Here is a 225,806-nt window from a genome sequence, read left to right on the forward strand (position 1 = left end):
CGCCGCGCGCTGGCCGGCGTCGGCGTGGAAGGGATCGTGGACGGCAAGACCGTGCTGATCAGCGCGCCGGGCAAGCTGGCGCCGGGCCTGCTCGCCGTTCAATGGCAGAGCAAGGTAGACAAGCTGGAAAACGCCGGTAAAACGGCAGTGGTGGTGCTGGAAGACGGCGCCCCCATCGGCTTGCTGGCGCTGCGCGACACGCTGCGCAGCGACGCCAAACAGGCGATAGCCGAACTGAACGCGCTGGGTATTCGCGGCGTGATGCTGACCGGCGACAACCCGCGCGCCGCCGCGGCGATCGCCGGCGAGCTGGGCCTCGACTATCGCGCTAGTCTGTTGCCGGAAGATAAGGTCAACGCGGTCACCGAGCTGAGCGAACTGCGTCCGACGGCGATGATCGGCGACGGCATCAACGACGCCCCGGCGATGAAAGCCTCCAGCATCGGCATCGCCATGGGCAGCGGCACCGACGTGGCATTGGAAACCGCCGACGCCGCCCTGACCCACAACCGGCTGCTGGGCGTCGCGGAGATGATTCGCATCTCGCGCGCCACCCACGCCAATATCCGGCAAAACATCACCATCGCGCTGGGGTTGAAAGGGGTCTTCCTGATCACCAGCCTGCTGGGGCTGACCGGTTTGTGGCTGGCGGTGCTGGCGGACTCCGGCGCCACCGCGCTGGTCACCGCCAACGCGCTGCGGCTGTTGAAAAAGCGCAGCTAAGTTCGGAAACCAATACGGGCGCGGCAGAGCGCGCCCGTTGTCATTTCGGGGAAAGGGACTTTTCCTTCATCAACACCACCGTGTCGCCGTTATACACCTTTACGCAGCAGATAACGGTATGGCGCCTGCTCGGTCTCCTGCGCCACCAGCGTGTGCTCCATAAAGCGGCAGAACCCCGGAATATCGCGGGTGGTGGCCGGATCGTCGGCGATAATCAGCAGCGTTTCGCCGTTGTCCATATGGCGCACGGTTTTGCGCACCATCATCACCGGTTCCGGGCAACGCAGGCCCAGCGCGTCAAGCGTCTGGTCTGCCTGGGCAAATAAGTCAGTCATGCAATTTTTCTCGTTCAAAAACGATCGGCGAACGCTCGCCGCATCTCATTAGCGCCTAGTTTACGCCGGTAGTTTTTCTGCGCAAGATGCGTTAACGTTTGCGTTAAATTTAACCATTGCATTGGTTGCGCAAACGCGTATCATGCCGCCGCGCAGCGTTTTTTGCTGTTTTGACAAGACACACTGGGTTCCCTCACCCCACTGCTAAAAAGGCTACAATATGTATTCGTTTACCGCACAGCAGCGCTTCACGGCGTTGGTCTGGCTTTCGCTGTTTCATATCGCCATCATTACCTCCAGCAACTATCTGGTGCAGCTGCCGATCACCGTTTTCGGCTTCCATACCACCTGGGGCGCCTTTACCTTCCCGTTTATCTTCCTCGCGACCGATCTGACCGTGCGCATCTTCGGCGCGCCGCTGGCGCGGCGGATTATCCTGGCGGTGATGGTGCCGGCGCTGTTCATCTCCTACGTGATCTCCACCGTCACCTATCAGGGAGAATGGCAGGGCTTCGCGGCGCTGGGCAGTTTTAACCTGTTCGTGGCGCGTATCGCCGTCGCCAGCTTTATGGCCTACGTGCTCGGCCAGATCCTCGACGTTCACGTCTTCAATCGCCTGCGCCAACGCAGCGCCTGGTGGGTGGCGCCGGCGGCGGCGATGTTCTTCGGCAATATCAGCGATACGCTGGCGTTCTTCTTCATCGCCTTCTACAAGAGCAGCGATCCCTTCATGGCCAACAACTGGGTGGAGATCGCGCTGGTGGATTACAGCTTCAAGGTGATGATCTGCCTGCTGTTCTTCCTGCCGATGTACGGCGTGTTGCTGAACATGCTGCTCAAACGCATCGCGGCGCGCAGCGGCAGCCTGCAGCCGGGCTGAGCCGTGTTATTCTGGGCGGCCCTATCCTTTGGAGGCCGCCCATGACCCCAATCGTCCGCACCGCCACGCTCGAAGAAATCCACCGCCTTTACCAGCGCATCCCCGAATTCGGCGGCCTGCATAGCCTGGCCGATCTGCAGCGGCGCATCGGCGGTGCCTCCGCCAGCCTGTTGATCGCCGACATCGACGGCCAGCCGGCCGGTTTCAAACTCGGTTATCAACAGCGGGAAACGGTGTTTTACAGCTGGCTGGGCGGCGTGCTGCCGGCATTTCGTCGCCACGGCGTGGCGCAGGCCTTGTTGGCCGAACAGGAGCGCTGGGCGCGGGCGCTGGGCTATCGCCGGCTGACGGTCAAAACCCGTAACCGGTTCCGCGCCATGCTGACGATGCTGCTCGCCCACCACTATCAGATTGTTCAGCTGGAAAAGAAAGGCGAAGTGGCTGATTATCGGCTATTACTGGAGAAAAACTTGTGACAACATCTGCCTTGCATTTCAGCCTGGAATAGGTTGCGATACGACAGTGAATCCCTACCGGAAAGGAAGAAGGAAGCCCGATGCGTAAAGTAGCGAAATTGATGGGTATCAGCCTGCTGGCGCTAGGCCTCGCGGCCTGCGACGGCGACACCAAAGACACCAAGGCAGCGTCTGACGGCGCGGCGGCCAGCGCGCCGGCCGGGCAGCAGGTCAGCCTGCTGGACGGTAAACTGGCGTTCACCCTGCCGGTCGGCATGGCGGATCAGAGCGGCAAGCTGGGCAACCAGGCCAACAACATGCATGTTTACGCAGACAGCACCGGCCAGCGCGCGGTGATCGTGATCCTGGGCGACAAGACCGCCGACAGCCTGGAGACCCTGGCCAAGCGCCTGGAGAATACCCAGCGCGCGCGTGACGCCAACCTGCAGGTGATCACCAACAAGGCGCTCGACGTCAACGGCGTGCCGCTGCGTCAGTTGGACAGCATCATCACCAGCGGCGGCGAAAAAGCCTATTCCTCCGTCCTGATCGGCTCGCTGAACAACAACATGCTGACCATTCAGGTGACGCTGCCGGCGGACAATCAGCAGCAGGCGCAGGCCGAAGCCGAAGGCATCATCTCCACCCTGAAGCTGAAGCAGTAATCCCACAGAGGGCCGGCTTGCCGGCCCTCTCGTTTTTATACCAGCGCCTGCGCCAGCAGGGTGATCGGATGCTCGCAGCGCTTGCTGGTGGACATTTCTATCTGCCATTTGCAGGTCTCGCAGTCGGTCACCACCAGATCCACTCCGCTCTCTTCGATCTGCCGGAACAGCGGCGCGCCGATGCCTTGCGAAGTGGCGTAGTTCTCCGATTTGAACCCGTAGGTGCCGGCGATGCCGCAGCACTGCGAATCCAGCACCACCAGCTCCAGCCCCGGTATCTGCCGCAGCAGCTCCAGGGTGTAGGCGGTCCAGCCCATCTTCTCCATATGGCAAGGCGTGTGATAAGCCACCCGCAGCGGCGTGCGCTTCAGCGGCAGGCTGCGCCCCTGATTGATCAGGCGATAGAGATAGCGCGTCGCCAGCTCCACCCGATCGCGCACCGGAGTGGTGTCCACGTCCAGCAGATGGGGGTATTCGTCGCGCAGGGTGAAGGTGCAGCTCGATGAGGTCGCCACCACCGGGATGCCGCGCTCCAGCACCGCTTCATGCAGCGACTCGGCGTTAACCCTGGCCTGCTTTTTGGCCTGCTCGATAAACCCGTTGGCGATCAGCGGCACGCCGCAGCATTTCTCGCGCTTCAGCAGCTGCACGCCGATATCCAGCGCGTTGAATACCCGGATCAAATCCTTGCCCAGCTGCGGATGGTTATAGTTGACGAAGCAGCCGTGGAAAAACGCCACCTGCTCGGCATAGCGCCGCTGAGCCTGCGCCTGTTGCCGGTACCAGCGGCGGAAAGTGCCGAACGAGTATTTCGGCAGTTCTCGCCGGTGATCGATCTTCAGCGCCTTGTCCAGCAGCTTGCGCACCGGTTTCAGCCCGGTGGCGGCGTTGACGATCGGCGCGAACGGCGTCGACAGCGAGCCCATGATATCGGTGTGGCTGAGGATGGCGTCGCGCAGCGTCGGCTTGCTCTGGGCGAAGTCGGCGCGGGCGCGCTGAATGATATCGCCGATTTTGACGTCGGACGGGCAGGCCACTTCACAACGTTTGCAGTTGGTGCAGTATTTCAGCGCTTCGTCGTACAGCGCCGGATCTTTCAGCCGCAGCCGCTCGCCGTCCGGCCCCGCCTGTTTCGGCCCCGGATAGAGCGGGTTCACTTTGGCGACCGGGCAATAGGTGGTGCAGACGGTGCATTTGATGCAGCTTTCAAAGCTGTGGTCCTGATGCAGGCTCATGCGTTTTCCTCCGCGGCGATCTGCTGCGCGACGTGCAGCGCACCGATCAATGACACGCCGGCACCGCAGCCTTGCTGCAGCGGATCGTAGCCGCCGGCGACCGCGCCGATGGCGTACAGATTGTCGAACGGCATGCCCTGCTTCATCGCCCGCAGCCTGCCGTCGGTGCGCACGCCAAATTGCAGATAAGGCTGCGGCGCGAACAGCTCGCGCCGGCTCCAGTCGGCGCGATCCGCGCGGCTGTGTACGTCCAGCCCGAAGATCGGCTCGCGCACCCCGTCGAAATCCGCCACCAGCCCGTTGCTGAAGAAGCTGCCGCTGGCCAACACCACCTGCTGCGCCCGCAGCGGAATATCACCGTGGTTGCGGGTATACAGGCCCGTGACGCGGCCGGCTTCGCACTCGGCGCGCAGCACGCTGTCGCCGGGCATGAAAACGCCGCCCAGCTGTTGAAAACGCCGCCGCAGCGCCTGATGCAAGCGCATGCCGGGCACCGAAGGCGGCAGCGTCGGCAGCAGCCGGATCGGCTTGCCGACCGCATCCTGCAGCACCGCCAGCGACGCGTCGTCCTCCAATCCCAAACAGGCCGGCAGAAAGAGCGCGTCGGCTGCCCCCGCCAACCGCCGCAGTTCCTCGGCCATCGGCGGCAGACTTTCCATCAAATCCAGCACCCGGGCGATGTTTACCGCGCGGAACTCGCTGGGGTTATTGCGCAATCTGTCCAGCGCCGGCATGTGCAGATAGGCCACCTCCGTCTCTACGCCGAGCTCCCGGCTCAGAGAGTCGGCGGCCATCTGCGGCTGGAAATCGAGGAAGCCTTCGATGCCGATCACCGCAATGCGCCGCCACGGCAGTTGGCCGGTCAGCGGCAGCGTCGGGATCGCCTGCGGGCTGAGCCAGGTGGCGCGACGCGTGCCAAGCGGCGTAATGCGCAGATGGTTGTTGGCGCCCTCGCCCTGCAGGTTCAGCCCGCAGCGCTCCAACAACCGCTGCGCGGCGGCGGACAGCGCCGCCACCCGGCCGGGCCCGATCAGGGCATACGGATGCTGCGGCGCCTGCTGCGCCAGTTGCGGTAGCGCCGCCAGCGGCATTTCGACCGGCGTGCCGTCCGGCAATCTCGCCAGCAGGTCGAGCGAGCCGGAGGAGAAGTAGAGCGCGCTCTGGCCGGAACTGACCACCGCGCAGCGCTTGCCCTGTTCGGCCACGGCAATGGCGCAGCTCAGGCCCGCCAGGCCGCCGCCAATCACCACTACGTCAAATCGCATCATCCGCCTCCTGCTCCTTGTCGGCCTGGGCTTCAAGCCCGCATAGCCCCTGGTAAACCCAGCTGGTAAATTCACTCTCGCGCAGCGCGTCGCCCCAGGCGATCGGCCGTACGCCTTTCCACCGTTCGTTGAGGAACTGCGACAGCTGCGCGATGGACTGCTGCGGCGTGCTGACGTTAAAGCGCGTCAACAGCCCGGCGGCGCGGCAGGCACAGAGTTCGCCCTGGCAGGTGCCCATGCCGACGCGGGTGCGGCGGCGCAGATCCACCAGGTTATTGACGGTCAGCGAGTTGACCGCATAACGCACTTCCCCGGCGGTCACCGCCTCGCATTCGCACACCAGGCTGGTGTCGAGCCGATCGGCCGCCGGCACCTGGCTGGCGCGATCGCCGTGGCGGTAAATTGCCGAGCCGCGAATGCTGGCGGGCAGAGAAACCACGCTGCGCACCGTCTCCTCCGCCGACTGGCGGGAGCCGGGCAACGCATCCTGCGCGGTGGTGCACGGGCGGTTTACGCCAAGCTTTTCGCACACCTTGTCGGTGGCCCACTCCGCCATCAGGCGGTAGGTCATCAGCTTGCCGCCGGTGATGGTGATAAACCCTTCCAGCCCGTCGCGGGCGGCGTGATCGAGCAGCACGATGCCGCGGCTGACGTTGCGCCCGCTGGGGTCGTCGTCGCTGGCCACCAGCGGCCGTACCCCGGCGTAGGCGCGCAGAATGCGGGTCTGCGCCAGGGTGGGCGCCAACAGCGCCCCCTCACGGATCAGAATGTCCACTTCCTGCGGGGTCACCAGCATGTTGTCAATTTGGTCGTAGTCGATATGGGTCGAGGTGGTGCCGATCAGCGAGATGGTGTCGCCCGGCACCAGGATGTCGGCGTCCGCCGGTTTGCGGCAGCGGTTGATCACCATGTTGTTGATGCGGTGGCCGAGGATCAGCAGCGCCCCCTTGGCCGGGAACATGCGGATGCGCAAATCGGCGTATTCGGCGATCTGCTGGCCCCAGATGCCGGCGGCGTTGACCACCACCGGCGCATGCAGCGCATAGCGCCGCTGATTCTGATGGTCGTAAACGCGCACGCCCGTCACCCGATCGCCGCTGCGCAACAATCCCACCACCTGGTGATAGGTCAGGATCTGCGCGCCATGTTCGCGCGCGTCCAACATGTTGGCGGCGGTCAGCCGGAAGGGATCGACGGTGCCGTCCGGCACGCGCACCGCGCCGATCAGCGCCGGGTTAGCCGCCGGCTCCAGCCGCAGCGCCAGCTGCGGGTCGATCGCTTCGGCGCCGATGTCGGCCTGGCGACAGGCGGCGATAAACTGTTGCTGATAGTCCAGCGAGTCCTGCGGCAGGGTGATGAACAGCCCATCGGTGCGCTCGATACAGTGATGAGCGATACGTTTCAGGATGCGGTTTTCTTCGATGCACTCGCGCGCCGACTCGCCGTCGGTCACCGCATAGCGCGCGCCGCTGTGCAGCAAACCGTGGTTGCGGCCGGTGGCGCCGGTGGCGATGTCGTGGCGCTCCAGCAAAATGCAGCGCAAGCCGCGCCGCGCGCAGTCGCGGGCGATGCCTGCGCCGGTGGCGCCGCCGCCGATGATGATCACATCCGTTTCGCCGCCGTCAAAATAGCTGCTCATGTCGCTCCCTCAGGATCGGTAGTTATGAGCCTATTGAGCCACGGTTATAAGGGTATTTGTTTGATAAGGAACAATAACGAACATCAAACGAAATAAAAATGTCCACAAAAAACCATCAATGTGATCATAATCACGATTTTTGGACGTTTTTCTATTTCATAACGTTAACGAATCGCTCAAAATCCGCCGTGGTTTCATAAAAGTGTAACAATTGCGCCATTCGTCACAGCGACACCAGGCGTATTTGACGACAATGGCGCTCGTTATGGAACACAAAAACACCACATTCGATATCCGCTCAATCATCAAATGAACGTAAAAGGTCATATTGATGTGATAACAGATAAAGCCATCGGAGGCGCTCATGTTGAGTATTTTTAAGCCGGCCGCACACATCGCCCGTGTGCCGAGCGATAAGGTAGACCCGCTCTACCGTAAGCTGCGCTGGCAAATTTTCCTGGGGATCTTCTTCGGTTACGCCGCTTACTATCTGGTGCGTAAGAACTTCACCCTGGCCATGCCTTACCTGATCGAACAAGGCTTCAGCCGCGGTGACCTCGGCTTCGCGCTGTCGGGCATTTCCATCGCCTACGGCTTCTCCAAATTCATCATGGGTTCGGTCTCCGACCGTTCCAACCCGCGAGTGTTCCTGCCTGCCGGCCTGATCCTGGCGGCGGCGGTGATGTTGTTCATGGGCTTCGTGCCGTGGGCCACCTCCAGCATCGCCATCATGTTCGTCCTGCTGTTCCTGTGCGGCTGGTTCCAGGGCATGGGTTGGCCGCCGTGCGGCCGCACCATGGTGCACTGGTGGTCGCAGAAAGAACGCGGCGGCATCGTCTCCATCTGGAACTGCGCCCACAACGTGGGTGGCGGCCTGCCGCCGCTGCTGTTCCTGCTGGGTATGGCCTGGTTCAACGACTGGCACGCGGCGCTGTACATGCCGGCCTTCGGCGCCATCCTGGTGGCCCTGATCGCCTTCGGCCTGATGCGCGACACCCCGCAATCCTGCGGCCTGCCGCCGATTGAAGAGTACAAAAACGACTACCCGGACGACTACAGCGAAAAAGACGAAGAAGAGCTGACCGCCAAGCAGATCTTCATGCAGTACATCCTGCCGAACAAGCTGCTGTGGTACATCGCGGTCGCCAACGTGTTCGTCTACCTGCTGCGTTACGGCATTCTGGACTGGTCGCCGACCTACCTGAAAGAAGTGAAGCACTTCGCACTGGACAAGTCTTCCTAGGCTTACTTCCTGTATGAATACGCCGGTATCCCGGGCACCCTGCTGTGCGGCTGGATGTCGGACAAAGTGTTCAAAGGCAACCGCGGCGCCACCGGCGTGTTCTTCATGACGCTGGTGACCATCGCCACCGTGGTGTTCTGGATGAACCCGCCGGGCAACCCGACCGTGGACATGATCTGTATGCTGGTCATCGGCTTCCTGATCTACGGCCCGGTAATGCTGATCGGCCTGCACGCGCTGGAGCTGGCGCCGAAGAAAGCCGCCGGCACCGCCGCAGGCTTCACCGGCCTGTTCGGCTACCTGGGCGGCTCGGTTGCGGCCAGCGCCATCGTCGGCTACACCGTAGACTTCTTCGGTTGGGACGGCGGCTTCATGGTGATGATCGGCGGCGGCGTGCTGGCGGTTATCCTGCTGCTGCTGACCATGCTGAACGAAAAGAAACACCACGCGGAAATCGCTGCCGGCAAGCGCGGCTAACCGTCACACGACTTTTGCATGATTTAAAGGCCGCCCTGCGGCCTTTTTACTACCCTGCCCCCAACAACACGGAGAAAACGGAATGCGGACTCAAGTCAAAGCCCTGCTGACAGGGATCATTCTCGCTACCTCAATGGTCAGCGCCGCGCAGGCGGCGGACAAAGTAGTGATCGCCCACCGCGGTGCCAGCGGCTACCTGCCGGAACACACCCTGCCGGCGAAGGCGATGGCCTACGCGCAGGGCGCCGATTACCTCGAACAAGATCTGGTGATGACCAAAGACAACGAGCTGGTGGTGCTGCACGACCATTACCTCGATCGCGTCACCGACGTCGCCGAACGCTTCCCGGACCGCGCGCGCAAGGACGGCCGTTATTACGCCATCGACTTTACGCTGGCGGAGATCAAATCGCTGAAGTTCACCGAAGGCTTTGAAATCGAAAACGGCAAGAAGGTGCAGGGCTACCCTGGCCGCTTCCCGATGGGCAAATCCGACTTCCGCGTACACACCTTCCAGGAAGAGATCGAGTTCGTGCAGGGTCTGAACCATTCGACCGGCAAGAACATCGGCATCTACCCTGAAATCAAGGCGCCGTGGTTCCACAAACAGGAAGGCAAGGACATCTCCAGCAAAGTGCTGGCGGTGCTCAAGCAATACGGCTACACCGGCAAAAACGACAACGTCTACCTGCAGTGCTTCGACGCCAACGAGCTCAAACGCATCAAGAACGAGCTGGAGCCGAAGCTGGGCATGGATCTGAAGCTGGTGCAGCTGATCGCCTATAACGACTGGCAGGAAACCTACGAGCAGAAAGCCGACGGCAAGTGGGTAGAATACGACTACGACTGGATGTTCAAGCCGGGCGCGATGCAGAAAATCGCTCAGTATGCCGACGGCATCGGGCCGGACTACCACATGCTGGTGGTGGCGGATAAATCCAAGCCGGGCCACATCGTGCTGACCGACATGGTGAAAGAAGCGCACGCCAGCAAGCTGGCGGTACATCCGTTCACCATCCGCGCCGATGCGCTGCCGAAGTACGTGACCGACGTGAACCAGCTGTATGACGTGATTTACAACCAGGCCGGCGTCGACGGCGTGTTCACCGACTTCCCGGACAAGGGCGTGCAGTTCCTGCAGAAGCAGGGCCAGCACAAGTAATGCCAAGGGCGCCGCAAGGCGCCCTTGTTATTTCCGAGAAACGTCCGGGTTATGTCAGAGGAACATCTTGCGCAGGTAGTGCGGCACCGCGTTATCGACGTTGGAGCCGATCACTTCCAGCTCCGGCAACATATCCTTCAAGCGCTGATGCGCGTCGCGCATGATGCAGCCCTTGCCGGCCATCGACAGCATCTCCAGATCGTTCATGCCGTCGCCGAAGGCGATGCACTCTTGCAGCGTATAGCCGATGATCTTGGCCACTTCTTCCAGCGCATGCCCTTTCGACACGCCGCCCGCCATCACTTCCAGGCAGGTCGGGAACGAGAAGCTGACGTTGACCCGATCGCCCCAGCGCGCGTTGATGGCGTCTTCCACCTGCAGCAGCCGCTCGTGATCTTCACAGGTGAAGTAAACCTTGCAGACGCCGTCGGTTTCCAGCAGGCCCGGTTCGAACAGCTGATATTTGAACACCGACTCCTGGAAGAATTCTTCCTGCTCCGGGCTTTCGCGGTTGGTAAACCAATCGTCGTTGCGGTAGACGTTGGTGGTGATCTCCGGATCGTCGTGCAGCATGCCGTACAGATCGCGGGCGATATCCTCGTCCAGGTTGTGGCTGAAAATCAGCTCGCCGGCGGTGTTGTGCACCCGCGCGCCGTTGGAGGTGATCATAAAGGCGCTGATCTCCAGGCTGTCGCGGATCTGCGCCACGTCGATATGGTGGCGGCCGGTGGCGAATACGAAATGCACGCCGCGCTGGGTCAGCAACTTCAGCGTTTCTTTGGCGTACGGCGACAGGGTATGGTCGGGAGACAGCAGCGTGCCATCTAAATCGGAAGCGACGACGTGATACATAGCGTTATGTTCTAACCTCTGATGGAGTTGTCGGCGGCAGCGCGCCGCCTAAGTGTTGAGCAAAGAAGCGCAGGATTGCGTTCAGTGCTTCGGCGCGCATCGCGTCCCGCTCGAACAGGATCTCATGGCGTGCGCCGTTGATAACCCACGGAAGCCCCCCTTCGCAAGGGCGCCCCGCGTCTGACAGAGCCTGACAAAAAGCCTGGTGCGAACGGTTGTCGACGACTCGTTCTTCACCGGCTTGCAAAAGCAACAGCGGCGTTGTGATCGCCCCGGCCCGAGCGATAATCTGCCGGCCGGCGCGGATGCTCTCCCGCACCCAATGGTAGGTCGGCCCGCCCACCTGCAGCTCGGGGTAATCGGCGTAATAGCGCAGGCTGCGCCGGTAGCGTTCGCGGCTGTGGGTCAACACGTTGACCACATACGGCAGCGGCCGCCACTGGCCGGTGCCCACCGCGTAATAGTCGCGGATCGCCGGGCGGCTCTCCGCCCAGTCGAGAATGCGGTCGGCCAGCCAATCCGGCATCGGCAACTGGATGCCGAACATCGGCGCGCAAAACGCCGCCGCGTCGAACGCCTGCGGCCGGCGCTGCAGGAACTGCGCCAGGATCGCGCCGCCCATCGAATGCGCCAGCGCGAAGCGCTGCCGATAACCGCGCGATTCGACCTCGCGCTGCCAAAGCTGCTCGAAATCGTCCACGTAGTCGGCGAAGTTTACCACATGACCGCGGTGCGTATCCGCCAGTAAACGGCCGGAGCGCCCCTGGCCGCGATGATCGACGATCACCACGTCGTAACCGCAGTGGAACAGATCGTAGGCCACCTCGGGGTATTTCACGTAGCTTTCGATGCGGCCGGGGCTGACCACCACCACCCGCTGATGCCGCGCGGAACTGAAACGCACAAAGCGGATCGGCACGCCGTCCACGCCGCTGAACTCGCCCTCTTCCCGCAGCCGCCAGAAGTCCAACAGCGGCCCGGTGGCGAAGGCAGCGAACTGCGTTTCACGCGTTAACCAGTCATCGGAGCTGAGAGTGAACGAGGTCATCGAGAGCGTTTTCCCTGTGGGGCCGGCGGAAAATGTGACCGCTGGCACAAGAAATCATACTAGCGTATTGTGATTCAATTCTTACAAAAAACGGCGCCGCCTCGGCGCATTGTGGCACAAAACGACACTTTCAGGGAGCCGAGAACCATGACCTTGGACTGGTGGTTAACCTATCTGCTGACCACGCTTATCCTCAGCCTGTCCCCCGGCTCAGGCGCCATCAACACCATGAGCACCGGCATCAGCCACGGCTATCGCGGCGCCGCCGCGTCGATCGCCGGGCTGCAGGTCGGGCTGAGCGCGCACATCGTGCTGGTAGGCATCGGCCTCGGTGCGCTGATATCGCAATCGCTGCTGGCGTTCGAGCTGCTGAAATGGCTGGGCGCCGCCTACCTGGTGTGGCTCGGCATCCAGCAATGGCGCGCCGCCGGGGCGCTGGATCTGCATGCGCTGGCGGGCAGCATGCCGCGCCGCCGTCTGTTCCGCCGCGCGGTGCTGGTCAACCTGACCAACCCGAAAAGCATCGTGTTCCTCGCCGCGCTGTTCCCGCAGTTCATTTTGCCCAATCAGCCGCAGGCCGAGCAGTATCTGGTGCTCGGCGTCACCACCGTGGTGGTGGATATTCTGGTGATGATCGGTTACGCCACCCTGGCGACGCGCATCGCCGGCTGGCTGAGAACGCCGCGCCAAATGCAGCTGCTCAACCGGCTGTTCGGCTCGCTGTTCATTCTGGTGGCGGGGCTGCTGGCGACCGCCCGCAAGGCCTGAAAAAAAGGCCGGGCATCGCTGCTCGGCCTTGGGCATGTCACTGCCGATCAGCGGGTAAAGATCAGGTGTAACCCGAAGCCGGTGAACAGCACCCCCGCCACCCCGTCGATCCACTTGGCCAACCGCTGGTAGCCGCGGCGCATCGCCGGCAGCGCGAACACCACCGCCACCAGGCTGAACCAGACGAAGGTCTCGGCGACGATCAGCAGGAACAGTCCCCAGCGTGCCCCGGCGCCGACGCTGTCGCCGACGAACAGCGAGAACACGCTGCCGAAATAGATCACCGCCTTCGGGTTGGACAGATTGGTCAGGAAGCCGCGAATAAAGCTGCGCCCGGCCTTCGGCAACGCTACTTGGGCCTCCGCCGCCGGCTGCGCTTGCTGCGCCCGCGCGGAACGCAGCAATTGCCACCCCATCCAGCACAGGTAAATGCCGCCGCCGACCATGATGATCTGATGCAGCCAGGCCATCTTCTGCAGGATCAGATGCAGCCCCATCAACGCCACGCCGGCCCATACCACGATGCCGAGAGAAATGCCGACCACGCCCATCATCGCCTCGCGGCGCGAGCGGCTGGCAGCGGTTTGCGACACGAAAAAGAAGTCCGGCCCCGGGCTCATCAGCGCAATCAGATGCACCAGCGCCACGGTGAGAAACAGCATCAGCATGATTTATCGCCCTCAGTCTTCATCATTGTCGAGATGGTCGCGGATCATCGCCATAAAGGGCGCGCCGAAACGCTCCAGTTTGCGCTGGCCGACGCCGTTGACGCTCAGCAGATCGCCGGCCTTGATCGGCATCTGCTCGGCCATTTCCAGCAGCGTGGCGTCGTTGAACACCACGTAGGGCGGAATGTTTTCTTCATCGGCGATCGATTTGCGCAGTTTGCGCAGCTTGGCGAACAGCTTGCGATCGTAATTGCCGCCGTAGGATTTTTGGTTGGCGCTGCCGCGCGACTTCAGGCTCTGGATACGCGGCACCGCCAGCTGTAGCGCCACTTCGCCGCGCAACACCGGACGCGCCGCCTCGGTCAATTGCAGCGCCGAGTGCATGGCAATGTTCTGGGTGATAAAGCCCAGGTGGATCAGCTGGCGCAGCACGCTGGTCCAGTGTTCGGTGGTCTGATCGCGGCCGATGCCGTACACCGGCAGTTTATCGTGGCCGTATTCGCGAATGCGCTGGTTGTTGGAGCCGCGCAGCACTTCCACGATGTACCCCAGGCCGAAGCGCTGGCCGACGCGGTACACGCAGGACAGCGCCTTGCGCGCATCCTCCAGCCCGTCATAGCGCTTGGGCGGATCGAGGCAGATATCGCAGTTGCCGCAGTTCTCGTGCTTGCCTTCGCCGAAGTAGTTGAGCAGCACCAGGCGGCGGCAGGTTTGCGCCTCGGCGAACGCGCCCATGGCGTTCAGCTTGTGGCGCTCGATGTCCAACTGCTGCCCGGCGGGTTTTTCCTCCAGACAGCGGCGCAGCCAGGCCATGTCGGCCGGATCGTACAGCAGGATGGCTTCGGCCGGCAGACCGTCGCGCCCGGCGCGGCCGGTCTCCTGATAATAGGATTCGATATTGCGCGGGATGTCGAAATGCACCACGAAGCGCACGTTGGGTTTGTTGATGCCCATGCCGAAGGCGACGGTGGCCACCACCACCTGCAGATCGTCACGCTGGAACGCTTCCTGCACCTGCGCGCGGCGATCGTTGTCCAGCCCGGCGTGGTAGGCGCCGACGCTCAGCCCGCGGCTTTGCAGGCGCGCGGCGGTGTCTTCCACCTTGGCGCGGCTGTTGCAATAGATAATGCCGCTCTTGCCGCGCTGATCCTGCACGAAGCGCCACAGCTGATCGAGCGGCTTGAATTTTTCCACCAGCGTGTAGCGGATGTTCGGCCGGTCGAAGCTGCTGACCTGCACCAGCGGATCCTGCAACGACAGCAGGCGCACGATATCGCCGCGGGTGGACTCGTCGGCGGTGGCGGTCAGCGCGATCACCGGCATCGACGGGAAGCGCTGTTTCAGCTGACCCAGCGCGCGATATTCCGGCCGGAAGTCATGGCCCCACTGCGAAATACAGTGCGCCTCATCCACCGCCAGCATCGCCGGCGGGCAGTGGTCGAGCAGGTTGAGGAAGCTTTCCATCATCAGCCGTTCCGGCGCGATGTACAGCATCTTAATGGTGCCGTTGCGGCAGCCGGCCATGACGTCCAGCTGCTCCTCGCGGGTTTGCGTCGAGTTGTAGCAGGCGGCGGAAACGCCGTAGGCCAACAGTTGGTCGACCTGGTCCTTCATCAGCGAGATCAGCGGGGAAACCACCAGGGTCAGGCCGTCCATCACCAGCGCCGGGATTTGGTAACACAGCGACTTGCCGCCGCCGGTCGGCATCACCACCAGGCAATCCTGCCCGCCGATCGCGGCGTTGATAATCGTTTGTTGGCCCGGACGGAATTGCTGGTAGCCGAAGGTATCGCGCAATACCTGCTCGGCCAGCAACTCTCTGTTAATCACTGCTGCGGTTGACACACACTTCCCCATTTTTTCATCGGTACACACCCACCGGGTATGATTACATAATATCGTTCAGCATGACACCAACGCCCACCCGTGTCTGCCGGAAGTTGTAGTCGATCAGCGATTCGCCGTAGCCGCTGAACACCTGGGTATAGAATCGCACGTTGCGGGTGATCGGGTAGCTCCAGCCCAGTTCCGCGCCGCCGTAGCCGCTGTTCCAGTTGTAGTGGCTGTCGACGCTGAACACGCTGTCGCCCCAGGCGTAACCGACCTTCAGCCGGTAGTATCCCATGTATTTGGTGATGTCCGGGTTGTCGTCGTTGCTCGAGCTCTCCGAGAAACGGAACCAGGGCTTGAGATCCACCTGCCAGTTGCCGTTTTGCGCCATCAGCCGCGCATAGCCGCGATTCCAGCTGCGCGACGTCGGGTCCGAGCGGCCGTTGGATTGATGGTTAACGCCGATTTCAACATCGCGCAGCGTCCAACCGGCAAAGCGGTAATCGGTCGCCCACCCCACGAACAGCTGCGGCTCGTAGTTGGTCTCGCGGAACGGCGAAGACTCGCCGCGGTTGGACAATTGCCACCAGGAGCGCTGAGTATAAGACGCGCCGAGCACCGAGTTGTCGCCGGCAATGCCCCGCCACAGCGGAAACGCCAGGCTAAGCTGGTATTTCACCTCGTCCTTGCGCGCCTTGTCGGCCCAGTTGTATGTCTTGATGGCCTCTTGGTTGATATCGCTGGTGTCGGTATACAGCAGGTAATTGGGATCGTAAGGGTACAGCGTGAACGGATTATCGTGCTCCTGCAGCAGGTTGGCGATAATGCTGCCGCGCACCGCCAGCTTATCGTGAATCTGCTGCTCTTTGGCTTCCGCAGCCAATGCCAGCGCCGGCATCAGCAGCGTGGCGGAAACGATCCCTGACAAAATGCGCATAACCTCTCCTCACTCCAACGAAAAAGGGCAATCCCGGAAAAAATCAGGCCATTTTACACACAAAGGAGGCTTTACCGCAGCGCAGGCCGGTTTTATTGGAATAGTCTGGAAAGCAACAAAGGTTAAGCATAAAATCAACATTCCATTAACCTGGACTGACCAGTTAGCTCCCTTAAAACGCAAAAGAAAAACGGAAACCCGCTATGTCGACCACACCACTGACCCTGGAAGCCGCCCGCCGCAAGATCGGCGAAATCTTTGTCTACCACATGCCGTTCAACCGCGAGCTTGGCCTGGAGCTGCGCCGCTTCGACGATGATTACGTCGAGCTGAGCTTCACCAACCAGCGCAAGCTGGTGGGCAACGCCGCACAGGAAATTCTGCACGGCGGCGTGATCGCCGCGGTGCTCGACGTCGCCGCCGGGCTGGCCTGCGCCGGCGGGGTGCTGACGCGCATGGAGCCGCTGATCGAAGAAGAGATCGCCGCCAAACTGTCGCGCATGGGCACCATCGATCTGCGCGTCGACTACCTGCGCCCCGGCCGCGGCGAACACTTCGTCGCCTCCGCCAGCGTGCTGCGCAGCGGCAATAAGGTCGCCGTCGCGCGCGTAGAACTGCATAACCACGACGGCCTGCATATCGCGACCGCGACCGCCACCTATCTGGTCGGCTGATGATTGTGTGCGGTGGGCGTCTTCAGTACACTCACCGCATCTTACGTTCCCCACCGAGTGACGTCATGGACGCAAAGCAAACGCGTCAGGGCATTTTCTTCGCCCTGGCCGCCTATTTTATGTGGGGCATCGCCCCGGCCTATTTCAAACTGATTCAGCAAGTATCCGCGGACGAGATCCTTACCCACCGGATCATCTGGTCGTTTTTCTTCATGCTGGCGCTGATCACGCTGGGCCGCAACTGGCCGAAAGTGCGCGCCGCCTGCCAAAATCGCAAACGGCTGCTGCTGCTGGCGGTCACCGCGCTGTTGATCGGCGGCAACTGGCTGCTGTTCATCTGGGCAGTGAACAACCACCATATGCTGGAAGCCAGCCTGGGCTACTTCATCAACCCGCTGGTTAACGTGCTGTTGGGGATGCTGTTTCTCGGCGAGCGCTTTCGCCGCATGCAGTGGGTGGCGGTGGCGCTGGCGTTCACCGGGGTGCTGGTGCAGCTCTGGCAGTTCGGTTCGTTGCCGATCATCGGTCTGGGGCTGGCGTTCAGCTTCGCCTTCTACGGCCTGCTGCGCAAGAAAATCGCCATCGACGCCCAGACCGGCATGCTGATCGAAACGCTGTGGCTGCTGCCGGTGGCGGCGGCCTATCTGTTCCTGTTCGCCGACAGCCCCACCAGCCACCTGAGCGCCAACCCGTGGTCGCTGAACCTGCTGCTGGTCGCCGCCGGCATCGTCACCACCGTGCCGCTGCTGTGCTTCACCGCGGCGGCCACCCGGCTTCGCCTGTCGACGCTCGGTTTCTTCCAGTATCTCGGCCCGACGCTGATGTTCCTGCTGGCGATCACCTTCTACGGCGAAACCGTCGGCCAGGACAAACTGGTGACCTTCGGCTTTATCTGGGCGGCGCTGATCCTGTTCACCCTCGACGCGCTCTACACCCAGCGCAAGCTGCGCTGAGCCCGGCGCCGCCGGGTTACAGCCAGTTCTTGCGCTTGAAGTACAGGTAAGGGGCCAGACCGGCCAGGATCATCAAGGTGATGGCGCCCGGGTAGCCGAACGACCATTTCAGCTCCGGCATGAATTCGAAGTTCATGCCGTAGCTGGAGGCCACCAGCGTCGGCGGCAGGAACACCACCGACACCACCGAGAAGATCTTGATGATGCGGTTCTGTTCGATGTTGATGAAGCCCATCGCCGCCTGCATCAGGAAGTTCACCTTCTGGAACAGCGATTCGTTGTGCGGCAGCAGGGATTCGATATCGCGCAGCACTTCACGCGCCTGCTCCAGCTGGCCGGTCGGCAGACGCGCCTTGCGCACCAGGAAGTTGAGCGCGCGCTGGGTATCCATCAGACACAAACGCACCTTCCAGCCGATATCTTCCAGCTCCGCCAGCGTCGACAGCGCGGCGTCGTATTCATCGCCCTGATGCCCTTCCATGATCACCCGGCTGAGCTGTTCCAGATCGCTGTAGATGTTCTCTATCTCGTCCGCCAGCTGTTCAATCTTGGTTTCGAACAGATCCAGCAGCAGTTCGTAGGCGTTGCCTTCGAGCATGGTCTGGTTGCGGGCGCGCATGCGGTACAGGCGAAACGCCGGCAGTTCACGCTCGCGCAGGGTATACAGGCGGCCGTCGCGGATGGTGAACGCCACCGTGGAGTTGCCGGCGTGATCTTCCGCATCTTCAAAGTAGAAGAAGGAGTGGATATGCAGACCGTCTTCATCTTCGAAGAAACGGGCGGAGGCTTCGATGTCGTCCAGTTCGGGACGCGTCGCCAGGCTTTGTCCCAGCTCATTCTGCACGCGCTCACGCTCGCCCTCTTCCGGCTCGACCAGATCAACCCACAGCGATGACGTGAGATCATCCGAGTCGTCCAGCTCCAGACGGGACAAGCGGCGGTTATCTAATTTAAAAGCGCTCAGCATGTGCCAAAACTCCGTGAAGGTAACGGGTGCGGACAACGCGTTGAAGCACAGAAACAGAGGGGATGCGTATCACCGATTTGTTTCAGACCATGAAGAGATCTGACTCATAGCGACGCTTTGCGGGGTCGCCGACAACCACGAAGGCTATCAGCAAAAACGGAGAGCCTTAGAAGTTATACCTGCGGCGCAGGTCAGTGAGCCAGTATCTACTGGGTGTGTCCAAGGCGTCTGTCCTCAATGATAATAGTGCGCGCATGTTACGCCGAGAAGAAAAAGCCTGTCAACACGTTAGGCGGGATAATTGCGCAACAAATCATCACGATGTTCAATGGCAAAAATGGCGCCTAAACCGTACTGAAAAAGTCGCGGCGATCGCTTACCGCCACCAAGAATGTTGCTAAGATGACATCACCCTAATGGTACGACAAGCATGCGGATTTAAACGATGAAACAGATTACCGCCCATGAACTGACCGCGATGAGCGAACAGGCCGCCAGCGTGCCCCGCCTGCGCGCGCACCGCACCTTACACGAAGAGTTGAGCGACCCGGTGCAACGCCTGGCGATCGCCATGGAACCCGGCACCTATATCCGCCCGCACCGTCACCCGCAAACCTGGGAACTGCTGACGCCGCTGCGCGGCCGTTTTGTCGTGCTGCAGTTCAACGATGACGGCGTCGTGACGCAGCGCACCCTGCTCGGCGAAGAAACCAAAGTGCTGGAGATGCCGGCATTTACCTGGCATGCGGTGTTGTCGGTCGATGCCGGCGGCGTGGTGTTCGAAGTAAAGCAGGGCCCGTATCAGGCGTTGACCGAAGAGGACTGCATGCCGTGGGCGCCGCAGGAAGGCGGTGAAGGCACCGAAGCGGTGATGCGCTGGTATGCCACCGCGCAGGTCGGCGATCGCTACCCTCACTGATCCTGAACGATTGCAGGGGCTGCCCCTGCAACGCGCCCCTCTCTTTTATACCGTTTCCAGGCGAGCGTAGGCCGCCACCAGCCACTTGATGCCCTCGCCCGGGAAGGCGATCTGCAGCCGGCTGTGCTCGCCGCTGCCCTCCAGATTGACGATGGTGCCTTCGCCAAACTTGGGATGGCGCACGCGCTGGCCCAGCTTGTAGCCGGTATCGTTCTCGCTGATCGGCGTGCCCATACGGCGGTGATTGACCGGGCGCGATACGCTGGCGCGCAGGCGCACTTCTTCCACGCACTCTTCCGGCAGTTCGCCGATAAAGCGCGACGGCCGGTGGTAAACCTCTTTGCCATACAGACGGCGCGTTTCGGCATAGGTCAGCGTCAGCTTCTGCATGGCGCGCGTTACGCCCACATAGGCCAGGCGGCGCTCCTCCTCCAGACGGCCGCCTTCATCCAGCGACATCTGGCTCGGGAACATGCCCTCTTCCATCCCGACGATAAACACCAGCGGGAACTCCAGCCCCTTGGCCGAGTGCAGGGTCATCAGCTGCACCGCGTCCTGATAGGCGTCGGCCTGGCCTTCGCCCGCTTCCAGCGCCGCATGCGACAGGAACGCCTGCAGCGGCATCAGATCCTGATCTTCGTCCTGATAGCTGAACTGGCGCGTCGCCGTCACCAATTCCTCAAGGTTTTCGATGCGCGCCTGCCCCTTTTCGCCTTTCTCCTGCTCATACATGATGAACAGCCCGGAATCGCGGATCACCCGGTCGGTCTGCACGTGCAGCGGCATGTCGGCGGTTTCGTGCGCCAGCGACTCCACCAGCTCGATAAAGCGCTGCAGCGCCGACGCAGCGCGGCCGGCCAACACCTTGTCCTGCATCAGCTCACGCGTCGCCTGCCACAGCGTCAGCTGGCGATCGCGCGCCGCCTGGCGCACCACGTCGAGGGTGCGATCGCCGATGCCGCGCGTCGGGGTGTTGACCACGCGCTCGAAGGCTGCGTCGTCGTTGCGGTTGGAAATGAGGCGCAGGTAAGCCAGCGCATCCTTGATTTCCTGGCGTTCGAAGAAGCGCTGGCCGCCGTAGATGCGGTACGGCATCGCCGTCTGCAGCAGCGCCTCTTCCAGCACGCGCGACTGGGCGTTGCTGCGGTACAGGATGGCGCAGTCGTTCAGCGCGCCGCCGTTGTCCTGCCAGGTCTTGATGCGATTGACCACGAAGCGCGCTTCGTCGAGTTCGTTGAAGGCGCAGTAGATGGAGATCGGTTCGCCTTCGCCGCCTTCGGTCCACAGGTTTTTGCCCATGCGCCCGTCGTTGTTGGCGATCAGGGTGTTGGCCGCTTTCAGGATGTTGCTGGTGGAACGGTAGTTCTGCTCCAGGCGGATGGTTTCCGCGCCGGGGAAATCTTTCAGGAAGCGCTGGATGTTTTCCACCTGCGCGCCGCGCCAGCCGTAGATCGACTGGTCATCGTCGCCGACGATCATCACGTTGCTGTTGCCGCCCGTCAGCAAACGGATCCACGCGTACTGGATACTGTTGGTATCCTGGAATTCGTCCACCAGCACGTTGGTGAAACGTTCGCGGTAGTGGTTGAGGATATGCGGCTTGTTCAGCCACAGCTCGTGCGCGCGCAGCAGCAGCTCGGCGAAATCCACCAGCCCCGCGCGATCGCAGGCTTCCTGATAGGCCTGGTAGATGCGCAGCCAGGTGGCTTCTACCGGGTTGTTGTAGGTCTCGACGTGCTGCGGGCGCAGGCCCTCGTCTTTCTTGCCGTTGATGTACCACATCGCCTGACGCGGCGGCCACTGCTTCTCGTCGACGTTCAGCGCCTTGATGATGCGCTTGAGCAGCCGCAGCTGGTCGTCGCTGTCGAGGATCTGGAAATCCTGCGGCAGGTTGGCTTCCAGGTGGTGGGCGCGCAACAGACGGTGCGCCAGGCCGTGGAAGGTGCCGATCCACATGCCGCCCTGGCTGGTGCCGATCAGATGTTCGATACGGTGGCGCATTTCCGCCGCCGCCTTGTTGGTGAAGGTCACCGCCATGATCGAATACGGCGAGCAGTTCTCCACCGACAGCAGCCAGGCGATGCGATGCACCAGCACCCGCGTCTTGCCGCTGCCCGCTCCGGCCAGAACCAACAGGTTGCTGCGCGGCGCCGCCACGGCTTCACGTTGTTTTTCATTCAGGCTGTCGAGCAGATCGGAGACGTCCATAGGCACCACTAATGGTTAAGGGAAAACCCGCCGCTGACGGGTTTTTCACTGGAAATTTATACAGAGTTCTGGCAGGGATTATAACAATGCTGTCAGCGATGCCAACTGCGAAATCTCAATATGCGGCAGCAGGCGGCTGTCGGCGGCTTGCATCAGGCAGCGTTGCCGATCGTTGATCCAACAGGCCTGCAGCCCCGCGCGCAACGCGCCGGCGACGTCGGTGGTCAGATCGTCGCCCACGTGCAGGATCTGCTCGGGCGCCACGCCCAGCCGCTCGACGGCCAGGTGATACATGTCCTGATACGGCTTGGCGCGCCCGTCCGGCCCGGAGCGCAACACGAACTGGAAGTAACCGTCCAGGCCGCACTGCGCCGGATCGGCGTTGCCGTTGGTGATCGCCACCAGCGGGTAGCGCGCGGCCAGCGCCTTCAGCGTGGCGTGGGTCGCTTGCGGCACCTCGATGCGGCTGCGCCACAGCGCGAAGTTTTGCATCGCCGCATCGGCCCCGATCGCCGCGTCGGCATCGCGCAGCCCCTGCCGGCTCAGCGCCAGATGAATGGCGCGCCAGCGCCACTGGGTGACGTCGTGGTAAATCTCCGGATCCTGTTCGCGCAGCTCCTGGCGCAGGCGGTGGAAATCCGCCGACTGGAAGCTGTTCAGACCGGGATGGTAGCTCTGCAGGAAGGCCACCGACTGTTGTTCGGTTTGCCGGATCACCGGGCGATTGTCATACAGCGTGTCGTCCAGATCGAAAGTCAGCGCCGCCAGCGGGCGCAGCGGGCGATAAAAATGCATCAAGATTTCCCCCGTTTGGCGCGCGGATGCGCGGCATCGTACACGTTCGCCAGATGTTGAAAGTCGAGGTGGGTATAAATTTGCGTGGTGGTCAGGTTGGCGTGGCCGAGCAGCTCCTGCACCGCGCGCAGATCGCCGCTGGACTCCAGCATGTGAGTGGCGAAGGAATGGCGCAGCTTGTGCGGGTGAATATGGCTGTTGACGCCCTGTTTCACGCCCCATTCGGCGAAGCGCTTTTGCACGTTGCGCGTCGAGATGCGCCGCCCCTGATTGGACAGGAACATCGCATCATCCTCCGGCCCGAACAGATCGCGCATGGCCAACCAGTGTTCCAGCCAGGTGACGGCGGTGCGCCCGATCGGCAATTTGCGCTCTTTGCTGCCTTTCCCCATCACCCACACCTCGCCGGCCGCCATATCGACATGGCGGCAATCCAGCCCCACCAGTTCGGAGAGGCGCAGACCGGCGCCGTACATCACCTCCAGCATGGCGCGATCGCGCACCGCCAGCGGATCGTTGAGATCGATCTCCAGCAGCTGGTTCATTTCATCGACGTCGATGTTTTTCGGCAGATGGCGGCCGCTGCGCGGCGTGCGGATGCCTTTGGCGGGGTTGGCGTGCAATACGCCCTGGCTGACCAGCCAGTCGAGGAAACTGCGCAACGAAGAGAGCCGCAGCGCCAGGCTGGCGGACTGCAGGCCGGCGCGTTTGCTGCGCGCCGCCAGCATGCGCACCCGGGCGGCATCCAGCGCCGTCCAGTCGGTGACGCCGATCTCCTGCGCCAGGCGCATCAGCGCCGCCAGCTGGCGCGAATAGCTAAGCTGCGTCAGCGGGCTGAGTTGCCGTTCTACCTTGAGATAACGCAGAAAAGCGTCCACCGGCTGCTGCAGGCTGGGCGCAATCGGCGTCATGCGCGTTCGACCCAGCGTTCCAGCAGCGCCGGCAGCATGCGCGCCAGTTGATTGAGCATCACCGTGCCCATGCCCTGCTGATAGTGTTGCGTATCGCGGCTGCTGAAGATCACCATGCCCAGTTCGCCATCGTCGCCCAGCATCGACAGCGCCACCGAGCCAATCTGGCCAATCTGTTTGGCCTGCGGCAACAGCAGCAGCAGTTCGGGGCCGTTCAGGCCGCCGAGGTAATGTTGTTCGCTGCCCAGCCGCTGAATGCGAAACGGCTCGAACGCCGAACGCGTCAGCGCCAGATGGGTGAAATCGGAAGGCGCGCCGATCTTCCAGCGCTCGGCGAACAGGCGCACCGTGGCGCCGGCCAAACCAAAACCGCGCGCCCAGCGCTGCAGCCGGTTGAGCATGTCCTGCAGGCTGTCGGCGGTGGCCAGATCGGCCTGCAGGTGCAACAACCGGGCGAACAGCCCTTCGTTGGCGCTGGCCTGCTCCATCAGCAGCGTGATCTCTTCTTCCAGCCGTTCGATGTGATTGCGCTGGCGGGCCAGATGCCATTCCACCAGCGAAACGGTGCCGCGCACCGGGTGAGGCACGCGCATCTGCTCAACCTGGCGCGCGTTGCGAATAAAGAAATCCGGGTTCTGCAGCAGGTACTGCATCACGGTGTCGTCATCCAGCGCCAGGCCGGCGACGCTCTGTTCTTCTACGCTTTTCATAGATGAATAAATCCGTCATAGACATGGGTTGCCGGGCCGGTCATAAACAGCGGGTTGCCCGGCCCTTTCCAGCGAATATGCAGGCTGCCGCCCGGCAGTTCTACATGCACCTCTTCTGACAGCAATTCCTGTTGGATCCCCACCGCCACCGCCGCACAGGCGCCGCTGCCGCAGGCCTGCGTTTCGCCGGCGCCGCGCTCGTAAACACGCAGCTTGATATGATCGCGGCTGACCACCTGCATAAAACCGATGTTGGCTCGTTCCGGGAAGCGCTCATGCCCTTCCAGCACCGGCCCGAGCAGCTCCACCTTGGCGGTTTTTACATCGTCCACCTGCAAAACACAATGCGGGTTGCCCATCGACACCACGCCGCACAGCACGGTGTGTTCCGCCGCGCGCATGATGTAGGTCTTTTCCGCCTTGGCGGCGCGGAACGGCACCGCCTGCGGATCGAAATTAGGCTCGCCCATGTTGACGCACACCAGATCGTCGTCGGTGACGCTGAGCACCATGCGCCCGGTTTGGGTGCTGACGCGGATGTCGCGTTTGTTGGTCAGCCCTTTCAGCCGCACAAAGCGCGCGAAGCAGCGCGCGCCGTTGCCGCACTGCGCCACTTCGCTGCCGTCGGCGTTGAAAATTCGGTAGTGAAAATCCAGCTCGGGATCGTAAGGCGGTTCTACCACCAGCATCTGGTCAAAGCCGACGCCCAGGTGCCGATCGGCCAGCCGGCGGATCAGCTCAGGTGAAAAATAGACATTCTGTGTAACGGCATCGACCACCATAAAGTCGTTGCCCAGACCGTGCATTTTGGAGAACTGCATATCATACTCCGCTATCTGGACGCGCTATCCGTCTTGATTTTACGGCGGCGCTCGCCACCGTAAACAGGGTGTTACTGGTCGACCATCGACGGTTTTTGCTGAGAGCCAGACTGCTCCTGCTGGTTCTTTTGCACCTGATCGCCCGTTTGCACCGGCGGCTTGGCCGGTTTTTGGCTGGCGGGGTCGGCAGGCGGGAAGTAAAGCGGGCCTTTCAGACCACAGCCGGCGAGGCCGGTAACCAGAACTGCCATCAGCGCATAGCGTAGTTGTTTTTTCATTTGCATTAATGCCTGTAATTCATGCGTCCAAGGTCTCTATAATCGCAGGTGGATCATGAAAAGCAATAGGAATTGAATATGAACGACAGCGAGTTTCACCAGTTGGCCGACCAGCTGATGCTGAATATTGAAGAGACACTGGACGATTTTGACGGCGATGCGGACATCGATTACGAAACCAATGGCGGCGTAATGACGCTGAGCTTCGAAAACGGCACCAAAATCGTCATCAACCGCCAAGAGCCGCTGCACCAGGTGTGGCTCGCCACCAAGGCCGGCGGCTACCACTTCAACTACCGCGACGGCGCTTGGCTATGCGATCGCAGCGGGCAGCCGTTTTATCAGCTGCTCAGCGAAGCGGCCAGCGCGCAGGCCGGCGAGGAACTGCGTTTTTCCTGAGGCTAAGCAGGGCTCGGCAACCGAGCCCTTGCGGCGTCAATGTAGCTGGAACTGCTGTTTCAGCGGCTGAGCGGCGCCATCGGCCACCGTCACGCACAGGCTGGACAGCACGTTGCTGCGGAACGGGATCACCTGCGTGCGCCCGTCGAGCTGCACGATCTGATAGAACTGCGGCAGGTTGAAGTTGATGAAGCTGGAGCCGTAGGTGAAGCGATCGTGCGAGGATGAATAGAAGCGGCTGACGTCGCGCACCAGCTCCTCTTTACTGCCCTCGCAGTGGTGATACACCTCCACCCGATTCGACTCGTCCAGAATATAGATGTTGAAGCCCTTGTCGTCTGAGGTGTCTTCGAAGAAGAACTGGATGATCCCCTCGCTGGCGAAGCCGTCCACCACCGGCGGCAAATGCACCTGATCGGTTTCCACCTTGATAGACAGGCCGTGCAGCTTGTTGTTGGAGATGGCGCCGTAAAACTCCACCGCGTTCTCCAGCTTTTGCACCGATACGCTCAGGCGCTCGAAGAACAGCCCCCAGGTCTGCCCGGCGACGCGCACCGCCTTGAAGCGGCCGGGCTCCAGGCGGGTGCTGGACAGGCGCAGCTCGATGCACTCCGACACCAGCTGCTGGATACGGGTGCGGATCAGGCCGCGCAGGTGCTGGCTGTAGCAGAACACTTCCACCGACTCCGGCGGCGCGGCGTCCTGGTGCATTTTGCCGAGAATGGTTTTCAGCGCTTCCAGCACCGACTGCTCGCCGCTGAAATGCAGGGTGCGCACTTCGTTCCAGGAGTTGCGGTACAGCAGATCGATGCTGCCCACCAGGCACTGCTGCTGCTGGCCGAAGCTGAACACGTCCAGCTTGCGGAAATCGAAATGCACCACCTGATTGCGGAAGGCGGCGGTCGGATCGTTTTCCAGATTGACGATGATCGCCAGATGGCGGATCTCGCACGGGCTGTACAGCGCTTTCGGCGTCGGCGCCGGCAGGCGCAGCGGGAAGTGATGAGAAACGTCGGCCACCAGCTCCTGCAGCTTGGCGGTGTCGCACAGGTTGCCGCTCTTGATGTGCAGGCGGGTCTGCGGCGTCAGCAGGCCGTTGAAATAGGCCCAGGCCACCAGCTTGTTCAGGTAGCGGTTATATTCCAGCGGCTGATGGCTGACGATCGAATCCATAGCCGGCGCCTGATTATACAGGTACCAGCCGGTGCGGTTGGCGCGGCCAACCGGCACGTGAATAAAGGTTAAGTCGTTTTCCGACAGGTCCGGCGAAATCTGCGGGTTCACCAGCGTCACCTTGCCGGGCAGCGCTTCGAACGCCGCGTACAGTTTGCGGGTCAGCACGCCGATATCCTGCGGGCTGGCGCTGACGCTGAGGTTGTTGCGGCGGGCGAAACGGATCAGGTTGCGGTAGCTCTGCATCATCGCGTCGAGCAGCTCGTTATGCGCTTCGCGCACCCGTTCGATTTTCCAGTTGGCGCGGTTGTCCAGCATCGCCAGACGCTCTTCGCTCCAGCCCCATTCGCTGACCAGCTGGCTGAGGATCTCGCGCCGCCAGCCGACGCAGGCCTTGGCCAGCGACAGCTTTTCACACACTTTCAGGTAGAAACAGCGGCGGGCCAGATCGAGACGGGTGGTGTCGTTGATGTCGGTCAGGTAGCGGGTGACGCGCTCGAGCATCATGCAGTAGGCGTCGAGCCCGAAGCTGACGATCTCGCCCTGATGCAGGCGATGTTTGATGTCCGTCGCCAGCAGTTGGGTATTGGGATATTCCCAGGAATAGGCTTCCAGCAGCAGGGTCTTCAGCACCGCCTTGTAAGGCGAATCGATGCTCTTGTACAGCTGCCACAGGCTGGCGCCGAAGTACTCTTCCGCCGACAGCGAACTCAGGCCGCCGAGATCCAGCCACTCGTTCGGCGTCAGCGCGCCCTGCGCGTACAGCGACAGCACGTATTCATCGTAGTGCGCTTCTTCTTCGCCCGGCACCATGTTCCACAGGATGCGCTTGCCGGCCAGGCGCACCGCGGTGCGGTAGAATTCGTCGAGCAACAGGATATGCTGCGTCGAGCCACAGTCTTCGCCGCCCAGGCTGCCGCTTTCATTATGGCGGAAGCGGTTTTCGTCGATCAGGAAGAAGCTGACTTCCACCCCCATCGAGGCGGCCCACTTCTCAAGCAGGCTGCATTTTTGCTGCAGGCGGGTGCGTTCTTCGTTGTCCAGCCAGGACTGGTGGCAGACCCAGATGTCAAGATCCGAGCTGCAGCTTTGGCCGATAGACGAGGTGCTGCCCATCGAATAGACGCCGGTGATCGGCAGCTCGCCGCTGGCCGGTTTGTCAAATGGGCTGCCCCATTTGTCTTCTAAATCGTTCAGGTAATCTTGTTGAGTTTCATCAGGCGTGTAGAGGCAAATGCCGTGGGGAACGTTACCGTTCAGGTAACCCGGCATCAGCGGGTGATGGTGGTGCAGTAAGGTGGGCAGCAGACTGTATACCCGTTGAAACGCGGGCTTCATAGCCGCCAGGGCGCGATCGACGCGTAGCTGATTGATCGCATCCAGTCTCTGCTTCAATGTCTCGATGTAGAGGTACAAGACGTCTCGCCTGATTATCCCGGTGTTTAGAAAAAAACCCGTATTCCATAAGCGCCGTTAGTGTAAGAAGAATATTTGGCGACTTATTGCTGGAAACGTGATCAATTTAACACCTTGCTGATTGACCGTAAAGGAGGTAACGCTTCACAATTATTGTAGCGCTTCCCTAAACGATTTACCCGCAGTGTTAACTGCCCCAAAGCACATCACACGTCCCTTTGATTCCGTTGTCCTTTTTCCGCCTCCGGCTTCTTGCACTGACAGTATTGGCTCTCAGTGGTAGGATGGATGGCGAAATATAAAAACGGTAACAAGCATGTTAGACAAAATTATTCGAATTGCCACCCGACAAAGCCCGCTTGCACTCTGGCAAGCACATTATGTGCAGCAACGTCTGATGGCCTGCCATCCCGGCCTGCAGGTCGAGTTGGTGCCGATGGTGACGCGCGGCGACGTTATTCTGGATACGCCGCTGGCGAAAGTCGGCGGTAAGGGCCTGTTTGTTAAAGAACTCGAGCTGGCGCTGCTGGAAGGCCGCGCCGACATCGCCGTGCACTCGATGAAAGACGTGCCGGTCGATTTCCCCGCCGGCCTGGGTTTGACCACCATTTGCGAACGCGAAGATCCGCGCGACGCTTTTGTTTCCAACCGTTTCGCCTCGCTCGATCAACTGCCGCAGGGCAGCGTGGTCGGCACTTCCAGCCTGCGCCGCCAGTGCCAGCTGCGTGAACGCCGCCCGGATCTGATCGTGCGCGACCTGCGCGGCAACGTCGGCACTCGCCTGGCCAAGCTGGACAACGGCGACTACGACGCGATTATTCTGGCGGTGGCCGGCCTGAAACGCCTGGGGCTGGAGCAACGCATCCGCAGCCCGTTGAGCGCTGAAGAGTGCCTGCCGGCGGTCGGTCAGGGTGCGGTCGGCATTGAATGCCGCCTTGACGACAGCGTCACCCGCGCGCTGCTGGCGCCGCTGAACCATGCGGCTACCGAAACCCGCGTGCGTGCCGAACGGGCGATGAACACCCGTCTGGAAGGCGGCTGCCAGGTGCCGATCGGCAGCTATGCCGAACTGGATGGCGACAGCCTGTGGCTGCGTGCCTTGGTCGGCGCGCCGGACGGCAGCCAGATGGTGCGCGGCGAGCGCCGCGGCCCGGCCGCCGAGGCCGAACGGATGGGCGTTGAGCTGGCGGAAGAGCTGCTGGCGCGCGGCGCGCGCGAGATCCTGCGCGAAGTTTATCAGGGAAATCCGCCGGCATGACGATCCTGGTAACCCGCCCATCGCCTTCGGGAGAGCGGTTAGTGAGCCGGCTGCGCGCACTCGGCCGGGTTGCCTATCATGCACCGCTGATCGACTTCGCCCCCGGCGGCGATCTGCCGCAGCTGCCGCAGGCGTTGCAGCAGTTGAACACCGGCGATCTGGTATTCGTGCTGTCGCAGCATTCGGTGAACTATGCCGATTCGGTCATCGGCCGCGCCGGGCTGAGCTGGCCCGCGCACCTGACTTATTACGCCATCGGCCGCACCACCGGGCTGGCGCTGCACCGCATCAGCAGTTTGCCGGTGGAATACCCGCGCGAACGCGAGATCAGCGAAACGCTGCTGCTGCTGCCGGCGCTGCAAAAGCTGGCGGGCAAACGCGCGCTGATTTTGCGCGGCAACGGCGGCCGCGAGTTGCTGGGCACGACGCTGAGCGAGCGCGGCGCCGACGTCAGCTATTATGAATGCTATCAACGCAGCCCGGTGCACTACGACGGCAGCGAGCAGAGCGCCCACTGGCAGCGCGCCGGTGTGGATACGCTGGTGGTGACCAGCGGTGAAATGTTACAACAGCTCTATACTTTAGTTCCTGATTACTATCGTTCTTCATGGCTGCTGCGTTGCCGCCTGGTAGTAGTGAGCGAACGCCTGGCTACCCTCGCCCGGGATTTGGGCTGGCGTACGATTCGGGTAGCTGACAACGCCGATAATGACGCGCTGATCCGCGCGCTACAATAATCTGACTATGGGATGTGCCACTATGACGGAACAAAATACCCCATCCGCCCCGGTTGAAGAGCCAACCACCGCGGTTGAGAGCTCCCAGCAGCCAGCCGCTGCCAGCCGCAAAGGCAAGAACACCGGCCCGGTGCTCGGCGCGATCGCTATCGTGCTGGTCATCGCCCTCGGCGCGGGCGGCTATTACCACACGCACCAGCAGGCGCAACAGCTGATCGCCGCCAATCAGGCGCTGCAGCAGCAGCTTGAAGGCGTGAAGCAGAGCCAGCAGCAGGAAAGAAATGCGCTGGAAGGCCTGTTGCAGCAGCAGGGTAAAACCCTGGACGCCGCCGATCGCGAGCAGGCTAACCTCGCGCGCCAACTGAGCGAGTTGCAGGAAAAAGTGGCGACCATCTCCGGCAGCGACGCCAAAACCTGGCTGCTGGCGCAGGCCGATTTCCTGGTGAAAATGGCCGGCCGCAAGCTGTGGAGCGATCAGGACGTGACCAGCGCCGCCGCGCTGCTGAAAAGCGCCGACGCCAGCCTGGCGGACATGAACGATCCTAGCCTGCTCGACGTGCGCCGCGCCATTACCGAAGACATCGGCACGCTTGCTACGCTGACCCAGGTCGATTACGACGGCATCATCCTCAAGGTCAATCAGCTGTCCAATCAGGTGGATAACCTGCGCTTGGCGGACAACGACACCGACGAAGCGCCGATGGATCAAAACAGCAGCGAGCTCTCCGGTTCGATCGCCGAGTGGCGGCAGAACCTGGCCAAGAGCTGGCGCAATTTCATGGCCGACTTCATTACCATCCGCCGCCGCGACGCCAGCGCCGAACCGCTGCTGGCGCCGAACCAGGACATCTACCTGCGCGAAAACATCCGTTCGCGCCTGCTGGTGGCCGCGCAGGCCATCCCGCGCCACCAGAACGAGACCTACAAGCAATCCCTGGAAACCGTCTCCACCTGGGTGCGCGCCTATTTCGACACCACCGATCCGGCGACCAAGGCCTTCCTGGAAGAGCTGGACAGCCTGAGCCAACAGTCGATCTCGATGGACGTGCCGGATCAGCTGAAAAGCCAGCCGCTGCTGGAAAAAGTGATGCAGACCCGGGTGCGCAACCTGATGACCCAGTCCCCTGCCGCTCACCAGGAGGGTTAAGCCATGTTACGCGTGCTATTTCTGTTCCTGGTGGTGATCGCCAGCGTGGTGCTCGGGCCGATGTTGGCCGGGCATCAGGGCTATGTGCTGATCCAGACCGACAACTACAATATCGAAACCAGCGTCACCGGCCTGGCGATCATGCTGGTACTGCTGTTCGTGGTGCTGCTGGCGATCGAGTGGATCCTGCGCCGTCTCTTCCGCACCGGCGCCCGCACGCGCGGTTGGTTTATCGGCCGCAAGCGCACTCGCGCGCGCCAGCAAACCAAGGCCGCGCTGATCAAGCTGGCGGAAGGCGACTACAAGCAGGTCGAGAAGCTGATGACGCGCAACGCCGATCACGCCGAACAGCCGGTGGTGAACTACCTGCTGGCCGCCGAGGCCGCACAGCAACGCGGCGATGACTTCCGCACCAACCAATATCTGGAGCGCGCTGCCGAAGCGGCCGACACCGATCAGCTGCCGGTGGATATCACCCGGGTTCGCATCCAGCTGGCACAGGGCGAGAACCACGCCGCGCGCCACGGCGTCGATCGCCTGCTGAACCAGGCGCCGCGTCATCCGGAAGTATTGCGCCTGGCGGAACAAGCCTATCTGCGCACCGGCGCCTATGCGTCGCTGCTGGAAGTGCTGCCGTCGATGCGTAAAATCGAACTCCACAGCGAAGAGCAACTGCAGGCATTGCAGCAGCAGGCTTATATCGGGCTGATGAATCAGGCGATGGCGGACGAAGGCAGCGAAGGCCTGAAGCGCTGGTGGAAAGATCAGAGCCGCAAGACGCGTCACGAAGTGCCGCTGCAAATCGCGATGGTGGAACACCTGATCGAATGCAACGACCACGAACTGGCGCAGGAGATCGTGCTCGACAGCTTGAAGCGCCAATACGACGAGCGCCTGGTGCTGCTGCTGCCGCGGCTGAAGTCCGGCAACCCCGAGCAGTTGGAGAAAGCGCTGCGCCAGCAGATGAAGCAGCACGGCGCGACGCCGCTGCTGAACAGCACGCTGGGGCAGCTGCTGATGAAACACGGCGAGTGGCAGCAGGCGGCCGACGTCTTCCGCGAAGCGCTGAAACAGCGCCCGGATGCCTACGACTACGCCTGGTTGGCCGATACGCTGGAAAAACTGCATCGTTCGGATGAAGCGGCGCAGATGCGGCGCGAAGGACTGATGTTGACGCTGAAACAGAACGGCGGCGAATAGCGCCCTGCACGATTGAAGAACAGCGCGGCTCTTGATGCCGCGCTTTTTTTTTGCCAGTTAACATCCTGAGGTGCAAAAAAAAACACTTGCCGTAGGGCAAGTGTATAAAGAAGCAATCAGGTCTAGGACAACAGGGGCGGTGCCTCACTCAACGTTTTGCCCTGAGCGTGATGACGGGTTAGTCATCGTTCTCGTGGGCGATAGGCACCCTAAATCGGCTCTGCGTCATTCCCAGGGTTTATGAGGCCTAAGGCGAACATAAGAGGTGGAATGAGCATCTACGCTATAAATATTGCACTTGGCGTGCCAACTTTAAGGCTGAGGCCATTCCCAATAAAAAACGGGTCTCAATGCATTGAAATATATTAATTTTTAATTTAACCCTGTCTTTCCTGTTATATGCCACTCTCTGGCATTCCATACCAGCAGCCGTAATAAGAATGTCGCCTCAAAACGACGACTTAAGCCAAAGCCCATTTTATCTTTTTAAATCAATTAATTATTTGTCTCAACCTGACGACAGCGCTGGATGGCGCTGTCGCTGAAAACCAACACGCTTGCCGACAGAGACAAAGTGCCCATCCTTAGATACGCAAAAAGCCCGCGCATTGCTGCACGGGCCTACCTTCGTCTCGCTTCGCGAGGTTCGAACCTCCTGCGGAGGTACTCATCCTCATAAACTACAGACGAAAAAAAACCTGCTTTAAAAAGCAGGTTTTTCGAATGTGGTCGGCGAGAGAGGATTACGCGCATCTTTGATGCGCGCCCTGCGGGCCGTTGCTAAAGCAACGTTGTCTCGCTTCGCGAGGCTCGAACCTCCTGCGGAGGTGCTCATCCTCATAAACTGCAGGCGTAAAAAAACCGACTTGCGTCGGTTTTTTTGAAAGTGGTCGGCGAGAGAGGATTCGAACCTCCGACCCACTGGTCCCAAACCAGTTGCGCTACCAAGCTGCGCTACTCGCCGATTTGTATTGCTCATACTACCCGATTTATCAGACCATTGTCCATATAAATCTTATATTTATCAGATATTTTGCGTGGTGCGAAGAGAGGGACTTGAACCCTCACGTCCGTAAGAACACTAACACCTGAAGCTAGCGCGTCTACCAATTCCGCCACCTTCGCACTGTCACAAAATACTGCTAAATCGTCACTTCGTCAGGAAGTGGGGTGGCTAATGGGACTCGAACCCACGACAACTGGAATCACAATCCAGGGCTCTACCAACTGAGCTATAGCCACCATTACTACTTCTTACTCACGCGGTAATATACCACCGCAGCTCCTGCGCACAAACTTAATGGCGCGCCCGACAGGATTCGAACCTGAGACCTCTGCCTCCGGAGGGCAGCGCTCTATCCAGCTGAGCTACGGGCGCGTAGCGCCGTTGCGGGAGGGGATACTACGGATTTACGCCAATCCTGTCTAGTGCTTTTTCGCAGAAATGTTGCGTTTGATTACGCTTTGCTCACTCCCGCGCACAAAAGCGCACTCCGTAGCCCCTTTTCGCCGTTTATTAGCGCGTTTCTACCCGATTTTCAACCGGATGATGTTTCTTGTGCATGCCGAAAGCGAAGTAGCACAGGCTGACGCCGGCTAAGAAAATCGCCCCGACCAGCAGGGAAATGCGCGTGTCCGGGTTGATTCCCATGCCGACCAGCACGCAAACCAGAAAAGCGATGGTCAGATAGTTCACATACGGGAACATGATCGACTTAAAGCTGTGGTTTTTGATCGCTTCCTTATGGGCGCGGCGGAAATAGAGTTGGCTTATCAGCACCACGAACCACGGCACCATGCCCGGCAGCACGCTCGCGCTGTAGACATAAACGAACACCTGCTCCGGATTCGGGATGATGTAGTTCAGCGCGGAGCCCACCAACAGGCAGCCGATGGTGACGGCGATGCAGTTCACCGGCACGCCGCTGGCGGAAAGCTTGGTGAGCGCCGCCGGCAGTTGGCGGTTCTTGGCCAGGGCGTACAGCATGCGGCCGCCGCTATACATGCCGCTGTTGCAACCGGAGAGCGCGGCGGTCAACACCACGAAGTTGATGATGCCGGCGGCGGCAACGATGCCGATCTTGGCGAAGGTCAGCACGAACGGGCTGCCGGTGGTGCCGATGCCGTTCCACGGGAAGATGGTGACAATGACGAAGATCGCACCGACATAGAAGATCAGGATGCGCCACAGGATATTGTTGATCGCGCGTTTCAGCGTCACCTGCGGGTTCTTGGCTTCCCCGGCGGTGATGCCCACCAGTTCAACCCCCTGATAGGACGCCACCACGATGCACAGCGCAAACAGGAAGCCTTTCCAGCCGCCGGCAAAGAAACCGCCGTGCGCCGTCAAATTGGCGAAACCGATAGGTTCACCGCCGTTGCCGAAGCCGAAGAAGATCACCCCCAGCCCCACCAGAATCATCACGATGATGGTGGTGACCTTGATCATGGCGAACCAGAACTCCAGCTCACCGTACAGGCGCACCGCCGCCAGGTTGGCCAACGCGACCATCGCCACGGCGATCAGCGCCGGCACCCACTGCGGTATTTCCGGGAACCAGAACTGCACATACACCCCGATGGCGGTGATTTCAGAAATGCCGACGGCAATCCACATAAACCAGTAGCCCCAGGCGGTCAGGTAACCGAAGTAGGGATTCATGTACTTATGCGCGTAAACGGCAAACGACCCGGCGACCGGCTCGAGGAACAGCATTTCCCCCATCGAACGCATAATGAAGAACACGAACAGCCCGGCGATAATGTAAGCCAGCAGCACCGACGGCCCCGCCCATTTCAGCGTACTGGCCGAGCCCATAAACAGGCCGACACCGATGGTGCCCCCCAGAGCGATAAGCTCGATATGCCGGGCCTCAAGGCCCCGGTGTAGCCCTTGCGGTTTCTCTTTGTGTGCCATAAATCCTCAATAATTTTTCTCGGGTCGTGTTTGCCTGCCGGCCACTGCCGGTCGTTATTGTCATTATTAAAAGAATAAATCATCCCCTGCCGATCGGATTGGCATCAACGGGTTGTCGGAGCGAAGTGACCGTGAGAAGGACATCGTTCAGCGCTGTCGCATCAAGCTTCAGCGGCCAGGGATAATTTCCGGGCGGTATCGTTTCGCATTTCGTCGCTATAAGCAAACCGCAATTTAAAACTTTATGGAATAAATGCGACGACGTTTAGGGCCGAGGGTTATAGATATGCGGGAGAAACGCGCAAAAGCAGATTATTGGTACAGCAGACCGGAGCGGAACAGCACTTTCCGCCCCGGATGAGGGGTTACATCTTGCCGCTGTAGTAGTAGCCGACAAACTTCAACAGCTTCAATTGCCGGCCGATGCGGCTGGGTTGGCTGAGCAGGCGGTAGAGCCATTCCAGACCGAGGTTCTGCCACACCTTGGGCGCACGCTTCACATGGCCGGTAAAGACGTCGTAGGTGCCGCCCACGCCCATATACAGCGCCTGCGGATGCACCTTGCGGCAGTCGCGCATCAGAATCTCCTGCTTCGGCGATCCCATCGCCACCGTCACGATCGCGGCGCCGCTGGCACGAATACGCTCGAACAGCGCCTCGCGCTGATCCGGTTTGAAGTAGCCGTCCTGGCTGCCCACCAGGTTGACATTCCACTGGCTACGCAGCTTTTGCTCGGTTTCCGCCAAAACCTCCGGCTTGCCGCCGACCAGGAAGACCGGCGTGCCTTCACGGCCGGCGCGTTGCATCAAGGCTTCCCACAGATCGGCGCCCGCAACGCGCGAAACGTCCGCCGCCGGGTATTTGCGGCGAATCGAGCGCACCATGCTGATGCCGTCGGCGTACTTGTACTCCGCCTCATCCAGCAACGCATGCAGCGCCTGGTCCTCTTCCGCCTTCAGGATCTTTTCCGCGTTCATGGCCACCAGCGTGCCCTGTTTTACCCGGCCGCCGTCGAACAAAAAGTCCATGCAGTGCGCCATATCGCGAAAGCCCCACAGGCTGAAACCGCGCAGCTCATACTGCGGCACCGAAATCTTTGCTTCCATCGTTCTCATTACCCTTACAAAAGACCGTTGGCCCGAGGCGGCGACGCCAGCGCGCGGGTGCGCGTCACTCTGGCCTTGATCAGCCCGGCGGTATCGAACAGCCAATACAGCAACTTCGCCAGCACCAGACAGGCGCCGAAAATAATGCAGAAGAACACCACGCGCGACACGAATGAATCCACCCCTTCCCGCGCCAACACGATCATGTTGAACACCGCGCCGAAGCAGAACCCCTGCAGAATGGCCGCCTTATAGCGGTTCGGCTCGGTTTTGCCCAGCTCATACAGCCAGTCGAACCACTTGATGATCATGCCCACCAGAATCGCGCCGAGCGGGATAAAAAGCGCGCCGCCCATCACCACCAGCGAACCGATCAGCGTCGGCGAAATCGCCAGCCCGGAGTGGTTGTTCAGCACTTCCCAGGTGAAGTAGTTGGCCGAGTTCAGCACCACGTCCGGCCGGCCGGGCCAGAGCCAGGTAGGGATAAAGACGTAGAAATCACGCAAGATCGGCGCCAGGCCCTGGAAATCGATCTTGTCGTAATTTTGCAACAGCAGCGCCAGGTTTTCCCACGGCGAGAAGGTATCGCGGGTCAGGTAGAGGAAGGTATAAAACGCCTCCGCGCCGCTGACGTCCAGGCTGTAGCGCTTCAACGCCAGCCAGAACATGCCGACCACGCCGAATATGCCCGCCGCCGCCAGCATCCACAGCGTGATCCAGCCGCGTACGATGCCGATAAACAGGAACAGCGCGAAGGCGATGATGATGTTGGCGCGGGTGCCGCCGACGATCACGTAGGTCAGAATGCCGAACGCCACCGTCGCCACCAGGAACAAGAACCAGGCGCGCAGATCCTGCCGCAGGAAATAGACCACCAGCATCGCCGGAATGAAGAAGTAAAAGAACCGCTTGAGCGCCACACCGGACACGTCGCTGGAGAAAATCTGGCTGTAGGAATTGAGCTTGAACAGCAGGAAACCGTTCTGCATGAAGAAGATCCCAACGGTACCGATCGCCACCAGCGCCAGCAGCACCCAGGTCATATGGGTTTCCACCCGGTTCATGGTAAACAGCGCAGCGCGCGGCTGTGTGCGGCGCTTGCGCAGCCGGGTCTTGTAGGTAACGTAATAGATGGCGTAAAACGCCGTCGCCGACAGCAGGGCGTACAGCAGAAACTCCACCGGCACTACCTCGACGTCAAACTGGAACACCAGCAGGCAGGTCAAAGGAAAACCGAAATAAAACGTCAGCAAATACAGCAGCGAGAAGAAGACGTTGAAGTTAAAGCGCACGCGCCGAAACTCCTGATAGGTCAGCGTCAGGATAAACGTCAGGCTGACCAGATAGACGACGAACAGGCCGCCGAATTGCGCCAACGTCATGAGTGCTCTCCCGCCGCCAACGCCAGGGCTTGCTGCCAACCGTCGACATAGTTCGGATTGAAGAAGGCGATCGCCTGTTTATCCATCGCCGCCAGCTGACGCTGCGCTTCACGCACCACCGCCTCGTCCAGCGAATCGCCGTAGAACAGCACCGGCAGATGCTGTTCCGCCAAATCCTGCCAGAACGGGTTTTGCCGACTGAGCACGAAAGGCACGCCGAACTGAATCAGCAGGCACAGGGTGCCAATCCCCTGCTGGCGATTGAAAATGAAATAGCCGAGATCGCAGGCGCGCAGAATATTGAGGTAGTCCTCAAACGCCACCTGCTGCGTGAGCAGCTGCAGGTTTTTCTCGCCGAACAGCGGCAACCCGGCGGCGCGCACCTGCTCGATGTAAGCGTCGTTATTGGCCGGATAGCCCATCGGCAGGATCACGCGCACGTCGGCGCCGAACTGCTGATGAATCGCCTGCAGCGCTTCGATATGCCGATTGCTGCGATCGCCGGAGTTACCAACCAGAATCGTCATCGGCCCGGCCAGGTTTTTCTCGACGTGAACGTCGGTCAGCGCCGGATCCATGCGGGTTGGGAAGTACAGCAGCGAGGCCGGCACCCGCGCATGGCGCTGCTGGTAGTGGATCACGTCGCCGCGGGTAGCAAACACGTTCCCCACCCGCCCCTGCGCAATGCGGCGCAGCAGATAGAACAGCCGGAATTTCCAGCTGGTGGCGTCTTCATACAGATCGGCGCCCCAAATATGCCAACTGACCTGACGCGCCTTGATCTTGCCGCTCAGCAGCGCCAGCCACAGCCCCGGATTGAACTGGCCGTGCAGGAAGAAGCGCGCATCGCGATCGGCCTGAGCGCGCGCGATGACCGCCGCCGCCAGGCTTTTCTTGTCCGCATAGGGCGCAATGTTCAGGGCGGGGAAATCTCCCAGTGCCGCCACATCCTTGGCCGCCACCATAAAATGCCGCGTCTGCTCAGCCGGCAAACGCGGCGCCAGCACGTCGTTGAAGAAGCGCAGCACCGTCTGGTTATGATGCGGGATATCGGATCCCAGAACGTGAATCAGTGTGGTCATACTCGTCTACGATAGATAAGAAATACGCAGCTACAGAGCGCGAAATACACGATGTAGGTTGCCATATAGGCCTGAGCCGCCCCCAGCGCGCCGTGCAGCGGGATCAGCCAGTGCGAGAACAGCGTCAGCAGCAGAAACTGGCTGACTTCCGTCAGGATATAGAAGCGCAGCGACGCTTTGGCGATCACCAGATAGCCGAACACATAAGCCCCGACTTTCAGCACGTCGCCCACCAGCTGCCAGGCAAACAGATCGCGCATGGCGACGAATTTGTCCGAGAACAGCAGCCAGATGGCGAAATCACGCAGCAGCCACACCGTAAAGCTCGCCGCCGCTACCGCCGGCAGCACGAATTTCAACGAGCGCACGATCTCCCGCGAGATGGCGCCCTTGTCCGTCAGCCGCGACAGCGTCGGCAGCAGATAGACGGTAAACGAGGCGGTGATGAACTGCAGATAGGCATCGGAAATGCTGCTGACGCCCTGCCAGATCCCCACTTCATCCCAACCGTAATGCGCGGCCAACAGGTTACGCATCATCACATAGGCCACCGGCAGCGTCACCGAAGTGATCAGCGCCATGACGGTGAACTTGCCGAGGTTGCCGGCCACGAGTTTGTCCCAGCGCGGCGCCAGGTAGCGCAACGGCAGCGTTTTGCGCCGCCACAGCATCAGCCCGGCCGGCAGCACCACCAACGCCGGCACCAGTGCCAACCCCGCCAGCGCGCCTTCATAACCGCCCAGCTTGAAGCACAGGTAATAAGCCACCACGCCGATCAGGCTGCCGCCGATCACCGCCAGCGCATTGCCCATCGCGTCGCGATAGCCTTTCAGCACCGCCATAAACAGGTTGGCGTAGGCGATGCCCATCTGAATGAAAGCGACGGCGCGCACCACATCGACGTAATCGGCATGCCCGAACAGCCCGATGCTAATCGGTTCGGCGGCGAACAGAAACACCAGCGCCAGCAAGGTTGAAAAGCCCAACACGATGCTCGACGCGGTGCCCACCGCCAGACGCAGACGCTGCGGATCCTGGTGGTACTCCGCCACGTATTTGGTGATACCGTTAAAAATGCCCGCGCCGGACAGCACGCCCAGCACGGTAATCAACTGGCGGAAGTTACCCGCCTGCCCCACCCCGCTGGGGCCAAACGCCACCGCCAGCAGTTTCACCACCAACAGCCCCACGCCGATTTTGATCAGCGTGGAGCCGGCGGTCCATATCGATGCTTTTGCCAACGACATATCAGGCAAAGAAACTCAGGATGGTATTGATTACCGTACGCTGATTGACATCAGACATATTGTAGAACAGCGGCAAGCGCACCAGGCGCGCGCTTTCCTGCGTGGTGTAACGATCTTCGCCGGCAAAGCGGCCAAAGCGTTCGCCGGCCGGGCAATCATGCAGCGGGATATAGTGGAACACCGCCATGATTTCGGCTTCCTTCAGGTAGTCGATAAAGGCCGTGCGCTCTTCGATATCGCGCAACTTGATATAGAACATGTGCGCGTTATGCACGCAGTCGGCCGGGATTACCGGCAGTTCGATGCGGCCTGACCGGGCCAACGGCAGGAAACTGTCGTAGTAATTCTGCCACAGAGCCAAACGGCGCTGGTTGATGCGCTCCGCCACTTCCAGCTGGCCCCACAGGTAGGCGGCCTGCAGGTCGGACATCAGATAGCTGGAACCGATGTCGCGCCAGGTATATTTGTCGACCTGGCCACGGAAGAACTGGCTGCGGTTGGTGCCTTTTTCGCGGATGACTTCCGCCCGATCGATCAGGGCCGGATCGTTCACCAGCGTCGCGCCGCCTTCGCCGCCGGCGGTGTAGTTTTTGGTTTCATGGAAGCTGAAGCAGCCGATATGGCCAATGGTGCCCAATGCCTTGCCTTTGTAGGTCGACATCACGCCCTGCGCGGCGTCTTCCACCACGAACAGGTTATATTTCTTCGCCAGCGCCATGATGGTATCCATCTCGCAGGCCACGCCGGCATAGTGCACCGGCACAATCGCGCGGGTTTTATCGGTGATCGCCGCTTCGATTTTGGTTTCGTCGATGTTCATGGTGTCTGGACGCAGGTCGACGAACACCACTTTGGCGCCGCGCAGCACAAAGGCGTTGGCGGTGGAAACGAAGGTAAAGCTTGGCATGATCACTTCGTCACCCGGCTGGATATCCAGCAGAATGGCGGCCATTTCCAACGACGCGGTGCAGGAAGGCGTCAACAACACTTTCGCGCTGCCGAAACGCTGTTCCATCCACTGCTGGCAGCGGCGGGTGAAACCGCCGTCGCCGCACAATTTGCCGCTGCCCATAGCAGCCTGCATATATTCCAGTTCAGTGCCAACAACCGGTGGAGCGTTAAATGGAATCATGTCTACCTCTGTATAACCAATACGCGGTGCTTTCAATCACGGCACCCTGTCGTTGATAGAGTCGTAATGCGGCGATATTGCCCACCTGGGTCGCAACCCGCAGGCGCTGCATCCCCTGCTGCCGACATTCGGCGATCGCCGCCGTCATCAGCCTGGCGCCCACGCCCCGGCCGGATGCGCCGGGGAACGCCGCCAACAGGCCAATGCGCATTTCCTGGCCGCCAATGTCACGCAGGCTGACAAAGCCTTCGGGTTGCCCCTGGCTATCCAGCACCAGCAAGCATTGATGATCAAAGGTGCCCTGCACCGCTTTTTCGATCCAGGCCGCATAGAATCGCCCGCTATCGGCGCGATCGTACCACGGGGCGCGAAATCGGCTGGCAGCGAACACCTCACCGGCGGCAGCGCGCAATGACGGGATGTCCTCGGGAACGGCCTGACGCCCCGCAACCGCCGAAGCGGCATCGGCCGTCGCGCTTTCAGGCGCAACGTTCACCACCAGATCCACTTCCCCTTCGACCAGCCGGAATCCCAGCGTCGACAGCGCGTCGGCCCATCCCAAGCGATAAGCGGGAATTTTGGCCTGCACCAACGCATAGGCATCCAAATCAGCCTCGGCTACGGGTGCCGCCGAGCTATCGAAATGTAATTTGGCGCTCTCTAATTGGAAGAAGTCGCTCTCCCAAACCAGCGGCTCAATACTGGCGTGGACGCGCATGCAGTAAATCCAGTAAATATTTGCCGTAACCGGTTTTGGCCAGCGTCTGAGCCGCGCGTTTTACGCCCTCATCATCCAGCCAGCCATTGCGCCAGGCGATCTCCTCGAGACAGGCGATTTTAAAGCCCTGGCGTTTTTCTACCGTCTGCACGAAGCTGCTGGCTTCCAGCAGACTGTCGTGCGTGCCGGTATCCAACCAGGCGAAACCACGCCCCAACAGCTCGACGTTCAGCTCTCCGCGTTCCAGATACATCTGGTTAATGCTGGTGATTTCCAGCTCGCCGCGCTCCGAAGGCTTCACCTGTTTGGCAAACTCCACCACCTGGCTATCGTAGAAGTACAGGCCGGTCACCGCCCAGTTAGACTTCGGTTTAACCGGTTTTTCTTCGATCGACAGCGCGCGGAAGTGGTCGTCAAACTCCACCACGCCAAAGCGCTCGGGATCCATCACCTGATAGCCAAACACGGTCGCGCCGGTGGAACGAGCCGCAACGCTTTTCAGCTTGGGACTGAACCCCTGCCCAAAGTAAATATTGTCACCCAATACCAGGCAGCTCGGCTCACCGGCCAAAAATTCTTCACCGATCAAAAATGCCTGAGCCAGGCCATCGGGACTTGGCTGTTCGGCATAGCTGAGAGTGATGCCAAACGCTTCTCCGCTGCCTAACAAACGCTTGAATGAAGGCAAATCTTCCGGCGTGGAGATAATCAGAATGTCGTTGATCCCCGCCAGCATCAGCACCGACAAGGGGTAATAGATCATCGGCTTATCGTAAATCGGCAACAGCTGTTTCGATACGCCGCGCGTGATCGGATGCAGACGCGTACCGGAACCGCCGGCCAGAATAATACCTTTCATACTTGCTCCCAAATCCACAGTGCCTGCTAAAGACAGCACTGTGCTACATTCACTCGGACAGCCCCAAACGCTCGCCGGCATAAGAGCCGTCTTGCACCCGGCGCCACCAGGTTTCGTTGTTCAGGTACCAAACCACGGTTTTGCGAAGGCCGCTTTCGAAGGTTTCCTGCGGCCGCCAGCCCAGCTCACGATCGATTTTGCCGGCGTCGATGGCGTAACGCATATCGTGACCCGGGCGATCCTTCACGTAAGTGATCAGATCGCGGTAGTTCGCCACGCCCTGTGGCTTGTTCGGCGCCAGTTCTTCCAGCAGATCGCAAATGGTCTGCACCACTTCGATATTCTTGCGCTCGTTATGGCCGCCGATATTGTAAGTTTCGCCTACCACACCTTCGGTCACGACCTCATAGAGCGCGCGCGCGTGATCTTCGACATACAGCCAGTCACGCACCTGCGCGCCGTTGCCGTATACCGGCAGCGGTTTGCCGGCTACCGCATTCAGGATCACCAGCGGAATCAGCTTCTCCGGGAAGTGATAAGGGCCGTAGTTGTTCGAGCAGTTGGTCACGAGGATCGGCAAACCGTAGGTGCGCAACCAGGCGCGCACCAGATGATCGCTCGACGCCTTGGAGGCGGAATACGGACTGCTCGGCGCATACGGTGTGGTTTCGGTGAACAGATCGTCGGTGCCGTGCAGGTCGCCGTACACTTCATCGGTGGAGATATGATGGAAACGGAAGGCCAGTTTCTTCTCCGCCGCCAGCGGCTGCCAGTAGTGGCGCGCCGCTTCCAGCATAGTGTAAGTGCCCACCACGTTGGTCTCGATAAACGCCGCCGGGCCGTCGATAGAGCGATCGACGTGGCTTTCCGCCGCCAGGTGCATCACTACGTCCGGCTGATAGTGGGCAAATACCCGATCCAGCTCGGCGCGATCGCAGATGTCAACCTGCTCGAAAGCATAGCGCTCGCTCTCGGCCACCACCGCCAGCGACTCGAGGTTACCGGCATAGGTCAGCTTATCCACCACCACCACGCTATCGCCGGTGGCCTCGATGATGTGCCGCACAACCGCGGAGCCAATGAAACCGGCACCACCGGTAACTAAAATACGTTTCAACGCCAGACTCCCTTAGTATCCACCACCCAGCTTTGCTTGATCTCTTCCGGCCGGATAGCCTTGAACTGCTGGTGATCGACCAACATCACGATCACATCGGCCTGCTGCAACGCCTCGGCAATCGTTTTCAACGCCACATGCCCCACCAGACATGCCGGCAGGTGTTCGACGTTAGGTTCCACGACCAGTGTTTCCCCCGAATGCCAATCCGCAATCAAATGGGCAACTTCCACCGCCGGGCTTTCACGCAAATCGTCGATATTCGGTTTAAAGGCCAGGCCGAAGCAGGCAATTCTCAACTCGGACGCGCGCTTGTTAGTCGCGGCCAGACAGTCAGCTACCGCCGTTTTCACGCGGTCGACCACCCACAGCGGTTTGCCGTCGTTCACCAGGCGTGCGGTGTGGATCAGACGCGCCTGCTGCGGATTCTGTGCCACGATAAACCACGGATCGACGGCAATGCAGTGACCGCCGACGCCCGGACCCGGCTGCAGAATATTCACCCGCGGATGACGGTTCGCCAGGCGGATCAGTTCCCAGACGTTGATTCCCTGCTCGGCGCAAATCAGTGACAGTTCATTGGCAAAGGCGATGTTCACGTCGCGGAAGCTGTTTTCCGTCAGCTTGCACATCTCGGCAGTACGCGCATTAGTCAGCACGCATTCGCCCTCGAGGAAAATCTTGTACAGCGCGCTGGCTCGTTCCGAGCACTTCGGCGTCATGCCGCCGATCACGCGGTCATTTTTAATCAGCTCCACCATCACCTGCCCCGGCAGCACGCGCTCCGGACAGTAGGCGATATTCACGTCCGCCGCTTCGCCCGCTTGCTGCGGGAAGCTGAGATCGCTGCGCGTTTCAGCCAACCATTCCGCCATCTGTTCGGTGGCGCCCACCGGCGAGGTGGACTCCAGGATCACCAGATCGCCTTTTTTCAGCACCGGCGCCAGCGATTTCGCCGCCGCTTCGACATAGGCCAGATCCGGCTCGTGATCGCCCTTGAACGGCGTAGGCACCGCGATCAGGAACGCATCGGCCGCCAGCGGTTTGGTCACCGCCCGCAGGAAACCGCCGTCGACGGCGCCCTTGACCACTTTATCCAGATCCGGCTCGACGATGTGGATCGCACCACGGTTAATGGTATCTACCGCATGTTGGTTAACATCAACACCTACAACTTTTTTCTTGCGAGAGGCGAACGCCGCCGCCGTCGGCAAGCCGATATACCCCAGACCAATGACAGAAATAGTGTCAAAGCTCATAGTGTCACCTGATGATTCTTTAAAGCTTCAAGGATACGCTGGCAGGCATGTCCGTCACCATATGGGTTATGCGCCCGACTCATGGTTTGATATTCGCTTTCGTCCATCAACAACTGAGTTACCGCATCAACAATTTTGGCCACATCGGTACCCACCAGGCGCACCGTGCCTGCATCCACCGCCTCCGGACGCTCGGTGGTGTCGCGCATCACCAGCACCGGTTTACCTAACGACGGTGCCTCTTCCTGAATGCCGCCGGAATCGGTCAGGATCAGATGCGCTTGAGTCATGAGATAAATAAACGGCAAATAATCCTGCGGTTCGATCAGCATGATGTTATCGATGCCTTTCAAAATGCGATTCACCGGCTCGCTGACGTTCGGATTGAGATGCACCGGATACACCACCTGTACTTCCGGGTGATTGCGGGCAATCTCCGCCAGCGCGCTGCAAATTCGCTCAAAGCCGCCGCCGAAGCTTTCCCGGCGGTGACCGGTGACCAGGATCAGCTTCTTGTTGGCATCGAGGAACGGATAACGCTGCGCCAGGCCAGCCCGCAGCGCGGCATCGCTCATTACCCGATCGCGCACCCAAAACAGCGCGTCGATTACCGTATTGCCGGTCACGAAAATCTGATTATCCGGCAGTGTTTCTCTCAGCAGGTTTTGACGTGAATTCTCGGTCGGCGCGAAGTGGAATTTCGCCAAATGCCCCGTCAGAGTTCGGTTGGCCTCTTCCGGCCAAGGGGAATACAAATCGCCAGTACGCAATCCGGCCTCAACATGCCCGACGGGGATGCGTTGATAGAATGCAGCCAGACTGGTCGCCAGCGTAGTGGTGGTATCGCCGTGCACCAGCACCACGTCCGGTTTGAAGTCTTCCAGCACTCCTTTCAGCCCTTCCAGGATACGACAGGTGATTTCCGTTAGCCCCTGGCCGGGTTTCATGATGTTCAGGTCGTAATCCGGCGTAATCTCAAACAACCGCAATACCTGATCCAACATCTCACGATGCTGCGCCGTTACACAGACCCTTGCGTCAAAGGCCTCATCCTGAGCCAAAGCATGTACCAGCGGCGCCATTTTAATGGCTTCAGGTCTGGTGCCGAAAACAGTCAACACTTTCACAGAGAATCTCTTTTTGGTCAGTTAAGCGCAGGCGGACCTGCGAACCGAGCGCACTAAGCGCCCATCGGTAAGTTAAATCTAAGGTTAATTCGATGGTCGACGCGCCAAGGCAACGCCCGCGCCAACCAAAGCGCCCATCGCGCCCCACAGAATCAGCCAGAATACCCGGCGCGGGCTGTCGCGTTTTACCGGCTCCTCCGGCGTGCGCAAATAACGATAGGTCTGGAACTTCTCATCCAACGTCGGGCCAACGTTCAGCGTCGCCAGCATCGCGCGGTTCTGATCGTAATCCAGGTCATAGGTCGGGCCGGAGGCCTGCAGACCTTCCAGACGCGCCTGCAGCATTGGCCGGCCCAGCAGGAACAGATCCGAATCCGGCAGTTGCTCGGCCGGGGTGTCGGTCTGCGCGCGGCTGATCCCTTGGCTTTCGGCGATTTTCAGCGCCTGCTGCGTGGTGTTCAGCTCGCGCTTGTAAACCGACTCCGCCACCGCTTCCTGCCGCTTGACCTGCGCCTTCATTGAGGTAGTGCGAGCGGCCCACGCCCCCTGGATCTCTTCGTTCAGGTGCAGGGCAGCGCGGTGGCTGGCGAAGGCCACGTATTGACGCAGCAGGCGGTTGGCGTCCGCGGCAGTTTCCGCCGTCAGCTTCACGCCGTCGTTCGGCACTTTCTTGTCGTCGCGCGGCGTGAACAGGATGTTGTTGATCAGCTCGTCGAGCAGCGCCGCATCCGCGCGGGCATCCCCTTCCTGACGTTGCTTGTAGTAATCGCTCTGCAGCCAGAAATCGCGACGCGTATCGTAAGCCGCCAGCTGCATGATGAACTCATTGTAGGCTTCGTCCGCGATGCTCGGCTGATCGCCGGCCGTCGCCGGCAGCGTGCGCACATCCAGATTGCGCAGGAACTGCTGCTGGGAGTAGTAACCGCCCAGCGCATTCACCGTGGGTTTGTCGGTGATTGCGGTCGCGCTCCATTCTTGCTTAACCAGATAAGAGACGATCAGCGCGACCGCCGCGAACAGCACCGCAATGCCGATAATCCACGGTTTGCCGCGCCACAGGGTGCAGCACAGGCCGCGGATATCGAGTTCGTTATCCACCGCCGGGGTATGCTTGTCAGACGTTGTTTCTGGATTCATCACAGCCAAAAAGCCTCTGGTTAAGATACTTGCTTGTTATCGCTCGAACGCCGCAGGCGACGCTTGATACGCTTAATGTACCGCGCAACCCGCCAGGCGCGCTTGATGCAGTAACCGTACAGGAAGAAAGCAAGCAAGAATAATGCCAACATAACCCACTCTGGGATAAAAGTCAGGCGTTCGCCGATCACGCCAACCGCCGCCAGCAATGCGGCCGCCAGGGTAATCAACACAAAAGCCTGCCGCGGCGTAAAGCCGGCGCGCATGATCAGGTGGTGAATATGTTGACGATCGGGAGAGAAGGGGCTCATCCCCTTGCGTAAACGACGATACATGATTGCTATCATGTCCATCAGCGGAATAGCGATGATCCACAGTGCGGTCACCGGATTAATCGAGTGTGCCTTGCCCTGCGAGCTTTGCAGCAGCAGCCAAATGGCGGTAAAGCCGATCAGGGTACTGCCGGCGTCCCCCATGAACACCTTATAACGGCGGCCGAGAATGCCGAGGTTGAGCAAAATATAGGGAACGATGGTGGCGATCATCGCAAAGCACCAGAACGCCATCTCATGGTGGCCGCTCAGGTACAGCAACAGACCCAGCGCGCCGAAGGAGACGCACGACAGCCCACCCAGCAGGCCATCAATGCCGTCGACCATGTTGAAGGCGTTGATCGCCGCCCATACCGCAAACAGCGTCACCAGATAGCCGAACGGCCCCAGCAACATCTCCCAGTCGCCCAGTACATGGCCGAAGCTGCGCAGATACAGACCGGCGAACACCATCATGGCGATGCCGACCAACGCCTGCACCAGGGCGCGGATTTTAACGCTGATGTCGAAACGATCGTCGAGCGCGCCCACAAACACCAGAATGCCGGCGCAGGTAAGATAAAGCTTGGCGTGCGCGATAGGTTGTTCGGAAATCCAAAACGCGAAGCACAATCCGGCATAAACGGAAATACCGCCGACCAGTGGAATCAGCCCCTGATGGCGTTTGCGATAATTGGGTTTATCTACCAGACCAATACGTTTTGCCGCCTTGCGGGCAACAAAGAGAAAAGCCAAAGAAAACAGGAAAACAAATAGAATTTCAGTACTCATAGTGAGTAAGTTCACAGTTAACAGATCTCTGTAGAAGATAAGGCAGCTTACCACGGGCAATAGCTTGTGCCATCGACCCCCGCCACCTTTCGGTCATTTCCTATGACAACGGTGATTCATGCCTATTTTCTTCGCATCGGCTGACAAAACGACAGCAGCAAAGCCGACCGGCGCAGAGCCGACCGACAAACAAGATGAATTCTCAATAAGTCGAGGAAACAACTTACTTTTCCATTACTGCTACTTATCGTATCCGCCAAAAGCGAAAAACGCCACGACTAGGCGTGGCGTTCAGCGAATTTTTTAACGAATTATGAGCGTTTCATCATATCGAAGAATTCATCGTTGGTTTTAGTCATCGCCAACTTATTAATGAGGAACTCCATCGCATCAATCTCACCCATCGGGTGAATGATTTTGCGCAGGATCCACATTTTTTGCAGCTCTTCGGAAGTGGTGAGCAGCTCTTCTTTACGGGTACCGGAGCGGTTGTAATCGATCGCAGGGAATACGCGCTTCTCGGCGATTTTACGCGCCAGGTGCAATTCCATGTTGCCGGTACCTTTGAATTCTTCGTAGATCACTTCGTCCATCTTCGAACCGGTATCGACCAGCGCGGTCGCGATGATGGTCAGGCTGCCGCCCTCTTCCACGTTACGCGCCGCACCGAAGAAACGCTTCGGACGATGCAGGGCGTTGGCGTCCACACCACCGGTCAGCACCTTGCCGGAAGCCGGTACCACGGTGTTGTAGGCACGCGCCAGACGGGTGATGGAGTCGAGCAGAATGATCACGTCTTTCTTGTGCTCAACCAGGCGCTTGGCCTTCTCGATCACCATTTCGGCCACTTGCACGTGGCGCGAAGCCGGCTCGTCGAAGGTCGATGCGATCACTTCGCCTTTCACCAGACGCTGCATCTCGGTCACTTCTTCCGGACGTTCGTCGATCAGCAGCACCATCAGCACGCAGTCTGGGTGGTTGTAGGCGATGCTCTGCGCAATGTTCTGCAGCAGCATGGTTTTACCGGCTTTCGGCGGCGCCACGATCAGGCCGCGCTGGCCACGGCCAATCGGTGCCGCCAGATCCAGTACGCGCGCCGTCAGGTCTTCGGTCGAGCCGTTGCCGCGCTCCATCCGCAGACGGGAATTGGCGTGCAGCGGCGTCAGGTTCTCGAACAGGATCTTGCTGCGGGCGTTTTCCGGCTTGTCGTAGTTGACTTCGTTGACTTTCAACAGGGCAAAATAGCGCTCGCCTTCTTTTGGCGGGCGAATCTTACCGGAAATGGTGTCACCTGTGCGGAGGTTGAAGCGGCGGATTTGGCTAGGGGATACGTAGATGTCGTCGGGACCGGCGAGGTAGGAACTGTCTCCAGAGCGGAGGAAACCGAATCCATCCTGCAATATCTCGAGCACGCCGTCGCCGAAGATATCTTCTCCGCTTTTCGCATGTTGCTTCAGAATGGAGAAGATAATGTCCTGCTTGCGCATGCGGGCAAGGTTTTCCAGCCCCATATTTTCGCCGAGAGTAATCAGCTCAGAAACCGGCGTATTCTTTAATTCGGTAAGATTCATAGTGGTGGGTTCTTAAACTCGGGGTATGTCTCGAACTTGTATCGTGAATGGTATGGCAGCGAGATGCGTGCCTGTTTACTGGACGTTCGATCACCGGGCGCAGAGCCGTCGCGGTAAGAAATGGCTTACATCGGGCGCACGCATTGACGGTTGAAGATCGAAGGTACCTTAAAAATGATTTTTGCAAAACCGTTTGATTGCCAAAACACGGGCTGAGTTCAGTTTACTTTCAACGCCAGTGATTCGACACAGAGTATAGCTTTAGATTCAAACTCTTTAGATTTAAAACTTCGGGCAAGTTCTATATGCAGTGTGGTTAAACTTAACACGCTTCTTGGCAGGCGTCTAGCGGTGAATTGAACATCACCGCCAGGCGCCTGATACTGGGCTTCCCGCCCGATTACAGATTCGCGTTCAGGAAATCTTTGAGCTGACCTTTGGACAACGCGCCAACCTTGGTCGCGGCCACTTCACCGTTCTTGAACAGCAACAGCGTAGGGATGCCACGGATACCGTACTTGGGCGCGGTAGCCGGGTTCTGATCGATATTCAGCTTGGTGATGGTCAGTTTGCCTTCGAACTCTTCGGCAATCTCATCCAGAATCGGAGCAATCATCTTGCACGGCCCACACCATTCAGCCCAGAAATCGACCAGGATCGGCCCTTCCGCTTTCAGCACGTCAGCGTCGAAGCTGCTGTCAGTCAGGTGAATAATTTTATCGCTCATGTTCTACTCCACAGGATTATGTCTACCTTGTTGGTGTAGCATTAACCAACTCAAGGTGATTTTATTGCACCGCGTTTATTTCAACGGATGTGCTTTCGTAAAGCAATAGTTAGCTGATATTCTACCACACTATGAGCAAAACACACTTGACTGAACAGAAGTTTTCCGACTTCGCCCTGCACCCGTTAGTCCTTGAAGCCCTTGAGAAAAAAGGGTTTCACAATTGCACGCCCATCCAGGCGTTAGCATTGCCGCTCACGCTCTCCGGGCGTGACGTTGCAGGTCAGGCGCAAACCGGTACCGGAAAGACGCTGGCGTTTTTGGCGTCTACTTTTCACTATTTGCTGACTCACCCGGCGAAACAGGATCGCCAGACCAATCAGCCGCGCGCCTTGATCATGGCGCCTACGCGTGAACTGGCGGTGCAAATCCACTCCGACGCAGAAGCGCTCTCCCAGAGCACCGGCCTGAAACTGGGCCTGGCCTACGGCGGCGACGGCTACGACAAACAGCTGAAAGTGCTGGAAAGCGGCGTGGACATTCTGATTGGCACCACCGGCCGTTTAATCGATTACACCAAGCAGAACTATGTCGATCTCGGCGCGATGCAGGTTGTCGTGCTGGATGAAGCCGATCGCATGTACGATCTCGGCTTTATCAAAGACATCCGTTGGCTGTTCCGCCGCATGCCTGCGGCCGATCAACGCCTGAACATGCTGTTCTCCGCCACCCTGTCCTATCGCGTACGCGAGCTGGCCTTCGAGCAGATGAACAACGCCGAATATGTTGAAGTGGAACCGGAACAGAAAACCGGCCACCGCATTAAAGAAGAGCTGTTCTACCCGTCCAACGAAGAAAAAATGCGTCTGCTGCAGACGCTGATCGAAGAAGAGTGGCCGGATCGCGCCATCATCTTCGCCAACACCAAGCACCGCTGCGAAGACATCTGGGGCCATCTGGCCGCCGACGGTCACCGCGTGGGCCTGCTGACCGGTGACGTGGCGCAGAAAAAACGCCTGCGCATTCTTGACGACTTCACTAAAGGCAACCTCGACATCCTGGTCGCCACCGACGTCGCCGCGCGCGGTCTGCACATTCCTGCCGTCACCCACGTCTTCAACTACGATCTGCCTGACGATTGCGAAGACTACGTGCACCGCATCGGCCGTACCGGCCGCGCAGGCGCCAGCGGCCACTCCATCAGCCTGGCGTGTGAAGAGTACGCGCTCAACCTGCCGGCGATCGAGACCTATATCGACCACAGCATTCCGGTAAGTAAGTACAACAGCGATGCGCTGCTGACCGATCTGCCGGCGCCGAAACGCCTGTCGCGCCCGCGCGGCGGCAACGGCCCACGTCGCAACTCCGCGCCACGTCGCGGCGGCGCGCCGCGCAACAACCGTAAACGCTCGAGCTGATCGCCATGCTCAGTTCCAGCACGCTTTATGCTGCCATCGATCTCGGCTCCAACAGCTTCCACATGTTGGTGGTGCGCGAGGTGGCCGGCAGCATTCAGACCCTGGCGCGGATCAAGCGCAAGGTGCGCCTGGCGGCCGGGCTGGATCAGAACAATCACCTGTCGCATGAGGCCATGCAACGCGGCTGGCAGTGCCTGCGGCTGTTCTCCGAACGCCTGCAGGACATTCCGCGCGAGCAGATCCGCGTCGTCGCCACCGCCACGCTGCGCCTGGCGTCCAACGCCGATGAGTTCCTGCAGGCAGCCGAGCAAATCCTCGGCTGCCCGGTACAGGTGATCAGCGGCGAAGAAGAAGCACGGCTGATTTATCATGGCGTCGCGCACACCACCGGCGGGCCGGATCGGCGGCTGGTCGTCGACATCGGCGGCGGCAGCACCGAACTGGTCACCGGCACCGGCGCACAGGCATCGCAGCTGTATAGCCTGTCGATGGGCTGCGTCACCTGGCTGGAGCGCTACTTCAGCGATCGCAACCTCGGGCAAGAAAACTTCGAGCGCGCCGAACAAGCCGCGCGCGAAATGGTGCGGCCGATCGCACCGCAGCTGCGCCAGCAAGGTTGGCAGATCTGCGTCGGCGCTTCCGGCACCGTACAGGCGCTGCAGGAGATCATGGTGGCGCAAGGCATGGATGAGCGCATCACCCTGCCCAAGCTGCGCCAGCTGAAACAGCGCGCCATTCAGTGCGGCAAGCTGGAAGAGCTGGAGATCGAAGGGTTGACGCTGGAGCGCGCGCTGGTGTTCCCGAGCGGCCTGTCCATTCTGTTGGCCATCTTCCAGGAACTGGGCATCGAGAGCATGATGCTTGCCGGCGGGGCGCTGCGTGAAGGCCTGGTTTACGGCATGCTGCATCTGCCGGTGGAGCAGGATATTCGCATCCGCACCATCCGCAACCTGCAGCGCCGCTACCTGATCGACACCGAGCAGGCCGAACGCGTCAGCCAACTCGCCGCCAACTTCTCGCAGCAGGTCGCCAACGAGTGGCAGTTGGATGCGCGATGTCGCGAGCTGTTGCACAGCGCCAGTCTGATCCACGAACTCGGCCTCAGCGTCGATTTCAAGCAGGCGCCGCAACACGCCGCCTACCTGATCCGCCACCTGGACTTACCCGGCTTTACCCCGGCGCAGAAAAAACTGCTGGCCACCCTGCTGCAAAACCAGAGCAACCCCCTCGACCTGTCGCTGTTGAACCAGCAAAACGCCCTGCCGCCGCGCACTGCGCAGCGTCTGTGCCGCATTTTGCGCCTGGCGATCATCTTCGCCAGCCGCCGCCGCGATGACACGCTGCCGGCGGTGCGGTTGCGCGCCAATCAGGACGATGAACTGACGGTGATCTTGCCGCCGGGTTGGCTGGAACAGCATCCGCTGCGCGCCGAGGCGCTGGAGCAGGAAAGCCACTGGCAGAGCTACGTCCACTGGACGCTGCGATTGGAAGAACAGCGTTGAAATGACCAGGGCGCGATTCACGCCTGAGGTTAATGGCAAACCTGATGACATTGCCAGGTTTACAGAAGACAGCATATAAAAAATAAGGAAAATCAATTCATTGATTTTCGGCTGATAATCACAAAGGAGGAAAAACCACGCTTTTTCCTCCTTTGTCAGTCATCTAGCCCTGTCTTTTTAATTCCCGCCTTTGGCCTTGGCCAGCTGGGCGCGGATATTGGCCAGATGGCTCTGCCCTTTCTGCATCCGCTCCTGCGGGCTCACCACTTTGCGCTCGGTTTCCCATGCCAAATCGTCCTGCGGCAGCTCCAGCAGGAAGCGGCTCGGCTCCGGCCGCACCAGCTCGCCGTACTGACGGCGCTCGCGGCACAGGGTGAAAATCAGCTCTTTTTGCGCGCGGGTGATCCCCACATAGGCCAGACGCCGCTCTTCATCGACATTGTCTTCATCGATGCTGCTCTGGTGCGGCAGCAGGCCCTCTTCCATGCCCACCAGGAACACATAAGGGAACTCCAGCCCCTTGGAGGCGTGCAGCGTCATCAGCTGTACCTGATCCAGCTCTTCTTCACTTTCACCGCGTTCCATCATGTCGCGCAGGGTGAAGCGCGTCACCACCTGGGTCAGCGTCATCGGCTCGTCCAGATCGCTGCCTTCCAGCATCTCCGTCATCCAGCCGAACAGCGTATTGACGTTCTTCATTCGCATTTCGGCGGCCTTCGGGCTGGTCGAGGTTTCAAACAGCCAGCTCTCATAATCCACGCCGCGGATCAGATCGCGCACCGCCGCCACCGGCTCACGCTCCGCCTGCTGGGCGATGCCGCCCAGCCAGTGGGTGAAACGCTGCAACGATTCCAGCCCGCGTCCGGTCAAGTGCTGGCTCAGCCCCAGATCGAAACTGGCGTGGAATAAACTCTTGTTGCGCTGGTTGGCCCACTCGCCGAGCTTCTGCAGCGTCGCCGGGCCGATCTCGCGCTTGGGGGTATTGACGATGCGCAGGAAGGCGCTGTCGTCCTCCGGGTTGGTCAGCACGCGCAGGTAGGCCAGCAGATCCTTGATCTCTGGGCGCGAGAAGAATGAGGTGCCGCCGGAAATCTTGTACGGGATGCGGTTCTGCATCAGCATCTTTTCAAACACCCGCGACTGGTGGTTGCCGCGGTACAGGATCGCATAGTCGCCGTAGTTGGTCTTTTTCACGAAGTGGTGGGCGATCAACTCCCCCACCACCCGCTCGGCTTCGTGATCCTCGTTGTTGGCGGTCACCACCTTCAGCTCTTCGCCATACCCCAGCTCGGAAAACAGCCGCTTTTCAAACACGTGCGGGTTATTGGCGATCAGAATGTTAGCCGCCTTCAGAATGCGCTCGCTGGAACGGTAGTTTTGCTCCAGCTTGATCACCTGCAGCGCCGGGAAATCTTCCTTCAGCAGCACCAGGTTCTGCGGCCGCGCGCCGCGCCAGGAGTAGATCGACTGGTCGTCGTCACCCACCACGGTAAAGCGCGCGCGGTTGCCCACCAGCAGCTTAACCAGCTCGTACTGGCTGGTGTTGGTATCCTGATACTCATCCACCAGCAGGTAGCGGATGCGCTGCTGCCAGCGTTCGCGCACCTCTTCGTTGCGTTGCAGCAACAGCGTCGGCAACAGGATCAGGTCGTCGAAGTCCAGCACGTTGCACGCCCGCATATGGGCGTGGTACAGGCCGTAGCAGTGGGCAAACAGCTTGTCGCGCTCCGAGCGCGCCAGCGCCGCCGCCCGCTGGGGATCGATCAGGTCGTTTTTCCAGTTGGAAATGGTCGAAATCAGCTGCGCCACCAGCGTTTTGTCACTTTCCAGCCACTTTTCGGTCAGCTCTTTCAACAGCGCCAGCTGATCCTGATCGTCGAACAGCGAGAAGTTGGACTTCATCCCCAACGCCACGTATTCCCGCTTGATGATCTCCAGCCCCAGGGTATGGAAAGTGGAAATCATCAGCCCGCGCGCTTCTTTGCGCCCCAGGGTTTGCGATACGCGCTCTTTCATCTCGCGCGCGGCCTTGTTGGTAAAGGTCACGGCGGCGATGTGCCGCGCCTGGTAGCCGCAATGGTGGATCAGGTGGGCTATCTTGTTGGTGATAACGCGCGTCTTGCCGGAACCGGCACCGGCCAACACCAGGCAGGGCCCGGTAACGAATTCGACGGCTTGTTGTTGGCTGGGGTTTAATCGCATGGTGCTGGCTTGCTCGGCTGTAAAACGTGGAAGGGAATTGTAGCAGAAAGCGCCGATGAGATTTAGCGGGTATAATCAGCGCAATTTTCGCATCGACAAAGGCAATACCATGGCAAAAACGGCGTGCGCCCTGCACATTCTGGTAGACAATGAAAAGCTGGCCAACGAGCTGCTGGCCAAGCTGAAGCGCGGCGTCAGCTTCGACACGCTGGCGCGCAAATACTCGAGCTGCCCGTCAAAACGCAACGGCGGCTCGCTGGGCGAATTCAACAAGGGCGCGATGGTGCCGGCGTTCGATAAAGCGGTGTTCAGCATTCCGCTGCTCAAACCTTATGGCCCGGTCAAAACCCAGTTCGGTTACCACATCATCAAGGTGCTGTACCGCAACTGAGGGGGCCTGAGCCCCCTGTTGGGCATTACTGCGCGCCGGCGTCCGTCGCCGGTGCAGCCACCGCGGCGTCGGCCGGTTTGGCTTCCTCCGTCACCACTGCCGGCGCAGGCATCATGATGCCGTCATAGGTTTCCTGCAGCTGCTTCATGCTCATTTCCGGCTCGCCCTTCGGCTGCATCAGCACCAGCGTCGCCTCCTGAGAAAGCTGCAGCTTCAGCGCCTGATTCAGCGTCTCCAGCGTCAGGCTGGACAGGAACTCCTGACGCAGCTTCTGATACAGTTCCGGCGCGATATCCACCACCCCGCTCTGTTGCGAACGCAGGCGCTGGCTCATCAGCACATCGGTGTCGGTGCGGGCGTAGGTCGCGAACAGCTTGCTCAGCTGATCGTTTTTCTGCGCCAGCAGCGCATCGAATTCTTCTTTCGACAGGCCGTTGTCACGCACGTTGGCCAGCTCGCGGGCGATAAAGCCCAGGCTGCCGTTAAGATTGTTGTTCGGCGTATCCAGATGGATGGCGCACTGCCCGCGCTGGTACTGCACGCGGCAGTCAAAGCCCAGATGCAGGCTCTTCTGGTCGCTTTTTTCCAGCGTCTGCTGGAGATGCCAGAACAGCGCCTCGCGGGCGAGATCGCCACGCCAGTAACGGAGCAGGCTCTGCGAATCGCGAATCGGATGCCACGGCGAATCCCACATGATCGACAGCGTATCCTGTTTCACCTGCTCGCTGATCAGGCTCACCGGCTGTTGCGGCAGCGGCGTCAGAGTCGGCATCGGGGCCGGGGTTTCACGTTTGCCCTGCAGCGGCGAGAACGCCTTGTTGATCTGCTCGCCCAGGCTGCGGCTGTCGACCTTGCCGACAACGAACAGCGTCATGGCATCCGGGGTATACCACTGTTGATAGAATTTCTTCAGCTGTTCGAGGTTGACCGGCCGTTTCGCCGGCTGCGCCGGATCGTGCGCCAGCAGCGTCGAGCCTTTCAGGCGGTAACGCCACCAGACGTCTTGGGTATTGGGCGGGAAAGTGCCGACCGGATTGATGGTGGAGTTCATCACCGCGTGCACCGTATGCTCGTCGATCGCCAGTTTGCCGGTGGTGTCCGCCAGCCAGGCCAGCGCTTCTTTCAGCAGGTCAGGCCGGTTATTCGGCAGGCTGAGATTATACATGGTGAAATCATACGAGATGATAGCCGGCGGCAGCGGCCGCTCGTTATCCACGCTCTGCTGCCACAGGGCGCGCAGCTGCGGCGCGGTAAAGCTTTCACTGCGCGTCAACGCCAGCCGCGGCAACAGCTGGGCGAAGCCGGTCTGTTGCGAAGACTCCACCAGAGAGCCGGTATTGACGATCAGCCGCAGTTCCACGCGGTCGCTTGGCCGCTGCGGCGTATCGAGAATTTGCCATGAAAACCCGTTGGCCAGCGCCCCCTGCTGCCAGGCAGGATCGGGTTGTAGTGCTTCAGCCTGCACGCTGCTACTGGCTGCAGCCAATAGCAGCCCACCAACTATAAGATGAATTCTGGTGCCCTGCATGTGAACCCCTACTTAATGACTATCCAATTTCTTATGCAAATGCGTGTATTCCATTCAATGGAATCATAAAAATACGCCCTGAGTTTCACAGTGGGGCGGAAAGCAGAAAGTGTACCATCGTGTTAGACCGCGCGCCTTTGCGGATGTCACTCATTAGAGTGAAAAATAATAGATAGCGGGGTTTTTAATGCAAGAAATCGTTACGAGGCAGGGGGAAAACCTCACCGGCCGCGGCTGCGGCCGGTGATTCGCCGTCAATATCAGGCGGAAGGCAGCGTTTTGTCCGCGCCGGCGTTTTTGTTGTTCAGCGTGGCTTTCAGCTGTTTCTCATCCAGTTGGCCGCACCACTTCGCCACGACCACGGTCGCCACCCCGTTGCCCACCAGGTTGGTCAGCGCGCGGGCTTCCGACATGAAGCGGTCGATGCCGAGGATCAGCGCCAGGCCGGCCAACGGCAGGTGGCCGACGGCGGAGATGGTGGCGGCCAACACGATAAAGCCGCTGCCGGTCACGCCCGCCGCCCCTTTGGAGGAGAGCAGCAACACCACCAGCAGGGTAATCTGATGCATGATGTCCATGTGGGTGTTGGTCGCCTGCGCGATAAACACCGCGGCCATGGTCAGGTAAATAGAGGTGCCGTCCAGATTGAAGGAGTACCCGGTCGGGATCACCAGGCCCACCACCGATTTCTTGCAGCCCAGCCTCTCCATTTTATCCAGCATGCGCGGCAGCGCGGACTCGGACGACGAGGTTCCCAGCACGATCAGCAGCTCTTCTTTGATGTAGTTGACGAATTTGAAAATGCTGAAGCCGTTGGCGCGGGCGATGCTGCCCAGCACCACCACCACGAACAGGATACAGGTGATATAGAAGCACACGATCAGCTGGCCGAGTTGCACCAGGGTGCCAACGCCGTATTTACCGATGGTAAACGCCATGGCGCCGAAGGCCCCCAGCGGCGCCAGGCGCATGATCATGTTGATGATGCCGAAAATCACCCGCGAGAAGCTGTCGATCACGTTGAAGATCAGCTGCCCCTTTTCACCCAAGCGATGCAGGGCGAAGCCGAACAGCACCGCGAACAGCAGCACCTGCAGAATGTTGCCGCTGGCGAACGCGCCGATCACGCTGCCGGGGATGATGTCCAGCAGGAACGGAATGATGCCCTGCTGCTGCGCCTGCTCGGCGTAGACTGCCACCGCCTTGGCGTCCAGCGTGCCGGGATCGACGTTCATGCCGGCGCCCGGTTGCACCAGGTTGACGATCACCAGGCCGATAATCAGCGCGATGGTGCTGACGATTTCAAAATACAGCAGCGCGATGGCGCCGGTGCGGCCCACCGCCTTCATGCTTTCCATGCCGGCGATGCCGGTCACCACGGTGCAGAAGATCACCGGGGCGATAATCATCTTGATCAGTTTGACGAAGCCATCGCCCAGAGGTTTCATCTCGGCGCCGAGGTCAGGGTAGAAATGGCCAAGCAGGATACCCAGCGTGATCGCCGTCAGCACCTGAAAATAGAGGCTCTTAAAGATCGTTGTTTTCATATGAACATCCTATGGGGGGAAGACACGCACCAGGCAGCAGTCTAAAAATCCAGCCTGTTCATTGCTTGCGCGGAAAATAACACCCACTTAACAACATGGAAATAATTTGTTGCACCCGCCCCTGGGAGTTGATGTGAATTTAAGAGCTGAAACGCGTCAGTCGGGGTGCAAAGCTGAAAATTGCGTAATGCTTTGTTTGCACTAACGCAAAAGAGGTAGAGGAGAAATAGCGATTTTCGGACGGGGAAAAGTACCGGAAAGGTAACGCGGCGCTTACGGCGCCGCGCGGCAAAACTCGGCTTCGAACGCTGCGCGCGGCAGCGGCCGGGCGAACAGGAATCCTTGCCCGCTGCGAATGCCGTGCTGCAGCAGGCAGTCGCGCTGCTCGGCGTTTTCCACGCCTTCGGCCATCACCGGCAACGCCAGCACTTCGGAGATCGCACTGACGATGCGCACCATCGCATCGTCGGCCGGCAGCCCCTGAATGAAGCTGCGGTCGATTTTGATCAAATCGATCGGCAGGGATTTCAAGCGGTTCAGGTATTCCAGACTGGAGTAGCCCATGCCGAAGTCGTCCAGCGCGATCGACAATCCCAGATCGTGCAGCTCGCGCAGCAGTGCCAGCGCGCGGTCGAGATCGTCGATGCGCACCGTCTCGGTGATCTCCAGCAGCAGCTTGCGCGGGTCGATCCGATACTGCGCCAGCAGGTTTTTCAGATGCGGGACGAACGCCTCATGCTGCATCTGTATACCGGAAACGTTGACCGCCAGCGGCAGCGCAATGCCGCGCTGCTGCCAGTCCGCCAAGATGCGGCAGGACTCTTCCAGCACCCAGTTGCCGAGAGGCACGATCACGCCCAGCTCTTCCGCGAGCGGGATAACGTCGGCCGGCAGGGTATAGCTGCCGTCATACTGCTGCCAACGCAGCAGCGCTTCGGCGCCGATCACCTCGTTGGACTGCATGTCGATCTGCGGCTGCAGGAACAGCGTAAAATGCCGCTGTTCGATGCCGTGCAAAATCTCGCTCTCCTGCGTCAGCCGCTTCTGCGTGCGTTCCGTCAGGCTGGGCTCGAAGAACAGGATCTGATTTTTTCCTTCACGGTGGGCGGACATCATCGCCGAGGTGGCGCTGCGCAGCAGCTGTTCCGCACTTTCCCCCTGATTGAGGTAGTGCGCGATGCCGATGCTGGCGTTGGGCCGCAGCGCCAGACCTTCCAGGGTCAAGGGCGCGTTGATCTCCGCCATGATGCGTCGCGCCAGCTGCATGGCGTGGAACGGCCGCTCGGTCCCCTTGGCCAGGATGGCGAATTCGGTATTGCTCAGCTGCGCCAGCACGCCGTTTTCGTCGATGCAGCCGCGCAGCTTCTTCGCCAGCGCCAACAGCAGCGCTTCACGCATCGCCGGGCTCATCACGCCCGAGGCTTCATGCAGCGTCTCGATGCCGATCACCAGCAGGTTAAAACGCTCGGGGCGCAGGCTGGAGGCGATATGCTGTTCCAGCAACGCGTTCAGCAATGCCGGATTCGGCAGTTCGGTCACCGGATGGCGGGTGCTCAGGCGGCTCATGTCGGCATGCGCCTTGGCCAGCGTCTGTTGATTGCGGTTGTAGTTGCGCACCAGCAGGCCGAGCTCGTCGTCCTGGTGCAGCGTCGGCAGCATCAGCTGGTGGTAGGGCGCTTCGTCCTGCGAGATGTTTTCCAGCTCTTTGGCCATCGCGCGCAGCGGATGCACCATCAACCGGTTCATGCACCAGGTGATGGCCACCGACAGGATCAGCGCCAACAGCAGGTAGGTCGACAGCATGGTCGACAAAATGCTGCGGATAAACTGGTACATGCGGAACGAATCGGCCTGCAGCACCAGATAGGCCAGCGGCTGCTGGTTGGCCGGCACCCGCTCCAGCGAATAGAGCGGCACGGAAATTTGGATCGGCAGCTCAAACAGCCGGGCGATCAGCGTCGGCACCGGCCGCTCCGGCGGGAAATTGGCGTGCAGCGCCTGAAACTCGTTCGGCAAGACGATATCCGCCCGGCTGAGAATGCCGACCGGCAACAGCGTGTTCAGCACCTTTTTGGCTTCCGGCACGTCCATGCGCAGCACCGCTTCCGCCAGCGGCTGGCGCACGGATTGAGCGATATTCTCCAGTTGCTGGGCGTAGTCATCCCTGCGCTGCTGCACAAAGTGGAATAACTGGATCACGATAAAGATGCAGATCGTGACCAGCGCCACGCCGGACACCGTCGCCATCTGCTTAATCGTTAACGAACGCCTGACCCGCAAACCTGCTCTCCGTGAAATCGGGCTGAAACAAAAAAGGGGGCTGACTCTCACCCGCCCCCTCGAACCGGGCTGATTATACTCGATCATCGGCTGTTTTTATCTGGCTATGCCGCAGGCAAAACCAAGAAAATCGCGGGTTTCAGTCTTTTCCTAAAGCGAACAAACGCGACCCGGACACAGGGTAACAAAACTCCCCGGTGTCCGACACTCCGAATCTTTCCCCTCCCGGCTACTTGAAGTCGGCGTAAGGCGTCAGCGGCTGCGGCGGCAAATCGAGATCCCCCTGCCAGCCGGCCAGGGAATAGCGCAGATAAATCAACGCGTGGCTCGGCGTATAGTCCTTCGCCTGTTGAATGTCGATACCGGCGCCGAGCGTCCAGTGCGAACTGAGACGGCGTTCGACGATCGCCCGCAAGGTATAACCGACGCCGCTTGAGGAGCTGCCGTCCTCGACGGCGAACTTATCAGGCAACGAATCCGGGATCAGCCCCTGCAGCGGATAGCGGCGCTGGCTGTCGGTTTTCGAATGGGACAGCGAAACCGAACCGCCCAGCTCCCACGACCAGTTCTCGGTGCGCTGGCGATAGTTGACCGGCAGCGACAGCGACAGATATTGCTGCGGGCTGTAATAGCCGCCCTGCCCCAGCGAATAGCCGCTCAAATCCTTCTGGTAGTGCCACAGCATGGTATTGAGCCCGACGCTCAGGCGGCGATTGTCTTCGTTGATCAGCTTGTAGTAGTAGCCGGCCATCAACCGCTGCCGCTGGTTATCCGCCACGTTCTTGCCGGTAATCTGGTGCGCGCTAAGATCGGCCCACACGCCGTTCGCCTCGCCGCGATCGTAGCTGGCGCTCAGGCTGACGCCGGTAGCGCGCACGCCGCCCCAGGTGATGCCGGTGTTCGGATCCTTGGCGCCGCCGAACGCCAGCAGCGAGCTGGAGATCGGCCGCCGCGAGGCCGCCAGCGTCCAGCCGATGTGGTTCCAGTCGCCGCTGTAGGCCAGGCCGCCGGTCCAGTCGACCACCTCGAAGCCCATCGGCGTCGTACCGATATCGGCGGCCCAACGATCGTTTTTCCAGCCGGCCGCCACGCTGGTGCCGGTGGATTTCTGATGTTCATCGCCGCGGCACCCTTGCGTGTTGCAAGTGCCGAAGGTCTCGTAATAGTGGCCGCTGCCGTCGGTCGAGAAGCGGCCGGCATCCAGCTGCACGGTGTCGGTGCGCAAGAAGGCGCGCCCGTCATACAGCGGCATGTCCACCTGCAGCATGGTGTCGTGCGCATTGAAGTCGGAAATACCGCCGGTGCCGCTCGAGCGCCAGTAATCGTGATCGAGCGTGACGTTCACGTCTTGCTGCCGGTACAGATCCGCGGCCTCGGAACGGATGCCGCGTTTCAACCAGTCGTCGCCCGGGTTATTGCGCGTCAGAGAGGTGTAGGTGTCATTGTCCTGCGGCAGCGTCGGCGTGATGCCGCCGGCCACCATCGCCTGCCGGTAATCCTGCTGCGCCCGCTCCGGCTGCCGCTGCGCCCGTTCCAGACGGGCGGCGTCGCGGTAGATCAGCGCCTTGGTCTGCCCCACGGGCTCCGCGGCCGCCGCCGTTTTCAGCAGGCCGAAGATAGCTTCGGCCTGCTGCGGATCGCCGACCGCGCCCCAGGCGTTAGCGACCCGCCGTTGGCTGTTGAGCGAAGCGTCTTGCGGCTGCGGTCCGGTTTTCAGCCGCTGGCGCGCCGCGTCCAGATCCCCCTGCGCCACATAGGCTTCGATCTCGCCCAGTTGCGCATCCGGGTTGTTCGGTTCGCGCCGTTTCACCCGCTGATAGTCGTCCAGCGCCGCCGCATACTCCCCGCGCGCCAGCGCCCAGTCGGCCAGCAGCAAATCGATGCGGGTGTCCGCCGGCTGCCGGCGCAGATAGGCTTCCGCCGCCGGTTCGTCGCCGGCCGCCCGCAGCCCCTCGGCATGTGCAATCACCGCCTGCATTTTTAGCCGCTGCGCCAGTTCGCGCATGTTGTCGTTCCACTGCGCCGCAGGCAGCGTATTGAGCTGCGCCAGCGCCTGGTCGTCGCGATCGCTGCCGGAAAGGTAGAGCGCATAGGCATAGGCCAACTGCGGATTGGCGCGCTGACGCTGCGCCAGCTGCCGGAATAAGGCGTCCGCCTGTTGCGGCTGCCCGGCCTGACGCAGCGCCTGCGCATAGCGATAGGTCAGCCAAACGTCGTCGGGATCCATCGGCTGGGCGCGGCGATAGATTTCCGCCGCCTGCTGCCACTGCTGCTGCGCCGCCAGCGTCTCCGCCTGTTGCTTCAACATATCGAGCCGCAGCCCGTCGAGGGTGCTGCGCAGCTTGGCCTGTTGGCTGCGCGGCAGGCCGTTGAGGTAGGCCAGCGCTTTTTCCGGCGACTGGCGTTGATAGAGATTCACCAGGCCGCGCAGCGCGCTGCCGTTACCGGGATCGCGCCGCAGCGCCTGCTGATAAAACCCTTCCGCCGCGGCGTCATCCTTGCTCGCCACCGCCACATCGCCCAGGCCGATAAACGCATCGCCGTCGCGGTCGTCGAGCTGGCGCGCCTGCTGGTATTTCTGCCTGGCCAGCGCAAGATTGCCGGCCTTCAGCGCCTTGTCGCCTTCGTCTATCGCCAGCCAGTAACTGGTGCTCTTGATCAGGCTTTGCCACTTGCCGCTGTCGTAGCCGTTCGTGTCGGCGGCCAGCGCCTGGCGGAACAGCTTCAACGCCTGCGGGCGGTTGCCGGCGCGCGAATAGGCCTGGCCGAGCGCGCCCAGCACCTCGGCGTCGTTCGGCGTCGCCGCCAGCGCCTTTTGCAACGCCGGAATGGCCGCCCGGCTGCCGCCTTTATCCACCTGCGCCAGGCCGCGCACCCGCGCCTGATACGCCGGATCGGCCAACAGTTTCTGCTGTCTGCCCAGCTCTTCGCGGGCGCTGGTCGCCTGATCGCCGGTATCGAACACGCCGAGGAAACGGTTGAGCGCCGCCACGCTCTGCGCGCTAACCGGCATCGCTTTGACCTTGTCCAACCACAGATCGGCGGCATCGCCGCGCCCGGCCGGATCGGCGGCGATCTTCTGCAGCAGCTCATAGGCCTGCGCGTCCTGGTTCTGACTGAACAGCATGCGCGCCAGCGACATGCGCAGCGCCACGTTGCCGGAATATTGCTGATCCAGCGCCTGCAGCTGCTTCAACGCTTTCGCCTCCTGCCCCGGCAAACGCGCCACCAGCCGCCAATATTCCACCGCCAGATCGAGCGTCGGCGGCTCGCCGTGGAACAGCGCATCGTACTGCGCCTTGGCCTCCGGCAACCGGCCGGCGGTTGCCATCAGGCGCGCCTGCTGCAGCTTCTGCCGGGTTTCTGGTTGCGTCAGCAGCATGTTCATTTGCGCCTGGCGATAGGCGCTGGACTGCGGCGCGAGGGTTTTCAGCTTGTCCAACTGCTGCTGCGCCAGCGCCATATTGCCCTGCCGCAGCGCCAAACGCATGCGCGCGGCGATCACGTCCGGGTTGTTCGGATCCATCAGCTCTAGCCGGTACAGCGACTGGCGCACCAGGTCGTCCTTGTTGCCGGCCTCGCCAATGCGCACCTGTTCCAGCAGCCACTGCTCCGGGGCCACGGCTTCCGCAGCGCGCGCCTGCGGCAGCATCGCCAGGCTCAGCGGAATCAAATTCAGCCAGTTTATTTTGAAGTTGTGCATTGGCCGTCCCACGAGGGTTGCAATTCACCCTGACGATTAAAGCGATAACGTTGTTGATCCCACCCCTGACCGAACAGCGTCAGCGAGGCGCTGAAATAGGCGTCGTCCCCCGGCGGATGTTCGCTGATGCGTTGCCGCTGTGTCGCCAGCGCCTCAGCCTGCGTCGCCAACATCGGCAGCATTGAGGCGGAAAAGCCGACCGGGCCGCCGCCGGTGGTTTTGCCGCTGGCGGTATCGGTTTTCTCCGGCGGCACGCCCTGTTTGGCGGTGAGCTGCACCATCGGCTGAAAACGTTCGAGCAGCGCCGCCTTGTATTCATCGTCGTCCGCCAGCATGCCGGCCCACAGATAAACCCGAATGGCGTCGTAGCTGCCGACGTTCGGCTTGACGGGATCCGGCTGCCAGCCGGCGCCGACCCGCCACACCACCCAGTCCGGCGAGAAACCGTGCGGCGCGGTGTCCAGCCACAGCCGTTGATTGACCTGGCGCATCGCGCGCCACGGGCCGTTCAGCGCCGCAAAACGCGCCAACAGCTGCGGCGGCAGGTAGCTGGGATTCAGCCGCCAGCGATCGTCCGTCACGAACCCGACTTTGCCCGGCAGCAGCATCAAGCCCAGGCCGGGAATGTCGGCCACCTCCTCGCGGCCGATGCGTTGCAACAGCAGCGTTCCCAGGGTTTGATAGCGCCGGCTTTTCCACAGGCGGCCGGCTTCGAGCAGGTTGTAGGCGATCCACAGATCGGCGTCCGACGCCGAGTTGGCGTCCAGCACCTTCCACTGTTTGTCGTCGCTCTCGCCCCACAGCCAGGCGGGCAAACGGGCGCTGAGATCGCCCGCCGCCAGGTTGTTCTCCGTCCAGGCCAGCAGCAGATCGAAGGTCGGCCGGTCATTGGCCACCAGGGCGAAGAACAGGCCGTAGCTCTGCCCCTCGGAGGTGGTGATTTTGTTCGGGCTGCTCGGATCGATCACCCGCCCCTGCGGGCTGATGTAGAACTGCTTGTACTGTTGCCAGCCCGGCCACTCGCAGGCCGCCGCGGCGCTGAAGGCGCACAGCAGCAGCATGCCGAGCGACAGGCGTTGCAGCATGGCGTTCACCGCCGTCAATCCCGATCTTCAGGCGCCAGACGACGCCGGCTGAAGGCCTTCAGGCCACGCCACAGCATCAGCCCCAGGATCACCACCAGCACCACCGCGATCACCGCCAGCAGCACCGGATGGGTGGAGAGGGCATACCACAGCCGCTCCCACCACGGCAGGTGGCCGACATAGTAAATATCGCCGACGCGCAGGCTGTTGACCCCCGATTCGCGGATCACCGCCACCGAGCCGAATACCGCGGCGCGCTTGCCGCTGTCCAGCAGGGCATTGTTCAGCAGCTCATAGCCGCGCGGGCTGTCCGCCAACAGCGCCACGATGCTGCGCTGGTCGTTGAACGGCGATTGCACGCCAATGATCGCCGACATTGCGCCCTCGGAGCTGACGGCGGTCTTGCTGTCCGGCCGGGTATCCTCCGCCAGCGCTTCCGCGCTGGGCAGCGGCGGCTGCCGCGTCGGCTGTTTCACCCAGCTTTGGGTCGCGTCCACCAGCAGGCTGATTTTCTTGTCGTCGCGCAGCTCCGGCGGAATGGTGCCGACCATCAGGATATCGTCGTCGCGATCCTTGGCCTGCGACCAGTCATCGCTCAGCGTGAAGGCCAGCGCCGGGTAGCCGGTTTGCGCGCCGATCACGCCCAGCGCGTTCAGCAGCGCGCTGACCTGCGCCGGCTGCGGTTTCTGATTCACCAACACCAGCGTTTGCGACAGATCCGCCAGGCGGCTGAACGGGAAGCCGGCGTTGGCGAAGGCGCGCAGATCCGGCATCGCCATAAAGTGGCGGTAGCCGGAGAAATCGATGGTGGACGCGCCGTCGATCACCGCGTGGTTTTGCGTGAAGGAGTAGGTTTCACAGCGCCCTTCCGCGCCGCTGGCCAGCAGCGTGGTGTAATCGAAGTCAAAGCGCAGCTGGTTGGTGGCCCCCAGCCGCAGCGCCGGGATATTGACGTTCTTGTCGGAATCGAGCAGCCCCTGCGTCAACGGCAGGCGCAGCAGCTGCGCGCCCTGCTCGTGCTCCGGCACCAGCGAGTAAGCCTGCACGAACTGGTTGTTCAGGCTGACGCTCAGCCGCGAACCGTCCTGAATGCGCGGCGCGGTGTAACGGTATTTCAGGTGCATGTCGATGCCGGTGCTGCGGATCAGGAACAGGTCCGGCGGCAGGTTCATGGTCAGCGAAATAGGCCCGGGCTCGATGCCGCTGGTTTGCAGCTGCTCGGCGTACTGCTGCAGCTCGGCAAAGGTCATCGGCCGATCGGTGCGCACCCAGTTCGGCGCGTCGTACGGCTGGCGCGGCGCCAGCTGTTCCACCTTGTCCACCGTTACGTTCTGGCCGCGGAACAGGATGTTGCCCTGCGCGATGCCCTTCACCGCGGTGATCAAATCGTTGTCGTCACGCCCCTGAATCAACAGCAGTTTGACGTACGGATTGTCCGGGTGGCTGATCATCTCCACCGTCGGGCCGTTGACCGCCGGATAATCGCGCAGGAAATCCGGGCGCTGCGAGTTGGTGGCGAACACCACCGCGTGCTGCGTCGGCAGCGCGTTGTACAGCGTCGGGAAGGATTGCCCGCGCCACTGCGCCTTGCTGCCGAACCAGGACGCCAGAATGCCCGCCGCACGCTGCTGGGCGAGATCCGGCTGGCCGGCGAACACCATCGGCAGCGTCAGCGGCCGATTATCGCGGCTGTCGAAGAACGGCTCAGGGAAGTGCGACAGCTCGTTTTTCACCGGCAGCGTCTGGAAACGCAGCTTCAGCGCGCTGGACTTGCTGACGTCGAGCCACAGCGAGGTGCTGGCGGGGTTTTCGCAGATATTTTGATAATGGCCGACGAACACCAACCGAACGCGGTTAAAATCGGTGATATAGCGCGGATCGATCGCCATCTGGATGCGATTGGGCTTGCCCAGCTGCTCCTTAGCGATCGTGGTCACGCCCATCAGCTCGTCGTTCAGGTAGACCTTGACGTGCGACTCCACCGGGATCAGCGCCGGCGACGGCGTAAACTCCATATCGAGCATCGCCTGCGAGACCACCTCGTCGCTGCGCACGCCGAATTCGATCTGCCCGTCCGGCCGGGTGCCGCGCAGAACAAAGGTGCCCGGCGGCGGCGCTATCTGCGCAAACGACAGCGACACGTCGCGCACCGGCGCATTCGGATCCTGCGGCGCGGCGGCCGGCGGTGGCGCGATCGCCGTATCGGCCGCCGCGGCGATCGGCGGCTGGGCCGCCACGGTCGGCGCGGTGGCGGTTTCGGCCTGCGACAGGGTGCTGATGCCTAAGGCCAGAGCAGTTAACCAGGTTATTTTTCTCGTCATCGTATCATCATCAATGTTGGAGCCTGTTCACCGGGCGAGTGAGCGGGCGGTTGAACTCGCAGCTAACCCACTGTTTCTTGTTGACCCAAGGTCGGATCCCTGCCGACGCCGCGCGGAATAAACGACACGACCCAGGCGGTCAGCGAGGTGACCCCGACCAGCAGACCGCGCACCAGCGGCGGCGCGTAGTCCGCCATGCGCACATACCCCCGGAAGCCCAGCGCCAGCACGTCGCGCAGGCTTTCGATCGGCCGGTCTTCGGGGAACCCGTCCTGCCACAGCGCCCAGGTATCGGCGCGGGCGAAGGTGCACTGAATGAAATCGATGTGTTCGCGGGTGGAGAGGTCGACCAGGCGCACCCCCACCTTGTTGCCGAAGGCGCGCGTCACCACGCAGGGGAAGCTGTACTCCTGCTGGCCGCGCTTGAGCAGCAGCGAGAGCCTGTCGCCGTCTTTCAACGCGTTTTCCACCCGCATCTCAATGCCCACGCCGCCGTCGGAGTAATCGCGCAGCGTGCAGGGATACAGATGGCCGTCGGCGCGCGCGATCGCCGCCGGCATGGCGATTTCCACGCGGTGCGCCTGACGCACCTGCTTGGCCTCCACCGCCACCGCCACTGCGCCGCCGAGAATCGTCATGTTGTACAGCACCCACACCAGGCTGATGATCACCGTCATCACCTCGTCCGTCGGGCCATAGGCCAACCGCCAGACGCCGAACGCCAGCCCGGCCAGGTTCAGGATCACCAGGAACATGTAAGGCCGGGTGATCACCCAGTCGACGTGCTCCTCCTCCACCAGCCCGCCCTTGGCGGTGACGTTGAATTTGCCCTTGTGCGGATTGAACAGCGCCACCGTCGTCGGCCGCGCGATATACCAGGCCAGCACCGTTTCATAGATTTCGCTCCAGAACGAATGGCGGTATTTCCCCTGGATACGCGAGTTGGTCAGGCTGGCGTGGATCATGTGCGGCAGCACGTAAAGCGCGATCGCCAGCGCCGGCGCGAAGATGATGTAAGCATGCAGCAGCAAAAACGCCAGCGGCGCGGTGAGGAAGATCAGCCGCGGAATGCCCGACAGGAAGTGCAGCATGGCGTTGGCGTAGCACAGGCGCTGCGCCAGTTTCAGCCCCTTGCCCAGCAGCGGGTTGTCCAGCCGGAAGATCTGCACCATGCCGCGCGCCCAGCGAATGCGCTGGCCGATGTGCGCCGACAGGCTCTCGGTCGCCAGCCCGGCGGCCTGCGGAATGCGGATATAGGCCGAGGTGTGCCCGCGCCGGTGCAAGCGCAGCGAGGTGTGGGCGTCTTCGGTGACGGTTTCCACCGCGATGCCGCCGATTTCGTCCAGCGCGCTGCGGCGCAGGATGGCGCAAGAGCCGCAGAAGAAGGTCGCATCCCACATGTCGTTGCCGTCCTGCACCAGCCCGTAGAACAAGGTGCCTTCGTTGGGCGTCTGACGGAAGCGGCCGAGGTTGCGCTCGAACGGATCCGGCGAGAAGAAGTGGTGCGGGGTCTGCAGCATCGCCAGCTTTTTGTCTTTGAAGAACCAGCCCATGGTCAGCTGCAGGAAGGATCGCGTCGGCACGTGGTCGCAGTCGAAAATCGCCACGAACTCGCCGGTGGCCTGCTTCAGCGCGTTGTTGATGTTGCCGGCCTTGGCGTGTTCGTGGGTCGGCCTGGCGATGTATTTCACCCCCACTTCGGCGGCGAACGCCCGGAATTCGGGGCGATTGCCGTCGTCGAGGATATAGATATTCACCTTCTCTTTCGGCCAGTCGATGCCCAGCGCCGCGTAGATGGTGGGCTTCACCACCCCGAGATCTTCGTTGTAAGTCGGCACCATCAGATCGATGGTCGGCCAGCTGGCGCTATCGGCGGGCAGCGGCACCGGCTGGCGGTTAAGCGGCCAGATGGTCTGGAAATAGCCCAGCACCAGCACCACCCAGGCGTAGGTTTCCGCCACCAGCAGCAACAGGCCGCACACCAGGCTTAGCGGGTCGTCCCAGTTCAGCGTGGCGGTATAGCGCCACCACAGGTAGCGACAGGAGACGGTCAGCGACAGCACGATCAGCATCAGCGCGGGCAAACGCCCCGGCACCCGGCGCACCACCATCGCGATCCCCCACAGCAGCAGGACGAACACGAACTGCGCCGGCAGATCGAACGGTTGCGAGATGCACAACATGGCGAGGATCGCCGCCAGCACGCTGACCAGAATAAACAGCGCGCGCCGCATGCCGCGGTTCATGCGGCCGAGGCGCTCCACCGAGCGCTGTTCCACGCCGGCGTTCTTCAGCCGCTGCGGCAGGCCCTGCAGCCAGTCGGCATAGCGCTGCTGCAGGCGGCGCCAACCGGCGAAATAGTCGCGCTGCACCGGCGCGCGGCCGCTGCGAAACAGCAGCAGCCACAGCCCTTGCAGCAGATAACGCAGCGCATCCGCCGGGCGCGGGCGTTCGGCGGACAGATGCGGGAACCAGTAAGCGCGGCCGGTACGCACGCGCTGCCAGGCCGGCGACTCGAAGCGCAGCAGCAGCCAGCCCAACGCCACCAGCAGCGTGGCGAAAAAGGCGGTCAGCGCCGATGCGCCATTGCGGCGATAGCCGCGGTAGCGCGTCTGCACCGCCTGACGCACCGGCGGCACCAGCAGCAGGCTCAGCACCCGGCTCATGGCGCAACGCCCCGTTTGAGATTGATCAGGCACCAGTTGGCCAGCGTCAGCACTTCATCCGCCGCCAGGCTCTCGGGGCGGTACTCGCCCAACGGCTGTTTGACCGCCAGCGCTTCCGCCAACGCTTCGTCGCGGTGGATCACCACCGGCAACAGGCCACTCAGCGTTTGCAGCCACAGCTGATGCAGATCCTGCTGCAGCTGGCTGGCGGAGGAGTAGTGATTGACCAGGAAACGGCAGTCGTTCGGCAACGTCTGTTGATGGAGCCGTACCTGGCAGTTGGCGTCGGGGTTCAACAGCATGAACACGCAGTCGGCAAGCTGCAGCGCCTGCTGCGCCAGCACGCCGTCCCCGACCGGGACATCCAGCAGGATCCAGCGCTGCGGATCGCCGGCGATCAGTTGGCGCAGGTTGTCGCGCCAGCGTTCCGGCTGCTCCCGACACTGACGCTGCACTTCCAGCCGTTCCGCCGCATTCAGGCGGCCAAAGGGCAGAAAGTCGAGGTTTTCACAATAACGCAGCGCGCCTTCCTGCCAGCCGCCGCCATCCCGCTCCGCGCGAGCCCAGCCGCGCGCCAGCTCGAACGGCGTGTTGAAATGCAGGCGCAGCAGATTATCCGGCGTGAAATCGATCGCCAACACCGACTCACCCAGCTGCTGCAACGCCCAGGCGAGCGCCGCCGTGACCGACGTCGTCCCCATTCCACCCCGCAACCCTTGCAGCGCGATCACCGGCATAGATCAATGGCTCCCCGTGGCCTGCGCCAATTCGGCCAACAGTGGCCAGCGCGTCATCATTTGCGTTAGCCGCTCCTGCCGAGAAATATCGACATAGCTTAATTTCGGCAATGAAAAAGCCTGGCTGAGCGCCTGCAGGTCATCCTGGCTCTCACCAGGCGCCGCTGCACGAAAATGGGTGGGTGCGTTATTCATTCTTCCGCCTTGGCGAAAATAGGCTATGTTAATTAACTATAGCAACGATACAAAAAGAGAGAGGCAATAAGATGATTCTCAACAAATATTGTTGCAGAGCGTAGGAGATTTGTTATTGCCAGAGTAAAAATGGCTATCTTTATATATAAACGCCTTTAGTCGGCTTTCAACGAAAGTAGAACACATCCTATGGCGCACTCTTTTTCTCTAGGCATTCGGCAGATTTGGGAAGAGCTGTCGGTGATGCAGGCCCCCGGGCTTTATTGGATCAATATCGACAGGCAAAGCGACGCCGCGCTGCTGTGTCGCCAGGTCATTGCCGCCCAGCCGGCCACCCGCAAAGTCGCCCTGATCTGCAGCGGCGACAAACCCGATCGCCTGTTGGCCGAGCTGGCTTCGCCCGCGTTGCAGAAGCTGCCGCTGTATCAATTACCGGAGAAAAAAGCCGCGCTGACGCAGTTGAGCGACGATCTGATGCGCGCCCTGCGGCCGCAAAATCGCTTACTTATCCTGCTGGCCCACGCCAGCCTGTGGCAAACCTTCACCACCGAAGAGCTGCGCGAGTGGACGCGCGCCCTCGCCGCCTGGCTGCGGCGGCAGGGCTGCACGCTGTTGATTCTCAGCCACGGCGGCGGCATCAATAAGCTCAAAGGGCAGCTCAGCGCGCAGCATCGCATCCTGAACGGCCTGTCCAGCCTGCAATGGCAACAGGACAGCGCGCAATATCTGGTGAACTGGTGGAGCACCGAAAACGGCATCAACGCCAATCAGCTGCTGACGCTGTACGCCGCGGAAGGCGGCTGGCAGGGTGAGGATGAAAACAGCCAACCCTCCCCCACCGCCTTGCGCAGCGATGAAGGCCTGTATCTGGCCGAGCGCAGCATCCTGGAAGGCGCGCCGCCGCTGTCCGCCAACTGGCAGTTGCTGGAGAGCAACGACGAACTGGCGCAGCACGGCATGCTGAGACTCTCGGCGACGTTGATTTTCGCGCTGTACCAAAGCGACCAAATCGATCACCTGGCGCACCAGATCCACACCCTGCGCCGCAGCCGCGGCAACGGCCTGAAAATCGCGGTGCGCGAGATGAGCGCCAGCCTGCGCTACAGCGACGAGCGGCTGCTGCTGGCCTGCGGCGCCAACCTGATCGTGCCGCACGTCGCGCCGCTGTCGCGTTTTCTGACCATGCTCGAGGGCATCCAGGGGCAGCGCTTCTCGCGCCATGTGCCCGCCGACATCGATGCGCTGCTGGCCGGTTTGCGCCCGCTGCAGCTCAAAGGCTATATGCGGCCGGAACCGTTCAGCCAGGCGGTGCTTTCGCTGATGGGCAACACGCTGCTGCCCGAGGACGGCAAAGGCGTGATGGTGGCGCTGCGGCCGGCCACCGGCCTGCGCGCCGAACAGGCGATGACCCTGTGCCACCTGCGGCGCTTCGGCGACGTGATGACCGTGGTGCAGGGGCGGCTGGTGCTGTTTCTCTCCACCTGCCGCATCAACGATTTGGATACCGCGCTGAGGTTCATCTTCCGCCTGCCGGTGGATGAAGCCTTCAGCAACCGGGTGGTGTGGCACCAGGACGTCGATATCATTTCGGAAATCAAACGTATGGCTCAGGGGCGCTGGCAGATTTCGGCCACCGGCACCGCCGGCGCCGCGCCGCGCCCCCGCGAGACGGCGGCCGAGGCGCCCGCAGAACGGCGGCAGCCGGTCGCCTTCACGCTGACGCTTGGCCCGCAGGAGGAACCGCATGCTGAACCTTAACGACATCGTGCAACTGATCCTGCTGTGCGCGCTGATCTTCATCCCGCTGGGCTACGCCTTTCACCGGCGTTTTCCGCATTTGCGTCAATACTGGCAAAACCTGTTGTTATCGCCGCGCTATTTGAAATCCGCCGGTTTGTGGGTGCGCACAGGCTCCTCATCTCAGATTAAACGTAAGAAGCAGCCATGAATCCAAACTCGAAGACGCAATCCGATAACGCTCTATGGCGCTACTGGCGCGGACTGGGCGGCTGGAACCTGTACTTTCTGGCCAAATTCGCCCTGCTGTGGTTCGGCTACCTGAACTTCCACGCGCTGCCGAACCTGGTGTTCATGGCGTTTCTGCTGATGCCGATCCCGTCGCAGCGCCTGCATCGCTGGCGCCATTACCTCGCCATTCCGATCGGCATCGCGTTGTTCTACCACGACACCTGGCTGCCGGGCATCAACAGCATTCTCAGCCAGGGTTCGCAGCTGGCCGGCTTCAGCGCCCAGTATCTGCTGGAGCTGATCGGTCGCTTTATCAACTGGCAAATGATCGGCGCGGCCTTCGTGCTGTTTATCGCCTACCTGTTCGTCGCGCAGTGGGTGCGCGTCACGGTGTTCACCGTGGCGGCGCTGGTGTGGCTCAATATAGTCAACATCGCCGGACCGGCAGTCTCCCTGCTGCCCGCGACCTCCACGGCCGCGGCCGGCAGCGCCAATACGCCGGCCACGTCTGCGCCGGCGGCGGGGGATGCTGCGCCGGCAGACAGCCTGCCGCCGACCAGCGCCAACCTGACGGCCTACCTGAACCAGTTCTACGAGCGAGAAAAAAGCCGCACCACCGCGTTCCCGGCCAGCTTGCCCGCCGATGCCCAGCCGTTCGATCTGCTGGTGATCAACATCTGTTCGCTGGCCTGGGCCGATATGGACGCGGTCAACCTGCAAAATCACCCGCTGTGGTCGAAGATGGACATCATGTTCGACAACTTCAACTCGGCCACCGCCTACAGCGGCCCGGCGGCCATCCGTTTGCTGCGCGCCAGCTGCGGCCAGCTTTCGCATCGCGATCTGTATCAGCCGGTGAACCAGCAGTGTTACCTGTTCGACAACCTGGCGAAGCTCGGCTTCAAGGAACAGCTGATGCTCGATCACTCCGGGGTGTTCGGCAACTTCCTGAAAGAGCTGCGTGAACAGGGCGACATGCAGGCGCCGCTGATGTCGCAGGCCGGCATCGGCAACGAGCTGACGTCGTTCGACGGCGAGCCGATTTATAACGATCTCGAATTGCTGACCCGTTGGCTGGATCAGCAGCAAAAAGGCGGTGACGGCCGCACCGCCACCTTCTTCAACGTCATCCCGCTGCACGACGGCAACCGCTTCGTCGGCTCCAACAAGAGCGCCGACTACCCGCCGCGCGCACAGAAGCTGTTCGATCAGCTGAACACCTTCCTCGATCAGTTGGAGAAATCCGGCCGCAAAGTGGTGGTGGTGATCGTGCCGGAACACGGCGCGGCGTTGGTGGGCGACAAGATGCAGATGTCCGGCCTGCGCGACATTCCCAGCCCGAATATCACCCATACGCCGGTCGGCATCAAACTGGTGGGCATGAAGGCGCCGCATCAGGGCAGCCCGCTGCAGATCAAAACGCCGAGCAGCTATCTGGCGCTGTCTGAACTGGTGTCGCGTCTGGTGGACGGCAAGGTCTTCAGCGAACCCAGCGTCGACTGGCAGGCGCTGACCCAGGGGCTGCCGCAGACCCCGGTCATCTCCGAAAACGACAACGCCATCGTGATGCTGTATCAGGGCAAGCCCTACATTCGCCTGAACGGCGGCGACTGGGTGCCTTATCCGCAATAAGCGCGGCCTCATTCACCCAAAGCACGCCGCCGGCGTGCTTTTTTATTGGGTTTTTATAATAAAAATGGCGAACGCTATCGGCCGAAATAAACTTATTAACAGCAACCCGTTGAATTCTATTATTCGATTATTATTATCTTGCGAAGATTCTTAAAAATATAACGTTTTTCAGAATTACGTTAAGAGCATAATTTAAAAGACGGGTTGTCACGATCGTCTACTGACCAACCCTTTGATTGAATAATAAAAAACGCCGGCGCTGTGCCGGCGTTTGGTTTAGACAGGAAAATCCGGCGCTTCACGCCCCCGGATGTTCGTCCTGATCGACCGCAAAGCAGGCCACCATCTGCTCACCGTACTGTTTGAGCTGCGGCTGCAGCTGAACGCAGGTGCCAAAGGCGCGGCGGCAGCGGGCATTGAACGCACAGCCCGGCGGCGGATTCATCGGGCTGGGCAGCTCGCCGGTCAGCTTGATGCGCTCGCGGCGCATATCCGGATTCAATCGCGGCGTCGCCGACAGCAGCGCCTGAGTGTACGGATGGCGCGGATTGTTGAAGATCGCCTCTTTGCTGCCCTTTTCCACGCAGCGGCCGAGGTACATCACCATCACCTCGTCGGCGATGTGCTCCACCACCGACAGATCGTGCGAGATGAACACATAGGACAGCCCCAGATCCTGCTGCAGATCCATCATCAGGTTCAGCACCTGAGCGCGCACCGACACGTCCAGCGCCGACACCGGCTCATCGGCGATCACCACGTCCGGGTTCAGCATCAGCCCGCGGGCGATGGCGATACGCTGACGCTGGCCGCCGGAAAACATGTGCGGGTAGCGATCGTAATGCTCGGTCTTCAGGCCGACCTTCGCCATCATCTCTAGCGCTTTTTCCCGCCGTTCGGCGGCGCTGAGCGAGGTATTGATCAACAGCGGCTCCTCGAGGATCTGCCCGACCTTCTTGCGCGGGTTGAGCGATCCGTAAGGATTCTGGAACACGATTTGGATCTTCTGGCGCCGCAGCTTCTCGGCAGAGGCGTCCGGCTTCAGCAGATCTTGCCCCTGATAGTACAGCTCGCCGCCGGTCGGCACTTCGATCATCGTCAGCAGGCGGCCGAGCGTCGATTTGCCGCAGCCCGACTCACCGACCACCGCCAGCGTTTTGCCGCGCTCCAGGGTGAAGGAGACGCCGTCCAGCGCCTTGACCAGCCGCTCCGGCGCGAACAGGCCCTTTTTCACCGGGTAATGCTTCTTCAGGTCAATCGCCTGCAGTAAAGGTTGATTCTGGCTCATACGGTCGGCCTCCCCGCATCATCCAGCGGTGTGTGACATTTAACCTGACGGCCGGGAATGCTGCGCAGTTCCGGCTCCTCGTTGCGGCAGCGCTCGTTGGCGTAGGGACAACGCGGGTTGAGCAGGCAGCCGGTCGGGCGATCGTATTTGCCCGGCACCACGCCCGGCAGCGAAGCCAGCCGCGCCTTGTCGGCGGCGAACTCCGGCAGCGCGCGCAGCAGCGCCTGAGTGTACGGGTGGCGCGGGGCGCGGAAAATCTCCGCCGCCTTGCCGGATTCCACCACCTGGCCGGCGTACATCACGATGATGTGGTGCGCGGCTTCCGCCACCAGCGCCAAATCGTGGGTGATCAGCAGCAGCGCCATGTTTTCGCGCTGCTGCAGGTCCAGCAGCAGTTCGATGATCTGCGCCTGGATGGTCACGTCGAGCGCGGTCGTCGGCTCATCGGCGATCAGCAGCTTCGGCCGACAGGCGATGGCCATGGCGATCATCACGCGCTGGCTCATGCCGCCGGAAAGCTGGTGCGGGTATACGTCCAGCCGCGAGGCCGGATCGGGAATGCCCACCTGGGTCAGCAGGTCGATAGCGCGCTGGCGGCGAGTGCGGCGGTTGCCGCCCTGGTGCACCTTCAGCGCCTCCATGATCTGATAACCGACGGTATAACACGGGTTCAGGCTGGTCATCGGATCCTGGAAGATCATCGCCACTTCGGAGCCCACCAGCTGGCGGCGCTCTTTTTCGGAGATCTTGCGCAGATCCTGGCCGTTGAACTCCAGCTTGTCGGCCATCACCTTGCCGGGGAAATCGATCAGGCCCATGATCGCCAGCGAGCTGACGGATTTGCCGGAGCCGGATTCACCGACGATGCCGACCACCTGACCTTGCTCCACGCTGTAACTGATGCGGTCTACCGCGCGGAACGGGGTGCCTTCGTCACCGAAGTGCACCGAAAGCTTGTCTACATTCAATAACGCCATCTCTCTCGTCCTCTGTTACTGCTTGAGTTTGGGGTCGAGAGCGTCACGCAAACCGTCCCCCATCAGGTTGAATGCCAGCACCGTCAGCAGGATCGCCACGCCGGGGAAAGTCACCACCCACCAGGCGCTTTGCGCGAACTGCAGCACGTCGGAGAGCATGGTGCCCCACTCCGGCGTCGGCGGCTGCGCGCCCATGCCCAGAAAGCCGAGAGCGGCCATGTCCAGAATGGCGTTCGAGAAACCGAGAGAAGCCTGCACGATCAAAGGCGCCAGGCAGTTAGGCAGAATATTGACGAACATCTGGCGCAACGCGCCGGCGCCCGCCACCCGCGAAGCGGTGACGTAGTCGCGGTTGACCTCCACCAGCACCGCTGCGCGCGTCAGACGCACATAGTGCGGCAGGGCGACGAAGGTCAGCGCCAGCGAGGCGTTGACGATCGACGGCCCGAATACCGCCACCAGCACCAGCGCCAGCAGCAGGCTCGGCAGGGCCAGCATGATGTCGACGACGCGCATGATAATCGCGTCCACCACGCCGCCGAAGTAACCGGCCAGCAGGCCGAATATCACGCCCATGATCAGCGACAGCACCACCACCAGGCAGCCGACCAGCAGCGACAGGCGCGCACCGTACATCAGGCGCGACAGCACGTCGCGGCCCACGTCGTCGGTGCCGAGGATATATTGCCAGCTGCCGCCCTCTTGCCACACCGGCGGCTTGAGCAGCGCGTCGCGGAACTGGTCCGCCGGCGCATGCGGCGCCAGCACGCCGGCGCCGAGCGCGATCACCAGCATCAGAACGATATACACCAGGCCGACCACGGCCCCTTTATTGCGCTTGAAATAGTGCCAGAACTCCTGAAACGGGGTCATCGGCTTCGGCGCACCTTTAACTGCAGACTCAGTGATTTGAGACATGAGAGCGCCCCTTATTTCTTGTGGCGAATACGCGGGTTGACCACGCCGTAGAGCACGTCTACCAGCAGGTTAACCAGAATGATCATACAGGCGACCAGCAACACCCCGCCCTGCACCACCGGGTAGTCGCGGCGCTGCAGCGCGTCGATCAGCCAGCGGCCCAGCCCCGGCCAGGAGAAGATGGTTTCGGTCAGAATGGCGCCGGCCAGCATGGTGCCGACCTGCAGCCCGATCACCGTCACCACCGGCAGCAGCGCGTTGCGCAGCGCGTGAACAACGATCACCCGCATGCGGCTCACGCCCTTGGCGCGCGCGGTGCGGATGTAGTCTTCGCCCAACACCTCCAGCATCGAGGAACGGGTCATGCGCACGATCACCGCCAGCGGAATGGTGCCCAGCACGATGGCCGGCAGGATCATGTGCATCACCGCGTCGACGAAGTCGCCCGGCTCGCCCCAGATCAGGGTGTCTATCAGCATGAAGCCGGTCAGCGGCTGGCTGTCGTCGAGGAAGACCGTGTCGCTGATGCGCCCCGACACCGGCGTCAGGTTAAGCTGCACCGACACCAGCATGATCAGCATCATGCCCCACCAGAAAATCGGCATCGAATAGCCGGTCAGCGAGATACCCACCGCGGTATGGTCAAAGACCGAGCCGCGTTTGACCGCCGCCAGCACCCCGACCGGGATGCCTACCAGCACCGCGAAGATCATCGCGCAAATGCCCAGTTCCAGCGTGGCCTGAAAGCGCGGAACGAACTCGCTCCAGACGGAGATGCGGCTTTTGAGGGAGGTGCCCAGATCGCCTTGCAGCACGTTGGACACGTAGGAGAAATATTGTTGATAGAGCGGCTTGTCCAGCCCCATTTCCGCCATCAGCTGCGCGTGGCGCTCGGCGGAGATACCGCGTTCCCCGGCCATGATGGTCACCGGGTCGCCGGGGATCATATGGACGAATGCAAAAGTCAGCAATGTAATGCCGATAAACGTTGGGATAACTAACCCCAAACGTCGGAGTATGAACTGCAACATATCCCGAACTCTCTGTATCAATGCCCGGCAGCTCATCGTCCGCCAGGCTTATTAACGCTCACATGCCTTTGAACGATTCGACGGCCATACGCCGGAGACTGGTCAGCAGGGGCGCAAACCTGTTGCGCCCCTGCAAGTCCATTCGTGCGTCTCCGGTAAAGCGGTCGAAATCAGTCTACAGAGACATTCTCGAAGTGATGCTTACCGAGCGGATCCACGACGTAGCCTTTCACTTCCTTACGCACAGGCTCGTACACGGTGGAGTGTGCGACAATCAGCGCCGGAGCCTGATCGTGCATCACCACCTGCGCCTGCTTGTACAGTTCGATGCGCTTGTCGTGGTTGGATTCGGCGCGCGCCGGTTGAATCAGATCTTCAAACGGCTTGTAGCACCAGCGGGAGTAGTTGGAGCCGTCTTTCGCCGCCGCGCAGCTGAACAGCGTGGCGAAGAAGTTGTCCGGATCCCCGTTGTCGCCGGTCCAGCCCATCATCACCGTCTGGTGCTCGCCCGCTTTGGCGCGCTTGAGGTATTCACCCCACTCATAGGTCACGATTTTGGCTTTCACGCCGATCTTGGCCCAGTCGGCCTGGATCATTTCCGCCATGCGGCGCGCGTTCGGGTTGTAAGGACGCTGTACCGGCATCGCCCACAGGTCGATGCTGAAACCGTCGGCCATGCCCGCTTCTTTCAGCAGCTCTTTCGCCTTGGCCGGATCGTAAGCGTAATCCTGCACCGCGTCGTTATAGCCCCACATGGTCGGCGGGATCAGGTTCTTGGCCGCCTGGCCCGCGCCCTGATAAACCGCGTCGATGATCGCCTGCTTGTTGACCGCCATGGTCAACGCCTGACGCACCTTCAGGTTATCCAGCGGTTTTTTCTCGACGTTGAACGACAGGTAGCCCACGTTCAAGCCCGGCTGCTCCATCAGGTTGATGGACTTGTCTTGCTTCATGCGGGCGATATCGGCCGGGTTCGGGTACGGCATCACCTGACATTCGTTTTTCTGCAGTTTGGCGTAGCGCACGGAGGCGTCAGGCGTGATGGAGAACACCAGGCGATCGATCTTCGGCTTGGTGCCCCAGAAACCGTCGAATGCCTTGTACAGGATCTTGGAGTCTTTCTGGTATTGCAGCAGCTGGAACGGGCCGGTGCCGATCGGGTTCAGGTCGACCTTCTCCGGCGTGCCGGCTTTCATCATCACGTCGGCGTATTCGGCGGACAGGATGGACGCGAAGTCCATGCCCAGGTCAGCCAGGAACGGCGCTTCCGGGCGGTTCAGCACGAAGCGCACGGTGTTGTCGTCCACTTTTTCAATCTTGGCGATCAGCTTAGGCATGTCCATGCCTTCAAAGTATTCGTAGCTGCCGCCGGACACTTTGTGATAGGCGTTGTTCGCATCCAACTGGCGTTCAAAGGAGAACACCACGTCGTCGGCGTTGAAATCGCGCGTCGGTTTGAAGTCTTTGCTGCTCTGCCACTTCACGCCTTTGCGCAGGTGGAAGGTGTAGGTTTTGCCGTCTTCGCTGACGTCCCACTTCTCAGCCAGGCCCGGCTGCAGTTCGGTGGTGCCGATTTTGAATTCGACCAGGCGGTTGTAGATCGGTACCGAGCTGGCGTCGTAGGTGGTGCCGGAGGTAAACAGCTGCGGGTTGAACCCTTCCGGGGAACCTTCAGAACAGTAAACCAACGTCTTGGCCTGTACGCTGGCCGCCACGGTCAGCGCGATCAGCCCAATGCCGAATTTCAGAACCCCCGATTTACCCAAGGAACGTGTCATCGTTAGTGCTCCATTGTGTGATGTGATGTGTGTCATTGCCGCCAGACCTGTATTTTTTATTGCGTGGCCTGTGCGATCGGCGCCCGAAGGCAGAAGGTGTACGAGGAGAGAATGCCGGATGGAACGCATCGCGGCGGGGACGTCTGAGCGCGTGGAATTCACTCAAACAACTCTCGCTCTTACCCCTGAGGCTATCAAGTTGCCAACTGTTTGGGGTGTCGTCAATATAACCAGTGGGGATTTACGCAGACTGTGAGAAACAGCAAACAAACATAAAAAAAACCTTTTGTTAACACTTCCAGCATGAAAATTTATGCTAAGCGGACATTTTCAGCGCATTGGTCTGACCCTCACAAACTTACTGGTTTTTAACTCCGTTAAAAAACGCCAAAACTTTGTTGCTGAATGATGAATATCTGAACGGTTATTTTTGTGATCGCCGTTAAAGACAGGAGGAAATGCTGAAGGATTACCCAAAAGGGTGAGTCCGATGAGCGCGTTTTGCGCCGGGCAGGCCCACAATCTGTGCGGCGTAAAAAAACTTTCGGCGGCGAAAAAGCCGGGGGCGAAAGGACATCCCCCGGCAACGCACTGCAACCGATTATTGAACGCCGGCGCTGTTGCCCAGGCTGGCGTTCATGCTGTTGAGAATATCGCCGTTGTCCGCGTCGATCTCCCAGGAGAACAGGCCGCCCAACTGCTTATCCAACACGTACTTGCCCTTGGCCTGCACCGAGCGGGCATCGTCGAAGGTGATCAGATCGCCGGTGGAAGGTTTGAACACGTAAGGCGCTTCCGCCGTGGCGTCGTAGGTGTACTGCCAATCGCCGCTCATGAACTGGCTGGCGATTTGGCGGTAGTCCACGATGCCGTTCTCCCAGGTGCCTTTAACCGGCCCGGTGGCGGTGCCGGTGAACGGAATGTTGTTCTGGTAGCCGTTCACCCCGGTCCAGCCGCGGCCATACATGGCGGTGCCGACCACGATCTTGCCCGGCTTGACGCCCTGCGCCAGCAGCGCATTGACGCCGTTCACCGTGGTGTAGGCGGTGTCCGGTTTCCAGGCCGGCGCATTCAGCGCGGTCTGATGCCCCAGGTTTTTCAGATCGAAGGCGCCGTAGAAGTCGTAGCTCATCAGGAAGATGTGATCCATCGAGTTCTGCGCGACGTTGTAAGCCACCTTGTCGATCTTGTCCTTGCCGGCGCTGATGGCGGAGGTCAGCTCATACTTGCGGCCGGTTTCCGCGGACAGCTGATCCAGCATCGCCCGCAGCTCCTTCATCAACAGCACATAGGTTTCCCCGTCCTGCGGGCTGCCCAGGTTCGGGTTGGCACCGTTGCCGCCCGGGAACTCCCAGTCGATATCCACGCCATCGAAGAACTTCCAGGTCTGCAGGAACTCTTTCACCGAACCGACGAAGCGATCGCGCTTCACCTTGTCGCCCATGAAGAAGAACGGGTCGGACAGCGTCCAGCCGCCGATCGACGGCAGGATTTTCAGGTCAGGATGCGCCTGCTTCAGCGCCATCAGCTGGCCGAAGTTGCCCTTGTAGGGGTCATCCCAGGCGGTCACGCCCTTCTGCGCTTTTTGCAGCGCGGCGAACGGATCGTGAATCGAGACTTTGAAGTCCTCGCGGCCCTGGCAGGAGCGCTGCAACGCCTGGAAGCTGCCTTCGATCTCTTTCAGGCTGTCGTTGATGCCGTTGCCGCCGCAGATCGGGATAAAGCCGTACAGCAGATGGGTCAGGTTCTGCGCCGGGATCTTGTCGACGGTGAAATTGCGCCCGTAAACGCCCCACTCGACGAAATAAGAGCCGACCACTTTGCCGGAATTCTGTTTATAGGGTTTATTCTTTTCCAGCAGCGGCTCTTTCAACGGCGCCAAATGGCTGCCGTCGGTGTCGGCCACCACAATTTCGGTGGCGTCGCTGGCGGTGCAGCCGTCGGCATTGCACAACGCCACCTGCATTTGATAACGGCCGCCTTTATTCACTTTAAAATTCGCCGTACCGGAAGCGCCGGTTGAAGGGCCGCTCCACGCCTCTTTGCCATTTAATAAAATTTTTGCCGTCGTGCCGGTGTCGCCATTCCATAAATTCCAGGAGACCGAAACGTCGGCGGCATTTTTTACCTTCACCAGATTATTATAAGCGGTGGCCGCCTGATCGACTTCGACGATGGCGAACTTGGTGTTGCCCCAGGCGATGGTCGGCTTGCCCGGCGCGGCGGCCTGCGCCGCGGAACACAGCGTGCTGCCGATCACCAGCGCCAACAGCGGTTTATTAAATTTGCGCATAACTGATTCCTTTATTCCGAGAGGATAAACATAAAAGAGTTAATCGTCGCCACGCATTGCCGGAGCGAAATGATTCCGCAATAATCCACGAAGATTAACGTTAATAAATAATCACGGTATTTCCCACGCGGCGGGAATAACATATCCCGCGTTGTCCATTCAGACTATAGGTAAAAAAAGCGTGAAAACAAGAGCGCTATCAACCGGGTTTTATTCGGCAAGCATGAATTTATTTAAATATGGAAATAAGAACCTAAAGGGAATAAGGAGTGTGAATTAATTAAGCGTAAAGAATAAATATATTTCACGAGGACGGCAGATTGAGGCACGCCATAAAGCGAAGCCGGCCATATCGGCGGAGGTACTCATCCTCATAAACGACGGGCGAAAAAAACCTGCTTTAAAAAGCAGGTTTTTCGAATGGTGGTCGGCGAGAGAGGATTCGAACCTCCGACCCACTGGTCCCAAACCAGTTGCGCTACCAAGCTGCGCTACTCGCCGATGCGGGGCGCATCTTACTGCTGGCGGTTATAGGCGTCAATCACTTTTTTGCCCCTGCATTTCAAGTGGTGATAAAAGCGCCATAATGCGCTGCGCCGGGGGCTGCGCAGCGTATTTTGCTCAGGCTTTGGCCGGTTTCAGCGCCGGCGTCTGCGCGCGCAGGAACGGCAGCAGGAACAGCGCCGACAGGCAGGCGGCGATGGAAATCACCACGAAGAAGCCGTTCCACTGCCAGATCTCCATCACCCGCGCAATCGGGTAGCCGGACAGCGCCGCGCCCAGGTAGGCGAACAGGCCGACAAAACCGGTCGCCGCGCCCGCCGCATCCTTGTGCGAGCACTCCGCCGCCGCCATGCCGATCAGCATCTGCGGGCCGAAGATGAAGAAACCGATGGCGAAGAAGCAGCAGGCCTGCAGCAGGTAGGTCACGCCCGGCATCAGCCACAGCGCCGCCACCGACAGGAAGATACCGATGGCGAAGATCAGGTTCATCGGGCCACGGTTGCCGCGGAACAACTTGTCGGAACCCCAACCGGCCACCAGCGAACCGATAAAGCCGCCCACTTCAAACAGCGAAATGGCCGAGTTGGCGGTCATCAGCGAATAGCCCTTTTCCTGCGTCAGGTAGAGGTTGCCCCAGTCGTTGATCGCGGTACGCACGATGTACACCAGCACGTAAGAGACCGCCAGCAGCCAGATGTACTTGTTGGTCAGCACGTAGCGTTTGATGATCTCGCGGTTGCTCAGCCCCTGGCCTTCCGATTCCTGCACCAGCTCCATGGCGTCGTTGCGCCATTTGCCGACGCTCGGCAGCCCCAGGGTGGATGGCTTGTCGCGCAGGCGCCAGCACATCAGCAGGCCAAGCACCACGCCGATGATGCCGGGAATGATCATGCCGTAACGCCAGCTGAAGTGCAGCGAGATAAAGCCCACCAGCAGCGGGATCAGCGCCCCACCGACGTTGTGCGAGGTGTTCCAGATCGCCCACCAGCCACCGCGCTCGGAGCGCGAATACCAGCTGGTGAGGATTTTGGAGCACGGCGGCCAGCCCCAGCCCTGGAAGAAGGCGTTGAGTATCCACAGCGTGCCCAGCATCAGCAGCGACGAACTGAGGCCGAAGAAGATATTCAGCACCCCGGTCATGATCAGGCCCAGCCCCATAAAGTAACGCGGGTTGGAGCGATCGCTGATCATGCCGGAAATGAATTTCGAGCAGCCGTAGGTGATGTAGAACAGCGTGCCGAGGATGCCGACGTCGGACATCGTCAGGCCCAGATCGCTCAGCATCGCCGGCATGATGAAGTTGAAACTTTTGCGCGTGAAGTAAAACGCGGCGTAGCCGATGTACATGGTGCACATCAGCTGGATGCGCCAGTATTTGTAGCTGGCGTCGATCTGCCGTTGATCGGTGACCTGCGGCGCGTCCGGGCGGCTTTTAAGGAAAGACCACATGTGGAACCTCAGAGGATTGAATAAAGTGCCGCTATGATGCTCCTCGCGCGCGCGGGAGGCTTACGCCGGATTCCCGACGCGGTTAGGAGTTTTTCCTAGTTTTGCGTTTGCGCCGGCGAAACTGTGGGCAAGATCACACTCAAACAGGCGCCCCCCTCAGCGGTGAACCGCAGGCTGCCGCCGAGGGCGCTGATGCGCTCCTGCATGCCGCGCAGGCCATAGCCCGGCTGATGGTTTTCCGCATCGAAGCCCACCCCGTTGTCGCGGATGGTCAGGGCGATCTGCGGCGCGGCGCCTTTGCGCGGCTGCAGGCGCGCATCCAGCTCCAGGCGGCTGGCGCCGGCGTGGCGGCACACATTGGTCACCCCTTCCTGGCACACCCGGTACAGCGTGATTTTCAGCGTTTCATCCAGCAGCTCGTCCGGCACCTGCCACTGCAGGCTGCTCACCAGCGACGCGTCCTGCGGCAGCGACTCCCGCAGCATCGCCGCCACCGCCGCCGACAGCGGCAGGTTGTTCAGCGCCGCCGGCCACAGCTGGGTCAGCACATCATGCACCCCGTCGTAGACCCGCAGCGCCAACGCATCGATGGTGTCGGCGCAGCCGACCACCGCCGGCTCCGGCGCCAGGCGTTTGACGATGCTGGCCTGGGTGCGGATCACGGTGATGGTCTGCCCCACTTCATCGTGCAGCTCGCGCGCCACCTCGCGCCGGGTTTGCTCCTCCGCCGTCACCAGCGCCCGCGCCAGCTGGCGGTTCTCCGCCAGCCGCAGCCTCAGCTGCTGATTCAGCTCGCGCTGGCGCTGAATGCCGGCGCCCAGCAGCAGCCCGGTCAGGCTTTGGGCCAGCAGCGACAGCAGCAGATCGCGGTGCGACTCCGGCTGCGGCGGCTCGTTGACCATCAGCGCCACGCCGTTGAGCAGCGTCGCCAACAGCGCGCCCTGCCAGCCGTAGCGGTAAGACATGAACACGATAGGAATGGCCAGGCAGAACGGCGCGAAACGCCGCAGCTCGGCGGCGTTCACCTGCTGCTGCAGCCAGATGCTGAACGCAAACAGCAGCAGGTAGCTGGCCAGATGGCCCAGACGCAGCTCCACCGGCTTGTGGATCAGCCCCGGCTCCAGCGGCACCCAGATTTGGCGCGCCAGATAGTGCCACAACAGCAGGCAGGTCGGTGCGATGGTAAAACCGCCGGTCAGGCCGAGCAGCAGCGCGCGGGCGCCTTCACCGCTCACCAGCTGCCACACCAGCGCCTGCAGCAAGGCGGCGGCGCCCACCACCGCGCCCTGCAACAGTGGCCAGCGCCATTCGCTGTCGCTCTGCTGATGGCGCAACAGCCACGGCGAGGCCAGCAGGCTGAGCAGCACCGTCAACACCAGCACCGCCACCGACGCCCACAGCGCCGGGCCGTAGCCGAACTGATCCGCCAGCAGCGCCATCAGCAGCAGATCGGCCAGCAGGATCCCCGGCCAGAAACGGTATGGGCTCTGCAGCAAAATGCCCATGCGCAGGCCGAACGGGAACAGCAGCAGCGCCTGCCAGGGCGGGTCGATCAGCGCGGTGCCGATGCCCCACAGGCAAAACGCGCTGGCGGCGTAGATGAAAAACAGCGCCAGCTGGGTGATCAGGCGCTGCGTCACAGGTTCAGCATCCGTCTGGCCAGCTCGACGTTGTTGTTGATGCCCAGCTTGGCGAACAAATTGGCGCGATGCACATGCACCGTCTTCGGCGACAGCCCCAAGGCGGCGGCGATCTCGCGCACCTCCCGGCCCTGCGCCAGCAACAGCGCGATCTCGCGCTCGCGGCGGGTCAACGGATCGACCCTCACCCGCGCCAGCTGCTGCGCGATTTCCGGCATCAGGTAAACGCCGCCGCCGGCGACGGTGCGCACCGCGGTGATCAAATCTTCCGGCTTGCAGCGCTTGGAGAGAAAGCCGCCGGCGCCGCGATCCAGCGCCATTTCCACCAGCGCCGGGTTATCGTGCATCGACAGCATCACCACGCGGATGCCGGAGGGAATGTCCGCCAACAGATCCAGCCCGCTGCCGTCCGGCATCGAAATGTCGCAGATGCAAACGTCCACCTCCAGCCCCGGCAGGCCGGCGCGCGCCTGCGCCGCACCGCTGAATTCGCCCACCACCTGAATATCGGCTTCCAGCGACAGCAGCTGCACGAAGCCCGAACGCACAATGTCATGATCGTCGATAAACGCCACGCGCAGGGTCATGGAAATCTCCGGTTAACAGGGGGAAGTGCGCAAGTATACCGTATGCACACACCGGAATAATTGATGAAGAGAATGTATTGGGTGAAATTGCCGGGTGCGCAAGGCAGGCACCCGGCGGGAGGGGTTACTACAGGCTAGCGGGTGCCGTTTTATCCTGCGGCAGATGGCACCAGTTGTTTTTATCCACGATGCCGCCATCGGGAGACGTGTAGCCGAGGCAGCCGAGGATGGTGTCAAACAGCTCGACGTGGCGATGCGTTTTGCCGATGCGCTGCTGCGCCTGCAGCTGCTCAAAGGCGCTGAGGTGCTGCGGGTTCTCAAGGAATTTGTCCGACGCCCATACGATCATCGGCACGCGGAACTGCTCCGGCGGCGCCATCTCGCGCGGCGTACCGTGCAGGTGCGTGTTTTCACCGATCGATTCGCCGTGATCGGCGGCATAGAACACGATGGCCTTCTTGTCGCGCACCTGGTCTATCACATTGGCGATAAAGCTGTCGGTATACAGCACGGTATTGTCGAAGGCGTTGATCAGCTGCGCCTTGGTGCAGGAATCATCCACCCCCATGCACTCCGGCTGATAGCGCGCATAGCTGCGCGGATAACGCTGCGAGTACAGGTAGTGCGAGCCTTTGGTATGCAGGATCACCAGGTGTTTGCCCTTCGGATAGCGCGCCAGCGACTCCTTCATTTCGTCCACCAACAGCATATCGTCGACCGCCTTGCCGTCGTTGCGCTTCTCAGACGCGATCATCTCGCGGAACGAATAGTTGTTCACCTCGGTGTTGTTGTAGAACCACACCTCGCTCTGCATGGCGAACAGCTCGGAAGAGAAGCCCAGATCCTTCAGTACCGCGAACACGTTCTGCTCTTTCAGCGTGCGCTGCGGATTGTCTTCGGTGCCGCCTTCGCGCACGAACATACAGCGCAGCGACAGCTTGGTGGAGGTGTCGCACGACTCGCCGCGAAACGCCACCAGATTCTTCTCTTTAGACAGCCGCGGCGTGGTATCGCGCTCATAGCCCAACATGCCCATGTGGTCCCAGCGCGTGGTCTCGCCGATGATGAACACCACGTAGGTGTCGTCGATATCCGCCGGCGGTACGTAGGTGAAGTGTTTGCCCGGATCGAACATCGTGCTCTGATCCTGGCTTTCGTCATAGCGGGTATAGGCAAACAGCCCCAGCGCCGACAGCCAGTTGGACGGCAGATACGAGTGCGCCACCACGCCGCCGTAGCTCGGCAGATCGACGTTGGAGAGCTTCTCTTGCACGCTCTGCTCGTCGTCCAGCATGCGCAGCGGCAGCCAGACCAGCGCCACCACCGCCAGCAAGACCAGCAGCGGCTTGATGCGATGACCGGGGGTTTTCAGCTGTTCTATCAGGGTGTAACGCAGGCTGTTTTTCCAGATCAGCAGCAGCGGCAAGGCGCTGAGCGCCACCATCCACAGCACGAAGTGCAGGCCGACCACCTCTTTCGACAGATCGATGTCGGTGGTCATCACCGAAACCACGATGCCGTAGCCGATCACCACGTTGAAAAACGTCATGTAGTAGCTGGCGGCAACCGAAATCAACACCAGCAGCGAAGCGACGATGCGATAAAACAGCCGGCCGCCGAGCGATACCAGCCGCATGATGAAGAACGTGAACAGGACGATAGCGATGACTTCCGTCACCGCCGAAATCACCTTAATCCCCTGAATGCCGTGCGCCAGCGAATCAAAACGACGATAAAAAACGGACAGGTTGAGAAATATGCCGATATAGATCGCTAACAATAACGATAAATTCTGCTGTGATAGCGATTTAACTTTGTTCATGTAACGCGGTGGCTCCGGGGACGGTGTAGCGGTTCTGGATCAGTCAGACACTTATTAGGGCTTCTGGTTCAGCCAACCGGCAATAAGCGTTATTTTGCGGGTAATAATCAAGAGAATTCTCACAAAACGGGCAATTTTTACGCTTTTTGCAAACGGCTTTCAAGCGGGGCAGATAAGAAAATGGAGGGTCAAACCCTCCATTTTTTTCGCGATAAGGATAAAAATCTTACTTAACGTTCAGAGTCACATCGATATTTCCGCGGGTGGCGTTGGAGTATGGGCACACCACGTGCGCCTTTTTCACCAAATCTTCCGCCACGCTGCGCTCGATGCCCGGCAGCGAGATATCCAGCTGCACTTCGATGCCGAAACCGTTCGGGATTTCACCGATGCCGACGGTGCCGTCGATCTTCGCTTCGGCCGGGATTTTGACCTTTTCTTTCGCCGCGACAAACTTCAGCGCGCCGAGGAAGCAGGCCGAGTAGCCGGCGGCGAACAGCTGCTCGGGGTTGGTGACTTCGCCGCCGGCGCCGCCCATCTCTTTCGGCACGCCCAGTTTCACGTCCAACACGCCGTCGGAGGAGGTCGCACGGCCGTCGCGGCCGCCGGTTGCGGTGGCGTGAGCGCGGTAAACCACTTTCTCAATAGACATCGTTCATTCCTTCTTGCTGGTTGGCGAGATGACTACGGCTTCCACGAGGTAAAGCCGGTCACATATTTATCTTTTGCGATTAAATCGCGCACTACTTATTTTTGACGCTTATTAACCAGTGTAGACCACCCCTGCCGTTCTTGCGTCCGGCGGCGGCGGGTCAAATCTGATCGATCAGGCTGCCGCGCAGCTTTTCCAGCTGCTGTTTGAGCGAGACGATCTCGTCCAGGCTGCAGTCGGTGGCGCACATCACCGCCTCGGGCACCGATTGCGCCCGCTCGCGCAGCGCGCGGCCGGCTTCGGTGAGTGCAATGATCACCTGCCGCTCGTCGGCGGTGGCGCGATAACGCACCAGCAAACCGGCGGTTTCCAACCGCTTCAGCAGCGGCGTCAGCGTGGCGGAATCGAGGAACAGCCGCTCGCCGATATCCGATACCGTCACCCGATCGCGCTCCCACAGCACCATCATCACCAGGTATTGCGGGTAGGTGAGTTCGAGCTGATTCAACAGCTTGCGGTAGACTTTGTGCAGCGCCAGGTTGGCGGAGTACAGCGCGAAACAGAGCTGCTGATCGAGCTGCAGCAGATTCTTCGCGAGGGGTTGTTCGGTATCGGTGCTTTTCATGTGTCTGAATATAGATAGCGCACGATGTAATCGCAAGCTATTTCTTGTGAGGTATGCTACCTTTTTTTTATGCAGAGGATGCTCGGAGGGAAAGGAAATGACGAACACGCTTGTAGAACGCGCGCGCCGCTACGCCACCAAGGCGCATGCGGCCATTGATCAGCGCCGCAAATACACCGACGATCCGTACATCGTCCACCCACAGGCGGTGATGGAACTGGTGCGCAGCGTGCCGCACACCGAAGAGATGCTGGCGGCCGCCTGGCTGCATGACACGGTGGAAGACACGCCCACCACCCTCGGCGATATCGAAAGCCACTTCGGGCCGAAAGTGGCGGAGCTGGTGCGGATGCTCACCAACGTCAGCCGCGCCGAGGACGGCAACCGCTTCGAGCGCAAAAACCGCGATCGGCGCCACAGCGCCGGCGCATCGCCGCAGGCCAAAACCATCAAGCTGGCGGATCTGATCGACAACACCCGCTCGCTGCTGGACTATGACAGCCACTTCGCTCAGACCTACCTGATCGAGAAACAGCGTCTGCTGGAGGTGCTGACCGAAGGCGACCCGACGCTGTGGCGCCAGGCCAGCCATATCGTTGAGCAAGGGCTGCTCCGCTTGCAGCAGCCGCCGCACAACGTGCCCGCCAGCTGGTTCGAACACGCCCGCCGGCGCTACCGCGAGAGCGACGCGGCCTGATCAGAAGGTCACCACCGTTTTCAACGCCGTCACCCAGGCGTCCTGCGTCTCGCTGACGCCCGCCGGGTGATGCCAGTACTGCAGGCCCGGCTGCAGCTGCAACCACGGCGTGACGTTCACGCGATAATAGAGCTCCGCCGTCACCGAGTGCCCCGGCACCGGCCGGTAGCTCGGATCGTGATAATCGCTGACGCCATTGATTTGGTTGAGATAACGCTGATTATCTTTATAGCGGTCGCTCAGCTTCACCACCGAGACGCCCAGCCCCAGCCAGTCGTCCGGCCGCGCATCGAACAGCCCGCGATAGCGAATGCCGGTCGAGGTAGACCAGTGCAGGTAGTTGCTGCGCTGATCCCCCAGCCCCAGGCTGTAAAACACGCTCAGACCGCGGTTTATATCGTCCGCATGGCGCGTCACCTGCTGGTTAAAACCGGTATACAGGAACCAGGTGCGATCGTGGCTGCGATAGCCCTGCGGATCGCTGGCGCCCGGCCCACCGGACACCCCTTCATAAAGATCGCTCTGGCGCGCGTTGGTGAACAGCACGCCTAGGTTATACACCCCCGGCAGCTGGTTGACGGCGTGGGTTTTCAGCTCCAGCTCCATCGGCAACAGGAAGCCTTTGCTGCCCTTGGTGGACCAGCTCCAGGCGTGGCTGCGGCTGGGGGCGCTCGGGTTCTGCTCCATCACGCCGCCCTTGAGCGTCAGGCCGTCGGTCAGCTTGTATTGCAGCGTGGTGCCCCAGTAATGCACGTTCCAGTTGTACCAGGTCAACGAGTTGGCAGACTTGCCGCCGCACAGCGTCAGCGTCTGAAAATCGCAGGGGATGATCTGATCGAAATCCTGCACCTTGTTCATCATGCCGATGCGCCACTGCAGCCGGCGATCGAGGAAGGACCGGCTGAAGGTCAGCCAGCCCAGGCGGGTAATCGACTGCCCGCCAAAGCTCTCCTGCGACAGATCGGTCAGGCCGACGCGCGGATCCTGCAAGCGATCGCGGGTCAGGTTGTTGTCATGGTTGCGGTTGACGATATTGCCTTCGATCGCCGCGTCCGGAATGCCGGTCAGCGCCTGCAAATCCTGGCTGAAGGTCAGCGAGAATTGGTCGATGTACGACGCCTGTTTATCGTGGTTGTAACCGCCGCCAGCGTTATACGACAGCTGGCTGAGGTAGCCGAGGTTATAGTGGAAACCGTGATCCTCCAGGATCGGCCTGATCCCCAGCATATCCCCCAACAGCCCGGGCTGCGGCGGTTCAAAGCCGAGCGCCACCCCTTCCCACTTGGCGGTGGGGGCTTCGACGTCCTTGCCGGTTTGCAGCGTTTCCGCCTGCGCCTGGCTACAGAGCAGCGCCAGCGCCGCCAGGGTTATGGAACGAGGTAATAAGCTTTTCATCATTATTATATTTCTCCGCATAACGGCTGACTGCGGGCAACAGCATTCCCTGGGAGAGAATTTCCCATCATGAACAGCAGCGAATAACGTTAGGTTAACGCCCGGCGCTTGCCGCCGGGCTTAGAGGTTAGCGTCGGTCTTTCAGGCTGGCGCCGTTGCTGTGGATCACATCGCGATACCAGAAGAAACTCTTCTTGCGGCTGCGCGCGAGGCTGCCGTTGCCGGCATCGTCCCTGTCGACGTGAATGAAGCCGTAGCGCTTCGACATTTCGGCCTTCGAGGCGCTGACCAGATCGATCGGCCCCCAGCTGGTGTAGCCCATCACCTCGACGCCGTCGTCGATCGCTTCCGCCACCTGCACCAGATGGTCATTGAGGTAGTTGATGCGGTAGTCGTCGTGGATGCTGCCATCGGCTTCGACGCGGTCTTTGGCGCCCAGCCCGTTCTCGACGATGAACAGCGGCTTCTGATAGCGGTCGTACAGCACGTTGAGCAGGTAGCGCAGCCCGATCGGGTCGATTTGCCACCCCCACTCCGAGCTGGCCAGATGCGGGTTCGGCACCATATCGAGAATGTTGCCGCGCGCCGTCTCGTACTGCTCCGGATCGGCGGTGACGCAGCCGCTCATGTAGTAGCTGAACGAGATGAAGTCGATAGTTTCGCGCAGCGTTTGCCGATCTTCCTCGGTGATTGCCACCTGAATGCCGTTTTCACGGAAGAAGCGCTGCATATAGGCCGGGTAATAGCCGCGCGCCTGCACGTCGCCGAAGAACAGCCAGTCGCGGTTTTGCCGCTGGGTTTCCAGCAGATCTTCCGGCTTGCAGCTCAGCGGATACAGAATGCCGCCCAGCAGCATGTTGCCGATTTTGCCCTCCGGCACGATCTCGTGGCAGGCTTTCACCGCTTTGGCGCTGGCCACCAGCTGATGATGGATCGCCTGATAGATGGCGCTCTTGTCGCTCTCCTGCGGCAGGCCGACGCCGGTGAAGGGCGCGTGCAGCGACATGTTGATCTCGTTGAAGGTCAGCCAGTGTTTGACCTTGTGCTTGTAGCGTTCGAACACGGTGCGCGCATAGCGTTCGAAGAAATCGATGGTGCGCCGATCGCCCCAGCCGCCGTAGTGCTTCACCAGGCCGTAAGGCATCTCATAGTGCGACAGCGTGATCAGCGGCTGAATGCCGTACTTCGCCATCTCGTCGAACAGCCGATCGTAGAACGCCAGCCCGGCTTCGTTCGGCGTCTCTTCGTCGCCCTGCGGGAAAATACGCGTCCAGGCGATCGAGGTGCGCAGGCACTTGAAGCCCATTTCGGCGAACAGCGCGATATCCTCCGGATAACGATGATAGAAATCGATCGCCACGTCCTTGATGCCGCTGTCGCCCGCCGTGCGCGGCGTGATGGCGCCGAAGATGCCCTGCGGCTGCAGATCGGAGGTCGACAGCCCCTTGCCGTCGGCCTGATACGCGCCTTCTACCTGGTTCGCCGCTACCGCGCCGCCCCACAGAAAATGTTGCGGAAACTTGCCGTTCATCGCTTGCTCCTCAATTAACGTAATAAAGTCAGCAGCGGCGCCTGTTCCTGCACCGGAGACAGGCCGCTGGTCAACACGTCCACGTAGTCATCGCTGTTGGTGATGATGATCGGCGTGGTGGTGTCATAGCCGGCGGCATGGATCGCCGCCTGGTCGAACTCGATCAGCAGATCGCCCGGGGCGACCCGCTCGCCTTCCCGCACGTGGGCGGTGAAATGCGCCCCGTCCAGCTTCACGGTATCAATGCCGACGTGGATGAGAATCTCCGCGCCGTCGTCCGATTCGATGCCGATGGCGTGTTTGGTTTTGAACAGCGACGCCACGCTGCCGCTCACCGGCGCCACCACGCGCCCCTGCTGCGGCGCGATCGCCACCCCTTTCCCCAGCAGGCCGCTGGCGAAGGTCGCGTCGTTCACCTGATCCAGCGGCACGATGTCGCCGGCGATCGGGCTGAGGATGGCCTGTTTGCGGTTAAGCGGCGCGGCGGCTTCAGGCTGCGCCGTCTCTTCCGCCGGCGCGACGCCGAACAGGTAGCTGGCCAGCGCGGCGAACACGAACGACAGCAGTGTGCCGCCGATCGCGCCCCATACCGTGGCGTCGATGCCGCCGCCGGGGATGATCTGCGCGAAGGTGAAGACGCTCACCAGGCCGAACGAGTAGACCGAGGTCTGGAAGTAGCCGATCACCGCACCGCCCAGCGCGCCGCCGATGCAGCCGAAGATGAACGGGCGTTTGTTCGGCAGCGTGACGCCGTACACCGCCGGTTCGGTGATGCCGAAAATCCCGGCGCCGATGGCAGAAGCGGACAGCGCCCGCAGTTTGGCGTCGCGGGTGCGCAGCATCACGCCCAGCGTGGCGCCGACCTGCCCCATCACCGCCGGCAACAGCAGCGGCACCATGGTGTCGCGCCCCAGCACGCTCAGGTTATTGATCATCAACGGCACCAGTCCCCAATGCAGGCCGAAGATCACGCACACCTGCCACATCGCCCCCATAAAGGCGCCGGCAACGATCGGGTTAAAGGCGTAAATGCTCTGATAGCCGTTGGCCAGCAGGTGGCTGAGCCAGGTCGCCGCCGGGCCTATCAGCAGGAAGGTCAACGGCACGGTGATCGCCAGGCACAGCAGCGGCGTGATGAAATTGCGCAGCGCGCTGTGGATCACCCGGTTAAACAGCGGCTCCAGGCGGCAGGATACCCAGGCCGCGAAGATGATCGGGATCACCGACGAGCTGTAGTTGATGAAGGTCAGCGGAATGCCGAAGAAATACTCGCGCACCGCCCCCGGCTGCTGCGCCGCTTCGAACGCCGCCATCATCAGCGGATGCGTCAACGCCCCGCCGATCGCCATGGTGACGAAGGGGTTGCCGCCGAATTTTTTCCCGGCGGTGTAGCCGAGCATGATCGGGAAGAAGTAGAACAGCGAGTCACTGGCGGCGAACAGCATTTTGAAGGTGCCGCCGCTCTCCAGCAGCCAGCCGCAGGCCAGGCTCAGCGCCAGGAAGCCTTTCAGGATCCCCGAAGCGGCCATCACCCCGAGCAGCGGGGTGAAAATGCCGGACACCAGATCGATAAAGCGGCTGAGCAGGTTGTCTTTTTTGCCGCCCGCGTCGTCGCTCGGCGCGCCGTCGGCCAATCCGCCAACCCGGTTGACCGCGTCGAACACCTCCGCCACGTGGTTGCCCACCACCACCTGGAACTGGCCGCCGCTCTCCACCACCATAATGACCCCAGGATTTTTCTTCAGCGCTGCCGCGTTGGCGCGATTGTCATCGCGCAGCTTGAAACGCAGGCGGGTGGCGCAGTGCACCAGGCTTTTCACATTGTCGCGGCCACCGACGCCGGCCAAAATCTCACTGGCTAATGTGTCATATTTCATACGGTTATCCTTAGACTTCGCGTTCTGCCGCTCCCCCCGCACTGGCCTGGCGCTGAGGCGGAATTCGGCGCAAAAAAAAACCTAAACCTCGCGGCCTCTGCCCCATCGGGGAACAGAAACGCGAGGTTTAGGTTTTGCCTGCCGTAGCAGTAACAACCCTAAATCGGTTGAGTTATGACGTTAACACCGCGGATTTTGCCGGCGCAAGGCTTTGCACCGGCAAATTGCCGAACTGTGATCGCGGAGGCAAAACGGCCTCAATGCGCGAAATAATGCATGCCGCCATCTACCGGGATCACCGCGCCGGTGATATATCGCGCGAGCGGGGAGCAAAGAAACGCCGCCAGATACGCCATGTCTTCCGGTTCGCCGAAGTAGCCAATCGGGATATGTTGCGCAATGAACGCCTGGCGCGCTTTATCACAAGCGTATAAGCGCTCGCGGATCTGTTCACTGTTGATACGCCCGGGTTGCAGCGTATTGACGGTAATCCCCTGCGCAGCCACGTCGCCGGCCAATCCTTTGGCCCACAGATGCAATGCGCCCTTGGCGGCGCTGGCGGCGCTCAGGCTGCGCGGCTCCATCGAGCCGCTGATATTGATAATCCGGCCCCAGCCTTGCGCCTGCATGGCCGGCAACAGCGCCTGAGTCAATCTACGGGCCGGCGTGAAGTTCAAAGCAAAGGCTTCATGCCAGCTGCGATCGCTGTCGCTCAACGTCGTGGGGTGAAACGCGCCGACCGCGTTGATCAGAATATCGACTGTCCCCACCTGGCGCAGCGCCTGCGCCGCCAAACGGGCGAGAGCCTCAGGCTCGGTCACATCGGCAACGATCGCCTGCGGACGCGCCGCCCCTTGCCGTTCCACCTCATCCGCCAAGGCCTGCAGCCGGTCACCGCGTCGTGCGGTGGCCACTACCTTGACCCCTTGAGCGGCCAATACCCTGACCATGCCGGCACCGATCCCTTCGCTGGCACCCGTGACCAATGCCGTGCGTTGCTGTAATTGCAGATTCATAAGAAACCTTAATTGAATAACTCAATTTAAGAGGAAACGTTCACACATTGAATCACGCCGTTATTCGTGTGAATATTCCCGAAAACCGCATCATCAATGTGCAGGAATTCACCGATGTTTGACTGGCAGGATTTAAAACACTTCGTGGCGCTGGCGCGCACCGGTTCGTTGTCGGCGGCAGCGCGGGAGCTGGGTTGCGATCACGCCACCGTCGGGCGACGCGTAGCGGCGCTGGAACAGGCGCTCGGCCTGCGTTTGATCGTACGGCTGCCGCGCAGCACGCCGTTGACCCAGGACGGGCAGGCGATTGCCGGGCTGGCGGCGGAGATCGAGGCGCAAAGCCAGGCTATTGCCCGCCATGCGCGCAGCGCCGGCGCAACGCCCCAGGCCGGCGTGCGCATCAGTGCGCCGCCGTCGATCGCCGCGCATATTCTCGCGCCGCGCATTGCCGCATTTAACCAGGCTTTTCCACAGATCGTCGTCACGCTGTCGGGTGAATCGGCGCTCGCCGAGCTGGATCGCGGCGAAGCCGACATCGCCGTGCGCATGGTGCGCCCGCAGCAGCCAGAGCTGCTGACGCAGCGCATCGGCATGATGCGCTACGCGCTGTATGCCGCACCCGAGCACGCCGCACTGCCCGACGCGGCGCGCCGCTTTCTCGCCTATGACCATCACTACCAACAGCAGCCACATCAGCAATGGCTGCAACAGCTGTTGCAGGGGCGTCCGGTGGTCTTTCAGGCCAGCGATCTGTTTTCACTGCAACAAGCGGCGCGTTCAGGGCTGGGTGCCGCCGTTTTGCCGACGTTCGTCGCCGATGGCGATCCGGATCTGGTCCCGTTGCCCACGGCCAATGCCGCGCCAACGCGCGAGCTTTGGCTGGTGACATATCCCGATTTAGCGCGCACCGCTGCCGTGCGCGCGGTGATGAATTTCCTGGTCGAAACGCTCGGCAAAACGTGCCCATTACCGGCATAAAGCATCAGAATGACTAATATAAATACTGGACAAAAGTCACGCGGGGGATTATTACTGGTCAACGCGTAATCGAGAGTAGGGATGGCAGTCATCATGGTGTTGCGTACTGATGTAGGACGGATTCTGATCACCGGCGCCGGCGGCCGGGTAGCCACGGCGTTTCGTCTGGCGATGGGCGATCGCTACCCGCTACGGTTGGCGGAACGAGACATCAGCCTGCTGAGCGATCGGCAGCCGGGCGACGAAGTCATCAGCTTCGACATCGCCGATCTCGATGCCTGCCGCGCGGCCTGCGCCAATATCGACACCGTGTTGCATCTGGCGGCCGATCCCTCCCCCGATGCCGACTTCTGCGGTTCGTTGATGGACAACAACATTCTCGGCACCTTCAATATCTTCCGCGCGGCGAAAGACGCCGGCTGCCGCCGGGTGGTGTTCGCCAGCAGCGCGCAGGCGATGGAAGGCTATCCGCTCGATTACCAAATCCGCCCGGACGACGCGCCGAAGCCGAAGAACCTGTACGGCGCCAGCAAAGCCTTCGGCGAAGGCATCGCCGCCTACTTCGCCCATCAGGAAGGGCTTTCCGCCCTGTCGGTGCGCATCGCCAACTTCACCACCCTCAGCCCGGGCGATCGGCTCAGCGCTCGCGACATGAGCGCGTTCCTCAGCCATCGCGACGCCGCCGATCTGCTGGAGCGCTGCATTCGCGTCGAAGGGGTGCAATATGCGGTGGTGCACGGGGTTTCCAATAACCGCTACACGCGTTTATCGCTGGAAGAGACCCGTCGCCTGCTGGGTTACGCCCCGCAGGACGATGCGTTCAGCCTGCTCGGCTTTGAGTAGGTGCGGCGAGCAGGCCCGCCGCATCTGCGTATTTAGCCGTTGGCGTAAACGACTTTTGCGGCGGTGCGGCTGGTGAACAACACCAGCAGCAGCGCCAATCCGGCGATAATCGCCCCCATCACCGGCACGAAGCTGTAGCCCAAACCGGCGGAGACCACCGCGCCACCGGCGGCGGCGCCCAGCGCGTTGCCCAGGTTGAAAGCGCCGATGTTGACCGAAGACGACAGCCCCGGCGCTTCGCTGGCCACGCGCATCACGCGCATCTGCAGCGGCGGCACCACGGCAAAGGTCGCCGCGCCCCAAATCACCATGCTCACCGCCGCGCCGATGTCACTGCGCGCCAGCAGCGGGATCAGCAGCATGATGGCCACCAACAGCAGCAGGAAGCCCTTCAGCGTCGCGCTCTCGGAACGGTCGGCGAACTTGCCGCCGAGGTAGTTGCCGATGGAGAAACCGACGCCGATCAACACCAGCATCACCGTCACGAACAGCGGCGTCGCCTCGGTGATGTGCTGCAATACCGGCGAGATGTAGGTATAGAGCGTGAACATCGCGCCCGCCCCCAGCACGGTCGTCAGCAGCGCGGTCAGCACCTGCGGGCGCACCAGCACCGACAGCTCGCGCTTGACGTTAGGGCGCGCCCCGGCGCTGCCTTTCGGCAACGAGAACCACAGCCCCAGCATGGCGATCACGCCCAGCCCGGCCGTCGCCAGGAACGACATGCGCCAGCCGATGGTTTCACCCAGCCAGGTTGCGGCAGGCACCCCGCCGATATTGGCGATGGTCAGGCCCATAAACATGGTCGCCACGGCGCTGGCCTGTTTCTCTTTCGGCACCACGCTGGCGGCCACCACCGAACCGAGGCCAAAGAAGGCGCCGTGGTTCAGGCTGGTGATGATGCGCGACAGCATCAGGGTGGTGTAATCCGGCGCGATAGCCGACAGCACGTTGCCCAGGGTAAAGATCGCCATCAGGAAAATCAGCGCGCTTCTGCGCGCCCGGTGCGACAGCAGCAGCGTCATCAGCGGCGCGCCGACCATCACGCCGACGGCGTAGGCGCTGATCAACATGCCGGCCATCGGAATGGAGACGTCCACCCCTTTGGCGATGGTCGGCAGCAAGCCCATGGGAGAGAATTCGGTGGTGCCGATGCCAAACGCCCCTACCGCCAGCGCTAACAAGGGATAATTCACTTTCATGCAACAACTCCGGTTTACCGCTGCCGAAGCGCGGGAACAGTTAAGATGCCGAAAGTATGACATTGATCACAACAAAGATAAGCAGGCGGGAGGCTAAAAGACTTTTGCAAATTTGTTAAAAGTGCGGCGGATATCGGCATCCGCACCCAGTGTGGTCACGCATGATGGCCGGTCTACAGCTGCCCTTCCATCCACGCAAGAAAATCCATCATCCGGTCGGCAAAGGCAGCGTCATTCGCCTCGCCAACCGCATGAGCCAGCAAGAACGCCATGTCAGCCTGCTGTGCCGGATAGCGCGCCAGCAGCTGCTCGGCATAGTCGGTTAGCGTTGTCGGCCAGAATGCGCTGTCCTCGGCGCGCAGCATGTTGGTAGCTCGGATCATTTTTCTGGCCGCTTCGCGCTTTAAGCGCCTCTCATCCGATACCGTCCTTGCCTGCAGCAGCTGCTCCCGATAGCGCACCAACACGGGCCGTAAATCGGCATTGACCGCCAGCGCGATGCGCCGATCGGGCCGAAACAGCGGAAAAGCGGCGGACACGTCTTCGCCCCACAGGCAGCGGCAGTGATGCTTCAGCCAAAATCCCCAGGAATGACAATGCTCCGGCGCCAACGCCTCATCAACGCTGCCGATGTCAAAGTCGACCTTGCTCACGATCCGCTGCTCCAGCTGAAAAGCCTGCCGCCACGCCTCAAGGCGCTGCAACGCCTCGCTATCGGCCGGCTTGATGAGCAACAGCGTGATGTCCAGATCGGACACGCCGGGAATGGCTTCGCCGCGCGCGACGCTGCCGTAGAGGTAAATGCTGTGGATGAGCGTCGGGAATTGGCGCGGTAGCCCTGTCGTCAGCGCCTCCAGCAGCGGGATAAAAGCCTGCTGCAGCGGAAACGCCGTCACCGTAGGAATCAAGCCCACCTCATGCCCTCCCGCTACGCACTTTGCCCGAGCGCATTTCGATGTTCCGCTGCAGTTCACGCAGCCCGCCGGCCAGGAAGCAGGCTTCCGCCAGCACGAACAGCGGGCCGATGATAAGGCCCGTCACGTCGTCCATAAACGCCGGTTTTCGCCCCTCCCAGAAATGCCCGACAAACTGAAACAGCCAGCCGATGACGAAACCGCCGATGCCGATGCTCAGCCACGCCGCCGTCGACAGCGACGCCACCCAGGCGCCGATCCCGAGGCACAGCAGCAGCAACGCCAGCATCATGACGCCAAGGCGCAGGCTCAGCCGCAGGTAATAGAGGGCCGCGACGATAACCACCGCGCAGGCCGGCGAAAACGGCAGCCATCCCGCCCCCCACGCCGGCCGGGAGAGCAGCGCCAGGAGGCTGACAACGATCAGCGGGATGCCGATAAAATGCGTGGCGATATTGCGCGCATCGCGGTGGTAGGCGGCATAAGCGGCAAGTTGATCTTCCAGGCTTCGCATGTTGACCTCCGGTATGTTCGGCCTTCGTCGCCGAACGCGCGCAGCCGCATGCGGCTGCCCTTACCCATAGCTTAGCGCGGGATCACCAATACCGGTTGGCCAATCTCATCCAGCAGGCCGCGCGTGACGGAGGCGTTCAGCCAGCGCCCCAACGAAGACAGGTGGCGGTGCGAGATGATCAGCAAATCGCAGTTGAACAGCGCCATCTGTTCCGGGATCACCTCGATGGGCGCCCCGGCGGCCAGCAGCCCCTGGGCGTTGAAGCCCATCTGTTTCAGCGCCCGCGTCACCTGTCCGACCTGCTTTTCCGCCAGCGCCTCTTCGCGCTGGGCGGCGGGATATTCCTCGCGCTCGTCGCTGTCGAAACGCAGGCCGCTGCGGCTGAGCGTGAAGGCATTGTCTACCACCGTCAGTACGATCACGCCGCCGATGCTGCCTTGCAGACGCGCCATAAAATCCAGGGCATTGCCGCTGTGTTCAAAACAGTCCACCGCCAATAACACTCTCTCAATCATAACAACCCTCATTCGCCCGAGTTAAATCGCACCCTTGAAGTTAGCTTCGCCCTTTTTCCAATAACCCTTGGCAAACAGCGCAGCGCGGGAAATGCCCATTTCGTTGATAAAGCGCGCCTTCAGATAAGCGGCGACCTGGTGTTCGCAGGCCAGCCACACCTGCCCTTCGCCGGGCGGCAGCTCGCAATGGCTGACGGCCTGCACCAGCGGGCTGTTCATCACGCTGTCGAAATGTCGGGTGCGGATTTGCCAGCTGTTCACCTGCAAAAAGGAGTAATCGACGTCCTGAATCTCCTGCGCATCGCCCACTTCGGCGAACCACAGCACCGGCAACGGGGCAGACAGCGAGGCGAGGATGGTGCGCATGGCGGGCAGCGCGGTCTCATCGCCCAGCAACAGCAGCCAGCGGGTTTGCGGCAACAGACGAAAGCCGCCGGAGCAAGGGCCGGCGAACCCCAGCTTGTCGCCCGGCATCGCGTCACGCGCCCAGTTCGACGCCGGGCCTTCGCCGTGCAGCACCATGTCGATATCGAAGGTGCGGGCGAGTTTGTCGATGCCGCTCAGGGTGTAAGCCCGTCCGGCCAGCGTGTCGCGCCACGGGAAGAACACCTTGACCCAGCTGGCCGGCTCCTGCGCGCGCGGATCGGCGATAAACTTATCCACATCGTCGCCGCTCAACGTGATACGGCGGATCCGGGCGGTGACTTGCCGCACGGCGCTCACCCTGGCCTCCCGTTTGCGGCGGGTGTCCCTTTCCAGCATCTCGTCGACAATCTTATTCAGCGTGTTGTGCATCAGCCTTCTCCTGTGGCGCCGCAGACGGATAGGTGTGTTCCCAGCCGCCGCCCAGCGCTCGATAGATATTCACCACGGCGATCGCCGTCTCCTCCTGAGAAACAATTTGCGCGGACTGCAGATCCAGCAGCGCACGCTGCGTGCTCAGAACATGGATAAAATCGCTGGCGCCGTTCAGATAGCTGTCGCGCGCCAGCGCAAACGCGTGCCGGTTGGCGGCCAACGCCTCGGCCAGGTGCGTCTGGCGGCGCTGCTGGGCGCGATAGCCGGAAAGCGCGTCGTCGATCTCGTGCCAGGCACGCAGCACCGTTTGCTGGTAGGCGATGGCCATTTCCTGCTGCCGGTATTCGCTCAGGCGTACCCGCTGGGTGATTTTCCCCCCGTCGAACAGCGGCAGATACAGGGTGGGGCCGATGGCGAAGGTATGCGTGGACCAACTGCCCATATCCGCCAGCGCCAGCGCCTGATAGCCCGCGTTGCCGGTCAGCGTGATGCGCGGATAGTAGTCAGCGGTGGCGACGCCGATCTCGGCGGTCGCCTGATGCAAACGCGCCGCCGCTTCGCGAATATCCGGCCTGCGCAGCGCCAGATCCGACGGCACGCCCATCGGCACCGCGCGCGCCAGCGTCGGCAGCGGCCCCGTCGGCGACAACATCGCTTTCAGCGCGCCCGGCCGCTCGCCCAACAGCAGGCTGATGGCGTTGATCAAGCGTTCCTGCCGATCGACCAGCGTCGGCAGCAGGGCATCCACCTGCGCCAACTGCACCTGCGCCTGATCGATATCCAGTTCGTTGCCCGCGCCGCTTTGATAACGGCTTTGCGTCAGCTGCAGCGTGCGCAGCGCCGTGGCGCGGTTTTCCTGCGCCACCGCCAGCTGCTGCTGCGTGGCGCGCAGGCGCAGATAATCGCTCGCCACCTCCGCCGTCACCGACGTCAGCAGCGCGCGCCGATTCTCCTGCGAAGCGGCGAAGCCGGCGCGCGCGCTTTCCGACGCGCGACGCAGCTTGCCCCACATGTCCAGCTCCCAGCTGGCGCTGAATCCGCCGCGCCAGAGGTTATAATCCGCCTCTCCGCCGTTGCCAGACGGATCCATGCTGCCCACCGAGGTGGCGCGCTGGCGCTGATAAGCGCCGTCCAGGCTCAGATCCGGCATCAGCGCCGCCTCGGTCACGCCCAGCAGGGCGCGGCTTTGCTGCATGCGCGCCGTGGCGAGCTGCAGATCCAGGTTGCCGGCCGCCGCGCGCTGCACCAGTTGCGACAGCGGCGCGTCGTTGAATATCGACCACCAGGCCACCGGCAGCGCCCCGCCGCCGGCCTGCTCGCCCCAGTTATTGGGCAGCGCGTTCTGCGGCCGAGCGTAGTCCGGCCCTACCGCCCGGCAGCCGCTCAGCGCAATCAACAGCAGCGGGATCACGGCTCTGTTCATTGCAGGCCTCCGTCCAGCGTATTGATGCTGACGTCCGCGGACATCCCGACGCGCAGGGCGCTCAGCAAGGCGGCGTGCTCCTTGTTGCTATCAAACACGATCTTCACCGGGATCCGCTGAACGATCTTGGTGAAGTTGCCGGTGGCGTTCTCCGGCGCCACGGCCGCGAAGCTGACGCCGGAAGCCGGCGCAATGCTGTCCACCTGCCCTTTCAGCGTTTGGCCGGGAAAGGTATCGATATGGATGTCCACCGACTGCCCGTGCGCAATGTTTTCCAGCTGGGTTTCCTGGTAGTTGGCGATGATGTACAGCTTGTCCTGCGGCACGATGGCCAGCAGCGCATCGCCCGGTTTGACGAACTCCCCGACCCGCAGGCTTTTCTTGCCGACCACGCCGCCGATCGGCGCGGTGATACGGGTGTAAGACAGGTTCAGCTCGGCCATCGCTTTCTTGGCCTGCGCCAGCGTCAGCTCGGCATCGCTGTCCGCCAGCTTGGCTTGCAGCACCTGCTCCATGTTTCGCGCCGCTTTGAGCGTCGCCTCCGCCTGCGCCACATTGGCGGAAAGCGTGTGCACCCGCGTTGTCGCCTGCTGCGCCGCCTGCTGGGAGCCCGCGCCGCTGCTGGCCATTCTCTGGTAGCGGTTCTGCTCCTGGCGCGCAAACGCCAGCTCCGCCTGCGCCGCCTGCCGCTCCGCCTGCGCGGCGGCGATCAGCGCACTCTGGCGGGTGAGGTTAGCCCTGGCGTCGTCCTGCCGGGCGCGGGCGGATTGCTCCTGCGCCGTCGCCTGCGCCAGCGCGACGTTGAATTCACGCGGGTCGATCACCGCCAGCAATTCCCCCTGTTTGACCCACTGGTTGTCCCTGACCAACACCTGCGCAATTTCACCGGCAATCTGCGGAGAAATACGCGAGATATCGGCGCGAATATAGGCGTCGTTGGTATTCTGCTGTGTCTCTTTAATAAAGAATTTATTGATTAATAACCCCAGCGTAATGACGGTAACCGCCAATACGGCGACGGCGACTTTCTTGTTAGCCATAAAAGTGACTCCACTTAATATTTATTTCTGATGATAAAATGTCAGGCGGCGACCGAACGCGGCGGATAAATACGGGTCGGCATAAATAAAATCAGCGCGGTCAGTAATAACGCCAGGCCGGCAACCAACAGATAAAGATCGGCGCTGGCCAGCACGTGGCCCTGCCGGGCGGCAAGCTGCGCCAACTGCTCCGCCGACCCCGATGCGCGGCTGTAGGCCGAGCCAAAACCGTCGGCGATCGTGCCGGCGTGATAGTCCCCGCGCTGCCGACTGAGCAGCGCGATGGCGCCGCCGGCCGCGGTGGCGGCGAAACCCTTCACCGCGTTGAACCAGGCCGCCGCAAACGGCCCGTCGGTCGGCAACAGCCCGCCGGTCGCCTGCATCAGCAGGGGGATGATCGCCATCGGTTGAGCGACCGCCTGCAACAGCGCGATAACGCGAAACGTGTCGCCGTTCCATTCCGGCGTCAGCTGGGCGGCCAGCACGCAGGCGGTGGCCATCAACAGCAGGCTGATCGCCAGCACCCAGCGGCAATCCACCCGCGGCGTATTGCAAATAATGGCGACAATCGGCAGCGTAATTAATTGCGGCAACGCCACCCACAGCATTAAGTCGGAGGTTTGTTCCTGCCGATAGCCCTGAATCGCGGCTAAATATCCCGACGTAATATTGACCAGCGACACCATAATTAACAGCACGCCACCCAGCGTAATTAAGGAGAAAGACAAATTCCTTTTGCTTAATAGCTGCAAATTGAAAAAGGGCAGCGGGTGATACCATTCGTTAATCAGAAATAATGCCAATAGCCCGATGCCGCCCAACAATAAAACGTAGATCAGCGGCGAGTTCAGCCAGTCGAGGCGCTCCCCCTGTGAGATGCCCATCGTCAGCATGCCGAGTGCCATGCCGCCGAGCAGCAGGCCGCGCCAGTTGAACTGCCGCAGGCGCTCCAGCCGCAACGGATCCTGCGGCAGACCGTAGCCGATACACACGGCGGCGATCGCCATCAGCGGCAGGTTCCAATAGAAGTACCCGCTCCAGCCCCAGTGAAAGGCAAAGGCGGCGGCAGTGGCGCCCAGCGTGGCGCTCCAGGCGGAGACCCAGCCATAGGCGCCCAGCCCCAGCACCTTGATCAGCGGCGGCATAAAACGCAGCACCACCGTCATCAGCATCGGTGGCAACGCGCCGCCGGCGAAGCCCTGCAGGCTGCGCACCGCCAGCAGCGCGCCATACTGTTCTCCCAACCAGGGCGTCAGCAGTCCACCGGCCAGGTAAATGCCGCACATCGTCAACGCCACCCGGCGCAGCGAAAAGGTCGGCCAAAAACAGGGCGTGAACCCGGAACCGATCACAAAGCCGGTGACATAACAGGTGGTCAGCCAGCTGCCGGCATCGAAGCTCAGCAGCATGCCGCCCTGTATATCCGCCAGCGCGAACTTGCTGGCGTTTTCCCCCACGCCGCTGGCCATCACCGCCAAAAACACGCCGAACAACCCCAGCCAGGTTCGGCCGTTGATTTCGCCGGCGCTGGCGAGCCATCGATTTTTGTGGTGCGGCGTAACAGACACCTCAACCATTCCCCACTCCTGCTGTTTCAGCCTCAATCTTTGTTGTCGTGGGCAGTATCCGGGCTTACTTCGATTGTTTAAAATGAAATGATGTAATTAACTAGTTGCACAAAACGCAATCCATAGAGCGCACCATTACCGGAGAGGCCATGCCGCAAAAAATTGATTTCAACCTGATCTATGCGCTGAATCTGCTGCTGGAAGAAGGGAGCGTGAGCGGCGCCGCCGAAAAGATGAATCTGAGCGCGCCGGCGATGAGTCGCATTCTGGGGCGCATCCGCCGGCAGTTCGACGACCCGATCATGGTCAGAGCCGGTAAGCATCTGGTGCCGACGCCGCGTGCGCTGGAGTTGAAACGCCAGCTCGGCGAGATCATCGAGCAGGCCGCCGCGCTGATCGCGCCGAATGAATCCTTCGAGCCCGGCAAGCTGACCAGAACCTTCACCATTCGCGCCAACGACATTTTTATCGGCGCGCTGGCAGGCGGCTTGCTGGAGACGCTGCGGGACATGGCGCCGCTGAGCGGCCTGAAGTTTATCGCCGAAAGCGACGGCGAGGATGACGCGCTGCGCAGCGGCAAGGTGGATCTGGTGATCGGTTCCTCACGCGACTGGCACCCGGAAATCAAGACGCAGAGCCTGTTCACCAGCACCTTTCAGGCGTTGGTGCGGCCGGGGCACCCGATCATTGGCCGGGTAACGCCCGAAACCCTGACCCATTACCCGCATATCAGCGTCTCCCGCCGCGGGCGCACCCAGGGGCCGATCGACGACGCGCTGCGCGATCTTGGCCTGCAGCGCAACGTCGCCCTGACCCTGCCGGGCTTCCATTCAGCAATGATGCTGACCATGAAATCGGACTTTATCCTGCCGCTGCCGCGCCACGTGCTGCAGGGGGTGAGCAACATCCACCTGCCGTTGGCGGAGATCGAGCTGCCGCTCGAGCTGGAATCAGTATTTATCGTGCAGGCCTGGCACCCTCGCCTCGATCGCGATCCGGCGCACCGCTGGCTGCGGCAGACCATCAAGCAGTTCTTTTTGCAAAGGGAGTGAAGGGGTTAGGTGTTGGGGAGAGGGACGATCGCGGCAGAACCCAAATACGTCTGCCAGATAAGCCGGTAACATGGCATTTTGCCGAAGCCCTGCGCATACTCAGACGTCTTGGGTAAACCGCGCGACGCGGGCAATGGCATCGGTATTCCATTTCGCCAAGCACGAAACAGAAAGGAACTCATGCCCAGGGAGGCACAAATGACCAAAGCGTATTATTGGAAAAGTCAGGTGTGGGGAGCGGCCTATTTTTTTACCGCGCTTTATTACATCTATTCTTTCCAGGACATGGTGAATATCGCACTTTCGTTGATCCTCTCCATCCTGAGCTTTTTACTGTATCCCTGTGCTAAAAAAGGCATTGAAACGGCCGCCCTGCGGTTCACGAGTGAAGAATTTTGGCACCGCGGACTGTTCGCCGATACCATAGGCAAAAATGGCGTGCTGATCCTGTATTATGCATTCTGTTATGTCATGGCCGTGCCGCTGGGCGCCCTGTATCTGCTTGCCCTGTTCCTCAGAAATAAAAAGGCCGCGTAAGCGGTTTTTACGTCAAGGCTTACCGCCTCGTAGTCCTTCTTCATGAACGTTTCTTCTACCCACGCAAGCCGCACTATCACAAAATGAGAGGAGTAAATTACCCCTACCGGAGCCGACAATCACAGGGGAGATTGGGAGATATTGATTGGCGGAAGATCACAGGAGTCGAACCTGCCCAGGACCGCTGGCGGCCCCAACCGGATTTGAAGTCCGGCCGCCCCACCGGGGACGAGGATCTTCCTTGGAGAAGAGAAGAAGCAAGGCGCTGATTATAGCGCAGTTTGTTCGCTGCGCTAAGCGGGAAATGGCGGCCGCCGGCGATTCGGCGGCCGGGGAGCGCTACTTCAGGAAATCCTTCACGTCCAGCAGGATGAACTCGTTGTCATCCGCCATATTGGGCTGGCGGCTGGAGGAGAACGGGAAGTTGTTGTCGTTGCCGACGATGATGTGGTTGGCGTCCACCACGTCCACGTTCTCGATGGTGAAGAACGGGAAGGTCAGCACGCCGTCGTTCAGCGGCTTGCGCGCCAGCTTGTTAGGATCCTGAATGTTCATCAGGTCGATATAGCCCAGTTTTTCGACCGGTTTGCCGACGTTGGCGTCCGAGAAGGCGATTTTATACACTCGCTTGAACTTGGCCACCTGGCTGAAGCAGTTGTCGGTCGGCGCGCCTGCGGCGCAGGCTTTATCCGGCGTGCCTTCGCCGTTGTCGCGCTCGATCACCAGCCCGTGGGTGGCGTCGATCATGTTGAAGTCGCCGATGGCGTTCTGGTTGTCTTCCAGCACGTACTGCCAGCTGCGGCCGGTCCAGGCCTGCTGTTTCACGTCGAACTCCAGCACCCGCAGGTAGCGTTTGCCGCCGACGTTCTCGAACTGCTCGCCGTCCCACAGCGCCCCTTCCAGCAGCGGGTACAGCTTGCTGCCGTCCGGCGAGGCGGCCATGCCTTCAAAGCCTTTGGAGCGCGCCACTTGGAAGTTCTGCTTGCCGTCCGGCGCGCCCGGCAGGGTCAGCGTCGGGTTGTCCGGCGATTTCACCACCTTGCCGTCCACCTGGGTGTCGAACACCGCCAGCACTTTGCCGTTCAGGTCGGCCTTGATCAGGTAAGGCCCGAATTCTTCGCCGATCCACAAGGCATCGTCGGCAAACTGGAAGCTTTCCGGATCGAAATCGCTGCCGGTCAGATAACGCTGCTCTGTGCTCTCGTTGATGATGTGGAACGGCACCTTTTTATCCGGATCGTGCAGGAAAACCGTCTTCAGCGGTGCTACCGTACCGTCTTTGAAATCGATCTTGTAGTGGTTGAGATACAGCATGGCGTCCGGCGAGTTGGCCTTGCTGCCAAAGCCGTTGTCGGTCAGCACCCAGTAGGTGCCGTCGGGCATGTGTTTGATGCCGGAGTGGCCCTGCAGCGGTTGGCCTTCGATCGGCAGGCCGAGGCCGGTCAGGCGATCGGCGGATTTGCCCGCCACGCTGCCCAGCTCGGTGACGCGTTTGCCGCTGGTGTACTTACCGCTCAGCTGCAGATCGCTCGGCGCGTCCTTCGGCGTGGAAACGGTGGATTTCACCGGCAGCAGCGCATGCCCGGCCAGCGTCGCTTGCACCGGCTGCGCCTCGGCCCACAGGTTGGCGCTCAGCGCCATGCAGCCGACCAGCAGCGCCAGCCGGGTTTTGGTGTTGTGCATGTCATTGTCCCTTTTCGTTGTTATCGCCCAGAAGTAAAAGCAACGTCACTATAGGGAGCGGCAATGACAGAAATATTATTCGGCGAACGCCCGCCGGTAGCTGTGCGGGTGGAAGCGCCAGGTGATGGCGATCAGCACCACGACCAGCAGCGCGTGGATCTGCCAGTCCAGCACGAAGCCACCGCTGTAGTCGCGCAGCAGGCCGGAGAGGTAGGGTGTCACGCCCGCCAGCAGGAAGCCGACGCCCTGCATAAAGGCCACCAGCCGCCCGGCCGCCGCCGGCTGGTGCAGGTGATCGAGCGCCAGCACCAGGCACAGCGGGAACGCGCCGCCCAACCCCAGCCCAGAAACCAACACCCACAGCCACGGCAGCGTCTGCGGCAGGTAAATCAGGCCGATAAAGCCGATCAGTTGCATCATCAGCGCCAGCAGCAGCAGCGGCCGCCGGTCATGATTGCGCGCCAGCGCCGGCAACAGCAGCGCGCCCACCACCTGGCCGAAGGTCATCAGCGCCAGCAGCGAACCGCTGGCCTGCGGCTGCCAACCGAGCTGCATGTAATACGGTGGCAGCCAGGCGATCAGGCTGGTATAGCCGCCGTTGATCAGGCCGAAATAGGCGCCGAGCAGCCAGGCGCGCCGGTTGCGCAGCAGGCTTGGCCCACGGTTTTCTCCCGCCGCGCCCAGGCGCGACAGCCCGCGACTGACCGGCCACCAGGCCAGCAGCGCCACCAGCGCCGGTAACGCCCACCAGGCCAGCGCGCTGTGCCAGTCGTGCCCTATGCTCATCAGCCACGGAGTGATCGCCGCGCCCAGTCCGCCGCCGCCCATCAGCGCCGCCGACCACAGCCCGGCCACCAGCGCCATGCTGTTGAGGAAATGATGCTTGATGATACCGGGCATCACCGCCTGGATTACCCCGATGCCGAGCCCGCCCAGCACCGCGCTCATCAGCAGCTGCACGCTGCCGGGGGCCAGCTCGCGCCAAAGTGCGCCCAACCCAATCGCCAACAGGCTCAACGCCACGGCGCTACGTTCGCTGAACAGCCGGTTGATGGCGCCACCCGCCAACGCCATCAGGCCCATCATCAGCACCGGCAGCGTGGTCAGCAGCGCCGCGCCGCCAAAGCTCAGCCCGGTAGCCTGGCGCAGCGTCGGCAGCAACGGGCCGATCGAGGTCAACAGCGGCCGCATGTTCAGGCCGATCAACACCAGCGCCAGCAGCAGAGGGTTGAACCAGCGGCGCGAAGAAGGTGAATTAACAGAATGATTTAACACGGTATATTCCTGGTACTGCAAAATGAAGAGTGCGGCGTCACAGCGCGATCGCCGCAGCGTTGCGTTACTGTAGGCAACGCCGCTAGTATTGGGAAATTAAATAATAAAATAGCCAACAGTGGGAAAATGAATCGCTACCCGATGTTCAATCCGCAGCTGCTGCTCAGCTTCGTCGCCGTATGCGACAGCAACAGCTTCACCCGCGCCGCAGAGCGGGTGTTTTTGTCGCAGTCCACCGTCAGCCAGCAGGTGCGCCGGCTGGAAGAGATGCTGGGCAAACCGCTGTTTGAGCGCTCATCGCATCAGGTGCTGCTGACCGAAGAAGGCGTGAAGCTGTTGAGCTACGCGCGCCGCATCATCGCGCTGAATGAAGAAGCCCACGACGCGCTGACCGGCATCTGGCGCGACGGCGTGCTGCGGATCGGCATGCCGGAAGATTTCGCCGTGCCCACCACCGAGCTGCTGGCCGACTTCAGCCGCGAGCACCCGCACCTGCGGCTGGACGTCGCCAGCGGCCTGAGCGCCGATCTGCACAGCGCCTACGCGCGTGAAGAGCTGGATCTGATCCTGGTGAAGCAGCGCCGCCGGCAACCGCCGCGCGCCGCGCGGCCGGAACCGCTGCTGTGGTTGGACAGCCTGGCCTTCCCGGCCATCGAGCAATCGCCGGTGCCGCTGGCGGTATTTCCGCTCAGCGGCCTGTACCGCGACGAGCTGTGCCAGGCGCTGGACAACCTCGGCAAACGCTGGCGCATCGGCTACAGCAGCGCCAGCCTGGCGGCGCTGACCGCCGCTTCCGCCGCCGGGCTGGGCGTCACCCTGTTGCCGGCCGGCTGCCGTCTGCCCACGCATCGGGTGCTGGGCGAAGCCGAAGGATTGCCGCCGATAGACAGCTTCGAACTGGCGCTCTACTACCGCGACGGCGCCCCCGCCGCCACGCTGTCGCTGGCCCAGCGGCTGGCGGTGTTTTGCGGGTTGATATAAACGCCGGCACACGCCGATCATTACCAAATCGAATAGTCACCAGTGGCAAATGTCGCTGCCAACCGGCCGGTTCCTCTCCTAAATTGGGGGATGTTTTCACCCCTCACCTCTGGATTAAGGAACCGAACGTGGAAAACCCTCAACAACCGGGCCGCAGAGCCTTCCTCAGCCAAACCGGCAAACTTACCACCGCCTGCGCGGTGATCGGCCTGACGGGTGGCATGGTGCAGGCCGCGTCACCGGGCGACGGGCAGTGCGCACCGGCATCGATGACCCTGACCGATCGCCACTACTGCCTGAGCGAGGTGCGGCTGGAAGATGGCTTTGAATACGACGGCGACACGGTGATCGGCACCCGCACCGCGCTGTACACGCTGGAGATCAAAGACGGCAAGATCGCCGCCATTCACGCCGCCAACGCCGCGTTGCCCGCCGGCGTGCCCCGCTATAAGGCGCAGGGCCAGCTGCTGCTGCCGGCGTTTCGCGACATGCACATCCACCTGGACAAAACCTTCTACAGCGGCCCGTGGCAGGCGCCGCGCCCGCGCCAGGGCAAGACCATCATGGACATGATCGCACTGGAGCAGACGCTGATCCCGAAACTGCTGCCCACCTCGCAGCAGCGGGCGGAAAACCTGATCGCCCTGCTGCAGTCCAAGGGCAGCATCGTGGCGCGCAGCCACTGCAATATCGATCCGGTCAGCGGCCTGAAAAGCCTGGAACACCTGCAGCGCGCGCTGGAAAACCACCGGGCGGACTTCAGCTGTGAAATCGTCGCCTTCCCGCAGCACGGGCTGTTGCACTCCAAAGTCGATGCGCTGATGCGCGAAGCTATGCAGATGGGCGTGCAGTACGTCGGCGGGCTGGATCCGACCAACGTCGACGGCGCGATGGAGCAATCGCTGGACGCCATGTTCCAGATCGCCCTCGATACCGGCAAAGGCGTGGATATCCACCTGCATGAGACCAGCCCGGCCGGGGTCGCCGCCATCAACTACATGATCGCCACCGTGGAGCAAAACCCGGCACTGCGCGGCAAGGTCACCATCAGCCACGCTTTCGCCCTGACCACGCTGACGCCGGGCGAACTGGCGGAAACCGCCACCCGGCTGGCGGCGCAGCAGATCACCATCGCCTCTACGGTGCCGATCGGCGGCCTGATGATGCCGCTGCCGCAGCTCAGCGAGAAAGGGGTGTTCGTGATGACCGGCACCGACAGCGTGATCGACCACTGGTCGCCGTTCGGCACCGGCGACATCCTGGAGAAGGCCAACCTGTACGCCCAGCTGTACCGTGGCTCCGACGAGTATCACCTGTCGCGCGCCATGACCATCTCCACCGGCGGCGTGTTGCCGCTGGACGATAAGGGCCAGCGCGCCTGGCCAAAAGCCGGCGACGCCGCCGAGTTCGTGCTGGTCAACGCCAGCTGTTCCGCCGAGGCGGTCGCCCGCCTGCCGGCGCGCAGCGCCACCTTCCATCAGGGGCGTCTGGTGGCCGGCCAGGTGAGCAAAGCCTAAGGTCGGTCCGCTGTTGTCATCATGATGGCCGTTTTTGGCCTTCTGCCAGAGTAAGGCGCGGCGCAAGATGGTCGCTACACATACTGGCGGAGGGCCGAAAATGTCACAGAGCGCGTTATTGATCATCGATGTCCAGCAATCATTCCAGCACCGTCCATTCTGGCAGGAGGACGATCTGCCGGCGTTTCAGCAGGCGCTGACGCGCCTGATCGTGGGCTGCCAACAACGCGGCGCAGCGCTGGTCGATGTGCTGCACGTTTCGCCGCAGGGGCCGTTCTCGCTGGCTTCGGGCCATGTGCAGCGCCTGCCGTTCCTCACCCACCAGGCGGATATCACCGTGCATAAGCACGTACACAATGCGCTGACCGAATCCGGCCTCGACGCCTGGTTGCGCGAGCGGGATATCAACCACCTGATCGTCTCCGGCATCCGTACCGAGCAGTGCTGCGAAACCACCACCCGGGTAGCGTCCGATCTCGGTTATCGGGTGACCTTCGTCACCGAGGCGACGCTGACTTTCCCGATGCGTCATCCCGACGGTGAAACCTTTACCCCCGCGCAGCTGAAGCGGCATACTGAAACCGTACTGGTCGATCGTTTCGCCCGCATCGCCAGCGTGGATGAGGCGCTGGCGCAACTCGCACAGGAGTAACCATGTCGCAGGCCGTCTATTTTCTGCTGTTGCCCAACGTGCTGTCGCTGGACGTCAGCGGCCCGGCGGAAACCCTGCGCCTCGCCGGGCAGTTCAGCCTGCGTTATCTCAGCCCGGCGCCGCAGATCGTCTGCTCCATCGGCATGACGCTGAGCGGCCTGCAGCCGTTGCCCGAACGCCTGGAAGACGGCGCCATTCTGGTGCTGCCGGGCGTCGGCGATTCGCAGCGCTATTTCGCCGGGGAAGAGGCCGAGCAGGCGCGACGCTGGCTGGCGACGCTGCGGCCCGATCTGCAGCGGCAGCGCATCACCCTTGTGTGCATCTGTTCCGGCGCGCTGCTGGCGGCGCAGGCCGGGCTGCTCGACGGCTATCAGTGCACCACCCACCACGACGTCATCGAGCGTATCCGCCGGCAGGCGCCGGCGGCGCAGGTGAAAGAGAACCGTATCTTCGTCGAAGATCGCGGCATCTACACCAGCGCGGGCATCACCACCGGCATCGATTTGGCGCTGCACCTGGTCCACCGCCACTGCGGCTCCGGCCGGGCGCGCGACGTCGCACGCGACATGGTGGTCTATTTCCGCCGCGCCGGGGACGATCCGCAGCTGTCGCCCTGGCTGCGCTATCGCAACCACCTGCACCCGGCGGTACACCGCGCGCAGGACGTGATGGCCGCCGAGCCGGAGGCCGACTGGTCAGTGCCGCAGGTGGCGGAAAAAGCGCACGTCAGCAGCCGCCACCTGGCGCGGCTGTTTCGCAACCACGTCGGCATCAGCGTGCGGGAGTATCATGAGCAGCTGCGGTTGGCGGTGGCGCAACAGCGCCTGCAGCAAGGGTATGGGTTGGAGAAGGCCGCGCTGGCGGCCGGCTTTTCTTCCGGGCGGCAGCTGCGCCGCGCCCAGCAGCGCCAGCGCTCGCCGCTATGACACCAGCCGGCGGGTATCCAGCCGCTGCAGGCCGACAGACAGCAGCAGGCTGAGCCCCAGCGCCACGCCGAACACCCAGAAGATATCCAGCAGCGGGTGGCCGGTGAAATCCAGGTGCCGGCTGCGCATCACGTTGACGATAAGGGCGTGAAAACCGTAGATCGCCAGCGAATGGCGGGAGAACGCGCTCAGCCAGCCGATCGGCTGCGGCAGACAGTGTTTCACCCACACCAGCAGCGCCACCGCCGCCATAAACACCAGAGGGCCGCTGTAGATGTAGTAGGTATCGGCGAAGTTGCCGTTGATGAACAGCTGGTGTTTGGTGCCGCGCGCGATCAGCGCCACGCACAGCGCAAATCCCAGCGCCGCCAACCAGCCCACGGCGCGCCCGCGCGCCTCCATCATGCCAATCGCCCGCCCGGCCAACGCATACAGCAGGTAGTAGAAGGTATCGCCGTAGATATACAGGTTAACCGGCAGCAGGTGCGCATTGCCGAAGGTCAGCTTGTCGGTATTCGGGTTGGCGATCGCCGCCAACACCACCAGCGCAGCGGCCAGGTAACGGCGCGACACCGGCTTGACGCTGATCAGCGGCGACAGCAGGTAAATCACCGTAATGGCGTAGAAAAACCACAGATGGTAGAACACCGGCTTTTGCAAAATGCCGCGCAGCGACGGCCAGAAACCGATCTTGGTAAAGGCCGCGATATAGATCAGCGCGATGGCGCTGTAGAACAGAATGCAGCAGGCGATACGGGTGAAATGCCGCCGGCCGGTGCTCTTTTCACCGAAGAACAGGTAGCCGGAAATCATGAAGAACAGCGGCACCGACACGCGCGACAGCGAGTTCAGTGCGTTGGCGATATCCCAGTTGTGCAGCCCTATCGCCGCGCCGTTGGTGACGTAATAGGTGGTGGCGTGGATCATCACCACCATCATGCACGCTATCGCCCGCAGGTTGTCTATCCAGCCGATTTTCTCGCTCAAACGCTCGCCCGATCTTGTGTCATATTGATATGTTAAGAAGAGGTTATCGGGCACGGCGTTCGGCGACAACCCAAAAGCGAAATATCAGAATGCACTTAAACAACACCTTATGATTGCGAAGGTGAACAATTGGCGGCAAAATAGCCGCCACAACTCGCTCAGTTTGCGCTTCCCGCCCTGGCAGTTCCTTTTTCTCTTTTACTATCAGTACAATAATATGAAAACGACATTACCACCTGCGGCACGTTTGGGCCGACAGGCGCTTTTATTCCCTCTTTGTCTGGTGCTGTTCGAGTTCGCCACTTATATCGGCAACGATATGATTCAGCCGGGCATGCTGGCCGTCGTGGCGGATTTCAACGCCGGCGAAGAGTGGGTGCCCACCTCGATGACCGCCTATCTGGCCGGCGGCATCTTCCTGCAGTGGCTGCTCGGGCCGCTGTCGGATCGCCGCGGCCGCCGCCCGGTGATGCTGGCCGGAGTGGCGTTCTTTATCGTCTCCTGCCTGGCGATCCTGTTGGTCACCACCATCGAGCAGTTCATCGCCATGCGTTTCCTGCAGGGCATCGGCCTGTGCTTTATCGGCGCGGTCGGCTACGCCACCATCCAGGAGTCGTTTGAAGAATCGGTGTGCATCAAGATCACCGCGCTGATGGCCAACGTGGCGCTGATCGCCCCGCTGCTCGGGCCGCTGGCCGGCGCGGCGCTGATCCACGTCGCGCCGTGGCAGAGCATGTTCGTGCTGTTCGCCGCGCTGGCGGCCATCGCCTTCTACGGCCTGTGGAAAGCGATGCCGGAAACCGCCACGCTGCAGGGCGAGGCGTTTTCCGCCGCCAACCTGTGGCGCGACTACCGTCAGGTGCTGGGCAACCGCCGCTTCCTGTGCGGCGCTTTGGCGATCGGTTTCGCCAGCCTGCCGCTGCTGGCCTGGATCGCCCAGTCACCGGTGATCCTGATCAGCGGTGAGTCGCTGTCGACGCTGGATTACGGCCTGCTGCAAATCCCGGTGTTCGGCGCGCTGATCCTCGGCAACCTGACGCTGGCACGCCTGACCGGCAAAAACAGCGTGGAGCGCCTGATCAAGCTGGGCGCGGGCCCGATGCTGCTGGGGCTGCTGATCGCCGCGCTGGCGACCCAGTTCTCCAGCCATGCCTACCTGTGGATGACCGCCGGCCTGAGCCTGTACGCCTTCGGCATTGGCCTGGCCAACGCCGGCCTGTACCGCCTGACGCTGTTCTCCAGCACTGTCAGCAAAGGCACCGTGTCGGCCACCATGGGCATGCTAAGCATGATGGTGTTCACCGTCGGCATCGAGCTGGCCAAGGTCGCCTACGTCTGGGGCGGCAGCGGGCTGTTCAACCTGTTCAACCTCATCAGCGGCCTGTGCTGGCTGACGCTGGTGGCGCTGTTTATCGGCAAACGCCGCAACGGCGACCCCACGCCGCAGCCGACCGGCGCGGCTTAAACGCCACGATAAACGCCGGTCCGGTTTCCCGACCGGCGTTTTTTTATGCGGCTTCAGCCGAGCAGACCCCACAGCGCATACCCCGCCCCCATCACCGCCACCCCCAACAGCAGCAACGCCGACAGGACAGAGATCGCCCGCCGCGCGCGCTGCAGCGCCGTTCCCGACAGCAGGGTGATATAGGCCAGCAAGATGGCGAAGTCCGCCAGCACCCACAGTGCAGTCAACAGCGTCAGGCTGGCGCCGATCGAGGGGGTGACGGCGATAAACTGCGGGAAAAAAGCGACGAAGAAGATAATGTCTTTGGGGTTGGCGATGCCCACCAGAAAACCGGTCAGGATCGCCGAGCGTTTTTGCGGCGGCGCAACGGGCTGCGCATCCGGGGTTCGCGCGGATAAATCCTCATACAGCGAGACGATCGCCATACGGCCGATAAACAGGCAACCCAGCAGGCCTATCCACTGCAGCAAGCGCATATCCACCGCGAACAGCCCGGTGATAATCAGCGCGGCGATGCCGATCAGCAACAAGGAGGCCCCGTTGCTGCCCAGCGCAGTCAACAGCGCGCGCCGGGCACCAAAGCGCGCCGCGGTGTTGGCCACCATCGCCACCACCGGCCCCGGCGTGGCGATCAGCAAGAAAATGGCGGCGAAATACGCCGCCAGCAACGACAGGTTCATCTTTATTTCACTCACATTCAGTCAGTTGGCGTCGCGCCATTATCCTGCCGCCGCCCCCGCCTTGAAAAAGGAGTAATCCTGTCGTTTACTGTGAATCAGACTCATTATTAGAGACGCCGCGATGGCCAGTTCCCTTCCGCCGCTTTACGCCCTGCGCGCCTTCGAAAGCGCCGCCCGCACCGGCTCGTTCACGCTGGCCGCCGAGGAGCTGCATCTCACCCCGAGCGCCGTCAGCAAGCACATCAAAACGCTGGAGCAGCACTTCGGCTGTCGACTGTTCCAGCGCAACGGCCCGCGCATCGAGGTCACGCCGCAGGGGAAAATCTTCGCCGCCGAGCTGCAGCAAGGGTTTGGCCGCATCGAGCAAGCGTGCGAGCTGTTCAGAAGCCACCGCGATCTGCTGCGGCTGAAGGCGCCCTCCACGCTGACCCTGCGCTGGCTGCTGGACTGCCTGAGCCGGTTCCGGCAAACGGCGCAGGCGTTCGAGGTGCAGGCAGCCAGCGTCTGGATGGACATCGACAGCGTGGATTTTTTCAGCGAACCCTACGACTGCGCCATCCTGCTCGGCAACGGCCACTTCGGCGCCAACACCGCCGCCGCCAAGCTGTTCGACGAATGGCTGATCCCGATTTGCGCCCCTGCACTGCTCGCCGACGGGCAGCGCGATCTCGCCGCCTGTCCGCTGATCCACCCTTCGCCCGATCGGCGCGACTGGCGGCGCTGGCTGCAAAAAAGCGGCATCGCGGCCCCGATCGATCTCACGCGCGGCCAGGTATTTGATTCGCTGGAACAGGGCAACACGGCGGCCATCGCCGGGCACGGCGTCTCGATCGGCGATCTGGCGCTGAGCCTGCGGACGATTGAGGAGGGGTTATTGGCGCTGCCCTGTGACGCCGCCGTGCATACCGGCGACGGTTACTATCTGGTTTGGCCGGAAGAATCGGCGAAGCGGCCGCTGATCGAACGCTTACAGGCGTTTCTGACCGCCCAGACGCCCGACGTCAGCCGGGCCGCCGTCAGATTTATCGGGTAGGGGAATTCGGCCTATCGCTCTTCGCGGGTATGCCAAATACGCAGAACATAAATCGTTGCCGGCTGCACCTGGTAACGTATCTCATAACGGCCGACCAGAATACGCCTCACTTCCTGCGGTAAAAACTCGTCCAGTCTTTCACCCAGGCGAGGATTATCAAGCAACGCTTTAGGCGCGGCGACCAAGGCCTTCACCGAATTCGCTGCCGCAGTACGGTTAGCCAAGGCAAGAAACTCAAACAAACGCGCCAAATCCGATAGCGCCTTACTCGTCCATTTTAACTCCATCAGCGCGGTACCGGCAGCGGATCGTCACTGTCCAGGCTGGCAGCCCAGGCTTCTACCGATTCATGATCGATAACGTTTTGCTGTTCGACATCGGCCAGCGCCGCCAGCGTTAACCGACGGCGCTCTTCCTCTTGCTCGAGCCAGGCGGTGAGGGCTTGCTTCACTATCCATCCCCGTGAGCGTTCAAGTTTGGCGGCCATTTCATCCACCTTTTCAGCCAAAGGCAGCGGGACATGAGCGGTGATGACTTTCGTATTCATCGTCTTGCTCCTCAGTACAATCAATATCAATCAAAGTGATTAAAGCTGATTATACCGCCATCAGAGAACAAAAAACACGCAATCAGTTGCCAAACAACCCGCCGTCGCGCAGCAGATGCTCGTTACCCTTGCGGCGGGTAAAGCCGCTGCGATCGAAGAACTCCAGCACCTGGATCGCCAGCTTGCGCCCGACGCCGAGCCGATCGCGGAAGTCGGCGGCGTTGGCGCCGCCCCGCTCCGCATCCAGCTCGCGGATCAGCGCCGCGAACTGCTCGATGCGTCGGCTGAGGTAATAGCGATCCACCACCACCGCCGTCACATGGCCCAGCTGGGCCGCCTTGCGCAGCAGCGCCCGTACCCGGCTCTCTTCCTCACCCAACTCGCTCGCCAGATCGCGCACCCACCACGGCTCGTCGCCGAACAGCGGTTCGATGCGCGCCCACAGCGGCGCCTCTTCGGCGCTGAACGCCAGACCGTGTTCCGGCAGGTGCAGCCAGCCGCGCGTATTGCGCAGCGCGCCGGCCTTCAGCAGCCGATCGATCATCATAAACACCAGCGTTTCCGGCTGCTGGGGCAGGGCCATGCGCCGCAGACGGGCGCGCCCTAACCCCAACTGATCGGCGTGCTGTTGGTGGTACTCCGCCAGCACCTGCAGCAGCCGACTTTCCGCCTGTTGCACCTGCTCCTGCGCCAGCGCCCGGTCACCGACGATCAGCAGATCGCGGTTCGCCAGCAGTGCCGCCAGGCCGTCGTCGGTCAACTGACGCGCCCAGGCGAACGCCGTCAGAGACAGCGCGCCGTGCGGCAGCTCAAGCGTCAGCGCCTGCGCATCGTCCTGCGCGTTCGCCAGGGCCTGCAGCCATACCAGGTAGTCCGGCTGGCGCTTGCCGCGCTTGGGCGCGCTCAGCCTGAGCACCCGGGCCGCGCCCAGCGTTTGCCGTGCGCCGATATCGCGCAGCACCAGCCGATCGTTCTCCGCCAGCCACAGCGGGCGATCGAGGATCAGTTCCGCCAGCCCGTCGTTCAGCAGCGAAATGCGCCCGGTGATGTGGCTGGCGGCATGGTGCAGGTGCAGCGGCTGCCAATGGCGGATCGGCCGATCCGCTTCCAGCGCCACCAGAATGCGTTCCGCCGCCTCCGGCGGACGCTGCGCCAGCAGCCAGTCGCCGCGCGCGACACGGTCTTTATCGACATCGCCGCTGATGTTCAACGCGATGCGTTGCCCGGCCTGGGCCTGTTCCACGGCCTGATTTTGGGCGTGCAGGCCGCGCACCCGCACCGGCGCGTCGGCGCCGGTCAGCCACAGCGTATCTCCCACCTGCACCCGGCCGCCGAGCGCGGTGCCGGTCACCACCAGCCCCGCCCCTTTGACGCTGAACGCACGGTCTACCGCCAGGCGAAAACGGCGCGTCAGCGCGTGCTCGCCGGAGGGCAGCGCCAGCAAATGCGCGCGCAGCGCCTCGATACCCTCTCCCGCCGCCGCCGCAGTAACAAACAGCGGTGCATCGGGCCAGCCCTGGCGCGCCAGTTCGTCGCGCACCTGGCGGCGTACCTCGCCGACACGCGCCGCGTCCACCCGGTCGGCCTTGGTCAGCGCCACCGTCAGCGCCGGGCGCCCGCTCAGGCGCAGGATCGCCAGATGCTCGCGGGTTTGCGCCATCACGCCGTCGTCGCAGGCCACCACCAGCAACGCATGGTCGATGCCGCCGACGCCCGCCAGCATGTTGGCGAGGAATTTCTCGTGGCCGGGCACGTCGATAAAGCCCAGCACCCGGCCGTCCGGCTGCGGCCAGTAGGCGTAACCCAGATCGATGGTCATGCCGCGGCGCTTCTCTTCCGGCAGGCGATCCGCGTTGATCCCGGAGATCGCCTGCAGCAGGGTGGTTTTGCCATGATCGACATGGCCGGCGGTGGCGATGATCATGAGGCGCTCAGCGCATCGATCAGCGCCCCTTCCTGTTCCAGACAGCGCAGATCCAGCCACAGCCGGCCGTCACCGAGGCGGCCAATCACCGGCTGCGGCAGGCGGCGCCAGCGTTCGGCCAACGCTTCCAGCGTGGCGCCGCGGCCGTCGCGCGGCGTGAAGGTCAGCGCATAGCTGGGCAGGCGATCCACCGGCAGCGAACCGCTGCCAATTTGCGACCAGCACGGTTCGGCGCGCAGCTCGAAATCGGCGGTGAACCGCGGTGCCAGCGCCGCCAGCAGCCGTTCGGCCGCCTGTTGCATCTCCTGCTGCGGGCGGGTCAGCAGCCGCAGCGTCGGCAGCTGCTCAGCCAGTTTTTCCGGCTGCAGATAGAGCCGCAGCGTGGCCTCCAGGGCCGCCAGCGTCAGCTTGCCGACGCGCAGCGCGCGCTTGAGCGGGTGCTGCTGCAGGCGGGCGATCAGCGCCTTTTTGCCGACGATGATCCCGGCCTGCGGGCCGCCCAGCAGCTTATCGCCGGAGAACGTCACCAAGTCGACGCCGGCGGCCAGCAGCCGCTGCGGCATCGGTTCGGCGGGCAGGCCGTACTGCGCCATGTCGATCAACGAGCCGCTGCCCAGATCGGTGGCGGTCGGCACGCCCTGTTCGGCTCCGAGCTGCGCCAGTTCGGCCTCGTCGACCGCCGCGGTAAAGCCCTGAATGCTGTAGTTGCTGGTGTGCACTTTCATCAACAGGCCGGTCTGCTCGTTGATGGCCTGGCGGTAATCTTTCAGATGGGTGCGGTTGGTGGTGCCGACCTCCACCAGTTGGCAGCCGGCCTGGCGCATCACGTCGGGTATGCGGAATGCGCCGCCGATCTCCACCAGCTCGCCGCGCGACACCACCACCTCTTTGCCGGGGGCGATCGCCGCCAGCATCAGCAGCACCGCCGCCGCGTTGTTATTGACGATGCAGGCGTCCTCCGCGCCGGTCAGCCGGCACAGCAGATCCGCCACCGCCCGATCGCGATGGCCGCGCCCGGCGCCGTCGAGATCGTACTCCAGCGTCACCGCCTCCCCCATCACCGCGCTCACCGCCTCCTTCACCGGCTGCGCCAGCAGGGCGCGCCCGAGGTTGGTGTGCAGCACGGTGCCGCTGAGGTTGAACACCGGCAGCAAAGCCGGGCGTTGCTGCCGGGCCAGCTCGGCCCGCAGCGCCTGCGGCCAGTCGCCGCACCAGGCGGGTAAACGTTGCTGTTGCCCGATCGCGTCGCGCGCCTGGGCCTGCAGCCGGCGCAGCAGTTCGCCGATCAGCGTCTGGCCATGCTGCGCCACCAGCGGTTCAATCGCGGGTTCACGCAGCAGGCGGTCGATGGCGGGCAGTTGGCTGTAAAGAAGGTGGGATTCAGTGCTCATGGTCGCTCGGTTTTCAATTTAGACGTATCGGCATAGCAAAACCCCGCCGCGGCGGGGAGAAAAGAACGTTCAGGGCGGCGCGGTGCGGGCGAAGCTTTCACGGGCGAACAGGCGTTCGGCCAGCTTGACCAGCGCCGGGCGCCCGACGCACCAGTTGGGCAGGATGCGGCGGAAATTGAGGTAGCCCAGCGCGCAGCCGGTGGCGATATCCGCCAGCGTCAGCCGCTCGGCATTGAGCCACGTTTTGTCCCGCGCCAGCGCCTCCAGCGCATCCAACCCGTGCGTCAGTTTGTCACGCTGGCGCAGCATCCAGTTTTCGTCCTGTTTTTCCGGCGCGCGCCGGCTTTCGCGAAACAGGGTCGCCGCCGCTTCGGTCACGCCATCCGCCAGCGCCGCCACCTGGCGGACGCGCAGCGCGGCGGCGCGTTCGGCCGGCAAAAACGCCGGCTCCACCGTCAGCAGTTCGAGGTATTCGGCCACCACCGGCGAATCGTAAAACACCTCGCCGTCATCGGCGATCAGCACCGGTACCTTGCCGAGCGGGTTAAGCTCCTTCACCCGGCTGCCGGGCTCATACGGCGGATCGTTGACGAATTCGAACGCGATCCCTTTTTCCAGCAGCATCACGGAAATCTTGCGCACAAAGGGGCTGGTGTAACTGCCGATAAGCTTCATCCGGTCTCCTCCGCTTCGTCCTGGCCGCGGCGCGGCGCCCTTACTTCACCGCCAGGGTATCGATAATCCGCTGCACCAGCGCCTGATGCACTTCCGGCGTTTTGGCCGGCGACAGCATTTGCAGCGTCACCACCCGTTTGTTGAACACCGTCAACACCAGCGTGGAGACCACCTTTTGCCCGTTGACGGTCTGCTCGGTATCCACCCGGCGAAACTTCTGTTTGCCGACGCTGAAGTTCTCTTCTTTGGTGGTCTGGATATTCTGATAGCGCTCGGCCAGCACCGTGATGGCGCTCTGCGCCAGCTCTTTCAGCATTTTGTCGCTGGTGTTGAGCTTCATGCCGTCCGGCGGGATCACTTCGGAAGAGACCGCGCTCTGGCGCGACTTGCCGTCGAGAAAGCGCTGAATGGTGGAGGTGCTGTCGTTGATGATGCCGCTGTTCAGCGTTTGATCGCTAAAGCCCGGCGGCAGCTCGAAGGTGATTTTGCCCTTCTGCAGCGACACGTTCAGCCCCGGCGGCGCGGGCGGGGTTTCTATCGGCGCAGGCGGCGGCGGTGGCGCGGGCTGCGTCACGGTCGGCTTGGTGTCCGGTGGCGGCACCGCCGGTTTGGTGTCGTCTTTGTTGTCGCAGGCCGCCAGTCCGATCGCCAGCACGGCGACCGCGGTCAGTTTTGCCAGGGTGTTTAACATCGTGGTTCCTTTCGCTTGGCGCGTTATGGCCTAAACGTAGCAACTCGTCCGGGCGAATGCCAGAAGCCCGTGCTGAAATTGCTGGTCCGGCCCCGCGCGAACGGGGCCGGGCGGTTACTCCGCCGGGAACAGGAACGGATTGATGCTGCTGCGGCCGAAGCCTTCTTCTTCCATGCGGGCGTCCAGCACCAGCGAAGCCAGATCGTCGGCCACCGCTTCGACCTGCGGGTCTTTTTCCTGATACAGGATCTTCAGGTAAGTGCCGCAGTCGCCGCAGCTTTCCGCCTTCACCGCCGCCTGCTCGCTGTCCAGCGACCAGTAGTTGAGATCGCGGGTCTGCTCGCAGTTGCTGCACTTCACCCGCACCACGTGCCATTCGCTTTCGCACAGGTTGCAGTGCAGGTAGCGCAGGCCGTTGACGGTGCCGATGTGCACCATACTGGAGACCGGGATGCTGCCGCACACCGGGCAGAACTGGCGCTGCTCGCCGTATTCGGCGCGCGCCTTGCCGGGGATCAGGCTGGCCATCTGCGCCCAATAGAGCGACAGCGCGGCCCAGAGGAACGGCGCCTTCTCACTGCCTACCTTGCCGAACTCGCGGTTGAGCAAGGCGTCGGCCATCAGCTCCAGCTCATGCGCCGAGGCTTTCTCCAGGTTGTCCAGCACCGCCAGGATATGCTCCGGCGCCTGCGGGCGCAGCTCGGCGATCAGCGACGCCAGCAGCTTGCGCCAGTGCTCGCTGCGCGGGAACACGCTCAGATCGAGCGGCGGTTTGCCGCTGGCGGCACCCTGCGCCAGCGCTTCGCTCAGATCGAGCTGCAGCGGATTATCGTGCAGCGCATGCTGCTGCGCCTGCGCCAGCTCGGCGGCGAAGTTCAGGTAATCGCCCAGCGGATTGTCGACAGCCAGCTGACGCAGGCGATCGGCGCGGCGGCTGTACAGGCTTTTCAGGTTGGCGAAAAGTAACGGCGGGATGTTCTCCGCCGTTGAGGACTTCTCACGCTGTGCCCCTAACTGCTCTTTAGGAACGATGCGGATACTCATCAGGGTTTATCTTCCTGTCGTTTCTCGCGGACCTCGCGGTACCAGCGCGGATGATGTTTCTTGGCCCAGGCCGCCGGCACCCAGCCTTCCACCATCGCGGTAATGGTGCCTTTTACCCACAATGCGGCGTAAATGTGCACCATAATCACGATAATCAGGCCGACCGCGGCCAGCGAATGCACCAGCAGCGCGATGCGGATCAGCGGGATGGAGAACGACGGCGCAAAATACGGCCGCCAGATCACCACGCCGCTGGCCAGCAGCAGCACCAGGCTGATAATCGCCGCCCAGAACACGCACTTCTGGCCGAAATTATAGCGCCCGGTGTCACCCACTTCCTCGTTCATGGCGATTTTGTGGATGTTCTTGGCCCAGACGATATCTTCCCGGTTGATCAGGTTATGCTTCCAGTAGCGCAGGAACATCAGCAGGAACGCGGCAAACATGATCACCCCGACAAACGGGTGCAGAATGCGCGCCAGCTGCGGCGTCCCGAAGATGTTCATCAGCCAGTTGAAGGAGGGGAAGAAGAACCCCAGCCCGCTGATGGCGGCGAACACAAAGCAGAACGCCACGATCCAGTGGTTGATGCGCTCCGGTGCGCTGTAACGCTGAATGGGCTTTTCCTTTCTCATTTGCGCGTCTCCTCGTCGTGCGACTCGTCGTGCTCGTCCTCATCGTCGACGCGGTTAGGCCCGACGCCGACATAGTGGAACACGCTGGCCGCGAAGGTGGCGGCAAAGCCGATGGCCGCCAGGGGTTTCCACACGCCCTTCCAGAAGGTCACCGCCGGGCTGATGCTCGGGTTGTCCGGCAAACCGTGGTACAGCTGCGGTTTGTCGGCGTGGTGCAGCACGTACATCACGTGCGTGCCGCCCACCCCCGCCGGATCGTACAGACCGGCGTTCTGGTAGCCGCGGGTGTTCAGCTCGCTGACGCGATCCGCCGCCACCTGCTTCATCGCTTCCTTGGTGCCGAAGTGAATGGCGCCGGTCGGGCAGGTTTTCACGCAGGCCGGTTCCTGGCCGACGTCCACGCGGTCGACACACAGGGTGCACTTGTACACCCGGTTGTCGTCCTTGTTCATGCGCGGCACGTCGAACGGGCAGCCGGCGATGCAGTAGCCGCAGCCGATGCAGTGCTCGGACTGGAAGTCGACGATGCCGTTGGCGTACTGAATGATCGCGCCTTCCGACGGGCAGGCCTTCAGGCAGCCCGGATCGGCGCAGTGCATGCAGCCATCCTTGCGGATCAGCCATTCCAGCTTGCCGTTTTCCTCCACCTCGGAGAAGCGCATCACCGTCCACGACTTGGCGGTCAGATCGGCGGGGTTATCGTACACCCCGACGTTGTGCCCCACTTCGTCGCGGATGTCGTTCCATTCGGAACAGGCCACCTGACAGGCCTTGCAGCCGATACAGGTGGTGACATCGATCAGTTTGGCCACTTCTTCCTGGTGGTCACGGGCGCGCGGCGCCGGCGTGAAACCATTGGTGGCGGATTTACGAATGATGTCTTGAGATTGCATGGCCATAATTCGTCTCCGTTACACCTTTTCCACGTTGACCAGGAACGCCTTGAACTCTGGCGTTTGCGTATTGGCGTCGCCGACGAACGGCGTCAGCGTGTTGGCGATAAAGCCTTTCTTCGCCACCCCTTCGTAACCCCAGTGGATCGGGATGCCGATGGTGTCGACTTCCTGGCCGTGCACCTGCAGCGTGCGAATACGCTTGGTCACCACCGCCTTGGCCTTGATGTAGCCGCGGTTGGAGCTGACCTTCACGGTATCGCCGTGCTTGATGCCTTTTTTCTCCGCCAGCTTCTCGCCGATCTCCACAAACTGCTCAGGCTGCGCGATGGCGTTCAGCAACGCGTGCTTGGTCCAGTAGTGGAAGTGCTCGGTCAGACGATAGGTGGTACCGACGTACGGGAACTTGTCGGATTTGCCCATCGCCGCCAGATCGTCCTTGAACACGCGCGCCGCCGGGTTGGACACCACGTTCGGGTGCAGCGGGTTGGTGCCGAGCGGCGTTTCGAACGGCTCGTAGTGTTCAGGGAACGGCCCTTCCGCCATCTTGTCGGTGGCGAACAGGCGGCCCATGCCTTCCGGCTGCATGATGAACGGCCCGACGTCGCTGCCCGGCGCGGCGGTGCTGTAGTCCGGGATATCGGCCCCGACCCACTTGGCGCCGTCCCACTCCAGCAGCTGGCGTTTCGGATCCCACGGTTTACCCTGCGGATCCGCCGAGGCGCGGTTATACAGGATGCGGCGGTTGAGCGGCCATGCCCAGGCCCAGCCCAGCGTATTGCCGAGGCCGGACGGATCGGCGTTGTCGCGCCGCGCCATCTGGTTGCCGGCCGGCGTCCAGCTGCCGGCGAAGATCCAGCAGCCGCTGGCGGTGGTGCCGTCGTCGCGCAGCTGCGCGAACGAGCTGAGCAGCTCGCCTTTTTTCACCAGCACCTTGCCGTCGGCATCCAGCAGATCCGCCAGCGCCTTGCCGTTGTTTTCCTGCGCCACCTCTTCCGGCGCCGGGTTGTCCGGCGTCAGGTAGTCCCAGGTCATGTTCAGCACCTGTTCCGGCACCGCACCGCCGTCGCGCGCATACATCTCGCGCAGGCGGCTGAAGATGCCCGCCAGGATCTCGCCGTCGTTCAGCGCTTCGCCCGGGGCGTCCGCGCCTTTCCAGTGCCACTGCAGCCAGCGGCCGGAGTTGACGATCGAGCCGTTCTCTTCGGCGAAGCAGGTGGACGGCAGGCGGAACACTTCGGTCTGGATCTGCGCAGGATCCACCTCGTTGAACTCGCCGTGGTTCTGCCAGAAGTTGGAGGTCTCGGTGTTCAACGGATCGATGGTCACCAGGAACTTCAGCTTGGACAGCGAAGCCACCACCTTGTTTTTGTTCGGGAACGACGCCACCGGGTTAAAGCCCTGGCAGAAGTAGCCGTTGACCTTGCCCTGCGCCATCATCTCGAAGTACTGCAGCACGTCGTAGCCTTTGTCCCACTTCGGCAACCAGTCAAAGCCCCAGCTGTTGTCCTTCTGCGCCTTGTCGCCGTAGAAGGTCTTCATCATGCTGACGAAGAATTTCGGGTAGTTGCCCCAGTAGTTAACCTGGCCCGGCAGCAGCGCCTTCGGCGTGTTGGCCTTCAGGTAGGTGTCGAGATCGGTCTGTTTCTCCGACGGCAGCGTCAGGTAGCCCGGCAGGCTCTGCGACAGCAGGCCGAGATCGGTCAGACCCTGAATGTTGGAGTGGCCGCGCAGCGCGTTGACGCCGCCGCCCGCCATGCCCATGTTGCCGAGCAGCAGCTGGATCATCGCCATGGTGCGTATGTTCTGCGCGCCGACCGAGTGCTGAGTCCAGCCCAGGGCGTACAGGAACGAAGCGGTTTTATCCGCGACGCAGGTTTCGGCGATGTATTCGCACACCTTGAGGAAATCATCCTTCGGCGTGCCGCAGATGTTGGTCACCACGTCAGGCGTGTAGCGGCTCACGTGCTGTTTCAGCATGTTCCACACGCAGCGCGGATCCTGCAGCGTGACGTCGCGCTTGGCGAAGCCGTTCTCGTCGAACTGGTAGTTCCAGGTGGTTTTGTCGTACTTGCGGTTTTCCGCGTCGTAGCCGCTGAACAAGCCGTCTTCGAAGGCAAAATCTTCCCGCACCAGCAGGCTGGCGTTGGTGTAGGCCTCGACGTACTCGCGGTTGAACTTGTTGTTGGTCATCAGATACAGCAACACGCCCGACAGGAAAGCGATGTCGGTCCCGGAGCGGATCGGCGTGTAGAAGTCCGCCACCGATGCGGTTCGGGTAAAGCGCGGATCGATCACGATCAGCTTGGCATTGTTGTGTATTTTGGCTTCCATCGCCCAGCGGAACCCCACCGGATGCGCTTCCGCCGCATTACCGCCCATGACGATAATCAAATTCGCGTTCTTGATATCAACCCAGTGGTTGGTCATCGCACCGCGACCAAATGTTGGAGCAAGACTTGCTACCGTTGGTCCGTGTCAGACACGCGCCTGGTTGTCTACGGCAAGCATGCCGAGAGCGCGACTAAATTTTTGCGACAGAAAACCGGTTTCGTTGCTGGCGGCCGAGGCGCACAGCATGCCGGTGGTCAGCCAACGGTTGACGGTAACGCCCTGATCGTTGGTTTTGATGAAGTTGGCGTCGCGGTCTTCTTTCACCAGCTTGGCGATGCGGGTAAAGGCGTCGTCCCAGCTGATGCGTTGCCATTTGTCCGATCCTGGCGCCCGGTATTCCGGGTACTTGAGGCGGCTTTCGCTGTGGATGAAGTCAACCAGGCCGGCGCCTTTCGGGCAAAGCGCGCCGCGGTTTACCGGATGATCCGGATCCCCTTCGATATGGAAAATGCTTTCTTTGGCGTTTTTGGCGCCATCACCAAGGCTGTACATCAACAGCCCACAGCCGACGGAACAATACGTACAGGTATTACGGGTCTCGCGGGCGCGCAGCAGTTTGTACTGCCGGGTTTCCGCCAACGCCACTTCGGGGGCAAAGCCCAGCGCGGCCACCGTCGTTCCTGCCATACCGCCAGCGCAGATCTTAAAGAACTGCCTTCTGCTGACCTGCATGGGGGTCTCCTTTACTCTCGATTGTCACATTGTTCAAAGGCGCCTGCCCGCTAGCGCGGCAAACGCGAATGTCACTGTTGTTATGCTTGCTACGAACGCCGGCCATATTACCACAGCGTGCTTGTGGTTGTTACACACTCGTGCTCATTCAGTGAACGCTTTGGCACATTTCGATACATTTCGGCGTTGGCGCTCCCTACAGTATAGAGAGTAACCCGCGCGCCGGGGCGACGGCTTCACGCAGCCATCCGCCCCTTCTTCTATCAGTAGGTTAGCGCAGCGATTTGATCGTTAACCACACAGTTCACAGGGCATTGATAATCATTTTCAATATCATTTAATTAACTATAATGATCCGACTGCTTACGCGGTGCTCACGCTTTGCGCCGCCCATACACCACTGGAGATGATGATTATGAGTTATTCACTGCCATCCCTGCCGTACGCTTACGACGCACTGGAACCGCATTTCGACAAGCAGACGATGGAAATCCATCACACCAAACACCATCAGACCTACGTCAACAACGCCAACACCGTGCTGGAAGCCTACCCTGAGCTGGCCAAATACAGCGTTGAAGAGCTGATCCAGGATCTGGATAAAGTGCCTGCCGACAAACGCACCTTCATGCGCAACAACGCCGGCGGCCACGCCAACCACAGCTTCTTCTGGAAAAACCTGAAAACCGGCACCACGCTGGGCGGCGATCTGAAAGCGGCCATCGAGCGCGATTTCGGCAGCGTTGAGAAATTCCAGGAAGAGTTCGAGAAAGCCGCTGCCACCCGCTTCGGTTCCGGTTGGGCCTGGCTGGTGCTGAAAGACGGCAAACTGGCCGTGGTGTCTACCGCTAACCAGGACAGCCCGCTGATGGGCGAAGCGGTCGCCGGCGCTTCCGGTTTCCCAATCATCGGCCTGGACGTGTGGGAACACGCTTACTACCTGAAATATCAGAACAAACGTCCTGACTACATCAAGGCGTTCTGGAACGTGGTCAACTGGGATGAAGCCGCCGCACGCTTCGCCGCGAAGAAGTAATTCGCCCCCGTTGATGAAGATGCCCGCCACCGGCGGGTATTTTTTTGCCTGAAATCCGCTAAAGTTTGACCACGTCTTGCCGATGGTTTGTTCAATTGACGTTCGCCCGGAGAAGGAAAAAACGCTATGGCGGCATTGCAAGCATTGGCAGGAAAGTTCACTCATCTCACCGTAGGTAAAAAGCTCGGTCTCGGCTTCGCACTGTTGCTGCTGTTGGCGGTCATCATCGCCGGCACCGGGGCGCAATATCTGCATATCATCGAATCACGCGCCGATCGCATCGACTTCAGCAACCGGCTGAACGAAGAGATCAACCAGGCCAAATACAACCGCGCCATGTACGGCCAGACCTACCGGCCGGAGTATATTCAGAACAACCGCGCCAATATTGAAAACGCCGTCAAACTGATAGACCACGGGCAGGCGCTGGACTGGGACGCCCAAAGCCGCAAGGATCTGCAGCGTCTGGTGACGCTGATCGGGGAATATCAGCAGCAGCAAAAAGAGTTTGAACAGGCGGTCACGGCGAAAGACGCGGTGCGCCAGAGCTGGAACATGTCGGAAGTGCAGGCCAGCCTGAGCCAGGTGGAGCGCCAGCTGACCAACGGCGATCTGCAGTTGGCCTTCATCCAGCTGAACCAGAAGCTGACCCAGGTGCGCTACGGCGCGCGCGGCCTGCTGCTGAGCCTGAACAAGGAAACCGAAGCCCCGCTGATGGCGGCCATCGACGATGCGCGCGACGCGGCCAGTGCCTTGAGCCGCCGGGTCAGCGACGCGCAGCGCCCGCAGCTGCAACCGCTGCTGGCCGCGCTGGACGATTACAAAAACCGCATCGCGGCCTACCTGCCAGCCTATGAGCACGAACAGCAAATCAGCCGGCGGCTCGGCGAACGCGCGCAGGCGATCGGCATGCTGGTGAACGCCTTTATGCAGGACGAGCTGGCGCAGACCCACAATGATATCAATCTGGCGCAGCTGCAAATGGGCATCACCACGCTGATCGCCATCATCGCCGGGGTGCTTATCGCCTGGCGCATCACCCTGCAGATCACCCGTCCGCTGCACAGCACGCTGGCCATGGCGGAACGCATCGCCGGCGGCGACCTGCGCCAGGCGCAGACCAGCACCCGGCGCGACGAGCTGGGGCAGCTGCTGAACGCGGTGGCGGCGATGAGCCAAAACCTGCGCACCATGATTGAGAAGATCCAGATGGGGGTCAGCCAGGTCTCCACCGCCTCGGCGGAAATTGCCGCCGGCAACACCGACCTCTCCTCACGCACCGAACAGCAGGCGGCGGCGGTCGAGGAAACCGCCGCCAGCATGGAACAGCTGACCGCCACGGTGAAACAGAACGCCGACAACGCCCATCACGCCAATCAGCTGGCCACCGACGCCTCGCAGACCGCGCAGCAGGGCGGCAAGCTGGTGGAAAACGTGGTCAGCACCATGCGCGATATTTCCAGCAGTTCGCAGCGCATCGCCGAAATTACCACCCTGATCAACGGTATTGCCTTCCAAACCAATATCCTGGCGCTCAACGCCGCGGTGGAAGCGGCGCGCGCCGGCGAACAGGGCCGCGGCTTCTCGGTGGTCGCCAGCGAAGTGCGCAGCCTGGCGAGCCGCAGCGCCCAGGCGGCCAAGGAGATCGAAGGGCTGATCGCCGAATCGGTCAGCCGGGTGAAAACCGGCACCGAGCTGGTGGAAAGCACCGGCAACACCATGGAACAGATCGTCCGCTCGGTCACCCACGTGCGCGACATCATGGCTGAAATCGCCGCCGCTTCCGATGAGCAGACGCGCGGCATCGCCCAGATTGGCCAGGCGATCGTCGAGATGGACCACACCACCCAGCAAAACGCCGCGCTGGTGGAAGAGTCCGCCGCCGCCGCCGATTCGCTGGAAGAACAGGCCGACATGCTGCTGCAGAGCGTCTCGGTGTTCCGTTTGGCGGAGCAGAACGAACCCGCCGCCGTGAAAGCCGCCGCGCCGAAAGCGCCGGCGGTAAAACCCGCAGCCGCCAACGCCGCAGCGGAAGAGAACTGGACCACCTTCTGACGCCCCGCCGCCCGCCCGAGGATTTTCGGGCGGGTTGTTATGTCCCCCCGGCGCAACTCAGGCTATGCTGAGCCTTCGACGCGAGACACGGAGGCGCACATGCATCACCCAGACGTTTACATCGGCAGCATCCAACCCTATGAAGGCGGGCGCCCCAGCGCCATCGCCAAACGCCAGGTGGATGGCGCCATCCGGCTCACGCCGCTCGGCCTGGAAGGCGACGAGCAGGCGGAAAAAAGCTACCACGGCGGGCCGGACCGCGCGCTGTGCCACTACCCGCGCGAGCATTACGCCCACTGGCGCGCGCAGTTTCCGGCGCAGGCCGAGCAATTTTGCGCCCCGGCCTTCGGCGAGAATATCTCCACCGAAGGGCTGACCGAACACAATGTGTTTATGGGCGACATTTTCCGCTGGGGCGAGGCGCTGATCCAGGTCACCCAGCCGCGCTCGCCGTGCTTCAAGCTCAATTATCACTTCGCCATCGAGGACATTTCGGTGCTGATGCAGCAAAGCGGCCGCTGCGGCTGGCTGTATCGGGTGGTGTCGCCGGGCGCGGTCAGCGGCGATCGTCCGCTGGCGCTGGCGGCGCGCAACAGCGACGTGTCGGTGGCCGAAGCCATCGCCATCGCCTGGCATATGCCGTTCGACGCGGAACAGTATCGCCGCCTGTTGGCGGTCGCCGGCCTCTCCGCCAGCTGGAGCAAGACCATGCTCACGCGGCTTGCCGAAGGGCACCTTGAGGACTTCAACCGCCGCCTGCTCGGCCGTTGAAAGCGCGGGCGGAAAAGATGAAAAACGTGCGCCGAATGCCGCGTTAACCCTGTTCTTCCGCCTATACTGTAGCCGCGTGTTTTTCAGCCAGGAGCCAGGTAATGACCACCCCGACCCATTCGATTCATCACGCCGCCGCCGAGGGCTATCAGGCCAATGCCGATCGCTATGTGAAGGGCCGGCCGGATTATCCGCCGGAAATCGCCGCCTGGCTGCGCGAGACTATCGGCCTGCACGCCGGCATGACGGTCATCGATCTCGGCGCCGGCACCGGCAAGTTCACCCCGCGCCTGCTGGAAACCGGCGCTCAGGCGATCGCCGTCGAACCGGTGCCGCAAATGCTGGAAAAACTGTCGGCGGCGCTGCCGCAGGTGAAAACGCTGGCGGGCACCGCCGAGGCGATCCCGTTGCCGGACGAGTCGGTCGATGCGGTAGTGTGCGCCCAATCCTTCCACTGGTTCGCCACGCCGCAGGCGCTGGCGGAGATCCGGCGCATTCTCAAACCCGGCGGCAAACTCGGTCTGGTGTGGAACATGCGCGATGCGCGCGTCGGCTGGGTGCGTAAACTGAATCAGATCGTCGATCGCCACGAAGGCGATGCGCCGCGTTTCTATACCGGCGAATGGCGCAAGTTCTTCCCGTTCAAAGGCTTTGAACCGCTGCAGGAGCAGGTCTTTATGTTGAGCCACCGCGGCGCGGTGGAGGACGTGATCTACAACCGGGTGCGTTCAACCAGCTTTATCGCCGCGCTGCCGCAGCCGCAACAGGAGCAGGTTATCGATCAATTGCGCCAGCTGGTGGCGGAAGAAGAGGAGCTACGGGGCCAGGACACGGTCACCGTGCCCTATCAGACCAAGGCGTATTTCACCACCAAGGTCTGACGCCCGGGGATTCAGAACGCTTTCTTGGCGTAACCGGTGACCGCTTTCAGGCCCATCTCGCGGCCCAGCGCGGTCATCGGATGCACCACGATCAACCCGCGCGCGCTTTTCTTCAGCGCGCCCATGTCGGCCTGCTCTTTCTTGGTGATTTCGCGGCTGAACGGCAGCTTGCTCAGCTTCTGCGCTTCGGCGCTCAGCTTCTCGCCGCGCACGTTTTTCAGGCGCTCGATCTCCGTCGCCAGCTTCTCTTTCTCTTTGGTGTGCTGCGCAATCAACTCAGGGTTGCCCTGTTGGATCACGGTGGCGTCTTTGTGGTTCAAGGCGTCCAGCAGGTCGCTCAGGCGCTTGATCTCTGCCTTTTCTTTCTCTTTCATGGTCTCTGGCCCGTTGTGCCCAAAATGGCACGCTAATCAATGATACCGGCATTGTAGCAAAAGGCGCGCGCCGTTACCCGTCCTGCGCAATGCCGGGCGGCAGGCCGCTCATCTCGCAGGCTCTGGCGCCGAGCCGGGCCAACGCCTGGGTGTAGCGCGCGTTGAACGGGTAGCAACAGGAGAGCCGCAGCGCGTTGCGGTAGCGCCCGCTGGGGGAATACAGGGTGCCCGGCGTCAAACAGATCTGCTCTTCCAGCAGTTGGTGGAACAGCGCTACGCTGTCCACGTTGGGGGGGAACTCGACCCAAAACACGAAGCCGCCCGCCGGCTGCGTGGCCAGCGTGCCGCGCGGGAAATGCCGGGCGATCAGCGCCCGCGCCTCGTCTACCTGCGCCGCATAGCGCTTGCGCAGGTTGCGCAAATGGTGATCGTAACCGCCGCTCTCCAGGAAGGTCGCCAGCGTTTCCGACAGCAGTTGCGACTCGGACATCGACGACACCGCCTTCAGCTTGCGCAACGCCTCGTGAAAGCGGCCGCCGCAGATCCAGCCGACGCGAAAATCCGGCGCCAGCGTTTTGGTGAAGCTGGAGCAAAACAGCACCCAGCCGTCGCGATCGAACGCCTTCACCGCCGGCGACAGCGCGCCGCCGAACTGGATCTCGGCATACAGCCCGTCTTCAATCAACGGCACCTGATGATCGTTCATCAGCCGCGCCAGCCGCTTTTTCGCCGCCAGCGGCATGGTGCAGCCCAGCGGGTTTTGCACCGTCGGCATGGCGATCACCGCGTTCAGCCGTTTCTCGTTCAATAGCAGCTCCAGCGCGTCCAGCGACAGTCCCAGCTGCGGATCGGTGGGGATTTCCAGCGCTTTCAGCCCCAGGCTGGCCAGCAGCGGCAGCAGGTAGAAGTAGGTCGGTGACTCCAGCCCGACGCAGTCGCCCGGTTTGGTGGTGACGCGCAGCGCCAGCTGCAACGCCTCCATGCAGCCGTGGGTCAGCACCACGTCGCCCGGCTCCAGCAGCATGCCCAGCGTCATCGAACGGCGGGCGATCTGCTGACGCAGCCGCAGGCTGCCGGGCGGCAACGAATACTGTCCGATCAGATCCGGTTGACGGCGCAGCTGAGAGGACAGCATGCGCCCCAGCTTGCCGCCGGGATAAAAATCGCTGGTCTGCGGGCAGGCCAGCGCAATGTTGGTGAAGGCCGGATTCTGCTGGGCGGCGAACACGGTATCGATCAGCGCCAGTACGTCGTCCGCCGGCGGTTCGATGCGGCCGCTGGGCGCCGAGGCCATCTTCAGCGCCGGCAGCGTGCTGCGGACATAAAACCCCGATTGTGGCCGCGCTTCGATCAGCCCGCGATCCTCCAGCGTGCGGTAAGCCGACACCACGGTATTAATGCTGACGCGATGGGTTTGCGCACAGCGCCGCACCGAAGGCAAGCGGTCGCCGGGCAGCAGCGTGCCGCGGCGAATGGCCTCGGCCAGCGTATCCGCCAGCTGCAGGTAACGGGTATCCGGGGTTTCATCGAGCAGGGTCACAGTTTCTCTCCAGGCAATGGGTACAGTTTACATTTTGCACAACTGTAACCATGACAATATCCAATTTGTGGTTCTGTCACCACCCCATTGCAGCGATTATGCTGATCCTCTCGTTATTACCGTCATTTTCAAGGAACCTGCCATGCTGGACTCCGCCTTTGTCAGCTACGTCACCGTCATGTCGATTACCCCCGGCCCCAACAACCTGCTGCTGGCCTCGTCGGGCGTCAACTTCGGCCTGCGCCGCACCCTGCCGATGCTGTTCGGCATCGGCGCCGGCTGCGCGGTGCAGTTGGCTATCATTATCCCGCTGCTGGCGCTGGCGCTGAGCTGGGCCGGCGTCATCCGCTTCCCGCTGGCGGTGATCGGCTGCGCCTACCTGCTGTGGCTGTCATGGAAACTGTTCAAGGCGGCCTCGCCGGACGCCAAAGAGCAGGTGAGGCCAATGAGTTTCCTCAACGGCGCGCTGTTTCAGGCGGTCAACCCCAAGGCCTGGCTGATGGTGATCAACGTGGCGATCCTGTTCACCCCGCGCGAAGGCGCCACCTTCTTCCATACGCTGAGCGTCATCGCAGGTTTCGTCGTGCTGAATTTACCCTGTGTGCTGCTGTGGGCGGTGCTGGGCGACCGGTTGCGCAACGCGCTCCAGGTCGCCTGGAAGCTGCGCGCGTTTAACGGCGTCATGTCCGGCCTGATGGCCGCCACCGCGCTGTGGTTGCTGTTCGACGAGTGGCGCGCGGCCTTTGCTTAGCCGCGGCCGAGAGGAGAGAGTCGGGAAGGTTGTTTGGCGCCGATGCCGGCGATCAGATCGGTAATGGACAGCACCATGGTAGAGCGCACCATCTGCTGATAGCGCTGACGCTGCATGGCGATCAGCGCTTCATCCGCTTCGCCCGGCTGCAGGAAGGTCGGCGCCGGCGGCAGCGCGGCCACGCAGTGCAGCTCGCCGAACGGCCCGAGGATTTCGTCGTCGACAAAGCGGTATTCCGCACCGTCGTGATTCAGCTCTTCGCGCATCGCCATCAGCAGCTCGGCGTCTTCATATTCGTGGCGGGAGATCACCCCCAGCCCATACATCAGCTTCAGGCGCACCGACAGCTCCCCCAGCGGGCCGCTGCCGGACAATAGCGGTTCGACGGCATATTTCACCGCATAGTCGTCCTTGCGGAATACCTGCACCACCAGCACGTTGAGCGCTTCCGCCAGCAGCTCTACCGCCGCGATCAGGAAACTGCGCACCGTTTTGCCCGCGTTCAGCTTTTCCAGAACCTGATTTTCAAATGCCTGTGCTTCTTCCATCATCGCTTTTCGAAAGGCGTGGGGAGGGCCGTCGATGTCGAACTCGGATTGCAGGAGCGCAGCAAGCTGCGCTCGGGTGTTCATCATCACGATTCTACTTGTGCATGGCGTTATACACAGCAACGGCCTCTTCTACAACCTCGCTTTCCGCCGGCAGGCCGGAAATTTGCGCCAGCGCGGCTTTCGGCCCGAGCGTGTTCAGCAATTCCGCCAACTCCTGCGCCTGCGGATCCTGTTCGCTGCGGTAGCTCATGGCGGCGGCGATGCCCTGGATCAGGTTGGCGTGCGGCAGGCCGTATTCCAGCGTGCCCAGCAGCGGTTTGATCAGGCGATCGCCGGCGCTCAGTTTGCGCAGCGGCTGGCGCCCCACGCGCTCGACGTCGTCGTGCAGATACGGGTTTTCGAAGCGGCCGAGGATTTTGTTGATGTAGGCGGCGTGCTTGTCGGCGTCGAAGCCGTAGCGCTTGATCAGCACCGCACCGCTCTCTTCCATCGCTCCTTTCACCACGCGGCGGATCGCCGGGTCGAGAATGGCGTCGCGAATGGTTTGCAGCCCGGCCCGTTGGCCAAGGTAGGCGGTGATGGCGTGGCCGGTATTGAGGGTGAACAACTTGCGCTCGACGAACGCCATCAGGTTATCGGTCAGCTCCATGCCGGCGATCGCCGGAGGCTGGCCCTTGAACTGGGTCTGATCGACGATCCATTCGCTGAAGGTTTCCACCGTCACTTCCAGCGGATCGCTGCTGTCCGCCGGCGGCACGATGCGGTCGACCGCCGAATCGACGAAGCCAACGTGCTGCTCAACCCATGCCTGCTCGTCCTGCGGCAGCGCGGCGAGCACATGCTGCTTCAGCTGGCTGGTGCCGCGCACCATATTCTCGCAGGCGATGATGTTCAGCGGCTGCTCATTGCCCTGCTGATGACGCAACACCAGCCCTTTGGCGATCGTGCCGGCGATTTTGCCGAGAATTTGCGGGCCAACGGCAGTGGTCACCAGATCCGCCTCGGCGATCAGCGCCACCGCCGCCTCGCTGCCGCTGTTGACGGCGCTGACGTTGTTGACGCTCTCCACGCGTTCTTGCTCGCCCACCACGTGCACCTGATAACTTTTACGGCTGTTCAACAGATCCAGCACCGTTTGATTGACGTCGGCGAAGGTCAGCTCAACCCCGGCGTCCGCCAGCAGCTTGCCGATAAAACCGCGGCCGATGTTCCCTGCGCCAAAATGTAATGCTTTCATAACTCTACCTTCTTAATGTCGAAGGGTGCAGCAAGCTGCACCCTTTAAAATGATTCTGTTATCCGGCTTTTTTGCCGCCGAGCAGGTCCAGCACTTCCTGGACGCTGGTGGTATTCGCCAGCCGCTCGATCACGCTCTCGTCATCCAGCGCGTTGGTCAGGCTGGTGATCACCTGAATATGCTCGTTGTTGCGCGCGGCGATGCCGATCACCAGACGGGCCACTTCATCCTCTTCCTCGCCGAAGCGCACGCCCTGCGGGTACTGGCAGAACACCACGCCGGTGCGCAGCACCCGGTCTTTGGCCTCGATGGTGCCGTGCGGCACGGCGATCGACTCGCCCAGGTAGGTGGAGGTGAGTTTCTCGCGCTCCAGCATCGCCGGCACGTACTCCGCCTCGACGTAGCCGCCTTTCACCAGCTGCTCGCCGGCGAAGCGGATCGCCTGCTCTTTGTCGCTGGCCTGCAGGTTGAGGAACACGTTGCTCTCGCTCAGCTTGAACAGGTTCGATTCACCGGCTTCGAAGCTGTCGTCCAGCGCGCCCAGTACCTTTTGTTGGTTGTCGCTGGTTTTGTTGGCCGCCAGCAAACGGTCGACCAAATCGCTGTACAGCTTGCTGTCGAGGAAGTTGGTCAGCGAGATGTGCTGGGCCTGCGGCGCGTGGCGCATCGCACGCTCGGTCAGATCGCGGTGGGTGATCACCAGATCCACATCGTCCGGCAGGCTGTTGATGGCGCTGTTGGTCACCGAGATGTTCTTCAGCCCGGCGTCGGCCACTTTCTTGCGCAGCACCCCGGCGCCCATGGCGCTGGAACCCATGCCCGCATCGCAGGCGACGATGATTTTGCGCACGGTGCTCAGATCGCCGTCGACCGATGCCGGCGCCGCCGCGCCGCCTTTGGACTGCGATTTCATCTCTTGCATGCGACGGGTCGCGGCTTCCAGATCGTCATCCTCTTTCACCTTGGAGGTTTTCAGCAGGAAAGCGGACACCACGAAGGAGACGGCAAAGGCTGCGCACACCGCCGCAATGTTGGCGAAGTAGGCGCCTTTCGGGGTCATCGCCAGCACTGCCAGGATCGAACCCGGAGAAGCCGGAGAAACCAGGCCGCCGTTCAGCATCGTCAGGGTGAAGACGCCGGTCATGCCCCCCAGGATCACCGCCAGCAGCAGGCGTGGGTTCATCAGCACGTAAGGGAAGTAGATTTCGTGGATGCCACCCAGGAAGTGAATGATTGCCGCACCGCCGGCGGATTGCTTGGCGCTGCCGCGACCGAAGAACATGTAGGCCATCAGTACGCCCATGCCCGGGCCTGGGTTGGCTTCGATCAGGAAGAATACCGACTTGCCGACTTCCGTGGCCTGCTGGATACCCAGCGGCGAGAAGATGCCGTGGTTGATGGCGTTGTTCAGGAACAGGATTTTCGCCGGTTCAACGAAGATGGACGCCAGTGGCAGCAGGTTGTTCTTCACCATCACGTGCACGCCCGCCGCCAGCAGCTTGGAGAGCACCTCCACCAGCGGCCCGATGCCCAGGAAAGCCAGGATCGCCAGCAGCATGCCGATGATGCCGGCGGAGAAGTTGTTCACCAGCATTTCAAAACCGCTTTTGATCTTGCCGTCCACCCAGCGGTCAAAGTGCTTGATAGCCCAGCCGCCCAGCGGACCGGCGATCATCGAGCCGAGGAACATCGGCATGTCGGCGCCGACGATGACGCCCATGGTGGTGATAGCGCCGACCACACCGCCGCGCTCGCCGCCCACCAGCCGCCCGCCGGTATAACCGATCAGCAATGGCAGCAGGTAGGTGATCATCGGGCCGACCAGCTTGGCTAAGGTTTCATTCGGCAGCCAGCCGGTTGGAATGAATAGCGCGGTGATAATCCCCCAGGCGATAAAGGCGCCGATGTTGGGCATCACCATGTTGCTCAGGAAGCGGCCAAAGTTTTGTACTTTAACCTTGATGTCTGGTGAAAACATAAAACACACCCCTATTGTTACGCGCTGACAATAGAGCGCGTGATTATTGTTGTGACGATCCAGCCGTGTTGCCGCTGTATGCGAAACGGACTCTATCACGCTGTTTTTGTCACGCGAACTTCACGGATTTTTTGTGACACAAATCACATACAACACCCCAACAAACCACCATTTCTAGTGATAAAGATCACACTTATGGCGTGTAAAAAAAGCACAGTGAGAAAAAAATCGCCTGAAAACTCATAATAAAGTGATGTTGATCACATTTTTAAATTGATAGTTTGTTTTTAAATTGTGATAAGCATCACAATTTATTTTCAACTGCGGCGCCGATCGCGACGCTCTGTTTGATCATCCCTGTGAGCATTCATCCCGCCGGGAACTAGCGAAGTGATGAATGAAAGAAAACTACATTGCCGAATGAATGGATTAATTGAAGTGTAGTACAGAAGCCTGCGCAATAAACCAGCAAGCTATTGGAAACGCTGAGGGGAAATAAAACGGGCCGGCAATGCCGGCCCGTATGTCGTGAATGCGGCGCGTTATTGCGTCACGCTTTGAACGACTTTCTGCGCATTCAGCAGGTTCTGCTGCTTGGCCACCAGATTCGACATCATGGTGTTGTACTGCGCCACCTGCTGCGCGGTGCGGAACTGCACGCCGTTGTTGTTGAAGCTAACCTGGTTGCCCTGGCTCTGCAGGAAATCGCCAACCTGCACCAGATCCTGCACGAAGCCGGCGGTGGTCGGGATCGCCGGCATCAAGGCATTGGCCGGTGCGGTAACGATCTTGTCATAGGCCTGGTTGTACACCGCCTTCAGATCGTCGGGCTGCTTCAGCGCCGCGCGGGCGGTATCCGCCTGCGATTTAGCGGACTGGATCTGCTGGCCCAGCAGGTTCAACGCGCCGACCGATTGCTGCAGCGCGTCGCGTTTGTTCAGGTAGTCCTGCGCGGTGCGGATCTGGTTAATCTGATCCAGCGCCGGCGTCAGGCTGGCGCCGACCGACTTGGACAGCTGCTGCGAAAAGCCGACCAAAATCGCGTAATCGCCGGCATAGTTGCCGAACTTCTGCTTCTGGTCTTCGCTCAGCGTGGGGATGTTCGCCCCGCTGCGCATCACGGTATTCTGTAAGTAATCGATAAATGCTTTGCGCTGTTCCGGCTCTTTATCGCCGCAGGCGGTCAATTGCATGACCACCAACAATGCCAATACCGGTGCCAACCAACGCGCGAAACCTCTGCTCTGGATCCCTACCGCCATGTGACATAACTCCTGTTATAAACCTGCTTTTTCATTGGACTCCGCCCCTTTTTCCGCACTCCGTGCGCCTATAAGAATAGATCAACTGGCGGCATTCCGATACGCGATTCCACTTGCGATGAGCATTGCCCCGGCCGGATGCGGTTGAAAATCGTGCGCAAAACGCACTGAGGCTCATTGCCGTCGGCGACCGGACGCTTCAATTTCCCCAAGTCGCCCCCCAAGTCGCCCCCCAAGTCGCCCCCCAAGTCGCCCCCCAAGTCGCCCCCCAAGTCGCCAGGCGACCTTGCCTTCGCACCCAGGAAACGGAAATAAAAAAGGCGCCCGCAGGCGCCTTTTCACAGCAGAGAGGCCGCTTACTGCAACACGGAGATATCCGCCACCTGCAGGAACAGTTCGCGCAGCTTGCTCAACAGCGTCAGACGGTTCACGCGCACTTCCGCATCGTCCGCCATGACCATCACGTTGTCGAAGAACGCATCCACCGGCTCGCGCAGCGCAGCCAGCTCCACCAGCGCTTCCTGGTAGTTGCCCGCCGCGAAGTACGGCTGCAGCTTGTCGCGCAGCACCACCAGGTGAGTCGCCAGCTGGATCTCCGCTGCATCCTTCAGCACCGAGGCGCGCACGCTGTCGTTCAGCGTTTCGGTAGACTTGGCCAGAATGTTGGAGACGCGTTTGTTGGCCGCAGCCAGCGCCGCCGCCGCTTCCAGCGTACGGAAGTGGGAGACCGCCTTGACGCGCGCGTCGAAGTCGGCCGGCTTGGTCGGACGGCGCGCCAGCACCGCCTGAATGGTATCGACAGCGTGGCCTTCTTCCTGATACCAGGCGCGGAAGCGGCCCAGCATGAATTCCACCACCTCGTCGACCACCTTGGCGTTGGTCAGCTTGCTGCCGTACAGGCGCACGGCCTCTTCGGTCAGGGTCTGCAGATCCAGCGGCAGGTTTTTCTCGACGATGATGCGCAATACGCCCAGCGCGGCGCGGCGCAGCGCGAACGGGTCTTTATCGCCTTTCGGATGCTGCCCGATGCCGAAGATGCCGGCCAGGGTGTCCATCTTGTCGGCGATCGCCAGGGAACAGGCCACCAGCGACTGCGGCAGCGCATCGCCGGCGTAGCGCGGCTGATACTGCTCGTTCAGCGCAACGGCGACGTCTTCCGCCTCACCGTCGTGGCGCGCGTAGTGCATGCCCATCACGCCCTGGGTGTCGGTGAATTCGAACACCATGTTGGTCATCAGGTCGCACTTCGACAGCAGGCCCGCGCGGGTGGCGTGGTTGACGTCGGCGCCGATCTGGCCGGCAACCCAGCCCGCCAGCGCCTGAATGCGGTCGGTCTTGTCGCGCAGGGTGCCCAGCTGCTGTTGGAACAGCACGGTTTCCAGGCGCGGCAGGTTGTCTTCCAGGCGTTTCTTGCGGTCGGTGTTGAAGAAGAACTCGGCGTCGGCCAGACGCGGACGCACCACTTTCTCGTTACCGGAGATGATCTGCTGCGGGTCTTTCGACTCGATGTTGGCCACGAAGATAAAGTTCGGCAGCAGTTTGCCCGCGGCGTCGTACACCGGGAAATACTTCTGGTCGCCCTTCATGGTGTACACCAGCGCTTCCGCCGGCACCGCCAGGAATTTCTCTTCGAATTTGGCGGTCAGCACCACCGGCCATTCCACCAGCGAGGCCACTTCTTCCAGCAGACTGTCGCTCAGATCGGCCTTGCCGCCAATCTTCTGCGCCGCCAGCTCGGCGTCGCGCTTGATGAGGGCTTTACGCGCTTCATAATCGGCGACCACTTTGCCGCGCTCCAGCAGGATCTGCGGGTATTGGTCGGCGTTGTCGAGGGTGAACTCGGCTTCGCCCATGAAGCGGTGGCCGCGCACGGTGCGCGCAGAGTCGATGCCCAGCACGGTGCCCGGGATCAGATCGGCGCCCAGCAGCATCGTGACGGTGTGCACTGGACGCACGAACTGCACGTCGGAGTCGCCCCAACGCATCAGTTTCGGAATCGGCAGTTTAGCCAGCGCGGTGCTGACCATGCCGGCCAGCAGCGCCTGCGCCGACTGGCCTTTGACGTGGGCGCGGTACATCAACCACTCGCCCTTGTCGGTCACCAGGCGTTCAGCCTGATCGACGGTGATGCCGCAGCCGCGCGCCCAGCCTTCGGCCGCTTTGCTCGGTTTGCCTTCGGCGTCGAACGCCTGGGCGATCGCCGGGCCGCGTTTTTCAATTTCGCGATCGGCCTGCGCCGCGCTCAGGTTGGCCACTTTCAGCGCCAGGCGGCGCGGTGCGGCGAACCAGCTCACGTCACCGTGTTCCAGGCCGGCGTTGTCCAGCTCGGCGGTGAAGTTGGCGGCGAAAGATTCCGCCAGGGAACGAAGAGCCTTCGGCGGCAGCTCTTCCGTGCCGATTTCCACCAGGAAAGTCTGTTGAGTCATGGCTGCCTCTTAGTTCTCGTTCTTCTTGTTGCACATCGGGAAGCCCAGCGCTTCGCGGGAAGCGTAGTAGGCTTCGGCAACGGCTTTGGTCAGCGTGCGGATGCGCAGAATGTAGCGTTGACGCTCGGTCACCGAAATCGCCTTGCGCGCGTCCAGCAGGTTGAAGGTATGGCCCGCCTTCAGGATGCGTTCGTAGGCCGGCAGCGGCAGCGGTTTTTCCAGCGCCAGCAGCGATTGGGCTTCTTTCTCGTACTGCTCGAAGCAGGAGAACAGGAAGTCGACATCGGCGTATTCGAAGTTGTAGGTGGACTGCTCCACTTCGTTCTGGTGGAACACGTCGCCGTAGGTGGTGACGCCCAGCGGGCCGTTGCTCCACACCAGATCATATACGCTGTCCACGCCCTGGATGTACATCGCCAGGCGCTCCAGGCCGTAAGTGATCTCGCCGGTCACCGGCTTGCACTCCAGGCCGCCGACCTGCTGGAAGTAGGTGAACTGCGTCACTTCCATGCCGTTCAGCCACACTTCCCAACCCAGGCCCCAGGCGCCGAGCGTCGGGTTTTCCCAGTTGTCTTCCACGAAGCGAATGTCGTGGATGGTCGGATCCAGACCCAGCTCTTTCAGCGAGCCCAGGTAGAGTTCCTGAATGTTGTCCGGCGATGGCTTAATCACCACCTGGAACTGGTAGTAGTGCTGGAGACGGTTCGGGTTTTCACCGTAGCGGCCGTCGGTCGGGCGGCGGGATGGCTGCACATAGGCGGCGGCCATCGGCTCCGGCCCCAGTGCGCGCAGGCACGTCATCGGGTGTGAGGTTCCCGCGCCGACTTCCATGTCCAATGGTTGAACGATGGTGCAGCCCTGGCGCGCCCAATAATCCTGCAGTGTCAGGATCAGGCCCTGGAAGGTCTTGGTATCAAACTTTTGCATGTTGAATTCGCACGCGATACAAGTGGATTTAGATGGAATGCGCCAGTATACCCTTTGACCGTAAGATATACAGCCAGAATCCGGCAACAAGTGCGAATCGGGACGAGAAGCGCTGGATTTTCCCGCGGCGGGCGCAGCGGGAAGGACAACACGCCGGCCGGTTACCTTGCCGTTCAGAAAGACATACCCGGCACACACATTAGATCCCCTTAACAAAAATATCACTCACCGCCGTTTAAATAGTCAATTGGCTGAACGCTATTTCCCTCTTCATCGACCAAATTTAAGCTGATTTACGTGCGTATATCCTTATATTTCCCACGAGATAAAGTTGCACCAATGTTATTTTTGTTAATTTTATCAACTAAAAAACTCCCTTCATCGAGAGATAATGTGATCAAGTGCCAGATTATTTCTTATGTCGTGAAAAATAAGGCGATATCGCGCGGCGTGCCGACGCGTTGGGTATGGAAGGAATGACCATGGATGAAATACGGCGCTAACGGGCCACAGAAACAAATTGACAGTTAATCTTTGGTTATACAATAATAAATAAAATTTTCCCTGGTGTTGGCCAAGTGGCTACCTGATCCTTTCATAGGATCAGTTTTTTTTTGTATTTCCGCCAACGTCACTGCGGCCCGCATAATTCCCCCCAGGCCGCCTTTCGCATAAATCCCTTATCAGACCTTATGGCTTATCCTGATCCTGCGCCCTTGAACGCGCCGATGGCCAATTCAAAAACGCGCGCTGACGCCGACGTTATACATAAACTGCTCGCCGCTGCTCAGCCCGCCGGTTTGCGAGACGGTGGCGAAGGCCGATACCCTGTCCGTCAACGGCATGTTGGCCCCCAACGTGACATCCACCCAGTTTTTGTCCTGGCCCGCACTGTCGCGGGTGAACGAGGTTTGCGTCGATTTCAGGCCGCCGCCGGCGCGGTAGACGTCGTCGCCGAACTGGTGCTGATAACTCACTTCCGCATAAGGGTTAAACACGCCGAATTGCGTATCCAGCCGCCAGCCCAACGCGCCGATCTGCGAGTGGTAGGTTTGATCGTTGAAGCGCATGGCGGTGCTGTCATCGCCATCTTCGCTGTAGCCGGAAACGCGGCTGTAATCCCAGGCGAACTGCGCCACCGGCCCGGTGGTCAGGTAAGAAGCGATCGGGAAGTCATAGCCGGCGGTCACGCGCGCGCCCCACTGCCTGCCGGTGGTCGAACCGGTTTCGGTGCGCGTCAGCGGCCCCAGCCGCAGGCTGCGGCGGATGTCGTCATAATCCATCGTCGCATAGTGCAAATCGGCGTTGACCCAGCCCTGCTCGAATATCGCCAGTGAACTGAAAGCCGACAGCAGCAGCCCGCGCGCCTTGTAATCAAAGCGGCTGGAAGGATGTTGATCGTCGTTGGAACCGGCGATCAACGCGCCGATCAGCCAGCCGTCGGTCAGCTGATAGTCCACCCCGACGGTCAGGTTGTGGGTGGTGGCGTTGCCGTCCCCCGCCGCCCGGTTATCGGCATAGTCATAGTGCTGGCCGGCGTAACCGCCGAACACGCCCAGCGAACCCTGCGGGTTGTCGCCGTGGCGCAGCTGCTGGAAGCGGCTGTCGAGCGTGGCGCGGCTGTCGCGCGCCATCGCCGCCGTCGCCTGATTCAGCGCCACCACCTGCGCCGGGCCATCCAACACCGCCTGGATATAATCCGCAATCAGCAGGTGCGCCTGCGGGCTCGGGTGGAAATGGTCGGAGAACAGATAGGACTGGCCGGCGTCGAAGCCGGGCATATCGGAGCTGCAGACCGCCGAGGAAACGCCCGGCGGGCAAGCCATGCCGGCGGTGTTGGCGAAGCCGAACTGCGCCGGATTGGCGATCGCTTCGGCGAACAGCTTGTTGACGTCCACCCGCACGATATTGCCGCCGCCCTGCGCCAGCAAACGGTCTTCACTTTGATTATAGAAATCGGTCAGTTGGGCGGCCTGCGCGCTCAGGCTGTCATACGCCGCGATAAGCTGCGTGGCGATCGCCTGCTGCACCTGAGGAATGGCGCTGCCCTGCTTCGCCGCGGCGGCCAACGCCGCGTGGATCGCCTGCGTGCGTGAAGCGTTGTCCGGCGTCGCCACCGAATTAAGCGTGGCATAGGCCGCCTGGATCGCCGCCCCCTGCACCGGCGACAGCGCCTGTTGAATGATCAATTCCATCAGCTGCGGCGTGGAGCCGATGTTCGGCACCGTCGGCACGATCACCGTGCCGGCGCCGGCGTTCAGCAGCGAATGCACCTGCGCGGCTGCCGCGGCGGCGCTGTTATAGGCCACGCCGGGCGCGGTAGCGGCATTTAATGCCGCCGCCGCCAGATCGTTGCCGCCGATCCAATGAACGTACAAACCGTCGCCGTCGGCCTGACCGTTGACCCGGTTCAGATAGCGCTGCACCTGATCCTGGGTGTTGTCGGCCGGGTTCAGGCCCGGCACCGCCACGGCGCCGCCGGCGGCGTAGTTCTCACCGCCGTTGTCCGAAGCCACCAGCGCCGCCCCGATGCGTTGCGCCAACGCTTCGTCGTACAGCAGGTGCTGGTTACCGTCATAGGTGAACCGGCCGTTGTTGCCGGTATCGCTCAGGCTATCGCCAAAGACGTAGAGTTGATCGTACGCCTGAGCCGGAAGGGTCACACTGCAAAGCAACGCCACTGCAAGCGCCGCCGGGCGGGGCATGCACGTTATTTTTAGAGGCATGAATCGACTCCTGAGAGCCTGCAAATGAAGGCAATGTCGTTTTTATCGTTGGCCGGTTTTCCACCGGCCATGTAGTAACTATTGTCGGCTTTTTCGTCACGTCAAGCGGGCTGATGACAAAACAATCAGAGGCTTGCCAAGTTCGGCGCTTCGAGCGATGATTACTGTTCATAAATACAGCATAAGGACAGTCAGGATGGCAGACGAACGTTGCGGTTGGGTGACGGCCGATCCGTTGTATCTCGAGTATCACGACCAGGAATGGGGTGCGCCCACCACCGACGCGCGCGAGCTGTTTGAAATGCTGTGCCTCGAGGGGCAGCAGGCCGGCCTTTCCTGGATCACCGTGCTGAAAAAGCGCGAGAACTACCGCCGCGCTTTCCACGGTTTCGATCCGCAGCGGGTCGCCGCCATGACCGAACAGGACGTGGAAAACCTGCTGCAGGACAGCGGCATCATCCGCCACCGCGGCAAGATAGAAGCCATCATCACCAACGCCAAAGCCTATCTGGCGATGGAGGCGGCCGGCGAGAATTTCGTTACCTTCATTTGGGACTTCGTCGGCGGCCGGCCGCAGCTCAACCGCTGGCAGGCGCTGAACCAGGTGCCGGCCAAAACCGAGCAGTCCGACGCCATGTCCAAGGCGCTGAAAAAACGCGGCTTCAAGTTTATCGGCTCCACCGTTTGTTACGCCTTCATGCAGGCCAGCGGGCTGGTGAACGATCATCTCACGGGATGCATGTGCTACCCAAAGCCACGGTGATCCGCCCCTGTGGCCCGGAGGATATCGACCGGCTGATGGCGCTGTGGCTGCCCAGCACCATCGCCGCTCATCCGTTCGTGGCGGAAAAATACTGGCGTGAGAGCGCCGCGCTGGTGCGTGAAAACTACCTGCCGCGCGCGCAAAGCTGGGCCTGCTGGCATAACGACGAGATCGTCGGCTTTATCAGCGTGCTGGACGAACAGTTCATCGGCGCGCTGTTTGTCGATCGGTCGTTTCACGGCCGCGGCGTCGCCCAGGCGCTGATGACGCACGTGCAGCAGCGCTACCGCCGGCTCAGCCTGGAGGTGTACCAGCAGAACCTGCGCGCCTGCGCGTTCTACCACAGGCACGGTTTTCAGGTGACGCAGCGCCTGTTCAATGATGAAACCCAAGCCTATACGCTGATCATGAACTGGCCGGCAGTCGAAAATTCAACCTGTTATGCTTAAAAAAGGCGCATCCGCACTCCGGATGCGCACAATTAAGAATCCGCTGCATAGCGCCGCCCGGCGTTTTACCGCATAACTCCCCCAGCACTTACCCGCGCTCATCATTTGTCACGTTTTTCTCCGGAACTGCCGGCGAAACCGCGCGTCATAGGTAGCGCGGCGACGCGGGCTCCCTGCGTCACCCACTTTTTTTTGCGTCCCCGCTTTGGGCCGGCGCGTACAGATTCTGATGCCATTAAGGACAAGAACATGAAAAAACGCATTGCAATTATTGCCGGCGCCGTGAGCCTCACGCTCGCGCTGTCGGCCTGTACCACCAACCCTTACACCGGTGAATCCGAAGCCGGTAAATCCGGCATCGGCGCGGGCCTCGGCGCCGCACTGGGCGCCGGTGTCGGCGTGCTGTCCTCTTCCAAGAAAGATCGCGGCAAGGGCGCGCTGATCGGCGCAGCGGCCGGTGCAGCCCTCGGCGGCGGCGCTGGCTATTACATGGACGTGCAGGAAGCCAAACTGCGCGACAAGATGAAAGGCACCGGCGTCAGCGTCACCCGCCAGGGCGACAACATCGTGCTGAACATGCCGAACAACGTGACCTTCGACAGCAGCAGCGCCACGCTGAAACCGGCGGGCGCCAACACCCTGACCGGCGTCGCCATGGTGCTAAAAGAGTATCCGAAAACCGCAGTCAACGTTGTCGGCTACACCGACAGCACCGGCTCCCGCTCGCTCAACATGAACCTGTCGCAGCAGCGCGCCGACGGCGTAGCCAGCGCGCTGATCACCCAGGGCGTGGCGGCGAACCGTATCCGCACCACCGGTGCCGGTCCGGACAACCCGATCGCCTCCAACAGCACCGCGGAAGGCAAGGCGCAAAACCGCCGCGTCGAGATCACCCTCAGCCCGCTGCAGTAATCCCGTGCGGGGCGCCACCGGCGCCCCGCCGCCTCTCTGCGATTTTCGCCTTACCCTTCAACATTCCCGCCCGCACATCGGGTATGGTAGTCTCCTTGGCAATTAACCGCAGGAGGGATCGGCTGTGAGCACAGGCAAGGCAACGCGCGCCTCAGGACGCGCCACCATCAGCGATGTGGCCAGCATCGCCAAAACCGGCAAGACCAGCGTGTCGCGCTATCTGAATGGTGAACAGCACCTGCTTTCTGACGATCTCAAACAGCGCATCGAACAGGCGATCCAGCAGCTCGACTACCGGCCAAGCCAGATGGCGCGCAGCCTGAAGGGCGGCCAGACCCGCCTGATCGGCCTGATCCTCGCCGATATCACCAACCCCTATTCGGTGGACGTGATGCGCGGCATCGAGGCCGCCTGCCGCCAGCACGGCTTTACCCTGCTGGTGTGTAACACCAACAACGAAGTCAATCAGGAACAGCACTACCTGCAGCTGCTCAGCAGTTACCGGGTGGAGGGCATCGTGGTCAACGCGGTCGGCATGCGCGAGGAAGCGTTATCCACGCTGCAGCAGTCGATGCTGCCGATGGTGCTGATCGACCGCAAAATCCCCGATTTCGCCTGCGACGTGGTGGGCCTGAACAACCGCGAAGCCGCCACCGTCGCCACCGAACACCTGCTGCAACAAGGTTTCGAAGCGATTTTATTCCTCAGCGAGCCGCTCGGTACGGTCAATACCCGTCTCGAGCGCCTGCACGCTTTCAGACATACCATGGCGCAGCACCCCACGCTGTCGGCGGAGCAGGCCGAAACGCCGCTCAACGATCGGCAGAAGCTGGAGCAGGTGCTGAGCGATTTCAGCGGCCGCCATCGCGGCATGCGCAAGGCGGTGATCTCCGCCAACGGCGCCCTGACGCTGCAGGTGGCGCGCGCCATGCGCCGGCTCGGCATCCAGTGGGGCAACGACATCGGCCTGCTGGGCTTCGACGAGCTGGAGTGGGCGGAGCTGGCGGGCGTCGGCATCACCACGCTGAAACAGCCCACCTACCAAATGGGGCACGCGGCGCTGGAGCGGCTGGTGCAGCGCATTCAGGGCCTGGCCGCCCCCAGCGGCGAGCAGATGTTCTCCGGCGAGCTGATCGTCCGCGGCTCCACCACCCGCTAACCCGCCTTCTTCGGGGCCGTTGCCCGCCCCGCCCTCATCGGCTGTTTTTTGCTCAGCTTCGTGATTGCGATCATATTTTTACACTCTGTCGCTTTTCGCTGGAACCGGTTCCATTTAACGTACCGGTAACAGCAGCGGCGGCGACAATGCCGCCTCAGGAGTCAAAATGAAAACAGAAATCATCGTGGTCACCGGCGCCTACGGCACCGATACCGTCAAACAATACGGCGGCCAGCGCGCGCTGTTGCCCATCATCGCCGGTGCGGGCGCCGACGGGGTGGAGATCCGCCGCGAACTGTTCGCCGCCGGCGAATTGGACAGCCTGCCGGCCCTGGCGCAAGAGATCGAACGCCAACAGCTGTTCGCCGTCTACTCCGCCCCTGAGGCGCTGTTCACCCCGCAACATACGCTGAACCCCAACCTGGCGGCGCTGCTGGCGGAAGCGCAGGCGCTGAACGCGCGCCGGCTGAAGCTGTCCCTCGGCCATTTCCGCCCCGGTTTTGATTTTACCGAGCTGAAAGTGGCGCTGGAGCAGCACCCGGTCAAACTGGTGGTCGAAAACGATCAGACGCCGGACTGCGGCATTTTGTCGATGCTGAACGCCTTTTTCCACGCCGCGGAAGATAGCCACCTGCCGGTCAGCATGACCTTCGATATGGCCAACTGGCTATGGGTGGGGCAAGACGCTTTCGCCGCCGCCGAACGCCTGGCCCGCCACGTCGGTTACGTGCACGTCAAAGCCGCCACCCAAGGCCCGCGCGGCTGGCGCGCCGTCGCGCTGGACGATACCGACGGCAGCTGGCGCGATCTGCTGGCCCGCCTGCCGCACGATGCGCCGCGCGGCATCGAATTCCCGTTGCAGGGCGATGATCTGGAAGCCGTCACCCGCCATTACGTCAATATTTTGCGTGCGGAGTAACCCCATGATGACAACGTTAACGGCAACGACGGCGCAGCAGGCGCCCCTGGATGTGGTCACGCTGGGCGAAGCCATGGCGATGTTCGTGGCGGCGCAAACCGGCGATTTGGCGGAGGTGGAAACCTTCACCAAACGCATCGCCGGCGCCGAGCTGAACGTGGCGATCGGCCTGGCGCGCCTGGGCATGAATGTCGGTTGGGTCAGCCGCGTCGGCAACGATTCGTTCGGCCGCTTCACCCTGCAGCAGCTGAAAAAAGAAGGCATCAACTACCGGCAGGTGACGGTCGACGGCCACTATCCCACCGGCTTTCAGGTGAAATCCAAAACCGCCGATGGTACCGATCCCAGCGTGGAATACTTCCGCAAAGGCTCGGCGGCCAGCCACCTGTCGGTCGCCGATTTCAACCCTGAGTATTTCGGCTCCGCCCGCCACCTGCACCTGAGCGGCGTGGCGGCGGCGCTGTCCAGCGAATCGCTGGCGCTGTGCCACCATGCGGCGCGCGAGATGCGCGCCATGGGCAAAACCATTTCATTCGATCCCAATCTGCGCCCGGTGCTGTGGCCCAGCCGCGAGGTGATGATCGAGCAGTTGAACCAGCTGGCGTTCGCCGCCGACTGGGTGCTGCCGGGGCTGAAAGAGGGGCAGATCCTCACCGGCCAATCGACGCCGGAAGGCATCGCCGATTTCTATCTGGAGCGCGGCGTGCAGGCGGTGATCATCAAAACCGGCCCGGACGGCGCCTGGTTTAAAACCGCCGCCGGCGACAAGGCGGCGGTGGCCGCGGTCAAGGTCGACAACGTGGTGGATACCGTCGGCGCCGGTGACGGCTTTGCCGTCGGCACCCTCAGCGCCCTGCTGGAAGGCAAAACGCTGATACAGGCGGTGCAGCGCGGCAACAAAATCGGTTCGCTGGCGATCCAGGCCATCGGCGACAGCGAGGGCCTGCCGACCCGCGCGGCGCTGGCCGAATAACAATAAAAAAAACGACTTCTCCGCATGACGTCAACCTCTGGCCCTACAACCGGGACGCGTCGGGAGAGCATCTGCCCCTTCCTCTTGCATGCCCAGCGTGCCGGGCGAAGGGGACGCAACACCACTGAAGGATACTGAACATGAACAAAGCGACTGTCGCGGCCAAACGCTGGTGGTATATCATGCCCATCGTGTTTATCACCTACAGCCTGGCCTATCTCGATCGCGCCAACTTCAGCTTCGCCTCTGCCGCCGGCATCAATGAAGATCTCGGCATCACCAAAGGCATGTCCTCGCTGCTGGGCGCGCTGTTTTTCCTCGGTTATTTCTTCTTCCAAATTCCCGGCGCCATCTACGCCGAACGCCGCAGCGTCAAAAAACTGATCTTCTGGTGCCTGATCCTGTGGGGCGGCTGCGCCTCGCTGACCGGCGTGGTGAGCAATATTCCGATGCTGGCCGCCATCCGCTTTATCCTCGGCGTGGTGGAAGCGGCGGTGATGCCGGCGATGCTGATCTACATCAGCAACTGGTTCACCAAATCGGAGCGGTCACGCGCCAATACCTTCCTGATCCTCGGCAACCCGGTGACGGTGCTGTGGATGTCGGTGGTGTCCGGCTACCTGATCCACGCCTTCGGCTGGCGTGAAATGTTCATCATCGAGGGCATTCCGGCGGTTATCTGGGCGTTCTGCTGGTGGGTGCTGGCGAAAGACAAACCGGCGCAGGCCGGCTGGTTGAGTGCCGATGAGAAACAGGCGCTGCAACAGCAGCTGGACGAAGAGCAGAAAGGCATCAAGGCCGTGCGCAACTACGGCGAAGCCTTCCGTTCGCGCAACGTGATCCTGCTGTGCGTGCAGTACTTCGCCTGGAGCATCGGCGTGTACGGCTTCGTGCTGTGGCTGCCTTCCATCCTGCGCAGCGGCATGCAGATGGGCATGGTGGAAGCCGGCTGGCTGTCGGCGGTGCCTTACCTGGCGGCGACCATCGCCATGATCGTGGTCTCCTGGGCGTCGGACAAAATGCAAAACCGCAAGCTGTTCGTCTGGCCGCTGCTGCTGATCGGCGCGCTGGCGTTCTTCGGCTCTTACGCCGTCGGCGCCAACCACTTCTGGATCTCCTACGGCCTGCTGGTGGTCGCCGGCGCCGCGATGTACGCCCCCTACGGGCCGTTCTTCGCCATCATTCCGGAAATGCTGCCGAAAAACGTCGCCGGGGGCGCCATGGCGCTGATCAACAGCATGGGCGCGCTGGGTTCGTTCTTCGGTTCGTGGTTCGTCGGCTATCTGAATGGCGCCACCGGCAGCCCGGCGGCCTCTTACATGTTTATGGCCATCGCACTGGTGGTGGCGGTGGTGTTGACGCTGATCGTCAAACCCGCCCGCAACGAGATCCAGCCGCAATTGGCTTGATCCGGTTATACTTTTTATCTGTTAACCCAACCGGGGGGCGCCATGCCCCCTTTGGCCCAGCTGGAGTTCGTGATGAAGCCTTCTATCGTATTGTACAAAAGCCTGCCCGCCGATCTGCGTGAACGTCTGGAACAGCACTTCACCGTGCACGCCTTCAACGGCCTGCAGCCGGAGAACCGCGACGAACTGCGCCAGGCGCTGCAGCAGGCCGAAGGGATCATCGGTTCCGGCGGTAAAATTGACGAAGCCTTCCTGAAGCAGGCGCCCAAACTGCGCGCGGCCTCGACCGTTTCCGTCGGCTACGACAACTTCGACGTCGAGGCGCTCAACGCCCATAACGTGCTGCTGATGCACACCCCGACGGTGCTGACCGAAACCGTCGCCGACACCATCATGAGCCTGGTGCTGGCGACCGCGCGCCGGGTGGTGGAAGTGGCGGAGCGGGTGAAGGCCGGCGAATGGCGCGGCAGCATCGGGCCGGACTGGTTCGGCGTCGACGTGCACCATAAAACCATCGGCATCCTCGGCATGGGGCGCATCGGCCTGGCGCTGGCGCAGCGCGCGCACTTCGGCTTCGGCATGCCGGTGCTGTACAATGCCCGCCGCACGCACGAAGAGGCGGAGCAGCGCTTTAACGCACGCCGCTGCGATCTGGATACCCTGCTGGCCGAGTCGGATTTCGTGTGCATCACGCTGCCGCTGACCGAACAAACCTTCCACATGATCGGCCGCGATCAGCTGGCGAAGATGAAGAAAAGCGGCATTCTGATCAACGCCGGCCGCGGGCCGGTGGTGGATGAGCAGGCGCTGATCGAAGCGCTGCAAAACGGCGTGATCCACGCCGCCGGGTTGGACGTGTTCGAGAAAGAGCCGCTGCCGGCCAACTCACCGCTGCTCAGCATGCCGAACGTGGTGGCGTTGCCGCACATCGGCTCCGCCACCCATGAAACGCGCTACGGCATGGCCGCCTGCGCGGTGGATAATTTGATCGCCGCGTTGACCGGCACGGTGAAAGAAAACTGCGTCAACCCGCAGCTGTTGCGGAAATAACTCAGCGCGGCCGGTGGTCTGCGGATAACCGGCCGTGTTGCTCTTCCTGCTGCGGCGCGAACAGCGCCTGCAGCTGATGTTCTTCGGCGAAGTGCTGCAATTCGGCATCCTGAATTGCCTGAACGATCTCTTCTCGCCAGTTTTTGTCCGTCATCGCTAACCTCCTTTGATGTTCATCGTTTAATCTGCCGCAGCGCGCGCGCAAAGCCAAGCCGAATCAATCCGAAAACGCTCCGCCCTTTCTCTCCTCCCCGAAAAACCCTCGCAGGGAGGAGGCTATTTTTCCGCCGTTTGCCACACTGGGCGCTACCCTGCGAGAAAAACGCTTCCTGCCGCGCGTAAGGAGAGCCATGAAACTGTTACCCCTGCCCTTGTTGATGCTGCTGTCGCCTTCGGCGCTGGCCGGCTGGACGCTGCCGGGTTTCCCGGCCTTCGACGAAACTGCCGCCGGGCTGTTTACCAGCCAGGCCGCGCTGCCCAAAGGCCAGCTGCCGCTGCGCCTGTATCAGGATAACCACTGTTGGCAGCCGGCCGAGGCGGTGAGGCTTAACCAGACGCTGTCGCTGCAGCCCTGCGGCGCCCATCCGCCGGCCAGCTGGCGACAGTTCCGCGCCGGCGACTATCAGGTGCGCATCGACACCCGCAGCGGCACGCCGACGCTGCAGCTTAGCCTGCGCAGCGCGCCGGAAAGCGCCGCCGTTGTTGCCCGCAACTGCCCGCGCTGGGACGGCAAGCCGGTCACGGTCGACGTCGCCTCCACCTTCGCCGAAGGCGAAACGCTGCGCGATTTCTATTCCGGCCAAACGGCGCAGGTGAACCAGGGAAAAATCACGCTGCAGCCCGCCGCCGCCAGCGGCGGCCTGTTGCTGCTGGAGTCCGCCGCCACGGCGAAACCGGCGGCGTTCAGCTGGCATAACGCCACGGTCTACTTTGTGCTGACCGATCGCTTTAAGAACGGCAATTCGGCCAACGACCACAGCTACGGGCGCCGCAGCGACGGCCTGCAGGAAATAGGCACCTTTCACGGCGGCGATCTGGCCGGCCTGACGCAAAAACTGGATTATCTGCAGCAGCTCGGCGTCAACGCCTTGTGGATCAGCTCGCCGCTGGAGCAGATCCACGGCTGGGTCGGCGGCGGCACCAAAGGCGATTTCCCGCATTACGCCTATCACGGCTATTACGCGCTCGACTGGACTCGCCTCGACGCCAACATGGGCACCGAACAGGAGCTGCGCACGCTGGTCGAGCAAGCGCATCGGCGCGGCATTCGCATTCTGTTCGACGTGGTGGTGAACCATGTCGGTTACGCCACGCTGGCGGATATGCAGACGTTTCACTTCGGCTCGCTGTATCTGCAAGGCGCGGAGGTGGAGAAAACCCTGGGGAAAAACTGGGGCGACTGGCGCCCCGGGCCAGGGCAAAACTGGCACAGTTTCAACGACTACATCAACTTCAGCGACAAGGCGGGCTGGCGCCAATGGTGGGGGAAAAACTGGATCCGCACCGACATCGGCGACTATGACTCACCGGGCTATGACGATCTGACGATGTCGCTGGCCTTCCTGCCGGACATCAAAACCGAAGCGCCCGGCGCCAGCGGCCTGCCGCTGTTCTATCGCCACAAACCCGACACCGCCGCACGCGACATGCCCGGCGCCGCCACCCGCGATTACCTGACCGTCTGGCTCAGCCAGTGGGTGCGCGATTACGGCATCGACGGTTTCCGCGTCGATACCGCCAAGCACGTGGAAAAACCGACGCTGGCGCTGTTGAAGCAGCACGCCACGGCGGCATTGGCGGCGTGGAAAGCAGAGCATCCGCAGCAGGCGCTGGATGACGCGCCGTTTTGGATGACCGGCGAGGCCTGGGGCCACGGGGTGATGAAAAGCGACTATTACCAAAACGGCTTCGACGCGATGATCAACTTCGATTTCCAGGATCGGGCGTCGCAGGCGCTGGGCTGCTTCGCCGACATCGACGCCACCTACCGGCAGATGGCCGAGCGGCTGCAGGATTTCAACGTGCTGAGCTACCTCTCTTCACACGACACCCGGCTGTTCTTCGCCAGCGACGCCAAAGGCTCGCTGCCGCTGCAACAGCGGGCGGCGAACCTGCTGTTGCTGGCGCCGGGCGCGGTGCAGATTTACTACGGCGATGAAAGCGGCCGCCCGCTCGGCCCCACCGGTTCCGATCCGCTGCAGGGCACCCGCTCCGACATGAACTGGCGTGAGCTGCCGGGGGAAAAAGCCCCGCTGCTGGCCCACTGGCAACGGTTGGGGCAGTTCCGCGCTCGCCATCCGGCGATCGGCGCCGGCGTGCAAACCCCGCAACCGCACGCCGCCTATTATGCCTTCAGCCGCCGGCTCGGCGACGATAAGGTGATGGTGGTGTGGGCCGGCGAACGGTCACAATAATCCAGCGTAATATGCTACCAATCGGCCAATGGGCGAAGTTTGTGCCCATTGGTCGATTTATCGGCCGCGTTGCAGCGGGGTTTGTCTGGCGGTATGGTGGGGGATTACCTGCTAAGAAACAGTACTGCTGCACCTATGACTTTCTCACTTTTCGGCGAAAAATTTACCCGTTATGCGGGCATTACCCGTTTGATGGACGACCTGAACGAAGGCCTGCGCACCCCCGGTGCCATCATGCTCGGCGGCGGCAACCCGGCGCAGATCCCAGAGATGGAAGCCTACTTCAAACAGCTGTGCCAGGAGATGCTCGACCAGGGCAAACTGACCGAAGCGCTGTGCAACTACGACGGCCCGCAAGGCAAGGACGCGCTGCTGAAAGCGCTGGCCAATCTGCTGCGCGACGAGCTCGGCTGGGAGATTTCGCCACAGAATATTGCACTGACGAACGGCAGCCAAAGCGCGTTTTTCTACTTGTTCAACCTGTTCGCCGGCCGCTATGCCGACGGTTCGCGCCGCCGCGTGCTGTTCCCGCTGGCACCGGAATACATCGGCTATGCCGACGCCGGGCTGGACGAAGGGCTGTTCGTCTCCGCCAAACCGAACATCGAGCTGCTGCCGGACGGCCAGTTCAAGTATCACGTTGATTTCGAACACCTCACCATCGGCGACGACATCGGCATGATCTGCGTTTCACGGCCAACCAACCCGACCGGCAACGTGATCACCGACGAAGAGCTGATGAAGCTCGACCTGCTGGCGCAGCAGCGCGACATTCCGTTGGTGATCGACAACGCCTACGGCGTGCCGTTCCCCGGCATCATCTTCAGCGACGCCACGCCGCTGTGGAACCCGAATACCATCCTGTGCATGAGCCTGTCCAAGCTCGGCCTGCCGGGCTCGCGCTGCGGCATCGTGATCGCCGACGAGAAGGTGATCACCGCGCTGACCAACATGAACGGCATCATCAGCCTGTCGCCGGGCAGCATGGGGCCAGCGATGGCGACGGAAATGATCGCGCGCGGCGATCTGCTGCGCCTGTCGAACGAGGTGATTCGCCCGTTCTACAAACAGCGCGTCGAGCACACCATCGAGATTATCCGCCGCTACCTGTCGCCGGAGCGCTGCCTGATCCACAAACCGGAAGGGGCTATCTTCCTCTGGCTGTGGTTCAAGGATCTGCCGATCACCACCGAAGTGCTGTATCAGCGCCTGAAAAAGCGCGGCGTGCTGATGGTGCCGGGCCATTACTTCTTCCCGGGGCTGGAGCACGACTGGCCGCACACCCACCAGTGCATGCGCATGAACTACGTGCCCGACCCGGAGAAAATCGAGCGCGGCGTGGCGATCCTGGCGGAAGAGATCGAACGCGCGCATCAGGAAGGCTAACGCCAGCTGATTGAAAATCGACCGATAAAGATATACGATGCATATATCGTATATCTTTTTTTTGGAGGGCTAGCGATGACTCGCATCGTGATCGATTTACCTGAAGAAGACCTGCGGCAGCTCGACAATCTGAAAAATATCCGCCACGTTCCCCGGGCCGAAATCATCCGTCAGGCCGTCTCCCGTTATCTGACGGAGAACCACGTTGAAGATCCCAGCAATGCTTTCGGGCTCTGGTCCGGGGCGATGGGCGATGGCGTAGACTACGAAAATCGTCAGCGCGAGGAGTGGGAATAATGGTGGCTCAACGGGCGTTATTCGACACCAATATCCTGATCGATTATCTCAACGGCATTCCTCAAGCCAAAGACGTTCTGACCGAATACCACATCAACCCGGCTATTAGCGCCATCACCTGGATGGAAGTGATGGTGGGTGCCAAAAAACAGGGGCCGGCGCTGGAGCTGAAAACGCGCCAGTTTTTAGGGCAATTCCTGCTGCTGCCTATTACCGATGAAGTTGCCGAACGCGCCGTAGAACTGCGCCACTCACAGCATGTGAAGCTGCCGGACGCCATTGTCTGGGCCACCGCGCAGGTGGGGTTCCGGACGCTCATCTCCCGCAACCCCAAAGATTTTGGCACTGACAACGGCGTGTTAATACCTTACCGGCTGTAGTCGGGCAGCGTTACAGCGTCCAGAACAGCACCGCCAGCAGCTGCGGTGATATGATGCGCAGGAACATCGCCAGCGGATACACGGTGGCGTAAGACAGCGCGGCGGCGCCGCTGGTAGGATGCAGACCGTTGGCGAAGGCCAGCGCCGGCGGATCGGTCATCGATCCCGCCAGCATGCCGGACAGCGTCAGGTAGTTCATCTTGCCCACCGTGCGCGCCAGAATACCGACGCTCAGCAGCGGAATGGCGGTGATCAACGCGCCGTACCCGACCCACGTCAGCCCCTCGCCGTGCAGCAAGGTATCGATGAAGTTGCCACCCGACTTCAATCCGACCACCGCCAGAAACAGCACGATACCCAGTTCGCGCAGCGCCAGGTTGGCGCTCGGCGGCATAAACCAGTACAGCTTGCCGATGCTGCCGATGCGCCCCAGGATCAGCGCCGCCACCAGCGGCCCGCCGGCCAGCCCCAGCCGCAATGCCGCCGGGAAGCCGGGCACGAACAGCGGAATGGAGCCGAGCAGCACCCCAAGGCCGATGCCGATAAACACCGGCAGCATCTGCACCTGCTGCAGTTTTTGTTGGGCGTTGCCGACGATTGCCGTCACCGCGTCGATGGCCTCCGGCCGGCCGACCAGGTTCAGAATGTCGCCGAATTGCAGCGTCACGTTGCTGCCGGCCACCAGCTCCACGCCGGCGCGGTTGAGGCGTGAAATTACCACGTCATACTTTTGCTTCAGGTTCAGATCGCGGATTTTCTTGCCCAGCACCTGCTCGTTGGTCACCACCGCCCTCACCACCTGCAGAGCGGTGCCGCGCGTGGACAGCGAGGCGTCCACCTCTTCGCCGATCACCAGCCGGGCGTTCTCCAAATCTTCGCGTTTGCCCACCAGATGCAGGTAGTCGCCCAGCTCCAGCCGCTCGTGCGGCGCCGGCACCATCAGCAGCTCCCCGCGTTTGAGGCGCGAACAGACGATCGCTTCACCGTTGAGCAGCGGCACCTGCTTGATCGCCATGCCCTGCAGATTGGGGTTGCGCACCGCCACGTTGATGGCGTGTAGCAGCTCACGCTGATTGCCCAGGCTGCTTTCAAACGCCTGCGCCTCGCGCTCGATGTTGATGCGGAAAAACAGCCGAATCAACCACATCACCAGCAGGATGCCGCATATGCCGAACGGATAGGCCATGGCGTAACCCATCCCCATGCCGTCCACCAACGCCGGATCGGAACCGAGATCGGTCAGGATTTGCTGACCGGCGCCCAGCGCCGGGGTGTTGGTGACCGCGCCGGAGAACACGCCGAGGATGATCGGCAGCGGCACGTCGAACAGCTTGTGTACCGCCGCCGCCACGACGCCGCCGGTCAGCACCAGCAGCACCGCGAAGGCGTTGAGGCGCAGCCCGGAGACGCGCAGCGAAGAGAAGAAACCGGGGCCGACCTGAATGCCGATGGTGTACACGAACAGGATCAGGCCAAACTCCTGAATAAAGTGCAGCATGTCCCCGTTCAGGTTGATTTGCCCGCTCTGGGCGAAGTGGCCGACCAGGATGCCGCCGAACAGCACGCCGCCGATGCCCAGCCCAACGCCGTACAGCTTCCAGTTCCCCATCCACAGCCCAATGACGGCCGCCAGCGCCAACATGCTGACGGTCAGGGCGATATCGCTCATAGGTCACATCCTTGCCAAAGTTGAAAAGGAATTTGCGGCCAAAGACACACAATTAACAAGGATTATGACATCGGACAAACGGGGGGACTGTGGCATGCGCCACATAACGCAGCGGGGGAGACCCGTCTGGATCTCCCCCGCATGATGATGACCGTTTTTCAGTCGGTTATTTGGCTTCCAGCTCCGGCGCCGCGCCGATGGCGATGCGCTGCGGCTGCAAGGCTTCCGGCACCTGACGCACCAGATCGATGTGCAGCAGGCCGTTTTCAAATTTGGCCTCGGACACCTGCAGATGCTCCGCCAGGGTGAAGGTCAACTGGAACTCTTTGCACACCAGGCCCTGATGCAGGTATTCGACCTGTTTTTCCGGCGGCGTGGGTTTACCGCTGACGGTCAGCCGCGGCCCTTCCACTTCGATATTCAGTTCGCTCTGCCGGAAACCGGCCAGCGCCAGAGAAATGCGGTAGTGATTGTCATCGCTTTTCTCGATGTTATACGGCGGGAACCCCTGGGGTTCCTGGCCGCCCATTGAGCTGGCCAATTTATCAAAACCAATCCACTGACGCAGAAGCGGGGATAAATCGTAATTACGCATAGGAACAACTCCTTTCATTAAGCGAGATGTGTTTATTCAGCCCCCTGACGGCAGGCTAGGTATTATTTGCCGGCAGCGTACCTGCCGGCGAAACGGAAATTTATTTAATTTCGATGCGGCGCGGTTTTAATGTTTCCGGCACGATACGTTGCATGTCGATATACAACAGGCCATTCTCCAGTTTGGCGCCTTTAATTTGAATATGTTCGGCCAGCTGGAATTTACGCTCGAAATTACGCTCGGCGATACCTTGGTATAAATAGGTTTTTTCTGCCGGTTCGTTATTGTGCGCCCCGCGCACGATCAGCAGATTATCTTGCGTGGTGATCTCCAGCTCCTGCTCGGCAAACCCGGCTACCGCGATGGCGATGCGATAATGATTTTCGTCCACCAGCTCGACATTATAAGGCGGATAACCGCCGTTGCCCTGACTCTGGCCGGCTTCCAGCGCGTTGAACAGGCGATCGAAACCAATGGCGGAACGGTATAGCGGGGAAAGATCAAAATTACGCATAAAACAGCCTCCTAAGGCACTTCAGCGAGGTTGAAATAAATACGCCTTCCACTCTGGACAGGCTAATTAAGCCAGAATTCCCTTACGGCGAATTCTCAATTCGGCTCTGATGATAAAATGGGGGTTGATTTCATCAATTCAACAGGCGAGGATCAAAAAAACTTCGTACCGATTAGGCGAAAGTTTTTTTACCACTTACACTAAAGTGAGAGAGCCGCCACAGAGCGGGATTTTGCTTCTTTTAAAGCAGCGACAGGATGTTATAACTCAGCTTAATTTTAGGGGCACAGCAACCCTGCAGGATGGATTAATGACGACGATGAAAGCGATAGCGACGGGCTGCATGTTGTTGGCGACCAGCGGTTGCTCCAGCGTGATGAGCCATACCGGCCCGAATCAGGGTTACTATCCCGGCACCCGCGCCAGCGTGGACATGCTGAAGGACGACAACACCAGCTGGGCGATGATGCCGCTGGTGGCGCTGGATCTGCCGTTCTCTGCGGTGATGGACACCGTACTGCTGCCTTACGACTATCTGCGTTCCGGCAACGACGCCACCGCAGACTCGCCAAAAGCGCGCATCCTGCGCAGCGAGCAGCAGAATCTGGCGGCAACCGGCAATCCCGGCGAAGGCAACGACAGCGCCGCCCCCCACTAATCACACACGCAGCGGGCCATCAGGCCCGCCTTACACCTCAACCACAAAGATCTGGTTGAATCCCGCTATCTCGCGCATAAACGCCACTTTCTTGCCGTCCGGTGAAAACACCACGGCGTCCCCCGACGGCGGCTGCGCGCTGCGCTGCGTCAAACGCTGCAGACGGCCGCCGGCGACCTCGCACAGCATCACGCTGTTGTCACACACCAAGGCAATCGCCCCGCCCTGCGGGTGCCAGCTGAAGGCAGACTGGATATCATGCTCGCTGTGGCTCACCTGGCGCGGCTCCCCGCCGTTCGGCGACACCGTCCACAGCTGCACCACGCCGCCGTCATCCTTCATCAAAAACGCGATCTGGCTGCCGTCCGGCGAGCTGCGCAGCCAATGGCGCGGCGCACCGGCCACGCCCGGAAAACGACGATCGCCGGTAAAGGTCACCCGCCGCTGCCTGACGCCCTGCGGCGGCGCCGGCAACTCACTTTCCGTCCCCTGCAGCGGCAAAGCGCCCGCCCTGGCGTAATCGGCATCGTTCTCCGGCAGATCGACAATAAACACCTCCGGCAGCTTCTCGCCGGCGGCGGACAGCGTATCGCCGATGAACGCCAGCGCCCAGCGCTGCCGGCTGCCATCGGCCTTACGGTAACCCTCGCGGCCGATCCAGCCTTCTTCGTAGGCGCGATTGATCTGATCGCTGCCCGGCTGCGGCTGCGGCACCGTCTCGCTGACCAGCACGCAATAGTGGCTGCCGTCATACTCGCGCGGATGCTGTTTCGGCGGATTGACCCCGTGCAGCGGCACGGCCACCCCGACGTTGCGCAGATCGCGCGCCGGATCGCGTTCGTGCATGACGTGGTCGTTGTAGGTAAAGCTGAGGCGGCTGCCGTCCGGACTGAAAACGTGCACATGGCTGCCGCCGCGCAGCGCGCCGGGCGTATAGGGGGCGGTGATATCCAGCGCGTCGAGGGTGATGGCCAACTCGCGATCCGGTTCGCTGACGATCACCCCGCGGCGGTGGTGAAAATCATACTGCCAGGCGCTGTCCGGGTGCTCCGGGCCGTGGATAAAGGCATAGCGCGCCGGCGCATCGGGGCTGACCGTGACCACGCCGACGTGGGCGCCGTGCTGGGCGCGATAAACCACCTCCACCGCGCCGCTGGCGACGTTGACCCGCTCGATGCTCAGACCGGTGAAAGAGGCGCCGCGCGGGCGCACGTCATAAGCCAGCCATTGGCTGTCCGACGTCCAGACGTTGATATTGGTTAACTGATGCCCGCGAGGGTCGAAAGTCAGCTGTTTTTCCCGATGGCTCATGGCGGTTCTCCTGCGCATGCCGGCACTGAGTCGCCATCTTACCGGATCGGCGGCAGCGTTTCATATGGCGCGCTGCCGCGTGAAGCAAGGTTATTTTTTCAGGGCGTTGAATTCCGTTTTGGCCCTTTGCAACTGCGCGGCGAAGGTGGGCTCCGCGTGCAGTCGGGCGACGATGGCCGAGGCGACCAAGCGCGCGGCGGTCACGTCGCTTTGCCAGTGATAACCGCAAATCACCCGGCTCTGGCCCATCTCATAGCCGCGCTGCAGTATCGTCCCCTGCCTGGGAGGGTTAATCTCCGCCAGCACCAGCGCGGTCGCCCAACCGATGGCGGTGTGCCCGGAAGGATAAGAGCCGTTCGTCGATAGCGTGCTCTCTTCATCCGGTCGGCAAGTGGGCTCATGGTAAAAAGCGAACGGCCGAATGCGCATATAGTGATTTTTGGCGCTGCGGGTAGCCAGATCGCCGGCGTCTTCACGCATTTTCATCACCAGTTTGAACAGCTCCGGCGTATTATCCTGGGTGATTTCCGTACCGAAAGCGCCGGATAATGCGGCGGCGACGCCATCCCCCGTTACGTGTGCGTCGTGATAAGCCTGTTTGCCCCTTTCGGTATTACGCAATAATTTCCCGGCATCATATTGCGCCTTGTCATTCATAAAATCGATGCTGTCAACGGCGGGCGGCGGCGGCAATAACGCCAGGCTGTCTATCGATTGCGACTCTTGCAGAAAATAGACCTCCGGTTGGGTGGTCACATCTTTGGCGGCGAAACCAAACGGTGTCAGCGCGGCGTAGGTTAATGAGGCGAGTAATATTTTTTTCATTGTCGTTCCCTTATTAAAATAATTGAGCGGTTGCGACTTCCTTAACGCAAATAAATAAAAAATCGTGCCGCTAAACTATACGTTAATGATTATTTTTCGCCGCCAGTGCGATCACATTACGCCGTGCCCGCTTTTGCCCGGCGGCCGGGCGACGGGGTTTACAAATAATACAAAAAAGTACAAACTGGATTTTTAAGTCCAAACATTCTGGAGCCGGTATGAACCCCCTCTTCGATGCCATTGTTTCTGCCCATCAACAGCTGCGCCCTCAGGTACGGGTCACGCCATTGGAGCGCAGCGTGCTGCTTTCGCAGCAGCTGGGCTGCGAGCTGTATCTGAAATGCGACCATCTGCAGCACACCGGCTCCTTTAAATTTCGCGGCGCCAGCAACAAGTTGCGGTTGCTGGATAGCGAGCAACGCCGGCGCGGCGTGATCGCCGCCTCAACCGGCAACCACGGCCAGGCGGTCGCTTTGGCGGGGCAGCTGATGGGCGTTGGCGTCACGGTTTATGCGCCGGAGACGGCGGCGAGCATCAAGCTAGACACCATCCGCGCGCTGGGCGGCACCGTGGAACGGGTGACGGGCGATGCGCTGAACGCCGAACTGGCGGGGGAACAGGCCGCACGCGAACAGGGAAAAACCTATATCTCGCCGTATAACGACGAGCAGGTGATCGCCGGCCAGGGCACCTGCGGCATGGAGCTGGTTGAACAGCTCACCGGTCTGGACGCCGTGTTCGTGGCAGTCGGCGGCGGTGGTTATATCGCCGGTATCGGCACCGTTCTGCAGCAATTGTCGCCGAACACGCAGCTTATCGCCTGCTGGCCGGAAAACGCCACCAGCATGTACAGCGCGCTGGAAGCGGGCCATATCTTCCCGGTGGAAGAGCAAGACACCCTGTCCGACGGCACCGCCGGCGGCGTCGAGCCGGGCGCCGTGACCTTCCCGCTGTGCCAACAGCTGATCGACCGCAAAGTGCTGGTCAGCGAGACGGAGATCAAGCACGCGATGCGCCGGATCGCCGCCAGCGATCGGTGGATTATCGAAGGCGCGGCCGGCGTGGCGCTGGCGGCGGCGATCAAGCTGGCGCCGGAATACCAGGGAAAAAAAGTGGCGGTGGTGCTGTGCGGTAAAAACATCGTGCTGGAGAAGTACCTCAAGGCCATCGCCGATGCACATCCTTAATCGGCAGCAAATCCTCGCCGCGTTCGACGCCGAGGCTATAACCCCGCTGTTGAAGCAGGGTTTTATCGCCTATTCGCAGCGGCGGGTGCAACAGCCGCCGCTGCAGCACTTCCTGTTCGAACAGGCCGCCGGCGATTGCTGCATCAAATCCGCCTGGCTGGAAGGCGAAGAGATGTTCGTGGTCAAGGTCTCCGCCGGTTTCTATCGCAACGCCGAACGCGGTTTGGCCAGCAATCAGGGGCTGGTGGTGGCGTTCTCCGCCCAGACCGGCGAACCTCGGGCGCTGCTGCAGGATGAGGGCTGGCTGACCGCGCTGCGCACCGCACTGGCCGGCCGCATCGCCGCCGAACTGTGCGCGCCGCCGCATATTCAGGCGATCGGCATGGTCGGCACCGGCCTGCAGGCCCGGCTGCAGCTGCAATGTCTGAAACCGGTGACCGATTGCCGCGAAGTGTGGGTGTGGGGCCGCAACGATCAGGCGCTGGCGGCGTATCGGCGCGAAGCCGAGGCCGAAGGTTTTCGGGTGCGGGTTACGCAGGATGCGGCGGAACTGGCGGCGCACTGTCAGCTGATCGTCACTACCACGCCCAGCCGCGAACCGATTTTACAGGCGGCGGATATTCGGCCCGGCACGCACATCACCGCCGTGGGTGCCGACGCGCCCGGCAAGCAGGAGCTGGCGACCGATCTGGTGGCTCGCGCGGACGCACTGCTGGTCGATGCGCTGGCGCAGTGCGCTGACTATGGCGAGATCGCGACGGCTTATCGGCAAAATAGGCTGATTTCAACGCCAATCGTCGAAATGGGCGCCGTCTTGGCGCTGGGAGGGCGGTTGCGAAGCGAGCCGCAGCACATCACCATCGCCGATCTTACCGGGCTGGCGATTCAGGATCTGCAGATCGCCAAAGGGGTGTTGGCGACAATATAAAGGGGCGCCGCAGCGCCCCACTTGATCAGGCGTTGAGCACGAACTTCTCGATGGCGCGCGCCACGCCGTCTTCGGTATTGGCGCCGGTGACAAACTGCGCCACCGCTTTCAGCTCGGGAATGGCGTTGCCCATCGCCACGCCGACGCCGGCATACTCGATCATCGCCGTATCGTTGGCCTGATCCCCCAGCGTCATGATGTTTTCCCGCGCCACGCCGAGGTGCTCGGCCAGCATTCTCACCCCGGCGCCCTTATCGACGTTCTTATGCAGGATTTCGAGGTAGTAAGGCGCGCTTTTCAGAATGGTGTAACGCTCGCGCGTTTCCGCCGGGATGCGCGCAATCGCGTTGTCCAGCAGCGCCGGCTCGTCGATCATCATCACTTTCGGGAAACGCATCTGGCGATCCATCTCCTCCACGCTGCGGTATTTCAACGGAATACCGGTCATTTCCGCCTCGTGTATGGTGTATTTGCCGATGTCTTTGTTCGGGGTATACAGGGTGTCGAAGTCAAACGCCTGGTAGTGAACGCCGAGCTCGCGCGCCATCTGCTCGAAGTGCAGATAGTCCTCAAAACCCAGGGTTTCCTGCAGAATACAGGCGCCGTCGGCCGCGCGCAGCACCAGCGCGCCGTTGTAGGTTATGCAAAAATCGCCGGGACCCTGAATGTCTAACTGGCGCAGATAGTCCTGCACGCCGACATAAGGCCGCCCGGTGGCCAGCACCACGTGCACCCCTTTGCGCCGCGCCGCCGCGATAGCCTGCTTTACCGCCGGCGTGATTTGGTGCTGCGGATCCAGCAACGTGCCGTCCATGTCGATCGCAATCAGTTCAATAGCCATTCAACGCTTCTCCCAGTGGTTTTTTCCCATGCTAACGCGTTTCAGCCTTGGCTGTCAGCGCCAAAAAAGGCGCAAAAAAAATCCGCGCGGGTCGCCCGGCGCGGATTTTCACAGCCATTAACGCATCAGATATCGATGTTCGCCGCTTTCAGGGCGTTTTCTTCGATAAAGGCGCGGCGCGGTTCAACCGCATCGCCCATCAGCGTGGTGAACAGCTGATCGGCAGCGATGGCGTCCTTGACGGTCACGCGCAGCATGCGGCGGCTTTCCGGATCCATGGTGGTTTCCCACAGCTGCTCCGGGTTCATCTCGCCCAGGCCTTTATAGCGCTGCACCGACAGGCCGCGGCGCGACTCTTTCACCAGCCACTCCAGCGCCTGCTCGAAGCTGTCTACCGGCTGACGACGTTCGCCGCGTTCGATGAACGCGCCGTCTTCGATCAGCCCGCGCAGCTGTTCTCCCAGCTGGCAGATCTTGCGGTATTCGCCGCCGTGGATGAAGTCGAAGTCCAGCTTATAGTCGGTATCCACGCCGTGGGTGCGGATGCGCAGCGCCGGTTCGAACATCTGGCGTTCGCGGTTCTCGAAGATCACGAAGTCATAGCTGCTGCCGTGCTGCTCTTTGTCGTTCAGCGCCTGCACCAGCGAAGCGATCCAGGTTTTCACCTTGGCCTCATCGCTGAGATCGCCTTCGTTCAGCGTCGGCTGATAGATCAGGTTGTTCAGCAGCGCGCGCGGGTAGCGGCGCTCCATGCGGCCGATCAGCTTCTGCACGGCATAGTGTTCTGCCACCAGTTTTTCCAGCTGCTCGCCGCCCAGCGCCGGTGCGCTGGCATTGGTATGCAGCGTAGCGCCGTCCATCGCGATGGCGATCTGGTACTGATCCATCGCCTCGTCATCTTTGATGTACTGCTCCTGCTTGCCTTTCTTCACCTTGTACAGCGGCGGCTGTGCGATGAACACGTGGCCACGCTCGATGATTTCCGGCATCTGGCGGTAGAAGAAGGTCAACAGCAGCGTACGGATGTGCGAACCGTCGACGTCGGCATCGGTCATGATGATGATGCTGTGGTAACGCAGCTTGTCCGGGCTGTACTCGTCGCGGCCGATGCCACAACCCAGCGCGGTGATCAGCGTCGCGACTTCCTGCGAGGAGAGCATTTTGTCGAAACGCGCTTTCTCGACGTTGAGGATTTTCCCCTTCAGCGGCAAGATAGCCTGGTTCTTGCGGTTGCGCCCCTGCTTGGCAGAGCCGCCCGCGGAGTCGCCTTCCACCAGGTACAGTTCGGACAGCGCCGGATCGCGTTCCTGGCAGTCCGCCAGTTTGCCCGGCAGGCCGGCCAGATCCAGCGCGCCTTTGCGGCGGGTCATCTCACGCGCTTTACGCGCCGCTTCGCGCGCGCGCGCCGCGTCGATGATTTTGCCGACCACGATTTTCGCGTCGCCCGGATTCTCCATCAGGTAATCCACCAGCTTCTCGTTCATCAGCGTTTCAACCGCGGTTTTCACCTCGGAAGAGACCAGCTTGTCCTTGGTCTGAGAAGAGAACTTGGGATCCGGCACCTTCACCGACACCACGGCGATCAGACCTTCACGCGCGTCATCGCCGGTGGCGCTGACCTTGGCCTTCTTGCTGTAGCCTTCCTTCTCCATGTAGCTGTTCAGTGTACGGGTCATCGCGGTACGGAAACCGACCAGGTGCGTGCCGCCGTCGCGCTGCGGAATGTTGTTGGTGAAGCAGTAGATGTTTTCCTGGAAACCGTCGTTCCACTGCAGCGCCACTTCCACGCCGATGTCGTCTTTCATGGTCGAGAAGTAGAACACGTTCGGGTGGATCGGGGTTTTGTTCTTGTTCAGGTACTCGACAAACGCCTTGATGCCGCCTTCGTAATGGAAGTGGTCTTCACGGTCGGTGCGCTTGTCCTTCAGGCGGATAGACACGCCGGAGTTGAGGAAGGACAGCTCGCGCAGACGCTTGGCCAGAATGTCGTACTCGAAATCGGTCACATTGGTGAAGGTCTGGTGGCTCGGCCAGAAGCGCACCATGGTGCCCGTCTGTTCGGTTTCGCCCACCACGGTCAGCGGCGCCTGCGGCTCGCCGTGGCTGTAAGTCTGTTCGTGCACTTTGCCTTCGCGGCGGATCACCAGCTCCAGTTTCTCCGACAGGGCGTTAACCACCGAGACGCCCACGCCGTGCAGGCCGCCGGAAACCTTATAGGAGTTGTCGTCGAATTTACCGCCGGCGTGCAGCACGGTCATGATGACCTCTGCGGCTGAAACCCCTTCTTCAGGGTGAATGCCGGTCGGAATGCCGCGGCCGTCATCCTGTACCGATACCGAGTTGTCGGCATGGATGGTGACCTGAATGTCACTACAGTGGCCCGCGAGCGCTTCGTCGATAGCGTTGTCCACAACCTCGAATACCATGTGGTGCAGACCGGTGCCGTCATCGGTATCGCCGATATACATGCCCGGGCGCTTGCGCACCGCATCCAGCCCTTTTAATACCTTGATACTTGAGGAGTCATAAGAATTCGACATCAACGTTTCTCGCTCATTTTAGTCCTGTGGTTGAACCTCTATTTTACCCTGTTCCACGCGGAACATCTTGCCCTTTTCACCGGCCATGTCGGTCACTTGTTCAGCGCTCACCGCGCTAACAAAAACCTGGGCCTGGGTGGCTTTCAGGCGATCGGCCAGCAACCGGCGACGGCCGGTGTCCAGCTCGGAGGCAAAATCATCAATCAGATACAGGCAACGCCGCCCGCTCTGCCGGGTGAGAAACTCACCCTGCGCCAAGCGCAACGCGCACATCAGCAGTTTAAGCTGACCGCGCGATAACAAATCCTCTACCGGCGTGCCGTCGGCACGAATGCGGAAGTCCGCTTTATGCGGCCCCACCGCGGTATAGGTCAACGCCCTGTCGCGCTCGAACTGGCGCTCCAGCAGCTCGCCGTAGTCGCTCTCTTTGTCCCAGCCGCGCTGGAAGGAGAAGGTCAGGGCGAATTCAGGCAGAAACTGCGCGCAGGTCGCGGTGATATCCGCGGCGATCGCGTCGCTGTATTCCGCCCGCCATTCGCTGATGCGCTCCGCGAGCGGGATCAGTTCCTGATCCCAGGCGCGGATCTGCGCATAGCGACTCACCTGGCGCAGCGCGGCATTGCGCTGCTTCAGTAACCGTTTCAGGTTGCTCCAGGCGGTGAAAAAACCGGGTTCGTTATGAAAACAGCCCCAGTCCAGGAAGGCGCGCCGGAATTTCGGCCCGCCGTTCAGCAGGGTAAAACCTTCGGGGGTGATCAGCTGCATGGGCAGCAGCTGCGCCAGCTCGGCCACCTTGTGGCCATCGCTGCCATCGATGCGTACTTTGCTGTCACCCTGACGGCTCTTGCTCAATCCTACCGACAGCTCGCGCTCCGCGCCTTCGATGCGGCCGTGCAGCACGAACTCCGGCTGGTCGTGGCGAATGACCCGACCGGCCTGCAGGCTGCGAAAGGCACGGCCGTGGCCGAGCGTATACACCGCTTCCAGCACGCTGGTCTTGCCGCTGCCGTTGGCCCCGACCAGGAAGTTGAATCCCGGCGCCAGCGCCAAATCCGCCGCCTCGATATTGCGGAAGTCTTTAATCAATAAACGCGTCAGAGCCATGCAATCTCTTTACCGATGACGGTGCTGTAATTCAAGGTAACGAGACTACAACCGCATTGGCATGACAACGTAGGCCGCCGCCTGGCTGGCGCCGTCTTCGATCTGCACGCTGGAGACCGAATCGGTCAACAGCAGGCGCACGTCTTCACACTTGAGCGCGTTCAACACGTCCAGCACGTAGCTGACGTTGAAGCCGATCTCCATCTCCGCGCCGTCGTAGCTGACGTCGAGGATCTCTTCCGCCTCTTCCTGCTCCGGGTTGTTGGCAGTGATCTTCAGCTGGTTCTGGCTGACGTACAGCCGCACGCCGCGGAATTTCTCGTTCGAGAGAATGGCCGCGCGGGCAAACGCCTGCTTGAGCAGATCGCAGCCGGCTTCCAGCGTTTTATCCGGGTTCTTCGGCAAGACGCGGCGATAGTCCGGGAAACGGCCGTCAACCAGCTTGGACGTGAAGATGAAATCGCCGACGTGGGCACGAATGTTGTTGCTGCCGATCTGCAGCTGCAGCAGCGAATCGCCGCCGTCCAGCAGGCGCACCAGCTCCATCACCCCTTTACGCGGCACGATCACCGAATGCGACGGCAGCTGTTGGCCGATCGGCATCGAGCACACCGCCAGGCGGTGGCCGTCGGTCGCGACGGTGCGCAGCTCTTCGCCTTCAGTTTCAAACAGCATGCCGTTCAGGTAATAACGCACGTCCTGATGGGCCATCGAGAACTGGGTGGCTTCGATCAGGCGCTTCAGCGTCGCCTGCGGCAAGGTGAACTCCACCTCGCTCTGCCAGTCGTCCAGGTTCGGGAAGTCCGCCGCAGGCAGCGTGGACAGCGAAAAGCGGCTGCGGCCGGACCGCACCAGCATGCGCTCGCTTTCCAGCGTGACGGCGATCTCCGCCCCTTCCGGCAGGCCGCGGCAGATATCAAAGAATTTGCGCGCGGGCACGGTGGTCGCGCCCGGCTCGTGCGGCTGGGACAGGGCGACGCGCGCCACCATCTCCATCTCCAGATCGGTGCCGGTCAGCAGCAGGGAGCCTTCCGTCACCTGCAGCAGCAGGTTGCCCAGGATCGGCAAGGTCGGGCGGCCGCCCAGCGGGCTGCTCACCTGTTGCAGCGGTTTTAGCAGATGCTCACGTTCAACGATAAATTTCATAGCGCTATGAAGATAATGTTCTGATTAAATTGGAGAAATCTTCTTTGATGTCGTGACTTTCCTCACGCAGCTGCTCGATCTTCCGGCAGGCGTGCAACACCGTGGTATGGTCGCGGCCACCAAACGCATCGCCGATTTCCGGCAGGCTGTGGTTGGTGAGTTCCTTCGCCAACGCCATCGCCATCTGGCGCGGGCGGGCAACGGATCGCGAACGCCGCTTGGACAGCAAATCCGCGACTTTAATCTTGTAATACTCCGCCACCGTCTTTTGGATATTGTCGATGGTGACCAGCTTTTCCTGCAGCGCCAGCAGATCGCGCAGCGCTTCGCGCACGAAATCGATGGTGATGGCCCGGCCGGTAAAGTTGGCGTTGGCGATCACGCGGTTCAGCGCCCCTTCGAGCTCACGCACGTTGGAACGCAGGCGCTTGGCGATGAAGAACGCCACTTCGCCCGGCAGGCGGATGTCGTTTTCGTCGGCCTTTTTCATCAGGATCGCCACGCGGGTTTCCAGCTCCGGCGGCTCGATCGCCACCGTCAGCCCCCAGCCGAAGCGCGACTTCAGACGATCTTCCACTCCGTTGATCTCTTTAGGGTAGCGATCCGAGGTCAGGATGATCTGCTGATTGCCTTCCAACAGAGCGTTAAAGGTATGGAAGAACTCTTCCTGCGAACGCTCCTTGTTGGCGAAGAATTGGATGTCATCGATCAGCAAGGCGTCGACCGAACGGTAGTAACGCTTAAACTCTTCGATGGCGTTGTTCTGCAACGCTTTGACCATGTCCTGCACGAAGCGTTCCGAGTGCATGTAGACCACTTTGGCGTTGGCCTTGCGCGCCATGATGCCGTTGCCGACCGCGTGCAGCAGGTGGGTTTTACCCAGGCCGGTGCCGCCATACAGGAACAGCGGGTTATAGGCGCCGCCCGGGTTGTCCGCCACCTGACGAGCCGCCGCGCGCGCCAATTGGTTGGACTTACCCTCGACGAAGTTGTCGAAGGTGTGTTTGGGGTTGACGTTGGAGCGGTAAGAGAGCTCGGGTTGCGCCGCCGCGTTGTCCCAGCTCGGGCGCAAAGGCGCGGCCGTGCGCGCCGCGGGGGCCGCAGGGGCGCTGCTGACGCTGGCGGTCACGGTCTGGCTGATCACCTGCGCGATCGGCTTGCTGCCGACTTCAAAACGCAGCAAAGGCGCGTCCGTGCCGCAGAAATCATTCAGCAGACCATTGATGTTGTTTAAGTACTTATCGCGAACCCAATCCAGCACAAAGCGGTTAGGCGCATACAGCGCCAGGGTGTTGTCACTCAGTTCCGCCTGCAATGGGCGTATCCACATACTAAATTCTGTGGCAGGTAACTCATCCTGCAATCGGGCAAGACACTGCTGCCAAAGCGAAAGTGACACGGCGGACTCCACTCGAACAAGATCAATAAAGAAAAGAAACGGGCAACTTTTTTATAACTCATGATTTTTGACACATACCCGGCATCGGCGGTTTGCCTGTGGGGGATGCGAACCGCCTTTCACGGTTTGTGTCCCTCACGATCCTGGCATGAGGGATCGCGATCGGAATGACGGATCATAGCGCAATCCGCGCAAGAGATCCTCCCCTTCCTCACAGATTAGATCCATTTTATCCACAGGCCGCGGCCGGCGGCGATCTTTTCACCGTCAGCGCCGGATGACCGCGCAGATCCCGGCCGCTGCGCCGCATTTTTTACATTGTCAACCGGTTATACCCTGTTATCCACGCCGGATCCTGCGATCGCGCGCAAAGGATCTCTCGGGGATCCTTGCGATTTCACCCCGAGTCCGTATAATCTTCGCCCTACGTGTGATACCTGGTTCCTTATGGTGCGTCATTAGCCAGACAGGATTCTGCGGTGACCACGGGCCAAGACCGGATTTTGTTCCGTTATTGGCAGACAACCAGGTAGGCTGGCGCGATGCGAATTGACTCAGGACTGTACAATTATTACAATCCCGCTTCTTTATGTATTGCGATTGAGGCGTCGGTCATCTTCACGCCGAGTAGCCAAACGCGTTTACTGATCAGTAATTATTTTAAGTTTAGGTAGAAATCGCTATGAAACGCACTTTCCAACCGTCCGTATTGAAGCGCAACCGTAGCCACGGTTTCCGTGCTCGTATGGCCACCAAAAATGGTCGTCAAGTTCTGGCCCGCCGTCGTGCGAAAGGCCGTGCTCGTCTGACTGTTTCTAAGTAATAAAGCTAACCCGCTGAGTGGTTAAGCTCGCTTTTCCCAGGGAGTTACGTTTGTTAACTCCCACTCATTTCACTTTCGTCTTCCAGCAGCCACAACGGGCTGGCACGCCGCAAATTACCATCCTCGGCCGCCTGAACCAGCTGGGGCATCCCCGCATCGGTCTTACCGTCGCCAAAAAACACGTCAAACGCGCGCACGAGCGTAATCGGATCAAACGCCTAACCCGCGAAAGCTTCCGCCTGCGCCAGCACGAATTACCGGCGATGGATTTTGTCGTGGTGGCCAAAAAGGGGATAGCGGATTTGGATAACCGCGCGCTGACGGAAGCTTTGGATAAATTATGGCGTCGCCACTGTCGCCAGGCTCCCGCATCCTGATCGGGCTGGTGCGGGCCTATCAGCTCGTCATCAGTCCGCTGCTAGGGCCTCGTTGTCGCTTCCAGCCGACATGCTCTCATTACGCAATTGAGGCATTAAGCAGGTTTGGCATGATAAAAGGCAGTTGGTTAGCATTGAAACGCGTATTAAAATGCCACCCTTTGAACCCAGGTGGCGATGATCCGGTGCCGCCAAAAACCGACGATAACAGAGAACACTAACGATGGATTCGCAACGCAATCTTCTCCTCATCGCTCTGCTGTTCGTGTCTTTCATGATCTGGCAGGCATGGCAAACGGACAACGCTCCGCAGCCGGCCGCACAGACCACGCAACAGACTTCGAACGCAGTAGCCGGTGATGCCGCCAGCCAGGCCGTGCCAGCCAGTGGTCAGGGTAAGCTGATTACCGTGAACACCGACGTGCTGTCACTGACCATCAACACCCGTGGTGGCGATATCGAGCAGGCTAAACTGTTGGCCTACCCGGATACTCTGGGTTCATCGACTCCGTTCCAACTGCTGGAAACCACTCCGTCGTTCGTCTATCAGGCGCAAAGCGGCCTGACCGGTAAAAACGGCCCGGACAACCCGGCCAACGGCGAACGCCCGCTGTATCAGGCGGCGCAAGACAGCTACACCCTGCCGGAAGGCCAGGACGAGCTGCGCATCCCGCTGACCTACACCGATAAAGACGGTGCAGTCTACACCAAGACGTTCGTGCTCAAACGCAACCACTATGCGGTCGGCGTGGATTACAGCATCGACAACAAAGGCGCGACGCCGCTGGAGCTGACCCTGTTCGGCCAGCTGAAGCAAACCACCGAATTGCCTAAACACCGCGACACCGGCAGCAGCAACTTCGCGCTGCACACCTTCCGCGGCGCGGCGTACTCGTCCAGCGAGGACAAGTACCAAAAATACGCGTTCGACAAAGATGAAAACCTGAGCGTCACCACCAAAGACGGTTGGGTCGCCATGCTGCAACAGTACTTCGCCACCGCGTGGGTACCGGCGACCAAAGGTGACAACACCTTCTACACCGCCAAACCGGGCGACGACCTGTCCACCATCGGCTTCAAATCTACGCCGGTCGTGGTGCAGCCGGGCGCTCAGCAGCAGCTGAACGCGACCCTGTGGGTCGGCCCGGAGCTGCAGGATCAGATGGCCCAGCTGGCGCCGCACCTGGACCTGACCGTGGATTACGGCTGGCTGTGGTTCATCTCCCAGCCGCTGTTCAAACTGCTGAAGTTCATCCACGGCTTTATCGGTAACTGGGGCTTCTCCATCATCATCATCACCTTCATCGTGCGCGGCATCATGTACCCGCTGACCAAGGCGCAGTACACCTCGATGGCGAAAATGCGCATGCTGCAGCCGAAGCTGCAGGCGATGCGCGAGCGCATCGGCGATGACAAGCAGCGCATGAGCCAAGAGATGATGGCGCTGTACAAGGCGGAGAAAGTGAACCCGCTCGGCGGCTGCCTGCCGCTGATCATTCAGATGCCGATCTTCCTGGCGCTGTACTATATGCTGATGGGTTCGGTCGAGCTGCGCCACGCGCCGTTCGCCCTGTGGATCCATGACCTGTCGGCGCAAGACCCGTACTACATCCTGCCAATCCTGATGGGCGTGACGATGTTCTTCATTCAAAAGATGTCGCCGACCACCGTGACTGACCCGATGCAGCAGAAAATCATGACCTTCATGCCGGTGATCTTCACAGTGTTCTTCCTGTGGTTCCCGTCCGGTCTGGTGCTGTACTACATCGTCAGTAACCTGGTGACCATCCTGCAGCAGCAGCTGATTTACCGTGGTCTGGAAAAACGCGGCCTGCACAGCCGCGACAAGAAAAAAAGCTAAGCGTATTGTAGGGGTTCGGCACGCCGACCCTTGCAGTCACACCAAAGGCGGTCATTAGACCGCCTTTTTGCATCTTAATCGTCAGAGAGAACCGTTATGAGCACCACCGATACCATCGTAGCCCAAGCCACCCCGCCGGGACGCGGCGGCGTCGGCATTCTGCGCATTTCCGGAAGCAAGGCCAAAGACGTCGCCCAGGCGTTGCTCGGCAAGCTGCCGAAGCCGCGCTACGCTGACTATCTGCCGTTCCGCGACGCCACGGGTGCCACCCTCGATCAGGGCATCGCGCTGTGGTTCCCGGGGCCGAACTCCTTTACCGGCGAAGACGTGCTGGAGCTGCAGGGCCACGGCGGGCCGGTGATCCTCGATCTGTTGCTCAAGCGCGTGCTGGCGCTGCCCGATGTGCGCATCGCCCGGCCCGGCGAGTTCTCCGAACGCGCGTTTCTCAACGACAAGCTCGATTTGGCGCAGGCCGAAGCGATCGCCGATCTGATCGATGCCAGCTCCGAGCAGGCGGCGCGTTCGGCCATGAACTCGCTGCAGGGGGCATTTTCCACCCGTATCCACCAGCTCGTGGAAGCGCTCACTCACCTGCGAATCTATGTGGAAGCGGCGATCGACTTCCCGGACGAGGAAATCGACTTCCTGTCCGACGGTAAAATCGAAGCACAACTCAACGACGTGATGGCGGATCTGGATAGCGTGCGCGGCGAAGCGCGCCAGGGCAGTCTGCTGCGCGAAGGGATGAAGGTAGTGATCGCCGGGCGCCCCAACGCCGGTAAATCCAGCCTGCTCAATGCGTTGGCCGGACGCGAGGCGGCGATCGTCACCGATATCGCCGGCACCACCCGCGACGTCCTGCGCGAACATATCCATATCGACGGCATGCCGCTGCACATCATCGACACCGCCGGCCTGCGCGACGCCAGCGACGAAGTGGAGCGCATCGGCATCGAACGTGCGTGGAACGAGATTGAACAGGCCGACAGAGTGCTATTTATGGTCGACGGCACCACCACCGCCGCCACCGAGCCGGCGGAGATCTGGCCGGAGTTTATGGCGCGCCTGCCGGGCACGCTGCCGATCACCGTGGTGCGCAACAAGGCCGACATCACCGGTGAAACGCTGGGTCTGACGGAAGTGAACAACCACTCACTTATTCGCCTGTCGGCCCGCACCGGCGAAGGCGTCGATGTGCTGCGCGATCATCTGAAACAGAGCATGGGCTTCACCAGCAACATGGAAGGCGGCTTCCTGGCGCGCCGTCGTCACCTGCAGGCGCTGGAGCTGGCGGCACAGCACCTGGTGCAAGGCAAAGAACAGTTAGTGAGCGCTTACGCGGGCGAGCTGCTGGCCGAGGAACTGCGCCAGGCGCAGCTGGCCTTGAGCGAAATCACCGGCGAATTCACCTCAGACGATCTGCTGGGCCGCATCTTCTCCAGCTTCTGCATCGGCAAATAATCGCCTGCGGGCGCCATATCCTCTTCGGCGCCCGCATTTTACGTCTCCGGCGCCAAAACTCACCTAAGCTTATCTCATCAATTTTTCCGCGTGAGAGATAAGCTTAAATGAACGAACCTTTAGACTTGATTGGCGTGGGATTGGGGCCTTTCAATCTCAGTCTGGCCGCTCTGGCCGCCGAAAGCGGCGCCGTCAACTATACCTTTCTCGATCGTAACGCGAGCTTCCGCTGGCACCCCGGCATGCTGCTGCCTTCCGCTTATATGCAGACATATGTGCTGCAGGATTTGGTTACCGCCGTCAGCCCACGCAGCCAATTTTCATTTATTAATTACTTGGTAGAACAGAAAAAAATTTATCGGTTTTTAATCACCGAGCAGCAAATTATCAGCCGAGAAGAATTTTCCGACTATCTACGCTGGGCCTGCGAAAGATTAGACGGGCTACAGTTTTCACAGTCCGTAGAGCGCATTGATTTTGACGATGAAAAGAGTTTGTTCAAGGTAACCACCCATAATCAGACGCTGTGGGCGAAAAATATCTGTCTGGGCACCGGCCATAACCCTTGGTTACCGAAAGCGTTTTACCCGGCGCTGGGCGAAAACTGCATGCATGCCGCCGAAATAGCCCTGCGCAATCCGGACTTCAGCGGCAAGCGAGTTATGGTGGTGGGCGGCGGCCAAAGCGGTGCCGATGTGTTTTTGAACGCATTGCAGGGGCACTGGGGCGAACCGGCGCAGCTGGACTGGCTCTCGCGCCGTCCCAATTTTCAGCCGCTGGATGAGTCCCCCTTCACCAACGAATATTTCACTCCCGAATACGTCGACTATTTCTATACACTGCCGTCAGAAATCCGCGAGCGTGAAATCAAAACACAGAAATTGCCGGCAGACGGCATCAGCAATCATACGCTGCGAACCCTGTACCGTGAGCTATATATGCGTTTTGACGTGATGCGCCAGACGCGCAATGTGCGTTTACTGCCTCATCGCACCCTACTGGCCATCGAATCAATGGGTGAAGCTTTTCATCTGCGCACGCTTCACGGCCTGGAAAATCGCCAAGAAAGTTTCAGGGCCGATATCGTCATTCTGGCCACCGGCTATCGCGCTTCGCTGCCCGCTTACCTGAAACCCTTGCTGCCGCGCATTCCTCTCGATGCGGAACAGCATCTGCCGCTACTGCCGAATTTTAATCTGGACTGGCTCGGGCCGGAGCAAAATCGAATTTATGCGGTTAATGCCGGAATACACAGCCACGGCAGCGCAGAAGGCGGACTGAGCCTGATGGCCTGGCGTTCAGCCCGCATCCTCAATCACTTGCTGGGTAAGCCGTGCTTTGATTTGGCACCGAACGCATCAATGATCCAATGGTGGAGCGATGCCGCGCCGGGCGATATCTCTACCACCGCTGATAAATAGGATAATCCGCATAGCGTTTTTTGATGATAAATCCTCAACTTAGTCTTAATCTAACACCCCTGCGTTCTTAGCGACCCTCTGTCATGGAGCGAACAATGGCGTGTCATTTTGCCCGATGGACCCCGGCCTCCGCCGTCCTGGATACCCAGAGACTCGCCGACGAAGTGATAGCCGCCACTCGCACCTTTTCCGTTAAACGCCGCACGCGCTTCCTGCAAGGGCGCATTCTGCTCGCCGAAATGATGTTCTACCTGTACGGCCTGCCGACGCTGCCCCCCATCGCCACCACGCCGACCGGCCGCCCCTGTTTCGCCGATCATCAGCTGCCCGATTTCAGCCTCGCTTACGCCAGCAACACCGTGGGCGTGCTGCTCAGCGACGAGGGCAAAGTCGGGTTGGATATCGAAGTGATGCGGGCGCGCGGCACCCGGCAAAGCGCGCTGCAACACGCGCATCAGACGCCGGCGGAAAGTGCCTGGATCAGCGCGCAGGACGATCGGCTGGAGGCGGAGACTCAGCTGTGGAGCATTCGGCAAAGCGTGCTGAAAATTTCCGGCCTCGGCAACAGCGGCCAGTCTACGCTGCGTCTGCATCCCTTCTCCGGCCACCTGCGCTCCAGCGCCACGCCGGACGTTCAGGTGATGAGCGACGCCGACGAATACCTGAGCTGGGCCTGCGCCGGCAGCCCCGGCCTGGATCGCCTGCTGTGCTGGCGCTACGAAGAGCGCGGCGGCCTGCAGAAAGACGGGGAAATCTCGCCGCGCAGCCCGGCGGCGTCCTCACGCTTCGTTAAACTGACGGGCCTGAAGACGCCCGGTTAACGCGGCGCAAAGCGGATAACGCTGTCTTTACCGCACGAGTTGCTGGATTAAATTGTAAAGACAGCTAAATGTTGAGCAATCGCCTATTCTCGACCAGCGCTTTAGCCTACTATTCGCCCATGTTGTACGCTGAATCTGCTCATTCGAAAGGGAGAATCACCATGTCAGACCAAGCCTTAAAAATCGTCACTCTACTCGGCAGCCTGCGCAAAGGCTCCTACAACGCCATGGTGGCCCGCGCCCTGCCAGGCCTGGCTCCACAGGGCGTCACCATTGAAGCGCTGCCCTCCATCCGCGATATCCCGCTGTACGACGCCGACATGCAACAGGGTGAAGGCTTCCCTGCCGCGGTCGAGGCGATCGCCGAACAGATCCGCCAGGCCGACGGCGTGATCATCGTCACCCCTGAATATAACTATTCCGTGCCCGGCGGGTTGAAGAACGCCATCGACTGGCTGTCTCGCTTGCCGAATCAGCCGCTGGCCGGCAAGCCGGTCGCCATTCAGACCAGCTCGATGGGGCCGATCGGCGGCGCGCGCTGCCAATACCATCTGCGCCAGATCCTGGTGTTCCTCGATGCGATGGTAATGAACAAGCCTGAGTTTATGGGCGGCGTGATCCAGAGCAAGGTCGACGAACAGGCCGGTGAACTGAGCGATCAGGGAACGCTGGATTTTCTGACCGGCCAGCTGTCTGCGTTCAGCGATTTTATTCGCCGCGTGGAGTGAAGGTCTCGCGGCGCCCCTTAGGCGCCGCAACAGGACATGAAGTCCATCAATTCATTGAAAATTAAAGCCATAGCATCATGTATTTTTTCATTTTAGCGTTATTTTTTGTTTCCATCACCAGTCCCGCTTTCGCGGCAGAGATGCGTTATCCCGCCGGTGAAGAGCCGCTGGAGCTGCCGGCACACAGCGCGCTCAACGCCCAGCTGTCGCGATCCGCGCAAAACCAGGAAGATAAAAAGCTGGGCGCCATGTCGCTGTACCTGACGCTGATGCGCGAAGACGGCCGCAACGTCTGGGCGCCCTACCAGCTGGCGGTGTCATCGGCGGAGAAAGGGCAAACCGAGCTGGCGGAGCGCTACCTGCAGCTGAGCGCCGACCGCGGCCTGTGGTACTACTACAACCTGCTGGAGGACGACGCCTTCAACAGCATCCAGCACTCCGCCACCTACCAATCGATCCTGGCCGCCACCAAAGCGCGCTATCTGCAGCACGCGCGCCACTATGAAGGCAAGGCCAGCTACGCGATGCCGGACGGCGAAGCGCCGCCCGAAGGCTGGCCAACGGTGATCTTCCTGCATACCTACGGCAAAGCCGCCGCCATCAGCCCCGAAGAACGGCTGCTGTTCGGCGAAATGGGCGTGGCCTACATCGAGCTCAACGGCACGCAGATGCTGTCGGAAAACAGTTTCCGCTGGTCGAATTACAGCGACGAGAGCACCCAAACCGCCATTCAGCGTACGCTGCAACAGCTGGCTCCGCAGCTAAAGCTGAATCCCCGGCGGATTTACCTCAGCGCCCGCGGCCAGGGCGCGCTGCACGCCGCCAACCTGATCGCGAAGTACCCGCAGTTTTACGCCGGCGCGCTGCTGATCGCCCCCAACGGCGAGATCAAGCCGGCCCAGCAGTCGCTGGCGGCGCAAAAGAAAATCGTGATGGCGTATTACGATCGGCAGAATTTCAGCGAGCAGGCGCTGGCGTTGCACTTCGCCAATCTGTTCGGAGAGGATAATCAGGTAGAAACGCTGCACTTCGCCCAGGGAGAGGATGCCGCCGGCAGTTGGCAGGCGCGCTTCAAGCGGCCGTTGCAGTGGGTGTTGGGTAAGGCGCCGGATGCGACGCCGGGCGCCTAGGGGTTCAGGGCCGACAGGCGTCGGCCCTTTGGCGGTCAATGGCCGTCGACGAAGACGATCTTCAGCACGAACAGCAGCGCCACCACCACCACGCACGGGCTGATTTCACGCCAGCGGCCGGTGCCGAGCTTCATCACGCAGTAGGAGATAAAGCCGAGCGCGATGCCTTCGGTGATCGAGAAGCTGAACGGCATCATCACCGCGGTGACAAACGCCGGTACCGCTTCGGTTAGATCGTCCCACTTCACCCGCGCCAGGCTGGAGGTCATCAGCACGCCGACGTAGATCAGCGCGCCGGCGGCGGCGTAAGCCGGCACCATGCCCGCCAGCGGCGACAGGAAGATCACCAGCAGGAACAGCAGGCCGGTGACCACCGCCGTCAAACCGGTGCGGCCGCCGACGGCGACGCCGGACGAACTTTCGATGTAAGCGGTCACGGAAGAGGTGCCCGCCAGCGAACCGGCCACCGAGCTGATGCTGTCGACGTACAGCGCCTGCTTCATGCGCGGGAACTTGCCCTGGTTGTCGGTCAGGCCGGCTTTATCGGTGACGCCGATCAAGGTGCCCGAAGAGTCAAACAGGTTCACCAGCATAAACGAGAAGATGATCCCGGCCAGCCCGATGTTCAGCGCGCCGGCCACGTCGACCTGGCCCACCACCGAGGTGATGCTCGGCGGCAGGGAGAACAGGCCGCCGTATTTCACGTCGCCCAGCATCCAGCCGATCAGGGTGGTGACCACGATCGACACCAGCACCGCCGCGTGGAAGTTACGTGAAGAGAGCACGGCGATGATGAAGAAGCCGAGCGCGCCCAGCAGCACATTGTGCGAGGTCAGGCTGCCGATGGTCACCAGCGTGTCCGGGTTGGCCACCACGATGCCAGCGTTTTTCAGCCCCATCATGCCGATGAACAGGCCGATGCCGCTGGTGATGCCGACCCGCAGGCTGACCGGAATGTTGGCGATCATCCAGTAGCGGATGCGGAAAATGGTCAGCAGCAGCAGGCCGACCGCTCCCCAGAAGATGGCGCCCATGCCCACCTGCCAGGAGATGCCCATCGCCCCGACCACCACGAAGGCGAAGAAGGCGTTCAGGCCCATCGCCGGCGCCAGCGCCACCGGCAGGTTCGCCAGCAGGCCCATAAAGATGCTGCCGAAAGCGGCGATCAAACAGGTGGTGACAAATACCGCCTGGGTATCCATGCCCGCCGCGCCCAAAATTTGCGGGTTAACGAACACGATATACACCATGGTAAGGAAGGTGGTGATACCGGCAATCGTTTCCGTACGCGCCGTCGTGCCATGTTGCTTGAGTTTAAACACGCGCCCAAGCAAGCCTTGCTCAGCGTCAAGGCCAGATACTGGTTTGGTCATTATCAGAATTCCGAAAATGGGAATGGACAGTCGCCGGCTATCCTATAACAAAAAGTGGGGCTTTTGACGCCGGTCACAGGTTTTTTTCGCCGTCTTTACGGCTAAACGCGTCAACGGCTTGTATTTACAGGCTTTCATCCCGCGTTGCCGTCCGCTGCGTTGCCGTTTACCGACACGGCCGATAAAATGACCTATCGCATCTCTTACCCTACCCGCGAAAAACAGGAATCCGCATGTCTTCAACCTTTATCGATAAGCTCGCGTTGATCGCGCTGAAAGATGACAAAGTGGCGCTGGTGCGTTCACACAATAAGACGCTGTTTTATATGCCGGGCGGAAAGCGCGAAGCGGGCGAAACCGACGAACAGGCGCTGTGCCGCGAAATCGACGAAGAGCTGACCGTCGCGCTGCAGCCGAGCTCCATCGCGTTTTACGGCGAGTTCGCCGGCCCGGCGGACGGCAAGCAGGACGGCACCCAGGTGCGCATTCGCTGCTATCAGGCCGACGTTACCGGGCAGCTGCAGCCGGCCGCCGAAATCGCCGAGCTGAGGTGGTGCGACAGCCGCGATTTACCGCACTGCTCACACGTCGCCGCGCTGATTTTGCACGATCTCAAGGCGCGTAACCTGATCAAGTGATCGCTGAGCGGCCTCCGCGCCGTTAAACCGAAGGAACCTGTCCCGCATGAATCAGATTGACTGCATTTTGTTCGACTGCGACGGCACGCTGGTGGACAGCGAAGTGCTGTGCAGCAAAGCCTATGTGCACATGTTCGCCCGCTACGGCATTCATCTGTCGCTGGAAGAGGTGTTCAAGAAATACAAAGGGGTGAAGCTGTACGAGATCATCGATCGGGTCAACGCCGAGCAGGGCACTGACCTGGCAAAAGAGGCGCTGGAGCCGCTGTATCGCCAGGAAGTGGCGCGGCTGTTCGACAGCGAACTGCAACAGATTGCCGGCGCCCGCGAGCTGCTGGCGCAGGTGACGGTGCCTGTCTGCACCGTCTCCAACGGACCGGTCAGCAAGATGCAGCACTCGCTCGGCCTGACCGGCATGCTGCCTTATTTTGATGACCGGTTGTTCAGCGGCTATGACATTCAGCGCTGGAAGCCGGATCCGGCGATCGTGTTTCACGCCGCCGAACAGATGCAGGTGCCGGTAACGCGCTGCATCCTGGTGGATGACTCGCCTGCCGGCGCGCAGGCTGGTATAGCCGCCGGCATCCCGGTCTTTTACTTCTGCGCCGATCCGCATAACCCGCCGATCGACCACCCGCTGGTGACGACGTTTAACGACCTGGCCCAGCTGCCCGCGCTGTGGCGCGAACGCGGCTGGCGGCTGACGGCCGATTAACTGGCCGGCAACGGCGGCTTGTTGCGCCACCAGCGCCACGACCGCTTCAGCGCGCGGGTTTGCGCGCCGAAGCGGCGGTTGACCGCGTTGGCCAGCAGATCGAGCGCCAGGCAGAACACGAAATAGACCAGCGCCACGAACAGGAACACTTCCATCGGATAGACCATGCTGCGGTTGTTGACCTGGGTCGCCAGGAAGGTCAGTTCGCCAACGCCGACGATATAAGCCAGCGAGGTGTCTTTGATCAGGGATATCCACTGGTTGATGAACGACGGCACCATCATGCGCAGCGCCTGCGGCAGCACGATCATGCGCAGCGTCTGCCAGCGGGTCAGCCCCAGGGAAAGCCCGGCCTGCCACTGGCCGGGGCCGATCGCGGCGATGCCGGCCTTCACCGCATGGGCCAGATAGGCCGAAGCGATCAGCGCCAGCGCGCACACCACGGTGGTGATTTCCGGGATCTCGACGCCAAACACCATCGGCAGCAGGAAATAGGTCCAGAAGATCAGCATGATGACCGGTATGGCGCGGAAAAAGCCCAGCACCGCCGCCAGCAATCCGGCAGCGACGCCGCGCGACATCGCCAACGCCACGCCGAGCAAGGTGCCGAGCGCCGCCGAGGTGACGCCGGCCATCAGGCTGATCGCCAACGTCAGCGCCGCGCCGCCTAATGGACCATCCGGCCAGGTGCCCCACAGCAGGTAGCCCAGGTTATCGTGAATTACGCTGAAATCCATCTCAATGCCCTCCCAGCGGTTTACGCTGTTGGCGCCACATGCCCCAGCCTTCCAGCAGCGCGATGATGGCGATATACAGCACCGTCGCCACGCCGAACGCCTGGAAGGTGCGCAGGGTTTCGGTTTCGACCTGACGCGAGGCGTAAGAGAGTTCGGCCACGCCGATCGCCATGGTCAGCGACGAGTTTTTGATCACGTTCATGTATTGCCCCAGCAGCGGCGGCAGCGCGATTTTCAACGCCTGCGGCAGCACCACATAGCGCATCGCCTGCCAGCCGGTCAGCCCCAGCGCCTGAGCGGCATATTTCTGCCCGCCGGCGACGCCGCGAATGCCGGAACGGATCTCTTCGGCGATAAAGGCGGTGGAGTAGAGCGTCAGGCCGAAGAAACCGGCGAGAAACTCGAACGACGGCCATTCCAGCGGGCCGACCTGATGTGAGCTGTTCAGCCACTGCATGGCGGCGGACGGCAGGATCTGCCCGGCGGCGAAGTACCAGAAGAACAGCTGCACCAGCAGCGGCGTATTGCGAAACAGCGAGCTGTAGCCCATCGCCAGCCAGCGCAACGGCCGCAGGCTGCTGTCGCGCATCGCCGCCAGCACGAAGCCCAGCAGCGTGGCCGCCAGGCCCGCGCAGGCGGAAAGCCACAGCGTCAGCAGAAAACCGTGCCACAGCCAGCTCAGGTATTGCGGCGCCAGCAGCCAGTCCAGGTTCATGTTCAATCCTTGTCTTGCAGAATGCATCAGGGGCGCAGCAAGCTGCGCCCCTCCGTGCCGATCTCACCGCGAGCGGTTAAATCAGGCTTTCGGTTGCTGATCCAAAGGCGCGATTTTGAAATCGCCGCGCGGTTGGGCGGATTGGGTTTCCGGCCCGAACCAGCGATCGTAAATCTTAACCGCTTCGCCGTCTTTTTCCAGCTTGATCAGCGTCTCGTTCACCGCGGCGGTCAGGCGATCTTCGCCCTTGGGAATGCCGACGCCCTGATACTCTTTGGTCAGGCTGAACGGCGAAATTTCAAACTCCGCCTTCTGCGCCGCCGGCAGGTTGCCGAGCAGGCCAACCAGCTTGGCGTCGTCCTGGGTGATCGCCTGCACGTTGCCGTTGCGCAGCGCCACAAACGCCAGCGGGGTGTCATCGTAGGAGATCACTTTCGCCGTCGGGAAACGCTCGCGCAGAGTGATTTCCTGCACCGTGCCCTTGTCCGCGCCGATGCGCAGCTTTTTGATGTCTTCCGGGGTTTTCAGCACGCCTTTGCGGGCGATGAATTTCTGGCCGGTGGCGAAGTACGGCACGCTGAAGTTCACTTCCTTGACGCGCTCGTCGGTAATGGTGAAGTTGGCGGCAATCAGGTCAACCTTCTTCGACACCAGCAGCGGAATGCGGTTGGCCGGGTTGGTGGCGCGCAGCTCCACTTTTACCCCCAGCGCTTTGCCGATCGCATCGGCGACGTCCACATCGTAGCCCACCAGCTTCTTGCTCTGCGGATCGATGTAGCCGAACGGCGGGTTGCTGTCGAACACCGCGATACGCACCACGCCGGCTTGCTTGATATCGTCAAGTTTGTCCGCGTGCGCGGCGCCGGCGGCGAGGCCGGTCAGACTGGCTAACAACGTTAAGGCCAAAGCGCGATGTTTCATAGAGAGCTCCTAAGTGGTTGATGTCCTGCTGGCGGATAAGCTAGCAAGCGCCACATAGGTCAGGAAATAATATAAAAAGCTATATTTATAACCTTTTTATCTTTAAGAACTTAAGATGGAATAAAGGCGCGGGAAACCGCGCCTTTGAAGGATATTACCCGGAAAGGGTCAGTCGGCTTTGTCGTCTTTACCGCCCGGGGAGAGCAGCTTTTCCAGGGCGTCGCCGCCCAAATGACGGAAATCCTGTCCTTTGACGAAATAGAAGATAAATTCGCAGATGTTCTGGCAGCGGTCGCCGATGCGCTCGATAGAACGGGCGCAGAACAGCGCGGTCAGCACGCTCGGAATGGTGCGTGAGTCTTCCATCATATAGGTCATCAGCTGACGCACGATGCCTTCGTATTCCTGGTCGACCTTTTTATCTTCGCGGTAAATACGGATCGCCTCGTCCAGATCCATGCGCGCGAAGGCGTCCAGCACGTCGTGCAGCATTTGCACGGTGTGGCGCCCCAGCGATTCCAGGCTGACCAGAAGCGGCTGGTGCTGGTGCGAGAACTTCTCCAGCGCGGTGCGGCAGATTTTGTCCGCCACGTCGCCGATGCGCTCCAGCTCGGAAATGGTTTTGATGATCGCCATCACCAGGCGCAGATCGCTGGCGGTCGGCTGGCGCTTGGCGATGATGCGCACGCAGGCTTCGTCGATCGCCACTTCCATCATGTTGACCTTGGCGTCGCCTTCGATAACTCGCTTGGCCAGCTCGCCATCCTGATTGTGCATCGCGGTGATGGCATCGGTCAGCTGCTGCTCCACCAGCCCGCCCATGGTCAGCACCTGGGTGCGGATATGCTCAAGCTCTGCGTTGAACTGGCCGGAAATGTGTTTGTTTAAATTCAGGTTATCCATGATGCTTCCTATCAACCATAACGGCCAGTGATGTAGTCTTCAGTCTGCTTTTTCTGCGGCGCAGTGAACAGGTTATCAGTATCACTGAACTCGATCAGCTCGCCCAGGTACATAAATGCGGTGGAGTCGGAGCAGCGCGCCGCCTGCTGCATATTGTGGGTTACGATCACCACGGTGTAATCGGCCTTCAGCTCGCTGATCAGCTCTTCAATCTTGCCGGTGGAGATCGGATCCAGCGCCGAGCAAGGCTCATCCAGCAACAGCACTTCCGGACGAATGGCGATGCCGCGGGCGATGCACAGGCGCTGCTGCTGGCCGCCGGAAAGGCTGTAGCCGCTCTGGTGCAGCTTGTCCTTGGTTTCGTTCCACAGCGCCGCCTTGGTCAGCGCCCACTGCACGCGCTCGTCCATATCGGCGCGCGACAGCTTTTCAAACAGGCGAACGCCGAAGGCGATGTTGTCGTAAATCGACATCGGGAACGGCGTCGGCTTCTGGAACACCATGCCGACCTTGGCGCGCAGCAGCGCGATATCCGAGTTGTCGGTCAGGATGTTCTGGCCGTCCAGCAGGATGCCGCCTTCCGCACGCTGTTCCGGGTACAGCTGGTACATCTTGTTGAAGGTGCGCAGCAGGGTGGATTTGCCGCAGCCGGACGGGCCGATAAACGCGGTGACCTTGTTCTTGGCGATATCCAGCGTGATGTTCTTCAGCGCATGGAATTTGCCGTAGTAGAAGTTCAGATCGCGTACCTGAATTTTGCTGCTGGAAGCGTCAGTAACCATACTCATCAAGACTTCTCTCTTTTCATCAGCGCCGCCAGAGCGGCGCTCAAAATTTTATGAATGCTTTTTCTTGGCGAAAATCACGCGCGCCAGGATATTCAGTAACAGTACGCACAGGGTGATCAACAGCACCCCGGCCCAGGCCAGCTGTTGCCATTCGGCGAACGGGCTCATGGCGAATTTGAAGATGGTCACCGGCAGGTTGGCGATCGGCTGCATCAGGTCGGTGCTCCAGAACTGGTTCGACAGCGAGGTGAACAGCAGCGGCGCCGTTTCCCCCGCGATGCGCGCAATCGCCAGCAGCACGCCGGTGATGATGCCGGACACCGACGCCTTCAGCGTGATGGCGGAAATCATGCGCCATTTCGGCGTGCCCAGCGCATAAGCGGCCTCGCGCAGCGTATCCGGCACCAGCTTCAGCATGTTCTCGGTGGTGCGAATGACGATCGGCACCTGCAGCAGCGCCAGCGCGACGATGCCGGCCCAGCCGGAAAAGTGTTCCATCTTCGCCACCACGATGGTGTAAACGAACAGGCCCACCACGATCGACGGTGCGGACAGCAGGATGTCGTTGATAAAGCGGATCACTTCCGCCAGCCAGGATTTACGGCCGTATTCCGCCAGGTAGATGCCGGCCATGATGCCCAGCGGCGTGCCGAAGATGGTCGCCCACAGGATCAACAGGCCGCTGCCGGCGATGGCGTTGGCCAGACCGCCGCCCGCGGTGTTCGGCGGCGGGGTCATTTCAGTGAACAGCGCCAGCGACATGCCGTCGAAGCCTTTGGTCACGGTGGCGATCAGGATCCAGATCAGCCAGAACAGCCCGAACACCATGGTCGCCATCGACAGGAACAGCGCGAGACGGTTTTTCTGCCGGCGCCAGGCCTGCATTTTGCGGCGGCTTTCCGCCAGAACGACTGCGTTTTGCATATCCATCGTCGCCATGTTAACGCCCCTCATTCTTGGCCAGACGCATGATCATCAGTTTCGACAGCGCCAGCACGATAAAGGTGATAACAAACAGAATCAGGCCCAGCTCCATCAACGCGGCGGTGTGCACGCCGGACTCGGCTTCGGCGAATTCGTTGGCCAGCGCCGAGGTGATGCTGTTGCCCGGCATGTACAGCGAAGCGCTGTCGAGCTGGTAGGTGTTGCCGATGATAAAGGTCACCGCCATGGTTTCCCCCAGCGCACGGCCCAGGCCCAACATCACGCCGCCGATGACGCCGTTTTTGGTGAACGGCAGCACGATGCGCCAGATGACTTCCCAGGTGGTGCAGCCGATGCCGTAGGCCGACTCTTTCATCATCACCGGGGTCTGTTCGAACACGTCGCGCATGACTGCCGCGATGTAAGGAATGATCATGATCGCCAGGATCACCCCGGCGGCCAGAATGCCGATGCCGAAGGCCGGGCCGGAGAACAGCTCGCCGACGATCGGAATGCCCGACAGCACTTCGCCGACCGGCGTCTGGAAGTATTCGGCGAACAGCGGCGCGAACACGAACAGGCCCCACATGCCGTAAACGATGCTGGGGATGGCCGCCAACAGCTCAATGGCGATGCCCAGCGGCCGCTTCAGCCAGTTCGGCGCCAGCTCGGTCAGAAACAGCGCGATGCCGAAGCTCACCGGCACGGCGATGATCAGCGCGATAAGCGAGGTGACCACGGTGCCGTAGATCGGCACCAGCGCGCCGAACTGCTCCGCCGGCGCGTCCCACTCTTTGGTCCACAGGAAGGCGAAGCCGAATTTCTGCATGCTTGGCCAGGAGGCGAAGATCAGCGAAACAATGATGCCGCCCAGCAACAATAGGGTAATCAGCGCAGCCAGTCTCACCAGCGCGCTGAAAATGATGTCACCGTTTTTGCCCGGTGCTTTGATGGTCGGCTTGTACTCAGCCATAGATTACTCTCTGTTTGAACCCTGGCAGCCCCAACCGGGATCGGAGCCTGAAGAACTGTGTGGGGCGCGGCGAACCCGCGCCCCTGCGTTGTTAGTACAGCGCTTTGCCTGAACTGTCTTTTACGTTGGTTTTCCAGGCCGCGCGCACCTGCTCAACCACTTCTGCCGGCAGGGTGGCGTAATCCAGCTCGTTAGCCTGCTTGGCACCGGTTTTGTAAGCCCAGTCAAAGAACTTCAGCACTTCGGCGCCCTGAGCAGGGTTTTTCTGCTCTTTGTGCACCAGGATGAAGGTGGTGGATGTAATCGGCCACACGTTGTCGCCTTTCTGGTCAGTCAGATCCTGAGCGAAGGTCTTGCTCCAATCCACGCCCTTGGCCGCGTTGCTGAAGCTCTCTTCGGTCGGGCTGACCGGTTTACCGTCGGCGGATACCAGCTTGGTGTAAGCCAGGTTGTTCTGCTTGGCGTAAGCGTATTCTACGTAGCCGATAGAGCCAGGCAGACGCTGAACGAAGGCGGCGATGCCGTCGTTGCCTTTACCGCCCAGACCGGTCGGCCAGTTAACGGTAGAACCGGCGCCGATCTTCTCTTTCCACTGCGCATTGGCCTTGGACAGGTAGCTGGTGAACACGAACGAGGTGCCGGAACCGTCGGCGCGGCGCACCACGGCGATGTTCTGGTCAGGCAGTTTCACGCCTGGGTTCAGCTTGGTGATTGCCGGGTCGTTCCATTTTTTGACGTTGCCCAGGTAGATATCGCCCAGGGTTTTGCCGTCCAGCGTCAGTTCGCCGGATTTGATGCCCGGGATATTCACGGCCAGCACCACGCCGCCGATCACGGTCGGGAACTGGAACAGGCCGTCGGCCGCCAGTTTGTCGTCAGACAGCGGGGCGTCGGAGGCGCCAAAGTCAACGGTGTTGGCCACGATTTGCTTCACGCCGCCAGAGGAGCCGATGCCCTGATAGTTAACTTTGTTGCCGGTTTCTTTCTGATAAGAATCTGCCCACTTGGCGTAAACCGGAGCGGGGAATGTCGCACCTGCACCGGTCAGGCTGGCAGCAGCGAACGCGGACACGGTGGTCAGGGAGAAGGTCGCTGCCACAATACTGGCGACGGTGGTACGCATCAGTTTCATAATCCCTCCTAATGGGATATTTAAAATCGACTTCGAGTCGTTTTAATCAGAGTAAGTATTGCTGCAGGAGGGAAAATAGGACAGTTTGGTGACAGAAAAATGTACGCAATATGACAGTTATATTACAGTGCGCCAGAGAGGCGTTTGTTTCTTTAAAAATCAATTAATTAGTCAAAAAACAGCGCAATTGACGTGCAATAAAAAAACGGTTTGGCGCGGCCTATCCGCTTGAATATGACAATGTTTATCGCCGAATCGGTCGCGCTGTCATCTTTAAGGCCGCTCATGAAAAAAGCCGGCGCAAAGGCCGGCTTTTGCAGTTTACCTGCGGCAGATTACTCTACGGTGACAGACTTCGCCAGGTTGCGCGGCTGGTCAACGTCGGTGCCTTTGATCAGCGCCACGTGGTAAGACAGCAGCTGCAACGGCACGGTGTAGAAGATCGGCGCCACGATTTCCTCGACGTGCGGCAGAGGAATGATGGTCATGCCTTCGCTGCTGACGAAGCCGGCGTCCTGATCGGCGAACACGTACAGCTGGCCGCCGCGCGCGCGCACTTCTTCAATGTTGGACTTCAGCTTTTCCAGCAGTTCGTTGTTCGGCGCCACCACGATCACCGGCATATCGGCGTCGATCAGCGCCAGCGGGCCGTGTTTCAGCTCACCCGCCGCATAGGCTTCGGCGTGAATATAGGAGATCTCTTTCAGCTTCAGCGCCCCTTCCATGGCGATTGGATACTGATCGCCGCGGCCGAGGAACAGCGCATGGTGCTTGTCGGAGAACCCTTCCGCCAGCGCTTCGATCTCTTTATCCATCGACAGCATCTGCTCGATACGCGCCGGCAGCGCCTGCAGGCCATGCACGATCTCTTGCTCCACGCTTTCCGCCATGCCTTTCAGGCGGCCCAGACGCGCCACCAGCATCAACAGCACGGTGAGCTGCGTGGTGAAGGCCTTGGTCGAGGCCACGCCGATTTCCGTGCCCGCTTTGGTCATCAACGCCAGATCCGATTCGCGCACCAGCGAAGAGCCGGCCACGTTACAAACGGCCAGCGAACCGAGATAACCCAGCTCTTTGGACAAGCGCAGCGCCGCTAACGTATCGGCAGTTTCGCCGGACTGCGACAGGGTGATGATCAGGCTGCCCGGACGCACCGCCGATTTGCGGTAACGGAATTCGGACGCGATCTCGACGTCGCACGGCACGCCGGCCAACGCTTCAAACCAGTAGCGCGCCACCATACCGGAGTGGTAAGAAGTCCCGCAGGCGATGATCTGCACGTGCTGCACCTTGGCCAGCAGCTCGTCGGCGCGCGGGCCCAGCTCGCTCAGGTTGATTTGGCCATGGCTGAAACGCCCTTCCAGGGTGTTTTTCAGCGCCAGTGGCTGTTCGTAGATCTCTTTTTGCATGTAGTGACGGTAAGCGCCCTTATCGCCGGCGTCATACTGCACCTGGGATTCGATCTCAGGGCGCTCGATGGCGTTGCCCTGCTTGTCGAAGATGTTGACGGTGCGGCGAGTCACTTCCACCACGTCGCCTTCTTCCAGGAAGATGAAGCGGCGGGTGACCGGCAGCAGCGCCAGCTGATCGGAAGCGATGAAGTTTTCCCCGACGCCGCGGCCGATAACCAGCGGGCTGCCGGAGCGCGCCGCGACCAGTACGCTCGGATCGCGGCTGTCCATCACCACGGTGCCGTAAGCGCCGCGCAGCTGTGGGATCACGCGCTGAACCACTTCCAGCAACGTGCCGCCCTGTTGTTGTTCCCAGTGCACCAGGTGCGCGATCACTTCGGTGTCGGTTTCGGAGCTGAAGCGGTAACCGCGTTCGATCAGCAGTTCGCGCAGCGGTTCGTGGTTTTCGATGATGCCGTTATGCACCACGGTAATGTAGTCGGAAACATGCGGGTGCGCGTTCGCTTCGGTCGGTTCACCGTGCGTTGCCCAGCGGGTGTGAGCGATGCCGGTACCGCCGTGCAGATCGGTCTGCTCCGCCGCTTCGGCCAGTTTTTGCACCTTGCCTACGCGACGCAGGCGACTGACGTTGCCTTTTTCGTCGACCACCGCCAGACCGGCGGAGTCGTAACCGCGGTACTCGAGACGGCGTAAACCTTCCAACAGGATTTCTGCGATATCACGTTGCGCTACTGCGCCTACAATTCCACACATCAGTTGTATTCCTAATGAACGCCCTTCATGGGCGCTTTCGATGTCTTGACCTGATTTTTGCCGGTTTTACCGTGCGTCCCCGAGCCTGTAGATGGTGGGGGTTATTATGTTTTGTATTGGGCTCTGAACGGAGCCCAACGCAAAACACACTATGATTTCTTCTTCACCGGGCGTTGCCAGCCCTGAATGTGCACCTGCTTGACGCGGCTCAGCACCAGTTCGTTCTCGGCGATATCGCGCGTCACCGTGGTGCCGGCGGCGATGGTGGAGCCTTTGCCGACCGACACCGGCGCCACCAGCTGAGTATCGGAACCGACGAACACGCCGTCGCCGATCAGCGTCTTGTGCTTGTTGGCGCCATCGTAGTTGCAGGTGATGGTGCCGGCGCCAATATTCACGTCATCGCCGATTTCGGCATCGCCCAGGTAGCTGAGGTGACCGGCCTTGGAGCCTTTGCCCAAACGCGCCTTTTTCATTTCCACGAAGTTGCCGACGTGGGCCCCTGCCGCCAGCTCCGCGCCAGGGCGCAGGCGGGCGAACGGCCCCACGGTGCAGTCGGCTTCCAGCACGCTGTCTTCCAGCACGCTGTAAGGGCTGATCTCGCAGTCATCGCCGATCACGCAGTTTTTCAGCACGCAGCCGGCGCCGATTTTCACCCGGTCGCCCAGCTTGACGTGACCTTCGATAATCACATTCGCATCAATAGTGATGTCGCGGCCGTGAACAAGTTCCCCGCGCAGGTCAAAACGCGCCGGATCCAGCAGCATCACGCCGGCCAACAGCAGCTTTTCAGACTGTTCCGACTGGAAGACGCGCTCCAGGGTCGCCAGCTGCAGGCGGTTGTTCACGCCTTCCACTTCACTCAGGCGCGACGGGTGCACGGTTTCGATTTTCTTGCCGTCGGCATGGGCCAACGCAATGATATCGGTGATGTAAAACTCGCCCTGTGCGTTGTCGTTATTCAACATCCCCAGCCAGCGCTTCAGATCGCACCCGTTCGCCACCAGGATGCCGGTATTGATCTCGTTGATCTGGCGCTGCGCCTCGTTGGCATCCTTGTGTTCGACGATGCCCACCACGTTGCCCTGCTCGCGCACGATGCGGCCGTAGCCGCTCGGATCGTCCAGCTTGACCGTCAGCAGACCGATACCGCCCTGCGGTTTGGCCGCCAGCAGGCGTTGCAGCGTATCCACGGAGATCAACGGCACGTCGCCGTACAGCATCAGCACGTCTTCATCGTCGGCAAAGTGCGGCGCGGCCTGCTGCATTGCATGGCCGGTACCCAATTGCTCGGCCTGCAGCACCCAGTTCAGCGCGCCGTCAGTCAACGTGCTTTTCAGCAGATCGCCGCCGTGGCCGTATACCAGGTGAACATGTTGCGCGCCCAGTTTCATCGCGGCATCAATGACGTGTTGCACCATCGGCTTACCGGCCAACGGATGTAAAACCTTGGGAAGATCGGAATACATGCGTGTTCCCTTGCCCGCGGCGAGGATAACCACGCTCATTGCGCTGTTCGACATAAGCAACCTGATAACTCCATTTTGATAGACGAAAGTAAAACCGTTTAGCGACAATATTACTACATATTTCTCATCACGAACCCGGCGCAGGCCGCGTGGGCCTTGGCCTGCCGCTATCGTGGCCAATTCGGCGCCGGGACGAAAAAACTGTCGGCGATCGGCGACGTTTATTTCCCGATATCAGGGGTTATACACCACACCGCCCGCCGGGCTGAAATGCTTATTTTAAAGTAAAAAAAAAGCGACCCTATAGGCCGCTTTCTTAAAGTTGGGTGCTTTGCACCCAAACATTACATCGCTTTTCTGGTGAGCTCGATAACGCGCAGTTTCGCGATCGCTTTCGCCAGTTCAGCGGATGCCTGAGCATAGTCGACATCGCCATGAGAGCTGCGAATGTGTTCTTCAGCTTTACGCTTAGCTTCCAACGCTCTCGCTTCGTCGAGGTCAGTACCACGGATAGCAGTGTCCGCCAGCACGGTAACCACGCTCGGCTGCACCTCGAGGATGCCGCCGGACAGGTAGATGAACTCTTCTTCACCGTGCTGCTTAACAATACGCACCATGCCAGGCTTGATGGCAGTCAGCAGCGGCGCATGGCCAGGGAAGATCCCCAGTTCACCTTCGCTGCCTGTCACCTGGATCTTCTGCACCAGGCCGGAAAACATCTGTTTTTCCGCGCTGACTACATCCAGATGGTAAGTCATAGCCATATCACCCTCCTCTCAAGGCGTTACAGTTTCTTGGCTTTTTCCACTGCTTCTTCAATGGTGCCAACCATGTAGAACGCCTGCTCCGGCAGGTGGTCATAGTCGCCGTCCATAATGCCTTTGAAACCACGGATGGTGTCTTTCAGCGATACGAACTTGCCCGGAGAACCGGTGAAGACTTCTGCCACGAAGAACGGCTGAGACAGGAAGCGTTGGATCTTACGCGCACGGGATACGACCAGTTTGTCTTCTTCAGACAGCTCGTCCATACCCAAGATCGCGATGATATCTTTCAGTTCCTGGTAGCGTTGCAGAATGGACTGCACGCCACGCGCTACGTCGTAGTGCTCCTGGCCAACAACCAGCGGATCCAGCTGACGGCTGGTGGAATCCAGCGGGTCAACGGCCGGGTAGATACCCAGAGAAGCGATGTTACGGCTCAGTACCACGGTTGCGTCCAAGTGCGCAAAGGTGGTGGCTGGTGACGGGTCAGTCAAGTCATCCGCAGGAACGTAAACGGCCTGTACGGAAGTGATGGAACCGGTCTTGGTCGAGGTGATACGTTCTTGCAGAACGCCCATCTCTTCCGCCAGCGTTGGCTGATAACCTACCGCGGATGGCATACGGCCCAGAAGTGCGGACACTTCGGTACCGGCCAGGGTGTAACGGTAGATGTTGTCAACGAACAGCAGAACGTCACGGCCTTCGTCACGGAATTTCTCCGCCATGGTCAGGCCGGTCAGCGCAACGCGCAGACGGTTACCTGGTGGCTCGTTCATCTGGCCGTAAACCAGGGATACTTTGTCCAGAACGTTGGAGTCGGTCATTTCGTGGTAGAAGTCGTTACCCTCACGAGTACGCTCGCCCACGCCCGCAAACACGGAATAACCGGAGTGCTCGATCGCGATGTTACGGATCAGCTCCATCATGTTTACGGTTTTACCCACGCCCGCACCGCCGAACAGACCCACTTTACCGCCCTTGGCGAACGGACAAATCAGGTCCATTACCTTGATACCGGTTTCCAGCAGTTCCTGGGAGCTGGACAGCTCTTCGTAGCTTGGCGCCGCGCGGTGAATCGCCCAACGCTCTTCTTCACCGATGTCGCCTTTCATGTCGATCGGTTGACCCAATACGTTCATGATACGGCCCAGGGTAGCTTTACCCACCGGCACTTCAATCGGGTGGTCCAGGTTGTTCACTTTCAGACCGCGACGCAGACCGTCGGAGGTCCCCATTGCGATACAGCGAACCACGCCACCGCCCAGCTGTTGCTGAACTTCCAACACCAGTTTTTCGGTGCCGTTTTCTACCTCAAGGGCGTCGTACACTTTCGGTACGGCATCCTGAGGGAACTCGACGTCCACCACGGCGCCGATTACCTGGATAATCTTTCCAGTAGCCATCTTGAATCCTCTACGTAATTCGTAAACCTAGCTTAAACCGCGGAGGCTCCCGAAACGATCTCGGTGAGTTCCTGAGTGATGCTGGCCTGACGCGCCTTGTTGTATACCAACTGCAGCTCTTTGATCAGGCTACCGCCGTTATCGGTTGCGGCTTTCATCGCGACCATTCGTGCGGCCTGCTCGCTGGCCAGGTTTTCCACGACGCCCTGATAAACCTGCGACTCCACATAGCGGCGCAGCAAGGTATCAAGCAGCACTTTTGGATCGGGTTCATACAGGTAATCCCAAGGCGTTTTCTTCAGCTCTTCGTCATCGGCTGGCGGTAACGGCAGCAGCTGAAGCACCTGCGGCTCTTGGGACATCGTATTAACAAATTTGTTGCTGACAATGTACAGCTTGTCCAAACGACCTTCGTCGTAGGCCTGCAGCATCACTTTCACCGGCCCGATCAGATCCGACAGGGAAGGTTTGTCCCCCATGCCGGTCACCTGGGCAACCACGTTGCCACCCACGGAACCAAAGAAAGAGGCTGCTTTAGAGCCAATCAGCGCCAAATCGGTTTCGACGCCTTTTTCGGACCAGGCTTTCATCTCCGCCAGCAGCTTTTTGAACAGGTTGATGTTCAAGCCGCCACAGAGACCACGGTCAGTAGACACCACCAGATACCCGACGCGCTTAACGTCACGCTCATCCAGGTACGGGTGCTTGTACTCCAGATTCCCTAACGCAAGGTGACCAATCACTTTGCGCATGGTCTCTGCATAAGGACGGCTGGCCGCCATGCGATCCTGCGATTTACGCATTTTGGAGGCGGCGACCATTTCCATCGCTTTAGTGATCTTTTGCGTGTTTTGCACGCTAGCGATCTTACTACGTATCTCTTTTGCGCCGGCCATCTCTGCTTCTCCTCAGTGCCAGACGGCCTGCTGTCTTTCAACAGCAGGACCGTTCGGCGTTACCAGGACTGGGTTTTCTTGAAGGTCTCGAGGATGTCTTTCAACTTGCCCTCGATCTCATCATTGAAGTTGCCAGTTTGGTTGATGTGGTTCAGCAGCTCGGCGTGCTCGCGGTCCGCATAGGCGACCAGCGCGGCTTCGAAGCTCACCACTTTGGCGACTTCGACGTCGTTCAGGTAACCGCGTTCTGCGGCAAACAGCACCAGAGACTGTTGTGCGACCGACATCGGCGCATACTGTTTCTGTTTCAGCAGCTCGGTCACTTTCTGACCGTGGCTCAGCTGTTTGCGGGTCGCGTCGTCCAGATCGGATGCGAACTGGGAGAACGCAGCCAGTTCACGATACTGCGCCAGCGCGGTACGGATACCGCCGGACAGTTTCTTCATGATCTTGGTCTGCGCGGCGCCACCAACACGGGATACGGAGATACCCGGGTTAACTGCCGGACGAATACCGGAGTTGAACAGGTTGGATTCCAGGAAGATCTGACCATCGGTAATCGAGATTACGTTGGTCGGAACGAACGCGGAAACGTCACCCGCCTGGGTTTCAATGATCGGCAGAGCGGTCAGTGAACCGGTTTGGCCTTTAACTTCACCTTTGGTGAAGGCTTCAACGTATTCGGCGTTAACGCGCGCTGCACGCTCCAGTAAGCGGGAGTGCAGGTAGAATACGTCGCCTGGGTAAGCTTCACGACCTGGCGGACGACGAAGCAGCAGGGAAATCTGGCGGTAAGCAACGGCCTGTTTGGACAGGTCATCGTACACGATCAACGCATCTTCACCGCGGTCACGGAAGTATTCGCCCATTGCGCAACCGGCGTATGGCGCCAGGTATTGCAGTGCAGCGGATTCGGAAGCGGTCGCCACCACCACGATGGTGTTGGCCAGTGCGCCGTGCTCTTCCAGTTTGCGCACCACGTTAGCGATGGTGGACGCTTTCTGGCCGATAGCCACGTAAACGCATTTGATGCCGGAGTCGCGTTGGTTGATGATCGCATCGATCGCCAGCGCGGTTTTACCGGTCTGACGGTCACCGATCACCAGCTCACGCTGGCCACGGCCGATTGGAATCATGGCATCAACGGATTTGTAGCCAGTCTGAACCGGCTGATCAACGGATTGACGCTCGATAACGCCTGGCGCGATAGCTTCTACCGGAGAGAAACCGTCGTTCTCAATCGGGCCTTTGCCGTCGATTGGCGCGCCCAGGGTGTTAACTACGCGGCCCAGCAGACCACGACCGACTGGAACTTCCAGGATACGGCCGGTGCATTTAACCTTCATGCCTTCGGCCAGATCCGCGTACGGACCCATAACCACGGCACCTACGGAGTCGCGCTCCAGGTTCAATGCGATTGCGTAACGGTTGCCAGGCAGCGCGATCATTTCGCCCTGCATAACTTCGGCCAGGCCGTGTACGCGGATGATCCCGTCGCTGACGGAAACGATAGTACCTTCATTGTGAGCTTCGCTCACTACATTGAACTGAGCAATGCGCTGCTTGATCAGTTCGCTGATTTCGGTGGAATTCAGTTGCATGCTCCAGTCCCCTTAAGACTGCAAGACGTCTGTCAGGCGTTCAAGACGACCGCGAACGCTGCCATCAATCACCATATCGCCGGCGCGAACAACGATGCCGGCCAGTACAGACTTGTCAATTTTGCAATTCAGCTTAACTTTGCGTGACAGACGTTTTTCCATCGCAGCGGCGATTTTCGCCTGCTGTTCGTCGCTCAGCGCGCTCGCAGAGAGCACTTCGACTTCGACGGTGGATTCCAGCGAGGCGCGCAGTTCGATGAACTGCTGCAGCACGGCAGGAAGAACCAGTAAACGTCCATTTTCGGCCATTACGCGGATAAAGTTCTGGCCATGTTCGTCGAGCCGATCGCCACAAACCGCGATGAACGTCTTGGACAGCGTTTCTGGCGCGACCGCGCCAGACAGCAGTTCAGAAATCTGTTCATTGCGAGTGACTTCAGCCGCAAACGCCAGCATTTCCTGCCAGCGCTCTACGCTTTGGTGCTCAACGGCAAAGTCAAAAGCTGCTTTGGCGTAGGGGCGAGCTACAGTGACAAATTCAGACATCAGCCCCTCCCTCCTTACAGTTCAGCGACCAGTTTATCAACGATGTCGCTGTTAGCAGCTTCATCCACGGAACGTTCGATGATCTTCTCGGCGCCGGCAATTGCCAGCATCGCGACTTGCTTACGCAACTCTTCACGAGCGCGCTTACGTTCGGCTTCGATCTCAGCCTGAGCCTGCGCCACGATTTTGTTACGTTCCTGCTCGGCTTCGGCTTTCGCTTCATCCATGATCTGAGCTTTGCGTTTGTTCGCTTGCTCGATGATCACCTGAGCTTCTGCTTTAGCAGTTTTCAGCTGGTCGGTCGCATTGGCTTGCGCTAAGTCCAGATCTTTTTTGGCACGCTCTGCAGAAGCGAGGCCGTCAGCGATTTCTTTCTGACGTTTCTCGATGGCAGCCATGATCGGCGGCCATACGTACTTCATGCAGAACCAGACAAACAGAACGAACGCGATGGCCTGGCCGAGGATTGTTGCGTTAAGATTCACAGCACAATGCCTCTTTAAAAGTTAATAGTTTGGTTACGTCGTAGAGGGTTGCTCTACTTACGCGACGGCGAACATCACGTACAGACCCAGACCTACAGCGATCATCGGGATGGCGTCGACCAGACCCATAACGATAAAGAACTGTGTACGCAGCAGAGGAATCAGGTCAGGCTGACGAGCAGCGCCTTCCAAGAATTTACCACCCAGGATGCCGATACCGATCGCAGCACCGATTGCCGCTAAACCCATCATCACAGCGGCAGCCATGTACAGCAGATCCATACTCAGGTTTTCCATGACAGTCTCCAGTTTGTTTCAGTTTAAAAGTGCAAGTGTTTTAAGAAAATCAGTGCTCTTCAGACGCCATCGACAGATAGACGATCGTCAGAACCATGAAAATAAAGGCTTGAAGCGTAATGATCAGGATGTGGAAGATAGCCCAAGGCAAGCTCAGGACCCACTGTGACCACCACGGCAACAGGCCGGCAATCAGGATGAAGATCAACTCACCCGCATACATGTTGCCGAACAGTCGCAGACCCAGTGAAACAGGTTTGGACAGCAGGCTGACACCTTCAAGAATCAGGTTGATAGGAATGAATACAGGGTGGTTGAACGGCTGCATGGTCAACTCTTTAACGAACCCGCCAACGCCTTTCATTTTGATGCTATAGAACAGAATCAGGATAAACACGCCCAGCGCCATAGACAGCGTGACGTTCACGTCGGCGGTAGGCACGACGCGCAGCGCAGGCAGACCGAGAACGTGGGTGCCGAGATAAGGCAGGAAGTCAACCGGGATGAGGTCCATCAGGTTCATCAGGAACACCCAGACGAACACGGTCAGTGCCAACGGCGCAATGACCTTGCTCTTGCCGTGGTACATGTCGCGCACGCTGCTGTCGACGAAACCGACCACCAGCTCCACGGCGGTTTGCAGTTTACCCGGCACGCCGCTGGTGGCGTTTTTGGCCACTTTGCGGAAGATCACCAGGAAGAGCGCCCCGAGGACGACGGAGAAAAACATCGAGTCGAGGTTAATCGACCAAAACCCAGTCCCGACCTGAAGCTGCGTCAGGTGGTGACCGATATACTCCTGTGGAGTCAAGACTTCTCCTGCAGACATGATGCCTCTTACCCTTATTTAGTTAAGTTCGGTAACTGTTAATCACGGCCGGTGCCACTATCTGCACCACTAACACCGCTAAATAGGTCAGGCCAAGCGGTATAAACTCCGCCTTGAACACCCCCAGCGCCACGATCAGCAAAACGATGGTGATCACGACCTTTAGCCCCTCGCCGATGGCGAACGACCAGGCAACCCTACCGGGCGCCGGCGTTTGCGCCTGATGGCGCAAGGCAAACAGCATAAACATTGCACTCGGCAACCAGGCGGCGAGACCGCCTGCCAGCGCCGAAGCGCTCCATTCCGGGCTTTTCAGCCAGAAAGCAACGCTGATCAGAACAAAAGTCATTAACTGCAAAAACAGCAGTTTGCGTGCGACTTTCCCGCTGTAAAGGGACACAGACATGACGTTTGTTCTCTCCGTACCCCAGAGGGGGTATGCTGAGTGACGTATACAACTGTTTTTGCTGTCCTGAGTCAAGCAGCAAAAAACGAGCAAATTATACGGGGCATACCAACGAATTCAATCGATAAGTAGCGAAAAGGTGAACAATTATTTAAATTTCCCTATTCCAGCCTATTTTCACAAGAAAACGGTCGGAATAATAGGGCGCATTTAATTGTCTGATTATTCCAGCGTTGCGTTTAGAAACGCGAAGCCGATCACAGTAATGTCCCTTCCTGATTTATAGCCGATGGTCAACCAAACCGTCTTTAGCAATTTGAGCGATCAAAAGATTATATAAATCAAAACATTATCAGTTAACTGTTCAAAAACAATCCGTATACCCGATGAAAACCTTTTATTGACAAGCAGCGGGGCAATATTCCAACAGCCAATTAACATTAGCAGCAAACGCCAATCTTTCGCACATGATTGCTAACGTGACTATTTCCAAATGCAATTACTCTATTGTCGCTAATTAGCCGCGTTTTTTGTGTTAATAGGAAGTAAATTAACTAAAAAAAGCGACCAACTAATTAGCCTGCTTATCTTTCTGCCTGGTACTGCCTTTAATTCACGCTTGTTTGATCAAAAGCAAACTCAGTTTGCCTTAAGAATCACCAGATGGCGTTCGCCTTCCAGTTCAGGCACCTGCAGCCGCACGATAGACTCCAGGCTAACGCCCGCCGGCAACTGCGCCAGCTCTTCATCCGGGCGCACGCCTTTCAACGCGTAAAAACGCCCCTGCCCTTTCGCCGGCAGGTGATGGCACCAAGACAGCATATCCTGCAGCGAAGCGAACGCGCGGCTGATCACGCCGTCGAACGGTGGCTCGGCCGGAAACTCCTCAACGCGGCTCTGCACCGGCTCGATATTGTTCAGGCCCAGCTCATGTTGCACCTGACGCAGGAAACGCACGCGCTTGCCCAGGCTGTCGAGCAGCGTGAAATGCGCGTCCGGGCGCACGATCGCCAGCGGAATGCCCGGCAAGCCGGGGCCGGTGCCGACATCGATAAAACGCGAGCCCTGCAGATGCGGGTTGACCACGATGCTGTCGAGGATGTGGCGCACCAGCATTTGCTGCGGATCGCGCACCGACGTGAGGTTATAAGCCTTGTTCCACTTATCCAGCATGCCGACATAGCCCAGCAGCTGCTGTTTCTGCTGATCGGGCAGCTCAATGCCTGCTGCCGCGAGCAGCGAGTCTAATTTTTTTTGCACAACGGATCCTTTGGCAGGCGCTGAACGACCAGCGGATGGTTAGCTGGCGCAATGAGGCGCCTATGATAATTCAGGGCGCAAGTGATGTCAGCGGCCGTTTGGCTACGGGATGAGCAAACGGCCGCCTGGATGCGGGATTTATGCGCTGCGGCGCAGCAGTCCCTGCTTTTTCAGCCAGATCAGCAAAATCGAGATCGCCGCCGGCGTAATGCCGGAGATGCGCGAAGCCTGGCCGATGGAGTTCGGTTTGTGATCGTTCAGCTTGGCGATCACCTCGTTCGACAGCCCAGAAACCTGACGGTAGTCGAGATCCAACGGCAGCACGGTGTTCTCGTTGCGCTGTTGTTTTTCGATCTCTTCCTGCTGACGAGCGATGTAGCCTTCGTATTTGACCTGGATCTCGACCTGTTCGGCGGCTTGTACGTCGTCCAGCGGCGGCGCGAAGGCCTCGGTGCCGGTCAACTGCGCGTAATCCATCTCCGGGCGGCGCAGCAGCTCTTCGCCGTTCGCTTCGCGCGACAGCGGCGCTTTCAGCAGCGCATTGACCTGTTCGACGTTCTCGGCGTGCGGGTGCATCCAGATGTCGCGCAGGCGCTGACGTTCGCGTTCGATTCGCTCCAGCTTCTCGCTGTAACGCGCCCAACGCACGTCGTCCACCAGGCCGAGTTCACGGCCTTTTTCCGTCAGGCGGAGATCGGCGTTGTCTTCGCGCAGCATCAGACGATACTCGGCGCGCGAGGTAAACATGCGGTACGGTTCTTTGGTGCCGAGGGTGCTGAGATCGTCCACCAGCACCCCCAGGTAGGCCTGATCGCGACGTGGCGCCCAGCCTTCCTGTTCGTCGGCGAAGCGCCCGGCGTTCAGGCCGGCCAACAGGCCCTGCGCAGCGGCTTCTTCATACCCGGTGGTGCCGTTGATCTGGCCGGCGAAGAACAGCCCCTGAATGAATTTGCTTTCCAGCGTCGGCTTCAGATCGCGCGGATCGAAGAAATCGTACTCGATGGCATAACCAGGGCGAATAATACGCGCGTTCTGCATCCCTTCCATCGAACGGACGATCTGCATCTGCACGTCGAACGGCAGGCTGGTGGAAATGCCGTTAGGGTAAATTTCGTTGCTGGTCAGGCCTTCCGGTTCGAGGAAGATCTGGTGCGCGTTGCGATCGGCAAAGCGCATGACCTTGTCTTCGATCGACGGGCAGTAACGTGGGCCGATCCCTTCGATGATCCCGGCATACATCGGGCTGCGATCGAGGTTATTGCGGATCACGTCATGGGTTTTTTCATTGGTGTGGGTGATGTAGCACGCCATTTGTTCCGGGTGCTGGCTGGCATCGCCCAGGAACGAGAATACCGGCACCGGCGTATCGCCGTGTTGTGGCGCCAGTACGCTGAAATCGATAGTGCGGGCGTCGATGCGCGGCGGCGTACCGGTTTTCAAGCGGTTGACGCGCAGCGGCAGCTCACGCAAACGCTGCGACAGCGAGATCGAAGGAGGATCCCCGGCGCGGCCGCCGCTGTAATTCTCCAGGCCGATATGGATCTTGCCGTCCAGGAAGGTGCCGACGGTCAATACCACCGCTTTGGCGCGGAATTTCAGGCCCATTTGGGTGACGGCGCCCACTACGCGATCGTTTTCGACGATCAGATCCTCAACCGGCTGTTGGAAGATCATCAGGTTGGGCTGGTTCTCCAACGCGGTGCGGATCGCCTGGCGATACAGTACGCGATCCGCCTGCGCGCGAGTAGCGCGAACGGCAGGGCCTTTGCTGGCGTTTAGTATCCTAAACTGGATGCCGGCATGATCGATCGCCGTGGCCATCAGGCCGCCGAGTGCATCAATTTCCTTAACCAGATGCCCTTTACCAATACCGCCAATCGCCGGGTTACAGGACATCTGTCCCAGCGTATCGATATTGTGTGTCAATAATAAAGTCTGACGCCCCATGCGCGCCGCGGCCATGGCGGCCTCGGTACCTGCATGGCCACCACCGATGATGATGACGTCAAATTGATCTGGATAAAACATGGAACTGCACCTCGCCGTATTGCGAACGATCGTATTTGCCCTGGGGTGGGGGATTCTACTCAAGTTTAGACGATCGACCAAGCGGTCAGGATCGTCGGTAATTAAAAGAAGATCTTTTTTATTTAAAGATCTCTTTATTAGATCTCTTATTAGGATCGCGATCCTCTGTGGATAAGTAACTATTCACGAAGAAGATCAGCAGATTAAGGAGGATCGTTTGCTGTGAATGATCGGTGATCCCGACGCAGATAAGCTGGGATCTAAAAGGCTTGTTATACACAGGACAAAAAGCGACCTACGGTTGTTATTTGGATAACTACGGCTTTTACCCTGCTTTTAAGCTTAGTTATCCACAATCGTTCGCGCGATCTTTAGACAAACTAGAGTAAATTAATCCAGTTTTTTACCCATTCCTCGGCCGGATCCTCGGGAATTTCATGCTCGGTTACGTCGATCTCGAGACGATCGCCGATCCTTTTCGCGCCTCTGGCGATCAGCAGATCGTCGATCTGTTTGATCGCGCCGCAGAAGATGTCGTATTCCGAACTGCCCAAACCGACGGCACCGAACTGCACCTCGGAAAGATCCGGCTGTTGTTCGGCGATCTGCTCCAGCAGCGGCTGAAGGTTATCCGGCAGTTCGCCGGCGCCGTGCGTGGAAGAGACTACCAGCCAGCGGCCGGTCAACGGCAGTTCATCCAGTTCAGGGCCGTGCAGCATCTCGGTAGAGAAACCCGCGTCTTCCAGCTTTTCAGCCAAATGTTCAGCCACGTATTCGGCGCTGCCAAGCGTACTGCCACTGATCAGAGTAATATCTGCCATGAACCAACGATCCCAACCTTCTCACTCAAAGTGGCTGCATTGTACGCTGTGAATCGGCTGGGATCTACCTGTGGATAATGTGGGTATGCAATTTGGCGGGTTACGGCACGATGGTGCGCATAATGGGGTTCTGCAGCGAGATCAGCGTTTCGGTAGACTGGATCTCGTCGATGGTCTGGATCTTGTTGATAAGTACCTGCTGCAGTGCGTCGATCGATCGGCACATCACCTTGATAAAGACGCTGTAGTGGCCGGTGGTGTAATAGGCTTCCACCACTTCCTCCAGGCTTTCCAGCTTTTTCAGCGCCGAAGGGTAGTCCTTGGCGCTCTTTAATATGATGCCGATAAAGCAGCACACATCGTAGCCCAGCTGTTTGGGGCTGACGTCGATGCGCGCGCCGGTGATGATCCCGGCCTGTTTCATCTTCTCTACCCGCACATGAATGGTGCCGGGGCTGACGGCAAAGTTTTTCGCCAGTTCGGCGTACGGCGTGCGCGCGTTGTCCATCAGAGCGTTGAGGATGCCGCGATCGAGATTATCGATCTGATAAATTTCCGCCATTTAATCCCCCATTAATTAACGATTGTTGAATTCTGTCCGGATAAAAATGAACGATTAAAAGTGAAAAGGCAATATTGATTAATGGATATTGAATTGACATGTCATTTTGTTGCTTAATCGATGGCAACAGAGACAGGTTTACAAGAGATACGGCAATGAAAAAACAGTTTATCCAAAAACAACAACAAATCAGCCAGGTCAAATCCTTCTTCTCCCGCCAGCTGGAGCAACAGCTTGGCCTGATCGAAGTGCAGGCGCCGATCCTCAGCCGTCTGGGCGACGGCACGCAGGATAACCTCTCCGGCAGCGAGAAAGCGGTGCAGGTTAAGGTGAAAACCCTGCCGGACGCCACCTTCGAAGTGGTGCATTCATTGGCGAAATGGAAACGTAAAACGCTGGGCAGCTATGATTTCGGCGCCGGCGAAGGCCTGTACACCCATATGAAGGCGCTGCGCCCGGATGAAGATCGCCTGACGCCTATCCACTCGGTGTACGTCGATCAGTGGGACTGGGAGCGGGTGATGGGCGACGGAGAGCGCAGCCTGGACTACCTGAAAAGCACCGTGCGCAGCATTTACGCCGCCATCAAGGCGACGGAGGCGGAAGTCAGCCGCGAGCATGGTCTGACCCCGTTCCTGCCGGAACAGATCCACTTTGTGCACAGCGAAACCCTGCTGCAGCGTTACCCGGATCTGGACGCCAAAGGGCGCGAGCGGGCGATCGCCAAAGAGCTGGGCGCGGTATTCCTGATCGGCATCGGCGGCAAGCTGTCGCACGGCAAATCGCACGATGTGCGGGCGCCGGATTATGATGACTGGACCACGCTGGCGGCGGATGGCCTGGCGGGCCTGAACGGCGATATCGTGGTGTGGAACCCGGTGCTGCAGGACGCTTTCGAGCTGTCCTCTATGGGCATCCGCGTCGACGCCGCCGCGCTGAAACGTCAGCTGGCGCTGACCGGCGATGAAGAGCGCATGAAGCTGGAGTGGCACCAGTCGCTGCTGCGCGGCGATATGCCGCAGACCATCGGCGGCGGCATCGGTCAGTCGCGCTTGGTGATGCTGCTGCTGCAACTGTCGCATATCGGCCAGGTGCAGTGCGGCGTGTGGTCGCCGGAAGTGCGCGGGGCGGTCGAAGGCCTGCTCTGATCCCGCCTAGCGCCGCCAGCGGCGCATCAAACGGCTTTTCAGCCCGGTATCGAAGCGCCAGATATGATCGAAGATGCGCATGATGCCGGGTTTGCCGTAGGCGGACATCGCCACCGCATGGAAACGCTGCTGGTGGCTTTGCTGCTGCTGTTTCACCTTCTTTATTACCTCCTCCGGCAACCGCTGAGCGATAAAATCGGAAATGATCACCGCATCGGCGTCGAACCAGCCGCTCTCCGCCATTTTAGTGACGGTGGCGTTCAGGCAGGCCGCCAGATCGGTGCCGCCGCGAAACTGCTGGCCGAGAAAGCGCACCGCCTGTTCGATGCCGCTGGCGGCGGTGAGCTCGTAATGCACGATCTGGTTGGCGAACAGCATGATGTAGCAACGGCGGTTGTCCGCCAGCGCAATGCGCAGCAGCGCCAGGCAGAACGCCTTGGCGCACTGTTCGTTGAAGCCGCCCATCGATCCTGAGGTGTCCACGCAGACGATAAACGGCCCGCGCGGCTGTTGATCCTGCTGCTGGTGGGTGACCTGGCGGATCAGGATCTGCTCCTGCCAGACGTCGCCCTGCAGGCGGTAGCTCAGCAGTCGCTTTTCCAGCAGGCGGCGATAAAATTCGAACTCCAGCTCTTCAATGCCCAGCGTCGCCAGCTCCGGCGGCAGCAAGCGCAGGATGTCGTCGCTCTGATGAATGCCGCTCACTTCTTCCGGTAGCGTGGCCGGCACCTGCACCATCACCCTGAACGGCTCCGGCTGCGCGTCCTGTTGCTGCACCGCCTTGGCCTGATAGCTGCGGCCCAACTGCTGCGCCAGCTTTTTCAGCTCCGGCTGCTGCTGCAAAAAGTTGCCGTACTCCACCAGCCGCTGGTAATCGCCGCGCTGTAGCTGGCCTTTGCTCATGTCCCACAGCCTGCCGGCGGCGGTGTCGTTTTCCGACAGCAGCGGCTCCAGCGCGCCGCTCAGCGCCAATCGCTCCTGCAGTTCCGCCATCAGTTGCTCGCGCTCCTGTTCCAGCAGCTGGTGGTGCAGCATGGTGGCCTGCAGCGTCAGGCTGATGCGCCAGCGCTGCAGGAACAGGGTTTGGAAGCTGTCGTCCAGCGGATGATTGGGCAGATCGGCGGCGTCCACCAGCGCGCGCGCCTGTTCATAAAACGGCGAGACCAGCTGGCGCAGCAGCTCCATCGTGTCGTTGAGGTTGTGATAGAACTGGGTGTTGTTCTCCAGCTGGCACTGTTGGTAGCGGTAAAATTCCTGCGCCAGCGCCGGCGGCACCATAGCTTCTTGCAGACGCTCCTTGAGCTGCAGTTTCCAGCGTGGCAGATCGCGATCCAGCGCCCGGCGAAGGGCCGGAAACTTTTTAAAGAACACCGACAGCTGCGGCGCCGCCAGCATGCCGACGATCATCTCCTCGATCATTTCGCCTTCGGCGATCGCCAGCAGCAGATCGAGCGTCTCCAGACTGAGCATGGTTACTGGCCGCGCATTTGCTGCAGTTGCTGTTTAACCTGCTCCGCCACCTGCAGCAGACTGGCTTCGATCTTGGCCAGACCGGCGGCGGGTGTGAACAGACAGGGCTGATGTTGGCTGAAGGCGCGGCGCTGCTCCGCCAGGCGTTGGGCCAACGCGTCCATTTCGTCCAGCAGCGCCTGCGGCGTGGCGGTGGCCTGTTTGCCCGGCAGCGCCAGCAGCGACGGCTGGCGGCTGACGTCCAGCACCGTCAGGTGCAGTTGGTCGTCGACCTCCAAATCGATCGGCTGCGCGAAGCCGATGCCGTTCAGCTTGGCGCGCACGTCGCCGCCTTTTTGCAGCCAGTTGTCCAGCACGCTGCTTTCGATGCTCAGATGGTTGACCTGAATGTCATGCAGCTGCAGCGGCTTTTGCAGCAACAGGGTGAGGGTGCCGCCGGCGAACGGCGTGGCCGGCGCGTATTGCGGTTTACGGCTGAACATGCCGCCCTTTTTCACCAGGCTGATGGCCTGCCGGTCGCTTTGTTGCTGCTGATCCTGCAGCCAGCGGGTGTGGATTTGTTGCAGTTGGATCAGCATCGACTGTTGCTGGTAGGCCGATTCGGTCAGCAACTGATCGATCTGCTGTTGCAGTAGCTTCAGCGAGGTGAGATCGTGCCACAGGCAGTCTTTCAGCAGCATCAGGTCGAGCGGGGCGATGGCGTCGCGCCCGCTGAAGAAGGCGCAGGCCTGCAGCAGGCGCAGGGCCTTTTTCCAGCGTCGGTCAGAGACGTACGGCGCCTGTTCCAGCGCGTCCAGCCGCTGGCGCAGCTGGAAAATCAGCTCAAAGCAGGCTTCCGGCAGCGCCACCTTATCGATCTGCGGCTGCCACTGCAGAAACTCTTCGTCGCTGACGCTCAGCGCCGCCGGCACCGGGTTTTGGCTTTCGCTCTGGCGGTTGACCAGCAGCGAGCGGAAATTCTGCTTATCCTGCACCTTATCCAGCCACAGGCGGATCAGCATGCGGTCATATAAGGCTTCGAGGCTGTTGTCCGCTTCGGGCAGTTCGTTGGAGGCGGTGACCAGCAGGCGCAGCGGGATCGGTTCTTCGCTGTTGCCGTTGCGAAAGCGCCGTTCGTTGATCGCCGTCAGCAGGGTGTTGAGGATCGCCGGGCCGGCCTTCCAGATCTCGTCCAGAAACACGATCTCCGCTTCCGGCAGGTAGCCGGCGGTCAGGCGCTGATAGCGCCCCTCATCTTTCAGCGCCTGAATGGAGAGCGGGCCGAAGACCTCTTCCGGCGTGGAAAAGCGCGTCATCAGGTATTCAAAGGAGCGGGCGTTGCGGAAGGCAAACTTCAGCCGGCGCGCGATCAGGCTCTTGGCGATGCCGGGCGGGCCGAGCAGGAATACGCTTTCGCCGCTCAGCGCCGCCAGCAGGCACAGGCGAATCGCTTCTTGCCGCTCATAAAGACCGCTCTCCAGCGCGCTGCTGAGGCGGGAAATTCGTTCTGCCAGAAGGGATGATGGCGTCATATAATTGTCGCATTGTCCGAGAGTTAGCCAATCTTGGTCGATAATCCGATGATAAACCACCATTATTTTTAGTGGTATAGCTTGTTGATTAGTAATATTTTTCTAAGTTGAGCCGGATATCCGGTTCACATTTTGTTTATTTTTCGGCTCTGATATAAGGGTAGGCAAGCCGTATAAATGGTGCATACTGTGCGGCTTTCTGGTGGGCGTGACGGATCTTTGAGCCCGTATTTTGCCTGATGCGGATGCATCGCTAACGGATGTTCTGATAAAGAAACGAATTATGAGCGCAGAGCATAAGCAGTCCTTATCGGCGGTAACCCTGGCGGCCATCGGCGTGGTCTACGGTGATATCGGCACCAGCCCTCTCTATACGTTGAGAGAGTGTTTCTCCGGCCATTACGGCTTCGATGTTCGTCCAGACGTGGTTTTCGGCTTCCTGTCGCTGATTTTCTGGATGCTGATCGTGATCGTTTCCCTCAAATATCTCACCTACGTGATGCGCGCGGACAACGCCGGCGAGGGCGGCATTCTGACGCTGATGTCGCTGGCCGGGCGCAACACTTCGGCGCGCACCACCGCGGTGCTGGTGATACTGGGCCTGATCGGCGGCAGCTTCTTCTATGGCGAGGTGGTGATCACCCCGGCTATCTCGGTGATGTCGGCGATAGAGGGGCTGGAAATCGCCGCGCCTGCGCTCGATGCCTACATCGTGCCGCTCTCCATTCTGGTGCTGACGCTGCTGTTCGTTATTCAAAAGCACGGTACCGGCAGCGTCGGCAAGCTGTTCGCCCCGGTGATGCTGCTGTGGTTCATCGTGTTGGCGGTGCTGGGCGCGCGCAGCATCATTTCGAACCCGGAAGTGCTGCAGGCGCTGAACCCCAAATGGGCGCTCAACTTCTTCATGGAATATAAGAAGGTGTCGTTCTTTGCGCTGGGGGCGGTGGTGCTGTCGATCACCGGCGTCGAGGCGCTGTATGCCGATATGGGGCACTTCGGCAAGTTCCCGATCCGCCTGGCCTGGTTCACCGTGGTGCTGCCTTCGCTGGTGCTCAACTACTTCGGCCAGGGCGCGCTGCTGCTGAAAAACCCTGAGGCGATCAAAAACCCGTTCTTCCTGCTGGCACCCGACTGGGCGCTGATCCCGCTGCTGATTCTGGCGACCCTGGCGACGGTGATCGCTTCGCAGGCGGTGATTTCCGGCGTCTTCTCGCTGACCCGCCAGGCGGTGCGCCTGGGCTATTTGTCGCCGATGCGCATTATTCACACCTCGGAAATGGAATCCGGCCAGATCTACATTCCAGTGATCAACTGGACGCTGTACATCTCGGTGGTGCTGGTGATTGTCGGTTTCGAACACTCCAGCAACCTGGCGGCGGCGTACGGCATCGCCGTCACCGGCACCATGGTGCTGACCAGCATTCTGGTCACCTCGGTGGCGATCAACAACTGGCACTGGAATCGCTTCCTGGCGCTCGGCATCGCTGCCATCTTGCTGATCATCGACGTGCCGATGTTCTCCGCCAATGCCCTGAAGCTGTTCTCCGGCGGCTGGTTGCCGCTGACCTTGGCGCTGGTGATGTTTATCATTATGACCACCTGGAAGAGCGAGCGCTTCCGCCTGCTGCGCCGCCTGCATGAACACGGCAACTCGCTGGAGGCGATGATCGCCTCGCTGGAGAAATCGCCGCCGGTGCGGGTGCCGGGTACCGCGGTGTTCCTGTCGCGCGCCACCAACGTCATTCCTTTTGCGCTGCTGCACAACCTGAAGCACAACAAGGTGCTGCATGAGCGCGTGGTGCTGCTGACGCTGCGCACCGAGGATGCGCCTTACGTGCACAACGTGCGCCGGGTGACCATCGAACAGCTGTCGCCGACCTTCTGGCGGGTAGTGGCCAGCTACGGCTGGCGGGAAACGCCGAACGTCGAGGAGGTATTCCACCGCTGCGGGCTGGAAGGGTTGCCGTGCCGCATGTCGGAGACCTCGTTCTTCATGTCCCATGAATCGCTGATCCTCACCAAGCGGCCGTGGTACCTCTACCTGCGCGGCAAGCTGTTCGTCGCCCTGAGCCGCAACGCGCTGCGCGCGCCGGATCAGTTTGAGATCCCGCCGAACCGGGTCATCGAGCTCGGCACACAGGTCGAGATCTAACCCGCCAGACAGGGGCTCAGCATGGCTGAGCCCCTTTTGTTTGCGCATTGTTCGTGCGTGAACGAAACGTTTCGATAGCGATCACACTTCTGCATTGTCCCGGTTGCCTTCCCCTGCCGTTTTTTTAAACTCCCCCAGAGAGCGAAACGTTTCGCTAGCGGAGTGAGAAGATGAAAAAAGGCGTATTACTGAATTCCGACGTGTCTGCCGTGATTGCCCGGCTGGGGCATACCGACCAGCTCACCCTGTGCGACGCGGGCCTGCCGATACCGGCGGCGACGCAGCGCATCGATCTGGCGCTGACGCAGGGCGTGCCGACCTTCATGCAGGTGTTCGCGGCGGTCACGCAAGAGATGCAGGTAGAAAGCGCCATCCTGGCGGAAGAGATCGTGAAACAGAATCCGTCGCTCCACGAGGCACTGTTGGCTGAACTGACCGCACTGGGCCAACGCCAGGGCAATACCATCAGCGTGCGTTATATCAGCCATCAGGCGTTTAAAGCGCAAACCGAGCACAGCCGGGCGGTGATCCGCAGCGGGGAGTGTTCGCCTTACGCGAACCTGATCCTGTGCGCCGGCGTAACTTTCTGAGGCGTTTATGCAACCTTTACTGCAACTGAAAGGGATTGATAAAGCCTTTCCCGGCGTGAAGGCGCTTTCCGGCGCCGCCCTCAGCGTTTATCCCGGCAAGGTGATGGCGCTGGTGGGGGAAAACGGCGCCGGGAAGTCCACCATGATGAAAGTGCTGACCGGCATCTATCAGAAAGACGCCGGCAGCCAGTATTTTCTCGGTAACGAGGTGGCGTTCAACGGGCCTAAAGATTCGCAGGAAGCGGGCATCGGCATTATCCATCAGGAGCTGAACCTGATCCCGCAGCTGACGATTGCGGAAAACATCTTCCTCGGCCGCGAGTTCGTCAACCGTTTCGGCCGCATTGACTGGAAGCGTATGTACGCCGAGGCCGATCGCTTGCTGGCGCGCCTCAACCTGCGCTACAGCAGCCACCGGCTGGTGGGCGAGCTGTCGATCGGCGATCAGCAGATGGTGGAGATCGCCAAGGTGCTGAGCTTCGAATCGAAAGTGATCATCATGGACGAACCGACCGACGCGCTGACCGACACCGAAACCGCCTCGCTGTTCAAAGTGATCAACGAGCTGAAGGCCGAAGGGCGCGGCATCGTTTATATCTCGCACCGCCTGAAAGAGATTTTTGAAATCTGCGACGACGTGACCGTGTTCCGCGACGGGCAGTTTATCGCCGAGCGGCCGGTGAGCGAGCTGCAGGAAGATTCGCTGATTGAGATGATGGTCGGCCGCAAGCTGGAAGAGCAATACCCGCGCCTTGATTTGCCGCGCGGGGAAAAACGGTTGGAAGTCAGCCACCTTTCCGGCCCCGGCGTTGAGGACGTCAGTTTTACGCTGTATCGCGGCGAGATCCTCGGCGTGGCCGGGCTGATGGGCGCCGGGCGCACCGAACTGATGAAGATCCTGTACGGCGCCGCGCCGCGCAAGGCCGGCACCGTCAGCCTGGATGGCCGCGAGGTGGTCACCCATTCGCCGCAGGACGGGTTGGCGAACGGCATCGTCTATATCTCGGAAGACCGCAAGCGCGACGGCCTGGTGCTGGGCATGTCGGTGAAGGAAAACATGTCGCTGACCGCGCTGCGCTACTTCAGCCGCGCCGACGGCAGCCTGAAACAGGCCGACGAGCGGCAGGCGGTGGGGGATTTCATCCGGCTGTTTAATATCAAAACGCCGTCGATGGAACAGCCGATCGGTCTGCTTTCCGGCGGCAATCAGCAAAAAGTGGCGATCGCCCGCGGCCTGATGACTCGGCCGAAGGTGCTGATCCTCGATGAGCCGACGCGCGGCGTCGACGTCGGCGCCAAAAAAGAGATCTATCAGTTAATCAACCAGTTCAAGCAGGAAGGGCTGAGCATCATTCTGGTGTCTTCGGAGATGCCGGAGGTGATGGGCATGAGCGATCGCATTCTGGTGATGCACGAAGGGCATCTCAGCGGCGAGTTCCCGATTGAACAGGCCACCCAGGAAGCGTTGATGGCGGCAGCCGTCGGCAAGCAATACGGCGTAAAGCAGGAGTAATCAGATATGAGTTCCCAGACTATCGCAGCCAAGCGCTGGTTCAGTAAAGAGTGGCTGTTAGAGCAGAAGTCGTTGATTGCGCTGCTGGTGCTGATCGCCGTGGTCTCTTCCATGAGCCCGAACTTCTTCACCCTGAACAATCTGTTCAATATTCTGCAGCAAACCTCGGTGAACGCCATCATGGCGGTGGGGATGACGCTGGTGATCCTTACGTCCGGCATCGATCTGTCGGTGGGATCGCTGCTGGCGCTGACCGGCGCGGTGGCGGCGTCGATCGTCGGCTTTGAGGTCAACGCGCTGGTGGCGGTGGCGGCGGCATTGGCGCTGGGCGCCGCGGTTGGCGCCTGCACCGGGGTGATCGTCGCCAAAGGCAAAGTGCAGGCCTTTATCGCCACGCTGGTGATGATGCTGCTGCTGCGCGGCGTCACCATGGTGTACACCAACGGCAGCCCGGTCAACACCGGTTTCACCGACGTGGCCGACACCTTCGGCTGGTTCGGCATCGGCCGCCCGCTGGGCGTGCCTACGCCGATCTGGATCATGGCGATCGTGTTCATCGCCGCCTGGTATATGCTGCACCATACGCGCCTGGGCCGCTATATTTATGCCCTGGGCGGCAATGAAGCGGCAACCCGCCTTTCCGGCATCAGCGTCGATAAGGTGAAGATTATCGTCTACTCGCTGTGCGGCCTGCTGGCGGCGCTGGCCGGGGTGATCGAAGTGGCGCGCCTGTCGTCGGCGCAGCCGACCGCCGGCACCGGCTATGAGTTGGACGCCATCGCCGCCGTGGTGCTGGGCGGCACCAGCCTGGCCGGCGGCAAGGGCCGCATCGTCGGCACGCTGATCGGGGCGCTGATCCTCGGCTTCCTGAACAACGGCCTGAATTTACTGGGTGTTTCTTCCTACTACCAAATGATCGTGAAGGCAGTGGTGATACTGCTGGCGGTTCTGGTAGATAACAAAAGCAACAAGTAACCTCCCCCTACAGGAATCACGATGATGAAAATGAAAAAACTGGCAACCTTAGCTTCCGCCATTGCGCTGAGCGCCACCCTGAGCGCCAATGCCATGGCCAAAGACACCATCGCGCTGGTGGTATCCACCCTCAACAACCCGTTCTTCGTCTCGATGAAGGATGGCGCGCAGCAAGAGGCCAACAAGCTGGGCTACAACCTGGTGGTGCTGGATTCCCAGAACAACCCGGCGAAAGAGCTGGCCAACGTGCAGGATCTGATGGTGCGCGCGCCCAAGCTGCTGCTGATCAACCCGACCGACTCCGATGCGGTGGGCAACGCCATCAAGATGGCCAACCAGGCTAAGATCCCGGTCATCACGCTGGACCGCGTGGCGAGCAAGGGCGAGGTGGTGAGCCACATCGCTTCGGACAACCGCGTGGGTGGCAAAATGGCCGGCGACTTCATCGCCAAGAAAGTAGGCGCCGATGCCAAGGTGATTCAGCTGGAAGGCATCGCCGGCACTTCCGCCGCGCGTGAACGCGGTGAAGGCTTCAAGCAGTCGCTTGATCAGAATAAATTCAAACTGTTGGCCAGCCAGCCGGCCGATTTCGATCGCACCAAGGGCCTGAACGTGATGCAGAACCTGCTGACCGCGCACCCGGACGTGCAGGCGGTGTTCGCCCAGAACGATGAAATGGCGCTGGGTGCGCTGCGCGCGCTGCAAACCGCCGGTAAAACCGACGTGATCGTGGTAGGCTTCGACGGCACCGCCGACGGCGTGAAAGCGGTTGAAGGCGGCAAGCTGGCGGCGACCGTGGCGCAGCGTCCCGATCAGATCGGCGTGATCGGTGTGGAAACCGCCGATAAAGTGCTGAAAGGCGAAAAAGTGCCGGCGACCATCCCGGTCGATTTGAAACTGGTCACTAAATAAGTCATACCAGCGCCATCGGAACGGGGCGTTTACGATGGCGCGCAATTCAGGAATCAATGCGATGGAAACAGGTAAGCTGGTGGTTCTTGGCAGCATCAATGCCGACCATATCCTCAATATTGAACACTTCCCCCACCCGGGCGAAACGGTGATCGGGAAACAGTATAAGGTGGCGTTTGGCGGCAAGGGCGCGAATCAGGCGGTGGCGGCCGGGCGCAGCGGGGCGGAGATCGCCTTTATCGCCTGCGTGGGCGCCGACGATATTGGCGAACGTGTCCGCCGGCAGCTGGCGAGCGATCGCATTGATACCCAACCGATTGAAGCCATCGCCGACAGCACCACCGGCGTGGCGCTGATCTTCGTCAACGCCGAAGGCGAGAACGTGATTGGCATCGATGCCGGCGCCAACGCGGCGGTGACGCCGGATTACCTGGCACGCTACCAACAAAAAGTGATCGACGCCGATGCCCTGCTGATGCAGCTGGAGTCGCCGCTGGAGACGGTGATCGCCGCCGCCCGCCTGGCGAAGCAGCATCACACGCAAGTGATCCTCAACCCGGCCCCGGCGCGTGAGCTGCCGGAGGAGCTGCTGGGCATGATCGATATGATTACCCCGAATGAAACCGAAGCCCAGCGCCTGACCGGCATCGCCGTGGACAACGACGCCGATGCGGCGCGCGCGGCGCAGGCGCTGCACGACAAAGGCATCGCGACGGTGATTATCACCCTCGGCAGCCGCGGCGTGTGGCTGAGCGAAAACGGCAACGGCAAACGGGTGCCCGGCTTCAAGGTGCAAGCGGTGGATACCATCGCCGCCGGCGATACCTTTAACGGTGCGCTGGTCACTGCCCTGTTGGAAGGCAAGGCCATGGCCGACGCGGTGCGTTTCGCCCATGCGGCGGCGGCGATCGCCGTGACCCGCCCTGGCGCGCAGCCTTCGGTGCCGTGGCGTGAAGATATCGACGCCTTCTTGCAGCAGCAGGGGTGATCCTTTGGCCACCATGAAAGATGTCGCCCGCCTGGCGGGCGTTTCAACCTCTACAGTTTCGCATGTGGTCAACAACAATCGCTTTGTCAGCGACAGCGTGCGCGACAAGGTCATGGCGGCCGTAGAACAGCTGAACTATGCGCCTTCCGCGCTGGCGCGCAGCCTGAAGCTCAATCAGACGCGCACCATCGGCATGCTGGTGACCGCCAGCAACAACCCGTTTTATGCCGAAGTGGTGCGCGGCGTGGAGCGCAGCTGCTATGAACGCGGCTACAGTTTAATCCTGTGCAATACCGAAGAAGACGCCGCGCGCATGAACCGCAGCATGGAGACGCTGCTGCAAAAGCGCGTCGACGGTTTGCTGCTGATGTGCACCGAAAACCACCGGCCATCGCAAGATGCCCTGAGCCGCTACCCGTCATTGCCGATCGTGATGATGGACTGGGCGCCATTCGAGGGCGCCAACGACATTATTCAAGATAACTCGCTGCTGGGCGGCGAGATGGCGACCGATCATCTGATCGCCCGTGGCTACCGCAAAATCGCCTGCATCGCCGGCCCGCAGGATAAAACCACCGCCCGTCACCGGCTGGAAGGCTATCGCAACGCGATGCGGCGCGCCGGATTGCCGGTTCCGCCAGGGTATGAAGTGCATTGCGATTTTGAGTTTGAGGGCGGCGTGAACGCCATGCGCCAACTGCTGGCGCTGGACGAGCCGCCGCATGCGGTGTTCGCCGGCAACGACGCGGTGGCGGTGGGCGTTTATCAGGCGCTGTATCAGGCCGGGCTCTCCGTGCCGCAGGATATGGCGGTGATGGGCTACGATGACATTGAGCTGGCGCGCTATCTGGCGCCGCCGCTGAGCACCATTCATCAGCCGAAGGATTCGCTGGGCGAACTGGCGATCGATGCGCTGATCAATCGCCTGCAAAACCCGGAGCGCGCCCCCCAGGTGCTGGTGCTGACGCCCGAGCTGGTGGAACGCGCCTCGGTGGGCCGCCGTTAACTCGCCGCCTTCGCTTCTTTCTTGCTTTCCTGGCCGCTGATCAAATTGCGGCCATCCTTCCTTCTCAGCAACATAAACACCAGCGCCGATGCCACGGTGACGATCCCCATGGTGATAAAGGTGTAATGGAAGTGGTCGATCATGGTGCCTAACGACAGAGATTCGTAAAAACGCAGCACCGCCGCGCTGATCGCCACGCCGAAGCTGATGGACAGCTGTTGGGTGACCGCCAGGACGCTGTTGCCGGCGCTGGCGTTGGCGTCGTTCAAATCCGCCAGGCTGATGGTGTTCATGGCGGTGAACTGGGTGGACATCGCCATGCCCAGCACGAACAGCGGCAGGATCATCAGCCACAGCGGCATGCCCGGGCTTTGCAGGGCGAACTGGGCGATCAGCACCCCGATGATGACGGTGATGCCGACCAGCGTTTTACGGTAGCCGAACCAGCGCAGCACCTGAGTGACGGTGGATTTCGCCATCAGCGAACCGATGGCGGTCGGTGCCATCATGCAGCCGGCGACGATCGCCGTGTAGCCGAATCCCACCTGCAGCATGAGCGGCATTAAAAACGGCACGCAGCCGGTGCCCAGCCTGGAGGCGACGTTGCCGGCGATGCCGACCGAGAAAGTGCGGGTTTTGAACAGGTCGAGACCGATCAGCGGCTGAGGATGACGGCGGGCGTGCGCGATGTAGCCGAACAGCATCACGAAGCCGCTGAGCAGAATGCCCAGCGAAACGTAGCTCGCCAGTACCCGCTCGCCAAACAGTTCCAGCCCGGTAGAGATCAGCACCAGGCTCAGGCCGAACAGCATAAAGCCAAGGAAGTCGAAGCGGCGCTTGGGCGTGGTGAAGTCCGGCATGTATTTACGTGCATAGAAGATGCCGAGCAGGCCGATAGGGATATTGATCAGGAAAATCCAGTGCCAGGTGGCGTAGGTGACCAGCCAGCCGCCCAGCAGCGGCCCCAGAATCGGCCCGACCAGGCCGGGCATGGTGACGAAGTTCAGCACCGGCAGCAGTTCGCTGCGCGGGTAGGCGCGCAGCAGCGCCAATCGCGCGACCGGCATCATCATCGCGCCGCCGATGCCCTGCAGCACGCGAGAGGCGACCAGCGCGCTCAGCGTAGGGGACAGAGCGCACAGCAGCGAGCCGAGGGTGAATAACGTGACGGCGAAGATGAACACGCGCCGGGTGCCGAAGCGGTCCGCCAGCCAGCCGCTGACCGGGATCAGCATCGCCACCGTCAGCGTGTAGCTGATGACGGCCGATTGCATCGCCAGCGGCGAACGCCCCAGACTTTGGGCGATCGCCGGCAGCGCGGTATTGAGGATAGTGGCGTCCAGCGCCTGCATAAAGAACGCCATTGCGGCGATCCACGGAAGTCCTGCCATACTGCGCGCGGATTGGGTCATGGTCGGTCCTGGTTAAATGGTCGTCTGTCCCTCGTCTCTTTCTTCTATATATAAGCGGGGAGCGTGTCTAGTCTTTCTCTTTCAGCAGTATCTGGCAGGCGACGAGCGCGCCAGCGCTGTCTCCGGCGAGTATCGCATCGACGATAGCCTGATGATGGCGCAGCTTGATCACTTCATTGCCGGTGATGGCGCGGAAGTAGCTTTGGTACACCGAACTGAACAGGTTGGCGAACGAGGTCAGGAACGGGTTGCCGCTGGCTTCGTAGATGAGCTGGTGGAATTGGGTATCGACCTGGATCCAACGCTCGCGATCAAACTGGGTATGCAGCGCGCGCATTTCCGCCATCAGCTCCGCCAGCAGCTTGGTTTGCTGCGGGCTGGCGTGGTTTGCCGCCAACGCGCAGGCCTGCGGCTCCAGCGAGGTACGCAGGATAAGGAAGTGTTGCATCACCTGATCGAAGTTTTCCCGCGTCATCCACCAGGTCAGTAAATCCTGATCGAGGAAATTCCATTGGCTCTGCGGCATCACGCGGGTGCCGATGCGCGGGCGCGGTAGCAGCATGCCTTTGGCGGCTAACATCTTTACCGCTTCGCGTACTGCGGTGCGGCTGACGCCGAATTGCTCGCCCAGTTCCATTTCACCGGGCAGGATGCTGCCGGCCTGATAATCGCCCGCCAGAATTTGTTGGCCAAGTTTCTCTGCAAGCAGATAAGAAAGATTGCGTTGGGCGGCCTGTTGTTGTGCATTTAACGGCATGGCTGCGGGTCCTTACTGACATCGTTATTTCTATTTTACTCCAGTGATCGCCAGCTTTTATGGCTGTTTGCCTGAAAAAGTGACATAAATTCGTCGCTTTTTCGCCCTTTTGTTGAAAAAAAG

The 225,806-nt window shown here is 60.9% G+C and carries 198 protein-coding genes, 6 tRNA genes, 1 other RNA gene and 1 pseudogene (1 of these 206 cut by a window edge); 71 read left to right on the top strand and 135 right to left on the bottom strand.

Annotated features, from left to right (window positions below):
* Positions 1-723, top strand: the end of a protein-coding gene (locus ACJ8IM_RS15970) for a zinc/cadmium/mercury/lead-transporting ATPase (protein WP_230116420.1). Its footprint begins 1,596 nt before the window's first position; only the last 723 of its 2,319 coding nucleotides appear in the window; the start codon falls outside the window, past its left edge; the stop codon is at positions 721-723.
* An 89-nt stretch (positions 724-812) separates the two neighbouring features.
* On the opposite strand, the gene tusA is transcribed toward ACJ8IM_RS15970, so the two are convergent.
* Complete coding sequence (gene tusA, locus ACJ8IM_RS15975; protein ID WP_025304890.1) at positions 813-1,058, bottom strand: sulfurtransferase TusA; 246 nt, start codon at positions 1,056-1,058, stop codon at positions 813-815.
* 220 nt (positions 1,059-1,278) lie between these two features.
* Here tusA and ACJ8IM_RS15980 point away from each other — a divergent pair, with 220 nt between their 5' ends.
* The 3 genes from ACJ8IM_RS15980 (at position 1,279) to ACJ8IM_RS15990 (ending at position 3,058) form a co-directional block, all read left to right on the top strand.
* Positions 1,279-1,938 carry a 7-cyano-7-deazaguanine/7-aminomethyl-7-deazaguanine transporter gene (locus tag ACJ8IM_RS15980; protein WP_033636672.1) on the top strand — a complete coding sequence of 220 codons (660 nt, stop codon included), beginning with the start codon at positions 1,279-1,281 and terminating at the stop codon, positions 1,936-1,938.
* Between the two features lie 41 nt (positions 1,939-1,979).
* Positions 1,980-2,414, top strand: a complete 435-nt coding sequence (locus ACJ8IM_RS15985; protein ID WP_033654020.1) for a GNAT family N-acetyltransferase — start codon at positions 1,980-1,982, stop codon at positions 2,412-2,414.
* An 80-nt stretch (positions 2,415-2,494) separates the two neighbouring features.
* Positions 2,495-3,058, top strand: a complete 564-nt coding sequence (locus ACJ8IM_RS15990; RefSeq protein ID WP_033636670.1) for a DcrB family lipoprotein — start codon at positions 2,495-2,497, stop codon at positions 3,056-3,058.
* 35 nt (positions 3,059-3,093) lie between these two features.
* On the opposite strand, the gene glpC is transcribed toward ACJ8IM_RS15990, so the two are convergent.
* The 3 genes from glpC to glpA are packed head-to-tail and all read right to left on the bottom strand — an operon-like array spanning position 3,094 to position 7,197.
* On the bottom strand, positions 3,094-4,293 hold the full coding sequence (gene glpC / locus ACJ8IM_RS15995) for an anaerobic glycerol-3-phosphate dehydrogenase subunit GlpC (RefSeq protein ID WP_033654019.1): 1,200 nt from the start codon (positions 4,291-4,293) through the stop codon (positions 3,094-3,096).
* Positions 4,290-5,558 (bottom strand): glycerol-3-phosphate dehydrogenase subunit GlpB, encoded by a 1,269-nt coding sequence (gene glpB, locus ACJ8IM_RS16000; protein ID WP_033654017.1) that lies wholly within the window; start codon positions 5,556-5,558, stop codon positions 4,290-4,292. The genes glpC and glpB overlap by 4 nt, the downstream gene beginning before the upstream one ends.
* Positions 5,548-7,197, bottom strand: a complete 1,650-nt coding sequence (gene glpA, locus ACJ8IM_RS16005) for an anaerobic glycerol-3-phosphate dehydrogenase subunit A (protein ID WP_033649645.1) — start codon at positions 7,195-7,197, stop codon at positions 5,548-5,550. Before glpA ends, glpB begins: the two co-directional genes overlap by 11 nt.
* Before the next feature lie 364 nt (positions 7,198-7,561).
* On the opposite strand from glpA, the pseudogene glpT reads away from it, so the two are divergent.
* Positions 7,562-8,917: pseudogene (gene glpT, locus ACJ8IM_RS16010) on the top strand (glycerol-3-phosphate transporter).
* Between the two features lie 82 nt (positions 8,918-8,999).
* Positions 9,000-10,079, top strand: a complete 1,080-nt coding sequence (gene glpQ / locus ACJ8IM_RS16015) for a glycerophosphodiester phosphodiesterase (RefSeq protein ID WP_033649644.1) — start codon at positions 9,000-9,002, stop codon at positions 10,077-10,079.
* A 54-nt stretch (positions 10,080-10,133) separates the two neighbouring features.
* On the opposite strand, the gene yigL is transcribed toward glpQ, so the two are convergent.
* Positions 10,134-10,931 (bottom strand): sugar/pyridoxal phosphate phosphatase YigL, encoded by a 798-nt coding sequence (gene yigL, locus ACJ8IM_RS16020; RefSeq protein WP_033636660.1) that lies wholly within the window; start codon positions 10,929-10,931, stop codon positions 10,134-10,136.
* Positions 10,932-10,935: 4 nt separating this feature from the next.
* Positions 10,936-11,979 carry a lysophospholipase L2 gene (gene pldB, locus ACJ8IM_RS16025; RefSeq protein WP_033654016.1) on the bottom strand — a complete coding sequence of 348 codons (1,044 nt, stop codon included), beginning with the start codon at positions 11,977-11,979 and terminating at the stop codon, positions 10,936-10,938.
* A gap of 147 nt (positions 11,980-12,126) precedes the next feature.
* Between pldB and rhtB the strand changes: the two genes are divergently transcribed.
* Positions 12,127-12,747 carry a homoserine/homoserine lactone efflux protein gene (gene rhtB / locus ACJ8IM_RS16030; protein ID WP_004934282.1) on the top strand — a complete coding sequence of 207 codons (621 nt, stop codon included), beginning with the start codon at positions 12,127-12,129 and terminating at the stop codon, positions 12,745-12,747.
* A gap of 47 nt (positions 12,748-12,794) precedes the next feature.
* Here the strand turns inward: rhtB and rhtC are convergent, their stop codons facing one another.
* The 3 genes from rhtC to pldA are packed head-to-tail and all read right to left on the bottom strand — an operon-like array spanning position 12,795 to position 16,182.
* A complete protein-coding gene (gene rhtC, locus ACJ8IM_RS16035) occupies positions 12,795-13,415 on the bottom strand; it encodes a threonine export protein RhtC (protein ID WP_016929486.1) in 621 nt (206 codons plus the stop codon).
* Positions 13,416-13,427: 12 nt separating this feature from the next.
* The gene (gene recQ / locus ACJ8IM_RS16040; protein ID WP_033636658.1) at positions 13,428-15,260 is read right to left on the bottom strand and encodes an ATP-dependent DNA helicase RecQ; all 1,833 of its coding nucleotides are present in this window, start codon (positions 15,258-15,260) and stop codon (positions 13,428-13,430) included.
* Positions 15,261-15,303: 43 nt separating this feature from the next.
* Positions 15,304-16,182, bottom strand: a complete 879-nt coding sequence (gene pldA / locus ACJ8IM_RS16045; RefSeq protein WP_033654015.1) for a phospholipase A — start codon at positions 16,180-16,182, stop codon at positions 15,304-15,306.
* A 203-nt stretch (positions 16,183-16,385) separates the two neighbouring features.
* On the opposite strand from pldA, the gene ACJ8IM_RS16050 reads away from it, so the two are divergent.
* Positions 16,386-16,856: a thioesterase family protein gene (locus ACJ8IM_RS16050; protein ID WP_033636656.1), complete on the top strand. Its 471-nt coding sequence runs from the start codon at positions 16,386-16,388 to the stop codon at positions 16,854-16,856.
* A gap of 65 nt (positions 16,857-16,921) precedes the next feature.
* Positions 16,922-17,809 carry an EamA family transporter RarD gene (rarD, locus tag ACJ8IM_RS16055; protein WP_033636655.1) on the top strand — a complete coding sequence of 296 codons (888 nt, stop codon included), beginning with the start codon at positions 16,922-16,924 and terminating at the stop codon, positions 17,807-17,809.
* 16 nt (positions 17,810-17,825) lie between these two features.
* Here rarD and corA read toward each other — a convergent pair whose 3' ends face one another.
* Positions 17,826-18,776: a magnesium/cobalt transporter CorA gene (gene corA, locus ACJ8IM_RS16060; protein WP_004934262.1), complete on the bottom strand. Its 951-nt coding sequence runs from the start codon at positions 18,774-18,776 to the stop codon at positions 17,826-17,828.
* A 445-nt stretch (positions 18,777-19,221) separates the two neighbouring features.
* On the opposite strand from corA, the gene ACJ8IM_RS16065 reads away from it, so the two are divergent.
* Positions 19,222-19,695 carry a WbuC family cupin fold metalloprotein gene (locus ACJ8IM_RS16065; RefSeq protein WP_033636654.1) on the top strand — a complete coding sequence of 158 codons (474 nt, stop codon included), beginning with the start codon at positions 19,222-19,224 and terminating at the stop codon, positions 19,693-19,695.
* A 45-nt stretch (positions 19,696-19,740) separates the two neighbouring features.
* Here ACJ8IM_RS16065 and uvrD read toward each other — a convergent pair whose 3' ends face one another.
* The 6 genes from uvrD to lptM all read right to left on the bottom strand — a co-directional run bounded on the left by uvrD (position 19,741) and on the right by lptM (position 25,418).
* Positions 19,741-21,903 (bottom strand): DNA helicase II, encoded by a 2,163-nt coding sequence (gene uvrD, locus ACJ8IM_RS16070; RefSeq protein ID WP_033654014.1) that lies wholly within the window; start codon positions 21,901-21,903, stop codon positions 19,741-19,743.
* Positions 21,904-21,981: 78 nt separating this feature from the next.
* On the bottom strand, positions 21,982-22,698 hold the full coding sequence (yigB, locus tag ACJ8IM_RS16075; RefSeq protein ID WP_033649639.1) for a 5-amino-6-(5-phospho-D-ribitylamino)uracil phosphatase YigB: 717 nt from the start codon (positions 22,696-22,698) through the stop codon (positions 21,982-21,984).
* Positions 22,698-23,609: a tyrosine recombinase XerC gene (xerC, locus tag ACJ8IM_RS16080; protein WP_033654013.1), complete on the bottom strand. Its 912-nt coding sequence runs from the start codon at positions 23,607-23,609 to the stop codon at positions 22,698-22,700. The genes yigB and xerC overlap by 1 nt, the downstream gene beginning before the upstream one ends.
* Complete coding sequence (locus tag ACJ8IM_RS16085) at positions 23,606-24,319, bottom strand: DUF484 domain-containing protein (protein WP_033636652.1); 714 nt, start codon at positions 24,317-24,319, stop codon at positions 23,606-23,608. The genes xerC and ACJ8IM_RS16085 overlap by 4 nt, the downstream gene beginning before the upstream one ends.
* The gene (gene dapF / locus ACJ8IM_RS16090; RefSeq protein ID WP_004934244.1) at positions 24,316-25,140 is read right to left on the bottom strand and encodes a diaminopimelate epimerase; all 825 of its coding nucleotides are present in this window, start codon (positions 25,138-25,140) and stop codon (positions 24,316-24,318) included. Before dapF ends, ACJ8IM_RS16085 begins: the two co-directional genes overlap by 4 nt.
* 71 nt (positions 25,141-25,211) lie before the next feature.
* Entirely contained in the window at positions 25,212-25,418 is a 207-nt protein-coding gene (gene lptM / locus ACJ8IM_RS16095) for an LPS translocon maturation chaperone LptM (protein ID WP_004934241.1), read from the bottom strand.
* 78 nt (positions 25,419-25,496) lie between these two features.
* Between lptM and cyaY the strand changes: the two genes are divergently transcribed.
* Positions 25,497-25,817 (top strand): iron donor protein CyaY, encoded by a 321-nt coding sequence (gene cyaY / locus ACJ8IM_RS16100; protein ID WP_033649637.1) that lies wholly within the window; start codon positions 25,497-25,499, stop codon positions 25,815-25,817.
* A gap of 36 nt (positions 25,818-25,853) precedes the next feature.
* On the opposite strand, the gene ACJ8IM_RS16105 is transcribed toward cyaY, so the two are convergent.
* The gene (locus ACJ8IM_RS16105; RefSeq protein WP_019452546.1) at positions 25,854-28,406 is read right to left on the bottom strand and encodes a class I adenylate cyclase; all 2,553 of its coding nucleotides are present in this window, start codon (positions 28,404-28,406) and stop codon (positions 25,854-25,856) included.
* A gap of 316 nt (positions 28,407-28,722) precedes the next feature.
* Here ACJ8IM_RS16105 and hemC point away from each other — a divergent pair, with 316 nt between their 5' ends.
* From hemC to hemY, 4 genes are read left to right on the top strand one after another with little or no spacing between them, the layout of a single operon-like run.
* Positions 28,723-29,664, top strand: a complete 942-nt coding sequence (hemC, locus tag ACJ8IM_RS16110) for a hydroxymethylbilane synthase (protein WP_004934233.1) — start codon at positions 28,723-28,725, stop codon at positions 29,662-29,664.
* Positions 29,661-30,401 (top strand): uroporphyrinogen-III synthase, encoded by a 741-nt coding sequence (gene hemD, locus ACJ8IM_RS16115; RefSeq protein ID WP_033654012.1) that lies wholly within the window; start codon positions 29,661-29,663, stop codon positions 30,399-30,401. Before hemC ends, hemD begins: the two co-directional genes overlap by 4 nt.
* Positions 30,402-30,423: 22 nt before the next feature.
* The gene (hemX, locus tag ACJ8IM_RS16120; RefSeq protein WP_033636648.1) at positions 30,424-31,548 is read left to right on the top strand and encodes a uroporphyrinogen-III C-methyltransferase; all 1,125 of its coding nucleotides are present in this window, start codon (positions 30,424-30,426) and stop codon (positions 31,546-31,548) included.
* A gap of 3 nt (positions 31,549-31,551) precedes the next feature.
* The gene (hemY, locus tag ACJ8IM_RS16125; RefSeq protein ID WP_033649634.1) at positions 31,552-32,748 is read left to right on the top strand and encodes a protoheme IX biogenesis protein HemY; all 1,197 of its coding nucleotides are present in this window, start codon (positions 31,552-31,554) and stop codon (positions 32,746-32,748) included.
* Positions 32,749-33,474: 726 nt separating this feature from the next.
* On the opposite strand, the gene ACJ8IM_RS16130 is transcribed toward hemY, so the two are convergent.
* The 20 genes from ACJ8IM_RS16130 to trxA form a co-directional block, all read right to left on the bottom strand.
* Positions 33,475-33,603: non-coding RNA, RtT sRNA (locus tag ACJ8IM_RS16130), on the bottom strand.
* A 32-nt stretch (positions 33,604-33,635) separates the two neighbouring features.
* Positions 33,636-33,712: transfer RNA gene (locus ACJ8IM_RS16135), tRNA-Pro, on the bottom strand.
* A 74-nt stretch (positions 33,713-33,786) separates the two neighbouring features.
* A tRNA-Leu gene (locus ACJ8IM_RS16140) sits at positions 33,787-33,873 on the bottom strand.
* Positions 33,874-33,914: 41 nt separating this feature from the next.
* Positions 33,915-33,990 (bottom strand) — tRNA-His (locus tag ACJ8IM_RS16145).
* Between the two features lie 59 nt (positions 33,991-34,049).
* Positions 34,050-34,126 (bottom strand) — tRNA-Arg (locus tag ACJ8IM_RS16150).
* 138 nt (positions 34,127-34,264) lie between these two features.
* Positions 34,265-35,665 carry a bifunctional threonine/serine APC transporter ThrP gene (thrP, locus tag ACJ8IM_RS16155; RefSeq protein WP_033654011.1) on the bottom strand — a complete coding sequence of 467 codons (1,401 nt, stop codon included), beginning with the start codon at positions 35,663-35,665 and terminating at the stop codon, positions 34,265-34,267.
* 365 nt (positions 35,666-36,030) lie between these two features.
* Entirely contained in the window at positions 36,031-36,771 is a 741-nt protein-coding gene (wecG, locus tag ACJ8IM_RS16160) for a lipopolysaccharide N-acetylmannosaminouronosyltransferase (protein WP_033636645.1), read from the bottom strand.
* 14 nt (positions 36,772-36,785) lie between these two features.
* Positions 36,786-38,153 carry an ECA oligosaccharide polymerase gene (wzyE, locus tag ACJ8IM_RS16165; protein ID WP_033649865.1) on the bottom strand — a complete coding sequence of 456 codons (1,368 nt, stop codon included), beginning with the start codon at positions 38,151-38,153 and terminating at the stop codon, positions 36,786-36,788.
* Complete coding sequence (locus tag ACJ8IM_RS16170) at positions 38,150-39,235, bottom strand: TDP-N-acetylfucosamine:lipid II N-acetylfucosaminyltransferase (protein ID WP_033654010.1); 1,086 nt, start codon at positions 39,233-39,235, stop codon at positions 38,150-38,152. The genes wzyE and ACJ8IM_RS16170 overlap by 4 nt, the downstream gene beginning before the upstream one ends.
* A complete protein-coding gene (gene wzxE / locus ACJ8IM_RS16175; RefSeq protein ID WP_033654009.1) occupies positions 39,232-40,482 on the bottom strand; it encodes a lipid III flippase WzxE in 1,251 nt (416 codons plus the stop codon). The genes ACJ8IM_RS16170 and wzxE overlap by 4 nt, the downstream gene beginning before the upstream one ends.
* Position 40,483: 1 nt before the next feature.
* Positions 40,484-41,614, bottom strand: coding sequence for a dTDP-4-amino-4,6-dideoxygalactose transaminase (rffA, locus tag ACJ8IM_RS16180; RefSeq protein WP_033654008.1), 1,131 nt, complete (start codon positions 41,612-41,614; stop codon positions 40,484-40,486).
* Positions 41,601-42,332, bottom strand: coding sequence for a dTDP-4-amino-4,6-dideoxy-D-galactose acyltransferase (rffC, locus tag ACJ8IM_RS16185; protein ID WP_033654007.1), 732 nt, complete (start codon positions 42,330-42,332; stop codon positions 41,601-41,603). The genes rffA and rffC overlap by 14 nt, the downstream gene beginning before the upstream one ends.
* Positions 42,310-43,191: a glucose-1-phosphate thymidylyltransferase RfbA gene (gene rfbA, locus ACJ8IM_RS16190; RefSeq protein ID WP_033654006.1), complete on the bottom strand. Its 882-nt coding sequence runs from the start codon at positions 43,189-43,191 to the stop codon at positions 42,310-42,312. Before rfbA ends, rffC begins: the two co-directional genes overlap by 23 nt.
* A gap of 49 nt (positions 43,192-43,240) precedes the next feature.
* Positions 43,241-44,308 (bottom strand): dTDP-glucose 4,6-dehydratase, encoded by a 1,068-nt coding sequence (gene rffG / locus ACJ8IM_RS16195; protein WP_101455714.1) that lies wholly within the window; start codon positions 44,306-44,308, stop codon positions 43,241-43,243.
* Positions 44,305-45,567 (bottom strand): UDP-N-acetyl-D-mannosamine dehydrogenase, encoded by a 1,263-nt coding sequence (wecC, locus tag ACJ8IM_RS16200; protein ID WP_033654004.1) that lies wholly within the window; start codon positions 45,565-45,567, stop codon positions 44,305-44,307. The genes rffG and wecC overlap by 4 nt, the downstream gene beginning before the upstream one ends.
* Positions 45,564-46,694 carry a non-hydrolyzing UDP-N-acetylglucosamine 2-epimerase gene (wecB, locus tag ACJ8IM_RS16205; protein WP_033654003.1) on the bottom strand — a complete coding sequence of 377 codons (1,131 nt, stop codon included), beginning with the start codon at positions 46,692-46,694 and terminating at the stop codon, positions 45,564-45,566. Before wecB ends, wecC begins: the two co-directional genes overlap by 4 nt.
* A gap of 84 nt (positions 46,695-46,778) precedes the next feature.
* Positions 46,779-47,831: an ECA polysaccharide chain length modulation protein gene (gene wzzE, locus ACJ8IM_RS16210; RefSeq protein WP_033654002.1), complete on the bottom strand. Its 1,053-nt coding sequence runs from the start codon at positions 47,829-47,831 to the stop codon at positions 46,779-46,781.
* A gap of 20 nt (positions 47,832-47,851) precedes the next feature.
* Positions 47,852-48,949 carry a UDP-N-acetylglucosamine--undecaprenyl-phosphate N-acetylglucosaminephosphotransferase gene (wecA, locus tag ACJ8IM_RS16215; RefSeq protein ID WP_049233749.1) on the bottom strand — a complete coding sequence of 366 codons (1,098 nt, stop codon included), beginning with the start codon at positions 48,947-48,949 and terminating at the stop codon, positions 47,852-47,854.
* A gap of 296 nt (positions 48,950-49,245) precedes the next feature.
* Positions 49,246-50,505, bottom strand: a complete 1,260-nt coding sequence (gene rho / locus ACJ8IM_RS16220) for a transcription termination factor Rho (protein WP_004934188.1) — start codon at positions 50,503-50,505, stop codon at positions 49,246-49,248.
* 400 nt (positions 50,506-50,905) lie between these two features.
* Entirely contained in the window at positions 50,906-51,232 is a 327-nt protein-coding gene (gene trxA, locus ACJ8IM_RS16225) for a thioredoxin TrxA (RefSeq protein ID WP_033636629.1), read from the bottom strand.
* A gap of 131 nt (positions 51,233-51,363) precedes the next feature.
* On the opposite strand from trxA, the gene rhlB reads away from it, so the two are divergent.
* Positions 51,364-52,650 (top strand): ATP-dependent RNA helicase RhlB, encoded by a 1,287-nt coding sequence (gene rhlB, locus ACJ8IM_RS16230; protein WP_004934183.1) that lies wholly within the window; start codon positions 51,364-51,366, stop codon positions 52,648-52,650.
* A gap of 5 nt (positions 52,651-52,655) precedes the next feature.
* Complete coding sequence (ppx, locus tag ACJ8IM_RS16235; protein ID WP_033636627.1) at positions 52,656-54,152, top strand: exopolyphosphatase; 1,497 nt, start codon at positions 52,656-52,658, stop codon at positions 54,150-54,152.
* Between the two features lie 177 nt (positions 54,153-54,329).
* Here ppx and rep read toward each other — a convergent pair whose 3' ends face one another.
* The gene (gene rep / locus ACJ8IM_RS16240) at positions 54,330-56,354 is read right to left on the bottom strand and encodes a DNA helicase Rep (RefSeq protein ID WP_033654001.1); all 2,025 of its coding nucleotides are present in this window, start codon (positions 56,352-56,354) and stop codon (positions 54,330-54,332) included.
* Positions 56,355-56,463: 109 nt separating this feature from the next.
* On the opposite strand from rep, the gene ppiC reads away from it, so the two are divergent.
* Complete coding sequence (gene ppiC, locus ACJ8IM_RS16245; protein ID WP_004934175.1) at positions 56,464-56,745, top strand: peptidylprolyl isomerase PpiC; 282 nt, start codon at positions 56,464-56,466, stop codon at positions 56,743-56,745.
* Between the two features lie 25 nt (positions 56,746-56,770).
* Here the strand turns inward: ppiC and ACJ8IM_RS16250 are convergent, their stop codons facing one another.
* The 9 genes from ACJ8IM_RS16250 to bcsR all read right to left on the bottom strand — a co-directional run bounded on the left by ACJ8IM_RS16250 (position 56,771) and on the right by bcsR (position 72,807).
* On the bottom strand, positions 56,771-58,273 hold the full coding sequence (locus tag ACJ8IM_RS16250) for a M16 family metallopeptidase (RefSeq protein ID WP_033636624.1): 1,503 nt from the start codon (positions 58,271-58,273) through the stop codon (positions 56,771-56,773).
* A gap of 260 nt (positions 58,274-58,533) precedes the next feature.
* Positions 58,534-59,820 carry a dicarboxylate/amino acid:cation symporter gene (locus ACJ8IM_RS16255; protein ID WP_033636623.1) on the bottom strand — a complete coding sequence of 429 codons (1,287 nt, stop codon included), beginning with the start codon at positions 59,818-59,820 and terminating at the stop codon, positions 58,534-58,536.
* A 273-nt stretch (positions 59,821-60,093) separates the two neighbouring features.
* The gene (gene hmsP / locus ACJ8IM_RS16260; RefSeq protein ID WP_033636621.1) at positions 60,094-62,100 is read right to left on the bottom strand and encodes a biofilm formation regulator HmsP; all 2,007 of its coding nucleotides are present in this window, start codon (positions 62,098-62,100) and stop codon (positions 60,094-60,096) included.
* A gap of 229 nt (positions 62,101-62,329) precedes the next feature.
* Positions 62,330-65,803, bottom strand: coding sequence for a cellulose synthase complex outer membrane protein BcsC (gene bcsC / locus ACJ8IM_RS16265; protein ID WP_033654000.1), 3,474 nt, complete (start codon positions 65,801-65,803; stop codon positions 62,330-62,332).
* A complete protein-coding gene (gene bcsZ / locus ACJ8IM_RS16270) occupies positions 65,785-66,897 on the bottom strand; it encodes a cellulose synthase complex periplasmic endoglucanase BcsZ (protein WP_033654026.1) in 1,113 nt (370 codons plus the stop codon). The genes bcsC and bcsZ overlap by 19 nt, the downstream gene beginning before the upstream one ends.
* A gap of 5 nt (positions 66,898-66,902) precedes the next feature.
* Positions 66,903-69,209, bottom strand: coding sequence for a cellulose biosynthesis cyclic di-GMP-binding regulatory protein BcsB (gene bcsB, locus ACJ8IM_RS16275; RefSeq protein ID WP_033653999.1), 2,307 nt, complete (start codon positions 69,207-69,209; stop codon positions 66,903-66,905).
* A gap of 62 nt (positions 69,210-69,271) precedes the next feature.
* Entirely contained in the window at positions 69,272-71,875 is a 2,604-nt protein-coding gene (gene bcsA, locus ACJ8IM_RS16280; protein ID WP_033653998.1) for a UDP-forming cellulose synthase catalytic subunit, read from the bottom strand.
* Entirely contained in the window at positions 71,872-72,612 is a 741-nt protein-coding gene (gene bcsQ / locus ACJ8IM_RS16285; RefSeq protein ID WP_033653997.1) for a cellulose biosynthesis protein BcsQ, read from the bottom strand. The genes bcsA and bcsQ overlap by 4 nt, the downstream gene beginning before the upstream one ends.
* Positions 72,613-72,615: 3 nt before the next feature.
* A complete protein-coding gene (bcsR, locus tag ACJ8IM_RS16290; protein WP_033636616.1) occupies positions 72,616-72,807 on the bottom strand; it encodes a cellulose biosynthesis protein BcsR in 192 nt (63 codons plus the stop codon).
* A 189-nt stretch (positions 72,808-72,996) separates the two neighbouring features.
* Here bcsR and bcsE point away from each other — a divergent pair, with 189 nt between their 5' ends.
* From bcsE to bcsG, 3 genes are read left to right on the top strand one after another with little or no spacing between them, the layout of a single operon-like run.
* Positions 72,997-74,565, top strand: coding sequence for a cellulose biosynthesis protein BcsE (gene bcsE, locus ACJ8IM_RS16295; protein ID WP_033649882.1), 1,569 nt, complete (start codon positions 72,997-72,999; stop codon positions 74,563-74,565).
* Positions 74,552-74,755 (top strand): cellulose biosynthesis protein BcsF, encoded by a 204-nt coding sequence (gene bcsF / locus ACJ8IM_RS16300; protein WP_004934139.1) that lies wholly within the window; start codon positions 74,552-74,554, stop codon positions 74,753-74,755. Before bcsE ends, bcsF begins: the two co-directional genes overlap by 14 nt.
* The gene (gene bcsG, locus ACJ8IM_RS16305; RefSeq protein WP_101455713.1) at positions 74,752-76,407 is read left to right on the top strand and encodes a cellulose biosynthesis protein BcsG; all 1,656 of its coding nucleotides are present in this window, start codon (positions 74,752-74,754) and stop codon (positions 76,405-76,407) included. The genes bcsF and bcsG overlap by 4 nt, the downstream gene beginning before the upstream one ends.
* A gap of 298 nt (positions 76,408-76,705) precedes the next feature.
* Here bcsG and dppF read toward each other — a convergent pair whose 3' ends face one another.
* The 13 genes from dppF to ACJ8IM_RS16370 form a co-directional block, all read right to left on the bottom strand.
* Entirely contained in the window at positions 76,706-77,695 is a 990-nt protein-coding gene (gene dppF, locus ACJ8IM_RS16310; RefSeq protein ID WP_033636613.1) for a dipeptide ABC transporter ATP-binding subunit DppF, read from the bottom strand.
* A complete protein-coding gene (gene dppD, locus ACJ8IM_RS16315; protein ID WP_004934132.1) occupies positions 77,692-78,672 on the bottom strand; it encodes a dipeptide ABC transporter ATP-binding protein in 981 nt (326 codons plus the stop codon). Before dppD ends, dppF begins: the two co-directional genes overlap by 4 nt.
* A 15-nt stretch (positions 78,673-78,687) precedes the next feature.
* On the bottom strand, positions 78,688-79,590 hold the full coding sequence (gene dppC, locus ACJ8IM_RS16320) for a dipeptide ABC transporter permease DppC (RefSeq protein WP_025304838.1): 903 nt from the start codon (positions 79,588-79,590) through the stop codon (positions 78,688-78,690).
* An 11-nt stretch (positions 79,591-79,601) separates the two neighbouring features.
* Entirely contained in the window at positions 79,602-80,621 is a 1,020-nt protein-coding gene (gene dppB / locus ACJ8IM_RS16325) for a dipeptide ABC transporter permease DppB (RefSeq protein ID WP_033636611.1), read from the bottom strand.
* 170 nt (positions 80,622-80,791) lie between these two features.
* Positions 80,792-82,399: a dipeptide ABC transporter periplasmic-binding protein DppA gene (dppA, locus tag ACJ8IM_RS16330; RefSeq protein WP_019452584.1), complete on the bottom strand. Its 1,608-nt coding sequence runs from the start codon at positions 82,397-82,399 to the stop codon at positions 80,792-80,794.
* Between the two features lie 601 nt (positions 82,400-83,000).
* Positions 83,001-84,692 carry a glycosyl hydrolase family 18 protein gene (locus ACJ8IM_RS16335; protein WP_033653995.1) on the bottom strand — a complete coding sequence of 564 codons (1,692 nt, stop codon included), beginning with the start codon at positions 84,690-84,692 and terminating at the stop codon, positions 83,001-83,003.
* Between the two features lie 424 nt (positions 84,693-85,116).
* Positions 85,117-85,193, bottom strand: a tRNA-Pro gene (locus ACJ8IM_RS16340).
* 120 nt (positions 85,194-85,313) lie between these two features.
* Entirely contained in the window at positions 85,314-86,645 is a 1,332-nt protein-coding gene (locus tag ACJ8IM_RS16345) for an MFS transporter (protein WP_033650009.1), read from the bottom strand.
* Between the two features lie 95 nt (positions 86,646-86,740).
* Entirely contained in the window at positions 86,741-88,285 is a 1,545-nt protein-coding gene (gene uhpB, locus ACJ8IM_RS16350) for a signal transduction histidine-protein kinase/phosphatase UhpB (RefSeq protein WP_033653994.1), read from the bottom strand.
* A complete protein-coding gene (gene uhpA / locus ACJ8IM_RS16355) occupies positions 88,282-88,872 on the bottom strand; it encodes a transcriptional regulator UhpA (protein WP_033653992.1) in 591 nt (196 codons plus the stop codon). Before uhpA ends, uhpB begins: the two co-directional genes overlap by 4 nt.
* 127 nt (positions 88,873-88,999) lie before the next feature.
* A complete protein-coding gene (gene eptB / locus ACJ8IM_RS16360) occupies positions 89,000-90,694 on the bottom strand; it encodes a kdo(2)-lipid A phosphoethanolamine 7''-transferase (RefSeq protein ID WP_033650007.1) in 1,695 nt (564 codons plus the stop codon).
* 226 nt (positions 90,695-90,920) lie between these two features.
* On the bottom strand, positions 90,921-91,346 hold the full coding sequence (locus ACJ8IM_RS16365; RefSeq protein WP_004934114.1) for an organic hydroperoxide resistance protein: 426 nt from the start codon (positions 91,344-91,346) through the stop codon (positions 90,921-90,923).
* A 160-nt stretch (positions 91,347-91,506) separates the two neighbouring features.
* Positions 91,507-91,971: a MarR family winged helix-turn-helix transcriptional regulator gene (locus ACJ8IM_RS16370; protein ID WP_033653991.1), complete on the bottom strand. Its 465-nt coding sequence runs from the start codon at positions 91,969-91,971 to the stop codon at positions 91,507-91,509.
* A gap of 97 nt (positions 91,972-92,068) precedes the next feature.
* Here ACJ8IM_RS16370 and ACJ8IM_RS16375 point away from each other — a divergent pair, with 97 nt between their 5' ends.
* A complete protein-coding gene (locus ACJ8IM_RS16375; RefSeq protein WP_033636604.1) occupies positions 92,069-92,668 on the top strand; it encodes an HD domain-containing protein in 600 nt (199 codons plus the stop codon).
* Here the strand turns inward: ACJ8IM_RS16375 and ACJ8IM_RS16380 are convergent, their stop codons facing one another.
* From ACJ8IM_RS16380 to ACJ8IM_RS16395, 4 genes are all read right to left on the bottom strand, one after another.
* On the bottom strand, positions 92,669-94,063 hold the full coding sequence (locus tag ACJ8IM_RS16380) for a carbohydrate porin (RefSeq protein WP_033650011.1): 1,395 nt from the start codon (positions 94,061-94,063) through the stop codon (positions 92,669-92,671).
* Positions 94,064-94,190: 127 nt separating this feature from the next.
* Entirely contained in the window at positions 94,191-95,594 is a 1,404-nt protein-coding gene (locus ACJ8IM_RS16385) for a glycoside hydrolase family 1 protein (protein ID WP_033650003.1), read from the bottom strand.
* Between the two features lie 14 nt (positions 95,595-95,608).
* Positions 95,609-97,471, bottom strand: coding sequence for a PTS beta-glucoside transporter subunit IIABC (bglF, locus tag ACJ8IM_RS16390; RefSeq protein ID WP_033653990.1), 1,863 nt, complete (start codon positions 97,469-97,471; stop codon positions 95,609-95,611).
* A gap of 257 nt (positions 97,472-97,728) precedes the next feature.
* On the bottom strand, positions 97,729-98,487 hold the full coding sequence (locus tag ACJ8IM_RS16395; RefSeq protein WP_033653989.1) for an SDR family NAD(P)-dependent oxidoreductase: 759 nt from the start codon (positions 98,485-98,487) through the stop codon (positions 97,729-97,731).
* Positions 98,488-98,601: 114 nt separating this feature from the next.
* On the opposite strand from ACJ8IM_RS16395, the gene ACJ8IM_RS16400 reads away from it, so the two are divergent.
* Both ACJ8IM_RS16400 and ACJ8IM_RS16405 read left to right on the top strand, forming a co-directional pair.
* Positions 98,602-99,465: a LysR family transcriptional regulator gene (locus tag ACJ8IM_RS16400; protein ID WP_033636600.1), complete on the top strand. Its 864-nt coding sequence runs from the start codon at positions 98,602-98,604 to the stop codon at positions 99,463-99,465.
* A gap of 93 nt (positions 99,466-99,558) precedes the next feature.
* The gene (locus ACJ8IM_RS16405) at positions 99,559-100,308 is read left to right on the top strand and encodes an NAD-dependent epimerase/dehydratase family protein (protein ID WP_033653988.1); all 750 of its coding nucleotides are present in this window, start codon (positions 99,559-99,561) and stop codon (positions 100,306-100,308) included.
* A 32-nt stretch (positions 100,309-100,340) separates the two neighbouring features.
* On the opposite strand, the gene ACJ8IM_RS16410 is transcribed toward ACJ8IM_RS16405, so the two are convergent.
* The 8 genes from ACJ8IM_RS16410 to ACJ8IM_RS16445 form a co-directional block, all read right to left on the bottom strand.
* On the bottom strand, positions 100,341-101,507 hold the full coding sequence (locus ACJ8IM_RS16410; RefSeq protein ID WP_033653987.1) for an MFS transporter: 1,167 nt from the start codon (positions 101,505-101,507) through the stop codon (positions 100,341-100,343).
* 173 nt (positions 101,508-101,680) lie between these two features.
* Positions 101,681-102,421 carry a nucleotidyltransferase domain-containing protein gene (locus ACJ8IM_RS16415; protein ID WP_101455712.1) on the bottom strand — a complete coding sequence of 247 codons (741 nt, stop codon included), beginning with the start codon at positions 102,419-102,421 and terminating at the stop codon, positions 101,681-101,683.
* 1 nt (position 102,422) lies between these two features.
* Positions 102,423-102,935, bottom strand: coding sequence for an Mpo1 family 2-hydroxy fatty acid dioxygenase (locus ACJ8IM_RS16420; protein WP_033653986.1), 513 nt, complete (start codon positions 102,933-102,935; stop codon positions 102,423-102,425).
* A 71-nt stretch (positions 102,936-103,006) separates the two neighbouring features.
* Positions 103,007-103,450 carry a universal stress protein gene (locus ACJ8IM_RS16425; RefSeq protein ID WP_033636596.1) on the bottom strand — a complete coding sequence of 148 codons (444 nt, stop codon included), beginning with the start codon at positions 103,448-103,450 and terminating at the stop codon, positions 103,007-103,009.
* 21 nt (positions 103,451-103,471) lie between these two features.
* Positions 103,472-104,245, bottom strand: coding sequence for a siderophore-interacting protein (locus tag ACJ8IM_RS16430; protein ID WP_033653985.1), 774 nt, complete (start codon positions 104,243-104,245; stop codon positions 103,472-103,474).
* The gene (locus ACJ8IM_RS16435) at positions 104,226-105,671 is read right to left on the bottom strand and encodes an efflux transporter outer membrane subunit (RefSeq protein ID WP_033653984.1); all 1,446 of its coding nucleotides are present in this window, start codon (positions 105,669-105,671) and stop codon (positions 104,226-104,228) included. Before ACJ8IM_RS16435 ends, ACJ8IM_RS16430 begins: the two co-directional genes overlap by 20 nt.
* Positions 105,668-106,711 (bottom strand): HlyD family secretion protein, encoded by a 1,044-nt coding sequence (locus tag ACJ8IM_RS16440; protein ID WP_033653981.1) that lies wholly within the window; start codon positions 106,709-106,711, stop codon positions 105,668-105,670. The genes ACJ8IM_RS16435 and ACJ8IM_RS16440 overlap by 4 nt, the downstream gene beginning before the upstream one ends.
* A gap of 41 nt (positions 106,712-106,752) precedes the next feature.
* The gene (locus tag ACJ8IM_RS16445) at positions 106,753-108,288 is read right to left on the bottom strand and encodes an MFS transporter (protein ID WP_033653979.1); all 1,536 of its coding nucleotides are present in this window, start codon (positions 108,286-108,288) and stop codon (positions 106,753-106,755) included.
* A gap of 140 nt (positions 108,289-108,428) precedes the next feature.
* Here ACJ8IM_RS16445 and ACJ8IM_RS16450 point away from each other — a divergent pair, with 140 nt between their 5' ends.
* Complete coding sequence (locus tag ACJ8IM_RS16450; protein ID WP_033653977.1) at positions 108,429-109,331, top strand: LysR family transcriptional regulator; 903 nt, start codon at positions 108,429-108,431, stop codon at positions 109,329-109,331.
* A 198-nt stretch (positions 109,332-109,529) separates the two neighbouring features.
* The gene (locus ACJ8IM_RS16455; protein ID WP_050438982.1) at positions 109,530-109,868 is read left to right on the top strand and encodes a colicin E1 family microcin immunity protein; all 339 of its coding nucleotides are present in this window, start codon (positions 109,530-109,532) and stop codon (positions 109,866-109,868) included.
* 146 nt (positions 109,869-110,014) lie between these two features.
* Here ACJ8IM_RS16455 and ACJ8IM_RS16460 read toward each other — a convergent pair.
* From ACJ8IM_RS16460 to ACJ8IM_RS16470, 3 genes are all read right to left on the bottom strand, one after another.
* Positions 110,015-110,109 (bottom strand) — tRNA-Sec (locus ACJ8IM_RS16460).
* A 98-nt stretch (positions 110,110-110,207) separates the two neighbouring features.
* Complete coding sequence (locus ACJ8IM_RS16465) at positions 110,208-111,551, bottom strand: esterase-like activity of phytase family protein (protein WP_033653976.1); 1,344 nt, start codon at positions 111,549-111,551, stop codon at positions 110,208-110,210.
* Between the two features lie 75 nt (positions 111,552-111,626).
* Positions 111,627-112,826, bottom strand: coding sequence for a cyanate transporter (locus ACJ8IM_RS16470; protein WP_072008410.1), 1,200 nt, complete (start codon positions 112,824-112,826; stop codon positions 111,627-111,629).
* 126 nt (positions 112,827-112,952) lie between these two features.
* Here ACJ8IM_RS16470 and ACJ8IM_RS16475 point away from each other — a divergent pair, with 126 nt between their 5' ends.
* The 4 genes from ACJ8IM_RS16475 to ACJ8IM_RS16490 all read left to right on the top strand — a co-directional run bounded on the left by ACJ8IM_RS16475 (position 112,953) and on the right by ACJ8IM_RS16490 (position 116,902).
* Complete coding sequence (locus ACJ8IM_RS16475; protein WP_033653975.1) at positions 112,953-113,807, top strand: LysR family transcriptional regulator; 855 nt, start codon at positions 112,953-112,955, stop codon at positions 113,805-113,807.
* Between the two features lie 128 nt (positions 113,808-113,935).
* Positions 113,936-115,324: an amidohydrolase family protein gene (locus ACJ8IM_RS16480; protein WP_033653974.1), complete on the top strand. Its 1,389-nt coding sequence runs from the start codon at positions 113,936-113,938 to the stop codon at positions 115,322-115,324.
* Between the two features lie 100 nt (positions 115,325-115,424).
* On the top strand, positions 115,425-115,976 hold the full coding sequence (locus tag ACJ8IM_RS16485) for an isochorismatase family protein (RefSeq protein ID WP_033653973.1): 552 nt from the start codon (positions 115,425-115,427) through the stop codon (positions 115,974-115,976).
* A gap of 2 nt (positions 115,977-115,978) precedes the next feature.
* Entirely contained in the window at positions 115,979-116,902 is a 924-nt protein-coding gene (locus ACJ8IM_RS16490) for a GlxA family transcriptional regulator (RefSeq protein WP_033653972.1), read from the top strand.
* Here ACJ8IM_RS16490 and ACJ8IM_RS16495 read toward each other — a convergent pair.
* Entirely contained in the window at positions 116,897-117,889 is a 993-nt protein-coding gene (locus tag ACJ8IM_RS16495; RefSeq protein WP_033653971.1) for an acyltransferase, read from the bottom strand. The genes ACJ8IM_RS16490 and ACJ8IM_RS16495 overlap by 6 nt on opposite strands.
* Before the next feature lie 217 nt (positions 117,890-118,106).
* On the opposite strand from ACJ8IM_RS16495, the gene ACJ8IM_RS16500 reads away from it, so the two are divergent.
* Complete coding sequence (locus ACJ8IM_RS16500; RefSeq protein WP_033638635.1) at positions 118,107-119,354, top strand: MFS transporter; 1,248 nt, start codon at positions 118,107-118,109, stop codon at positions 119,352-119,354.
* A gap of 53 nt (positions 119,355-119,407) precedes the next feature.
* Here ACJ8IM_RS16500 and ACJ8IM_RS16505 read toward each other — a convergent pair whose 3' ends face one another.
* On the bottom strand, positions 119,408-120,034 hold the full coding sequence (locus tag ACJ8IM_RS16505) for a LysE family translocator (protein WP_033653970.1): 627 nt from the start codon (positions 120,032-120,034) through the stop codon (positions 119,408-119,410).
* Positions 120,035-120,155: 121 nt separating this feature from the next.
* Here ACJ8IM_RS16505 and ACJ8IM_RS16510 point away from each other — a divergent pair, with 121 nt between their 5' ends.
* Positions 120,156-121,067 carry a LysR family transcriptional regulator gene (locus ACJ8IM_RS16510; RefSeq protein WP_033653969.1) on the top strand — a complete coding sequence of 304 codons (912 nt, stop codon included), beginning with the start codon at positions 120,156-120,158 and terminating at the stop codon, positions 121,065-121,067.
* Positions 121,068-121,078: 11 nt separating this feature from the next.
* Here the strand turns inward: ACJ8IM_RS16510 and ACJ8IM_RS16515 are convergent, their stop codons facing one another.
* The 10 genes from ACJ8IM_RS16515 to fdnG all read right to left on the bottom strand — a co-directional run bounded on the left by ACJ8IM_RS16515 (position 121,079) and on the right by fdnG (position 131,933).
* On the bottom strand, positions 121,079-121,354 hold the full coding sequence (locus ACJ8IM_RS16515) for a type II toxin-antitoxin system RelE/ParE family toxin (RefSeq protein WP_033636570.1): 276 nt from the start codon (positions 121,352-121,354) through the stop codon (positions 121,079-121,081).
* Positions 121,354-121,614 carry a CopG family ribbon-helix-helix protein gene (locus tag ACJ8IM_RS16520; RefSeq protein WP_033649526.1) on the bottom strand — a complete coding sequence of 87 codons (261 nt, stop codon included), beginning with the start codon at positions 121,612-121,614 and terminating at the stop codon, positions 121,354-121,356. The genes ACJ8IM_RS16515 and ACJ8IM_RS16520 overlap by 1 nt, the downstream gene beginning before the upstream one ends.
* 82 nt (positions 121,615-121,696) lie before the next feature.
* Positions 121,697-123,538 carry a selenocysteine-specific translation elongation factor gene (selB, locus tag ACJ8IM_RS16525; RefSeq protein ID WP_033653968.1) on the bottom strand — a complete coding sequence of 614 codons (1,842 nt, stop codon included), beginning with the start codon at positions 123,536-123,538 and terminating at the stop codon, positions 121,697-121,699.
* Positions 123,535-124,929, bottom strand: coding sequence for an L-seryl-tRNA(Sec) selenium transferase (selA, locus tag ACJ8IM_RS16530; RefSeq protein WP_033649528.1), 1,395 nt, complete (start codon positions 124,927-124,929; stop codon positions 123,535-123,537). The genes selB and selA overlap by 4 nt, the downstream gene beginning before the upstream one ends.
* A gap of 69 nt (positions 124,930-124,998) precedes the next feature.
* Positions 124,999-125,604, bottom strand: a complete 606-nt coding sequence (locus ACJ8IM_RS16535; RefSeq protein WP_033636563.1) for a glutathione S-transferase — start codon at positions 125,602-125,604, stop codon at positions 124,999-125,001.
* 40 nt (positions 125,605-125,644) lie between these two features.
* A complete protein-coding gene (locus tag ACJ8IM_RS16540; RefSeq protein ID WP_033653967.1) occupies positions 125,645-126,295 on the bottom strand; it encodes a DcrB-related protein in 651 nt (216 codons plus the stop codon).
* Between the two features lie 114 nt (positions 126,296-126,409).
* A complete protein-coding gene (fdhE, locus tag ACJ8IM_RS16545) occupies positions 126,410-127,339 on the bottom strand; it encodes a formate dehydrogenase accessory protein FdhE (protein WP_033649531.1) in 930 nt (309 codons plus the stop codon).
* A complete protein-coding gene (fdoI, locus tag ACJ8IM_RS16550) occupies positions 127,339-127,974 on the bottom strand; it encodes a formate dehydrogenase cytochrome b556 subunit (protein WP_004934017.1) in 636 nt (211 codons plus the stop codon). The genes fdhE and fdoI overlap by 1 nt, the downstream gene beginning before the upstream one ends.
* A complete protein-coding gene (fdxH, locus tag ACJ8IM_RS16555; protein WP_033649532.1) occupies positions 127,971-128,873 on the bottom strand; it encodes a formate dehydrogenase subunit beta in 903 nt (300 codons plus the stop codon). Before fdxH ends, fdoI begins: the two co-directional genes overlap by 4 nt.
* A gap of 12 nt (positions 128,874-128,885) precedes the next feature.
* On the bottom strand, positions 128,886-131,933 hold the full coding sequence (gene fdnG / locus ACJ8IM_RS16560; RefSeq protein ID WP_094887892.1) for a formate dehydrogenase-N subunit alpha: 3,048 nt from the start codon (positions 131,931-131,933) through the stop codon (positions 128,886-128,888).
* A gap of 415 nt (positions 131,934-132,348) precedes the next feature.
* Between fdnG and sodA the strand changes: the two genes are divergently transcribed.
* The 4 genes from sodA (at position 132,349) to ACJ8IM_RS16580 (ending at position 136,676) form a co-directional block, all read left to right on the top strand.
* A complete protein-coding gene (sodA, locus tag ACJ8IM_RS16565) occupies positions 132,349-132,969 on the top strand; it encodes a superoxide dismutase [Mn] (protein WP_004934003.1) in 621 nt (206 codons plus the stop codon).
* Between the two features lie 126 nt (positions 132,970-133,095).
* Positions 133,096-135,024: a methyl-accepting chemotaxis protein gene (locus ACJ8IM_RS16570; protein ID WP_033653966.1), complete on the top strand. Its 1,929-nt coding sequence runs from the start codon at positions 133,096-133,098 to the stop codon at positions 135,022-135,024.
* A 99-nt stretch (positions 135,025-135,123) separates the two neighbouring features.
* Complete coding sequence (yiiM, locus tag ACJ8IM_RS16575; protein ID WP_033649535.1) at positions 135,124-135,795, top strand: 6-hydroxyaminopurine reductase; 672 nt, start codon at positions 135,124-135,126, stop codon at positions 135,793-135,795.
* A 101-nt stretch (positions 135,796-135,896) separates the two neighbouring features.
* Positions 135,897-136,676, top strand: a complete 780-nt coding sequence (locus tag ACJ8IM_RS16580; RefSeq protein ID WP_033653965.1) for a class I SAM-dependent methyltransferase — start codon at positions 135,897-135,899, stop codon at positions 136,674-136,676.
* 11 nt (positions 136,677-136,687) lie between these two features.
* Here ACJ8IM_RS16580 and ACJ8IM_RS16585 read toward each other — a convergent pair whose 3' ends face one another.
* Entirely contained in the window at positions 136,688-137,050 is a 363-nt protein-coding gene (locus ACJ8IM_RS16585; protein WP_004933989.1) for a YibL family ribosome-associated protein, read from the bottom strand.
* A 73-nt stretch (positions 137,051-137,123) separates the two neighbouring features.
* Positions 137,124-138,590, bottom strand: coding sequence for an aminotransferase-like domain-containing protein (locus ACJ8IM_RS16590; RefSeq protein ID WP_033636555.1), 1,467 nt, complete (start codon positions 138,588-138,590; stop codon positions 137,124-137,126).
* A 142-nt stretch (positions 138,591-138,732) separates the two neighbouring features.
* Between ACJ8IM_RS16590 and ACJ8IM_RS16595 the strand changes: the two genes are divergently transcribed.
* Complete coding sequence (locus ACJ8IM_RS16595; protein ID WP_033649537.1) at positions 138,733-139,341, top strand: LysE family translocator; 609 nt, start codon at positions 138,733-138,735, stop codon at positions 139,339-139,341.
* Here the strand turns inward: ACJ8IM_RS16595 and ACJ8IM_RS16600 are convergent.
* The 7 genes from ACJ8IM_RS16600 to ACJ8IM_RS16630 form a co-directional block, all read right to left on the bottom strand.
* Entirely contained in the window at positions 139,338-139,892 is a 555-nt protein-coding gene (locus ACJ8IM_RS16600; protein WP_033638634.1) for an MltR family transcriptional regulator, read from the bottom strand. The two genes, ACJ8IM_RS16595 and ACJ8IM_RS16600, sit on opposite strands and share 4 nt — an antisense overlap.
* A 91-nt stretch (positions 139,893-139,983) precedes the next feature.
* Positions 139,984-141,129 carry a mannitol-1-phosphate 5-dehydrogenase gene (mtlD, locus tag ACJ8IM_RS16605; protein WP_033653964.1) on the bottom strand — a complete coding sequence of 382 codons (1,146 nt, stop codon included), beginning with the start codon at positions 141,127-141,129 and terminating at the stop codon, positions 139,984-139,986.
* A 58-nt stretch (positions 141,130-141,187) separates the two neighbouring features.
* Positions 141,188-143,107, bottom strand: coding sequence for a PTS mannitol transporter subunit IICBA (locus ACJ8IM_RS16610; protein WP_033636552.1), 1,920 nt, complete (start codon positions 143,105-143,107; stop codon positions 141,188-141,190).
* Positions 143,108-143,649: 542 nt separating this feature from the next.
* Entirely contained in the window at positions 143,650-144,369 is a 720-nt protein-coding gene (locus ACJ8IM_RS16615; protein WP_033653963.1) for a DUF3053 domain-containing protein, read from the bottom strand.
* A 356-nt stretch (positions 144,370-144,725) separates the two neighbouring features.
* On the bottom strand, positions 144,726-146,795 hold the full coding sequence (glyS, locus tag ACJ8IM_RS16620) for a glycine--tRNA ligase subunit beta (RefSeq protein WP_033649541.1): 2,070 nt from the start codon (positions 146,793-146,795) through the stop codon (positions 144,726-144,728).
* Between the two features lie 9 nt (positions 146,796-146,804).
* Complete coding sequence (gene glyQ / locus ACJ8IM_RS16625; protein ID WP_004933966.1) at positions 146,805-147,722, bottom strand: glycine--tRNA ligase subunit alpha; 918 nt, start codon at positions 147,720-147,722, stop codon at positions 146,805-146,807.
* A 737-nt stretch (positions 147,723-148,459) separates the two neighbouring features.
* Positions 148,460-150,448, bottom strand: a complete 1,989-nt coding sequence (locus ACJ8IM_RS16630; protein WP_033653962.1) for an autotransporter domain-containing esterase — start codon at positions 150,446-150,448, stop codon at positions 148,460-148,462.
* A 196-nt stretch (positions 150,449-150,644) separates the two neighbouring features.
* Between ACJ8IM_RS16630 and ACJ8IM_RS16635 the strand changes: the two genes are divergently transcribed.
* The 8 genes from ACJ8IM_RS16635 (at position 150,645) to ghrB (ending at position 158,082) form a co-directional block, all read left to right on the top strand.
* Complete coding sequence (locus tag ACJ8IM_RS16635) at positions 150,645-151,211, top strand: DNA-3-methyladenine glycosylase I (protein ID WP_033636547.1); 567 nt, start codon at positions 150,645-150,647, stop codon at positions 151,209-151,211.
* Positions 151,208-151,660, top strand: coding sequence for an N-acetyltransferase (locus tag ACJ8IM_RS16640; RefSeq protein ID WP_072008409.1), 453 nt, complete (start codon positions 151,208-151,210; stop codon positions 151,658-151,660). Before ACJ8IM_RS16635 ends, ACJ8IM_RS16640 begins: the two co-directional genes overlap by 4 nt.
* Positions 151,661-151,909: 249 nt before the next feature.
* Entirely contained in the window at positions 151,910-152,572 is a 663-nt protein-coding gene (locus tag ACJ8IM_RS16645) for an OmpA family lipoprotein (RefSeq protein WP_033631402.1), read from the top strand.
* Between the two features lie 124 nt (positions 152,573-152,696).
* The gene (locus ACJ8IM_RS16650) at positions 152,697-153,731 is read left to right on the top strand and encodes a LacI family DNA-binding transcriptional regulator (RefSeq protein WP_033653960.1); all 1,035 of its coding nucleotides are present in this window, start codon (positions 152,697-152,699) and stop codon (positions 153,729-153,731) included.
* A gap of 166 nt (positions 153,732-153,897) precedes the next feature.
* Positions 153,898-154,650, top strand: coding sequence for a sugar phosphate isomerase/epimerase family protein (locus tag ACJ8IM_RS16655; protein WP_033653959.1), 753 nt, complete (start codon positions 153,898-153,900; stop codon positions 154,648-154,650).
* A gap of 7 nt (positions 154,651-154,657) precedes the next feature.
* Entirely contained in the window at positions 154,658-155,623 is a 966-nt protein-coding gene (locus tag ACJ8IM_RS16660) for a sugar kinase (RefSeq protein ID WP_033649579.1), read from the top strand.
* A 140-nt stretch (positions 155,624-155,763) separates the two neighbouring features.
* A complete protein-coding gene (locus tag ACJ8IM_RS16665) occupies positions 155,764-157,032 on the top strand; it encodes an MFS transporter (RefSeq protein ID WP_033636543.1) in 1,269 nt (422 codons plus the stop codon).
* A 72-nt stretch (positions 157,033-157,104) separates the two neighbouring features.
* Positions 157,105-158,082: a glyoxylate/hydroxypyruvate reductase GhrB gene (gene ghrB, locus ACJ8IM_RS16670; protein ID WP_033636542.1), complete on the top strand. Its 978-nt coding sequence runs from the start codon at positions 157,105-157,107 to the stop codon at positions 158,080-158,082.
* A gap of 1 nt (position 158,083) precedes the next feature.
* On the opposite strand, the gene ACJ8IM_RS16675 is transcribed toward ghrB, so the two are convergent.
* Entirely contained in the window at positions 158,084-158,236 is a 153-nt protein-coding gene (locus ACJ8IM_RS16675; RefSeq protein ID WP_019455508.1) for a hypothetical protein, read from the bottom strand.
* A 196-nt stretch (positions 158,237-158,432) separates the two neighbouring features.
* Between ACJ8IM_RS16675 and ACJ8IM_RS16680 the strand changes: the two genes are divergently transcribed.
* From ACJ8IM_RS16680 to ACJ8IM_RS16695, 4 genes are all read left to right on the top strand, one after another.
* Complete coding sequence (locus ACJ8IM_RS16680; RefSeq protein WP_033653958.1) at positions 158,433-160,496, top strand: alpha-amylase; 2,064 nt, start codon at positions 158,433-158,435, stop codon at positions 160,494-160,496.
* 135 nt (positions 160,497-160,631) lie between these two features.
* Positions 160,632-161,882 (top strand): valine--pyruvate transaminase, encoded by a 1,251-nt coding sequence (locus tag ACJ8IM_RS16685; RefSeq protein WP_004933935.1) that lies wholly within the window; start codon positions 160,632-160,634, stop codon positions 161,880-161,882.
* Positions 161,883-161,957: 75 nt separating this feature from the next.
* The gene (locus ACJ8IM_RS16690; protein ID WP_004933932.1) at positions 161,958-162,179 is read left to right on the top strand and encodes a ribbon-helix-helix domain-containing protein; all 222 of its coding nucleotides are present in this window, start codon (positions 161,958-161,960) and stop codon (positions 162,177-162,179) included.
* The gene (locus ACJ8IM_RS16695; protein ID WP_033653957.1) at positions 162,179-162,559 is read left to right on the top strand and encodes a type II toxin-antitoxin system VapC family toxin; all 381 of its coding nucleotides are present in this window, start codon (positions 162,179-162,181) and stop codon (positions 162,557-162,559) included. The genes ACJ8IM_RS16690 and ACJ8IM_RS16695 overlap by 1 nt, the downstream gene beginning before the upstream one ends.
* A gap of 10 nt (positions 162,560-162,569) precedes the next feature.
* On the opposite strand, the gene ACJ8IM_RS16700 is transcribed toward ACJ8IM_RS16695, so the two are convergent.
* The 3 genes from ACJ8IM_RS16700 to ibpA form a co-directional block, all read right to left on the bottom strand.
* On the bottom strand, positions 162,570-164,228 hold the full coding sequence (locus ACJ8IM_RS16700; RefSeq protein ID WP_033653956.1) for a putative transporter: 1,659 nt from the start codon (positions 164,226-164,228) through the stop codon (positions 162,570-162,572).
* 166 nt (positions 164,229-164,394) lie between these two features.
* Entirely contained in the window at positions 164,395-164,823 is a 429-nt protein-coding gene (ibpB, locus tag ACJ8IM_RS16705) for a small heat shock chaperone IbpB (RefSeq protein WP_033653955.1), read from the bottom strand.
* Between the two features lie 100 nt (positions 164,824-164,923).
* Positions 164,924-165,337: a small heat shock chaperone IbpA gene (gene ibpA / locus ACJ8IM_RS16710; RefSeq protein ID WP_004933919.1), complete on the bottom strand. Its 414-nt coding sequence runs from the start codon at positions 165,335-165,337 to the stop codon at positions 164,924-164,926.
* A 310-nt stretch (positions 165,338-165,647) separates the two neighbouring features.
* Between ibpA and ACJ8IM_RS16715 the strand changes: the two genes are divergently transcribed.
* A complete protein-coding gene (locus tag ACJ8IM_RS16715) occupies positions 165,648-165,995 on the top strand; it encodes a YceK/YidQ family lipoprotein (RefSeq protein ID WP_033653954.1) in 348 nt (115 codons plus the stop codon).
* A gap of 30 nt (positions 165,996-166,025) precedes the next feature.
* Here ACJ8IM_RS16715 and ACJ8IM_RS16720 read toward each other — a convergent pair whose 3' ends face one another.
* Together ACJ8IM_RS16720 and ACJ8IM_RS16725 are read right to left on the bottom strand one after the other, a co-directional pair.
* Positions 166,026-167,306, bottom strand: coding sequence for a DUF3748 domain-containing protein (locus ACJ8IM_RS16720; protein ID WP_033653953.1), 1,281 nt, complete (start codon positions 167,304-167,306; stop codon positions 166,026-166,028).
* 90 nt (positions 167,307-167,396) lie between these two features.
* Positions 167,397-168,131, bottom strand: a complete 735-nt coding sequence (locus ACJ8IM_RS16725; RefSeq protein WP_033636536.1) for an acid phosphatase — start codon at positions 168,129-168,131, stop codon at positions 167,397-167,399.
* Between the two features lie 218 nt (positions 168,132-168,349).
* Here ACJ8IM_RS16725 and ACJ8IM_RS16730 point away from each other — a divergent pair, with 218 nt between their 5' ends.
* Complete coding sequence (locus ACJ8IM_RS16730; protein WP_033653952.1) at positions 168,350-169,318, top strand: threonine/serine dehydratase; 969 nt, start codon at positions 168,350-168,352, stop codon at positions 169,316-169,318.
* Positions 169,305-170,246 (top strand): ornithine cyclodeaminase family protein, encoded by a 942-nt coding sequence (locus tag ACJ8IM_RS16735; RefSeq protein ID WP_033653951.1) that lies wholly within the window; start codon positions 169,305-169,307, stop codon positions 170,244-170,246. The genes ACJ8IM_RS16730 and ACJ8IM_RS16735 overlap by 14 nt, the downstream gene beginning before the upstream one ends.
* A 25-nt stretch (positions 170,247-170,271) precedes the next feature.
* Here ACJ8IM_RS16735 and yidA read toward each other — a convergent pair whose 3' ends face one another.
* The 5 genes from yidA to dnaA all read right to left on the bottom strand — a co-directional run bounded on the left by yidA (position 170,272) and on the right by dnaA (position 177,276).
* Positions 170,272-171,087: a sugar-phosphatase gene (gene yidA / locus ACJ8IM_RS16740; RefSeq protein WP_033649554.1), complete on the bottom strand. Its 816-nt coding sequence runs from the start codon at positions 171,085-171,087 to the stop codon at positions 170,272-170,274.
* 125 nt (positions 171,088-171,212) lie between these two features.
* Positions 171,213-173,627 carry a DNA topoisomerase (ATP-hydrolyzing) subunit B gene (gyrB, locus tag ACJ8IM_RS16745; RefSeq protein ID WP_101455710.1) on the bottom strand — a complete coding sequence of 805 codons (2,415 nt, stop codon included), beginning with the start codon at positions 173,625-173,627 and terminating at the stop codon, positions 171,213-171,215.
* Positions 173,628-173,645: 18 nt separating this feature from the next.
* Positions 173,646-174,731 carry a DNA replication/repair protein RecF gene (recF, locus tag ACJ8IM_RS16750; RefSeq protein ID WP_033653950.1) on the bottom strand — a complete coding sequence of 362 codons (1,086 nt, stop codon included), beginning with the start codon at positions 174,729-174,731 and terminating at the stop codon, positions 173,646-173,648.
* 45 nt (positions 174,732-174,776) lie between these two features.
* The gene (dnaN, locus tag ACJ8IM_RS16755) at positions 174,777-175,877 is read right to left on the bottom strand and encodes a DNA polymerase III subunit beta (protein WP_004933892.1); all 1,101 of its coding nucleotides are present in this window, start codon (positions 175,875-175,877) and stop codon (positions 174,777-174,779) included.
* A gap of 4 nt (positions 175,878-175,881) precedes the next feature.
* A complete protein-coding gene (gene dnaA / locus ACJ8IM_RS16760; RefSeq protein ID WP_049235245.1) occupies positions 175,882-177,276 on the bottom strand; it encodes a chromosomal replication initiator protein DnaA in 1,395 nt (464 codons plus the stop codon).
* 682 nt (positions 177,277-177,958) lie between these two features.
* Here dnaA and rpmH point away from each other — a divergent pair.
* The 9 genes from rpmH to ACJ8IM_RS16805 all read left to right on the top strand — a co-directional run bounded on the left by rpmH (position 177,959) and on the right by ACJ8IM_RS16805 (position 185,898).
* Positions 177,959-178,099: a 50S ribosomal protein L34 gene (gene rpmH / locus ACJ8IM_RS16765; protein ID WP_000831330.1), complete on the top strand. Its 141-nt coding sequence runs from the start codon at positions 177,959-177,961 to the stop codon at positions 178,097-178,099.
* A gap of 17 nt (positions 178,100-178,116) precedes the next feature.
* The gene (gene rnpA / locus ACJ8IM_RS16770; protein WP_004933883.1) at positions 178,117-178,476 is read left to right on the top strand and encodes a ribonuclease P protein component; all 360 of its coding nucleotides are present in this window, start codon (positions 178,117-178,119) and stop codon (positions 178,474-178,476) included.
* Entirely contained in the window at positions 178,440-178,697 is a 258-nt protein-coding gene (yidD, locus tag ACJ8IM_RS16775) for a membrane protein insertion efficiency factor YidD (protein WP_004933881.1), read from the top strand. Before rnpA ends, yidD begins: the two co-directional genes overlap by 37 nt.
* A 2-nt stretch (positions 178,698-178,699) precedes the next feature.
* Entirely contained in the window at positions 178,700-180,337 is a 1,638-nt protein-coding gene (gene yidC / locus ACJ8IM_RS16780; RefSeq protein ID WP_033653949.1) for a membrane protein insertase YidC, read from the top strand.
* Between the two features lie 96 nt (positions 180,338-180,433).
* Entirely contained in the window at positions 180,434-181,798 is a 1,365-nt protein-coding gene (gene mnmE / locus ACJ8IM_RS16785; protein WP_016929602.1) for a tRNA uridine-5-carboxymethylaminomethyl(34) synthesis GTPase MnmE, read from the top strand.
* A gap of 107 nt (positions 181,799-181,905) precedes the next feature.
* A complete protein-coding gene (locus tag ACJ8IM_RS16790; protein ID WP_033649556.1) occupies positions 181,906-183,219 on the top strand; it encodes a lysine N(6)-hydroxylase/L-ornithine N(5)-oxygenase family protein in 1,314 nt (437 codons plus the stop codon).
* A gap of 95 nt (positions 183,220-183,314) precedes the next feature.
* Positions 183,315-184,040 (top strand): 4'-phosphopantetheinyl transferase family protein, encoded by a 726-nt coding sequence (locus tag ACJ8IM_RS16795; RefSeq protein ID WP_033653948.1) that lies wholly within the window; start codon positions 183,315-183,317, stop codon positions 184,038-184,040.
* Positions 184,041-184,201: 161 nt separating this feature from the next.
* Positions 184,202-184,768 (top strand): NADPH-dependent FMN reductase, encoded by a 567-nt coding sequence (locus ACJ8IM_RS16800; RefSeq protein WP_025304752.1) that lies wholly within the window; start codon positions 184,202-184,204, stop codon positions 184,766-184,768.
* 77 nt (positions 184,769-184,845) lie between these two features.
* Positions 184,846-185,898 (top strand): hypothetical protein, encoded by a 1,053-nt coding sequence (locus tag ACJ8IM_RS16805; RefSeq protein WP_033649559.1) that lies wholly within the window; start codon positions 184,846-184,848, stop codon positions 185,896-185,898.
* 35 nt (positions 185,899-185,933) lie between these two features.
* Here the strand turns inward: ACJ8IM_RS16805 and ACJ8IM_RS16810 are convergent, their stop codons facing one another.
* Positions 185,934-187,271 (bottom strand): NCS2 family permease, encoded by a 1,338-nt coding sequence (locus ACJ8IM_RS16810; RefSeq protein WP_033636524.1) that lies wholly within the window; start codon positions 187,269-187,271, stop codon positions 185,934-185,936.
* 233 nt (positions 187,272-187,504) lie between these two features.
* Here ACJ8IM_RS16810 and ACJ8IM_RS16815 point away from each other — a divergent pair, with 233 nt between their 5' ends.
* Entirely contained in the window at positions 187,505-187,909 is a 405-nt protein-coding gene (locus ACJ8IM_RS16815) for an NUDIX hydrolase (protein ID WP_033653947.1), read from the top strand.
* A 46-nt stretch (positions 187,910-187,955) separates the two neighbouring features.
* Complete coding sequence (gene yieH, locus ACJ8IM_RS16820; protein WP_060431119.1) at positions 187,956-188,624, top strand: 6-phosphogluconate phosphatase; 669 nt, start codon at positions 187,956-187,958, stop codon at positions 188,622-188,624.
* Here yieH and ACJ8IM_RS16825 read toward each other — a convergent pair.
* From ACJ8IM_RS16825 to asnC, 23 genes are all read right to left on the bottom strand, one after another.
* Entirely contained in the window at positions 188,621-189,361 is a 741-nt protein-coding gene (locus tag ACJ8IM_RS16825; RefSeq protein ID WP_101455709.1) for an amino acid ABC transporter permease, read from the bottom strand. The two genes, yieH and ACJ8IM_RS16825, sit on opposite strands and share 4 nt — an antisense overlap.
* A 1-nt stretch (position 189,362) precedes the next feature.
* Positions 189,363-190,076, bottom strand: a complete 714-nt coding sequence (locus ACJ8IM_RS16830) for an amino acid ABC transporter permease (RefSeq protein ID WP_025304748.1) — start codon at positions 190,074-190,076, stop codon at positions 189,363-189,365.
* Positions 190,077-190,157: 81 nt separating this feature from the next.
* The gene (locus ACJ8IM_RS16835) at positions 190,158-190,997 is read right to left on the bottom strand and encodes an ABC transporter substrate-binding protein (RefSeq protein WP_101455708.1); all 840 of its coding nucleotides are present in this window, start codon (positions 190,995-190,997) and stop codon (positions 190,158-190,160) included.
* 168 nt (positions 190,998-191,165) lie between these two features.
* Positions 191,166-191,900 carry a phosphate signaling complex protein PhoU gene (phoU, locus tag ACJ8IM_RS16840; RefSeq protein ID WP_033636521.1) on the bottom strand — a complete coding sequence of 245 codons (735 nt, stop codon included), beginning with the start codon at positions 191,898-191,900 and terminating at the stop codon, positions 191,166-191,168.
* An 11-nt stretch (positions 191,901-191,911) separates the two neighbouring features.
* On the bottom strand, positions 191,912-192,682 hold the full coding sequence (gene pstB, locus ACJ8IM_RS16845) for a phosphate ABC transporter ATP-binding protein PstB (RefSeq protein ID WP_016929614.1): 771 nt from the start codon (positions 192,680-192,682) through the stop codon (positions 191,912-191,914).
* Positions 192,683-192,736: 54 nt separating this feature from the next.
* Entirely contained in the window at positions 192,737-193,627 is an 891-nt protein-coding gene (gene pstA / locus ACJ8IM_RS16850; RefSeq protein WP_033636520.1) for a phosphate ABC transporter permease PstA, read from the bottom strand.
* Between the two features lies 1 nt (position 193,628).
* Positions 193,629-194,585: a phosphate ABC transporter permease PstC gene (pstC, locus tag ACJ8IM_RS16855; RefSeq protein WP_004933822.1), complete on the bottom strand. Its 957-nt coding sequence runs from the start codon at positions 194,583-194,585 to the stop codon at positions 193,629-193,631.
* A gap of 91 nt (positions 194,586-194,676) precedes the next feature.
* Positions 194,677-195,717, bottom strand: a complete 1,041-nt coding sequence (gene pstS / locus ACJ8IM_RS16860; protein ID WP_033636519.1) for a phosphate ABC transporter substrate-binding protein PstS — start codon at positions 195,715-195,717, stop codon at positions 194,677-194,679.
* A gap of 335 nt (positions 195,718-196,052) precedes the next feature.
* Positions 196,053-197,882, bottom strand: coding sequence for a glutamine--fructose-6-phosphate transaminase (isomerizing) (glmS, locus tag ACJ8IM_RS16865; protein ID WP_033649563.1), 1,830 nt, complete (start codon positions 197,880-197,882; stop codon positions 196,053-196,055).
* Positions 197,883-198,031: 149 nt separating this feature from the next.
* Positions 198,032-199,405, bottom strand: coding sequence for a bifunctional UDP-N-acetylglucosamine diphosphorylase/glucosamine-1-phosphate N-acetyltransferase GlmU (glmU, locus tag ACJ8IM_RS16870; RefSeq protein WP_033653944.1), 1,374 nt, complete (start codon positions 199,403-199,405; stop codon positions 198,032-198,034).
* 290 nt (positions 199,406-199,695) lie between these two features.
* Positions 199,696-200,115 carry a F0F1 ATP synthase subunit epsilon gene (locus ACJ8IM_RS16875; RefSeq protein WP_004933814.1) on the bottom strand — a complete coding sequence of 140 codons (420 nt, stop codon included), beginning with the start codon at positions 200,113-200,115 and terminating at the stop codon, positions 199,696-199,698.
* A gap of 20 nt (positions 200,116-200,135) precedes the next feature.
* Positions 200,136-201,518 (bottom strand): F0F1 ATP synthase subunit beta, encoded by a 1,383-nt coding sequence (gene atpD / locus ACJ8IM_RS16880; RefSeq protein WP_004933813.1) that lies wholly within the window; start codon positions 201,516-201,518, stop codon positions 200,136-200,138.
* Positions 201,519-201,550: 32 nt separating this feature from the next.
* Positions 201,551-202,414, bottom strand: coding sequence for a F0F1 ATP synthase subunit gamma (gene atpG, locus ACJ8IM_RS16885; RefSeq protein ID WP_004933811.1), 864 nt, complete (start codon positions 202,412-202,414; stop codon positions 201,551-201,553).
* Between the two features lie 59 nt (positions 202,415-202,473).
* The gene (gene atpA / locus ACJ8IM_RS16890) at positions 202,474-204,015 is read right to left on the bottom strand and encodes a F0F1 ATP synthase subunit alpha (protein ID WP_004933808.1); all 1,542 of its coding nucleotides are present in this window, start codon (positions 204,013-204,015) and stop codon (positions 202,474-202,476) included.
* A gap of 12 nt (positions 204,016-204,027) precedes the next feature.
* Positions 204,028-204,561, bottom strand: a complete 534-nt coding sequence (gene atpH, locus ACJ8IM_RS16895) for a F0F1 ATP synthase subunit delta (RefSeq protein WP_033649565.1) — start codon at positions 204,559-204,561, stop codon at positions 204,028-204,030.
* 14 nt (positions 204,562-204,575) lie between these two features.
* Positions 204,576-205,046 (bottom strand): F0F1 ATP synthase subunit B, encoded by a 471-nt coding sequence (gene atpF, locus ACJ8IM_RS16900; protein ID WP_004933804.1) that lies wholly within the window; start codon positions 205,044-205,046, stop codon positions 204,576-204,578.
* Between the two features lie 57 nt (positions 205,047-205,103).
* The gene (gene atpE, locus ACJ8IM_RS16905; protein WP_004093904.1) at positions 205,104-205,343 is read right to left on the bottom strand and encodes a F0F1 ATP synthase subunit C; all 240 of its coding nucleotides are present in this window, start codon (positions 205,341-205,343) and stop codon (positions 205,104-205,106) included.
* Between the two features lie 49 nt (positions 205,344-205,392).
* On the bottom strand, positions 205,393-206,172 hold the full coding sequence (gene atpB / locus ACJ8IM_RS16910; RefSeq protein WP_025160299.1) for a F0F1 ATP synthase subunit A: 780 nt from the start codon (positions 206,170-206,172) through the stop codon (positions 205,393-205,395).
* Between the two features lie 22 nt (positions 206,173-206,194).
* Positions 206,195-206,578, bottom strand: a complete 384-nt coding sequence (gene atpI / locus ACJ8IM_RS16915) for a F0F1 ATP synthase subunit I (RefSeq protein ID WP_004933796.1) — start codon at positions 206,576-206,578, stop codon at positions 206,195-206,197.
* Between the two features lie 639 nt (positions 206,579-207,217).
* Positions 207,218-207,838, bottom strand: coding sequence for a 16S rRNA (guanine(527)-N(7))-methyltransferase RsmG (gene rsmG / locus ACJ8IM_RS16920; protein ID WP_033649566.1), 621 nt, complete (start codon positions 207,836-207,838; stop codon positions 207,218-207,220).
* Positions 207,839-207,976: 138 nt separating this feature from the next.
* Complete coding sequence (gene mnmG / locus ACJ8IM_RS16925; protein WP_033649567.1) at positions 207,977-209,866, bottom strand: tRNA uridine-5-carboxymethylaminomethyl(34) synthesis enzyme MnmG; 1,890 nt, start codon at positions 209,864-209,866, stop codon at positions 207,977-207,979.
* Positions 209,867-210,246: 380 nt separating this feature from the next.
* Positions 210,247-210,687 carry an FMN-binding protein MioC gene (mioC, locus tag ACJ8IM_RS16930; protein WP_033649568.1) on the bottom strand — a complete coding sequence of 147 codons (441 nt, stop codon included), beginning with the start codon at positions 210,685-210,687 and terminating at the stop codon, positions 210,247-210,249.
* Between the two features lie 100 nt (positions 210,688-210,787).
* Positions 210,788-211,249, bottom strand: coding sequence for a transcriptional regulator AsnC (gene asnC, locus ACJ8IM_RS16935; protein WP_004933786.1), 462 nt, complete (start codon positions 211,247-211,249; stop codon positions 210,788-210,790).
* Positions 211,250-211,404: 155 nt separating this feature from the next.
* Here asnC and asnA point away from each other — a divergent pair, with 155 nt between their 5' ends.
* Positions 211,405-212,397 carry an aspartate--ammonia ligase gene (gene asnA / locus ACJ8IM_RS16940; RefSeq protein ID WP_033653943.1) on the top strand — a complete coding sequence of 331 codons (993 nt, stop codon included), beginning with the start codon at positions 211,405-211,407 and terminating at the stop codon, positions 212,395-212,397.
* Positions 212,398-212,403: 6 nt separating this feature from the next.
* Here asnA and viaA read toward each other — a convergent pair whose 3' ends face one another.
* Both viaA and ravA read right to left on the bottom strand, forming a co-directional pair.
* Positions 212,404-213,867 carry an ATPase RavA stimulator ViaA gene (viaA, locus tag ACJ8IM_RS16945; RefSeq protein ID WP_033649569.1) on the bottom strand — a complete coding sequence of 488 codons (1,464 nt, stop codon included), beginning with the start codon at positions 213,865-213,867 and terminating at the stop codon, positions 212,404-212,406.
* Between the two features lie 2 nt (positions 213,868-213,869).
* Positions 213,870-215,378: an ATPase RavA gene (ravA, locus tag ACJ8IM_RS16950; protein ID WP_086556989.1), complete on the bottom strand. Its 1,509-nt coding sequence runs from the start codon at positions 215,376-215,378 to the stop codon at positions 213,870-213,872.
* A gap of 283 nt (positions 215,379-215,661) precedes the next feature.
* Here ravA and kup point away from each other — a divergent pair, with 283 nt between their 5' ends.
* The 7 genes from kup to rbsR all read left to right on the top strand — a co-directional run bounded on the left by kup (position 215,662) and on the right by rbsR (position 223,514).
* Entirely contained in the window at positions 215,662-217,530 is a 1,869-nt protein-coding gene (kup, locus tag ACJ8IM_RS16955) for a low affinity potassium transporter Kup (RefSeq protein ID WP_033636508.1), read from the top strand.
* Between the two features lie 170 nt (positions 217,531-217,700).
* Positions 217,701-218,120: a D-ribose pyranase gene (gene rbsD / locus ACJ8IM_RS16960; RefSeq protein WP_033649571.1), complete on the top strand. Its 420-nt coding sequence runs from the start codon at positions 217,701-217,703 to the stop codon at positions 218,118-218,120.
* 7 nt (positions 218,121-218,127) lie between these two features.
* The gene (gene rbsA / locus ACJ8IM_RS16965; protein ID WP_033636505.1) at positions 218,128-219,633 is read left to right on the top strand and encodes a ribose ABC transporter ATP-binding protein RbsA; all 1,506 of its coding nucleotides are present in this window, start codon (positions 218,128-218,130) and stop codon (positions 219,631-219,633) included.
* Positions 219,634-219,639: 6 nt separating this feature from the next.
* Positions 219,640-220,608 carry a ribose ABC transporter permease gene (gene rbsC / locus ACJ8IM_RS16970; protein ID WP_019455467.1) on the top strand — a complete coding sequence of 323 codons (969 nt, stop codon included), beginning with the start codon at positions 219,640-219,642 and terminating at the stop codon, positions 220,606-220,608.
* A gap of 24 nt (positions 220,609-220,632) precedes the next feature.
* Positions 220,633-221,520, top strand: coding sequence for a ribose ABC transporter substrate-binding protein RbsB (gene rbsB / locus ACJ8IM_RS16975; protein ID WP_033638632.1), 888 nt, complete (start codon positions 220,633-220,635; stop codon positions 221,518-221,520).
* A 61-nt stretch (positions 221,521-221,581) separates the two neighbouring features.
* On the top strand, positions 221,582-222,508 hold the full coding sequence (gene rbsK, locus ACJ8IM_RS16980; protein ID WP_033653942.1) for a ribokinase: 927 nt from the start codon (positions 221,582-221,584) through the stop codon (positions 222,506-222,508).
* Between the two features lie 4 nt (positions 222,509-222,512).
* Entirely contained in the window at positions 222,513-223,514 is a 1,002-nt protein-coding gene (rbsR, locus tag ACJ8IM_RS16985; protein ID WP_025160301.1) for a ribose operon transcriptional repressor RbsR, read from the top strand.
* Here the strand turns inward: rbsR and mdtD are convergent.
* Entirely contained in the window at positions 223,511-224,926 is a 1,416-nt protein-coding gene (mdtD, locus tag ACJ8IM_RS16990; protein ID WP_025160302.1) for a multidrug transporter subunit MdtD, read from the bottom strand. The two genes, rbsR and mdtD, sit on opposite strands and share 4 nt — an antisense overlap.
* A 67-nt stretch (positions 224,927-224,993) precedes the next feature.
* Positions 224,994-225,683, bottom strand: a complete 690-nt coding sequence (locus ACJ8IM_RS16995) for a FadR/GntR family transcriptional regulator (RefSeq protein WP_033653941.1) — start codon at positions 225,681-225,683, stop codon at positions 224,994-224,996.
* Between the last annotated feature and the right edge of the window lie 123 nt (positions 225,684-225,806).

This window comes from Serratia sp. CY33525 (assembly GCF_052169115.1).
In the GTDB taxonomy this organism is placed as follows: Bacteria; Pseudomonadota; Gammaproteobacteria; order Enterobacterales; family Enterobacteriaceae; genus Serratia; species Serratia sarumanii.

Bases quoted from the DNA above. Each gene is read 5' to 3' on its own strand.
- tusA (WP_025304890.1), bottom strand. From the start codon at position 1,058: ATGACTGACTTATTTGCCCAGGCAGACCAGACGCTTGACGCGCTGGGC.
- dppD (WP_004934132.1), bottom strand. From the start codon at position 78,672: ATGGCGTTATTGAATGTAGACAAGCTTTCGGTGCACTTCGGTGACGAA.
- ACJ8IM_RS16675 (WP_019455508.1), bottom strand. From the start codon at position 158,236: ATGACGGACAAAAACTGGCGAGAAGAGATCGTTCAGGCAATTCAGGAT.
- ACJ8IM_RS16050 (WP_033636656.1), top strand. From the start codon at position 16,386: ATGTCGACCACACCACTGACCCTGGAAGCCGCCCGCCGCAAGATCGGC.
- atpE (WP_004093904.1), bottom strand. From the start codon at position 205,343: ATGGAAAACCTGAGTATGGATCTGCTGTACATGGCTGCCGCTGTGATG.
- mioC (WP_033649568.1), bottom strand. From the start codon at position 210,687: ATGGCAGATATTACTCTGATCAGTGGCAGTACGCTTGGCAGCGCCGAA.
- ACJ8IM_RS16715 (WP_033653954.1), top strand. From the start codon at position 165,648: ATGACGACGATGAAAGCGATAGCGACGGGCTGCATGTTGTTGGCGACC.
- rffA (WP_033654008.1), bottom strand. From the start codon at position 41,614: ATGATTCCATTTAACGCTCCACCGGTTGTTGGCACTGAACTGGAATAT.
- yidA (WP_033649554.1), bottom strand. From the start codon at position 171,087: ATGGCTATTGAACTGATTGCGATCGACATGGACGGCACGTTGCTGGAT.
- hemX (WP_033636648.1), top strand. From the start codon at position 30,424: ATGACGGAACAAAATACCCCATCCGCCCCGGTTGAAGAGCCAACCACC.
- rho (WP_004934188.1), bottom strand. From the start codon at position 50,505: ATGAATCTTACCGAATTAAAGAATACGCCGGTTTCTGAGCTGATTACT.
- glmS (WP_033649563.1), bottom strand. From the start codon at position 197,882: ATGTGTGGAATTGTAGGCGCAGTAGCGCAACGTGATATCGCAGAAATC.
- bcsR (WP_033636616.1), bottom strand. From the start codon at position 72,807: ATGAATAACGCACCCACCCATTTTCGTGCAGCGGCGCCTGGTGAGAGC.
- rbsA (WP_033636505.1), top strand. From the start codon at position 218,128: ATGCAACCTTTACTGCAACTGAAAGGGATTGATAAAGCCTTTCCCGGC.
- ACJ8IM_RS16410 (WP_033653987.1), bottom strand. From the start codon at position 101,507: ATGAAAGTGAATTATCCCTTGTTAGCGCTGGCGGTAGGGGCGTTTGGC.
- gyrB (WP_101455710.1), bottom strand. From the start codon at position 173,627: ATGTCGAATTCTTATGACTCCTCAAGTATCAAGGTATTAAAAGGGCTG.
- glyQ (WP_004933966.1), bottom strand. From the start codon at position 147,722: ATGCAAAAGTTTGATACCAAGACCTTCCAGGGCCTGATCCTGACACTG.
- corA (WP_004934262.1), bottom strand. From the start codon at position 18,776: ATGCTGAGCGCTTTTAAATTAGATAACCGCCGCTTGTCCCGTCTGGAG.
- ACJ8IM_RS16485 (WP_033653973.1), top strand. From the start codon at position 115,425: ATGTCACAGAGCGCGTTATTGATCATCGATGTCCAGCAATCATTCCAG.
- wzzE (WP_033654002.1), bottom strand. From the start codon at position 47,831: ATGAATCCAGAAACAACGTCTGACAAGCATACCCCGGCGGTGGATAAC.
- rhtB (WP_004934282.1), top strand. From the start codon at position 12,127: ATGACCTTGGACTGGTGGTTAACCTATCTGCTGACCACGCTTATCCTC.
- phoU (WP_033636521.1), bottom strand. From the start codon at position 191,900: ATGGATAACCTGAATTTAAACAAACACATTTCCGGCCAGTTCAACGCA.
- ACJ8IM_RS16600 (WP_033638634.1), bottom strand. From the start codon at position 139,892: ATGATGGAAGAAGCACAGGCATTTGAAAATCAGGTTCTGGAAAAGCTG.
- yidD (WP_004933881.1), top strand. From the start codon at position 178,440: ATGGCGTCGCCACTGTCGCCAGGCTCCCGCATCCTGATCGGGCTGGTG.
- ACJ8IM_RS16250 (WP_033636624.1), bottom strand. From the start codon at position 58,273: ATGCAGGGCACCAGAATTCATCTTATAGTTGGTGGGCTGCTATTGGCT.
- ACJ8IM_RS16375 (WP_033636604.1), top strand. From the start codon at position 92,069: ATGACGAACACGCTTGTAGAACGCGCGCGCCGCTACGCCACCAAGGCG.
- ACJ8IM_RS16700 (WP_033653956.1), bottom strand. From the start codon at position 164,228: ATGAGCGATATCGCCCTGACCGTCAGCATGTTGGCGCTGGCGGCCGTC.
- ACJ8IM_RS16690 (WP_004933932.1), top strand. From the start codon at position 161,958: ATGACTCGCATCGTGATCGATTTACCTGAAGAAGACCTGCGGCAGCTC.
- ACJ8IM_RS16810 (WP_033636524.1), bottom strand. From the start codon at position 187,271: ATGACCAAACCAGTATCTGGCCTTGACGCTGAGCAAGGCTTGCTTGGG.
- rbsD (WP_033649571.1), top strand. From the start codon at position 217,701: ATGAAAAAAGGCGTATTACTGAATTCCGACGTGTCTGCCGTGATTGCC.
- dppB (WP_033636611.1), bottom strand. From the start codon at position 80,621: ATGTTGCAGTTCATACTCCGACGTTTGGGGTTAGTTATCCCAACGTTT.
- rfbA (WP_033654006.1), bottom strand. From the start codon at position 43,191: ATGAAAGGTATTATTCTGGCCGGCGGTTCCGGTACGCGTCTGCATCCG.
- thrP (WP_033654011.1), bottom strand. From the start codon at position 35,665: ATGGCACACAAAGAGAAACCGCAAGGGCTACACCGGGGCCTTGAGGCC.
- asnC (WP_004933786.1), bottom strand. From the start codon at position 211,249: ATGGCGGAAATTTATCAGATCGATAATCTCGATCGCGGCATCCTCAAC.
- ACJ8IM_RS16660 (WP_033649579.1), top strand. From the start codon at position 154,658: ATGACAACGTTAACGGCAACGACGGCGCAGCAGGCGCCCCTGGATGTG.
- ACJ8IM_RS16510 (WP_033653969.1), top strand. From the start codon at position 120,156: ATGGCCAGTTCCCTTCCGCCGCTTTACGCCCTGCGCGCCTTCGAAAGC.
- pstS (WP_033636519.1), bottom strand. From the start codon at position 195,717: ATGAAACTGATGCGTACCACCGTCGCCAGTATTGTGGCAGCGACCTTC.
- fdxH (WP_033649532.1), bottom strand. From the start codon at position 128,873: ATGGCCATGCAATCTCAAGACATCATTCGTAAATCCGCCACCAATGGT.
- ACJ8IM_RS16465 (WP_033653976.1), bottom strand. From the start codon at position 111,551: ATGCACAACACCAAAACCCGGCTGGCGCTGCTGGTCGGCTGCATGGCG.
- ACJ8IM_RS16380 (WP_033650011.1), bottom strand. From the start codon at position 94,063: ATGAAAAGCTTATTACCTCGTTCCATAACCCTGGCGGCGCTGGCGCTG.
- ACJ8IM_RS16430 (WP_033653985.1), bottom strand. From the start codon at position 104,245: ATGCACAACACGCTGAATAAGATTGTCGACGAGATGCTGGAAAGGGAC.
- ACJ8IM_RS16420 (WP_033653986.1), bottom strand. From the start codon at position 102,935: ATGCGAAGCCTGGAAGATCAACTTGCCGCTTATGCCGCCTACCACCGC.
- ACJ8IM_RS16085 (WP_033636652.1), bottom strand. From the start codon at position 24,319: ATGAAAAGCGTAGAAGAACAGAGCGTCGCCGGCCTGGCGCTGGATGAC.
- ACJ8IM_RS15990 (WP_033636670.1), top strand. From the start codon at position 2,495: ATGCGTAAAGTAGCGAAATTGATGGGTATCAGCCTGCTGGCGCTAGGC.
- atpA (WP_004933808.1), bottom strand. From the start codon at position 204,015: ATGCAACTGAATTCCACCGAAATCAGCGAACTGATCAAGCAGCGCATT.
- ACJ8IM_RS15985 (WP_033654020.1), top strand. From the start codon at position 1,980: ATGACCCCAATCGTCCGCACCGCCACGCTCGAAGAAATCCACCGCCTT.
- bcsB (WP_033653999.1), bottom strand. From the start codon at position 69,209: ATGACGAGAAAAATAACCTGGTTAACTGCTCTGGCCTTAGGCATCAGC.
- selA (WP_033649528.1), bottom strand. From the start codon at position 124,929: ATGAGCACTGAATCCCACCTTCTTTACAGCCAACTGCCCGCCATCGAC.
- ACJ8IM_RS16425 (WP_033636596.1), bottom strand. From the start codon at position 103,450: ATGATTGAGAGAGTGTTATTGGCGGTGGACTGTTTTGAACACAGCGGC.
- atpB (WP_025160299.1), bottom strand. From the start codon at position 206,172: ATGTCTGCAGGAGAAGTCTTGACTCCACAGGAGTATATCGGTCACCAC.
- bcsG (WP_101455713.1), top strand. From the start codon at position 74,752: ATGAATCCAAACTCGAAGACGCAATCCGATAACGCTCTATGGCGCTAC.
- ACJ8IM_RS16585 (WP_004933989.1), bottom strand. From the start codon at position 137,050: ATGAAAGAGAAAGAAAAGGCAGAGATCAAGCGCCTGAGCGACCTGCTG.
- yigB (WP_033649639.1), bottom strand. From the start codon at position 22,698: ATGCATTTTTATCGCCCGCTGCGCCCGCTGGCGGCGCTGACTTTCGAT.
- ACJ8IM_RS16830 (WP_025304748.1), bottom strand. From the start codon at position 190,076: ATGAACCTGGACTGGCTGCTGGCGCCGCAATACCTGAGCTGGCTGTGG.
- glpB (WP_033654017.1), bottom strand. From the start codon at position 5,558: ATGCGATTTGACGTAGTGGTGATTGGCGGCGGCCTGGCGGGCCTGAGC.
- ACJ8IM_RS16645 (WP_033631402.1), top strand. From the start codon at position 151,910: ATGAAAAAACGCATTGCAATTATTGCCGGCGCCGTGAGCCTCACGCTC.
- ACJ8IM_RS16535 (WP_033636563.1), bottom strand. From the start codon at position 125,604: ATGAAGCTTATCGGCAGTTACACCAGCCCCTTTGTGCGCAAGATTTCC.
- ACJ8IM_RS16665 (WP_033636543.1), top strand. From the start codon at position 155,764: ATGAACAAAGCGACTGTCGCGGCCAAACGCTGGTGGTATATCATGCCC.
- ravA (WP_086556989.1), bottom strand. From the start codon at position 215,378: ATGACGCCATCATCCCTTCTGGCAGAACGAATTTCCCGCCTCAGCAGC.
- ghrB (WP_033636542.1), top strand. From the start codon at position 157,105: ATGAAGCCTTCTATCGTATTGTACAAAAGCCTGCCCGCCGATCTGCGT.
- ACJ8IM_RS16450 (WP_033653977.1), top strand. From the start codon at position 108,429: ATGCCGCAAAAAATTGATTTCAACCTGATCTATGCGCTGAATCTGCTG.
- ACJ8IM_RS16790 (WP_033649556.1), top strand. From the start codon at position 181,906: ATGAACGAACCTTTAGACTTGATTGGCGTGGGATTGGGGCCTTTCAAT.
- rpmH (WP_000831330.1), top strand. From the start codon at position 177,959: ATGAAACGCACTTTCCAACCGTCCGTATTGAAGCGCAACCGTAGCCAC.
- eptB (WP_033650007.1), bottom strand. From the start codon at position 90,694: ATGAACAAAGTTAAATCGCTATCACAGCAGAATTTATCGTTATTGTTA.
- glpA (WP_033649645.1), bottom strand. From the start codon at position 7,197: ATGAGCAGCTATTTTGACGGCGGCGAAACGGATGTGATCATCATCGGC.
- bcsQ (WP_033653997.1), bottom strand. From the start codon at position 72,612: ATGCCGGTGATCGCGCTGCAAGGGTTGCGGGGTGGAATGGGGACGACG.
- ACJ8IM_RS16405 (WP_033653988.1), top strand. From the start codon at position 99,559: ATGGTGTTGCGTACTGATGTAGGACGGATTCTGATCACCGGCGCCGGC.
- rhlB (WP_004934183.1), top strand. From the start codon at position 51,364: ATGAGCAAAACACACTTGACTGAACAGAAGTTTTCCGACTTCGCCCTG.
- pldB (WP_033654016.1), bottom strand. From the start codon at position 11,979: ATGACCTCGTTCACTCTCAGCTCCGATGACTGGTTAACGCGTGAAACG.
- ACJ8IM_RS16635 (WP_033636547.1), top strand. From the start codon at position 150,645: ATGGCAGACGAACGTTGCGGTTGGGTGACGGCCGATCCGTTGTATCTC.
- ACJ8IM_RS16520 (WP_033649526.1), bottom strand. From the start codon at position 121,614: ATGAATACGAAAGTCATCACCGCTCATGTCCCGCTGCCTTTGGCTGAA.
- ACJ8IM_RS16490 (WP_033653972.1), top strand. From the start codon at position 115,979: ATGTCGCAGGCCGTCTATTTTCTGCTGTTGCCCAACGTGCTGTCGCTG.
- mnmG (WP_033649567.1), bottom strand. From the start codon at position 209,866: ATGTTTTATCCAGATCAATTTGACGTCATCATCATCGGTGGTGGCCAT.
- glpQ (WP_033649644.1), top strand. From the start codon at position 9,000: ATGCGGACTCAAGTCAAAGCCCTGCTGACAGGGATCATTCTCGCTACC.
- ACJ8IM_RS16595 (WP_033649537.1), top strand. From the start codon at position 138,733: ATGCTGGACTCCGCCTTTGTCAGCTACGTCACCGTCATGTCGATTACC.
- pstB (WP_016929614.1), bottom strand. From the start codon at position 192,682: ATGGTTACTGACGCTTCCAGCAGCAAAATTCAGGTACGCGATCTGAAC.
- atpD (WP_004933813.1), bottom strand. From the start codon at position 201,518: ATGGCTACTGGAAAGATTATCCAGGTAATCGGCGCCGTGGTGGACGTC.
- asnA (WP_033653943.1), top strand. From the start codon at position 211,405: ATGAAAAAACAGTTTATCCAAAAACAACAACAAATCAGCCAGGTCAAA.
- ACJ8IM_RS16515 (WP_033636570.1), bottom strand. From the start codon at position 121,354: ATGGAGTTAAAATGGACGAGTAAGGCGCTATCGGATTTGGCGCGTTTG.
- rffC (WP_033654007.1), bottom strand. From the start codon at position 42,332: ATGCGCGTCCACGCCAGTATTGAGCCGCTGGTTTGGGAGAGCGACTTC.
- rep (WP_033654001.1), bottom strand. From the start codon at position 56,354: ATGCGATTAAACCCCAGCCAACAACAAGCCGTCGAATTCGTTACCGGG.
- dapF (WP_004934244.1), bottom strand. From the start codon at position 25,140: ATGCAGTTCTCCAAAATGCACGGTCTGGGCAACGACTTTATGGTGGTC.
- dppA (WP_019452584.1), bottom strand. From the start codon at position 82,399: ATGACACGTTCCTTGGGTAAATCGGGGGTTCTGAAATTCGGCATTGGG.
- rbsB (WP_033638632.1), top strand. From the start codon at position 220,633: ATGAAAATGAAAAAACTGGCAACCTTAGCTTCCGCCATTGCGCTGAGC.
- ACJ8IM_RS16365 (WP_004934114.1), bottom strand. From the start codon at position 91,346: ATGTCTATTGAGAAAGTGGTTTACCGCGCTCACGCCACCGCAACCGGC.
- atpH (WP_033649565.1), bottom strand. From the start codon at position 204,561: ATGTCTGAATTTGTCACTGTAGCTCGCCCCTACGCCAAAGCAGCTTTT.
- fdhE (WP_033649531.1), bottom strand. From the start codon at position 127,339: ATGAGTATCCGCATCGTTCCTAAAGAGCAGTTAGGGGCACAGCGTGAG.
- ACJ8IM_RS16875 (WP_004933814.1), bottom strand. From the start codon at position 200,115: ATGGCTATGACTTACCATCTGGATGTAGTCAGCGCGGAAAAACAGATG.
- mtlD (WP_033653964.1), bottom strand. From the start codon at position 141,129: ATGAAAGCATTACATTTTGGCGCAGGGAACATCGGCCGCGGTTTTATC.
- glpC (WP_033654019.1), bottom strand. From the start codon at position 4,293: ATGAGCCTGCATCAGGACCACAGCTTTGAAAGCTGCATCAAATGCACC.
- selB (WP_033653968.1), bottom strand. From the start codon at position 123,538: ATGATCATCGCCACCGCCGGCCATGTCGATCATGGCAAAACCACCCTG.
- ACJ8IM_RS16720 (WP_033653953.1), bottom strand. From the start codon at position 167,306: ATGAGCCATCGGGAAAAACAGCTGACTTTCGACCCTCGCGGGCATCAG.
- uhpA (WP_033653992.1), bottom strand. From the start codon at position 88,872: ATGACCCTGCGCGTGGCGTTTATCGACGATCATGACATTGTGCGTTCG.
- yiiM (WP_033649535.1), top strand. From the start codon at position 135,124: ATGCATCACCCAGACGTTTACATCGGCAGCATCCAACCCTATGAAGGC.
- hemY (WP_033649634.1), top strand. From the start codon at position 31,552: ATGTTACGCGTGCTATTTCTGTTCCTGGTGGTGATCGCCAGCGTGGTG.
- dppF (WP_033636613.1), bottom strand. From the start codon at position 77,695: ATGAGCCAGAATCAACCTTTACTGCAGGCGATTGACCTGAAGAAGCAT.
- uvrD (WP_033654014.1), bottom strand. From the start codon at position 21,903: ATGGACGTCTCCGATCTGCTCGACAGCCTGAATGAAAAACAACGTGAA.
- ACJ8IM_RS16995 (WP_033653941.1), bottom strand. From the start codon at position 225,683: ATGCCGTTAAATGCACAACAACAGGCCGCCCAACGCAATCTTTCTTAT.
- ACJ8IM_RS16815 (WP_033653947.1), top strand. From the start codon at position 187,505: ATGTCTTCAACCTTTATCGATAAGCTCGCGTTGATCGCGCTGAAAGAT.
- fdoI (WP_004934017.1), bottom strand. From the start codon at position 127,974: ATGAGAAAGGAAAAGCCCATTCAGCGTTACAGCGCACCGGAGCGCATC.
- ACJ8IM_RS16445 (WP_033653979.1), bottom strand. From the start codon at position 108,288: ATGGTTGAGGTGTCTGTTACGCCGCACCACAAAAATCGATGGCTCGCC.
- ACJ8IM_RS16805 (WP_033649559.1), top strand. From the start codon at position 184,846: ATGTATTTTTTCATTTTAGCGTTATTTTTTGTTTCCATCACCAGTCCC.
- ACJ8IM_RS16680 (WP_033653958.1), top strand. From the start codon at position 158,433: ATGAAACTGTTACCCCTGCCCTTGTTGATGCTGCTGTCGCCTTCGGCG.
- yidC (WP_033653949.1), top strand. From the start codon at position 178,700: ATGGATTCGCAACGCAATCTTCTCCTCATCGCTCTGCTGTTCGTGTCT.
- cyaY (WP_033649637.1), top strand. From the start codon at position 25,497: ATGAACGACAGCGAGTTTCACCAGTTGGCCGACCAGCTGATGCTGAAT.
- pstA (WP_033636520.1), bottom strand. From the start codon at position 193,627: ATGGCGACGATGGATATGCAAAACGCAGTCGTTCTGGCGGAAAGCCGC.
- ACJ8IM_RS16500 (WP_033638635.1), top strand. From the start codon at position 118,107: ATGAAAACGACATTACCACCTGCGGCACGTTTGGGCCGACAGGCGCTT.
- ACJ8IM_RS16795 (WP_033653948.1), top strand. From the start codon at position 183,315: ATGGCGTGTCATTTTGCCCGATGGACCCCGGCCTCCGCCGTCCTGGAT.
- ACJ8IM_RS16835 (WP_101455708.1), bottom strand. From the start codon at position 190,997: ATGAAACATCGCGCTTTGGCCTTAACGTTGTTAGCCAGTCTGACCGGC.
- ACJ8IM_RS16385 (WP_033650003.1), bottom strand. From the start codon at position 95,594: ATGAACGGCAAGTTTCCGCAACATTTTCTGTGGGGCGGCGCGGTAGCG.
- lptM (WP_004934241.1), bottom strand. From the start codon at position 25,418: ATGAAAAAACAACTACGCTATGCGCTGATGGCAGTTCTGGTTACCGGC.
- ACJ8IM_RS16065 (WP_033636654.1), top strand. From the start codon at position 19,222: ATGAAACAGATTACCGCCCATGAACTGACCGCGATGAGCGAACAGGCC.
- hemD (WP_033654012.1), top strand. From the start codon at position 29,661: ATGACGATCCTGGTAACCCGCCCATCGCCTTCGGGAGAGCGGTTAGTG.
- hemC (WP_004934233.1), top strand. From the start codon at position 28,723: ATGTTAGACAAAATTATTCGAATTGCCACCCGACAAAGCCCGCTTGCA.
- ACJ8IM_RS16695 (WP_033653957.1), top strand. From the start codon at position 162,179: ATGGTGGCTCAACGGGCGTTATTCGACACCAATATCCTGATCGATTAT.
- ACJ8IM_RS16685 (WP_004933935.1), top strand. From the start codon at position 160,632: ATGACTTTCTCACTTTTCGGCGAAAAATTTACCCGTTATGCGGGCATT.
- kup (WP_033636508.1), top strand. From the start codon at position 215,662: ATGAGCGCAGAGCATAAGCAGTCCTTATCGGCGGTAACCCTGGCGGCC.
- rarD (WP_033636655.1), top strand. From the start codon at position 16,922: ATGGACGCAAAGCAAACGCGTCAGGGCATTTTCTTCGCCCTGGCCGCC.
- pldA (WP_033654015.1), bottom strand. From the start codon at position 16,182: ATGCGCATTTTGTCAGGGATCGTTTCCGCCACGCTGCTGATGCCGGCG.
- dppC (WP_025304838.1), bottom strand. From the start codon at position 79,590: ATGTCTCAAATCACTGAGTCTGCAGTTAAAGGTGCGCCGAAGCCGATG.
- wzyE (WP_033649865.1), bottom strand. From the start codon at position 38,153: ATGACGTTGGCGCAATTCGGCGGCCTGTTCGTCGTCTATCTGGTCAGC.
- ACJ8IM_RS16345 (WP_033650009.1), bottom strand. From the start codon at position 86,645: ATGTGGTCTTTCCTTAAAAGCCGCCCGGACGCGCCGCAGGTCACCGAT.
- ACJ8IM_RS16400 (WP_033636600.1), top strand. From the start codon at position 98,602: ATGTTTGACTGGCAGGATTTAAAACACTTCGTGGCGCTGGCGCGCACC.
- atpI (WP_004933796.1), bottom strand. From the start codon at position 206,578: ATGTCTGTGTCCCTTTACAGCGGGAAAGTCGCACGCAAACTGCTGTTT.
- rbsC (WP_019455467.1), top strand. From the start codon at position 219,640: ATGAGTTCCCAGACTATCGCAGCCAAGCGCTGGTTCAGTAAAGAGTGG.
- bcsE (WP_033649882.1), top strand. From the start codon at position 72,997: ATGGCGCACTCTTTTTCTCTAGGCATTCGGCAGATTTGGGAAGAGCTG.
- ACJ8IM_RS16570 (WP_033653966.1), top strand. From the start codon at position 133,096: ATGGCGGCATTGCAAGCATTGGCAGGAAAGTTCACTCATCTCACCGTA.
- glyS (WP_033649541.1), bottom strand. From the start codon at position 146,795: ATGACTCAACAGACTTTCCTGGTGGAAATCGGCACGGAAGAGCTGCCG.
- ibpB (WP_033653955.1), bottom strand. From the start codon at position 164,823: ATGCGTAATTACGATTTATCCCCGCTTCTGCGTCAGTGGATTGGTTTT.
- ACJ8IM_RS16630 (WP_033653962.1), bottom strand. From the start codon at position 150,448: ATGCCTCTAAAAATAACGTGCATGCCCCGCCCGGCGGCGCTTGCAGTG.
- ACJ8IM_RS16435 (WP_033653984.1), bottom strand. From the start codon at position 105,671: ATGAACAGAGCCGTGATCCCGCTGCTGTTGATTGCGCTGAGCGGCTGC.
- sodA (WP_004934003.1), top strand. From the start codon at position 132,349: ATGAGTTATTCACTGCCATCCCTGCCGTACGCTTACGACGCACTGGAA.
- recF (WP_033653950.1), bottom strand. From the start codon at position 174,731: ATGGCTCTGACGCGTTTATTGATTAAAGACTTCCGCAATATCGAGGCG.
- ACJ8IM_RS16505 (WP_033653970.1), bottom strand. From the start codon at position 120,034: ATGAACCTGTCGTTGCTGGCGGCGTATTTCGCCGCCATTTTCTTGCTG.
- ACJ8IM_RS16395 (WP_033653989.1), bottom strand. From the start codon at position 98,487: ATGAATCTGCAATTACAGCAACGCACGGCATTGGTCACGGGTGCCAGC.
- bcsA (WP_033653998.1), bottom strand. From the start codon at position 71,875: ATGAGCCGGGTGCTGAGCCTGCTGCTGGTGCCGCCGGTGCGTCAGGCG.
- rbsK (WP_033653942.1), top strand. From the start codon at position 221,582: ATGGAAACAGGTAAGCTGGTGGTTCTTGGCAGCATCAATGCCGACCAT.
- ACJ8IM_RS16800 (WP_025304752.1), top strand. From the start codon at position 184,202: ATGTCAGACCAAGCCTTAAAAATCGTCACTCTACTCGGCAGCCTGCGC.
- ACJ8IM_RS16725 (WP_033636536.1), bottom strand. From the start codon at position 168,131: ATGAAAAAAATATTACTCGCCTCATTAACCTACGCCGCGCTGACACCG.
- ACJ8IM_RS16580 (WP_033653965.1), top strand. From the start codon at position 135,897: ATGACCACCCCGACCCATTCGATTCATCACGCCGCCGCCGAGGGCTAT.
- ACJ8IM_RS16335 (WP_033653995.1), bottom strand. From the start codon at position 84,692: ATGCGCAAATTTAATAAACCGCTGTTGGCGCTGGTGATCGGCAGCACG.
- ACJ8IM_RS16655 (WP_033653959.1), top strand. From the start codon at position 153,898: ATGAAAACAGAAATCATCGTGGTCACCGGCGCCTACGGCACCGATACC.
- ACJ8IM_RS16825 (WP_101455709.1), bottom strand. From the start codon at position 189,361: ATGGATTTCAGCGTAATTCACGATAACCTGGGCTACCTGCTGTGGGGC.
- mnmE (WP_016929602.1), top strand. From the start codon at position 180,434: ATGAGCACCACCGATACCATCGTAGCCCAAGCCACCCCGCCGGGACGC.
- ACJ8IM_RS16610 (WP_033636552.1), bottom strand. From the start codon at position 143,107: ATGTTTTCACCAGACATCAAGGTTAAAGTACAAAACTTTGGCCGCTTC.
- ACJ8IM_RS16615 (WP_033653963.1), bottom strand. From the start codon at position 144,369: ATGGCGGTAGGGATCCAGAGCAGAGGTTTCGCGCGTTGGTTGGCACCG.
- ACJ8IM_RS16730 (WP_033653952.1), top strand. From the start codon at position 168,350: ATGAACCCCCTCTTCGATGCCATTGTTTCTGCCCATCAACAGCTGCGC.
- bcsF (WP_004934139.1), top strand. From the start codon at position 74,552: ATGCTGAACCTTAACGACATCGTGCAACTGATCCTGCTGTGCGCGCTG.
- ACJ8IM_RS15980 (WP_033636672.1), top strand. From the start codon at position 1,279: ATGTATTCGTTTACCGCACAGCAGCGCTTCACGGCGTTGGTCTGGCTT.
- ACJ8IM_RS16255 (WP_033636623.1), bottom strand. From the start codon at position 59,820: ATGAAAACAACGATCTTTAAGAGCCTCTATTTTCAGGTGCTGACGGCG.
- dnaN (WP_004933892.1), bottom strand. From the start codon at position 175,877: ATGAAATTTATCGTTGAACGTGAGCATCTGCTAAAACCGCTGCAACAG.
- mdtD (WP_025160302.1), bottom strand. From the start codon at position 224,926: ATGACCCAATCCGCGCGCAGTATGGCAGGACTTCCGTGGATCGCCGCA.
- pstC (WP_004933822.1), bottom strand. From the start codon at position 194,585: ATGGCTGAGTACAAGCCGACCATCAAAGCACCGGGCAAAAACGGTGAC.
- wzxE (WP_033654009.1), bottom strand. From the start codon at position 40,482: ATGTCGTTGGCAAAAGCATCGATATGGACCGCCGGCTCCACGCTGATC.
- ACJ8IM_RS16440 (WP_033653981.1), bottom strand. From the start codon at position 106,711: ATGGCTAACAAGAAAGTCGCCGTCGCCGTATTGGCGGTTACCGTCATT.
- ppx (WP_033636627.1), top strand. From the start codon at position 52,656: ATGCTCAGTTCCAGCACGCTTTATGCTGCCATCGATCTCGGCTCCAAC.
- wecC (WP_033654004.1), bottom strand. From the start codon at position 45,567: ATGAGCTTTGACACTATTTCTGTCATTGGTCTGGGGTATATCGGCTTG.
- glmU (WP_033653944.1), bottom strand. From the start codon at position 199,405: ATGTCGAACAGCGCAATGAGCGTGGTTATCCTCGCCGCGGGCAAGGGA.
- ibpA (WP_004933919.1), bottom strand. From the start codon at position 165,337: ATGCGTAATTTTGATCTTTCCCCGCTATACCGTTCCGCCATTGGTTTC.
- ACJ8IM_RS16455 (WP_050438982.1), top strand. From the start codon at position 109,530: ATGACCAAAGCGTATTATTGGAAAAGTCAGGTGTGGGGAGCGGCCTAT.
- rhtC (WP_016929486.1), bottom strand. From the start codon at position 13,415: ATGCTGATGCTGTTTCTCACCGTGGCGCTGGTGCATCTGATTGCGCTG.
- wecG (WP_033636645.1), bottom strand. From the start codon at position 36,771: ATGGAAGCAAAGATTTCGGTGCCGCAGTATGAGCTGCGCGGTTTCAGC.
- yieH (WP_060431119.1), top strand. From the start codon at position 187,956: ATGAATCAGATTGACTGCATTTTGTTCGACTGCGACGGCACGCTGGTG.
- trxA (WP_033636629.1), bottom strand. From the start codon at position 51,232: ATGAGCGATAAAATTATTCACCTGACTGACAGCAGCTTCGACGCTGAC.
- yigL (WP_033636660.1), bottom strand. From the start codon at position 10,931: ATGTATCACGTCGTCGCTTCCGATTTAGATGGCACGCTGCTGTCTCCC.
- ACJ8IM_RS16370 (WP_033653991.1), bottom strand. From the start codon at position 91,971: ATGAAAAGCACCGATACCGAACAACCCCTCGCGAAGAATCTGCTGCAG.
- ppiC (WP_004934175.1), top strand. From the start codon at position 56,464: ATGGCAAAAACGGCGTGCGCCCTGCACATTCTGGTAGACAATGAAAAG.
- bglF (WP_033653990.1), bottom strand. From the start codon at position 97,471: ATGAAATATGACACATTAGCCAGTGAGATTTTGGCCGGCGTCGGTGGC.
- ACJ8IM_RS16540 (WP_033653967.1), bottom strand. From the start codon at position 126,295: ATGTTAAACACCCTGGCAAAACTGACCGCGGTCGCCGTGCTGGCGATC.
- viaA (WP_033649569.1), bottom strand. From the start codon at position 213,867: ATGCTCAGTCTGGAGACGCTCGATCTGCTGCTGGCGATCGCCGAAGGC.
- ACJ8IM_RS16735 (WP_033653951.1), top strand. From the start codon at position 169,305: ATGCACATCCTTAATCGGCAGCAAATCCTCGCCGCGTTCGACGCCGAG.
- ACJ8IM_RS16170 (WP_033654010.1), bottom strand. From the start codon at position 39,235: ATGACCACACTGATTCACGTTCTGGGATCCGATATCCCGCATCATAAC.
- ACJ8IM_RS16475 (WP_033653975.1), top strand. From the start codon at position 112,953: ATGAATCGCTACCCGATGTTCAATCCGCAGCTGCTGCTCAGCTTCGTC.
- bcsC (WP_033654000.1), bottom strand. From the start codon at position 65,803: ATGCACAACTTCAAAATAAACTGGCTGAATTTGATTCCGCTGAGCCTG.
- atpG (WP_004933811.1), bottom strand. From the start codon at position 202,414: ATGGCCGGCGCAAAAGAGATACGTAGTAAGATCGCTAGCGTGCAAAAC.
- xerC (WP_033654013.1), bottom strand. From the start codon at position 23,609: ATGACGCCGATTGCGCCCAGCCTGCAGCAGCCGGTGGACGCTTTTCTG.